Genomic DNA, 176,316 nt, shown 5'->3' on the forward strand with positions numbered 1-176,316 from the left:
GCAGGCCCTTGTTCTCGGCGAGCTTGGTCTCGCCGGAGACGTTGTAGCCACGCAGCACGACCTCGCGGCCGTTGCCGTCGACGAACCGTCCGTTCTGGACGGTGAGGGGGGTGCCGTCGAAGGAGAGGGAGTCGGTGAGGGCGTCGGCGGGGGCGGGCCGGGCGCCCGCGACCGTCAGGAATCCACAGAGGACAACCAGAACAACGAGCAGACGTGCGCGTTTATTCGGCATGTACCTTACAGTCCGACTCATCCGGCACACCGTCAACAGTTATGACTGATGAGTAAGTTTCAGCTTTTCCGGGTAGGGGCCGGTCGAAACGGGACATTGCCGTAGGTGATCCGTGCGTAGTGGTCGAAGACACTCTCCAACTCGCCCTCACCCCTGGTGAGGGCGGGCAGCCGTAGCTCCAGCGCGTGGAGTCGGGCCGCCGGCACCGTGCCCTCCACCGCGCCGGTCTCCCCCCGGGTCTCGGTGGTCTCCGGTACGGCCCGCAGCGCGCCCAGCGCCGGCAGCAGGGCCCCGAGGGTGTCGGCCGGGGCCTCGACACGGAACCGGTGCACGGGCTCGTACACTCCCGTGCCCGCCCGGCGCAGGGCCTCGACCAGGACCAGCGGGGTCACGCCACGGAAGTCGGCGCCCGTGCTGGACATGCTCTTGTTGAAGCGCTGATGGGCATGGCTCTGCCGGGGCGAGTAACCGCAGTGGGTCATGGTGATCGTGCAGTCGGTGACCTGCCAGCCGTACAGGCCCTGGCAGAGGGTCGCGTGCACGGTGTCCTCGACGGCCTTGAAGAAGGCGTAGGGCATGGCGCCCAGCTCCACCTCCCGCCGGAACCCGATGCCCGATCCGGTGGGTGCCGGGTCGACCCGCAGGCCGACGGTGGCGAGGAACGGGTTGCCGTCCTTCTTGTTGAACAGGACGGCCGCGCCCGTGCCGGCGGGCCGCTCGATGCACAGCGGCGAGCTCTCCCGGAAGGTCACGTCGAAGCCGAACTCCTCGGCGAGCGTGGCCTGGATGACCTCCTTCTGGACCTCGCCGTAGAGGGAGACGGAGGTCTCCTGGCGCTCCTCGTCGTGGCGCAGACCGATCAGCGGGTCCTGCTCGGCCAACTGGGTCAGGGCGACGTGGAGGGACCTGGCGTCCGTGTCCGGGCCCGGGACGACGACCGTTTCGAGGGAGGGCGGGGCGAAGAAATGGCCGTGGGCCTTGCGGGGTTCGCCGAGGGCGTCGCCGATGCGGATGTCGGCAAGGCCCCAGAGCTTGGCGATCCGTCCCGCCGGGACCGCTTCCCGGCGGCTCTCGGTGCCGCCGTCGAAAACGCTGATCGCGGTGATACGGCCCTCGGTGCGCGCCTCACCGAACGGCACCCGGTCACGGATGCCGAGCGTGCCGGAGAAGAGGCGCGCGTACGCGACCTTCTCCCCCGCCGGGCCCCGCTCGACCTTGAACACCGTGCCGGAGACGGGCCCTTCGGGGTCGCCGTCGGCGGCGGGCAGCAACTCCTTGATCCCGGTGATCAGTTCGGGCACTCCCGCGCCCGTGACCGCCGACCCGAAGAACACCGGGTGCACCAGGGCCTGCCGGGTCTGCGCGACCAGTGCCCTGCGCAGCGGATCCGCACCGACCCGCCCCTCGACACAGGCCGACAGCAGATCGTCGTCATGGTCCGTGAGGACGTCGTAGGCACCGATCCCCGGGAGGAAGCGGGCCTCGCGCGTGCCGGGTGCGTCCACCGTCCCCATCGGCACGATCGCCGGAGTGAGCCGGTCGGCGACGGCCCGCAGGACACGGTCGTACCCCGCTCCCCGCCGGTCGATCTTGTTGACGAAGACGAGGGTCGGGATGCGCAGCCGCTGGAGGGTCCGCATCAGGACCCGGGTCTGTGCCTGGACGCCCTCGACGGCCGAGACGACGAGCACGGCGCCGTCGAGCACACCGAGCACCCGCTCCACCTCGGCGATGAAGTCCGGGTGGCCGGGGGTGTCGATGAGGTTGACGGTGACGTCGTCGACCGCGAAGGAGACGACGGCGGACTTGATGGTGATGCCGCGCCGGCGCTCCAGCGCGAGGATGTCGGTCTGTGTGCTGCCGGCGTCGACGCTGCCGATCTCGTCGATGACTCCGACCGAGTGCAGCAGCCGCTCGGTCAGGCTGGTCTTACCGGCGTCGACGTGGGCGAGGATCCCGAGGTTGAGCAAGTGCACGAAGCGTCATGTCCTTTGGAGAGAGGGGGATTCCTTCCGGGTGGGACATGGACGCAGTGCGCATTACGGCTCCTGGAACGTGCGACGGCAAGGACACGAGAAGTGCAGCAGGTGCGCGGCCCCGACGGCAACGGATTAAGTCCGTCAGCGGCTCGGTTCGGGGGTACCCGGCTCGGTGAGCTGCTGCGGTAGGCCGGGAGCGTGGCGATCCGGAGCTCCTCGCGGCCCGAATGCGACGCTTGCACCGGCCGGCGCACCGGGTGATCCGGGCCGAGCCGTGCCGGAGCGTCTGGCGGCGGTGGCGAAAGGAGCCGACGATGCGTGACATCCTCCCGGTACTGAACGGCTGGTACACGGCAGGGGTGGCGTTCGGGCTGGCCACGGTCGTCTCGACGAGCCGCAGCGCACCCCGCGATCCGGGTGCGGCCATGGCCGTGGGCCCGGACGACGAGGTGGTCGGCAGTGTGTCCGGCGGCTGTGTCGAGGGCGCCGTCTTCGAACTGGCGCAGGAGGTCGTGGCGACCGGCGAGGCCCGTCTGGAGACCTTCGGGTACAGCGACGAGGACGCGTTCGCGGTGGGGCTCACCTGCGGCGGTGAGATCACCCTTCTCGTACGTCCGGTGACGGCCGCCCTCGATCCCGCGTTCGGCGACATCGCGGAGTCGGTCGCCGCGGGCCACCCGGTGACCGTGGCGACGGTGGCCGAGGGCCCCGCACCCCGCGGTGCCACGCTCGCCGTGTGGCCGGACCGCGTCGCGGGCACCCTGGGCACCACCGGCCTGGACGTGGCGGTCACCGCCGACGCCCGCGGTGAACTCGCCCTGGGCGCGACCGGGTTGCGGCATTACGGCCCGCACGGTGAGCGCCGCGAGGACGCGGTCGGCGTCTTCCTGCACTCCTTCGCCCCGCCGCCCCGCATGCTGGTCTTCGGCGCGATCGACTACGCGGCCGCGGTCGCCCGGATCGGCGCCTTCCTCGGCTACCGGGTCACGGTCTGCGACGCCCGCCCCGTCTTCGCCACGCCGAAGCGCTTCCCGGAGGGCGTGGAGGTCGTCGTGGACTGGCCGCACCGCTACCTCGGCGGCACCGACACCGACGAGCGCACCGTGATCTGCGTCCTGACCCACGACCCGAAGTTCGACGTGCCCCTGCTGGAGGAGGCGCTGCGCCGGCCCGCGGCGTACATCGGGGCGATGGGCAGCCGCCGTACACACGACGACCGGATGAAGCGGCTCACCGAATCGGGGCTGGCCGAGGCCGAGCTGGCCCGGCTGCGCTCGCCGGTCGGCCTCGACCTCGGGGCCCGTACGCCGGAGGAGGTCGCCGTGTCGGTGGCCGCCGAGATCGTCGCGCTGCGCTGGGGCGGCAGCGGTGCTCCGCTGACGGCGACGGCGGGGGCGATCCATCCGTCCTCGTGAAGCCTGCCTGGAGGTGAGCTGATCGCGAGCGGCCGGGAGATCCGCGGCCAGGGCACCGCGGGCCACGGTGCCCGGCACCCTCAGCGGGCAGGGCGGCGGTACGGCCGTGTCGGTCCCGAGGAGGCCCCCGAGACGTCCCCGGTCAGTGACCGCGTCGGCGGCGGTCGCGGTGGTCGCGGTCACCCGAATCGGACGAGGGCGGAATCGAGGGGTGTGACACGTGCCCAGAGGGGTAGGCGGCAGAGTACGGGAAAGGGCGTCCGAGCCCTCCCCCACCTCCGATCGGGAAGGAGGTCCGTGAGAACGCACACTCGCAGCGTCCGGGCCGCCTCCCCTGTACTCGGAGCGGCCCGGATCCATGAGTGCCGGTGCGCCGATGTCGGAGCGCCCGGCAGCAGAGTCAGCACCGGCGCAGCGGCAACCGCGTAGAAGCAGGCCGAGCCGAGCGCCACGGGGGGAAGCCCCGCAGAAAACGCGTCTGGTCCCGCGACAGTGCCCGCCACCACGAGGGAGGCGGGCAAGCATCCGGCGCACATCACGACGAGGACGGTGCGTGGCGCCCCGGAGTCCTGGGGGCGCACGGGGCGCACGGGGCGCACCGGACACTGACAGTCCCGGGTGCCCGAGGGTTCTAGGGCGAGACGGACCGCGGCGGCAGGCGGTGCAGCGTCACGTCCGTGAGGCTGCCGTCGGCCACGGTCGCCGTCATGTAGGTGCAGTGCGGCTGGCGTCGGCGGTCGGTCGGCGAGCCGGGGTTGAGCAGCCGCAGTCCACCGGGGGCGGTGGTGTCCCAGGGAATGTGGCTGTGGCCGAAGACCAGGACGTCGGCGTCGGGATACCGGGCGGCGCAGCGGGCCTCGCGTCCCTGGGCGGCGCCGGTCTCGTGGACGACGGCGAAACGCAGGCCGCCCAGTTCCGCGTACGCCACCTCGGGCAGCCTGGCGCGCAGTTCGGGTCCGTCGTTGTTGCCGTAGACCCCGACGAGCCGTGCGCTGCGGCTCTCCAGCAGGTCGAGGGTGGCGGTGTCCACCCAGTCGCCGGCGTGGAACACGACGTCGGCGTGCGGGAGTTCGGCGAGCAGCGGGGCAGGGAGCTGCTTGGCCCGCTTGGGCAGGTGGGTGTCGGACATCAGCAGCAGGCGCACGGGATCACCCTAGAGGGACGTGCGGCCGACCCCGCGGCAGCTGGGCAGCGCGCCGGGGCCGGACTCGTCCTCGGGGCACCACCCGGACAGCTGGACGACGCCCGGTCCGAGGAGTTCGGTGCCGTCGAAACAGCGGGTGACGCCGGAGTGGGACAGTGAGGCCCGTCGGGATCGGGAACGGACCGGTGGACCGCCACCCGCATGAATCGACGGGCTGCGCCACAGGTCGAGGGTCTCCGCCTGGCTGGGCGGCCGCGACAACTACTCCGCCGACCACGAGGGCCGCCGCGTCGGCGGCCGCGGCCCATCCGCAGATCGTCCCCGCCGTCTGGGCCGACCAGGCCTACCCGGGACGGGCCGTGCGCACAACGCGGCGGAGACGCGCGCGGGGTGGGCCACCGAGGAGTTGACCGGCGCTGCTCCGCCTGTCGGGTGCTCCCGCGTCGGCAACCACTCTTCTCGCCGCCGTCGGTCCGCCGCTCAGGCCAAGCAGGACCGTCCCCTCGGCGTCTCCCGCTCCCGTCAACTGCCTGTGGCCCCGGTCCGGGTGATTTTGCGGGTCGAGGTCGAGGCCGTCGGCTGCCGCCCGTCGCGCCGCCCGCCCGCGGAGGTACTGACGCGCTTCCGCGCCGCACGCAGACTCGTCCCGGCGCTGCCCTGCCGGAACTCCGGAAATCGGGGACGCCGGTGTCCCCGGCACCATGCGACGGGCGTCGCCGCCCGCATCGGCCCCGCCTCGCGGCCCGGGTCCTGGAGCCCATCACCGAGGCGGTCTTGGGACACGACGCCCCATCACGCGGCGTTAGCATCGGCTCACATTGCGTCAAGATGTGACGCAAGCCACAAGCCACCCAAGGAGACCGGACACCGATGACGGTCAAGGTCAGCGTCGTCATCCCCGTCTACAACCCGGGGAACTACATCGAGGACTGCATCGCCTCGCTGCGCAGGCAGTCCCTGCCCCCGGACGAGTTCGAGGCGATCTTCGTCGACGACGGTTCGACCGACGACACGCCGGCCCGACTGGACGCGCTGGCCGCCGAGGTCACGAACGTCACGGCCATCCACCAGGAGGCCTCGGGCTGGTCCGGCAAGCCGCGCAACGTCGGAATCGCCGCATCCCAGGGCGAGTTCGTCATGTTCGTCGACAACGACGACTACCTCGGCGACGAGGCCCTGGAGCGGATGTACGACTACGCGTTCGCCAACGACGCCGACGTGGTCGTGGGCAAGATGGCCGGCAAGGGGCGAGGCGTCCCGGTGGAGCTGTTCCGCCGCAACCACCTACGTGCCACCGTCGACAGCGCCCCGCTGATCGACAGCCTGACACCGCACAAGATGTTCCGGCGGGCCTTCCTCGACCAGATCGGCCTGCGCTTCCCCGAGGGCAGGCGCCGGCTGGAGGACCACGTCTTCGTCACCGAGGCGTATCTGCGCGCGGACAACGTCTCCGTGCTCAGCGACTACGTCTGCTACTACCACCTCAGGCGCGACGACGCCTCCAACGCGGGCTTCCAGCGCTTCGACCCGGTGGGCTACTTCCAGAACCTGCGCGAAGCGCTCGACGTCGTCGAGAAGTACACCGATCCGGGGCCGACCCGCGACCGGTTGTTCCGTCGCTGGCTGCGCAACGAGATGGTCGAGCGGATGCGCGGGAAACGGCTGCTGTCCCTGCCCGAGGACTACCGCAAGGAGCTCTTCACCGAGATCCGCGGGGTGGTCGTCGAGCGCTTCGGGCCCGGTGTCGCGGCCGGCCTCCAGCCCACCCAGCAGGTCGTCGCCGCGCTGATCGCCGACGGCCGGCTCGACGACCTGGTCGCGTTCGCCGAGTGGGAGGCCCCCGTCGCCCCCAAGGCCGAGCCGGACGGCGTCGAGTGGGAGAAGGGTGTGCTGCGGGTCGGCCTGACCGCCGAACTCGCGTCCCGCGGTACGCCGATGACGTTTCCCGCCGAGGGCAGCGCCGACCCGCTCACCAAGCCGCCGGCCTTCGTCGAGGAAGCGGTGGACTGGGTCGGCGCTCACGCCGTGGCCTCCTTCGAGCGGGCCACGGTCGATCTGCTGCTGCGTAAACGCGCCAGCTCCGCCCAGTACTTCCAGCCCGTGGAGTTCACCCGGGAGACCGTCCCGGGTGAGGACGGCCGGGTGCGGCTGGTGCTGCGGGGCACGGCAGCTCTGGATCCGGCCACTGCGGCCGACGGCGGCCCGCTCGACGCCGGGCTGTGGGACGTGTTCGTCCGCGTCAAGCTCGGCGGCTGGACCAAGGAGTCCCGGCTGGGCCCGGTCTCGGTCAAGGGGCGTTCGGCCGCTGACGCCGGTGTGTCGGGCGGCCGGGTCGTGCTGCCGTGCTGGACCGCGAAAAACACCCTCGCCCTCGACGTCGACACGGTGGGCGAACGCCTGGGACTCGGTCGGGTCACGCCCGGGAAGGTCACGGTCACCGGTGACCGCGTCGAAGTGCCGGTGCCGTTCCACGTGCCCGGTGACACGCCGGTACTGCTCAGGCTCACCCGTGATTCCGGTGCCGCGCCCACGAAGGTGCCCGGCACACTGCGCCCGCTGGGCTCCGCGGCCCTCCTGGAGGCGGTGCTGCCGGTCGGCGACCTGGCCGGAGCGGCCTGGCACGTCGCGCTGAGCCCGGCGCCCGACGCCGAGAAGCCCCGCTTCCACCCGCTGCCGTTCACGCTCCGGGTGAAGGGGGGCAGCGTCCAGGTCGTGGCCGTGCGCCCGCCCAGGCCCGCCGTCGGACGGCCGCTGGTCCGCAGGGCGAGGCGGCTGGCCGGGAGGCTGCTCGCCCGGTTCAGGGCGCGCGGCAAATAGGAAGCAGATCCCAGGCATACACAGAGCCGGGGAGGACGCCGACGCGTCCTCCCCGGCTCACTGCGCCTCGCTCAGTCGGCGTCGCTGAGCTGCTTCAGGCTGGTGCGCAGGTGCTCCCAGCTGCGGTCCCGCTTGCTGCCGCGGTTGCGCGCGTTCACCAGCGGCTTCCAGAAGGCGGCGTCGATCAGCGTCTCCGGCTTGATCGCCACGGTCCGCTCCAGGACCGTCTCGGGCACCTTCTGCGGGTCGGGGACCACGTACTCCGCGATGATCTCGTCGTACTTGTCCTTGAGCACCGTGTTGCTCGGGTCGGCGCCGAAGACCACGAGCTGCCCGGTGGGCTCGGTGTCGACCAGGACCGCCACCAGGTCGGGACGGTAGCGGTGCAGGACCTCGATCATCTTGTAGACGTCACCGGTCCAGGCGTTGGTGTGCCGGTCACGGGCGGCCTCGTCGACGTTGCGCGGCAGCATGTCGTCGAAGACGATGACGCTGGCCCAGTCCGAGTACTTCTCGACGTTGATGAAGTCGCGCAGCGCGTACTCGAACAGGTGCATGCCGTCGATGAACGCCAGGTCGAGCGTGACATCCTTCCAGTAGCCGAACGGGCTGCGGTTGCGGACGACGTTGCGCAGCGGGTGGCGGCCGCCCTTGAGGTGTTGCAGCGGGTTGTCGCGCGCGAAGAAGTCGTCGCTGGTGGCCTTCGCCAGATGGACGTCGCAGCGGATCTCCGAGACCACCTTGAACGCCGGGTCGATCGCGATGCTCGGTACCCGGGAGAACGTCAGGCTGCGGCCGTCGTTGACGCCGATCTCCAGGTAGTTGCGGTTCGCGCTGGCTTTGTGGAGCCCCCGCAGGAACTCGTGACGTTTCACTGGGAAATCTCCTTGCGGATGTGTGGCAGTGCTTCATGCAGGGCGGACCGCCGGACCCGGTACGAGGCCGGCGCGACCTCCGTCCACCGGTCGCGCCCGGGGGCGCTGTGGGCGGGGTGTGGGGCGGGCCCGTCGAAGGCCTCGCTGCGGGTGGGGTCGACCCGGTCCGGGTCGGCCGAGGTGCCGGAACTGTCCCGGCGCGGGTCGGTGCCGGAACCCGTTCCGTGGAACAGGGATCCGCACCTTGTGCGGTCTCCGCGGACGAGACGGTGGGCCCGGGGCACGCTCCGCGCGGGGGTCACCTCGACGTGGCCGCCGACGAGGGCGGGCGCCACGCGGGACACGCGCTGGCACCGGAGGGTGTGGGTGGTCACCAACTCGCCCCGCCAGAACGGCTCGACGGTACGTAGGACGTCCTGGATCGCCGGCGCGAACAGATACGCGCCCGCGAGGGGGAGGTCGCTCCAGGGCTGTTCCGGCTTCTCGTCCAGGCCGCAGTCCAGGCCGCCCTGGGATCCGTCACCGAGGGCTTCCCGGACTCCTGCGGCGGTGTCGCCGAGGATCATCCCGACCGGGGTGACGCCCGCGTCGGCGAGGGGTTGCGGGCCGCGGAACAGGACGGCCTTGTCGGCGACGGGCACCGGTCGTTCGGCCGACGTGTGCCTGCTCGGCCGCGACCGGGTACCGGCCCCGTCGAACAGCACGAGAGCCTTCATTTGCGTCACGATAGCCCGGATCCGGAGGAACCGGGCCATGACAGCGGGTGACTTGGTGGTGGCGCGGTGTGGTCGCTCAGTCCTCGCCGCGGAAGATGTTGCCCTCTCCCGTGTGCGCGGTGGTGGGTCCGATCCGGTCCTCGACCGCGGGCAGGCAGGTCCGCAGGTCTCCCTTGCCGTTCAGGCGGCGGGCCCTGGACCAGCCCGTCTCGGGCCTACGTGCGACGGGTTTCTCAACGGTCTGCGGGGTCACGGCGGTTCACCGTCCTTCCATGAGCCCTCCGGGTCCCCCGGTCGGCGCGGGACAAACGGACCGGCGGGAAGGCCCGTCAGCCCGTCGCCCCCGCACACACATTCGCCGAGGACCCGAGGCGCCGGAACTTGACGGCCGAACCGGCGTGTCCCGCTCAGGTGTTGGGCCGTGCCACGCTGATGTCGCCCAGGGCGGATCCGGGATCGCGTTCCATGGCCGTGTCACCGAGGGAGACCATGCCGACGGCGTGGCCGTGGTCGACGACCGGGATCCGGCGCACGGCGTGCTCACGCATGAGCTCGATCGCGTGGTCCAGGTCGTCCTCGGGCGTGACGGTCACCAGGTCGTCGCTGCACGCGCCGGCCACGGTGATCTGTTCCAGGTCGCCGCCCTCGGCGAGGGAGCGCACGACGAGGTCGCGGTCGGTGACCAGACCGCGCAGCTCGTCGCCGTCGGTGACCAGGACGGCGCCGAGGTCCTGGTCGCGCATGATCCTGGCGACGTCCGTCACGGAGGTCTGCGGTTCCACGGTGACCGGGGCGCTGGTCATGATGTCGCTGACGTGCTGAGTCATGACGTACCTCTCTGTTGCGGGGATGGTCCGCTCCGGGTACCCCTCCTCAGGCGTCCAGTGCGATCTCGCTCCACACCTGTTTGCCGCCGCTGACCGGGACGCTGCCCCAGGCCGCCGATACGGCTCCGACGAGGAGGATGCCGCGCCCTCCGGTGGCCTCCCAGCCGATGTTGGTGGGCTTGGCGGGGGTGCGGGGCGAGGAGTCGGCGACGGAGACCCGCAGCCGCCTGCCGACGAGGGTGAGGTCGAGGCGGACCTGGCCGCCGGTGTGCACGAGGGCGTTGGTGACCAGCTCGGAGACGACGAGCAGGGCGGTGTCCATGGCGTCCTCGGGCACGCCCCAGACGCGCAGGGTGCGCCGGGTGAAGCGGCGGGCGTGCCGGGCGGCCTCGGGGACCCGCCAGACGGTCCAGCTCTCCCGGAGCGGGTGGGTGGCCATGCCGTCGTAGCGCAGCAGGAGCAGGGCGACGTCGTCGCTGCGGCGGGCGCCGCCGAGCAGGACGTCCGCGACGAGGCCGAGGTGGGCCGGGTCGGAGACGGACAGGCCGTGGGCGAAGTGGTTCATGCCCTCGTCGATGTCGGCCTCGGTGGACTCGACGAGACCGTCGGTGGTCAGGGCGACCAGGGTGCCGGGCCGCAGCCGGAGCGGGGTCATCGGGAAGTCGGCCTGGGCCACCACACCGAGCGGGGGGCCGCCGTCGCTCTCGACGATCTCCGTGGTGCCGTCGGGGTGGCGCAGCACCGGCGGCAGATGTCCGGCGCGCACGCACCAGGCGGTGCCCTCCTCCATGTCGAGGTCCACATAGGTGCAGGTGACGAAGAGGTCGGTCTCCAGGTCCATGAGGAGCCGGTTGGCGTGGGCGACGACGACGTCCGGGGGGTGGCCCTCGACGGCGTAGGCGCGCAGGGCGGTGCGCATCTGGCCCATGAGGGTCGCGGCGGCGGCGCTGTGTCCCTGGACGTCGCCGATGACCAGGGCGACGTGGTTGTCGGGCAGCGGGATCACGTCGTACCAGTCGCCGCCGAGTTCCAGGCCCGCGGTGCTGGGCAGATAGCGGGCGACGGCGATCGCGCCGGGCAGTTTGGGCAGCCGGCGGGGCAGCAGCTGGCGCTGGAGCATGCCGACGAGTTCGTGCTCGGCGTCGAGGGCGTGGGCGCGCATCAGGGCCTGCCCGGCGAGGCCGGCGGAGGCGGTGAGCAGGGCGCGTTCGTCGGGGTCGAAGTGGTGCGGGGCGTCCCAGCCGATGAGGCAGGCGCCGGCCATGCGGCCCGCGGCGGGCAACGGCAGGACGGCGAGGCCGCCGGGGCCGACGTCGGCGAGAGCGGGTTCGAGGACGGTGCCGGCCGGCCAGATCTGGGCGCGGCCCTCACGCAGGGCGGTGGCCAGGGTGGGCATGGCCCGTACGGGTGCCTCGGGCCACTCGCCGCGCCACTCCAGGCGCCACAGCTCGGGCCAGGACTCCGGTTCGGGCGGGTCGAGGACGGTGACGACGAGCCGGTCGCTCTCCAGCTCGGCGAGGGCGATGCGGTCGGCCCTGAGCGGGGCACGGAGGGCCGAGACGACGGCCTGGCTGACGTCGCGGACGGTGCCCGCCATGGCGAGGGCGGCGGCCAGGCGCTGGACCCGGGCCACGTCGGTGACGTCGGAGCGCAGGGTGGAGGCGTCGGCGACGGTGCCCACGAGCCGGGCGGGGCTGCCCTCGCCACCGGCCAGCATGCGGCCTCGCAGCCTGAGCCACTTGGGCGGCCCCGAGGGCTGGAGGATGCGGAACTCCAGTTCACGGTCGCCGATGGACAGGTGACCGGCCTCGAACAGGGACATCAGCGAGGGCAGGTCCTCGGGGACGGTCAGGCCGAGCAGGGTCTCGATCTTTCCGTCGAAAGCGGCCCGGGTCATGCCGAACAGCTCCAGGAGCCCGTCGCCGACCTCGACCCGGCCGGTGTCCATGGCGAGGCTGAACGCGTGGGAGCCCAGTTCCGCGCCTTCCGGGGCGACCACGGGGACGGGGCAGACGATCGCGTCGGCGATCAGTTCGAGGCACTTGCGGTCCTCGTCGTCGAATCCGTGCGGGTCCTCGCTGACGGCGACGAGACAGGGCCGGTCGTCGTCGCCGTGCGCGGGCAGCGCGGCCAGGTGGAAGTCCCGCCGGGTCACCCTGCGGGACTCCGCGCAGGCGGCGAGCTCCTCCGGGCGGAGGAAGACCGGCCGGCCCGAGCGGTGCGCCTCGGCGGGCGGGGAGCCGCCGGAGACCGGATAGCTGTCGCGCAGCCCGTACACCGTCCGGGGGACACCGGCCGACTCGACGAGGCACAGCGCGTCCCCGCCCTCGCCGGACGTGTACACGGCAGCGAGGGTCGCCCCGGTGAAGACCAGCGCCTGTTCGAGGACGCGGCGCAGCCTTTCCGGCGATTCGGGACCGTCCGTGAGCGATGTCAAGGCATTTTCGGCACGCAGCGGTCTCGTTCTGCGTCCCGCAGCGCCCTCACTCACCACGTTCGCCATTACAGCGCTAATACGGCAGGTGCGCAGCCCCTGTGAGCGTTCGTGGAGCGGCGGCGGCGACTGTGCTCGAAACCTCTCGAACAATTCTTGACGCATGCGTTTCGCACGGTGATCTCGTGACAGCCGTGACTGTCCGTGGCCACCGCCCCGCTGGAAGGCTCTGCGGTGGGCCAAGGAGGGGGACGCATGGACAAGCGCTACGAGGTGTACGCGCTCGCCGACAGACACTTCTACGAGACGCCCGACCGGATCTCCGGCGGTGAGGCACCCGTCTACGAGACGGCGCGCCGCCCGGTGCCGGCCGGCTGGGACGCGGCACGCATCGGCGACTGGCTGACGCTCACGCCGCTCGGCTCGGACGGGAAGCCGGCGCCGGGCCCGTCGCAGGGCTGGAAGATCCACGCCTCGGCCACCCGGGCGAACGCGGAGCGGATCGCCGCGATCGTGTGGGACTACTGCGTGCCCCGGCGCATCTCGTTCAAGTTCGTGCCGGGCCCGCATCTGCTGCACCTGCGCAACACCAAGTACGCGGCCCGCGACACCAGTGGCAAGTTCGTCACGATCTACCCGGCCGACGAGGAGCAGCTGCACGAGGTGCTCCGGGAGCTGGGCAAGCTCCTGGAGGGCTTCGAGGGGCCGTACATCCTCACCGATCTGCGCTGGAACGAGGGTCCGCTCTACGTCCGCTACGGCGCTTTCGCGCGCACCTTCGTCGTCGACGACCGGGGCTCGCTGGTGCCGGCGGTGCGGGACGGCGAGGGCAAGCTGGTGCCGGACCGGCGGGCGCCGTCCTTCCAGGTGCCCGACTGGGTGACGCTCCCGGACTTCCTGGAGCCGCATCTTCAGGCGCGCAACACCACGACGGTCGGCGAGCTGCCGTACCGGATCGAGAAGGCGCTGCACTTCTCCAACGGCGGCGGGGTCTACACGGGCACCGACACCCGCGACGGGCGCAAGGTCGTCCTGAAGGAGGGCCGGCCGCACGCGGGGCTCGCCGCCGACGGGGCGGACGCCATCGCCCGCCTGGAGCGGGAGAAGGACGCCCTGGAGCAGGTCGCGGGGACGGGTGTGGTGCCCGAGGTGCGGGACTGGTTCACGCTCGGCGACCACCGGTTCCTCGTCATGGACTTCCTGGAGGGGCGGCCGCTGAACTCGTTCTTCGCCGAGCGGCATCCGCTGCTCACTCCGGACCCCGATCCGCAGGCGGTGGCCGACTACACCGCGTGGGCGGTGCGCATCCACGGGGCGGTGGAGCGGGCGGTGGAGGCGGTGCACGCGCGCGGGATCGTCTTCAACGACCTGCACGTCTTCAACATCATGGTCGGCCCCGACGAGGAGTCGGTCTCCCTGCTCGACTTCGAGGCGGCCGCGCCGGTCGAGGAGAACGGCCGCCAGGTGGTCGCCCACCCCGGCTTCTTCGCCCCGCCGGACCGCAAGGGCATCGACGTCGACCGCTACGCCCTGGCCTGTCTGCGGATCGCCCTGTTCCTGCCGGTGACCACGCTGTTCGTGGTGGACCGGGGGAAGGCGGCCCATCTGGCCGAGGTGATCCTTCGTCAGTTCCCGGACGTGCCGAAGGAGTTCCTCGACGAGGCGGTCGCGGAGATCACCCGGGACACCGCCACGGGCACCGGCCGCGGGCGTACGATCCTGAAGGCGGCGCCGTCCTTCGTCGAACCCGGCGACTGGCCCTACAGCCGCGACTCCATGGTCAAGGCACTCCTCGCCTCGGCCACCCCGGAGCGCGAGGACCGGCTCTTCCCCGGTGACATCACGCAGTTCAACGACGGCGGCGGCCTCGGGCTCGCGCACGGCGCGGCCGGAGTGCTGTACGCGCTGGACGCGGTCGGCGCCGAGCGGTACGAGGAGGGCGAGCGCTGGCTCCTGGCCCGCACCGCACCCCCGCCCACGGGCACCCCCCTCGGCCTCTACGACGGTCTCGCGGGCGTCGCCCACGTCCTGGACCGGCTCGGTCACCGGCAGCGCGCCCTCGACCTGGTCGAACGCGTCCTCGCGGAACGCTGGCAGAACCTCTCCGCCGACCTGCACGGCGGCCTGGCCGGACTCGGCCTGGTCCTCGGCGAACTGGCCCGCACGACAGGCGAGTCGGAGCTGCGCGAGCGTGCCGCCGAGGCCGCCGACGTCCTCGTACGACGGCTCGCGCAGCCCCTCGCGGACACCCCCAAGCGGCGCCGGGCCGGGCTGCTGAAAGGCTGGACCGGGCCCGCACTGTTCCTGCTGCGGCAGTACGAACACACCGGTGAGCCGCTGCTGTTGAGGGCGGCCGAGGTCGCGTTGCGCAGGGACCTGGAGTGCTGCGTGACGCACCCGGGCGGCTCGATGGAGGTCGACGAGGGCTGGCGGACGCTGCCCTACCTCGGGGAGGGAAGCGCCGGCATCGGGATGGTCCTGGACGACTACCTCGCCCAGGGCGCCGACACCGAGGGCGAGTTCGAGCGGGCGCGCGCCGGGGTGCTGACCGCCGCCACCAGCCGCTTCTACGTCCAGCCCGGCCTCTTCCAGGGCCGTGCCGGGATGATCCTGCACCTCGCGCGCACCGATACCCCCGGCGCGACCCGCGAGCGGCTCGCCGAACAGATCGACGGGCTCGGCTGGTTCTCGATGGACTACCAGGGCCAACTGGCCTTCCCCGGCCACCAGATGATGCGGCTGTCGATGGACCTGGGCACCGGAACGGCAGGGTGCCTGCTCGCGCTCGGCGCGGCCCACGAGGTCCAGGACGCTCATGCGGCCCCCGGTGAACCCACCACCGCACACCTGCCGTTCCTGCCGCCGCTCCGGCGGCCCCCCATACGCGGTTCCGCGATGTGACGGAGCCGTGACCCAACCCCGTCCCCACGGGTGGACGACACCGAGGAAAGGAAACCGAGATGGCACTTCTCGACCTGCAGACGATGGAGTCCGACGAGCACACCGGCGGCGGCGGCAACAGCACCCTGAGCCTGCTGTCCTGCGTCAGCGCCGCGAGCGTCACGCTCTGTCTCTGACAGGCACCGTGCGCCCATGACTCCGGGCGGTCACTCCCGCGAGGGAGGGGCCGCCCGGGGTTCTGCACACCTCGGGAAGGCCGCCGTATGACGACTCGCACCTCGCCGCCGGCCACGCACGGCCTCCTGGGTCCGGCCCCCGCCCGCTGTCTGGCCCTGTGCCTGGTGAGCACGGCGGCGACCGGCGCCGGACTGCTGCTGCCCGCGGCCCTCGGCCGCACCCTGGACCTGCTGCTGGCGCACGCGCCGGCGACCCGCTGGGTCCTGTACTGCGCCGCACTGGTCCTCCTCATCGCCCTGCTCGACGCCGCGGAGACCGTCCTCGGCGGCACCCTCGACGCCCGCACCACCGCCTGGCTGCGCCGCCACCTCACCCGGCACGTGCTGGCCGTCGGCCCGCGCGCCACCGCCCGCTTCGGGCCCGGGGACCTGGTCGCCCGACTCGTCGGCAACGCCGCACAGGCCGGCACGGCACCGGCCGCCCGCGCCGCCCTGCTCGCCGCGCTCGCCGGACCGGTCGGCGCCGTGGTGGCCCTCGGTCTCATCTCCCCCTGGCTCGCGGTCGTGTTCCTGGCCGGAGCGCCCGTGCTCGCCCTGCTGCTGCGCGCCTTCGCCCGGGACACCCGGGAGTGCGTGACGCGCTACCAGGAGGTGCAGGGCCGGATCGCGCAGGCCCTCTCGGAGGCCGTCGGCGGACACCGCACCATCCGGGCCGCCGGGACGGAGGACCGGGAGACGGCCCGCATCCTGCGCCCGCTGCCCGCACTGTCCGAGGCCGGTCACCGCATGTGGCGGGTGCAGGGCCGGGCATCGGGCCAGTCCGTCGCCGTGGCCCCGCTGCTCCAGCTCGGAGTCGTCGCCGTGGCCGGGGCCCTGCTCGCCCGGCACCGGGTCACGGTGGGCGAGGTCCTCGCCGCCTCCCGCTACGCGATGCTCGCGACCGGCATCGGCGTCCTGGTCGGCCAGCTCGGCGGCCTGGCCCGGGCCCGGGCGGCGGCCGGACGTCTGGACGAGGTCAGCGCGGAGCCCGCCGTCGGTCATGGTGATCGCCGGTTGCCGCCCGGGCCGGGACGGCTGGAACTGCGCGGCGTCACCGCACTGCGCGGCGCACGTGCCGTGCTCGACGGGGTCGACCTCGTCGTACCCGGCGGGACGACGCTCGCGGTGGTGGGCCGGTCGGGGGCGGGCAAGTCACTGCTCGCCGCGGTCGCCGGGCGGCTCACCGAACCGGACGCCGGGGAGGTCCTGCTCGACGGGGTGCCGCTGCACGAGCTCACCCACGACGAACTGCGCCGTTCGATCGGCTACGCCTTCGAACGGCCCGCTCTGCTCGGCGGCACCATCGAGGAGGAGATCGGCCTCGCCCTCCCGTCCCCCTCCCCCGCCCGCGTCCGGGAGGCCGCCCGCACGGCCCACGCCGACGATTTCGTGCGCCGGCTGCCCGACGGTTACGACACCCTCGTCGCCGACGCCCCACGCTCCGGTGGGGAGTCCCAACGGCTCGGCCTCGCCCGGGCGTTCGCCCACGGTGGCCGTCTGCTCATCCTCGACGACGCCCTCTCCAGCCTCGACACGGTCACGGAGGCCCGCATCGCCGAGGCCCTGGTGAGCGGCGGGACGGGCGGCACCCGCCTGCTCGTCGCCCACCGCACCGCCACGGCGGCCCGCGCGGACGCTGTGGCCTGGCTGGACGGAGGGCGGGTCAGGGCGGTGGGGCCGCACGAGGAACTGTGGCGGCTGGCGGAGTACCGGGCGGTGTTCGGAGGCGGGGCGGAGGACGCGGACGCCTCGGACGGGGGTCTGTCATGAGCGGCGGCTCGGCGTGGCGGCGCGGGATCCACGCGCGCGGTCTTCGGTTCCTGCGGGCCCGGTGGCGGGTTCTCGTCCGGCTCGGCGGGTGGTCCGTGCTGGAGACCGGGCAGACCTTCCTCACCGGGTACGCACCCGCCCGCGCCCTGGACGAGGGGTTTCTGGCCGGGCGGCCCGGCGTCGGACTCGGGTGGCTCGGGGTGGCCGGGATCGGGGTGCTCATCGGCGCGTGGGGGACGGTACGGGTGTACGCCGCCGTCGCCGCGCTGGTCGAGCCGCTGAGGGACGTCCTGGTCGCGCGGGTGGTGGAGCGCGGGGTGCGGGAGGCGGACGCGGGGGCGCTGTCCGGGCTGACCCAGCAGGTCGAGATCGCGCGGGACACGTTCGCCGGGCTCGTGATGGTGTCGCGTTCGTTCGTGTTCACGGCCGTCGGCGCCGCTGTCGGACTGGCTTCGCTCGACCCGCTGCTCCTGCTGGTCGTGGGGCCGCCGCTCGCCGCCGGACTGGGCCTGTTCGCGGCGACTCTGCGTCCGCTGGCCCGCCGTCAGGAGGAGTTCCTGGTCGCCGACGAGGCGCTGGCCGACGGCCTCGGCAGGGTCTGCCCGGGCCTGCGGGACATCACGGCGGCCGGTGCGGAGGAGCGGGTCGCCGCCGACACAGGCCGACTTGTCGACACCGAGCAGCGGGCCGCGTACTCCCTCGCCCGCTGGTCCGTCCTGCGCGTGGCCTCCCTCGCCCTCGGCGGCCAGCTCCCGATCGTTCTCCTCCTCGCCTGCGCCCCCTGGCTCCTGACCCGCGGCGTCACCACGGGCGCCCTGGTCGGCGCCCTCGCCTACGTCACCCAGTCCCTGCTCCCCGCCCTGCGCAACCTGGTCCACGGCCTGGGCACGAGCGGCTCCCGGCTGGTGGTGGTCCTACGGCGACTGGTCCGCGAGCCCGACACCGAGCCGGGCGCGGAGAAGCCGACCCCGCGGACGGAATCACACGGCGCCCATCCCCAGCCCGGCGGCACCGACGCCACCGGCCCGGACAGCGGGAGGCGCCCCGTGGCCCACGCCGGCGCCGTAGCCGCTCCCGCTCCCGCTCCCGCTCCCGCTCCCGCCGAGCCGAACGCCGCCACCGACCAGGCCGGTCCCGGACACCCCGACACCACCGGGCCGGACCGCGGCAGCCACCCCCTGGCCCACGACACCGCCGTGACCACACACGCTCCCGCCTCCTGCGCGCCGACCACACGGCGGCCGCCCGCAGCCTCACCCGCGACGCCTACCGCGTCAGCGGCACCGCCGCCGACCCCGGACACGCCGGAGGACGGCCGCACCGGCGCGAGGCCCGCTGATCGGTGTGCTCAGCCGGGCCACCGGCCCGACCCACGCACCACGGCACGGGCGGCGGACCACGATCCCGGCACCCGCCCCGCCGACGCCGACGTCCCAGGCGCCGCCGCAGACACGACAGACCGCGCCTCCACCCACCACCGCGTCGACGCCGACACCCCCGCCCTCGCCCTCGCCGCCGTCTCCTTCGCCTACGGCCGCGCCGCCACCCCCGTCGTCGATCAGCTCGACCTCGTCCTCCCGGCCGGCGCCCACCTGGCCGTCGTGGGCCCCAGCGGGATCGGGAAGTCCACGCTCACGGCTCTGATCGCGGGACTCCTCCATCCCACCGGTGGCAGGATCCGGCTCTGCGGGCACCCCGTCCCCTCCCCCGGCGCGGCCGCGCTGCGCGTGCTCATTCCGCAGGAGGCGTACGTCCACACCGGCACCCTCGCCGAGAACCTCGGGCACCTGAGGCCGGACCCGGTGCCCGAGCCGGAGCTGCTCGCGGCGGCCGAGGCCGTCGGGCTCGTCCCGCTCCTCGAAGCGCTCGGCGGGCCACGGGCGACCGTGGATCCGGCCGCCCTCTCCGCAGGTGAGCGGCAGCTCGTCGCGCTCACCCGGGCCTATCTGTCGTACGCCCCGCTGGTCCTGCTCGACGAGGCGACCTGCCATCTGGACCCCCGGGCCGAGGAGCGGGCCGAGCGGGCCTTCGCGAACCGGCCCGGCACCACGCTGGTGGTCGTCGCCCACCGGATCAGCTCGGCCCGCCGCGCGGACCAGGTGCTGCTGATGGACGGCCCGCGCACGGCGTACGGCACGCACGACGAGCTGGTGCGCGAGTCGCCCGCGTACCGCGAACTCGTGGGCGGCTGGACGGCCACGGCCCCCACGCGGTCAGAGCCAGCCCTGCCCCTGCGAGATCCGGATCGCGTCGATGCGGTTGCGGGCCCCGGTCTTGCGGGTGATCGCGGCCATGTAGTTGCGCACGGTCCCGTGGGACAGGCACAGGCTCCCCGCGATCTCCGCGATGGAGGCACCCTCGGCCGCGAGGGTTAACACGCTCAGCTCCCGTCGGGTCAGCGGCATCTCGGCCGCCTGGAGGAAACCGAAGCCCAGCGAGTCATCGACGAAACGTTTCCCCTCGGCGACCCGACGGATCCCGCGCACGAGCTGCTCCGGCGCCGCCCCCTCCTTGTCGACGTACCCGAGGGCCCCCGCCTCGACGGCCCGCTTCAGCAGTCCGGGCCGGTTGGGGCTGGCCATCACGAGAAGGCGCGGCGGACTCCGGTCCGGCTCGCGCAGGGATAACTCCCCCAGGGGCGGGATGCCGTACGCGTCCGAGCATTCGAGGTCGGCCGCGCAGACGTCGGGACGCACGGTCCGCAGACGGCCGGGCGCGGTGTGCCACGGGGTGTCGAACACTCCGAGGTCGGGTTCCCGGCGGAGGAACTCCGCCAGGGCCGATCTCACCAGACACGCGTCGTGCACCAGAAGCACCCGGATCACTGCTCGTCCCCCTCGATTCACCGTACTCGGTTCCGTGACATGAACGCGTGCCCCATTGTTCGGGTCCCGGACCGCCCTCGGGCGCGAAGAATTGGCCATCAGGGTGCGCGGGGGCGCACGAGCGGCGCTCGGATGCCGTGGCGCGCTTCTACTGTGGGGGCATAGTCCGGGGCCGAGGGGGTACCGGACCGTCCTCGCCGTCGCGTGGGTACCCGTGTGCCCGTACTCGGGTACGTTCGCCGTGCGGGAGACGGCGTGAGGGGGGAGATTTGAGCCCTGGGGGCCCGGCACGCGACAGCGGCCCGCGCTCCTTTCGGGACGCGCCCGTGCGAGGAGGTGGTCGGCGTGTCCGACGGGCATATGTCCGCCCCGGCGCCGGGCGCCCGGACCCGGGTGGGACGGCCGCTCCTCTCCCTCGCGCTCGCCTCGATGATGGACGAGGTGCACGCGCACTCCGGCGCGGTGTATCTCATGGCCGCCGACGAACCCGTGCTGCAGATGGCCGTGATGGCGGGCCTGCCGCGGGCGTTCGCGGCGCCCTGGGAGCGCGTGGGGCTGAGCGCGCCGATCCCGGTGGCGGAGGCGGTGCGGGAGCGACAGCTGGTGTGGGTGGGCGGCGAGCACGAGATGGCGCGCCGCTATCCGCGGATCGCCGTGGTGCTGCCGTATCCCTTCGCGCTCGCCGCGGTGCCGGTGGCGACGGCGTCCAAGGTGTACGGCGCGGTCTTCGTGACCTGGCCCGGTTCGCACCCGCCGGACCTGTCCGACCGGGAGAGGGACCATCTGAGCGCGGCCTGCGGACGGCTCGCGGTACGGCTGGAACGGGCGGTGGAGGACAGCCTCGCGCCGCACGCCGAACCGGATCTGCTGACCGCGTCCCAGGCCGGAAGCGCGGCCGGGACGCTGGGGACGGTGGAGGCGGCGCGGATGGTGGCGAGGCTGCCGTACGGACTGTGCTCGCTCGATCTGCACGGGCGGATCTCCTTCGCCAACGCCGCGGCGGCCGAACTGATCGGCGTCCCCGCCTCCCGCTTGCTGGGCTCGCAGCTGTGGGCGGCGGTGCCCTGGCTCAACGACCCCGTCTACGAGGACCGTTACCGGGCGGCGCTGCTCAGCCAGCAGAGCACGTCCTTCGTGGCGCTGCGGCCGCCCGGGGACTGGCTGTCGTTCCGGCTGTACCCGAGCACGACCGGGCTGAGCGTCCGGATCAACCGGGCACGGGCGGTGGCGGAGATGACCCGGGCCGGTCCGCAGCCGGGCGACTCGCCGTCCCGCCTGGTCACCATCTCGCAGGTGCTGAGTCTGGCCGGGGCCCTGACCGAGGCGGTCGGCGTGCAGGACGTGGTGCAGCTAGTGGCGGACGAGATCGCCCCGGCGGTGGGCAGCCAGGCCCTCGTCGTGCTCGCTTCGCGGACGGGACGGCTGCACGTGCTCGGGCACCGCGGGTATCCGGACGCGCAGGTCGTGGAGCGGTTCGACGGGCTTCCGCTGACCGAACCGACGCCGGGCACCCATGCCCTGACGACCGGAGTGCCCGCGTTCTTCGAGTCCCGCGAGCAGTTGGAGCGCCTCTACCCACGGCGCCACGCCACCCCCGACGGGTTCGCGGCCTGGGCCTATCTGCCGCTGATCGCCTCCGGGCGCCCGGTGGGCACCTGTGTCCTGGCCTACGCCGAGCGGCACCCCTTCCCCACCGATGAACGGGCGGTGCTGACAAGTCTGGGCGGGCTGATCGCGCAGGCCCTGGAACGGGCCGTCCTGTACGACGCCAAGCACCAGTTGGCGCACGGTCTGCAGGCGGCCCTGCTGCCGCACACGCTGCCCTCGCTGCCCGGCATCGACGCGGCGGCCCGCTATCTGCCGGCCACGCAGGGCATGGACATCGGCGGCGACTTCTACGACCTGGTACCGGTGGACGGGCTGGCGGCCGCCGTGATCGGGGATGTGCAGGGCCACAACGTGACGGCGGCCGGGCTGATGGGGCAGATCCGCACCGCGGTACGGGCGTACACGACCGTCGGCCAGCGGCCGGAGGAGGTCATGCGCTCGACCAACCGGCTGCTGATCGACCTCGGCGCCGACCTGTTCGCCAGCTGCCTGTATCTGCGGCTCGATCCGGAGCGGGGTCGGGCGGTCATGGCCCGGGCGGGGCATCCGCCGCCCCTGCTCCGGCGGCCGGACGGCCGGGTCCGGGTGCTGGACCTGGCCGGCGGACCGCTGCTGGGTATCGACGGCTCGGCCGTCTATCCGACGACGGAGGTGGATCTCGCGCCCGGTGCCGTCCTCGCCCTGTACACCGACGGCCTGATCGAGTCCCCCGGCGTCGACATCGAGGACGCGCTGGCCGAGCTGGGACGGCAGCTCGCCGAGGCCGGTGACCGTCCGCTCGACGAACTGGCCGACGAACTCGTCCGCCGCAGCGCGGCCGCGCGGGAGCGGATCGACGACGTGGCCCTGCTTCTGCTGCGAGCGGACGGCTGATCCGCCCGGCCGTCCCCACGCTGCCTGGCCGCTGGAGAACACGCCGGTCCGGCCCTCCCGCCGGAGGGCCGGACCGTTGCACCTCCCGGGCCGGAACCGCGGTGTGGCCGGGAGGTGGTCGAGCGGACCGGCGTCGGCAGCGGAGGGTGGATGTGGGGGGGCCGCTGCCGACGCGGCCGGTTCAAGGTGTGGTGCCGGACCGTCAGTTGTGCGACTGGTCCACGGCACCGCCCGTGGCATCGCCGACGCCGTTGCCGGTCTCCTGGCCGTTGCCGGTCTCCTGGCCGTTGCCGGCCTCCTCGCCACCGATCACGTCACCGCCGGCCTCCTCGCCGCCGACTTCCTGACCGGCGCCGGCCTCCTCACCGGGGCTCGCACTGGCGTCGCCGCCGGCACCGGCCTCCTCGCCGGCACCGGCCTCCTCGCCCGCACCGGCCCCGGCGTCGCCACCGGCGCCCGCCTCGTCACCAGCACCGGCACCGGCGTCGCCACCGGCCTGGTCGTCGCCCGCGCCCGCGCCGCCGCCGGCCGCGTCACCCGCGCCGAGGGTGGCACCGACCGCCTGAAGGGCGGTGGTCACCGGCTGGAAGAAGGTCTCACCGCCGACGGTGCAGTCGCCGCTGCCGCCGGAGGTCAGACCGATGGCCGAACCGTCCTGGGTGAACAGCGAGCCGCCGCTGTCGCCGGGCTCGGCGCAGACGTTGGTCTGGATCAGCCCGGTGACGGTGCCCTCGGGGTAGTTCACGGTGGCGTCGAGTCCGAGGACCTGGCCGTCGGCGAGGCCCGTGGTGGAGCCCATCCGGAAGACCTGGGCACCGACCTCGGCGTCCGCGGCCTGGTTGATCGCGACGGTCTGGCCGCCGCCGACGTTGACCTCGCTGGGCGCGACGGTCGCCGGGTCGTCGTACTTGACCAGGGCGAAGTCACCGTCACCGGGGAAGGTGGCCTGGTCGACGGTGGCGATCGGCTGGCCGTCCTCGGTGTCCGACCACTGTTCGGCCGCGACCCCGCAGTGACCCGCGGTCAGGAAGGCGGGGCTGCCGTCGCCCGCGGTGACGTTGAAGCCGAGCGAGCAGCGGGCGCCGCCGCCGAAGATCGCGTCGCCGCCGGAGACGAAGGTCTTGAAGGTGCCGGCCGACTTCTTGATCGTCGCCATGTCGGAGCCGAGGCTCTTCACGGTCGACTCGATGGTGTTCCACTTGGCGCCGGTGACCGTGCTGTCGGCGGTCACGAGGATCTTGTTGGTGCGCGGGTCGACGGCCCAGGCGGTGCCCGGGATGGTCGCCTCCTCCTTCAGCGTCTTGGCGCCGGCCGCCAGTTCGGGGAGGCTGTTCTCGACCTCGCGGACCTTCGCGCCGGCCTTCTTCGCCTGCACGACCACGTTGTTGTCACCGGATATGACGTTCACGACGAGCTGTTGGCTGTCGGAGTCGTAGTAGGACCCGGCGAAGGCGTCGCCCAGCAACTTCTCGAGCTGCGAGGCGAGGTCCGAGGCGTCCGTCGCCTTCAGAGTCTTCGGCGCGATGGCCGCCGCGTCGTTCGACGAGCCGTCCTGGGACGCGTTGGCGTTGGGCAGCAGAATCGCGGCCGCTCCGAGCGCCACCACGGTGCCTGCCGCGAACGCGGCCTTGCGCTTCGGAATTCGCTTGTGACTCAAACTTCTCGACCTCCTGGGGGACCGGAGTCTGTAACCGCCGTACGGCAGTCGGTTGTTCAAGGGCGCCTGGATGGCCATGGGTACGCACGGTGCGCACGGGGCGTTCAATGCCGTTTCTTTACGCCCCGATTGCCACGCCGATTCGGCCACGGGCCGTGCCGGGCGGGCCGCGGGCGGGAACAATCCCCCATATGACGATGACGCCCGCCGAAGCCGACAAGATCCTCGCCGACAACTTCGCCCCTTGGGTCCTCGACCTCGCGCTGCGCGTCGAGTCGCTCGGCGAAGACCACGCGGTCCTGCGTCTGCCCTGGTCACAGCGGATGGCCCGGGAGGGTGGCGCGCTGTCGGGCCAGGCCCTGATGGCCGCCGCCGACACCGCCACCGTGCTCGCCGTCTCGGCGGCCCGGGGTGCCTACGGACCGATGACGACGGTGCAGCAGTCCACCAGCTTTCAGCGGGCGGTGACCGGTTCGGATGTCCTGATCAAGGCGGTCGTCACCAAGCTGGGCCGCCGCATGGCGTTCGCCGACATCACGATGACGGACTCCGTGACGGGTGACCTCGCGGCCCGGGCGAGCACGGTCTACGCACTTCTGGGCTGACACGCTCAGCAAGCGGTCGGCGACAGCGGGTGGTGAATGGCGTCCCGAATCCCCTCTCCAGCGAATCTGCACATCGACTGCGCAACCAAGTCACCGGAAGCGGGAGTTCTGCACAACCGCGGGCCGGCGCCCATGCCATTGGCGAGGTGTGTCGCATTCGGCACGACGACGACAAGGGCCCCTTCACGCCGCCGTGACATCACATGTGAAGAAGTCGGCACCACCGCGTGCGCAAGCCTGCACGGATGGAGCCTTCTGTGCCTCAAGTTGCCTGGTGAGGCGGGTGGTTAATTGGAAGGGCGGAGCGGCGGCGTGCTTTGATCCATCGCACCGCAGGGCCGACGGGGTTTCCGGAAACGGGATCCCGCGCCATGCGATTGCGGCCATCATCTGTCCCCAGAGGGGGCCGCTCCCCCCTTGTGAAATACCCATACGAAGGGAAGTTCCATCATGAACTCCACCCCCCAGGTTGAGACCGTCGAGATCTCGGACGCCGACCTCGACAACGTCTCCGGCGGCCTGCAGCTGAACGCCCTCGGCACCGTCACCGGCCTGGTGGACGGCGTTGCCCCGGTTTCCGGCCTGGTCAACACGGTCGTCGGCACGGTCGAGGGTGTGACCGGCCTCAACACCGCCCCGGTCACCGGCCTGGTCGCCGGTCTCTGATCACCTTCTCCGTGATCTGATCACTGTCATGTGGTCGACCCGTCCCGGAGCCGCAAACCGGCGGTTCCGGGACTCTTGGGTGCCGTAAATCCGGCCGGCTCGGACGAGTCGGTCCTTTGTCATTGGCAGCACGCGTAGCAATGCGCACGCTTTCGCAGGTGAGGGAAGACCCGTGCAGTTCCGCCAACAGGCCCTCGCCAAGCTCCAGTCACCGGAGGAGCTCGACCTTCCGGTGCGTTTCGCCCGTCCCCAGGGCTGGCTCGTGATGTCCGTGACGGTGGTCGTGATGGCCGCCGCCTCCGTGTGGGCGGTGACCGGCTCGGTCGCCTCCACGGTGAGCGCGCCCGCCATCCTCACGCACGGGCAGGGCAGTTACATCCTGCAGAGCCCGGTCGCGGGCCAGGTCACCCAGGTGATCGCCAAGGAGGGCACCCGGCTGCCCGCGAACTCCCCCGTACTGAAGGTCCGTACGTCCGAGGGCGACACCGTCGTCCGCACGGTCGCCGCGGGCCGCCTCACCGCTCTGGCGGCCACCATCGGGCAGATCATCTCGACCGGCGCGAACGTCGCCGCCGTGGAGAAGGTCGCGCACGCCTCCGATCCGATGTACGCCACGGTGTACGTGCCCGCCGAGAACGCGGCCTCCATTCCCGAGAACGCCGCCGTGGACCTGACCGTCTCCTCGGTGCCCACCCAGGAGTACGGCGTGCTGCGCGGCCATGTGAAGTCGGTGGACCGCTCGGCCCAGTCGGCGCAGCAGATCGCCGCGTTCCTCGGGGACAGCCAGCTCGGCGAGCAGTTCACCAAGGACGGCCGGCCGGTCGCCGTACTCGTGAAGCTGGACAAGTCCAGGGCCACCAAAAGCGGTTACCAGTGGTCGTCCGCGGACGGCCCGCCGTTCGCCCTCACCTCCATGACCGTGGCCTCGGGTTCGATCCGGCTGGCCGATCAGCGTCCCGTCGATTGGCTGCTGCCGTGAGCACCGCACAGGACACCCGGAGCAGACGCCGCTCCGCCCCGCCCAAGCGCCCGGTCCCCAAGGGCAGGGCGAAGACGGTCCGTACGCCCACCGTCCTCCAGATGGAGGCCGTGGAGTGCGGTGCGGCCTCCCTCGCGATGGTGCTCGGCCACTACGGCAAGCACGTCCCGCTGGAGGAGCTGCGCATCGCCTGCGGAGTCTCCCGGGACGGCTCGCGCGCCAGCAACCTCCTCAAGGCGGCCCGCAGTTACGGTCTGACGGCCAAGGGCATGCAGATGGACACGGCCGCGCTCGCCGAGGTGAAGACGCCGGCGGTGCTGTTCTGGGAGTTCAACCACTACGTGGTCTACGACGGCATGGGCCGCCGCTTCGGCCGCCGCGGGGTCTACATCAACGACCCCGGCAAGGGCCGCCGTTTCGTCCCGATGGAGGACTTCGACGGCAGTTTCACCGGTGTCGTGCTGGTGATGGAGCCCGGCGAGGGATTCACCCGGGGCGGCCGCAAGCCGGGCGTCCTGGGCGCGATGCCGGCCAGGCTGCGCGGCACCGCGGGCACCATGCCGGCGGCGGTGCTGGCGAGCCTGCTGCTGGTGCTGGTCGGCGCTGCCACTCCCGCGCTCTCCCGCACCTACATCGACATGTTCCTGATCGGCGGGCAGACCTCGCTGCTCGGCGTGCTGTTCACGTCGATGGGCGCCTGCGTGGCCCTGACCCTCGCCCTGACCTGGCTCCAGCAGGCGAACCTGCTGCACGGCCGCATCATCTCCTCGACCCTCTCCAGCGCCCGCTTCCTGCGCCATCTGCTGCGCCTGCCGGTGACGTTCTTCTCCCAGCGCAGCCCGGCCGACCTGGTGCAGCGCCTCCAGTCGAACGACCAGGTGGCCGAGACCCTGGCCCGCGACCTGGCGGCGGCGGGCGTCGACGCGGTGGTCGTCATCCTGTACGCGATCCTGCTCTACACCTACGACCCCCAGCTCACGTATGTCGGCATCGGTGTGGCCCTGCTGAACGTGGTGGCCATGCGGGTCGTCATCCGGTTGCGGGCCACCCGTACGGCGAAGCTGCGCGCGGACAGCGCCCGGCTCACCAACACCGCCTACACCGGCCTTCAGTTGATCGAGACCATGAAGGCGACCGGCGGCGAGGACGGCTACTTCCGCAAATGGGCCGGGCAGCACGCCACCACCCTGGAGGAGCAGCAGCGGCTCGGCGTGCCCAGCGCCTGGCTGGGTGTGGTCGCGCCGATGCTGGCCACCTGCAACAGCGCCCTCATCCTGTGGATCGGCGGTATGCGGGCGATCGAGGGCGGCATCTCCGTTGGTCTGCTGGTCGCCTTCCAGGCCCTGGTCACCCGCTTCACCGCGCCGATCACCCGCCTGAACGGCGTGGCAGGGCGCATCCAGGACTTCGCGGCGGACGTGGCCCGCCTGAAGGACGTGGAGAACTTCAAGGCCGACCCGCTCTACGACCGTCCCGGCGCCGGCGACTCCACCCGGCGGCTGCACGGCCATGTCGAGCTGCAGAACATCACCTTCGGCTACAACCCGCTCGACAAGCCGCTGCTCAGCGGCTTCGACCTGACCGTGGGCCCCGGTCGGCAGGTGGCGCTGGTCGGCGGCTCCGGCAGCGGCAAGTCGACCGTGTCCCGGCTGATCTCGGGCCTGTACGCGCCCTGGGAGGGCGTGATCCGTATCGACGGACAGCGCCTGGACGACATCCCGCGCGGCGCGCTCGCCTCCTCGGTGTCCTTCGTCGACCAGGACGTCTTCCTCTTCGAGGGCTCGGTCCGCGACAACGTGGCGTTGTGGGACCCGTCGATCCCGGACGACGCCGTGGTGGACGCGCTGCGGGACGCGGCCCTGTACGACGTGGTGATGCGGCGGCCCGGCGGCATCCACAGCAGGGTCGAGCAGGACGGCCGCAACTTCTCCGGCGGCCAGCGTCAACGCCTGGAGATCGCGCGGGCGTTGGTCCGCAGGCCCAGCATCCTGGTCCTCGACGAGGTGACCAGCGCGCTGGACGCGGAGACCGAGCAGATCGTCATGGACAACCTCCGCAAGCGCGGCTGCGCCTGTGTGGTGATCGCGCACCGGCTCAGCACCGCGCGCGACAGCGACGAGATCGTCGTACTGCAACACGGCACGATCGTCGAACGCGGGCGGCACGAGGAACTGGTGGCGCGCGGCGGCGCGTACGCGGCGCTGGTCAAGGAACGGTGAGATGACTACCGCACACGAAGGGGATGTGGTCCTCACCTCCCTCGGTCAGATGGGTACGCGCATCGACTGCGCCGGATTCAGCCGCATCGACCTCGAAGGCCCGCAGGTGCTGTGGCTGGTCGTGTCGGGCGCGGTGGACCTGTTCGCGGTGGACGCCGAACAGCAGGGCCACTGGCACCACCTGGGCCGTCTGGAGCCCGGCGCGCTGCTGCTCGGCCCGGTGGCAGGGCCACAACACACCTTGGTGGCACGGCCCTTGCGGGACTGCGTCGTCCACCGCATCGGTCTGCGCGAGCTGTACGAGCCCGCGAACACCCAGACGTGGTCGTACGACGAGTACGGCAACCCCCAGTACGTGCCGCCGACGACGAGCCCCCTGGAGTACGCCCTCGCGCTCGGTGTGGGCCGGAGCCTGTCCATCCTCTTCCAGGCCCCGATGGCCGACGAGCGGGCCGCCGCCCCGACCGACGACGACGTGTTCTGGATGCAGGTGCCGCCGGGCAGTGTGCAGTACGGCTCGCTCTACGGCGCCGAGGCGGCCGCCGACCTGCTGATGGACCCGGGGGTCTGGCAGTCCATGGTCGACCAGCAGTACCGGCTGCTGACCACGCTGGACCGCTGGATCGAGCAGCTGGAGCGCACCCACGAGACCCGGACGGCGGCCGGTATCAAGGCCGGTGAGGCGGTGCGCGCCCAGGCCGACCGGACCCTGCTGGCGTCCATCGGCAGATCGAAGCAGCGCGCGACGACGGCCGACGCCGACGCGAGTTACGCGGCGTGCAAGCTGGTCGCCGACGCGGCGGGGATCCCGCTCGCCGAGAACGCGCACAGCGGCACCGAGAGCGACCGTCTCGATCCGGTCGAGCGGATCGCCCTCGCCTCCCGCGTCCGGATCAGGTCGGTGCGCCTGGACGGTCGTTGGTGGCGGGACAACGTGGGCCCGCTGGTGGGTCACCGGGCGCTGTCGGGCGCGCCGGTCGCGTTGCTGTGGCGGCGCGGCGGCTATGTGGCCGTGCATCCGGCGACGGGCCGCGAGACGCCGATCGAGAAGGACAACGCGGAGGAGTTCGAGCCGCGCGCGGTGATGTTCTACCGCCCGCTGCCCGACCGGAAGCTGAGCCCGCTGGGGCTGGTCCGGTTCAGCATGCGCGGCACCGGCGGCGATGTGACGAACCTGCTGCTCAGCGGTCTGGTGACGGTGGCGATCGGCGCGCTGGTGCCCATCGCGACCGGAAAGGTGCTGGGCGAGTTCGTGCCGAAGGCGCAGACCGCCCTGATCGTGCAGGTGTGTCTGGCCGTGATGGTCAGCGGTGTGGTGACGGCGGCCTTCATGCTGCTGCAGAACCTCACGATGCTCCGCCTGGAGGGCCGTATCGAGGCGACCCTCCAACCGGCTGTCTGGGACCGGTTGCTGAGGCTGCCGACGAAGTTCTTCACCGAGCGCTCGACCGGTGAACTGGCCAGCCAGGCCATGGGCATCAGCTCGATCCGCCGGATGATGGCGGGCATCGGCCCGACGGTCGCCCAGTCGGTGACCGTCGGCGCGATGAACCTGGGCCTGCTGTTCTGGTACAGCGTGCCGATGGCGATGGCGGCGATCGGCATGCTCGTCGTCATCGCGGCCGGCTTCCTCGGGCTCGGACTGTGGCAGGTGCGCTGGCAGCGGCGGCTGGTCGTCCTCGGCAACAAGCTGAACAACCAGGCCTTCCAGACCCTGCGCGGTCTGCCCAAGCTGAGGGTGGCGGCGGCCGAGAACTACGCGTACGCGGCCTGGGCCTCGGAGTTCGCCCGCAGCCGCGAGCTCCAGCAGAAGGTCGGCCGGATCAAGAACCTCACGTCGGTGCTGGGCTCGGTGTATCTCCCGCTGTGCACCCTGCTGATGTTCATGCTGCTCGCGGGCCCGGCGCGCGGTTCGATGTCGGCGGCGGAGTTCCTCACCTTCAACACCTCGGTGACGATGCTGCTGACCGCGGTCACCTCACTCACCGGCGCCTTCGTCTCGGCGGTGGCCGCGCTGCCGCTGTTCGAGGAGATCAAGCCGGTCCTGGAGGCGCAGCCGGAGGTCCGCACCGCGAGTACCCGCCCTGGACCGCTCACCGGGGCGATGGAGGCCCGCAGGCTGTCCTTCCGCTACTCCGACGACGGTCCGCTGATCCTCGACGACGTGTCCTTCGAGATCCGTCCCGGCGAGTTCGTGGCGATCGTCGGGCCGAGTGGCTGCGGCAAGTCGACCCTGCTCAGGCTGCTGATCGGCTTCGACCGCCCGGTGTCCGGGAGTGTGTTGTACGACGGCCAGGACCTGGCCGCCCTCGACCAGTCGGCGGTGCGCCGGCAGTGCGGTGTCGTGCTCCAGCACGCCCAGCCGTTCACCGGCTCCATCCTGGACGTCATCTGCGGCACCGAGCCCTACACGCCCGAGGAGGCGATGGCGGCGGCCGCGATGGCGGGGCTCGCGGAGGACATCCAGCGGATGCCGATGGGCCTGCACACCATCGTCTCGGGCAGCGGGGCGATCTCCGGCGGCCAGCGCCAACGGCTCATGATCGCCCAGGCGTTGATCCGGCGGCCGCGGATCCTCTTCTTCGACGAGGCGACCAGCGCCCTGGACAACGACACCCAGCGCACGGTCATCGAGTCCACCAAGGCCCTCAACGCCACCCGGATCGTCATCGCGCACCGGCTGTCCACGGTGCTGGACGCCGACCGCGTGATCGTGATGGAGAACGGCAAGGTCGCCCAGCAGGGGCCGCCCGCGCAGCTCCTCGCGGACACGGGCGGGCGGCTGCACGAGCTGGTGCGCCGGCAGATGGCCTGAGCGGGACTCTCCTCAGTCCATCCCCGGGACCGGCGCTCCGGAGGGGACGCCTGCGTCGGCGTACGCCTGGTAGAGCTCCTTCCACTGCGGCCGTTCCAGGCGCCCCCCGCGGGCGCGGGCGTCGAGAGCGGCGAGGCACACGTCCCAGCCGGCGCCGTTGCGGGCGGCGGTGTCGGCGGCGCTCAGCACGTTGGTGAGCGTGAAGCGGGTCCGCTTCTCGTCGAGCGGCTCCAGGTCGAAGCGCAGTTCGTCGCCGCCCCACTCGAAGGAGAGGTGCCGGGGCTCGTCGACGGCGACGACCCGGCCCGTGGAGTCCTCCATGTGGGGGTCGCCGCTGAACCTGACCGTGCCGCCGGGGCGCAGGTCGATCTCGGCGCGGGACGGGAACCAGTGGGCGAGCTCGTCGGCGTCGGTCACGAACTGCCAGACGCGTGCGACCGGATGGTCGTAGGTGCGGGTGAAACGGACGGCCGGTCGGCCGTCGTCCAGGGTCAGGTAGGTGCCGGTGAGGTCTGCGGCCATGGTGGATCAGTCCTTCGGGGCGGATTCCTCGGGGGTGGTGGGCGCCGTCTGGTCCAGGCGGTCGCCGAGCGCGTCCAGGCTCGTGTTCCAGAGCTTGCGGTAGGGGGCCAGCCAGGCGTCCAGTTCGGCGATCGGGCCCGGGTCCAGGGCGTAGACACGCCGCTGCGCGTCCTGCCGTACCCGGACCAGGCCCGCTTCCCTGAGCACCTTCAGATGCTTCGAGGTGCTCGGCTGGCTCAGTCCGCACGCCTCAACGATCTCCCCGACGGGCCGGGGCCGCTCCAGGAGCAGCGCGACGATGGCCCGACGGTGGGGGTCGGCGAGGGCGGCCCAGAGCGCGGTGTCGGACATGATCCCAATATGCCTCGCCGGTTATATGCCAGTCAAGGCATGCAGTCGGGAAGCCATGGACGGAGCCCCTCCAGCGAAACGTTGCCGTTTCGCTCGGAGTACTCTAATCTCGACGTGTACGAAACCGTTTCGTTTATGAAGCGGCGAGTCCAGCCGACTTTCCCTGGAGTTGTTCCATGTCCCAGAAGACTCTGACCGAGAGTGGTCCGGGGGGTGCCGTGAAGGCACCGGCCGACGCTTCGGCCAAGCGATGGTGGATCCTCGCCGTCGTCGCGCTCGCGCAGCTGATGGTGGTCCTCGACGCCACCATCGTGAACATCGCCCTCCCCTCGGCCCAGGCCGACCTCGGCTTCTCCGACGGCAACCGGCAGTGGATCGTCACGGCCTACGCGCTGGCGTTCGCCTCCCTGCTGCTGCTCGGCGGCCGGATCGCCGACCTCTTCGGGCGCAAGACCGCCTTCCTCGTCGGGGTCGTCGGCTTCGCCGCCGTCTCCGCCCTCGGCGGCGCCGCCACCAACTTCGAGATGCTGGTCACCGCCCGTGCCCTGCAGGGCGCCTTCGGCGCACTCCTCGCACCGGCCGCGCTCTCCCTACTCAACACGACGTTCACCGACGCCCGCGAGCGGGCCAGGGCGTTCAGCGTGTACGGCGCCATAGCCGGCGCCGGCGGCGCGGTGGGCCTGCTGCTCGGCGGCGTCCTGACCGACGCGCTCGACTGGCGCTGGACCCTGTACGTCAACGTCGTCATCGCCGTCGTCGCCTTCGCGGGCGGCTGGCTGCTGCTGCACAACCACCGTGACGCCGCGAACTCCAAGCTGGACGTGCCCGGCACGCTGCTGGTCGCGGCCGGTCTCTTCTCCCTGGTGTACGGCTTCTCCAACGCCGAGACGCACGACTGGGACTCCCCCGCGACCTGGGGCTTCCTGTTCGCGGGCGGCGTGCTGCTGGCCGCCTTCGCCTGGTGGCAGACCCGCGCCGCCCACCCGTTGCTGCCGCTGCGCATCCTGCTCGACCGCAACCGGGCGGCCTCCTTCCTGGCCGTGCTGATCTCCGGCGGCGGCATGTTCGGTGTCTTCCTCTTCCTGACCTACTACCTCCAGCTGAACCTGGGCTTCAGCCCGACCAAGACCGGTGCGGCCTTCCTTCCGATGGTCGCCGCGCTGATGGTCGCGGCCCAGGTCAGCACCACGATGCTGGTCCCCAGGATCGGGCCGAAGGTGGTCATCCCGGTGGGCTTCGCGGTCGCCACGGTCGGCATGGCCTGGCTGACCGGGATCGGCGTCGGCTCCAGCTACGTGTCCCACGTACTGCCGCAGCTGATCGTGATCGGCTTCGGCCTCGGCCTGGTCATGCCGCCGGCCATGCAACTGGCCACCGGCGGGGTCGCGGCGGAGGACGCGGGAGTCGCCTCCGCCACCGTCAACGCCATGCAGCAGGTGGGTGGTTCGATCGGTACGGCGCTGCTGAACACACTGGCCGCGAGCGCCGCCACCGACTACCTGGCCGGCAAGGACCCGACGAACAAGCTGGTCCAGGCCCAGGCGACGATCGAGAGCTACACCACCGCCTTCTGGTGGTCGGCGGGCCTCTTCGCCGCCGGCGCGCTGATCGCCTTCCTGGTCTTCCGACGCGGGGTGGCGGAGCAGGACCCGGACGCCGCACCCGTCGTACACATGTAGCCGCCGCAGCAGGAGCCGCCGGTTCCGGAGGGCCGCCGTCAGCAGGGAGACGGCGGCCCTCCTCGCTGCCCCGCGCCACCGCAGTCGACGGGCGGTGCCCGGACGGTGGCCGAGAGCGACGTCCTGCCGGGACGCCGGACGTTGAAAGGGGTGCTCCGTGGGTACCCACAGGGCCATGCGGATAAGCGTGGTGGATGTGGGGTCGAACACCGTCCGGCTGGTGGTGGCGGACGCCGAGGACGGGGTGCCACTACCGGTCCACACGGCGAAGTGGCGGCTGAGACTCGGCGATCATGTGCGGCCGGGCCAACCGATACCCGAGGAGGCCGTGGAACGGTTGGTGGAGGCGGTGGAAGGGGCGAGCCGGACCGCCGCCAGGTGGGGAGCGGCCGGACCGCTGGCCTTCGCCACCGCGGTCGTGCGCTCGGCGCCGAACCGTCAGGAGGTGCTGCGCACCGTCCGCACCCGCACCGGCGTCGGGCTGTACACCCTGCCCGGCGAGGTGGAGGCGGAGCTCACGTTCCTCGGGGCGCGGCGCTGGATGGGCTGGCGCGCGGGGCCGCTCGCGCTGTTCGACATCGGCGGCGGATCCCTTGAAGTCGCCTTCGGACGCGGCCGGTTGCCGGACTACGTGGCGTCGCTGCCGCTGGGCGCGGGCCGGCTGACCCACGAGTTCTTCGAGGGGCAGGATCCGCCGCCGCCGGAGGCGGTGCGGGCACTGCGCCGCAAGGTCCGCCACCAACTGCGGGACGTGGCCTCGCGGATCCGCTGGGAGGGACCGCGCACCGCGGTGGCCACCTCGCGCACCTTCGAGCAGTTGGGGCGGCTGTGCGGGACTCCGCCCGGGCGGCGCGGACCGTTCGTGGAGCGCCGGATGCACCGCGCCGACCTGCGGGAGGCCATCGAGTGTCTGGCCGCCCTCCCGGCCGCGCGGCGGGCCGAACTGCCCGGCATCTCCGCTCCGCGCGCCGCGCAGAGCCTGGCCGGTGCGGTGGTGGGGCACACGGCGATGAAACTCACCGGGATCAGAACCGTCACCATCTGCCCCTGGGCGATCCGCGAGGGAGTCCTGCTGCGGCACATCGAGGACGGCGCCTCCTGGTGGGCCGAGATCGCCCGCCGCAACGAGGAGGACACCGTTCCCGCTGAACCGGTACCTCTGCGTATCGCCGCCGTCACCACCTGAACGAACAAGAGAGGGAGACAGTCGTGCCGGAGAAGAAGCAGAAGCCCGACACCGCTCTGGACGAGGTCCTGCACGAGTTCGAGGACGCCGAGAAGCGCGTCGGGGACTCCGACGAGAAGCGGGCGCACCGGGGCGAGGCCGGGGACGCGACCACCCCCAATGAGCGTGCCCAGGAGGAATCCGCAGGACAGTGACCCCGGACCGGCCCGGGCGGCAGGGGTGACCCGTCGCCGCCCGGGTACCCGGGGGCCATGCCTCAGGACCCACAAGAACCACAGCTGCCGCCGGCCCGGGGCCCGGTCTCCGCCGCAGTCCAGGAGTATCTGCTCGGCGCCGGACCGCTGCCGGATCACGAGACCGTCGCGAGGGCGGACGTGTACGGCGCCGACCTCCAGCTGGCCCTTTACCTCTGTTACGAACTGCACTACCGCGGGTTCGCGGGCGTCTGTGCCGACCACGAGTGGAACCCGGACCTGCTGCACACCAGGGCGGCCCTGGAACACCGCTTCCTGTCCGCCCTGCGCACGGACACCCCGGTCCACGACAGCGTCGAGGACGCGCTCGCCGGGCTCCTCGTGGAGCCGGTCGACGGCACGGGAGTCAGCCATTTCCTGAGCAAGGAGGGCGAACTGTGGCAGGTGCGTGAGTACGCGGCCCAGCGCTCGCTCTACCACCTCAAGGAGGCCGACCCGCACGCGTGGGTGCTGCCGCGGCTGTGGGGCCGGGCCAAGGCGGGCATGGCGGCGGTGGAGTTCGACGAGTTCGGCGGCGGCCGCGCCGACCGCGTCCACGCCCTCCTCTTCGCGAACCTGATGACGGACCTGGGCCTGGACACGACGTACGGGCACTACCTGGACGCGGCTTGCGCGGAGATGCTCGCGACGGTGAACCTCATGTCCCTGCTGGGCCTGCACCGCAGCCTGCGCGGAGCTCTCGTGGGCCATTTCGCGGCGGTCGAGATCACCTCCTCACCCGGCTCCCGGCGACTCGCCGAGGCGATGCGCCGCACCGGCGCGGGACCGGCCGCCGAGCACTTCTACGACGAGCACGTCGAGGCGGACGCCGTTCACGAGCAGGTCGTACGCCACGAGGTGATCGGCGGTCTGCTGGCCGAGGAACCGCACCTCGCCGCCGACGTCGCCTTCGGTATCGACGTCACCGGACATGTCGAGGACCGGCTCGCCGAGCGCCTGCTGCGCGACTGGGCCGACGGACGCTCGACCCTGCGCACGTCCTCGCTTTCCGAAATTCACCATATTTCCTGAATGCCGGGGTACTGGGGCAAGGTGAGATCACTGAACCCCCCTCTGGTCCTCCCCGGTGTCTACAGCCCGCAGGAGGACACCGCGCTGCTGGCCGGAGCCCTGTCCGAGGAACCGCTGCCGCCCGGCGCGGACGTACTGGACGTGGGCACCGGGACCGGTGCCCTCGCGCTCCAGGCGGCGCGCCGGGGCAGCCGGGTGACCGCGGTCGACGTGTCGTGGCGGGCGGTGTGCACGGCCCGGGCGAACGCCTGGCTGACCGGCGCGTCGGTCCAGGTCCGGCGCGGAAACCTCTTCAACCCCGTGCGGGACCGGTCGTTCGACCTCATCCTGACCAATCCGCCCTACGTACCGGCGCCGACGGACGTCCGGCCGCCGCGCGGGAGGGCCCGGGCCTGGGACGCGGGCCACGACGGGCGGTTCGTGCTGGACCGCGTCTGCCGGGAGGCACCCGCCCTGCTGCGCCCGGGAGGAGTGCTGCTGATCGTGCACTCCGAACTGAGCGACTCCGGACAGACGGTCGGACATCTGCGCGCGGCAGGCCTCAAGGCCGCCGTGACCCGTCGTCACCGCATCCCGTTCGGACCGGTGCTGCGCACCCGGACGGACTGGCTGCGCCGACGGGGTCTGCTCTCCGCAGCCGACGAGAAGGAAGAGTTGGTGGTCGTCCGTGCCGAACTCCCCCTCTGACTCCGACCGGCCGTGCCGCATCCGAGTCCAGCACCGCGGCCCACTGCTCGTGGAAGGCCCCGTGGAAGTGGAGTTGGAAGACGGCACCACCGTCGCCTCCGACCGCTTCCGGGTGGCCCTGTGCACCTGTCGGCGCAGTCGTCGTTATCCGTGGTGCGACACCAGCCACCGGGAGCGGACCCGCTCGTAGACAGCGCGTCAGGTGGTCGGCGTGGCGCTGTTGCAGTGACCCGAGGGTCCGGCGGACGGCCCCACTCCGTCCGCCGGCCCTCGGTTCGGGATCACGGGATTCCGTGAGAGGGGCGGCACTCCCCAACTGCGGGCCCCTCGGGCAGGTCACGGGCACCACGCGACCCCGGTCTCTCAGAACGCGAAGACGCTCGACCCGTAGGAGCTCTTCACGCACTCGTTGGCGAAGGTGCGCTCGTAGGAGACGCGCTTGCCCCGCCAGACACCGTCCACCGTGACCACCACGGGGTGGTACTCCTTGGTGCACTGGACGTCGGTTCCGGCCCCCAGCGCGTCGAAGTCCCCCTCGACGGCGCGCAGTTCGGCGCAGGCCTGGGCCGCGGCCGGATGGGTGCCCGAGGACCCCGGGGCGCAGGTCAGGGTCACGGCACGTTCCGGGGTGACGGCGGCGGCGTTCTCGCCGTGGCCGAGGGTGAGCACGAGGGCCGACGGGGCGTACAGGCCCGAGGCGGCGGCCGGTTCGGCGAGGGCGGCCCCGGTGAGGGGTCCACAGACGGCGGCGGCGGTGAGGCCGAGGGTCGCTGCCCAGCGCGCGGTGTTCCGCATTGTGTGCATCCTTCCGCTGGTTCGAGGGTGTGCCCTCCGGCTCGGTCGGTGCCGGAGCGGCGAGCGCGAGTCTGCCGAGTCCTGGCCCGAACTTCACATCGACCCCACAGCTTTCAGTAACCTTGCGTGTTGAATCAGTGGCGCGAAGTCACATCATCGGAACGGCCGAGCCCCGCAACCGGGCGGTTCTTGATCGCCCGATCCGGCCGGATGGCGTGATTACCCCGCTTCGGCAATAGGCCTGAAACATTCCGCTTCAGCCGTGAGCGCACATCCTCACGACCCCTTGTGTTCATGAAGCGGTGGAGTAATCGTCATTACATGATTACCGACGAACAACGAGAGAAGCTGCGCGGCTGGTTCACCGGCCGGTTGCCCGACGACCTCTTCGAGGCCCTGGTCGAGGTGGTCGTCGACCGCGAGGAGATCACCGTGATCGGCCGCATTCCCGCTCCCCGGCTCACCGGGGACGTCTCGGCCGCGGAGCGGGAGGCGGCCGTGCAGGGCCGGATCCAGGAGTTCCGGGAGCGCACCCGGGAGGACCGCGTCGAAGTCGCCCGCGAGGCCGAGCACAAGTTCCGCCGCAAGGTGTCCTGGGGCGTGGAGTGCGACGGTGAGCGTGCCCTGTTCACGCATGTGGCCGCGCCCGTCATGACCCGGCTGCGCCAGCCCGAGCGTCAGGTCCTGGACACCCTGATCGCCGGCGGGGTCGCCCGCAGCCGCAGCGACGCGCTCGCCTGGTGCGTCCGGCTGGTCCAGCGGCACACCGACGACTGGCTCGGCGAGCTGCGGGAGTCCCTGGAGCATGTCCAGCGGGTGCGCGAGAGGGGGCCGGACACCGAGGAGGCGGGCGACTCCTCCGGCGCGGACCCGGAAGACGGATGAATCGTCCGCCGGCCGGGGTGCTTCGGCGGGCCGTACCGTCGGCACACCCCAGCAGGACGGCATCCGCGTACGCCGCGCACCCCGTGGCGTGACGCTGGCGCGCCTCTTCCCCGAACGGCGAGCCGAGCAGGGCCCCGAGGTACGCGGGCCGGCCCACCCCGTCGAGGTGCCGTTGGTACCGACCACCTGGCCCGGGGCCTTGTCGGTGCCGTCGGCTACGTTGCGGGCATGACTCATTTCGTACTGGTGGCGGGAGCACGGCTCGGGGCGTCGGCGTGGGACGAGGTCGCCGCCGAGCTGCGCGCGGCCGGGCACCGGCCCCATCCGCTGACGCTGTCGGGCCTCGCGGAGAAGCGGGGTGTCCCGGCCGGACAGCAGACCCATGTGCGGGACATCGTCGACGAGGTCGAACGCCTGGACCTGCACGAGGTGGTGCTGGTCGGGCACAGCTACGCGGGCGTCCCCGTGGGACAGGCGGCCGAGCGGATCGGTGACCGGCTCGCGAGGGTGGTGTTCGTGGACTCCAGCGTGCCCGTCGACGGCGAGTCGTTCCTGTCGGGCTGGCCTAGCGACCACGTCCGCGAGCAGATCGCGGAGCACGACGGCTTCTGGCCCCTGGTCAGCGCGGACTACTACGCCGACCAGGGGCTGACGGACGAGCAGATCGCCCGGATCATCGACCGCTCGTCCCCGCACCCCGGCGCGACGCTCACCGAACCCGCCGCCCTCACCCGCCCCCTGGGCGAGCTCCCGGCGACCTACGTCAAGTGCCTCCTCGACGACGAGGAACCGATGCCCGTCGTGGCCGAACTGCTGAAGAGCGAGCGCTGGGAGCTGGTCGAGATGGACACCGGCCACTGGCCGATGTTCTCCCGGCCACGCGAACTGGCCCGCGTCCTCGCCGAGGCGGGCACCCCCTCCTGACCGGCGTCCGCCCGCGGATATCGTCGGCGCACCCGACGACGAGAGGCGGCTGCGACGGATGGCCAAGCACTGGGCGGACTTCCAGTACGAGATCTACCTGAACGGCATGTCCGGCGCGGTGCCCCGGCTGCCCACCGACCTGACCCGGCTGGAGGCGCTCACCGAGCAGCGCCTGGGCCCGGGACCGGTGGGGTATGTGGCGGGCAGCGCGGGCGACGGCAGTACGGCGCGGGCGAACCGGGCGGCTCTGGAGCGGCGCCGGATCGTCCCGCGCATGCTGCGGGACGTCCACGAACGCGACCTGTCCGTGGAGGTGCTGGGGCGTCCGCTGCCCGCCCCGCTGGCCCTCGCACCGGTCGGCGTCCTGTCGATCATGCACCCCGACGCGGAACCGGCGGCGGCCCGGGCGGCGGCGGCACAGGGCGTCCCGTACATCCTGTCGTCCGCCTCCAGTACACCGATGGAGCAGGTCGCCGAGGCGATGGGCGACGCCGAGCGCTGGTTCCAGCTGTACTGGCCGAAGGACCCGCAGGTCGCGCTGAGCTTCCTGGACCGGGCCAGGGCGGCCGGGTTCTCGGCCCTGGTCGTCACCCTGGACACCCCGCTGCTGTCCTGGCGGCCCCGCGATCTCGACCAGGCGTACCTGCCGTTCCTCCGCGGCGTGGGCACCGCCAACTACTTCTCCGACCCGGCTTTCCAGGCGGGCCTGGCCAAGCCGGTGCACGAGGACCCGAACGCGGCCGTGCTGCACTTCGTCGGCATGTTCGCGGACCCCGGCAAGACCTGGCCCGACCTCGCTCTCCTGCGGGAGCACTGGGACGGGCCGATCGTCCTGAAGGGCGTCCTGCACCCGGACGACGCCCGCCTGGCCGCCGACGCCGGGATGGACGGGGTCGTGGTCTCCAACCACGGCGGTCGTCAGGTGGCCGGGGCCGTCGCGGCGGCCGACGCGCTGCCGCGGGTGGTGGAGGCGGTCGGCGACCGGCTGACCGTGCTCTTCGACAGCGGTGTCCGCACCGGCGACGACGTCTTCAAGGCCCTCGCGCTCGGCGCCCGCGCGGTGCTGCTCGGGCGGCCGTACGTCTACGGCCTCGGCCTCGACGGGCAGGCGGGCGTCGAGCACGTGATCCGCTGTCTGCTGGCGGAGTTGGACCTCACGCTCGCCCTCTCGGGCCACGCGAGCCCCACCACGGTCGGCCCCGACGACCTCGTGGAGGACCGTACGTGAGAGGAGGCCTCCCCGAAGGGAGGCCTCCCTGCCGTCGGCGGACCCGCGAGGGGACCGTTTCCTGGACTCCTACGCCCGGTCCGTGAGATCCGCGGGCCGGGCCTGCGGAGCCTCGCTCCCGGTGACCGACAGCGAGCCGGGACTGGCGTTGGAGGCCGCGTCGGTCAGCCACCGCTGCTGTTCCGAGCGGTCACGGACCTTGACGACGACATCGGCGCCCGGGTCCTCGCCGGTCGAGGCGAGGGCGAGCTGTTCGTCCCAGCGAGGCAGTAACTCCCCCTGCACGGTGAGGTCGTAGCGCACGTCCTCGGCCCGCTTCGCCTTCTCGTCGGCGCAGCTGCCGAGAATGACCACGCCCGCGTCCACGTGCGAGTCCAGACACAGCTCGGGATCCGCCTCGCTGCGCAACAGACCGTCCTCCTCGTACGACCACTGCTGGGTCCGCTCGGTCGAGCAGGCCGCGAGTTCGGTGCCCGCGCCCGCCTTCACCGTGCCCCGGATGTCGAGACAGAGGTCGGCGGCGGCGTTGCGCAGCCGGGTCACCGCCGGAGCGGTGGGCAGGTGGGCGGTGCCCGGGGTCCGGGTGCCGGCGCCCGGGACCGTGCCGCCGCCGGTGGCGCTGGTGGAGGCGGCCGGGTCGGCGCCGCCGTCGTGCGACCACAGGCCGGCGGCGAGCATGGCCGCGAGGAGGCCTGCGGAGGTGAGGCCCACTCCGGTGAGCAGCGTGCGTGAGGACCGCAGGCCCCCGCCCTCGCCGGGTGCGCGGCGGCCGGGAGCGGGGATGCGCGCGAGGATTTTGCGGCGTCCCGCGCCGTGCCGTCCGGCGCCCCGGCCGCGGGCCGCCGTCGGGGGCGTACGCCCGGCGCGCAGTTCGAGATAGCGGCGGGCACCCCAGCCCAGCACCGCCTCGGCGATCAGCAGACCCAAGCCGCCCTCGAAATGGCTCAGTTGTTCCGCGGCGGAACGGCAGTAGCGGCACTCCGCGAGATGCTGCTGGACATCCGGCAGCAGTGCTCCGCCGCGGCGAATCGGAACGTCGAGGAGACGGTTGTAGAAGCGGCAATCCTTCGTCGGCGCGAGTTCCCGATGGGCATGTACACATCCTTCGCGGAATTTTTCACGCGCCTGTTCGAGCGCGGCGGACGCCGTGTCGGTATCCATCCCGAGGAGCGCGGCGGGCACGGCTATCGACTCCGCCTCCACCTCGGTGTGCCACAGCAGGCAGCGGGCGAGTCCGGGAAGGGACTGGAATGACCGCTCGGCGAGCTTGCGATTTTCGGGGGTCATGGACTTCGCGGCCCGCATACCTCGGCCGCCGTTCGGTTTCACCAGGTCCGGCAGAACACCGGTCGTCCGGTCCTCGGCCGTCCACTCCTTGACCGTGTCCCGCACGGCCACGAGGGTTCTGGGACGCAGCGCGAGGGCGGGCTCGCCCAGCGCGAGCCGGTCCAGGACCTGGTGAAAGGCGGCCGCGGCCACCATGGAGGCGGTCTCGGACGAAGACGCGAGGCAGATGACCGCGTAATCGTGCGCCGGTTTCCAGTGGCGCGCCATGAGCAGCGCGACGGCCTGGGCGGCCTCACCGTCGGGTCGGCCCCTGAGGCGGGCCGCGAGATCCTCGTCGGATTCTCGGGAGGCACCGCCGGGCGGCGGGTAAGGAGGGAGCGGTGGGTGGGGGGTTGGCACTGAGCGGGTTTCCTTCCCACAGACATGGGACTCACAGAAGTACTCCCGCCGAAAAGGAGTGCCGAAGGGGCATCCCTTTTGGGCGCGGGCATGGGAAGCACGAATTCGCCGACGCCCCTCCGCCCCGGTTCCCCACGGGACGAATGCGACCCGGCCCTTGCCCCCCACACAGGTGGTTCACCCTTGCACAAGTCACTCACGGCCAACAAGGCACCTGGGCAACATCCGCGCCATTTGAAAGATGCTCGGAGTGCTTCGCAACTGCGTGCGCTCGCACCCGCTTTCGACATTCCATGCGCCCCGTGTGAAACCCGCGCATGCGCCGGAGCGCCGCGCACGCTCCCCCGCCCGGTTGCCCGGTAGTCCACTGGAGACGGCCCCTTCTCGGAGGCCCCGCGCGGGACGGCGGCTCTCCCGCGCGAAACCCCGGCCGCCGACCCCGTTCCTCCCGCCCTCGGTCGGCGGCCCCCGGGGGCGGGCGGTCGGCGTCCGGCCGGGGCACCTGATCCGGCTCCGGCCCGGCTTTCAGGGCGGCCGGGCGGCCTCAGATCTGCCAGGAGCGCAGTCGGTCCGCCGCGCCGTACACGTCGGTCTTGCCGGAGATCAGGTCGCGGGCGAGGTCGACGAGCGCGCCGTAGGGAGGGTCGATGCCGACGCCGCTGACGAACATGTAGGCCACGGCGGTGGCGCAGGCGAAGCGGGCGTTGGCCGACGGTAAGGGCTTGAGCAGGGCCAGGGTGTGCAGGAGGGCGGCGGCACGCCAGGCCGGGTCGGAGTCGACGCCGAGGCGGGGCGGGTCGACGCGGTGCCGGGCGACGGCGGCGACGAGGGCCGAGAAATCGTTGATCGTGGGCTGGTCGGGCAGGACCTCTTCGTGCCGCTGGAGCAGCCAGGGCACGTCGATGTGAACCACGGAAGCCATCGGTCAGCCGACCCGCCCCGCACCCTTGACGGCCGGTTCGTCCTCGGGGAAGGCGGCGGCGAACTCGTCGGCGTGGGCGGAGAAGAACCGCCGGAACGCTTCGGCGCCTTCCTGCAGGGCCCGGTGCCGGGCGATGTCGGCCGCGGCGGCCTCCCGCACGAGGGCCTTCATCGACGTACCGCGCTCTTTGGCGATCTGCCGCAGGTCCTCTAGCTCGCGTTCGCTGAACTCCACGTTGAGAGCTGGCATGCCTTCACGGTACCGCGCGGGTACTCAGCCGTAAATAAGCGCAGCTCAAGAAGGCTGTCAGGCGGTACCGGAGCGGCCCGAGCACGGTGTCCGTTTCCCGCCGGACGAGCGGTGCGCGGCGTCCCACACTCGAAAGGGAGGAGGAACCGACATGACCGTCACCCCCGACCTGGCCGCCGCCCGGGTCGCCGAGACCGACTGGGCCGCCCTGGGCGCCGAGTTGGACGTCCACGGCTGCGCGCCGACGGCACCGCTGCTGACGCCGGCCGAGTGCCGGGACCTGACGCGGCTGTGGGACAAGCCGGAGCTGTTCCGGACCACCGTGGACATGGCACGCCACCGCTTCGGAGCGGGCGAGTACCGCTACTTCACCCACGACCTGCCCGCCCCGGTCGCCGCCCTGCGCGCCGCGCTCTATCCCCGCCTGCTGCCCGTCGCCCGCGACTGGGCGGCCCGTCTCGGCCGCCCGGCTCCCTGGCCGGACTCCCTGGAGGAGTGGCTGGAGCGCTGTCACACGGCTGGGCAGGACCGCTCGGCGCAGATCCTGCTGCGCTACACCGAGGGCGACTGGAACGCGCTGCACCGGGACGTCTTCGGCGACCTCGTCTTCCCGCTCCAGGTGGTCGTAGGACTGGACGAGTACGGCACCGACTACACCGGCGGCGAGTTCCTGATGGTCGAGCAACGGCCCCGCGCCCAGTCACGGGGCACGGCGACCGTACTGCCCCGGGGCCGCGGGGTGGTCTTCACGACCCGTGAACGGCCGGTGCGCACGAAGCGCGGCTGGTCGGCGGGGGCGATGCGGCACGGGGTGAGCGTCGTGCGCTCGGGTCGGCGGCGCGCGCTGGGGATCGTGTTCCACGACGCGTCCTAGCCGCCCACCCAGGGCTTCGGTGAGGCGTGGGTCACATCCCGGCCGCCGGATGTCACATTCCGGGGCCGCAAGGCCTCGCAGTAGTGAGCGCGCTACTGGGAGGCCACACGAGATGTCCGAGTTCCCCGTTCCCGACGCCGAGGAGGCGACCGGTGTCTTCGTCGAGCACCGGGAGCTGTTGTTCGGCGTCGTCTACAACATGCTGGGCAGCGTCACCGACACCGAGGACGTGCTCCAGGACACCTGGCTGTCGTGGTCACGCCGGGGGGCCGGCGGGATCGACAACCCCCGTGCCTACCTTGTCCGGATCGCCGTCAACCACGCGCTCCAGCGGCGGGCCGTGGTCAACCGCCGCCGCGAGACGTATGTCGGCCCCTGGCTGCCCGAGCCCCTGGTGACCGACGAGGCGAGCGCCGACGACCCCGCGCTGCGCACCGAGTCCGTGTCGCTGGCGATGCTGGTGGTCCTGGAGTCGCTGTCCCCGCTGGAACGCGCGGTGTTCGTGCTGCACGAGGTGTTCGGGTACGCCCATACCGAGATCGCGGAGATCCTCGACCGCACCCCGGCGGCCGTACGGCAGCTGGCGCACCGCGCGCGGGCCCATGTGCACGCCCGCCGTCCGCTGTACGAGGCGCATCCCCGGGTCCGCCGGGAGGCGACGGAACGTTTCGTGCGGGCCGCTCTCGGCGGGGACATCGCGGAGCTGATGGAGATCCTCGCACCGGACGTGACGGTGTGGACGGACGGCGGCGGGATGCGCAAGCAGGCCCTGCGGCCGGTGCGCGGCCGGGAGAAGGCGGCACGGCTGCTGAACGGCTACGCGAAGCGCGGCGGAGCGCAGGCCCTGGACCTGGAGCTGCGCTACCGGCGGGTCAACGGCGACGACGCGGCCGTGCTGTTCGCCCACGACTCGCCCTACGCGGTGATCGTCCTGGATCTCACCCCGGAAGGCGACCGGGTCTCGAACCTCTTCGTCGTCACCAACCCCGACAAGCTGACCCACGTCCAGAAGGAGGAGGCGTGACCGCCACGGAACGCCCGGCGGAGCCGGGGAAGGGCGAGCGGCTGTCCGGCTGGCTCGACGGACGGCTCGGCACCCGCACGCTGGGCGCGAAGTACCTGCGCAAGGTCTTCCCGGACCACTGGTCCTTCCTGCTCGGCGAGATCTGTCTGTACAGCTTCGTCGTGCTGATCCTCACCGGGGTGTGGCTCACGCTGTTCTTCCACCCCTCGATGAACGAAGTGACGTACCACGGCAGTTACACGCCCCTGAACGGCGTGCGGATGTCGGAGGCGTACGCCTCGACGCTGGACATCAGCTTCGACGTGCGCGGCGGCCTGCTGATCCGGCAACTGCACCACTGGTCGGCCCTGATCTTCGTCGCCGCGATGCTCACGCACATGATGCGGCACTTCTTCACGGGCTCGTTCCGCAAGCCGCGCGAGGTGAACTGGCTGTTCGGCTGGGCGCTGCTGTTCCTGGGCCTGTTCGAGGGCCTCTTCGGCTACTCGCTGCCGGACGACCTGCTGTCGGGCACGGGCCTGAGGTTCGTCTACGGCGCCACCCTCTCGGTGCCGGTCGTGGGGACGTATCTCGCGCTCTTCCTGTTCGGCGGCGAGTTCCCGGGACACGACATCGTGGCCCGGTTCTACTCGCTGCACATCCTGGTGATCCCCGGCATCATGGCGGCGCTCGTGGTGGCCCATCTGATCCTGGTCGTCTACCACAAGCACACCCAGTTCGCGGGCCCCGGGAAGACCGAACGCAACGTGGTCGGGACACCGTTCTTCCCGGTGTACCTGGCGAAGGCGGGCGGCTTCTTCTTCCTGGTGTTCGGGGCGCTCACGCTGATCGCGGCGGTGGCGAGCATCAACCCGGTCTGGTCGTACGGCCCCTACCGCGCCGACCAGGTCTCCACGGGCGCCCAGCCGGACTGGTACCTGGGGTTCGCGGAGGGGCTGGTGCGGGTGATGCCGGGCTGGGAGGTCACCCTGTGGGGACACACGCTGATCCTGGGGGTCCTGATCCCGGTCGTGGTCTTCCCGCTCCTCCTGGTCTTCATCGGGGTGTATCCGTTCCTGGAGGCCAAGTTCACCAAGGACAGGAGCGAGCACCATCTCCTGGACCGCCCGCGCAACCGTCCGGTCCGTACGGCGATCGGCGCGTCCTGGATCAGCCTGTATCTGATCCTGCTGGCGGGCGGCGGCAACGACATCGTGGCGACCCGGCTCCACCTCTCGATCAACACGGTGACCTGGGCGGTGCGCATCGGGATGTTCGTGGTCCCGGTGATCGTCCTCGTCGTCACCCGGCGCGTCTGCCTGGGGCTCCAACTCCGGGACCGGGAGCTGGTGTTGCACGGACGGGAGACCGGCGTGATCAAGCGGCTGCCGCACGGTGAGTACGTCGAGGTGCACCAGCCGCTCGATCAGGCCCGGCTCCACACGCTCACCGCGCACGAGCGGCCCGGTGAGCTGGTGGAGCATGCGAGGGTCAGCCTTGATCCGCCACGAAGGACGCCATCCGGGTCAGAGCGGAGTTCCAGTTGATGGTGTGCTCGTTGGTCGACCAGGACTGGATGTCGTCGATGTAGCAGAACTGGCCGACGCAACCCTGGAGTTTGCTCTGTGCGTAGGGGTCCTGGATGGAGGAGTTGGGTCCTCCGGCCAGCGTCCCCTTCGGCGGGTTGGGCATGTTCGGGTCGAGCTGGTGGGCATACCAACGGGCGTGCTGGTTGTGGGAGTTGACCTCGCCGTAGCCGGTCACGTACGAGATGTTCAGCGCGTTGCGCCCGAAGATGTAGTCGATGCCCTGGAGCGCGCCGTCCCGGTACTTCGAGGCGCCCGTGATGTCGTAGGCGGTGGCGATGACGATCCCGTTGTGCAGGATCTGGTGGTTGGAGCCCCAGTCGTAGAGGTTGCCCTCCGGCGCGTACGGCATGCCGTACGGGTGGGCGTCCAGGGCCGCCAGGTAGCGGTCGGCGCCCTTGACGACCGACTGGCGGACCTTGTCCCGGCCGGGCAGCTTGCTCGGCACGGTCGCCAGGTCCAGACGGGCCGCCGCGGCGGTTCGGGCCCAGTCGTAGCCGACGGGGGTGAAGATGTCCGCGGTGTGGACGGGTGAGGCGAGCACGCGGTCCTGGAACGCCTTCTCCCCCGTGGTGAGGTACAGCTCGGCCGCCGCCCAGTAGAACTCGTCGGTGACGTTGTTGTCGGCGTAGGTGCCGCCGCCGACGCCGTCGCTCTCCGAGGCGTACAGGTCGGGGTGGGCGAGCGCCGCGGTCCACGCCTTGCGGGCGGCCGCCAGCGCCTTCGCCGCGAACGCCCTGTCGTACGGCTTGTACAGGCGGGCGGCCTGTGCGGCGGTCGCGGCCAGGTTCAGGGTCGCCGCGGTGGACGGCGGGTGCAGTTCCCGCTTCTGCGGGTCGTCGCTCGGCAGCAGCGGCAGGCCCGTCCACTGCTCGTCGTGAATCTTGTGGTGGGCCATCCCTGCCAGCGGCTGTCCGTCCGGCACCTGCATCTTCAGCAGGAACTCCAGTTCCCAGCGGGCCTCGTCGAGGAGGTCGGGCACCTTGTTGCCGCTCTCGGGGATGGCGAGGGTGCCGTCGCCGAGCTTGCCGGGCTGTCCGGTGCGGGCCAGCAGCTCGCGCTCGTAGGTGCTCAGCAGCTCCCAGGTGGAGATGCCGCCGTTGACGACGTACTTGCCGTGGTCGCCGGCGTCGTACCAGCCGCCGGTGACGTCGAGCGTGTAGTCGCACACGCCGGGCTGGCAGGGCACGTCCTTGTCGCCCTGGTTGGGGGCCACGTTCACGTGTCCGGCGGCGCGGCCGTAGCCGGGGCGCAGGTCGTCGCGGATCGGGATGCCGCTGCGCTGGGTGTAGTAGTACTTCGCCGCGTCGAGGCGGAGCTGTTCGTAGGCGCTCGTGCCGATGTCGAAGGGCCGGCTGGTCTCGCCGTCCGCGACCAGGGTGAATCCTCCGCCGCGCTTCTTGTAGGCGCCGAAGTCGATGGAGTGGACGTTCTGCCCGGAGGAGACGTCGGTGCCGCGCGGCACGGTCCACCCGTGGGCCACGACAGCACCCGAGGCGCTCTTCAGTTGCCAGGGCAGCTTTGTGACGGCGTCGGTGACCAGGGTGGCGTTCTTCGGCCCGGCGGGCAGATAGGCGACCTGGTTGACGCGCACGCGAGGTCCGGTGTCGGGCTCGTACACCTCGGGCGGGACCCCGCCCAGCAGGGAGGCGTCGTCCATGCAGAAGCGGAACGGGTCGGCGCTGCCGCCGAGTTGGAAGCCGACCTGGCCCTGGGCGGTGTCGACGGGCGAGGTGAACGTGTAGGAGTAGGAGTTGCCGGAGACGCTCAGCTGCGGGCTCACCTCGAAGTAGGTGTCGTAGGGCGCCACTTGCAGCCCCACGATCGCCCGCACGACATGTCCTTCGGGCGAACCCTTCGCGGTGAAGGAGAACTTGTACGACTCCCCCTTCACCAGGGTGACGTCGTTCTGGCCGACGGCGGCGTCCCAGCGGTTGGCGGTGCCGCCCGGCACGTCCGCGCAGAGCTGTCCGTCGGACAGGCCCGCGGTGACGTTGCTGGTCGTCCACCAGGGCTCGGTGGTGGTGTCGAAAGTGCCGTTCTTGAGCTGCTCGACCTCGTCGGCGACGGCCGGGGACACCGGCGAGGCCACAAGTGCCGCTCCCAGCAGGGCGGTCAGGGACAACAGGGCGGTTCTGCGTCTGTTCACGTCCGGGCTCCTCGGGGGAGGTACAGGCGGCGCCCCACCATGGGAGCGCTCCCAGCTGACGGTCGCAGGCCATGCTTGTTGCAGGCATGACACCCAGTCAACGGTCCGGACGGGACGGATTCCCGTCCGGACCGCCGTCGACCGGGGTCAGCTCCCCGGCACCTCCAGCTTCGTGATGCGCACCGCGCCCCGGGTCTCCCCCGGATACGCGCTGGTCAGCGTGAGCCGGAGCCGGGAGCCTCGGACGGCGTCGAAGGTGATCACCGTCGGCTCGTCGGAGGCGGTGGCCCGGACGACGGAGGCGCCCTCGACCGGCACGTACCGCTTCCCGTCCCACACCGCGGCCTCGACCGAGGCGGGCAGGCCGTGGGTGGCGCTCAGGGTGAACGAGACCTCCGCCCGGTCGAAGGTCCTGGTCCGCCCGAAGTCGACGGAGACCCAGTCCTCGGCCCGCGCGCCGCTGAAGGCGGGCAGCAGGGCGGTGGCGGCCTTGCTGAAGGCGTTGGACCAGCCGGTGGCGGGGTCGCCGTCGAGCATGGCGGCCGGGAGGGTGTCCGGGCGGCCGGAGTAACTGGCGTCCGCGTGGGGGTAGTCCACAGGGCCTGGATGGTCGGGCGTGAAAGCGGTCGGCTCGGTGACGACGACCGGCCGGGCCGGGGTGGAGCGCACCTTCGCGACGCCCGTCCGCAGGCCCGTCGCGCTCGCCGTCACCTTCAGGACTCCCGGCTCGGTACCGGCCCGCACGATCGCGAGGGCCTTGCCGTGGAAGGCGGTGCGGGTACTGGCCTGGTAGCGCTCGGCACTCTCCTCGCGGCCGTTGTCGAGCCCGGCGAGCGAGCCGCCGGTGACCTCGAAGGAGATCAGGTGCTCGGCGTCGGGCACGACCACCCCGCGGGCGTCGACGACGTCCGCGGTGACGAAGACCAGCGAACGGCCGTCCGCGGCGAGCGACTTGCGGTCGGCGGTGAGACGCACGGCGGCGGGCCGGCCGGCCGTGCGGAGTACGTCGGTGGCGACGGTCTTGCCCTTCCTCCTCGCCACCGCCTTCAACTCGCCCGGCGCGTACGGCACCTTCCACGTCACATGAAGCTTGCCCGCGCTGCCGTTCGGACTGGTGTAGCTGCCGGGGTAGGGGCCGTCGGTGAAGGTCTTGTCGTCGCCGGTGGCTTCCGTGGTCTCCAGGTACGCCCGGCCGTCGGTGGTCGTCTTGGTGTCGAAGGTCCGGGTGCCGAGGGACGTGCCGTTGAGGAACAGTTCGACCTCGGGGGCGTTGGCGTACGCCCACACCTCGACCGTGTCGCCCTCCTCGTGGTTCCAGGTCATGGGGACGAGATGGACCATCGGTTCGTCGACCCACTGGCTGCGGAAGAGGTGGTACATGTCCTTCGGGAAGCCGGCCGTGTCGACCGCGCCGAAGAAGGACGCCTTCACCGGGAAGACGTCGTACGGCGTGGGCTCCCCGATGTAGTCGATGCCGGACCAGAGGAACTGCCCGGCGAACCACTTGCGGTCCCGGTCCTTCTTGTGACCGTACTCGCCGCTCATCGTCCAGGAGGCGAGGTTGTTGTCGTACGACGAGGTCTCCCGCTTGCCGGGGGTGTGGTTCTCGCCGGTGTTGAGGTGCTCGGGCTCCTGGTAGGCGCCCCGCGTCGAGGTCTCGGAGGACGACTCGGACTCGAAGAGGAAGAGGTGCGGGTAGGCGGCGTGCAGTTGGTCCACCGACCTGGCCGTGTTGTAGTTCAGACCGAGGCCGTCCAGCTTGGCCAGCATCAGGTCGGCCGCCGACCCCTTGGCGGGCAGGCGACGGTATTTGTCGGAACCGATGATCAGCGGGCGGGTGTCGTCCACGGCCCTGATCGCGGCGATGATCCGGTCGGCCATGGCGAGCCCGGCGGTGGACGTGGAGTCGGGTATCTCGTTGCCGATCGACCACATCAGCACCGCGGGCGAGTTGCGGGCCGCGAGCACCATCTCGGTCGCGTCCTTCTCGCACCACTCGTCGAAGAACCGGCCGTAGTCGTAGCGGGTCTTGGGACTCTTCCAGCAGTCGAAGGCCTCCACCAGCATCACGATGCCCAGTTCCTCGCAGACCTGGATCATCTCCGGGGAGGGCGGATTGTGGGAGGTGCGGAAGGCGTTGACGCCCATCGACTTCATGATGGTCATCTGCCGGCGGATCGCGTCGAGACTGACGGCCGCGCCGAGAGCGCCCAGGTCGTGGTGGAGGTCGACACCCTTGATCTTGTGATACGTGCCGTTGAGGTGGAAGCCCTCGTCCGGGTCGAAGCGGAAGGTGCGGAAGCCGAACGGGGTGCTGTACGTGTCCGTCGTGGTGCGGCCGACCCGCAGTTCGGTCCGCACGGTGTAGCGATGGTGCGGTGTCCCGAAGTCCCACAACTCCGGCGCGCGGACCGTCAGTTCATGGGTCTCGGTGGCCCTGTCGGTGACGGCGACCGTGGAGGAGGTACGGGCCACGGTGCGGCCGCGGGGATCGACGATCCGGGTGACGACCTCGACGTCGGCGCCGGTACCGGACGCGTTCACCACGGACGTCGCCACCCGGACCAGGCCCCGCTCCCCGGTGATCTCCGGGGTGGTGACGCGGGTGCCCCAGCGCTCCACGTGCACCGGGTCGGTGACGACCAGACGGGCCTCGCGGTAGATGCCGCTGCCCGAGTACCAGCGGCTGCTGGGGAGCCGGTTCTGCACCTTGACCGCGATGACGTTCTCGGTGGTGCCGTCGGTGTGGAGCAGGTCGGTGAGGTCGAGGGCGAAGCCGGTGTAGCCGTAGGGGTGACGGCCGGCCTCGGTGCCGTTGCAGTAGACGTACGAGTCCATGTAGACGCCGTCGAACTCCACCGATATCCGCTTGCCGGCGAGAGCGGCCGGCAGGGTGAAGGCGAGGCGGTACCAGCCCAGGCCGCCGGGGAAGAACCCGGTGCCGCTGGTGGTGCCGTTCTGTGTGGTCGGGGCGAGTTCGATGCTCCAGTCGTGCGGGACGGCGATCTCACGCCACCCCGAGTCGTCGTAGCCGGGGGCGGCGGCGTCCGCGTACTCCCCCGTCGGGTCGGTGATCCCGCCCGGGTTGACCAGCGCGAAGCGCCAGCCGTCGCGCAGCGCGACGGTGCGGCGGCCCGACGCGCTCGTGGCGGACTCGGCCGCCTGGGCCGCGGGGGTGGCCAGGAGCACGCCCGCGGCCGGTGCGGCCGTGGAAGCGAGCAAAACCGATCTGCGTGTGACCGTCATGGCGGCTCTCCCTCATCCGGGCCCAGAAGTACTCACAACTGATCGTGAACAAACACAATCTGACGGTGAGCCACTTGCGGCCGTCAAGGGTGCGGTGAGCTGCTTGTGCCCCGGGCGTCACCTCGGCCGGATTTGCCTCTTGACGGCGGTCCGGTCACGGACCGGGCGTGCACTGGGGTTCGCCGTTCGCGTGCGAGCCCGACGCACTAGGCTTGGAACCCAAGTGACCTGTCAGTTCACTGAGAGTGTGCGCAATGGAGTGGCGACGATGACCCTCGTGTACCCGTTCGACGACGCGGCGACGGCTCGGGCTGTCGTCGGTGAGGACGGCACGCTGGTCGCGTGGAACGCCGGCGCGCAGCGGCTGCTGGGCTGGTCACCCGCCGAGGTCGTGGGCAGACCGGCGGTGAATCTCCTGGTCAGCGGAGGCGAGGAGGTGCCCGCCGGGCCCGTGGGCGCCCGCTGGGACGGCACGCTCACCCTGTGCCACCGCGACGGCACGGCCGTTTCGGCGTGGCTGCTCGCCCACCACCAGCACTCGGCGGACGGCGGCCCCGGACACTGGCTCGTGGTCACCCCGCTCGAGCCCGGCGGCCCCCAGTCCCCCGACGACCCGCTGGGCACGGCCGTACTGACCCAGTCGCCCTGTGCCGTCGCCGTCTACGACGAACAGCTCCGACTGCGCCGGATCAACGACGCCATGGCCGACGTGATCGGACTTCCCGAGAAGCGCATCCAGGGCCTGAGGCTGTCCGAGATCGGCGGCAAGCAGCAGAGCGAGGAGTTGGAGGACCACCTGCTGCACGTGCTCACCACCGGCCGGGCCAAGGACGTGCAGACCTACATGCGGGCCGGCGGCGAGGTCAGCGCGCACGCCTGGCTGGCCCGGATGGCGCCGGTCACCGACCCGACGGGCCGGGTGCGGGGCGTGTGCCTGGCCGCCCACGACTTCACCGACAACTTCCTCGCCCGGGAGCGGCTTCAGCTGGTCAACGAGGCGAGTGTGCGCATCGGCACCACCCTCGACGTCACCCGCACCGCCCAGGAGCTGGCGGACGCCTGCATTCCGGCGCTCGCCGACTTCGTCAGCGTCGACCTGCTGGACCCGCAGGAGAACGGCGATCCACCGGCGAGGATCTCCGCACCGGTCGAGCTGCGCCGCGCCGCCCACCAGTCGGTGGACCCCGGCAACCCGTTGGCGGTGATGAAGCCCGGGCACAGCGAGCTGTATCCGGCCACCTCTCCGCAGGCCGACTCGCTGACGGCGGGCCGCACCATCGTCGCCACGGTCGCCTCAGGACGCCTGGACCGGTGGCTCAACTGGAACAGGACACGCGGTGAGCGGGTCAAGGAGTACGGCATCCACGCCACGATGTCCGTGCCGATCCAGGCCCGCGGCCAGACCCTCGGGGTCGCGGTCCTCACCCGGTACCGCCGGCCCGACCCCTTCACCCAGGACGACGTGCTGCTGGCCGAGGAGATCACCGCGCGCGCCGGGATCTGCATCGACAACGCGCGCCGCTTCTCCCGCGAGCGCGAGACCGCCCTCACCCTCCAGCGCAGTCTGCTGCCCCGCTCCCTGCCGCGCACGGCCGCCGTGGAGGCGACCTCCCGCTATCTCCCGGCCGCGCGGGCCGGGGTGGGCGGCGACTGGTTCGACGTGATCCCGCTGTCGGGGATGCGGGTCGCGATGGTCGTCGGGGACGTGGTCGGGCACGGCATCCAGGCCTCGGCGACGATGGGCCGGCTGCGCACCGCCGTCCGCACCCTCGCCGACATCGACCTGGCCCCGGACGAGCTGCTCACCCACCTCGACGACCTCGTCGTACGGCTGTCCGCGGAGGCCGGCGGTGACGGCAGTCCCGGTGAGGTCGGGGCCACCTGTCTGTACGCGGTGTACGACCCGGTGTCGCGGCGCTGCACGCTGGCCCGGGCCGGGCATCCCGCGCCCGTGATGCTGACGCCGGGCGGGGCGGCACGCCAGGTGGACCTGCCCCCGGGGCCGCCGCTGGGCCTGGGCGGCCTGCCGTTCGAGTCCGCCGAGCTGGCCCTGCCCGAGGGGACCGTGCTGTCCCTGTTCACGGACGGGCTCATCGAGTCCTGGGAGCGGGACGTGGACGCCGGCCACGCGCTGCTGTGCGAGGCCCTGGCCGTGCCCTCCGACTCCCTGGAGGAGAGCTGCGACCGGGTGCTGCACGCACTGCTCCCGCCCGGCGGTTCCACGGACGACGTGGCCCTGCTGCTGGCCCGCACCTTGGGGCTGCCCGCCTCCCAGGTGGCGACCTGGGACATCCCCGCCGACCCGTCGCTGGTGGCGCCCGTCCGCAAACAGGTCGTGGAACAGCTGGCCCGCTGGGATCTGAGCGAGGCCTCGTTCACGGCCGAGCTGGTGACGAGCGAGCTGGTGACGAACGCGATCCGGTACGGCGCCCACCCCATCCGGCTGCGGCTCATCCATGACGCGACCACCCTGATCTGCGAGGTCTCCGACACCAACCACACCGCGCCGCATCTGCGGCGCGCCAAGACGTGGGACGAGGGCGGCCGGGGTCTGCTCCTGGTCGCGCAGCTCACCCAGCGCTGGGGCAGCCGGCACACGGCCGACGGCAAGACGATCTGGGCGGAGATCGGACTCCTCGACCTGGAGTAGTGAGCGGTCCCCCGCAGTCGGCGAACTTTGTACGCGCGCGTGCGTGGAATCTCCGGGAGTGTGGAGACATGACGAACAGGTCCCTGGTTGTGCGGCGGGCGTCCGTGCTCGCGGGTTCGGTCGCGCTGCTCGGCCTGCTGGCGGGCTGCGGCAACGGCACGGCGAGCGCCCCGCGCACGGAGTCCGGCGCCACGGCTCCCGCGACCGGCACGACACCGTCCGGCTCCGGCACCGGGAGCACGGAGGGCGACGACGGCACGAGCAGCGCGCCGAGCGGGGTGCCGACCGACGCGGTGAGCAACTCCCTCACCCCGTCCGCGCCGCGCTCCCCCGTCGGCGGCACCCGCTGCCACACCTCCGAGCTGAGCGCCTCCGTCGGCCGCAACAATCCGGGCGCCGGACAGGAGAACTTCCCGGTCGTGCTGACGAACAGGTCGAGCCGCACCTGCACCCTGTACGGCTATCCGGGCACCGCCTTCGTCGACGCGTCCGGCAAGCAGCTGGGCCCGGATCCCAAGCGCTCCTCCACGGGGCCGGAGACCGTGAGACTGGCGCCGGGCCAGAGCGCGTGGGCCGGACTGTCCTTCGCGAACCCCGAGGTCAGCGGGGCGGCCACGGCCACCCCTGCCGCCCTTCTGGTCACCCCGCCGGACGAGGAGGACCCGCTGAAGGTGGTGTGGAAGTCCGGGGTGGTCCCGGTGTCCGGCGACGAGTCGTCGGTGCGACTGATCCCCTTCAGCCCCGGCACCGGGGCCTGAGCGGTCGCGTTCGGGGTACTGGCAGGTTTCTTACCCTCGCCTGGTTTCATGACCGGGCACGATCTGCTCGCGTCCCGAAGGATTCGCCCTGAACACCCCGCTCGCCGAAGCCCTGTCCGTCGCCCTGCTCGTCGCCGTACTCGTGTGGGCGGTTCTACGCCCCTTCGGCTGGCCGGAGGCCGTGGTCGCGGTCCCGGCGGCGGGGCTCGTGGTCCTGACCGGGGCGATCTCCCCGGAGCACGCGTGGGCGGAGGCCGAACGGCTGGGGCCAGTGGTCGGATTCCTCGCCGCGGTGCTGGTGCTCGCCCACTTCTGTGACGTCGAGGGGCTGTTCCAGGCCTGTGGGGCCTGGCTGGCGCGCCGGGCGGCGGGCTCGCCCGGGCGGCTGCTGACCGGTGTGTTCGGGCTGGCGTCGGCGATCACGGCGGTGCTCAGCCTGGACGCCACCGTGGTGCTGCTGACACCCGTGGTGCTGGTCACCGCCTCCCGGATGGGAGCCCGGGCGAAGCCGCATGTCTACGCGTGCGCGCATCTGTCGAACACGGCCTCGCTGCTGCTGCCGGTGTCGAACCTCACCAACCTGCTGGCCTTCGAGGCGAGCGGGGTGAGCTTCACGCGGTTCGCGCTGCTGATGGCGCTGCCCTGGCTGGCGGCGATCGCCGTCGAGTACGCGGTGTTCCGGCGGTTCTTCGAAGCCGACCTGACCGTCGTCGACCACTCCCCCGAACCGTCCGAGGAGCCCGCGCTGCCCTTGTTCGCGCTGGTCACCGTCGGCTGCACACTGGCCGGGTTCGTGGTGGCGTCCGCGTTCGGCGTCGACCCCGCCTGGGTCGCGTGCGCGGGGGCGCTGGTGCTGGCGGGCCGCGCCCTCGTCCACAGGAAGGCCACCCCGGTCTCGGTGGTGCGGGCGGCGGCACCGGCCTTCCTGGCGTTCGTGCTCGCCCTCGGCATCGTGGTGCGCGCGGTCGTCGACAACGGGCTCGCCGACGCCCTGCGCCACGTGCTGCCCAGCGGGACGGGGCTCGTCGCGCTGCTGGGGATCGCCGCGCTGGCCGCCGTACTGGCGAACCTGATCAACAATCTGCCCGCGGTCCTGGTCCTGCTGCCGCTCACCGCCGCGGCCGGGCCCGGCGCGGTCCTCGCGGTGCTGCTCGGGGTGAACATCGGCCCGAACCTCACCTACGCCGGGTCGCTGGCCACGCTGTTGTGGCGGCGCATCCTGCACCGGCACGACCACGAGGTCGGGCTCGGGGAGTTCACCCGGCTCGGGCTGCTGACCGTGCCGACCGCGCTCGCCGCCGCGGTGGTGGCCCTGTGGGCCTCGCTTCAGCTCGTCGGAGCCTGAGCGGGGGTCAGCGCCCGCCCCCGTAGCCGCCGCCTCCGTACCCGCCGCCGTACCCGTAGCCACCGCCGTAGCCGTAACCGCCGCCGGCTCCGCCGCCGTTCTGGCCGCCCCAGTAGCAGTAGTACGGGTTGGTGGAGCAGTAGTCACTGGGGGACGGGATGCTCGGCGTCGGCGGCGCGGCCGTCGTCGGTGCGGCGGTCGTCTTCGGGGTGGGTGTGGGCGTTCTGGAGGGCGCCGGGGCGGACTTGGGGGTCGGCGTCGGGCTGGTGTCCGCGTCCCAGTTGACCGCCTCCATCTGGGGGTCGGTCTTCGAGGTGTCGAAGACCCAGCGCTGGGCGGGGCCCTCGTCGCGGTTCTTCAGGACCAGCGCGCCGGATCCGTCGGTGGCGGCGGGAGTCAGGGCCAGGTCCTGGTCCCAGCGCGGTACGAGGGTGCCCTGGAGGGTGAAGTCGTAGCGGATGTTCTTGGCGTCGGGCGCGCTGGCGCCCGTGCAGGTCGCGAGCCGCACCGAGAAGCCGAGGTGTGAGTCCAGGCACAGGTCCGGGTCGGCGGCGCTGCGCAGCAGTCCGTCGGTCTCGTACGTCCACTGCTGGCCCTCGGCCCCGGAGCACTTGGCGAGTTCGGTCTCGACCCCCTGGGCGATCTTCTTGCCGACGACGCCGACGCACAGCCCGGACTCGACGTTGTGCAGGCGGCCGCGCAGGTCGCCCTGGCGCGCCTCGCTCGCCCCGGCGTACGACGGGTCGCTGGTCGAGGAGGCCGTGTCGGAGCCGGGCGCCTCGGAGGGGGCGGCGTCGGCGGGGCCGTTGCCGTCCGAGTGGAACGAGGACCACATGACCAGGGGAAGGACGACGAGCCCGCTCACCGTCAGGACGGCCGCGGTGAGGTTGCGGCGGGAGGTGCGGCGGCCTGCCTTGTGGGCCGAGTGGCGGGATGCGGAGCGCGCGCGGACGCGGGGGCCGGGAACGGGCGGCGCCGGGTCGGCGGGAGCGGGACCGGAAGCGGCGACGCCCTGGCCCGGGGCGGTGAAGGGCATCGGAACCCCGAAGGCCTCCGCAACGAACGGCCTCGCCGGCGCGTGCCGTTGGGCCTCGCGCGCCGCTCCCGCGTCGTCGACGCTCAGCCGTGACTGCACGTAGGCGGCGGCGCCCCAGCCGAGCACCGCCTCGGCGAGCGCGATACCGAGCTGCCCGTTGAACTGGTGCAGCTGGTCGGCGGTGTGCATGCAGTGCCTGCACCGCTCCAGGTGCTCGCGCAGATCGGGGTCGAGGTCGACACCGCCGCGCCGGTAGGTCACGTCGAGCAGCCGCAGATAGTGCCGGCACTCCTGCTCGGGGGCGAGTTCGCGGTGGACCTGGAGGCACTCCTCGCGCAGCCGCTCACGGGCCCGGCGGAGTTCGACGCCGGCGTCCTCCTCGTCCAGGCCGAGCAGGGCCGCGGGGACGCCGAGCGGCTCCGCCTCGACCTCGGTGTGCCACAGCAGGCAGCGGGCGGACTGCTGCAAGCGCTGGAAGGCACCGGACAGCAGACGCCGCTCGGCGGGGGGCAGCAGGCGGGCCGCGGCTCTGTCACCGCCCGCCTCGGTTCTCAGCGCGGGGTGGAGCATCTCCCGGCGGCCGTCGGCGTCCCACTCCGCCGCGATCCGGCGGACGGTGACGAGCAGATGGGGCCGCCACGCGGCGGTCGGCCCGGTGTGGCGCAGGGATTCGCCGAAGAGGCGGGTGAACGCGGCCGTGGTGAGCATGCCCGCGGGGCGGGGGCCGTCGGTGCACAGCCGCGCGTAGGCGAAGGCTGCTTCCCAGTGCCGGTCGAGGAGTTCACCGACGGGCTGCAGGGCCGGCGTCGTGCCGCTCCACTTCTTGAGCTCGGCGCTCAGCTGCTCGTCCGTGACGTCGTACGGGCGAACCGGAGACGGGGAATTCGACAGGCCTGCGTCATTCACGGCGGCATTTCCTCCCGAGGGCATGCTGCATTGCATAAAGTCCATACCAATGGGTACGTCCGCCTGGGACAGCTCTTTTGAAGCGTGAAGGGCGTACGGAGGGGGTCAAGAGCACACAGGGGAAATATCCATTGTCTGTGTGCTGACAAGGCACACCTTTACACAGGTCAGGGACGCCCAACAAGTGATCTCGCGGTTTTGCGCATCCCGCCCGCCCGGCATTGATAGACAATTCGTCAACACCGACGCCTCAGGGATTGCCGTTCTCCTGATTTCGTAATTGGAAACAGGATCCAGTTAACTCCGCGAAGAGATCCAGGCAACCATTGAACCTCCACTCCACAGCACATCCGGGCGACCCCATGATGTCATGCCCCAACCATTGACCCGACCGCCCGGTAGGTCCCGGGTGGTGTGCCGTAGCGGTCGCGGAAGACGCGGTTGAAGTGGAAGGGACTGGCGAAGCCGGAGGCGGCGGCGACGCGTTCCACGGACAGGTCGGTGCTCTCCAGCAGCCGGGCGGCGTGCTGCAGCCGTGCCTCGCGCAGCGCCCGCATGGGTGAGCGGCCCAGCTGTTGGGCGAAGAGATGGGCGAACCGGGACGGTGACAGCGAGACCTCGCCGGCCAGCGACCGGACCGTGTGCGGGGCGCCGGGGTCGGCCGCGATCAGCTCCTGGGCGCGCCGCACCCGAGGGTCCACGTCGGTCCCGGTCCGGCCCCGGCGTACGGTGCCGGCGGTGAGCAGGACGACCTCTTCCAGTGCGCACAGGGCGAGTTCACGGGCGGTGGTGCCGTGGGCGACGGCGACGGCGACCCGGTCGTCCGGCGAAGTGGCCCCGGGCAGGGTGCCGGTGCGGGGCCGGCGGGCGTCGGCGAGCATCCGGTGAAAGGCCGCCTCGACGCGGGCGTGCGGGCTGTCCCCGGCGGGGTCCGCGGGGACGACGTACATGCCGTCTCCCCTGCCGTGCGGCCCCAGCCAGGCACTCCAGGACGGTCTGGCTCCGCAGTGCGCCCACCAGAACTCCCAGTGCGCGGCGCCCCGTTCCACGCCGTAGCGGTGCGGGGCGCCGGGGGCGAGCACCACCAGGTCCCCGGCGCCCGCCCCGGTCTCGGTCCGTCCCTGGCTCAGGCTGCCCCGGCCACCCACGGTCCAGGTGAACAGCCAGCTGTCGGCGCCGCGCGCGCGATGGACGGCGTAACCCGGGAGTTCGTCGTAGCGGCCTACGACCACGAGGCCCGGCGGCGGTCCGGGATCGTCGGCCGCAGCGCTCTCGGGCAATCCGACGACGGTCATGGGCATCCTCCTCGCACGGCCTGCGGCCTAGCGTGACGAGTGGAACACATCCGACCGGGGACGACCAGGGAGTGGTCACATGACAGTCACGGGCATGGAGACAGGGGTCCGGCAGTTCCAGGAGGACGGCTTCATGGTCGTCCGCGGGCTGTTCGCGCGCGACGAGATCGACCGGCTGTGCGGGGAGTTCACGGCGCTGCATTCGGGCGGGCCGGTGTCCGGACACTTCGAGCCCGGTGCGCCGAGTGAGTCGGCGGATCCGCTGCGGAGGTATCCGCGCGTGATGCAGCCGCACGAGATCAACGGCCTCGCGCTGCGTTTCCTGCTGGACGCCCGGCTGCGGGAGGTGCTGGAGACGCTGCTCGGGGAGGAGGTGCTGGCCGCGCAGAGCATGTTCTACTTCAAGCCGCCGGGGGCGCGGGGGCAGGCGCTGCACCAGGACAACTTCTATCTGCGGGTCGAGCCGGGCACGTGTGTCGCGGCCTGGGTGGCCTGCGATGTGATCGACCGGGACAACGGCGGCCTCGAGGTCGTCCCGGGCACGCACCGGATGGACCTGTTCTGCCCCGAACTCGCCGACTCGGAGGTGTCCTTCGCGCGGGAGTACGTGGCACCGCCGCCGGGGCTCACCGCGGTTCCCGTCGACATGGCGCCGGGGGACGTCCTGTTCTTCAACGGCAGCCTGGTGCACGGGTCGCAGCCGAACCGTACGGCCGACCGGTTCCGGCGGTCGTTCATCGGGCACTACGTGGGAGCTTCCACCGAGCGGATCGGGCACTACTACCGGACGTTGTCGATGAGCGGTGCGCGGGTGCCGTTGCCCGAGAGCGAGGGGGCGGGTCCGTGCGGTACGGAATTCGCACCGCACGGACCGCACTAGTCGGCCGTGACAGGCCTCAGCCGTGACGGAACTCAGCCGTGACCGACGATCGGGCGGGCCGTGTACGGCTCCTCCAGCTCCTCGATCTCCTTGTCGCTGAGCTCCAGTTCGACCGCTGCCACCGCGTCCTCGATGTGGTGCGGCTTGCCCGCGCCCACGATCGGGGCCGCCACCGTGTCCTGCGCCAGCAGCCAGGCCAGGGCCACCTGGGCACGGGACACGCCCCGCTCGACGGCGATGCGGGTGACGGTGTCGACGATGGTGCGGTCGCCCTCCTGGTAGAGGCGGCTGCCGAAGTCGTCGGTGGAGCTGCGGTCGGTGACCGTGCCCCAGTCCCGGGTCAGGCGGCCGCGGGCCAGCGGGCTCCACGGCAGGGCGCTGACGCCCTGGTCGGCGCAGAGCGGCAGCATCTCGCGCTCCTCCTCGCGGTAGAGGAGGTTGTAGTGGTTCTGCATGGACACGAACGTGGTCCAGCCGTGCCGCTCGGCCGTGTACTGCATCTTGGAGAACTGCCAGGCGTACATCGAACTGGCCCCGAGATAGCGCACCTTGCCCGCCTTCACCAGGTCGTGCAGCGCCTCCATCGTCTCCTCGACCGGGGTGTGCGGGTCGAAGCGGTGGATCTGGTACAGGTCGACGTAGTCGGTGCCCAGGCGCCTGAGGCTGTGGTCGATCTCCGTCATGATCGCCTTGCGGGACAGCCCGGCGGCGTTCTGCCCGGACCGCATCCGGCCGTGCACCTTGGTCGCGAGCACGATCTCGTCGCGGTTCGCGAAGTCCGCGAGGGCCTTGCCGACGATCTCCTCGCTGGTGCCGTCGGAGTAGACGTTCGCGGTGTCGAAGAAGTTGATCCCGGCGTCCAGCGCCTGCCGTATCAGGGGCCGCGACGCCTCCTCGTCGAGGGTCCACTCGTGCACGCCGCGGTCCGGCAGGCCGTAGGACATGCAGCCCAGACAGATCCGCGAGACGTCCAGGCCCGTCGAACCGAGCTTCACGTACTGCATCGTTGCTGCTCCTGCCTTCGAGAGGGGTCCGAAGGGGAGCCTACGACTTCGCGGTCGATCAAGGTCCCCTCCTCACCCCTACTCGACCAGGTCCAGCGCCCGCTCCCACCCGAACTCCTCGCCCTCGGCGCCCTGGTAGGGGTGCCCGAACCGCACTCCCATCCCCCGCAGCCGGATCAGGCTGTCCTGGTAGGCGGGGTGAGCGGCGAGGTCGTCGGAGACGCAGGTCAGGACGCCGACCGGGACGCCCCGGCCGACCACCTCGCACAGCGTGCCCACGGCGAGGGTGTCGGCGATACCGGCCGCCCACTTGTTGATCGTGTTGAAGGTGGCCGGGGCGACCACGACCGCGTCCGGGTCCGGGAAGGGCCGCGGATCCCCCGGGCGGCGCCACGCGGAACGGATCGGATGACCGGTCTGCGCCTCGACGGCGGCCGCGTCGAAGAAACCGTTCATGGCGGTGGGCGTGGCCATCACGCCCACGTGCCACTTCCGCTCCTGCGCCGCGGTGATCAGCTTGCCGACGTCCGCCGCGATGCCCGCGGCGCAGACGACGACGTACAAGAAGGGCGGTATCTCGTCCTGTTCGGTCACGCCGGAACCCTACTGAAGCGGGAAGGACCGTCCCCGCTCGCTTTCGGGCCGCGGTCCGCGGATCCGGCGCTCCCGCTCCTCGATGGGCACGTCGTTGATGCTCGCCTCGCGCCGGGTCATCAGCCCGTGCTCGTCGAACTCCCACAGCTCGTTGCCGTACGAGCGCCACCACTGCCCTTCGGCGTCCTGGCACTCGTACTGGAAACGGACCGCGATGCGGTTGCCGTCGAACGCCCACAGGTCCTTGCGCAGCGCGTACTCCCGCTCGCGCGCCCACTTCGCGGTGAGGAACTCGACGATCGCGGCGCGGCCGGTGACGAAGGTGCCGCGGTTGCGCCACACGGAGTCCTCCGAGTAGGCGAGCGCCACGCGCTGCGGATCTCGGGTGTTCCAGGCGTCCTCGGCGGCCTGCACCTTCTGTGCGGCGGTCTCGCGGGTGAAGGGTGGCAGGGGCGGGCGGGCGGTCATGGCGTCCTCCGGGGACAGCGACCGGAGAACGGGCGTTCTCCGCACGACTGCTAACGTAGGAGAACGCGCGTTCTCCCGTCAAGGAAGGGTCGTCCATGGACAGCGCAGTGGCCCGTGAGCGGGTGCTGGACGCCGCCGAGGAGCTGTTCTACGGGCGGGGCATCCAGTCCGTCGGCATGGACGAGATACGTGGCGCGTCCGGGGTCTCGCTCAAGCGGCTCTACCAGCTGTTCCCGGCGAAGGAACAGTTGGTGGAGGCGTATCTGGAGCGGCGGGACGGGCGATGGCGGGGTCGGCTGACCGAGTTCGTGGAACTCCGTGCGGCCCCCGAGGAACGGATCCTGGCGGTCTTCGACTGGCTGGAGGAATGGTTCGGCGAGGAGGGCTTCCGCGGGTGCGCGTGGATCAACTCCTACGGCGAACTGGGCGCGACCTCGGACCGGGTGGCGGACCAGGTCCGGGCACACAAGAGGGCGTTCGGGGACTACCTCGCCTCCCTCGTGGCCGCAGCGGGGCGGCCCGCGGCGCTGGCCGGGCCGCTCTTCCTGCTCGCCGAGGGAGCCATGGTGACCGCGGGAATCACGCACAGCACCCGCCCTGCCGCCGAGGCACGCGAAGCGGTCCGGCTGCTGCTGAACGCCCGCTGAGGTCCGACGGTGGCGCGTGTCGTCCTTCCAGCCACCGTGATCTGGACGGGCTGCTGGACGTACCGGGCACCGGAGGTGGCGCGCCGGGCCGACGCAGCCGCCGGGGGGCGGTGGAGCCGCGGGACGCCGGGCCGTGGCCGAGGAGCCGCGGTCCCGGTTAGCGGCCGTCGTCCTGGTCGACGGGGACGTCGGTCTCGCCGTCACCCACGGCGGGCAGCTGCTGTTCCGGGCTGCCGGACGTGCCGGGCACCGGAGGTGGCGCGCCGGGCCGACCCCTGCCGCGCTGCCGCCCGGAGTGCCTGTGGAACCGCGGGACGCCCGGGCCGTGGCCGAGGGGACCGCGGTCCCGGTTCGCGGCCGTCGCCCTGGTCGACGGGAACGTCGGTCTCGCCGTCACCCACGGCGGGCAGCTGCTGTTCCGGGCTGCCGGACGTGCCGGGCACCGGAGGTGGCGCGCCGGGCCGACGCCTGCCGCGCTGCCGCCCGGAGTGCCGGTGGAGCCGCGGGACGCCCGGGCCGTGGCCGAGGGGACCGCGGTTCCGGTTTGCGGCCGTCAGCCTGGTCGACGGGACGTCGGGCTCCTCGTCGCCCCCGCGGGCGGCTGCTGTTCGCGCTCGCCGTCACGGTCGAGGGCGGGCGGATCAGCTCTTGCGACCTGGTCGCCGGGCGGGGCGGCAGCGAGCGGATCGAGCTCGGGGTGCTCGACCCGCCTCGCCGGGTCAGCTCACCGTCTCCGACACGGTGATGGCGGCGACGGGACAGGCCCGGGCGGCCTCACGGACCATGGGGTCGCCGCCGCCGTCCTCCCAGCCGGGCAGGAGTGTGCTGAAGCCGTCGTCGTCCTGGGTGAAGACGCCCGGGGCGGCCAGGGCGCACTGGCCCGCCCCGATGCAGACGTCCTTGTCGATGTGGATGTCCATGTGCATCGTCGGAGCCTCTTACCAGGTCACGGGGAGTTCCAGCATCCCCTGGATCGTGTCGCCGGGTTTGAAGGGGATCTCCTCGGCGGGGGCGGCGAGGCGCAGGGTCGGCAGCCGGTCGAAGAGGGTGCGCAGGGCGATCTCCAGTTCGGCGCGGGCGAGGTTCTGCCCGAGGCACTGGTGGATGCCGAAGCCGAACGCGATGTGGTGCCGGGCGGGCCGGTGCCAGTCGAGGGTGTCCGGGGCGGCGTAGACGTCCTCGTCGCGGTTGACGACCGAGGTCGAGAAGACGACTCCCTCGCCCGCGCGGATCGTCGTCCCGGCCACCTCGATGTCCTCCAGGGCCATCCGCAGCAGTCCGTCGGCGATCGAGAGCATGCGCATGAGTTCCTCGACCGCGTTCGGGATCAGCGCCGGGTCGGTACGCAACTCGGCCAGCCGGTCGGGGTGTTGGAGGAGCGTGAAGGTGCCGAGCGAGATCATGTTGGCGGTCGTCTCGTGACCGGCGACCAGCAGAATGATCGCCAGGGCGATCAGTTCCGCACGGTTCAGCTCCCCGTCCCGCAGCTGCCGGTGGACGAGTTCGTCGAGCACACCGTCGCCGGGCTCCGGCTGTTTCTGTTTGCGGTCGATGAGTTCGTCGAAGTACTCCTCGAGTTGGTCGCGGGCGTCCATGACGTCGTCGGCCGTGGGACCGCGCAGCAGCCGCCGGGACTGCCCTTCGAAGAAGTCGTGGTCGGTGTAGGGCACGCCGAGCAGCGCGCAGATCACGGTCGAGGGGACGGGCAGCGCGAAGGCGCTCACCAGCTCGGCGGGCGGTCCCTGGGCGATCATGGCGTCGATGCGTTCGTCCACGATCTCCTGGATTCGGGGGCGCAGTTCGGTGGCCCGGCGGAGTGTGAAACCGGGGACCATCATGCGCCGCTGGGCACGGTGTTCGGGGTCGTCGACGCCCAGCAGCGCGGTCCTACGGTTCTTGATCGCCGCGAAGCGTGCCGTGGGCGCGGGGAAGCCGTCGCGGGTGCGGTCGGTGGACAGCCGGGGGTCGGCGAGCAGGGCGCGGGCGGTGCCGTGTCCGGTGACCAGCCAGGCCGGACGGCCGTCGAAGAGGGTGATCCGGGACAGCGGGCGGGCGGCGCGCAGGGGTTCGTAGCCGGTGGGCGGGTGGTAGGGGCAGGTCCGGTCCTGGGGGAAGGCGACGGGTTCCGTTTCCGTCATGGAAGACCTCGCAGACGAAGGGTGCGTCGTGCAGATCTTCATTAGATGCCCAGGGCATCTATAGGGCGACGAGAAGTTCGGCCAGATCGGTGGTGGGGGCAATCTGGCCGGAGATCGTCGTCGGGGGGAGGGGAAGCGGAGGGCGTCCTTTCACGGCGGGGCGGCCGTAGCCCGGAATCTGCGCTGCGGCGGTTCGGCGGCCCACCTCGGTATCCGGCGGTTGACCTTGAGGTCCACCGACTGGTGGACCCCCGCCCTGCTCACTGAGAGCCGAGGGTGTGTGGAGACCTTCGGCGCCGATCTGGTCGCGTTCGGCGCGGAGTCCGCGCAGTCGCGGGCCGTCGTGCCCGCGCTCGTCGTCATGGGCAGATCTCTGGGAACCCGGCCGGGATGATTCCCGTTCAAGACAGTGTTGAAGTGCCGTGCGGGAACCCCGTAGCAGACAGCGAGGAGACGGAAACCATGCCTCTTGAGGGCGAGTACGAGCCCAGCCCGACCCAGTGGGTGCGTGAGCAGGTGGAGTTGTACGAGAGCTCCGGCGGCACCAAGGGGAACACGCTCATGGACACGGGGATGCCGGTCATCGTGCTGACGACCCGCGGCGCGAAGAGCGGCAACATCCGCAAGACGCCGTTGATGCGGGTCGAGCACGACGGGCGTTACGCGGCGGTCGCCTCGCTGGGCGGCGCTCCCAAGCACCCGGTCTGGTACCACAACGTCAAGGCCGACCCGCATGTCGAACTTCAGGACGGCCCGGTCAAGCGGGACTTCACCGCCCGCGAGATCACCGGCGTGGAGAAGGACGAGTGGTGGGAGCGTGCCGTCGCGGCGTACCCGCCGTACGCGGACTACCAGAAGAAGACCGACCGGGTGATACCGGTCTTCATCCTGGAGCCCGTCGACGGGGACTGACAGCCCTCGGAAAAAACCTCCGGCCGAAGACGCATGAACCGACTTCGGCCGGGCACCTGAGCCTCAGGCCCCGCCGCGTTCCCCCGTCGCGGCGGGGCTTTCTCGTGCCTCCTCGGCCGGCCGGTCGGTCACGTCGAGGAAGATCTGGTCCGCCTCGGCCACGGTCCGGGAGACGGACCGCTTGATGCGTACGGCGACCTCCTCGACCCGCTCGCTGTCCAGGCCGGGTACCAGGTCCACCCGGGCGGCCACCAGGACCGAGTCCAGCCCCATCTTCATGGTGAACAGCGCCTCCACGCTGTCGATCTCGGGCTGCGCGTCCAGCAGTGCCCGGATCCGGGCACTGGACTCCGGGTCGGCTGCCTCACCGATCAGCTGCCCCTTGGCCTCGCGTCCCAGCCGGTAGGCCACGTAGACGAGCAGCACGCCGATGGCCAGGGAGGCGGACGCCTCCCACACGACCTGTCCGGTGACCATGTGCAGGGCCATGCCGATCATGGCCAGGGTCACACCGAGCACCGCTGTGCCGTCCTCGGCGACGACCGTGCGCAGCGCCGGGTCGCGCATGCCCTGGGCGACCCCGCCCTGCTTGCGCACCTGGTGCAGCGCCCGCAGCAGCGAGATCCCCTCGGCGACGAAGGACACGCCCAGCACGATCAGGCCGGCCACATAGCCGCTGAGCTTCTCCTCGGCGCCGTTGCGGAGCGCCTCGACGCCCTGGAAGACCGAGAAGCAGCCGCCCATCACGAAGATCCCGACGGCCGCGATCAGCGACCAGAAGAACCGCTCCTTGCCGTAGCCGAAGGGATGGCGCCGGTCGGCGGGTCGCCTGCTGCGGCGCAGCGCGGCCAGCAGGAAGACCTCGTTGAGGCTGTCCGCGACGGAGTGCGCCGCCTCCGACAGCAGCGCGGGCGAGCCCGCCAGGAGGCCGCCCACGGCCTTGGCGACCGCGATCACGAGGTTCGCCGCCAGTGCCACCAGTACGGTGACGCGTGTTTTCCGGTCCGCTTTGTCGTTCGTCGATGTCCCGCTCACTCACGCCGACTGCCCCCCTCCGGGGCACTCACACCGTGCCGATTCCCGAAAACGGGGAACGCGTCCACCAGGACAGGCGTCAGAACAGGAGGAAGCATGGGCAGCGCCGACGACGGCAACAGCGCGTACGGCCACAAGGCGTTCAAGCGGTCCAAGAGCCATTTCGCGGACCGTGTCACCGCCGACGGCCGGGACGGCTGGCCGGTGGAGGCCGGCCGTTACCGCCTGGTGGTCAGCCGCGCGTGTCCCTGGGCGAGCCGTGCGGTGATCTCGCGACGGCTGCTCGGGCTCGAGGACGCGCTCTCCATGGCGATCACGGACCCGATCCAGGACGACCGCAGCTGGCGTTTCACCCTGGATCCGGACGGCCGTGACCCGGTGCTAGGCATCCGCTACCTCAGCGAGGCCTACGACAAACGGGAGAGCGACTATCCGGGCGGGGTGAGCGTGCCCGCGCTCGTGGACGTTCCCAGCGGGAAGCTCGTCACCAACGACTACCAGCAGCTCACCCTGGACCTCGCCACCGAGTGGACGGCCCTGCACCGGGACGGGGCGCCCGATCTGTATCCGCGGGCGCTGCGCGACGAGATCGACACCGTGATGGCGGAGGTGTACGAGGACGTCAACAACGGTGTGTACCGGGCGGGGTTCGCCGCGAGCCAGGAGGAGTACGAGGAGGCGTGCGCGGGTGTGTTCCGCCGGCTCGACCTGCTGACTTCACGGCTGGCCCGGCAGCGGTATCTCGTCGGGGACACCCTCACCGAGGCGGACATCCGGCTGTTCACCACGCTGGTGCGTTTCGACGCCGTCTATCACGGTCACTTCAAGTGCAACCGGTGGAAGCTGGCGGAGAACGAGGTGCTGTGGGCGTACGCCCGCGACCTCTATCAGACGCCGGGCTTCGGTGACACCGTCGACTTCGACCACATCAAGCGGCACTACTACCAGGTGCACGCCGGTATCAACCCGACCGGCATCGTCCCGCTCGGGCCGGACCTGGCGGGCTGGCTGACGCCGCATCACCGGGAGGAACTGGGCGGCCGACCGTTCGGCGACGGGACACCGCCGGGCCCGGCGCCGACGGCCGAGGCGGTCCCGGCACACCACCAACCCACCCACTGACCAAGGAGACTCACATGGCAAAGAAGAAGAAGCTGCCCCTCGCCTACAAGCCCCTCGGCTTCGTGCTGGGCTGGACGAGCGGAACGCTGGCGGGACTGGCCTTCCAGAAGACCTGGAAGGCGATCCGGCACGAGGACGACGCGCCCGACGCCCTGGACCGGGACCGCGGCTGGGGGGAGATCCTTCTGGCGGCCGCGATCCAGGGCGCCATTTTCGCCGCGGTGCGCAGTGCCGTGGACCGCACCGGGGCGAAGGCCATCGAGCGGTCCACGGGTGTCTGGCCGGCCTCCGAGAAGGGCGGCCGCGACTGATTCAGCCCTGCTTGGGCGCGGTCGGGGTGACCATGCGCACGGTGAAGGAGTGTCCGGCGGGGTCGGCGTACCCGCGTTCCTCGAACGGCCCCGCCGCGTCCTTCGTGTCCAGCGGGCGCCCGCCGAGCTCCACCACCTTGCGCTCGACCTCGTCCAGGTCGTCCACCACGAAGTCGATGTGGGCCTGGAGGGAGTTCTCCGGGCGGGGCCAGCTCGGCGGTGTGGCGTTCACATCACGGCGGAACGCCAGCCGGAAGCCGTCCGCTCCCCTGATCTCCACGCGGTTCGCGGTCGCGTCCGTCTCCTCGGCCGTCAGCAGTTCCTTGTAGAACACGGCGAGTTTCTCGGGCTCGGCACAGTCGAGCACGACGACCCCCGCTTTAACCAGTGCCATGTCTCCTCCGAAGGGTTCGGCCACGGGGCGTCGGCGCCCTGCGGGCCTGTACCTTGCGGATATCCCGGCACGGCCGATTCAGTCGGCGACCAGCCACCGTCCGTCCCGCATCAGCTCACGCCCCGTGAGTTCGTTCTCCTCCCGCCAGGCCTGCACGCGCTGCGGGCGGACACGGAAGTACAGGTAAGGCGTGGTGAGCCGGCGGGGATCGAAGCCGGTCACCGAGGCGAACCGGTCCCCCTCCTCCTCGCTCAACTCGTCCTGGGTGACGGTCTCCACGGTCCCTTCGATCATCACGACGTCCCGGGTGGGCCCGAGGCCGAGCCGGACTCTGCCGGTCGACTTCAGGTTCCGGCCGGTGGGGCTGCCGGCCGGGGTGGCGAGGAGGATCGTGGAGCCGTCCCAGAGGAACGAGAGCGGGACGAGGTACGGCACCCCCGAGCCGTCGTCCGGGGCCGTGGCGACCCAGACGTCCTCGTCGTGCTCCAGGCGGTGCAGGGTGTCCTGCTTGCGCTGTTCTGCGGGGCGTGGCGGCTGCGGGGCCATCGGCGTGCGTCCTCCTGCTGGATCATCGACTGAGGGGATCAGTCTGGTCGTTCGGGCCGGTTGCCACCTCCGTCTTTCGGCCTAGGCCGTGCCGCAGCGTCACGGCGTGGGCCCCGAATCCCTGGCGCTCGTAGAAGCGGATCGCCTCCGGGTTGGCCGCGTAGGCGGCGACCTCCGCCTGCACGGCCCCCCGCTCCTCGGCCCACGCCAGGAACTCCTCCACCAGGCGGGCGCCGACCTGCGCGCGGCGATGGGCCGGGCGGACGTACAGGCCGTTCAGCGTGGCCGACTTCACGGGTCGCACGGCCGAGGGGTCGGTCAGGGATCCGGTCAGGTGGCCGACCACCTCGCCGTCGTGTGCCACCACCAGGACGAGCCGCGCCGGGTCCTCAAGGGCCGCCGTGAACGAGGCGGCCCCGTGCTCACGCGGCCAGCCGACGTCGACGCTCGGATCCCGGGTCCCGGCGTCCTCGGCGAACAGGCCAGCGCTGGAGGCGACCAGCCCCGGGATGTCCTCGGGGCGGGCACGGCGGACGGTCAGGTCTTCGTCGATGGTCATGGCGCGCACGCTAGCGGCCGACACTGACAGTGGATTTCCTGGACGGATGTCCAGCTATAGTGGACACACGTCCAAGAAGTGGGGAAGCTGATGGAGATCCTGGCGAATGTGCTGGTCGGCCTGGTGGCGGCGCTGCACGTGTACATCCTGGTGATGGAGATGTTCCTGTGGCAGAAGAAGCCGGGGATGTCCTTCCACGGGTTCGACCGGGAGATGGCCCGGGCCACCGCGGCGATGGCCGCCAACCAGGGGCTGTACAACGGCTTCCTCGCGGCGGGCCTGGTGTGGGGTCTCGTCGCCGGGGATCCGACCGGGTTCCGGGCGCAGGTGTTCTTCCTGGTGTGCGTGATCGTCGCCGGTGTGTACGGCGCCGTCACCGCCAACGTCCGGATCCTCGCCGCGCAGGCGTTGCCCGGCGCGCTCGCCCTGGCCGCCGTACTCGTGGCGCAGTGACCCGCCGCGCACCCGAGGACCCGCGGGCGGCGCGCACTCGGGCCAGGCTGCGGGAGGCACTGCTCGCGGAGTGCGCCGAGCGGCCGCTGGAGGAGGTCGGCGTGGCCGCGCTGGTGCGGCGGGCCGGGGTCGGCCGGGCCACCTTCTACGTGCACTACGACGGCCTGGAGGCGCTCGCCGTCGACGCCTGCGCGGACGTCGTACGGGACGCCGTGGAGGCGCTGCACGCCTGGCGCGGGCGGCCCGACCCGGTGCACGCGCCGCCCGCGCTCGCGGAGTTCTTCGCCTCGCTCACCCCGCACGCCGCCCTGTACCGGTCTTTGCTCGCGCCGGGCGGCGGCGGGCCGTTGGGCAGGGTGCTGCACCGGGATCTGCGGTCCTACAGCCTGCGGGAGCGGGAGCTCGCGGGTGCGGCCGACGCCCCCCTGGTCGCCTCCGCGGTCGCCGCCACCTTCACCGGTGTCCTGGCCGACTGGCTGCACGGCCTGCTCGACGCCACCGCCACCGAAATCGCCGACCAGGTCTGGCAGTTGCTGGTGGCGCTGCACGCCAGCCGGTGAACTGCCCTCACTTGCAGGCGACGTGTTCCTTGAGCAGGGGCCAGGCCTCCACACCGCGGGATGTGCGGACGTACGCCGTCCGCCGGTCGCCGGTCAGCCACAACTTGCGGTCCTGGTACCGGTATCCGGTGTCGCGGGCGCTCGCGGGCATGGTGACCGAGCCGTCGTAGGCCGCGGTGAGCATGGCGGGATCGAGCAGGCCCTCCGGGTCGCGGGCGTAGGTGCGGCCGCCGAGGTCGAGGAAGTGCACCGGGCGCCAGCCGCAGTGGTCGTCCCCCGCGCCGCTGCTCACCTCGGTGGTCGGCAAACGCTCGCCCGCGCGGTCGGTCCAGATCTCGTAGCCGTGGGAGGCGGTCCACTCGGCCGGGAGTTCGGACGGGTCGCAGGAGGCGCTGGTCTCCGGGCCCCAACCGGGCCTGTCCTGCTGGTCCTTGGCGACCACGACCGCCACCTTGGTCCGGCCGCCGACGTCGTAGGAGTACAGCACGCGGTCCGTCTCCCGGCGCTCCACGCGGTAGCCGGAGCGGGGGTCGCCCGGGTCGAACAGGTCGAAGTACAGCTCCAGCCCTTCCTCCGGGCTGTCCCCGCCGTCGTCCCTGCTCCAGCCGTCGGGGCCGTTGCCGTTGTGGATCTCCCCGGCGCACTCCAGGGCCCGGCCGGCCGCGCCGGACACGAGCCGCAGCGCCCGCGGGGTGTGCTCGTCCAGTTCCTTGGTGGGGACGTTCATCGGCCCGTCGTAGGCGGTGGCCGGTGCGGTGCCCTCGACCACCACGCCCTCCCCGGACTCGCACCCCACGACCGTCATGGCCACGGCCGCCAGCACCGCCCACAGTCCGCTGCGCATCCCCGCCCCCTGTACACCGTCCGCACTCATGATCCTTCGACGCCGGGGTGGCCGGGAACGTTCAGCGCGCCGCCGTCTGGAACGTGCGCCGGTACACCTGCGGTGACACCCCGATCGCCGCGTGCAGGTGCTGGCGCAGGGACGCGCCCGTGGCGAAGCCGACGCGGCCGGCGATCTGGTCGACCGACAGGTCGCTGGACTCCAGGAGGTGCCGGGCCCGGGCCACGCGCTGCTGGATCAGCCAGCGACCGGGACTCATGCCGACCTCGTCGTTGAAACGGCGGGCGAAGGTGCGCAGGCTCATCCGGGCGTGGCCGGCCAGATCACCCAGGGTCAGGGGCTCGTCGAGGCGTTCCAGCGCCCAGGCCCGGGTCCCGGCCGTACTCGCGGCGCCCTGTTCCGGGACGGGCTGCTCGATGTACTGGGCCTGGCCGCCGTCCCGGAAGGGCGGGACCACACAGCGGCGGGCGACGGTGTTGGCGAGTTCGCTGCCGTGGTCCTTGCGGACCAGGTGCAGGCAGATGTCCACGCCGGAGGCGGCTCCGGCCGAGGTGAGGATGCGGTCGTCGTCGACGAAGAGCACGTCGGGGTCGAGGTCGATGTGCGGGAACATGCGCCGGAAATGGTCGGCGAGCTGCCAGTGGGTGGTGGCCCGGCGGCCGTCCAGGAGACCGGCCATGGCGAGGATGAAGGCGCCGGTGCAGATGGAGACGATCCGGGCGGCGGGACGGATGTGCGCGAGGGCCCGGCGCACCTCGTCCGGGAGCTCGGCGGGCATCCGGTCCGCTGAGACGGGGGTGATCACCACCGTGTCGGCCGTGGCGAGGATCTCCGGGCCGTGCTCGACGCCGATGGTGAAGTCGGCGTTGCTGCGCACCGGTCGGCCGTCGGCCGAACAGGTCAGCACCTCGTACCTGCCGTCGGCAGCGCCGAGGATCCTGCTGGGGATGCCCAGCTCGAAGGGGTACACGCCGTCCAGGGCCAGCACCACGACCCGCTCGGTCCGCCCGGTCTCATCCGCATGTCGCATGGCACGATCCTATCGAAGGTTGGCAATCGTGCCATTTCCCTGGCGGGCGGGGCCGGGCAGGCTGGACCACCATGAGCACTGTGAACACCATGCGAGTCGTCAGTCAGGACACCCTCGGCGGTCCCGAGGTCCTCAAGGAGATCGAGGTCGAACGCCCCGCGCCGCGCGCGAACCAGGTACTGGTCCGGGTGCGGGCGGCCGGCCTGAACCCCACCGACTGGAAGCACCGCGCCACCGGCGGCTTCCTCGGCGAGCCGCCGTTCGTCCTCGGCTGGGACGTCTCCGGCGTGGTCGAGGCGGTCGGCATCGGGGTCGCCACCTTCAAGCCCGGCGACGAGGTGTTCGGCATGCTGCCGTACCCGTGGGGCCACGGTTCGCACGCCGAGTACGTCGTCGCGCCGGTGCGAGCCCTCACGCACAAGCCGGCGTCGATCGACCACACCCAGGCGAGTGCGCTGCCCCTCGTGTCGCTGACGGCGTGGCAGGCGCTGGTCGAGAACGCCGAACTGCGGCCGGGACAGCGGGTGTTGATCCACGCGGCGGCCGGCGGGGTGGGTCATGTGGCCGTGCAGATCGCCAAGGCGCGGGGCGCGTACGTGATCGGCACCGCGAGCGCGGGCAAGCACGACTTCCTGCGCGAACTGGGCGCCGACGAGGTGATCGACTACCGGGAGACCGACTTCACCGAGGCGGTGAAGGACGTCGACGTGGTGCTGGACACGCTCGGCGGCGAGACGTCCGTGGACTCGCTGCGGGTGCTGCGGCCGGGCGGGATCGTGGTGTCGATCATCCCGGTCGGCTCGGACGAGTTCGACCGGGAGGCCGAGCGGCTCGGGGTGCGGGCCCTGCGGATGCTCGTGGACGCCGACCGCGCCGGGATGAACGCGATCGTGGACCTGGTGGAGAAGGGTGAGCTGCGGCCCACGATCGCGGGGACGTTCCCGTTGGCCGACGCCGCCGAGGCTCACAGGCTCGGCGACACCGGCCGTACCACCGGGAAGCTGGTTCTGGTGGTCGACTGACCCGTCAGAACGTCAGCACGGGCTTGATCGCCTTGCCCGCGCCCATGTCCCGTACCGCCTGGTCGATGTCCGCGAACGGATAGGTGCTGATCAGGCGGTGCAGCGGGAGCCGCCCGTCCTTCACCAGACGGACCAGGGCGGGGATGAAGCTCTGCGTCTCGGCGTCGCCAAGGGTGAGGCCGACGACCCGCTTGCCACCGAGGAGGCCGTTGACGTCGAGGGAGACCTCGGTGCCGAACGGCGGGGCGCCGACGACGACCAGCGTGCCGCGCGCGCCGAGCGCGTCGACGCCCTGGCGCAGCACGCCGACGTTGCCCGTGGTCTCCACGATGCCGTCCGCGCCCTGCCCGCCGGTGATCGCGGCGAGCGCCTCACCGAGGTCCTCCTCGCCGGCGTTGACGGTGTGAGTGGCGCCCAACTCCTTGGCCAGCTCGAGGCGTTCACCCACGCGGTCGACGGCGACGATCGTCGTGGCCGGGGTGAGGGCGGCGGCCATGACCGCGGACAGGCCGACGGCTCCGGCACCGAGCACGACGATCGTGGACCCGGTGACCGGCTTCAGTACGTTCCACACGGCGCCCACGCCGGTCTGCACACCGCAGCCCAGCGGGGCGATGGACTCCAGCGGCACGTCCGCATCGACCTTGACGAGGCTGCGCTCGTCGACCAGGGCGCGCTCGGCGAAGGAGGACTGGCCGAAGAAGTGCCCGCCGAGCGGCTCACCGTCCCGGCTGATGGTGCTGGTGCCGTCGGCCCGGCGGCCGCCGATGAGGTTCAGCGGCAGCCAGGTGGCGCAGTACGCGGGGTGACCGCCGTCGCAGTTGCGGCAGTCACCACAGGACGTGAAGGACAGTACGACGTGGTCGCCGGGAGCCACGCCGGTGACGGCGGAGCCGACGGCCTCGACGACTCCGGCACCTTCGTGCCCGAGGACTCCGGGCAGCGGGAAGGGCAGTCCGCCGCTCGCCACGCCGAGGTCGGTGTGGCACAGGCCGGTCGCGACCATCCGGACGACCGCCTCTCGGGGTCCGGGCTCGTCGAGAGTGACGTCGGACAGGGTGAAGGGCGCGCCGCCGGACTCGACGACCGCGGCACGGGTGGTGAGGGACATCGCGGGAACTCCTAGGAAGGCGCTCAGTCGAGCGAGACGACGACGGACTTGACCTTGGTGTAGGCGTCGAGCGCCTCGGGGCCGTACTCGCGGCCGTAGCCGGAGTCCTTGACCCCGCCGAAGGGAACCGCGGGGTCGAGCATCGCCCAGTCGTTGACCCAGACGATGCCCGCCTGGAGACGGTCGGCGACCCGGTGCGCACGGGCGAGGTTGGTCGTCTGGACGCCCGAAGCCAGGCCGTACGGTGTGGAGTTGGCGAGGGCCACGGCCTCGTCCTCGGTGTCGAAGGGCTGCACGGTCAGGACCGGACCGAAGATCTCCTCCTGCACGACCCGGGAGTCGTTGGAGAGGTCGGCGATCACGGTCGGCTTGTAGTAGAAGCCGCCGTCGAGATCGAGGCGCTCACCGCCGCAGACGATCCGGCCGCCTTCCTTGCGGGCCAGGTCGACGTACTCCTCGACCTTCTTCAGGTGCTTCTCCCCCGCCATCGGACCGACGACGGTCCCGGGGTCGCGCGGGTCGCCGACCGGCACACCGGGCACGGCGTCGGCGAGGATGCCGAGCAGGGTGCTGTGGACCGAGCGGGCCACGAGCAGGCGCGGGCCGCCCATGCAGAACTGACCGGTGTTGAAGACGAATGCCTTGATGATCGCGCCGACCGCCTTCTCCAGGTCGGCGTCCTCGAAGACGATGTTGGCCGCGTTGCCGCCGAGCTCCATGGTGACGGGCTTGAGGGCCTCGCCCGCGGTGGCCGCCACATGCCGGCCGATCGCGGTGGAACCGGTGAAGGCGACCTTGTTCACCCCGCGGTGGCGCAGCAGGGCCTCGCCGGCCACCGGCCCGGTGCCGGTGACGACGTTGACGACGCCGTCCGGCACTCCTGCCCGCTGGAGCAGTCCGGCCATGTAGAGGGCGCTGAGCGGGGTCTCGTCGGCCGGCTTGTGCACGACCGTGTTGCCGGCGGCGAGCGCGGGGCCGATCTTGGAACCGGCGAGGATCAACGGGAAGTTGAAGGGGGTGATCGCGGCGACCACGCCGAGCGGCTCGCGCTTGGTGTACGCGAGGGCGTTCATGGGCGTGTTCCGGACGGAGCCGTCCAGGGAGTGGGCGAGGGCCGCGAAGTGCTCGTAGTCGTTCGCCGCGTTGGTCACGTCCACGGCGTGGCACAACGAGATCGGCTTGCCGACGTCCAGGCTCTCCAGCTGGGCCAGTTCGTCCGCGTTCTCGCGGATCAGCTCGGCGACGCGGTGCAGGATCCGGCCCCGCTCGCGACCGCTGAGACCGGACCAGGCGCCGTCGTCGAAGGCCTCCCGGGCGGCGCGGACGGCCGCGTCCACGTCCGTGGCGCCGGCCTCCGCGACAGTGGTGACGACCGCGCCCCTGGACGGGTCGAGGACCTCGGTGCGCGCGCCGTCCGCGGCCTCGCGCCACTGGCCGCCCACAAACAGCCGTCCGGGTTCGATCTCGATGGGGGACATCGCCGCTCCTCAGCTTCGTCGCCAAGATTTCAACCAACAGGATTCCTGTTGGTCCGCAGTCTCTTCACAGACAGGTTTCCTGTCAATGCTCTAGCCTGAACCCATGCTCGACACACAGGTGACCAAGGCGCCCCCGTCGCTCCTCTACATGGTGAAACAGGTGGAGCTCGTCGTCCGTTCCCATCTGGACGAGCTGGTCAGACCGTCCGGGATCACCGCTCTGCAGTACACGGCCCTCACGGTCCTCGAGCGGCACGACGGGCTGTCGGCGGCCCAACTGGCCCGGGACTCCTTCGTCACCGCCCAGTCGATCGCCGATCTCGTGCGCTCCCTGGAGAACCGTGGACTGGTGCGCCGGGAGCGCAATCCGAAGAACCGCCGCGAGCTGCTGATCCTGCTCACCGAGGAGGGGCGCGCGCTGCTCGCACAGCACGAGGGCCCGGTGCGGGAACTGGAGGAGCGGATGGTGCGGGACCTCACCGCCCACCAGACCGAGCAGTTCCGTCAAGCGCTGACCACGGCCTGGCACGCCCTGTCGTGAGCCGGGCGCGAGCCCCGCGTGAACCCGGCGCGAACCGCCGGTCGCAATTCGAAGACATATGTCAATCGAACATGCTCAAATTCCTTCCATCGAGGGTAACTTGCAGGGCGGGGGAGGAAGTGCGCGCACCCCATGCCCCCCACAGGAGCCGGTTGGAGGCGATGTTGTCGTGCAGCAGGAACCTGCGCCGCTGTCCCGGCATCTGCGCGTCCACGAGGACCGTGGTCACACCGTGCTGGAGTTCCGGGGGGAGATCGACATCGCCGCGACCGTCGAGCTCCTCCCCCATCTGGACCGGGTCACCGGGCAACCCGACGCGCGGCTGGTGATCGACCTCCGAGCCGTGGAGTTCTTCGACTGCTCCGGGCTGCGGCTGCTGTACCGGGCCCGCTCACGAGTGCTCGACAACAACGGCAGCCTGCTCCTGGTCTGCACGCACCCGCTCACCCTGCGGATCATCCGGGTCACCGGCCTGGCCCGGCTGCTGCCCCCGCAGCCGTCGCTGGACGCGGCCCTGGGCCACCCCGAGGCCACGTCCGGGACGTTATGACCCTTCGCCTCGGGGCGCGTCGAACAGGGCGCTGACGGACTCGCCGTTGTGAATGCGCCGTACGGCCTCGGCGAGCGCGGGAGCGATGGACAGGATCCGCAGCTTGTCGGTGCGCTCCTCGGCGGGGACCGGCACGGTGTTCGTGCACACGATCTCCAGTACGTCGGGCTGCTCCCCGATCCTCTTGAGAGCACCGTCGGCGAACAGTCCGTGCGTGCACGCGACCCGTATGGAGCGCGGGCCCAACTCCCTCAGCCGGTCGAGCAGTTCCAGGACCGTGCTGCCCTTGGCGATCTCGTCGTCCAGCACGATGACGTCCCGTCCGGCGACCTCACCGATCACGTCGCTGATGCTGACCCGGTCGTCGGCGAACCGCTGCTTGGCGCCGGCGGCCACCTGGGCGCCGATCAGCCGGGCGAAGGCGGCCGCCTCCTTGGCGTTGCCGAGGTCCGGGGAGACCACGGTGGTGCGGGTCAGGTCGTACTGCCGGAAGTGCGCGGCCAGCTCACGCAGGGCGTGCAGATGGTCGACGGGCACCGAGAAGAAGCCGTGCACCTGCGGGGAGTGCAGGGTCATGGCGAGGACACGGCTCGCTCCGGCCGACACCATCAGGTCCGCGACGAGGCGTCCGCCGAGCGAGATACGGGGCGCGTCCTTCTTGTCGGAGCGGGCGTAGGAGTAGTGCGGCATGACGACGGTGATCCGGCGCGCGGAGGCACCCCGGGCCGCGTCGCACATCAGCAGGAGCTCCACCAGATGCTCCTGGACCGGCCTGACCAGCGGCTGGACGAGGAAGACGTCCCGTTCCCGGCAATTGGCCTGGAGCTGGACCTCCAGACAGTCGTTGGCGAACCGGCTGACCCGGGTGGGGCTGAGCGGCACCCCCAGATGCGCGCAGACCTCCGCCGCCAGCTCGGGGTGGGCGCTACCGCTGAACACGGCGATGTCTCGCACGGACCTGCTCCTCGGATGATCATCTCGGTTGCCGGGCTCATGCTACTGGCCCGCCCGTCGGCCATCCGGCCGCCGAAAATTCGGTTGCGGTGCCCCGGTCGGCGGACGCCATCATGGCCACGACCGAGTTCCCTCACGTCAGGATCCCTCGCATGCGCCGACTCCTCGAATCGACCCAGTGCCCCCTTCGGCCCACGGTTCTCGAGGACGCGACCCCGTATGCACACCCTGAACATCGGAATTCTGGCCCACGTCGACGCCGGTAAGACCAGCCTCACCGAGCGGCTGCTGTTCGACCACGGCGCGATCGACCGGCTCGGCAGCGTCGACACCGGTGACACCCGCACCGACGACGGCGCGATCGAACGGCAGCGCGGCATCACCATCCGCTCCGCGGTCGCCTCGTTCACCGTCGGCGACACCCGGATCAACCTCATCGACACCCCCGGGCACTCGGACTTCATCGCCGAGGTCGAGCGCGCCCTGGAGGTCCTCGACGGGGCGGTACTGCTGCTGTCCGCCGTGGAGGGCGTACAGGCACAGACCCGTGTGCTGATGCGGACCCTGCGCAGGCTACGGCTGCCCACGCTGATCTTCGTCAACAAGATCGACCGGGCGGGGGCCCGCGACGAGAACCTGCTCGCCGACATCCGGCGCCGGCTCACGCCGTACGTCGCCCCGCTCACGAAGGTGAGGGGCATCGGCACGCCCGACGCCGGGGTGGCCGCCCCGACCATGGACGGCCGGCTGGCCGAGGCTCTCGCCGAGGTCGACCCCGACATGCTGGCGGCGGTCGTGGACGGTCCCGCGCCCACCCCGGACGACCTGCGCAGGACGCTGGCCGCCCGCACGGCCGACGGCTCCTTCCACCCGCTGTTCCACGGCTCGGCGCTCGGCGGTCAGGGCATCGCCGTCCTCGTCGAGGGCGTGACCCGGCTGATCCCGCCCGCATCCGCGACACGCGACGGCGAGCCACGCGGCACGGTGTTCGCCGTACGCCCCGGGCCAGGCGGCGAGCGCGTCGCACATCTGCGGCTGTACGACGGCGAGGTGACCGATCGTCAGCGCCTCACGTTCCTCAGGCGCGAGGCCGACGGCGTGACCAGCCGGATCTCCGGGCGGGTGACCCACCTCAGTGGTCCTCTCACCGCCGGGAACATCGCGTCGCTGACGTTCTCCCCCGGCCTCCGCGTGGGCGACCGCCTCGGCGAACTCACGGACCGCGCACCGCAGTTCGCTCCTCCGACCCTTGAGACCCTGGTCACCGCGCGCGACCCCCGTCAGGCGGCCCGGCTGCGCTCGGCCCTGCTGACCCTCGCCGACCAGGACCCCCTGATCCACGCGCGCCCGGCGGCCGCGGGCGCCACCTCGCTGCTCCTCTACGGCGAGGTCCAGATGGAGGTGCTCGGCGCGACCCTCGCCCAGGACTTCGGTGTCGAGGCGGACTTCGAGCCGGGCCGGGTGCGGTACCTGGAGCGTCCGCGCGGCACGGGGGAAGCGGGCGAGGAGAATCCCTGGCATCTCGGAACCCGCTACTGGGCGACGATCGGGCTGCGGGTCGAGCCGGGCGAGCGCGGCTCCGGTGGCGTCTTCGCGTACGAGACCGAACTCGGCGCGCTGCCCCGGGCGTTCCATCAGGCCATCGAGGAGACGGTCCACGCGAGCATGCGCACCGGTCTGACCGGCGCGACCGTGACCGACTACCGGGTCACCCTCGTCCGCTCCGGATTCGTCGCACCCCTCAGCACGGCCGCCGACTTCCGCGGGCTCACGCCGATCGTGCTGCGCCGGGCGCTGGAGCGGGCGGGAACGCGCCTGTTCGAGCCCTGTCACGCGTTCGAGGTGGAGGTACCGCTGGACGCGCTGGCTCCGGTGACGGCGCACCTTGGTTCGGCGGGAGCCGAGTTCACGGGCACGTCGGGTGGGAACGCGGCCTGGGTGATCACGGGCGAGCTTCCGGCGCGACGGGTGCGTGAGGTGGAACTGCGCCTGCCCGGACTCACGCACGGTGAGGGGGTGTGGTGGTCCAGGCCCTCGGGCGACCGTGAACTCAAGGCCCACTAGGAGTGCTCACCAGGACACCGGCAGCCGCCGCGGCCCCCGTGTCATCTGCCCCTCCCGCCACTCGATCGTCTCCGGCGTGAACTCGGCCCGCAGCCCCGGGAACCGGACCGCCAGCCGGTGCAGTGCCAACCCCAGCTCCAGGCGGGCCAGCCACGCGCCCAGGCAGTGGTGGGGTCCGGCGCCGAAGACCACGCTGGGGGTGGTGAGAGGGGCGAACAGGTCGGTCTCACCGGGCTGCGGAAAGACCTCGGGATCCCTGTTCGCCGCGTTGGTCTGGACGGCGACCACGGCCCCCGCCGGGATCGTCACCCCGCCGACCTCGACGTCCTCGACGGCCCGGCGGATCAGTCCGGGCAGCACCCTGCCCTCGCTCAACGGAATCGTGCGCAGCAGCTGTTCGACGGCGGTCTCGGCCGCCTCCTGGCTCTCGGCGAGACCGGGCCAGGCCTGCCGTCCGTCGGTGAGGAGGTGGACGACGATGTTGCCGAGGGCCGTCATCGTCGTCTCGTGTCCGGCGACGACCAGGCCCAGGACCAGGACGACCAGGCGCGGCTCCTCGATCCCGAGGCCGTCGCCGGCGACGACCAGGGCGCTCACCAGGTCGTCACCCGGCTCCTTGCGCCGCTCGGCGACCAGTTCCGCGCAGAAGCGGCCGAACTCCCGCATGGCCGCGCCGACTTCCTCGGCGGTGTGCGCCCCGCCGGACAGGGCGTGGTCGGCCCAGTCACGGATGCGCTCCCAGTCGGCGTGTTCCAGCCCCATCAGCCGGGAGATCACCGAGACCGGCAGGCGGCGGGTGAACCCCTCCACGATGTCGGCGGGCTGCGGCTGCCGGGCCAGGTCGTCGAGGAGGGTCTCCACCACGGAGGCGGTCCAGGGCCGCCAGCGGGCGATCGCGCGCGGGGTGAAGGCCCGCTGGACGGTTCCCCGCAGCAGTTGGTGGGGCGGCCCGTCCTGGTTGAGGAGGCCGTCCGGGGAGTCCAGCAGGTTCGGGACGACGAGCAGCGGCGGGGCGTCCGCTTCCTGGAGGGACTTTCTGTTGAAGCGGGGGTCCATGAGTACCTGGCGCACGTCGGCGTAGCGGGTGACGAGCCACACCGGGGTGCCGGTGGCCAGGGCGGTGAGCCGGGGCGGTCCGTTCTCGGGCAGGGGGATACGGTGCATGGGACGAAGGGTCCGGGACGTGCTGTCTGTGCTCATCCGGGTCTCCAGACACGCCGGTACGCGGAGTTCTCCACGCTAGTGCGCCCGCTGTGTCCCGTCAGTGTCCCAATCAGCCAACAAGACGGTCCCGCAGGGCTTTTGGGGGCCGTCCGTGGGCATCCGTGCAGTAGGAAGGAGGGCCGTCGCATGACGACTCCCATCAGGCGCGTGTCCAGGCGCATGCCCGGCTGGGCGAAGATACTGACCGCCGTCGTGGTGGTGCTCGTGGTGTTCTTCGCCGGGATCCGGTTCAGTGTGCTCCCTGGCCTCAAGGACCTGTTCGGCACGGAGACCCACGACCGTACGGGTCCCGCACTTCTGGAGTCCATCCAGGACATCAGCCGTTACGACGCCGCCTCCGGCAATTTCCAGGTCGTCGTGGACCTGGAGAAGGACACGAAATTCCTGCCCGACGCGATCCGCGGCTCCCGCACCCTTTATGTCGGGGCGGGCGCCGTCGACGCCTATGTCGACCTCGGCAAGGTCGCCAAGAACGACGTGACGGTCAACGAGGACCGCACGGCCGCCACCCTCCATCTGCCGCACGCCCAGCTCGGCAAGGCCACGCTGGACGCCGACCGCTCCTACGCGGTCTCCAAGCAGCGCGGTCTGCTCGACCGGCTCGGCGACTTCTTCTCCGACAACCCCAACAGCGAACAGGCCGTGCAGAAACTGGCGGTGAAGCACATCACCGAGGCGGCGAAGGAGAGCGAGCTGACCAAGCGGGCCGAGACCAACACCACCAACATGCTGAAGGGCCTGCTGAACTCCCTCGGCTTCAAGAAGGTCGAGGTCACCTACGGCACCTGATCAGCCGCCCAGCATGCCCGGCAGGGTGAGGGCGCCGAGCACGGTGGTGCCGACCAGCACCCACGTCACGTAGTCGCCCACGTGCCCGGCCCGGTGCGGCGAACGGCTTCGGGCGGGTGACGGCGAGGTGGGCGAGGACCCCGGCCGGCAGGGTCGAGACCAGGCCCAGCAGGACTCCGGCCGGGGTCCAGTGCACGGAGGCCTGAAGGGGCCGTACGGCAGCACGGTGTTGGCGAGGAAGGCCGTACCGCCGAGGTTCTGTGCCACCACCCGGCGCCTGAGCGGTCCGGTGGCGACGCCCGGGACGGTGGCGCTCACTCCCCCACCGAGGGTGAGGGCCGCCGCGAGGATCCAGCCGTCCGGTCACGGCGAGCGCGGCCCACCAGGCGAGGAGCGTCGTACGCCCGTTCATGCGCCACCTCCTCGCGACCGCGGCCGGAAATGTCCATCGCGCGCCATCCGAACACCGGCCCGAGGGCGTGAAGGGGCGACGCCCGCGGTACTCAGCCCAGAGGGCCCCGACCGTACGAAGGAAAACCGCGGGCGTGTTGGCGCGCAGCGGCATTCTCGGTTCGTTCGGGGGTAATCGCCTGACGACACAGGGAAGTTGAAGGAGGACCTAATGGCCTGGGCGCCCTCACGTTCGCGAGCGGGGTCAGACACCGGCACCGCCAGGACCGAGCGCGCGGCGAAACCCGCCCGCCCCCGGCGAGATCCACTCTCCCTCGTCGTCCGTTTCGTGGCGATGGTGTTCGCGTTCGCGTTCATGGTGGCGTTCGCGGTCGTGCTGGCCCGGCTGACCCTTGAACCGTCGCCCGCGTCGGTGGATCTGACACACACCAACCTGCACCCCGGCGACTCTCTCAAGGCGTATCTCGACCAGCCCGAGATGCGGGACGCCTTCAAGCAGATCGGCGGGAACATCGTGCTGGGCATCCCGTTCGGCGTCCTGGTTCCGATCATCGCCCCGAAGACGCGTGGGCTGCTGCGGATCCTGCTGCTGACGGCCGTGGTGATGCTGCTGGTCGAGTTCGCGCAGGGTGCGCTGGTGGAGGGGCGGGCCTTCGACATCGACGACGTCATCCTCAACACGACCGGTGCCCTGATCGGCTATCTGCTGCTGGGTCGGCGGCTGAGCCGGGCCGTGCACAAGCCGGCGAAGAAGGCGTAAGGGGTCCGGACCTCGCTCAACTTCTGGTCCGTACCAAAGTATTGACTGCCCCTTAACTCACTCCTTAAATCAAGAGGCGACACCTTCACCCCCCCACCTCGAAGGAAGAGCCGTGGCCGCCTCACGCCTGCTGCGCGAATGTCTCCTCGCCGCCCTGTCGTCCGTCCTCCTCGTCTCCGGCACCGCGCACGCGGATCCGCCCGCCGTCTCCGCCGCCGCGGTGACGTTCTCCGACACCTTCGACGGGCCCGCCGGAGCCGCGGTCGACTCCTCGAAGTGGCAGATCGAGACCGGCGACAACGTCAACAACCACGAGCGGCAGTACTACACCTCGGGCAACAAGAACGCCGCCCTCGACGGCCAGGGCCATCTGGTGATCACGGCCCGGAAGGAGAACCCGGCCAACTACCAGTGCTGGTACGGCACCTGCCAGTACACCTCGGCCCGGCTGAACACCTCCGGGAAGTTCACCGCGCAGTACGGCCACGTCGAGGCGCGGATGAAGATCCCGCGCGGGCAGGGCATGTGGCCCGCGTTCTGGATGCTGGGCACGCCCGTCAACTGGCCGGACTCCGGCGAGATCGACGTCATGGAGAACGTCGGCTTCGAGCCCTCGACCGTGCACGGCACCATCCACGGCCCCGGCTACTCCGGCTCGGGCGGCATCGGCGCCGGCTACTCCCTGCCGAACGGCCAGGCCTTCGCGGACGCCTTCCACACCTTCGCCGTCGACTGGGCGCCCGACTCGATCACCTGGTCCGTGGACGGGACCGTCTACCAGCGGCGCACCCCCGCCGACCTGGGCGGCCGCACCTGGGTGTTCAACAAGCCGTTCTTCCTGATCCTGAACCTCGCGGTCGGCGGCTACTGGCCCGGCGACCCGGACGGCTCCACGGCCTTCCCCCAGCAGCTCGTGGTGGACCACGTCTCGGTGACCACCGGCGACACGGCCGGCGGGACGGCGATCCGGGGCCTGGCGGGCAAGTGCGTGGACGTGGCGGGGGCGAACCCCGCGAACGGGACCGCCGTACAGCTCTACGACTGCAACGGCACCGCCGCCCAGCAGTGGACCGTCGGCTCGGACGGCACGATCCGCGCGCTCGGCAAGTGCCTGGACGCGACAGGCGGCGGCACCGCGGACGGGACGGCCGTCCAGCTCTACGACTGCAACGGCTCCGGGGCCCAGCGGTGGGCCGTCACGGGCGCACGCGACATCGTCAACCCGCAGGCCGGCAAGTGCCTCGACGTGACCGGCAACAACGCGGCCAACGGCACCCGGCTGCAACTGTGGACCTGCACCGGCGGCGCCAACCAGAAGTGGACGGTCGGCTGAGCCGGTGGGTCAGTGCCGGGTCCAGGTGAACTTGTCGCCGCCCACCCAGCGGACCACGTCCGGGTCGTCCAGGTCGTGGACCGTGATGCCGAAGGCGGCGGCCGCCTCCAGGACGTCGGTGACGGCCCTCGCCTCGCCGACCACCTCCCCGTCGATCTCCACGATCCGGAACGGCGGTGTGGTCGGCTGGACCCCGAGCACGATGATCCGCGGCTGGGCGATGTACGGGCTCGCGATTTCGGTCATGGAACGAGCGTAGAACGCATCCCACGGGAGGGAGAGGCGGGCGCCGTCATCCGCCGAGCAGGCTGAGGACCGCCGCACACCGCGGGCGTGTTGCCCAGGTGGTGCCGACCTCGCGCACGGTCCGGGCCGTCTGTCCGCCAGCGGGCGGTCCAGAGGGCCCGAGCCTCCTCAGCTGTGCCGGCCGGCGCGGCCAGGACTGTGGCGTGCCAGGGGCGGGAGTCCTTGAGGGTGACGCCGGTTCCGGACAGCCGGCGCAGCGCCTCGTCTCATGCGCGGCCCGCCATCGCCTCGTCCACCCTGGGTCCGTGCCTGACCGGTCGGCGCTCGTCCGGTCGCCCCTTGTTCAGGGCCGACGCCATGCGTCGTCGCCGAGGTGCGAGCCGGCCTGGGGGCCCATGCGGAGCATTCCGCCGTCGACACTCCAGGACGCGCCGGTGACGTACGTGGCCTCGGGGCCGGCCAGGAAGGCGATCACGGCGGCGACCTCGCGGGCGTCACCCGGGCGGCCGAGCGGGACACCGGGACGGTCCTGGGTGTGGACGTCGGTGTCCTCCTGGCCGGTCATCGGGGTGGCGATCTCGCCGGGGGCGACCGCGTTGACGGTGATGCCGTGCTCGGCGAGTTCCAGGGCCATGACCTGGGTGAGCAGTCCCAGGCCGCCCTTGGCCGCGCAGTACGGGGCCGCGCCGACCCGGGGCTGGTGCTCGTGGACGGAGGTCACGTTGACGATCCGGCCGCCGGAGCCCTGCCGGATCATGTGCCGGGCGGCCCGCTGTCCGCACAGGAAGGGACCGACCAGATCGACGTCGAGGACCTCGCGGACGGTGTCGAGCTCCAGGTCGAGGAAGGGCGTCATGGTGCCGGTGCCCGAGTTGTTGACCAGGACGTCGAGCCGGCCGAGCCGGTCGCACAGCTCGTCGACGGTGTCGGCGGCTGCGGGCAGCCGGGTGAGGTCCATCTGTGCCACCGCGGCGCGCCGTCCGTGGGCGCGGACCTCCTCCGCGGTCTCCTCGGCTCCCTTGCGGTCGCTGTGCCAGGTGATGCCGATGTCCATCCCCGCACGGGCCAGCCGGACGGCGGTGGCCCGGCCGATGCCGGAGTCGGCTCCGGTGATCACGGCCACCTTGCTGTGGGGTGCGGTGGGGGCGGACATCTCGGCCTCCTCGGGGGCGGGGGGGGGCGTCGGGGCGACGAGCCGGACGCCTGGCGTCCGGGGTACCTCCGACGAGGCATCGCAGTACCCGGCGGCGAACCCGACAAACCGCCCGCCCGTCGTGCGGCCCCCGGGCGCCTGGGGAACTCTGGAGGTGGAGGTGGCCATGGATCCCGTCGAGGCCCTGGAACGGATCGCCTTCCTGCTGGAGCGGTCCCTGGCACCGACGTACCGCGTCCGTGCCTTCCGTACGGCGGCCCGGGTGCTGACCGAGCTGCCCGCGGACGAGGTGCGCGAGCGCGCGGAGGCCGGGTCGCTGGAGTCGCTCAAGGGCATCGGCCCGAAGACGGCCCAGGTGGTGCGCGAGGCGCTGACCGGAGGTGTGCCCGGCTACCTGGAGAAGCTGGAGGCGGAGTCCACCGCGCCCCGGGACCGGGCCGGCGAGGAGCTGCGGGCACTCCTGCGCGGCGACTGCCATCTGCACTCCGACTGGTCGGACGGCGGCAGCCCGATCGAGGAGATGGGCCGCACCGCGGCGGAGCTCGGCCACGAGTGGGCGGTGCTGACCGACCACTCGCCGCGGCTGACCGTGGCCCGGGGGCTGTCCCCCGACCGGCTGCGGGAGCAGCTGGACGTGGTGGCGGCGCTGAACGAGACCTGGGCGCCGTTCCGGCTGCTCACCGGCATCGAGTGCGACATCCTCGACGACGGCTCCCTGGACCAGGAACCCGAGCTTCTGGACCGCCTCGACGTCGTGGTCGTGTCCGTGCACTCCAAGCTGCGCATGGACGCCCGCCCGATGACCCGGCGCATGGTGGCCGCCGTACGGAATCCGCACGCGAACGTCCTCGGCCACTGCACGGGGCGGCTGGTGACCGGACGTGGGCGGCCCGAGTCGCAGTTCGACGCGGACGAGGTGTTCGCCGCGTGCGCCGAGTCGGGCACGGCGGTGGAGATCAACAGCCGCCCCGAGCGCCTCGACCCGCCCCGTCGGCTGCTGCGCGAGGCCGTCGACGCGGGCGTGCTGTTCTCCGTCGACACCGACGCGCACGCGCCCGGCCAGCTCGACTGGCAGGTCCTCGGGTGCGCGCGGGCTCAGGAGTGCGGGGTGCCGGCCGAACGGATCGTGACCACCTGGGATCTCGGGGAGCTGCTGGCCTGGTCCCGGAAAGGGCGGGTGCCGGCCCGAGTGGCGGGCACCTGACGTGGTACTCGTGCGATCCGACAGAAAAGGAGCGGTTCATGGAACGGGCGGCAGTGTTCGACGTCGACGGCACCCTCGTCGACACCAACCACCTGCATGTGACGACCTGGTGGGAGGCTCTCCGGCAGGCGGGCCACCGGGTGCCGATGCACGCCGTCCACCGGGCGATCGGGCTCGGCTCCGACGACCTCGTCGCCCATCTGCTCGGCGACGACCGCGACAAGGACCAGGACGCCGAACTCAGCGCCGCCCACAAGGCGCTGTACGGGCAGTACTTCGACCGGCTGCCGGCGCTCCAGGACGCGGGCCGGCTGCTGCGGCATCTCGACCATGAGGGCTGGCGGGTCGTCCTCGCCACCTCGGCGGGCGGGGCGGAACTGTCCGCGCTGCGCCGGGCGATCGATGCGGACGACGCGATCCTGGCCACCGCGAGCGCCGACGACGTCGAGGAGGGCAAGCCCGCCCCCGAGCCCGTCGAGCACGCGCTGGAGCTGGCCGGGGTGCCCGCCGAGCGCGCGGTCTTCGTCGGCGACACCGTCTGGGACATGCAGGCCGGCAGCCGGGCGGGCGTGCGCTGCGTCGGTGTCCTGTGCGGCGGCATCCCGCGCGCCGACCTGGAGAAGGCGGGCGCGCAGGCCATCTACGACGACCCGGCCCACCTGCTGGCGTCCCTTGCGGACAGTCCCCTGGCATGACCTGCCCGACGGCACGGAACCCACAGCGGATGACTGGTGTGACACAAGCTCTCCTCCGACAGCCCCGTCCGACGCATGCCCTGCGGCAGGAGGCCGGTGCCGTGGGCCGGGCCGCCCGCGCCGCCTGCCGTGGGCCGGGGCGGGAGCGCGACCTGCTCGTGCAGTCGGTGAAGGCCTCGGTCGCCGCGATCCTCGCCTGGCTCGTGGCGGGCGTGTGGATGGGCGATCCGATGGCCCTGATGGCGCCCTGGGTGGCGGTGGTGCTGATGCAGGCCACGGTGTACAGCTCGCTGATGCAGGCCGTGCGGCAGCTGGCGGCGATCTGCTGCGGGGCCGTGCTGGCGTCGGTGGCGCTGGCCGTCACCGGCAGCACACTGGGCGCCGTGGCCCTGTCCGTGCCGCTGCTGGTGCTCCTCGCGAACTGGCCGCGCTTCGGCGACCAGGGGATCTACGGCGCGACGACCGCGCTGTTCACCCTCGCCACCAGCTCCGCCGAAGCGTCCGCCGTCGGCCACCGGGTGGGGCAGGCAGCGCTCGGCGCGGTCATCGGTCTCGCCGTCAACGCGTTCGTGTTTCCGCCGATCCATCTGCGGGACGTGCGGGAGAACCTCGCCGCGCTGGCCCGGGAGGCGGGCGACACCCTGCACACCGTGGCCGGTGACCTGCGGGACGGCGAGTGGGACACCCAGGGCTGGTCGCATGCCTCGGCCAGGCTGGAACGCCGGCTGGAGGCGCTGCGGTCCGCCCGCGGCTGGAGCCGGGAGAGCCTGCGCCTGACCGCCGCCCCGCTGCGTGCCGTACGCCGGCCACCGGCGTCGCTCCCGCCGGATCAGGACGACGAGCGCTGGAGCCGGGTCACCGGGCACATCCGCGCGCTGACCCGGACCCTGGCCGTGGCCGCCGACGACAACCGCGCTCCGGTCCCGCCTGCGGGACCGGTGCTGGACTCGTACGCCGATCTCCTGCAGCTGATCGGTGACGCCTGCCACGCGGAGAGCGACCGGCTGCTGGCGGCCGGCGGCGAGGGCCACCCGGACGACCACGCCGAGTCGGCGATGCGGGAGCTGCGCGGGCAGCTTCAGGACGGGCTGCGGGAGCACGCCGAACAGGGCGCCGAGGGCACGACCGTGCTGGGGACCTTGCTGCTGCAGGCCGAGAACCTGTGGAGCGAGACCGTTCCGACCGGTCGGAACGGGTGACACAGCTCACCTCGAAACGCCCCGAGCGACGGAACACCACAGGGTCGTTGCCCGTTGAACAGATCGTGGGTATGGATGGGACAGTGTCCCCGGGCCTCACCTTTTGCCCACAGGGACGATCGTTCGGCTGAAGCCCTGTGGAGCCTTTCGCCGAGAGGCGACCGCCATCCATACCCACCACTTGACCGCCCCGACCGTGATTCCCCCGTCCGGTCGGGGCTTCCTTTTGTCCGCGACCGAGCGACGCCGCGCCCCGGGACGCCCGGGTGGTGTCGGCTTGACTTCGAGCGCACTCCAATTCGTAGCGTTCCCGTCATGAGCACTGCACAGCACAAGATCGGTTCGGGGTTCGGCGCCCACAGCACGGCCGACGACGTCCTCGCGGACGTCGATCTGTCCGGCAAGCTCGCGATCGTCACCGGCGGCTACTCGGGGCTCGGTCTGGAGACCACCCGGGCGCTCACGAAGGCGGGCGCCCGGGTCGTCGTCCCGGCCCGGCGTCCCGACACCGCCTGGAAGGCCCTGGCCGGCCTGGAGGGCGTGGAGCTGGACGAACTCGACCTCGGTGACCTGGAGAGCGTGCGCGCCTTCGCCGAGCGCTTCCTCGACTCGGGCCGCACGGTCGACTTCGTCATCGACAGCGCCGGGATCATGGCCTGCCCGGAGACCCGCGTCGGGCCGGGCTGGGAGGCGCAGTTCGCCACCAACCACCTCGGTCACTTCGCGCTGGTCAACCGGCTGTGGCCGGCCATCGAGCCCGGCGGCGCCCGCGTGGTCTCGGTGTCCTCGCGCGCCCACCACTTCTCCGGCATGCGCTGGGACGACGTCCACTGGCGGACCGGCTACGACAAGTGGCAGGCCTACGGCCAGGCCAAGACGGCGAACGTCCTGTTCGCCGTCCACCTCGACAAGCTCGGCGCCGACCGCGGGGTGCGGGCCTTCTCGCTCCACCCGGGCGGCATTCTCACCCCGTTGCAGCGCCACCTCCCCAAGGCGGAGATGGTGGAGCGCGGCTGGATCGACGAGCAGGGCAACGTGCTCAACCCCTCGGGCTTCAAGAGCCCTGAGCAGGGGGCGGCCACCCAGGTGTGGGCGGCGACCTCGCCCCAGCTGGCCGGGATGGGCGGCGTCTACCTGGAGGACTGCGACATCGCCGAGCCCGCCGACGACGGCGACCAGAGCGGCGGTGTCCGGGCCTGGGCGACCGACCCGGTGCAGGCGGAGCGCCTGTGGACGCTGTCGGCGGAGCTCACGGGCGTGAACGCGTTCGCCTGACACCGCGGGCGTGCCGGCGACGGACGCCTGGGGCGGCCTCGCGGGTGAGTCGGCGCACAGGACCCGGGGCCCGGTACGGGCCGGCCGCCCCCGGGTCCCGGGGCACCTCCCGGCACGGCCCACGCCGACTCCCCCGCCCTACCGCCCGTCCAGTTCCTTCGCCCCGTACAGGGCGGCGGGCGCCCCCGTCTGCAGGGCCCAGTAGCGGTCCCCGTACGACCAGTGCCACCACTCGGTCGGGTAGTTGACCAGGTCCACCGCGCTCAGCGCCGCGCCCAGCACGGCCCGGTTGGCCGTGGCCTCCTCGGTGATGTTGCCGGCGCCCGTGTAGCAGGCGCCGTCGCTCTCCTCGGGGTTGGCGTTCATGGCGGTGCCCAGGTCGAGTTCGCGGCCGTCGGCGTCGGCGAGGGTGAGGTCGACGGCCGCCCCGGCGCTGTGCGGGGCTATCTCGGGCGGGGAGACATAGCGGCTGGCCGCGGTGTGGATCCGGTCCGCGGACCAGTGGGGGTGGGCGGCGCGCAGTGCGCCGGCGTACTTCTCGAAGTAGTGCCGCTGGAGCGCGGGCGGGCGGTATCCCTCCACGAAGAGCAGACGCAGACCGTCGGGCAGCAGGGCCTGAGCCCGGAGCAGCCGGTCGAGGACACCCTGGCGCAGATGGACCTCGGCGCCCAGGGAGTCCTCGTGCTTGCGGTCGTCGACGCGGAGGTGGGCGCGGACGTCCACCAGGGGTTCGCCGCTCTCCTCGACGGGGACGGCGGCGACGCGGGCGTCGGACATCAGGATGATCTCGCTCATGGGGAGATCATGTCGTGGCCGCGGACCGTGCCGAGCACCGCGTGCTTCCCCGGGGGCCGGGTACTCGGGCGGTTCCCCGCCCCAGCGGCCCGAAGGAGCCCAAGGTGAGCACTTCAACCGGCAGCAGGATCGTGGTCACGGGCGCCACCGGCAACGTGGGAACCAGCGTGGTGCGCCTTCTTTCGGAGGAGCCCGAGGTCGGCTCCGTACGGGGCCTGGCCCGGCGGATCCCGGACTGGTCGCCCGCGAGGACGGAGTGGTCCGCGGTCGACCTGTCATCGCAACGGACCGACCTGGCCGAGGAGTTCGCGGGCGCCGACGCGGTGGTCCATCTCGCGTGGGCGTTCCAGCCGACGCACGACCCGGCGGTGACCTGGCGCACCAACGTCCTCGGCTCGATCCGCGTGTTCGAGGCCGTCGCCGCGGCCAAGGTGCCCACCCTGGTGCACGCGTCGTCCGTGGGGGCCTACTCCCCGGGCCCGAAGGAGCACGCGGTGGACGAGTCGTGGCCGACACACGGCTGGCCGGACGCCGCGTACTGCCGGGAGAAGGCGTATCTGGAGCGCGCCCTGGACACCTTCGAGCGCGACCACCCGGCCGTGCGGGTCGTACGGATGCGTCCGGCGTTCCTCTTCAAGCGGGAGTCGGCGAGCGAGCAGCGCCGCATCTTCGGCGGCCGTTTCCTGCCCGGTCAGCTGGCCCGGCCCGACCTGCTGCCCTTCCTCCCCGACATTCCCGGTCTGCGGGTGCAGGCGCTGCACACCGACGACGCCGCCCGGGCCTACGCACTGGCGGTGCACTCGGACGCGCGGGGCGCCTTCAACCTGGCGGGCGAGCCGCCGGTCGACGCCGAGCTGCTGGGCGGGATGCTCGACGCCCGTCCCGTACGGCTGCCGCGCACCGCGGCCCGTTCGGCGATCGCGGCCGCCTGGGGTCTGCATCTGCTGCCCGCGTCCCCGCACCTGTTCGACGCGGTCCTGCGGCTGCCTCTGATGGACTGCACGCGTGCGCGTACGGCACTCGGCTGGCATCCGGAACACACCGCGACCGAGGTCCTGGCGGAGTTCCTGCACGGGATGCAGCAGGGTGCGGGGGCGCGGACGGAGCCGATGAAGGGCCGCAAGGTCGGCTGACCGGCCCGGGGGGCCAGGCGTCAGCCGGAGGACTCCTCGGCTCCCGGGTGCTCGGGGTGCACGGTGTCCGACCGCGGTGCCCCCTGCCGAGCGGTCCCCGCCTCGTCGGTGTCGGGGACGTCCTCCGGTTCGTCGGTGCCGGGCTCCCCGTCCGGGACGGTGGCGACCTCCCAGGGGTCATCGCCGTCGCCCGCCTGCTGGTCCGGCAGATCCCGCGGGACGGGATGACCGTTCTCGCCCGGTCCTTCGTTGCGGTGGTCCACGGCGCCCTCCGTTCGTGTTGATGGCGGGAGCGCGAGTACCTCCGCGCAGGTCGGCGAAACGTCAGTGCGGGGCGCGCTCCTCCAGGGCGGTCCGCCAGGCCGGTGCCGGTCCCTCGGGCACGGGCTCGGGGCGCCGGCCGCCGCGGGCGAAGAAGTCGGCGAGCGGGAGGATGGCCGCGCCGACGGTGACCGCGTCGGGCCCGAGACGGCCGAGGTCGACGGTCACCTTCTCGGCCGGGTACCTGAGCGCGTACGCCGACGCGTGCCGCCGTACGGCGGGCAGGAACCGTTCGCCGAGCTGGAGCCCGGCCCACCCGCCGACGACGATCCGCTCGGGCTGGAAGAGGTTGATCAGGTCGGACAGGCCGGCGCCCAGGTACTCGGCGGTCTCCTCCAGGACGGCGAGCGCCACGGGGTCGCCCGAGGTGCCGTCGGCCGGGTGGGCGGCGGCGAGCATGGCGGTCAGCGCGGTCTCCTCGTCGACCCCCTCGGGCGGCCGGCCGCCCTCCTCCCGCCAGCGTTCCAGCAGGGACTCGGCGCCCGCGTAGGCCTCCAGGCAGCCGAGGGCACCGCAGCGGCAGCGGCGGCCCCTGACCCGTACGGTCAGATGCCCCCATTCGACCGCCCGGCCGTGCTCCACCTCGGGCGTCACCAGACAGGCGCCGACGCCGGAGCCGAACAGGACCACGACGGCGCTGCGGGCACCGCGACCGCCGCCGAACCACATCTCGGCCTGGCCGAGGGTCTTGGCGCCGTTGTCGATGAAGTACCGGACGCTGCCGGGCAGCGGGGAGCCGGTGCGCAGCAGTGCCTCCAGCGGGACGGCGTCCCAGCCGATGGTCTGTCCGTGCACCACCGCCCCGCTCTCGGGAGTGTGCGCGACGATGCCGGGCACTCCGATGCCGACGCCGAGCAGCGCCTCGGGCTCGATCCCGGCACCGGCGAGCACCTCGGCGATGCCGTCACGGATGTGGCCGACGATGGCCTCGACGTCGTAGCTCCGCTGCGTCAACGGCCGTTCGGCGCGGGCGAGTTCGGTGAGGGTCAGGTCGAACAGCTCGACGCGCACCCGGGTCTCGCCGACGTCGACGCCGATCATGTGGCCGCTGCCGGGCGCCACCCGCAGCAGGGTGCGGGGGCGTCCGCCGTCGGACTCGACACTGCCGGCCTCTTCCAGCAGTCCGTCGGCCACCAGGTCGGCGACGACGTTGCTGACCGAGCCGGAGCTGAGCCCGGTGACCGGGCCGAGTTCGAAGCGGCTGAGGGGTCCGTCGAAGTAGAGGTGCCGCAGTACGGCCGTGCGGTTGGCGCGTCTGAGATCGCGTACGGTGCGTCCGCTCAAGGGTGTTCAGGCTCCTGTGACCCGGGCGAGGGCTTCGATCTCGTCCAGGGCGGCGACGAGTTCAGGTGCCACCGCCGACTGGACCCAGCGTTCTTTCTCGTCGTCGACCGCCCGTGGGACCGTCTCGGTGAGCATGATCAGGTAGAGGTAGGCGCGGTAGAGGGCCAGGCGCACCCGGGCCGACGCGTCGAACTCGGTCCGGCCGCCCGCCTCCCGGTAGCCCGCGAGGAACGCCTCGTCCTTCTTGATGTCCCCGAGCAGCGCGAGGGAGACGAAGTCGGCGAGGGGGTCGCCCCAGAACATCCGCTCCCCGTCGATGAGCCCGCCGACGCGGAGCTCGCCGTCTGCCGGGCGGTGCAGCAGGATGTTCCCGTCCCACAGGTCGAAGTGGACCAGCGCGGGGACCGTGACCTCGTCGAGGGCGGGGTAGCCGGCGCGCAGTGCGCTCGCCACCTGGTCGACGGAGCGGGGCAGCCGTGCTCCGTAGTCCCGGGCGTCGTCCAGGATGGCATCGATCATGGCCGTGAACGCGGTCCGCCAGTCGGGCGCGAGCGGGCCCAGGGCGCCGGAGGGGTAGCCGAAGCCCGGCCCGGTCACGGTGTGCAGCCGGGCCACCTGGCGGCCCAACTCCCTTCGCAGCGACGGCCGTTCGTCTTCGGTGACCGATCCGTCCCAGGGCTCGCCGGGACACGCGGTCATCAGCAGATGGGGTGCGGCGGTGTCCTCACCGAGGGCCACGACGTGCGGGGCGGCGACCTCGGCCACGGCGGCCGCGCGGTAGAACTCTGCCTCGGAGACCAGGAGTTCACGCTCGTAGCGCAGGCCGGGGACGGTGGGCGCGGGCGGGACCTTGAGGACGTACCGGGTGCCGTCGGTGAGGAGGAGTTCCTCGACGGAGTTGTACGTGCCGCCGCTCAGCGGCCGCAGCCCGGCGAGGAGGCCGGGGTCGAGACCCGCGCCCTCCAGCACCCGCCGGGCCCATTCCCAGGAGTCCACCAACGTCCCGCCCCCTTCTCCCTGCTCGGCACCCGTCCGGTCAGTGTCGAGCATGTGTTCCCGGAACAGAGTACGGAACGCGTCCCGCACACCGGGGGCCCTTCGTGATCAGTCTCCGCGCTACCCCGGCGCGTCCGGGCCGCCCCGAGGCGTATCGACACCCTCGTCCGGGACATCCGCGTGCTCTTCGAGCCCGGGGTGGCTCGCCAGCGTTCTGGAATACCAGGCACCGTAACGGCCGCCCAGCAGCGGAGCGGTGGCTCCGTGCAGGCAGACACTCAAGGCGACCGTCAACGCCACCGCGCCGCCGAGGACGTGTGTGCCCGGCAGGTGCTCTTCGACGGCCAGCAGGCCGAACACCAGAGAGGCAAGTCCACGGGGGCCGAACCAGCCGATGTAGGCGAGGGTCGCCGGCCGCAGTCCGGTTCCGAAGAGGGCCACGGCGACCGGGAGCATCCGGATCACGGTCAGGCTCAGTACGGCGTATACCAGCATCCGCCAGGTCACGTGCTCCAGCACCGGGCCCAGGATGACCGCGCCGAAGGCCAGGAAGCTCATCGAGGTGAGCAGCAGGCCGAGCCGTTCCGTGAAGGCGGTCGTATCGCCGGACACGCCCGCGCCGGCACCGCGCGCAGGGGAAGCGGACTTTTGCAGGACGTTCCCGAACGCCAGCCCGGCGACCCAGACAGCGATGAATCCGCTGCCCTCGACCTCGACGGCCACGGGGTAGGCGACGACCGGGACGGCCAGCGACGCGAGCTGGCGCCACTCGTGGGCAGCCCATCCACGAGCGGCCGACCAGCGCAGAAGCCGGGCAACGACCCAGCCCACGGCGAAACCGATCGCTGAGCTCAGCAGCAGGGCGCGCAGGAACGTCTCACCGACACCCTCATCGCCATGGCCGCCTCCTGCCGCGGCCAGCGCCAGAACGAAGAACGGCAGCGCCAGACCGTCGTTCAGCCCGGACTCGACGTCCAGGCCATGGCGCACCAACGCGGGCACCCTGCGGTCCGAGATCGCTTGCTGACCCAGCGCCGCGTCCGTGGGACCCAGAATGATCGCGACCAGAGCCAGTTCCCACATGCCAAGGCCCGGCAACAACGGCCATGCCACCAGCCACCCCAACGCCATCGTCAGCGGCAGCCCCACAGCCAGCAGCCGCAACGGCAGAAACCGCTCCCGGCGCAGCTCGCGCCCCCGGATCGCAGACGCGTCGGTGAACAGCACCACCGCCAGGGCGCCCTCCAGCAGAGCCCGGACCGGCTCCAGACTTTCGTCCTCCTGGACGAGCCCCAGGCCGAGGGGGCCGATGGCCAGCCCCGCGGCCACGAACACCAACGGTCCGGACACCACCGTGGTGGAAAGCCGTCGTGACAGCCCTCCGTAGAAGGCGACCGCCGTACCCGCCACCACCAGTGCCCACGGATTCACGGACCACCTCCTGAACGCCTGGGAGGACGAAGCAGATGACGGGTGCCGTCAAATACCAAGGGTCCTAAGGGCGCATAAGCATCAAACAAGCATGAACCGGTCACTCCCTATCCTCCGCCGACCGAGTCGGCAGGAGCGCGAAGGACCCGCGCGCGTCGCCCCGCATGAGTTGTTGCCTCCGGCGCCCCGAAGCGGGCCAGCGTGTGCCAGACCATCTTCAGGTGCTGGATCTCATGGCGGCCCGTCCTGGCCGCGTCGCCGATGACGCGCGGGTCGACCAGGCCGTCCTCGGCGATGCTCGCGCCCAGGTCGGCGTACTCCTGCCCGCGGTAGTCGGCGTGGCGGTGCAGCTCGGCCACGGTGATCCGGTAGCCGGGGTGCCACTCGACCGGGACGGAGAGCAGGTGTGCCGCCGCCTCGACGGGGGTGTTCCGGTAGCTCGCGTCCAGGACAAGGGCCTCCACATCGCGGGCCAGGTCCACGCCGCCGTGCACCTGGGCCTCGATGTAGTCGTCGAGGGCGTCCTGCTCGTCCGCCTCCGCGAGGGCGATCAGGGACATGCCCGCAGCGACCCCGAAGTGGACCGGCTCGGCGGCGCTGTCGGGGTAGCAGAAGGTGGCGCGGGCCAGCGGTTCGCCGGTCAGCCGGAAGTGCGAGGAGCCGAACCGCGGGGCGGCGCCGACCACTTGACGGCGGAAGTTCAGCGCGCCGTACCCGGGCCGCTCGTGCGCGTCCGCGTCGTCGTAGGCGCCGCCGAAGATCCGGCTCTCCCAGCGCCACCGGTCGCCGCCGGGACGGGCGGTCAGCCCGCCGTTGCTCGTGCCGGTGACGAACTGCGAGTGGTAGACGCCGTCCTGGGCCAGCGCCTCGAGGAGGGGCAGGCCGCGTGCCAGGCGGTCCGGATGGAAGTTAAGCGTGACGCGCACGTCCGGTGCGACGGCCGGCCCCTCGGACAGGGCCGCCACATGGTGCAGCGCCGCCCGCACTCGTGCCGACACGACTGGACCCACCGGCGCCTCCTCACCCGCGACTCACTGGATGATCACCTGCCGAGGAAGCCGCGCGCACCTCAATTGCCGATGTCCGGACCGACGGAGAGCACGATCTTGCCGCGGTTGTCACGCCGTTCCAGCCGCTCGTGGGCGGCCCGCGCCTCTTCGAGGGGTACGACGGTCTCGATCGGCACGCGGTAGCCGCCGGCGGCGACCCGCTCGGCCAGTTCGCGCAGGTCGGGGCGCGGGTCGTAGCCGTGGATCTGCAGGTTGGTGAGCTGGAAGCCGAGGATCGTGGCGTTCTTGGGATAGAAGTCGCGGGTGTCGACGGTGCTCGATTCCAGGGCGACGTTGGCCAGGGCGACGACCCGGCCGCCGTGGCCCACTTCCCGCAGGCTGCGCCCGAAGGCCCGGCCGCCGACGGTGTCGAGGACGACGTCGGCGCCACGGCCGTCGGTGAGCCGCAGCACCTCCTCGACCTCGGCGTCGTCGGGGTGGGCCGAGGTGTCGACGGTGACGTCGGCGCCGAACTCCCCCGCCCAGGCGGCCTTCTCGGCCGAACCGGCGAGGGCGATGACCCGGGCCCCGGCCTCGGCGGCGATCTGCACGGCCGCGGTGCCGACCCCGCTCGCCGCCGCCTTCACCACCACGGTGTCGTCCTTGGTCACACGGGCGAGGTGCCGCACGCAGTACCAGGCGCTGAGCCAGGCGATCGGCAGGGCGGCCGCCCGGGTCAGGTCCACGCCGTCGGGGAGCGCGACCAGATGGGTGGCGGGCACCGTGGCCAGCTCGGCATAGAAGCCGGACGACTTGCCGCCGTCCAGACCCATGACCCGCTGTCCCGGCGCGAAGCCGGTCACCCCCTCCCCCACCTCCACGACGACGCCCGCCGCCTCGGCGCCCGGGACGAGCGGAGGCCGTCCGGCGCGGTGGTAGAGGCCGGCGCGGAGCAGGGCGTCCGCGCGGTTCACCCCGGCCGCGACGATCCGCACCAGCACCTCTCCGGGACCCGGCACCGGGTCGGGGACGTCGACCGGGACCAGCACCTCAGGTCCACCGAACCTGTCGATCCGCACCGCACGCATACCGCACCTGCTCTCTGCCCGGCCACCCGAGCGTTTGACACCGGTTGAGGCGGTGTCACCTGTCGTCACCCTCCGACACCGCATCAACCGGTGTCAAGAGGGTTGGGCCCAGCGATCCGACACCCCATGAACCGGTGTACGCTCGACGTATGACCGGCAGCCCCGCCCCCGCCGACCCGGCCCTCGCGTTCCCGTTCATCGGCGGCCGCCCCTGTCTGGACTTCGCGGCCACCCTCGGCAAACGGCACGCCACCCCGCTGGAGCGGCTCCCCGACACCGCCGCGCTCGCGCGCTGGTTCACGGAGGCCGGGCTGACCACCGACGAGGGTCGGGTGCGGGTCACCGCGCGGGATCTGACGCAGGCCCGTCTCCTGCGCGAGGCCCTGTACTCCCTGGTCCGCGCCGCGATGACCGGCCGGGAACCGGACCCGGCCGATGTCGAGCGGGTCAACGCGGCCGCCGCCCAGCCCGACCTCGCACCCCAACTGGGCCCGGCCCGCTGGACGGCGCACAGTCCGGCCCGCGCGGCCCTGGCGACGGTGGCGCGGGACGCCGTACTCCTGGTGCGGGGTCCGCTCCTCACGCGGGTCAAGGAGTGCGAGAACCCGGACTGTTCGCTGCTGTTCCTGGACGACTCGCAGGCCCGCCGCCGCCGTTGGTGCTCGATGGACCGCTGCGGCAACCTCGCGAAGATCGCCGGTTACCGGTCCCGCAGCCGGGCGGCTTCCACCCGGTGAAGGTGGATCAGCACGTCGTGGGTGCGGGCCAGGGCGACGTCGTGGGGGCCGTCGGGGTAGGCGGTGCCGATCCGGTAGGTCGGGCGGCGCTCGCGGAGCCAGGCGCGGGCCGGTGAGCCGACGGTCCGCAGGTCGAGCGCGTAGTCGCGGTACCGCACCCGGTCGAGGACCCGCTCGTTGCTGCCCTCGGCGGCCGGGCCCACCGTCCAGCGCCGCACGGCGGTCTCGTCCTGGTCGGTGGCGTTGAACGAACCCCTGTCGAAGGTCAGGCCGATGTTCAGATACGCCGGGCCCAGGCTGTCCCGCAAGAACGCGCCCTGCATCTTCGGGTAGGCGGGGTCGTAGCTCTCGTAGCCGATATGGGCATCGTGCGCGGACAGCAGGACCTTGGTGCCGGTGTGCCGCTGCCACCAGACCACGTTGGCGGCCATCGCCTCGTCGCGGTAGCGCATGGCCGCGGCGATCTGTCCGGGCTCCTCGAAGTCGAAGGCGTACTGGCGGGCGGTCCGGTCGATCGCCGTCGCGTCCTGGACGGTCCGGTCGTCGGCCCCGGCCCGCCGCACCAGCTCCAGCGCCTCGCCGCTGCGTTCGGCCATCTCCCTGCGTTCGGCGTACGGCCTGCCGAGATAGCCCTCGATGTACGCCCCCGTCGACGCGGTGGGCCGCAGCCCGCGGTACAGCCCGGCCAGGCGCTCGCCGGAGGCGGGGTCGGCGGCGGCCACACGGGCCACGACCGCGTCGTACGTCTCGGGCCCGGTCCAGGCGGTGTCGTCGCCGAGGAAACGGACGGGGTCGCCCGGGTGGCGGACGTTGTACGCCCGCATCCACTCGACGAGCCGAAGGTAGTCGGTGTTGTTCCACCACAGGTAGTCCCGCTGGAACTCCTCGCGCATGATGCGCCGCGGGTCTCCCTTGCCGTGCACGACATAGTCGTCGAGCCGCAGTCCGGTGCTCCAGGGGGCCTCCAGGGCGAAGGTGCGAAAGCCCTTCTCCTCGACGAGGTGGCGGAAGAGGCGGTCCTTGAGGGCGAAGAAGTCGTGGGAGCCGTGGGTGGCCTCGCCGACGCCGACAACCTCGGCGTCGCCGATCAGCCGGTCGAGGGGCCGCAGATCGCGGGTGTCGCCGCCGGGTTCGACGGTCCGCAGGGGGTACGCGGTCCGGTCGAGGGCCTCGACGACGGAGGGGGCCGGTGCCCGGGTGGTCGCCGCGGCCGACGTGGCCGTGCCGAGCGTGATGAGCAGGGTCAGGATGGTCGAGGTCCGTTTCCAGGTCATCGCTCCACGCTTTCGTCCCTGACGGGCCGCGGGCCATCCGGCGGTCCTCCGTCGACGACGGGGGTTTTCCCCAGGGATCGCCCGAGGTGACGCCGGGTGTCGGGTGTCCGCCGTCACCGCCGTCGGTCCTTGCCGTGGACCGGCCGCGCCCCACAATGGGGGGCACGCTTGCGGACAGTCACGGTCCGCAAGGAGTGCACCGACGCTTACGTGGAAGAGGAACACACTGAGGATGCGACATGTACGTGAGTGGACGGCGTCCCTGGTGCGGTTTGTGAAACGGCGCCGGGACCCCGTGGTCGTGCAGACGCTGCGGTCGGCGGGCGCGGCGACGATCGCGTACGTCATCGCGCTGCGGCTCAGCCCCGAAGCGGCCCCACTCACCGCACCGCTGACCGCGCTGCTCGTCGTCCAGGTCACCCTCTACTCCACCCTCACCACCGGCATCCGCCGCGTGAACTCGGTGGTGACCGGCGTCCTCGTCGCCATCGCCTTCAGTCTGCTGGTGGGTCTGACCTGGTGGAGCCTCGCCCTGCTGATCGTGGCGTCGCTGGTGGTCGGACGGCTGGTGCGGGTCGAGGAGTTCGTGCCCGAGGTGGCGATCAGCGCGATGCTGGTGCTCGGGGTGACGACGGTCGGGGACACCGCCTGGGCGCGCGTGGTGGAGACGCTGATCGGCGCGGTCGTCGGCCTCGCCTGCAATCTGCTGCTCGCTCCCCCGGTGTGGGTGGACGAGGCGGGCGAGTCGATCGAGGGGCTGGCCCGCCGGGTGCGCAAGCTGATGCTGCGGATGGGCGAGGAGGCCGCGGGCCGTACGCCCGTGGAGCTGGCGACGGCCCGGCTGTACGAGGCGCGCGAGCTCGACCACGACATCGTCGAGGTGGACGCGGCCCTCAGGCAGGCCGAGGACAGTCTCAAGCTGAATCCCAGGGTGAAGGAGGGCCTGCTGCACCGGGTGGTGCTGCGGACCGGCCTGGACACCCTGGAGATCTGCACGGTCGTGCTGCGGGTCCTCGCGCGCACCCTCACCGACCTCGCGAAGGAACGTGACCCCTTCGCCGACGAGCCGTACCCGGTCGACGAGGGACAGGCTCCCGAGCCGCTGTTCGGGCCGGAGACCGGTCGGGCCGTGGAGCAGTTGCTGTCCGAGATCGGTGACGCCGTGGTCAGCTTCGCGGTGCTGGTCACCACCCACGTCAGTGTGAGCGCCGAGTCCGCGGAGTCCCGGCTCACCGCCGAACTGCGGCAGGCCACGGCGACCCGGGACAAGCTGGCCCAGCTGCTGCTGGAGGAGATCCAGCGGGACGCCCGCCAGTGGCAGCTGCACGGGGCCGTGCTCACCGAGGTCAACCGCATCCTCGACGAGCTGGACACCGAGCACCGCTCGCGCCGCCTGCTGGAGGAACTGGACCGTGCGTCCCGCGAGCAGCGTGAGCGGATGCCGCACCTGACCCGGCTGCAGGAACGGTGGCGCAGGAACCGCCCGGCACTCTCCCGTCGTTCCAGGTGACACAGACCCACCGAACCGGCACTGGGGGATCCATGACCGACACGAGCGTGCGGATCGACGGGAACACACTGCGGCTGCCGGGCGGCGCGGCGGTGCGGTTCGTCCGCACCCTGCGGCTGCCCGAGACGGGCACGCATCCGCTGCCGCCGGGACTGGGCGAGTTCCCGGTGCGCCGCGTCCGCGACTATCCGGACACCGTCCCGGAGCAGTGGCGGGCCCGCGGCGGTGTGATGCTGCCGGTGTATCTGCGGGAGGCGATGTGGTTGAGCTTCGGGGGCACCACCGAGCCCGCCGCCCTCCAGGTCGGGGTGGGCAAGGTGTGCGCGGTCTCCGGGAAGCCCTGGAGCGACCGGCTCGCCCGTGACCCGCAGAACTACGTGGTGCTGCCCCGCCAGCCGTGGCTGGACGGCATCAACTCCGGCACGGGCACGGTCCGCCAGTTCGTCGCGGTGCCGCTCGGGCTGGGCGCGACCGTCGAGGGGCAGGTCACGGGCGAGGAGGTCTGGGGCGGCGTACAGCTGCAGGCCTTTCCGCTGGCCGAGGAGCGGCTGGCCGAGTGGCGGGAGGCGCAGCGGCGGACGCGCGCGGCGAGCGGGCCTTCCATGGCCTTCGGGGCGGCCGCGCCCATGGCGATGGCCGCGCCGGCCGCTCCGGCGGGGGCGCCGCCCCGTAGCGCTCCGTCGATGGGACTCGGCGTCGGCGGTTCCCTGCGCCAGGAGGTCTACCGGGACGAGCGGCCGTTGTCGGACTGGGCGGCCACACCGGCCGGGCGGGTCTTCGTGCACCTGGTGACACCGCCCGAGTGGCGCCGCATCACCGGCGAGGCTCCCCCGCCGTCCCCCGTGGACCGCGCGGCCTACACCCGAGCGGGGCTGCCCTGGTTCGACTACTACGACCAGGATGCGGAGGATCTCGCCCCGACGGACACGCTGGACGGCGTGAAACCGGTCGGCGACTGGCTCGGGGACGATCACGAACCCTGGCAGCAACCCGCATCGCACCAGGTCAAGCCGCTGGGAGACGCGCCGGGCAAGCCGGTCGAGGACGGCGACTGGTAGCGGGCGGCGGTGCCCGGGTTGCAGGGGGCGCGTGATCCGGGTGAAGGTGGCTGTTCACGACGGCGACGATCGATCACCCGGGGTGCGCAGCGATGAGCAGTGCGAACGGCGACTGGAGCAGGCGCCGGTTCGTCGGCGTTCTCACCGGAGCGGCGGCGGGACTCACGGGCTGTTCGTCGGCTCCCGAGGCGTCGTCCGAGGCGTCTCCCGAGGCGTCGTCCGAGTCGGCCCCGCGGGAGGCACCTGACGGCTCCGCCGAGGCTCCCTCGGCCGGTCGTGCGGGCACACCGTCGACCCCGCCCCCGACCGGCCCCCGCCCCCTCTACCTCGGCACCTACACCTCCGTCGAGGACGGCGGCACCGGGATCGGCCTCGCCACCTATGACGCCGGGAGCGGCCGGATCACCGGCACCGGCACGATCACCGGCGTCACCAACCCGTCGTATCTCGCACTGCACCCCGACGGCCGCACGCTGTACGCGGTCGCCGAGCAGGACGCTGGTGCCGTGACCGCCGTACGTCTGTCCGACCGCAAGGTGTTGGGGAGCCGGAGCACCGGCGGGGCAGGGCCGTGTCATCTGTCGGTGCATCCGGGCGGGCGTTGGCTGCTCAGCGCGAACTACGGCTCCGGCAGTGTGGCCGTGCATCCGATCGGCTCCTCGGGAGCGCTCGGCGAGCTCAGAGACTCGGTCACCCACTCCAGTCCGGCGCCGGGGCCCGGCCAGGAGGGGCCGCACGCCCACCAGTTCGTCACCAGTCCCGACGGCGGCCATGTGCTCGCCGTCGACCTGGGCACCGACACCGTCTACAGCTACCGCCTGAACGAACGGAGCGGCGCCCTCACGGAGGTCTCGCGGGCCCACACCCGGGCGGGGGCCGGACCGCGCCATCTCACCTTCCATCCCGGCGGCCGGTACGCCTATCTGGCCAACGAGGTCGACAACACGGTGGCGGTCTGCGCCTACGACCGCAGGACCGGCCGTCTCTCCGTCGGGGCGCCGCAGTCCACGGGGACGGGCTCGGGCACGAACTACCCGGCGCAGTTCCTGGTCACCGCGAACGGCTCGTACGCCTATCTCGCCAACCGGGGCCACAACAGCCTCACGCGCTACGCCGTGGAGGCGGCCGGCGCCCGGCTGAGGCTGCTCGACACCGTGCCGGTGGACGGTGACTTCCCGCGGCAGATCGCCTTCTCGCCGGACGGCGGGCTGCTCTTCGCGGCGAATCAGCGGTCCGGCACCGTCAGCGTGTTCCACGTGAACACGAAGAACGGCGACCTGCGGCTCGCGGGCAAGCCGTTCGCCTCACCCGTCGCCGTCTGTGCGCTGCCGCTGTAGGGCACGCGGGCGGGACGCGGCGCTCGCCTGGGTCAGCAGCACGTGCATGCGCTCCGTCAGCCGCGCCACGTCGTCGGCGGGCGCGTGGAAGGGCAGGCGTACGTCGCCGTGAGCGCGGGCGCGCTCGATGCGCAGGGTCAGTCCGTGCCGGTCCACGGCGAGGGGCTGGACGCGGACCGCGCCATGCAGGCTGTCGGGGTCGACGAGCCGGGTGAGCCGCTCGACCGCGTCGGGGTGGCAGTCGGCGAGGTGGGTGAGCAGCCGCGCCTCGGCCGTGGCGAGCGGATCGGGCGCGGCGGCGGCGAATTCGTCGAGGTCGACGACCACCGAGCCGGACAGCCGCCGCAGCACCACGCGCGTGGCCTTGAACTCCAGCCGCCCCTCCCCCTCCCCGGGGACGAACCAGCCGGCGATCCACAGCCTGGCGCGGATACGGCTGCGCACGGGGACGGGTGCCACGTCGGCGAACTCCAGGACCGCGGACGGCTCGCCGCGGGGCGCGCAGATCGCGGCCGCGACCAGGGTGCTGTCCTCGGGCACGTCCAGCGTCACCCGCCCGTCCTCGGCGACGGTGTGCGCGCCGACGAGTTCCTCGCGGCCGCCCTCGGCGGTCACCGCGCAGGACCACGAGGCGGCGAGCACCGATCGGGCGTGTTCCGCCGCGGAAGGCGCGGCCGCCCACGTTTGGCTGTCACCCATCACTTCCTCCTAAGGTAAGGCTTGCCTAACCTAGCGAAGATCGGCGATGAAGCCAACCAGGGGCACGTGACGGACGTTCAAATTCCGGTCAGGGCTTGAGCACGCCGAGCAGTGCCCGTGCGCACAGGTCGCGCACCTGTTCCCGGGAAAGGTCAAAGCCCCTCAGCCACTCCAGGCAGACGGCCGTGGTGAAGGCCAGCCAGCCGCGGACGGCGAGCTGAAGGTCGGGGCGTTCCTCCGCCCGCGCACCGAACTCCGGATCCGCGGCCAGCGCCGCCAGGATCTGTCGCTCCTGTGCGGCGAGTGCCCGGTGGTAGACGCGGCGCACGGCCTGGTCCCCGGCGGCGTCGGCGCGATGGAAGGCGCGGAAGCCGTGGGCGTGGGCATGGACGTACTCCAGATACGTGTCCAGCCCCGCCGTCAGCTGCTCGCGCACCGGGATGCCGGGCACGGCCGCGGTCATGGCCAGCATCCGCTCGCTCTCGCGTTCGACGACCGCCGCGAAGAAGTCCCGCTTCGTCGGGAAGTAGTGGTAGAGCAGCCCGCGCGAGACGCCGGCGATCTCGGCGACCTGCTCGATCCACACGTCGTCGTACGGACTCTCCGAGAACAGCCTCGCCCCCACCGACAGGAGCTGCTCCCGGCGCTCCTCGGTGCTGAGCCTGCGGCGCGTGCGCTCGCCCTGCTTCCCGGCCATGCCCGCACTTTACTTGACGCCGGTTCAACAACGGGATCAGACTGAGGCGCGTTATTGAACCCACGTACAACGCGCTCAGCTGCCGCTGGACCAAGGGAGATCTCGTCATGGCGGAGACGACGACGGCCACCCGGCCGACGGGATTTCGCAGCGCCGAGCTGGGCTGGCCCGAGCTGCACCGCATTCCGCACCCGCCGCGTCGGCTCCCCCTGCTCGGTGACGTGCTGGGCGTCAACCGGGCCACCCCGCTCCAGGACTCGGTGCGCTTCGCCCGCCACCTGGGGCCGATCTACCGGCGCAAGGCCTTCAACCGGGAGTTCGTGTTCACCTGGGGCGCCGACCTGGTCGCGGACCTGGCGGACGAGTCGCGGTTCGCCAAGCACGTGGGCCTCGGGGTCGCCAATCTGCGGCCGGTCGCCGGCGACGGGCTGTTCACCGCGTACAACCACGAGCCGAACTGGCAGCTGGCGCACGACGTGCTGGCACCGGGCTTCAGCCGGGAGGCGATGGAGGCCTACCACCCGATGATGCTGGCCGTGGCCGGGCGGCTGACGGACCACTGGGACCGCGAGCAGGCGGCGGGCCGGGCGGTGGACGTGCCCGGAGACATGACCAAGCTGACGCTGGAGACCATCGCCCGGACCGGGTTCGGGCACGACTTCGGCTCCTTCGAGCGCGACCGGCCGCATCCCTTCGTGACGGCGATGGTGGGCACCCTGACCTACGCGCAACGCCTCAACTCCGTGCCCTTCCCGGCTCTTCTACGACGTGCCGCGCGGCGCAACGCGGACGACATCGCCCACCTCAACCGCATGGTCGACGACCTGGTCCGGGCCCGGCGCGCGGCGGGCGGGGACGGTGACCTTCTCGACCGGATGCTGGAGACGGCCCACCCGGAGACCGGTGAGCGGCTGTCGCCGGAGAACGTCCGCCGCCAGGTCATCACCTTCCTGGTGGCCGGCCACGAGACCACGTCGGGCGCGCTCTCCTTCGCCCTGCACTATCTCTCCCGCCACCCCGAGGTCGCCGCACGCGCGCGTGCCGAGGTGGACCGCGTCTGGGGCGCCACCGACGTGCCCGGGTACGACCAGGTGGCGAAGTTGCGGTACGTACGCCGGGTGCTGGACGAGTCGCTGCGGCTGTGGCCGACGGCGCCCGCGTTCGCCCGGGAGGCCGTCGAGGACACCGTGCTGGCCGGGCGGTATCCGATGCGCCGCGGGGCCTGGACGCTGGTGCTCACGCCGATGCTGCAGCGCGATCCCGAGGTGTGGGGTGCCGACGCGGAGCGGTTCGATCCGGACCGCTTCGACCCCAAGGCCGTACGGTCGCGTCCCCCGCATGTCTTCAAGCCGTTCGGCACGGGGGCGCGGGCCTGCATCGGGCGCCAGTTCGCGCTCCACGAGGCCACGCTGGTGCTCGGTCTGCTGCTGCGCCGCTACGAGCTGCGGGCCGATCCCGACTACCGGCTCAGCGTGACCGAGCGGCTGACGCTGATGCCGGAAGGGCTGCGGCTGCACCTGGAGCGACGGGCGGGCGCGGGCGCTACGACCGCCTCAGTGACGGATCTCGACGAGGCCGCGCCCTCGACGTCACGCTGTCCAGTGCCCGGGGCGGGTGACTGAGTCCGGCAGCCGGGTGCCGGCGCTGCCCCGGGCCGCGTTCAGCTGGGGCTGAGTGAGGAAGAACGCGCCGGTCAGGTCCGCGTCCGTCAGATCGGCGTCGCGCAGGTCGGCTCCGATCAGGTCGGCGCCGCGCAGGTCGGCGCCGGTGAGGTCGGCCGCTATGAGGTAGGCGCCGCGGAGACTGGCCCCGCGCAGGTCGGCGCCCTTGAGACGGGCGCCCATCAGGTCGGCACCCCGGCGGTTCTTCTTCTTGCCGCCGATCTTCGCCCGCACCAGGTCGCTGGTCCGCAGCAGGAGGACGTTGACCTCCTGCCGGTGCGCGGGGACGTCCAGTGCGGTCAGTTCCTCCGCGGTGCCCCGGGTCAGCGCCTCGGTCCGCTCCAGCATGCGGCGCAGGTCGGCGTGGACCGGTCGGGCAGCGGGCAGGGTGAGTGCCTCGGTGAGATACCAGAGCAGTTCGTGGAGCTGGCGCACGACCGGGAAGACGTCGAACATCCGGCGGGCGTCCTCACGGGGACCGGTGCGCCAGTCCCGGCCGCCGAAGGTGATCTGCGAGACCTTCTGCCCGGCCCCGAAGCAGTCGTAGACCGTGCATCCGGTGAAACCCTCGTCCCGCAGCTTCGCGTGGATGCCGCACCGGTGGTCGTCCCGCAGGTTGGGGCAGGGGGTGCCGGCCGGCTTGTCGCGCGCGAAGTCCGCGGAGGCGGTGAAGGGCAGGGCGACACAGCACAGGCCGAAGCACCGTGCGCAGTCGCCGCTGAGATCGATCAATTGTTCTTGCATCACGGCCAGCCTAACGGCCCCGGGAAGCGGCCGGCCTGGCAGGAACTCACCGATGGTTCTCCGGCGATGTGGGGGTCTCCTCATACAACGGAAAACAAGCTCGGCTACCACAGAGACAGCGGCCGATCGAGGCAGGAGCCGAACGCATCGAGGAGAGGTCATGTGCAGCCACCAGCCCCCGTGCCCCACCGCCGACAACCCGGACCACCGCAGCGCGGCGATCGTCTCGGCCCATCCCGAACAGGGCTGGAGCCTGCTGTGCAACGGCACCATCCTCTTCGACGACACCGGTGAACTCCTGCCGGACGGACGGGTGGTGAGCCCGCACCGCACGCCCGGCGCGCCGGCCGTGGCCGCCTGAGTCAGCGGGCGGTTCCCGGCAGTTCGAGCCGGGCGAGCCGCTCCGGGTCGGCCAGGATGTGCAGGGCGACGATCCTGCCCTCGCAGACGGCGACGCCCGCGACCGCGAGGGGACGGCCCTCGGGCAAGTTGACGATCCCGACCTCGCCGTTGACGAGCGCGAGGCGGGCGCAGTCGGCGAACTGCCGGAACCTCATGGCCTGTTCGGCCACGACCCGCGCACCGCGGACCCTTCTGGAGGCAGGCGCCCCGGAGTCCGCGCGCAGCATATGCACGGCGTGGGTCAATAACGTTGCGCCTTCGCCAGCTCGGGCGTCAGCACCGGCGCGGCGGGCTTGCGGCTGACGGCGACGGGCTGCGCCTTCTCCCCCGGCTTCAGGTCCTCGGCGCCGACGTACCGCGTCTCCACCACCTTGCCCGACGAGTCGAGGAAGTCGACCTGCACGGCGTACGAGGCCGCCTTGTCGGTCTTGTTGGTGATGGTGACGACGACGGCGAGCAGACCACCGGTCCCCGAGCGCGGCTTGCCGGTCATGGTGACCTCGGACCTGGCGTTGCCCTGTCCGTCGACCTTGGCGAGCTCGGTCCGCGCGGCCTGGTTGGCGCGTTCCGTCTCGGCGGAGACGGAGGCCTCGAAGGAGGAGGCGGCCGCCGAGGCGGACGCGGCCCGTTCGGAGGCCTCGGCCCGCACCGACGCCTCGAGGGACGCGAGGGCGGAGGCCGCGTTGCCGGAGAAGGACGCCGTGTCCGGGGCCGTGGGCGTCGCCGAGGAGGTCGACGAGCCCCCGGAGTCGTCGTCGCACGCGACCAGCGTGAGCGTGCTCGCGGCGGCCAGGGCCACGGCGAGGGCGGCGATCCGGGACCGTCCGTGGGGTGACGGTGTGCTCATCGGCTGACGTCCTCTCGACTCCGGCGTCGACACCTGACCGAAATAAACCCTATGCCGGATTGCAAGGTGCGGCATGTCGTCGGTCGTCGGCCTCCGGGTCGCCGTAGTCAGACCTCGTCGCGCGCCAGGGCGAGCAGCCGGTCCAGGACGCGGGGACCGCCCGCGCGGACGCCGTCGTGCTCGAACTCGTCCGTCACCCAGGTACGCAGACCGCGGATCGCGCGGGCGGTCTCCAGGGAGTGGGCCGTGTCGACGTACATGTCGTCGTGGTAGACGGCAGCGGCGACCGGGACCTCGTTGGCGGCCAGGCGGGCCGGGTCGTACAGGGGCTGCCAGTCGGTGCGGGCGGCGAGGAGCTCGGCGGTCTCGCGCAGCGGCCGCAGGGCCGGGTCGCAGTCGAACATCCAGGGGTGGACGGACTCCCCCGTGAACAGCAGCGGCTCGTCGCCGGTGAGGGACTTGGCCGCGTCGAACTGCGGGAACTCGGCGCGCACCCGTTCCGCCGACCAGGCGGTCGGCCGCTCGTCCTGGGCGTAGGCGGCCTCGTGGACGAGGGCGTACAGCGGGTGGGACGCGTACGAGAGGAGGCCCTGGGCCTCTTCCTGGAAGGCGTCGGACAGCTCGGAGCCGCGCGGGGTGCGGACGAAGGCGTGCTCCAGGAGGAAGTGCAGGCGGTGGCTGCCCTCGCTGCCGCCGAGGAGGATGCCGAGCGACTGGAAGGCCTCGACGGTGAGCCGGTAGCCGTTCGGCAGGGTCACCTCGTGGGTGAGGAGGTGGTCGGCGATACGGCGGGCCCGCTCGACGTCCTGCGGGTAGCGGGCGTAGTGCGCGGCGACCTTGCGCTCCACCCGCGGGTAGGCCGCCCGGTAGACGTCGTCGGCGTGGGCGTCGAGGGAGGGCAGGCCGCCGGTGAGGACGGCGGCGGCGAGACCCTCGGGGGCGCGGGACAGATAGGTCGTCGCGCAGAAGCCGCCGAAGCTCTGGCCGAGGACGGTCCAGGGGGCACCGCCGGTGACCTCGGGGCGGATCGCCTCGCAGTCCCGGACGATCGAGTCGGCGCGGAAGCGGGCCAGGTAGTCGGCCTGCTCGGCGGGCCCGCCGCGCAGCGGGAGCGTCTGGCGGTTCGCGGGGCTGGAGTGGCCGGTGCCGCGCTGGTCGAGCAGCAGGACGCGGTACTCCTTCAGGGCCCGGCCGAACCAGGCTCCCTTGCCGACGAACCGGTTCGCCCCGAAGCCGGGGCCGCCCTGGAGGTAGACCAGCCACGGCAGGTTCTGGCCCGCCTTGTCGCTCGCCACGGCCTCGCGTGCGTAGAGCTCGATCGTCTCCCCGGCCGGGTCGTCGTGGTCGAGGGGGACGGTGAAGCGGCGGTCGGTGAGGACGAGGCCGGGCTGGCGGTAGGTCGCGGTCAACAGGGCTCCCGGGACGGACGGATTCTTCAGGGCGCGTCCCAGTTCAGCACATGTTCGTCCGCCGTCCGACCCCTTCGATCATGAAATCTTACTGACTCGCCGGTCAGCGGGCCGCCAGGCTGGAGCGCCGCACGACCAGTTCGGGCTGGAGCACCACCCGGCGGTGCTCGTGCCGCTTGCCGGTGGTCTCCGCCTCCGTCTCCTCCAGGAGCAGTTCGGCGGCCAGCGCGCCCATCGTGACGGCGGGCTGGCGGACCGAGGTGAGCGGGACGGCCGCGGCGGCGGCGAACTCGATGTCGTCGTAGCCGACGATGGCGAGGTCATCGGGGACCGTTATCCCGGCCGCGTACATGGCCTGCAGGACGCCGAGGGCGAGCAGGTCGTTGGCGCAGAACACGGCGGTCGGGCGGTCCGCGAGGCCGAGCAGCCGGGCACCGGCGTCCCGGCCGGCGGCCACGTCGAGCCGTTCGGTGGGCAGCTCGCGCAGGTTGCCGGGGCCCAGACCCGCCTCGGCGAGGGCGCTGAGGGCGCCGGTGCGGCGGTCGCGGACCTGGTTCAGTCCGGGCGGTCCGCTGACGTAGGCGATGGAGCGGTGCCCGGCGTCCACGAGGTGGCGTACGGCGAGCGCGCCGCCTGCGACGTCGTCGACGGAGACCGAGCACTCCGTGGTGCCCTCGGCGACCCGGTCGACGAGGACGAAGGGGATGCCGTGGCGGCGGAAGGAGTCGATGCTGCGCCCCGAGGCGTCGGTCGGGGTGAGCAGGACGCCGCGCACCCGCTGCTCGGCGAAGAGGGACAGGTACTCCGCCTCCTCGCTCGCGCTCTGGGCGCTGTTGCAGACCATCACGCCGAGGCCGTCCTCGCGGGCGGCCCGCTCGGCGCCGCGGGCGACGTCGACGAAGAAGGGGTTGCCCATGTCGAGCACGAGCAGGCCCATGATCCGGCTGCGGCCCGCGCGCAGCTGGCGCGCGGACTCGCTGCGGACGTAGCCGAGCCGGTCTATCGCGGACAGGACGCGCGCCCGGGTCTCGGTGGCGACGGAGTCCGGACGATTGATGACGTTCGAGACCGTGCCGACGGAGACTCCGGCGGCACGGGCGACGTCCTTGATACCCACCGACTGGGCCATCGGGCAGGGACCTCCAGGGAGAGGGGGGCGGCAGGACGACCTTCACATTATCGTCGAACCGCCCCCGCACCGGTCACGATCAGGCGGGCAATGCGAAGTCGACGACATGGAGCGCCGAGGGAGTCGTACCGCTGGACTTCTCCTGGTACATGAACGACAGCACGTTGTCCTGTGCCACCCGCAGCTCGTCGATCACGACCTCGCCGAAGGCGTTGAGGCCGCTGCCGTCGAACAGGATCTTCCAGTCGGTGTACCCGGACGCCTTGGAGGCGGCGGCGATCCGGCCGAACGGGAAGATCGCGTAGGCGTTGTCGTACTTGTCCAGGATCAGCTTGGTGCGCTGGCTGGAGCCGAGCACGACCGGGATCTCGGTCTTCTGCCAGGTGCCCGAGGAGTTCTTGCGGACGTGGAAGGCGCGGCCGTTGGCGGTGCGGTCCGAGACGTAGTTCGTGGTGCACTGGCCGAAGCGGCCGGGGACGTAACTGATGATCGCGTGCGGCAGGCCGGCGGAGTCGGTGGACTGGCTCTCCTGGTTCATCAGGGAGTGGTCCGGGTTCAGCGCGTCGATCACCAGGCCGCTGTCGGTGACGGCGACCTTGTCGGAGCCGCCGGTGGTGCCGACGACGGCTCCGGCGTTGTTGCGCCAGGTGCGGCCGCGGTCGTCGGAGTAGACGTAGCCGGTGTCGTGGTTGGTGATGCCGCCGCTGTTGCACATCACGGCGCCGTTCTGCTCGCGCCAGGTGAAGAAGGAGTGCAGCCGGCCGTTCTTGTCGTAGTCGATGCCGTGCAGGTACATGTTGCGGGCCGTCGAGGAGCCGTGCTCGCTGGTGTAGGTGCCCGTGGAGCTGGACCACTCGCCGAGGTTGGTCCAGCTCGAACCGTCGTACTCCGCGAGGGCGTTGCGGCCGTTGCCCGATATCCCGGCCCGGTAGCTGAGCTGGAGCTTGCCGTCGGGGGTCGAGACGAACTGCGGGTAGGTGAACTGCGACGTGAGGGCGAGGCCGTCCAGGGTGGACTGGGGTGCGCCGAACCGGGCGGAGGTCCAGCTCAGCCCGGACGGGTTGTCCATGAGCCCCGCGACCGACTTGACGTAGGTGAAGCCGTCGCTGTGCGAGTCCATGTTGAGGTGGAGGCGGCCGTCCACCTTGGAGACGCCCATGGAGATGACGTTGTGGGAGTCGCTGGTCTTGAGGGTGTGGCCGACCTGAACCGTGGACCAGGTGCTGCCACCGAGGACGCGGCGGCCGACGACGGCGTTCTTGTCGGCGGTGTACCAGACGGCGTACTGGTAGCCCTTGTAGGTCAGCAGGCCGTTCTTCTGGAACGAGTTGTTGTTGACGAGGCCGTCGTAGGAGACGAAGAAGACGGCCTGGCTGTCGAGGGTGGTGGTGCCGGTCCGGGTGACGGAGGGACCGGGGTCGGCGGCGCGGGCGGTGCCGCCGGTGAGCGCGGAGGTGGACATGGCGGACACGATGGCACCTGCGAGCAGCGTGCGTCTTTTCATGGATGCGGCTCCTGCTGTCCTGATGGGGAGGGTCAGGCGAGGTGGAACACCTCGGTGAGCGGTTTCATCGCCTCGTCGGGGCGGGCTCCGTCGAGGGACTCGAAGAACTCGCCCATCTCGGCCTGCCAGCGGGCGTTGACCTCGGTGGCTTCCATACCGGCCTTGGCGGCCTCGAAGTCCGCGGTCTCCAGGTAGCCGACGAGCAGACCGTCGTCGCGCAGGAAGAGCGAGTAGTTGTGCCAGCCGGTGGCCGAGAGTGCTTGGAGCATCTCCGGCCACACGGCGGCGTGGCGTTCGCGGTACTCGGCGAGTCGGTCCTCACGGACCTTGAGGAGGAAACAGACGCGCTGCATGAAGTACCGCTCCTTCAACGAGAGATCAGAAGTTGAACTGGTCGATGTTCTTGGCGTCGAACACGGTCGGCTTGCCGAGGTTGATCACGCCGTCCTTGCCGATGGTGTACGTGGTGCCGCCGGCCTTGAAGGTCTCGCCCTCCTTGCCGGTGATCTGACCGGAGGACAGGGCGACGGCGGTCTGCGCGGCCAGGGCGCCGAGCTTCGCCGGGTCCCACAGCTCGAACGCCTCGACGGTGCCGTTCTTGACGTACTTGCGCATGTCGTTGGGGGTGCCGAGGCCGGTCAGCTTGACCTTGCCCTTGTACTTGGAGCCGGAGAGGTACTGGGCGGCGGCCTTGATGCCCACGGTGGTCGGGGAGATGATCCCCTTCAGGTTCGGGTACTGCTGGAGCAGGCCCTGGGTCTGCTGGAAGGACTGCTGGGCGTCGTCGTTGCCGTACGCGACCTTGACGAGCTTGATGTTCTTGTACTTCGGGTCGGTCAGCTCGTCCTTCATGAAGTCGATCCAGGTGTTCTGGTTCGTCGCCGTCTGGGCGGCGGACAGGATCGCGATCTCGCCCTTGTAGCCGATCTGCTCGGCGAGCAGCTGCACCTCGGTGCGGCCCAGGTCCTCGGCGGAGGCCTGCGAGACGAAGGCGTTGCGGCACTCCGGCTTGGTGTCGGAGTCGTAGGTGACGACCTTGATGTCGTTCGACATGGCCTGCTTGAGGGCGGTGCACAGGGCGCCCGGGTCCTGCGCGGACACGGCCATCGCGTTCACCTGCTGCTGGGTGAGCGTGTTGACGTAGGAGACCTGCCCGGCGGTGTCGGTGGCGCTGGACGGACCGACCTCCTTGTACTTCGAGCCCAGCTCGGTCAGGGCCGCCTCGCCGCCCTTGTCGGCGGAGGTGAAGTACGGGTTGTTGACCTGCTTGGGCAGGAAGCCGACGGTCAGGCCCTTCTTGGTGGCCGCGTTCGGGTCGGCCTTCGCGGTGGAGGCCGCCGAGGCGCCCTCGTCCTGCACGTCCTTCTTGGTGGTGCCGCCGCACGCGGTGAGCGCGAGGGCGAGGGAGGTGCCGGCGGCCAGGGCCGCGCAGGAACGGCGGAGGGATGACTTACGCATGACGGATTTTCCTTACGAGGGTGAGCGGATACGAGGTTTCCTGGAGCGCCCGGGCCTACGCGGCCGGGGTGGGCGCCTTGGACGCCGGTGTCGAGGCGGCTCGGCGGCCGGCCCTCGCAACCGAGATCTGCCGTGCGACCCGGGGGCCCAGCACGGAGAGGACGAGCAGAACGCCGGTGACGACGATCTGGGACTGGGCGGAGACGTCCTGGAGGCTCATCACGTTCTGCAGCGCCCCGAGGAGGAAGACTCCCGCGATCGCGCCGCCGAGCGTGCCCTTGCCGCCGTCGAAGTCGATGCCGCCCAGCAACACGGCCGCCACGACGGAGAGTTCGAGTCCCGTGGCGTTGTCGTAGCGGGCGCTGGCGTAGTGCAGTGCCCAGAAGATGCCGGTGAGCGAGGCCATCAGGCCCGTCACGGTGAACAGGATCAGCTTCTGCCGCTTGACCCGGATGCCGGCGAACCGCGCCGCCTCCTCGCTCGCGCCGGTCGCGAACACCGAGCGCCCGAACGGCGTGGCGTGCAGGACGACCACGGCGATCGCGAGCAGGACGAGGAAGGGCAGGAAGGCCTGCGGGATGAACGTGTCGCCGACCCGGCCCGCCGCGAAGTCCAGGTACTGCGTGGGGAAGTCGGTCACCGCGTCGGAGCCGAGCACGATCTGTGCGATGCCCCGGTAGGCGGCGAGGGTGCCGATGGTGACGGCGAGCGAGGGCAGGCCGAGCCGGGTGACCAGCAGGCCGTTGATCAGCCCGCAGACCACGCCGAGCAGCAGGCAGATCGGGATGATCACCTCGATCGTCAGGCCCTGGTTCCACAGGGCGCCCATCACCGCGCCGGACAGGCCTGCGGTGGAGGCGACGGAGAGGTCGATCTCGCCCGAGACGACCAGCAGGGTCATGGGCAGGGCGATCAGTGCGATCGGCAGGGTGTTGCCGATCAGGAACGACAGGTTCAGCGCGTTGCCGAAGCCGTCGACGGTGCCGAAGGACAGCAGCAGGACCACGATCAGGAGGGTGCCGACCACCGTGTCCCAGCGGATCGCGCGGCTGAGGGACTCAGGCATGGCGGGCGTTCCTCTTCTTCAGGGCGGAGGCCACGCGCAGCGCGACGACCCGGTCGACCGCGATGGCGAGGATGAGCAGGATGCCGTTGATGGCGAGCACCCAGACCGAGCTGACGCCGAGGGCGGGCAGCACGCTGTTGATGGAGGTCAGCAGCAGGGCGCCGAGCGCCGCGCCGTAGACGCTGCCGGAGCCGCCGGTGAAGACGACGCCGCCGACCACGACCGCGCTGACGACGGTCAGTTCGTAGCCGGTGCCGGTCCCGGAGTCGACGTTGCCGAACCGGGCCAGGTACAACGCCCCGGCGAGGCCGGCGAGACCGCCGCAGAAGGTGTACGCGGCCAGGATCCGCTTGCGCACCGGGATGCCGGCGAGCCGTGCGGCCTCGGGGTTGGAGCCGAGCGCGTACAGCTCGCGTCCGCTGCCGAAGTGCTTGAGGTAGTAGGCGGTGGCGATGAGCACCGCCAGCGCGATCAGCGCCAGCCAGGGCACCGCGGAGATGCCGCCCGAGCCGAAGTTCACGAAACTGTCCGGGAGGTCCGCCGCCGTGATCTGGCGGGAGCCGACCCAGATGGAGTCGATGCCCCGGATGATGTAGAGCGTGCCGAGGGTGACCACGAGCGCGGGCACCTGGCCGAGGCTGACCAGGAGGCCGTTGAGCAGGCCGAAGCCGATGCCGAGCAGCATCGCGAGGACGATCGCCACCACGGGGTTCCCGCCGCCGTGCAGATAGGTGCCGGCAGCGAAGGCGCTGATGCCGAGGATGGAGCCGACCGAGAGGTCGACGTTCCTCGTGATGACGACCAGCGACTGGCCGGTGGCGACCAGCACCAGGATCGTGGCGTTCAGCAGCAGGTCCTTGATGCCCTGCTCGGTGAGGAAGTCGCTGTTCCCGATCTGGGTGACGACGATCATCACCAGGAAGACGACCAGGATGGCCAGCTCGCGCATCTTGAAGACGCGGTCGACCAGACGGGTGCCGCTGGACTTGGGTACGTCGGTCACGGGGGCCTGGTTGGGAGTCGTCACCGTCATGCGGCGGCCCTCCCGGTGGCTGCGGCCATCACGGTTTCCTCGGTGGCGTCGGAGCGCGGGATCTCGGCGGTGAGGCGGCCCTCGTGCATCACGAGCACGCGGTCCGCCATGCCGAGGATCTCGGGCAGGTCGGAGGAGATCATCAGGATGGCCACCCCGTCGGCGGCCAGTTCGCTGAGCAGCCGGTGCACCTCGGCCTTGGTGCCGACGTCGATGCCACGGGTCGGCTCGTCGACGATGAGCACCTTGGGGCCGGTGGCCAGCCACTTGGCGAGGACGACCTTCTGCTGGTTGCCGCCCGACAGGGTGTTGACGGTGTCGGCGATGCGGGCGTACTTCACCTGGAGCTTGACGGCCCAGTCGAGTGAACGGCTGCGTTCGGCGCCGCGGTCCATCAGGCCCGCCTTGACGGTCGTGCGCAGACCCGTGAGGCCGATGTTGCGCTCGATGGACATGTCCATCACGAGGCCCTGGGCGCGCCGGTCCTCGGGGACCAGGGCGAGGCCCGCGGCCATCGCGGTGGACGGGGCGCCGTTGACCAGCGCCCTGCCGTCCACGGAGACCTCGCCGGCGTCCCAGCGGTCGATGCCGAACACGGCGCGGGCGACCTCGGTACGGCCCGCTCCGACGAGCCCCGCGAGCCCGACGATCTCGCCTCGCCTGACCTCGAACGAGACGTCGGTGAAGACGCCCTCCCGGGTCAGCCGGCTCACCGTGAGCGCGACCTCGCCGGGGCGTACGTCCTGCTTGGGGTAGAGCTCTTCGAGGTCGCGGCCGACCATGCGGCGGACCAGGTCGTCCTCGGTCATGCCCTCGATCGGCTCGCTGGAGATCCAGGCGCCGTCACGCAGGGTGGTGACCGTCTGGCAGATCTGGAAGATCTCCTCCAGGCGGTGCGAGATGAACAGCACCGCGGCACCCTGCTCACGGAGCGCCTTGACGACGCCGAAGAGGCGGGCCACCTCGCTGCCGGTCAGGGCCGCCGTCGGCTCGTCCATGATCAGGACGCGGGCCTCGAAGGACAGCGCCTTGGCGATCTCGACGATCTGCTGGTCGGCGATGGACAGGCCGCGCGCCGGGCGATCGGGGTCGAGTTCGACCCCGAGGCGCTGCATCAGGGCCAGGGTCGCGGCGTGCGTGGCCTTGTGGTCGATCCGGCCGAGGGCGCGCCGGGGCTGGCGGCCCATGAAGATGTTCTCGGCGATCGACAGGTCGGGGAAGAGCGTGGGCTCCTGGTAGATCACGGCGATACCCGCGTCGCGGGCGTCACCGGGACCGTGGAAGACGACCGGCTCGCCGTCGAGCACTACCTGGCCGGTGTCCGGCCGGTGCACTCCCGCGAGGGTCTTGATGAGGGTCGACTTGCCCGCGCCGTTCTCGCCGGCGAGGGCGTGTACCTCCCCGGGAAACAGCTCCAGGGAGACGTCCCGCAGGGCGCGAACCGCGCCGAAGGACTTCGAGATGTCCCTGAGCGCGAGAACCGGGGCCGGACCCGTGGTGGACGGGTGGGTCATTGGGGGCTCCTCGACGACGCCGGCGGGACGGCCCTCACGGCGTCGTGAAAGGTTTCAACTTGGTTGCCGGGACGTTAGGCATGGAGCGCATGTCACGTCAATGGGTTCGTGTCGAAAAAGTTTCGATGGACTCAGGTCACAGGGGGGTCACGGGCAACAGCCTTGGTCGCAGGGGTTGACACCCCTGCGCGGTCGCCATACTTTCCCGTCTTGAATCGTTTCACAGGGAAGCAGTTCGGACAGCCCTCAAGACCCGACGTCACAGGAGCCCTCAAGTGACCGAGCTCGCCGCGGTGAAGGCCGCTCTCAAGACCCAGGCCGTCGAGACGCCGTCGTGGGCGTACGGGAACTCGGGAACCCGCTTCAAGGTGTTCGCCCAGCAGGGCGTACCGCGTACCCCGCAGGAGAAGCTGGAGGACGCGGCGCAGGTGCACGCGTTCACCGGGGTGGCCCCGACCGTCGCCCTGCACATCCCGTGGGACAAGGTCGAGGACTACGCCGCGCTGGCGAAATTCGCCGAGGAGCGGGGCGTGCAGCTCGGCGCCATCAACTCCAACACCTTCCAGGACGACGACTACAAGCTGGGCAGCATCTGCCATCCGGACGCCACCGTGCGGCGGAAGGCGCTGGATCACCTGCTGGAGTGCGTCGACATCATGGACGCCACCGGGTCCACGGACCTCAAGCTGTGGTTCGCCGACGGGACGAACTACCCCGGCCAGGACGATCTGCGGGCCCGGCAGGACCGGCTCGCCGAAGGTCTCTCCGAGGTGTACGACCGTCTGGGTGATGGGCAGCGGATGCTGCTCGAGTACAAGTTCTTCGAGCCGGCGTTCTACTCGACGGACGTGCCGGACTGGGGGACGGCGTACGCGCACTGCCTGAAGCTCGGCGAGAAGGCGCAGGTCGTCGTCGACACCGGGCACCACGCCCCCGGCACCAACATCGAGTTCATCGTGACCACGCTGCTGCGGGAGGGGAAGCTCGGCGGGTTCGACTTCAACTCGCGCTTCTACGCCGACGACGACCTCATGGTGGGCGCGGCCGATCCGTTCCAGCTGTTCCGGATCATGTACGAGGTCATTCGTGGCGGTGGGTTCACGCCCGACGTGGCGTTCATGCTCGACCAGTGCCACAACATCGAGGCGAAGATCCCGGCGATCATCCGGTCGGTGATGAACGTGCAGGAAGCTACCGCGAAGGCCCTGCTGGTCGACCGGGACGCTCTTGGCGTGGCTCAGCGCGAGGGCGACGTTCTTGAGGCGAACGCTGTGCTCATGGACGCGTACAACACGGATGTGCGGCCGCTGCTGGCCGAGGTGCGGGAGGAGATGGGGCTCGACGCGAACCCCATCGCTGCGTACAAGCGGTCCGGGTGGGCCGAGAAGATCGTGGCCTCGCGGGTTGGTGGGGAGCAGGCCGGCTGGGGGGCGTGAGCGTCTGCCTGGTTCTGTCGTCTGCGGGGTGCGGGTCCGTTGTGGCTGGTCGCGCCCGCGCGGCGGAGCCGCAAATTGATACAGCCCCGCGCCCCCAGAGAAGTCATCTCACCCTCATTTCAGTAAGGACTGGAAGTTCATGGCACTCCACCCCGAAGCCGCCGCTCTCCTCGCCCGGTCCCGCCGGCTCGGCTCCGATCCCCGTAACACCAACTACGCCGGCGGCAACGCGTCCGCCAAGGGCACCGACACCGATCCCGTCACCGGGGGTGATGTGGAGCTGATGTGGGTCAAGGGGTCCGGGGGTGATCTCGGGACGCTGACCGAGGCCGGGCTCGCGGTGCTGCGGCTCGACCGGATGCGGGCGCTCGTCGACGTGTACCCGGGTGTCGAGCGCGAGGACGAGATGGTCGCCGCGTTCGACTACTGCCTGCACGGCAAGGGGGGCGCCGCTCCTTCCATCGACACCGCCATGCACGGGCTGGTCGAGGCCGCGCACGTCGACCACCTGCATCCCGACTCCGGGATCGCGCTCGCCTGTGCGGCCGACGGGGAGAAGCTGACCGCCGAGTGTTTCGGGGACACCGTCGCCTGGGTGCCGTGGCGGCGGCCCGGGTTCCAGCTGGGGCTGGACATCGCGGCCATCAAGGCGGCCAACCCGCAGGCGATCGGTGTCGTCCTCGGTGGGCACGGCATCACCGCCTGGGGTGACACGGCCGAGGAGTGCGAGAAGAACTCGCTGCACATCATCCGGACCGCCGAGAGGTTCCTGGAGGAGCGCGGCAAGGCTGAGCCCTTCGGGCCCGTCATCGAGGGCTACGGCGCCCTCGGCGAGGCCGACCGGAAGGAGCGGGCGGCGGCGCTCGCGCCGTACGTCCGCGCCATCGCCTCCCAGGACAAGCCGCAGGTCGGGCACTTCAACGACTCGGCGCCGGTGCTGGAGTTCCTGGCCCGCGCGGAACACCCGCGCCTCGCCGCGCTCGGCACCTCCTGCCCCGACCACTTCCTGCGCACCAAGGTGCGGCCGCTCGTCCTGGACCTGCCGCCGACGGCTCCGCTGGAGGAGGCCGTCGCACGGCTCGACGAACTGCACGCCGAATACCGCGAGGAGTACGCCGCCTACTACCAGCGGCACGCTCTGCCCGACTCCCCCGCCATGCGCGGGGCCGACCCGGCGATCGTGCTGATTCCGGGTGTCGGCATGTTCTCCTTCGGCAAGGACAAGCAGACCGCCCGGGTCGCGGGTGAGTTCTACGTCAACGCGATCAACGTGATGCGGGGCGCCGAGGCCGTCTCGTCCTACGCGCCGATCGAGGAGTCCGAGAAGTTCCGCATCGAGTACTGGGCCCTTGAGGAGGCCAAGCTCCAGCGGATGCCGAAGCCCAAGCCGCTCGCGACCCGGGTCGCCCTCGTGACGGGGGCCGGCAGCGGGATCGGGAAGGCCATCGCGCAGCGCCTCGTCGCCGAGGGCGCGTGTGTCGTCGTCGCCGATCTCAACGCCGAGAACGCGGCCGCGGTCGCCGAGGAGCTCGGCGGGCCCGACAAGGCCGTCGCCGTGACCGTGGACGTCACCTCCGAGGAGCAGATCGCCGAGTCGTTCCGGGCCGCGGTGCTGGCCTTCGGCGGCGTGGACCTCGTCGTCAACAACGCCGGTATCTCCATCTCGAAGCCGCTCCTGGAGACCTCCGCCAAGGACTGGGACCTCCAGCACGACATCATGGCGCGCGGTTCCTTCCTGGTGTCGCGGGAGGCGGCCCGGGTGATGATCGCCCAGAAGCTCGGCGGCGACATCGTCTACATCGCCTCCAAGAACGCCGTGTTCGCCGGTCCCAACAACATCGCCTACTCCGCCACCAAGGCCGACCAGGCCCACCAAGTCCGTTTGCTGGCCGCCGAGTTGGGCGAGCACGGCATCCGCGTCAACGGTGTCAACCCCGATGGTGTGGTGCGCGGGTCCGGCATCTTCGCGGGCGGCTGGGGTGCCAAGCGGGCGGCCGTGTACGGCGTGGAGGAGGAGAAGCTCGGCGAGTTCTACGCCCAGCGGACCATCCTCAAGCGCGAGGTGCTCCCCGAGCATGTCGCCAACGCGGTCTTCGCCCTGACCGGTGGGGAGTTGACCCACACCACCGGTCTGCACGTCCCCGTCGACGCCGGCGTCGCGGCCGCCTTCCTGCGATGAGCGCGTCCGTGAAGTCGTACGCCGCGGTCGACCTCGGCGCGTCCAGCGGACGTGTCATGGTCGGCCGCGTCGGCCCCGACAGCCTGGAGCTGACCGAGGCGCACCGGTTCGTGAACCGGCCGGTCCGGCTCCCGGAGGGCCTGCGCTGGGACATCCTCTCGCTGTACGGCGGTGTCCTGGACGGGCTGAGGGCAGCCGGGCAGGTCGACTCGGTCGGCATCGACAGCTGGGCCGTGGACTACGGACTGCTGGACGCCGACGGGGCCTTGCTCGGCAACCCCGTGCACTACCGGGACTCCCGCACCGAGGGGATCGCGCAGAAGGTGTGGGCGACCGTGCCCGCGCCCGATCTCTACGCGGCGACCGGCTTGCAGTACGCGCCCTTCAACACGCTGTACCAGCTCGTGGCCGACCAACTCGTCGGTGCCCGGCGTCTGTTGCTCATTCCCGATCTGCTGGCGTACTGGCTGACCGGCGAGCAGGGCACGGAGCTGACCAACGCCTCCACGACCCAGCTGATCGATCCCCGGACGCGCGGATGGTCGTACGACATCGCCGAGCGGGTGGGGATCGATCTGGAGCTGTTCGCGCCGCTGCGGCAGCCGGGTGACCGGGCGGGACTGCTGCGGCCCGAGGTGCTGGAGGAGACCGGACTGCACGGGCCCGTGCCCGTGACGGCCGTCGGGTCGCACGACACCGCCTCCGCGGTGGCCGCCGTCCCCGCGTCCGGCGAGCGGTTCGCCTACATCTGCACCGGCACCTGGTCCCTGGCGGGGCTCGAGCTGGACGCGCCGGTGCTGACGGAGGAGAGCCGGGCCGCCAACTTCACCAATGAGCTGGGGCTCGACGGCACGGTCCGGTATCTGCGGAACATCATGGGGCTGTGGCTGCTCCAGGAGTGCGTACGGGCCTGGGGCGACCCCGACCTGGGCGAGCTGCTGCTGGAGGCGGCCAAGGTGCCGGCGCTGCGGTCGGTGGTGGACGCGGGAGACGCCATGTTCCTCGCTCCGGGCCGGATGCCGGAGCGGATCGCCGAGGCGTGCCGAGCCTCGGGGCAGCCGGTGCCCGTCTCCCCCGCCGAGGTCACGCGCTGCATCCTCGACTCGCTGGCCCTGGCCCACCGCAAGGCGGTCGAGGAGGCGCAGCGGCTGGCCGACCACCCCGTGGACGTCGTGCACGTCGTCGGGGGCGGGACGCGCAACGCCCTGCTGTGCCAGCTCACCGCCGACGCCTGCGGGCTGCCGGTGGTGGCGGGACCGACCGAGGCGGCCGCGCTCGGCAACGTCCTGGTCCAGGCGCGGGCCCACGGGCTCGTGGGCGACCTCGCGGGCGGGCGCGAGCTGCTCACCCGGACCCAGCCGCTCACCCGGTACGAGCCGCAGGGCGACACCGCGCGCTGGCGCGAGGCGCAGGCCCGGCTCGCCCGGGACTGACTAGGGCTCCCCCGAGCCCCGCCCTCCGCATTACGCTTCACTCATCCGATGACCGACCACAAGGAGCCGCGATGCGTGTCGCCCTGTTCCTGACCTGTGTCAACGACACGCTCTATCCGGACACCGGGCGCGCTGTGGTGAAACTGCTGACCAGGCTGGGCGTCGACGTCGACTTCCCGATGTCCCAGACCTGCTGCGGGCAGGCGCACTACAACACGGGCTACCGGCATGAGGCGGAACCGCTGGCCCGGCATTTCTCCGATGTCTTCCGGGACTACGAGGCGATCGTGACGCCGTCCGGATCGTGCGGGGCGATGGTGCGGGAACTGTATCCGCGGATGGGAGAGCGGGCCCGGGCGGAGGGGCGCGGAGAGAGCCTCGCGGCCACGCTGGCGCCCGTGGTGCCCAAGACGTACGAACTCACGGAGTTCCTGGTGGACGTGCTCGGGGTGACGGATGTCGGGGCGTTCTACCCGCACACGGTGACGTACCACCCGACCTGTCACGGACTGCGCGGTCTGGGCCTCGGTGACCGGCCGCGGCGGCTGCTCCAGGCGGTCAAGGGGCTTGAGCTGAAGGAGCTTCCGGGCGCCGACGAGTGCTGCGGCTTCGGCGGCACCTTCGCGCTGAAGAACTCCGATGTCTCGGCGGCGATGGGTACGGACAAGGTGCGCAACGCCGAGTCCACGGGCGCCGAGGTGCTGTGCGCGGCCGACAACTCCTGTCTGATGCACATCGGCGGCACGATGGGCCGGCTGGAGTCGGACATGCGGCCGGTGCACATCGCGGAGATCCTGGCGAGCACGGAGGAGGAGCCGACCGTATGAGCGGGACGTTCGTAGGGATGCCGGCCTTCCCCCGGGCCGCGCACGAGGCCGTCAACAACAAGACGCTGCGCGGCAATCTGCGCCACGCCACCCACACCATCCGCGCCAAGCGGGAGAAGGCCGTCGCCGAGGTGTCCGACTGGGCGGAGCTGCGCGAGGCGGGCAAGCGGATCAAGGACCACACACTGCGCCATCTCGACCGCTACCTCGTGCAGTTGGAGGAGTCGGTGAGGGCGGCGGGCGGCACCGTCCACTGGGCGGCCGACGCCGACGAGGCCAACGAGATCGTGACCCGGCTCGTCAAGATGACCGGCGAGTCGGAGGTCGTCAAGGTCAAGTCGATGGCCACGCAGGAGATCGGGCTCAACGAGGCTCTGGAGGCCGCGGGCATCCGGGCCTACGAGACCGATCTCGCCGAGCTGATCGTGCAGTTGGGCAAGGACCGGCCCTCCCACATCCTCGTCCCGGCCATCCACCGCAACCGGGGCGAGATCCGGGACATCTTCGAGCGCGAGATGAGCGAATGGGGCCGCCCGGCACCCGAGGGCCTCACCGACACGCCCGCCGAACTGGCGGAGGCGGCACGGCTGCACCTGCGGGAGAAGTTCCTGCGCGCCAAGGTCGGCATCTCCGGGGCCAACTTCATGGTCGCCGACACCGGCACCCTGGTGGTCGTGGAGTCCGAGGGCAACGGACGGATGTGTCTGACCCTGCCCGAGACGCTGATCTCGGTCGTCGGCATCGAGAAGATCGTGCCGACCTGGCGGGACCTGGAGGTCTTCCTCCAGACGCTCCCCCGCTCCTCGACGGCCGAGCGCATGAACCCGTACACGTCCACCTGGACCGGCACCACCGACGAGGACGGCCCGCAGAACTTCCATCTGGTGCTGCTCGACAACGGCCGCTCCGACACCCTCGCCGACGAGGTCGGCCGCCAGGCCCTGCGCTGCATCCGCTGCTCGGCCTGCCTCAACGTCTGCCCGGTGTACGAGCGGGCCGGCGGACACGCCTACGGCTCGGTCTACCCGGGTCCGATCGGCGCCATCCTCAGCCCTCAACTGAGGGGTACGGCAAGCGAGATCGACGCCTCACTGCCGTACGCCTCCTCGCTCTGCGGGGCCTGTTACGAGGTCTGCCCGGTCGCCATCGACATCCCCGAGGTGCTGGTCCATCTGCGCGAGCGGGTGGTGCAGGGCGGGCCGGTGGTCCGCGAGGGCAACAAGGTGGTGCTCAAACCCGCCAAGGGGCACGCGGCCGAGCGGGCGGCGATGCGGGCGGCCCGCTGGGCGTTCGCCCACCCCGGTGTCCTGCGCACCGGCCAGCGGGCGGCCTCGCGGACCCGCCGTCTCCATCCACGCACCCTGCCAGGTCCCGGCAAGGCGTGGAGCGGCACCCGGGACCTGCCTGCCGTGCCCGCGGAACCCTTCCGCGATTGGTGGCAGCGCACAGGCGGCGGCAAGGAGGCGGGCAAGTGAGCAGCAGGGAGCGGATCCTGGGCCGGGTGCGGCGTGCGCTGGCCGATACGCGGGGCGAGACCGAGGACACCCCGATCGAGCGCGCGTATCTGCGGGAGCACGGCGACCGGAGCGTCGAGGAGACGGTGGAGCTGCTGGCCGAGAACCTCGCGGACTACCGGGCGATCGTGCACCGCTGCACGACCGCCGACCTGCCGGCGACACTCGCCGGGATGCTCGCGGCCCGGGGATCGAAGACCGTCCTCGTGCCGCCGGGCCTGGAGCCGGCGTGGCTGGCGGAGGCCGACGCCGAGCAGGTCCCGGACCGGGTCGAGAGCACCCCGCACGAACTGGACCGGATCGACAGCGTGGTCACGGCGTGCGCGGTGGCCGTCGCCGAGACCGGCACCATCGTGCTGGACGGCGGCCCGGACCAGGGCCGCCGCCGCATCACGCTGGTCCCGGACCACCACATCTGTGTCGTACGGGTGCCGGACCAGGTCGTCTCCTCCGTGCCGCAGGCCCTCGAACGCCTCGACCCGGTACGCCCGTTGACCTGGATCTCCGGTCCTTCGGCGACCAGTGACATCGAGCTGGACCGGGTCGAGGGGGTGCACGGTCCGCGCACCCTGGAGGTGGTCCTGGTGGACTCTCAGGCGAGCGAGGACGTCAACTCGTAGCGGCCGGAGGGGAGTTCGTACGAGGCCACACCGCCTTCGAAGCCCCCGTACGTCACTCCCCCGACCTGCGACAGGGGTGTGCTGCCCTCGCGCACGGAGTCCGGGTCGGTCGTGGGGACGCACAGGGTCGCGGTGCTGTTGGCGGGGACCGCGACCCGGTGCGTGAACTCGCCGTCCCGTACCGTCCATGCGCTGACGATCTCGCCGTACGGCGACCGGTACGAGCCGGTGACCTGGGTGATCCTGCCGGTCGGGTCGAGGTGGGGCCGCAGGAGGAAGTGCCTGAAGCCCGGGTGGGCCGGGTCCATGGCGATGCCGGCCATGCTCTCGTACATCCACTCCATGATCGCGCCGTAGGCGTAGTGGTTGAACGAGTTCATCTCGACCGGCCCGAAGCCGTCCTCCTTCGCGTACGAGTTCCAGCGCTCCCAGACCGTCGTCGCGCCGTTCCTCACCGAGTACAGCCAGGACGGCATCGCGTCCTGGTGCAACACCGCGTAGGCCAGCTCCACCTGGCCCTCCTCGGTGAGGACGGGGGCCAGGACGTTCACCCCGAGGAAGCCGACGGAGAGGGTGTTCTCGGCGTATCCGACACGGGTGCTGCCGGGGTGGGCGGCCTTGTACTCGGCGGAGTTGCCGATGTTCTGGACGAGGAGCTCGACGATTGCGCGCCGCTGGACCTCGGTGTCGTACAGGCCGAGTTTGAGGACCCACAGCAGAGCGGTCTGGCTGTCGTCCTCGGTCTGCGTGGGGCTGCCTCCCGGGGTCCATGGCGGCGGGGAACCGAGGCCGGAGCGCACGGTGAGCCGGCCGCCCTCGGTGCTCAGGTACTTGGTGACGAACGCCCGCTTGATGCGGGAGAACAGCTCCTCGTAGGCGTGGGCCTCGGCGGTGCGGCCGGTGGCGCGGGCCATGTCCGCCATGAGGCGGGCGCTGTAGGCGTAGTAGGCGTCGCTGACGAGCTGGGTGCTGGTGACCTGGAAGGCCAGCCAGTCGCCGAAGATCGCGCCCTGTCCGGCGTAGGTGTCTCCGGTGCGGGCGCGGATCCAGTCCATGTAGGCCGTCATCGCGTCCCAGCTCCGGTCGACGATGGTGGAGTCGCCGCTCATCTGCCACACGGTCCAGGGCACGACGACGCCGCAGTCCGCCCAACCGCCGGCCGGGACCGGCTCGTTGTAGCGGGCGCCGGGCGCGATCCAGGTGAACTGGGCGCCGTCCGCGCCGTAGGTGCGCTGGGAGTCGATGAGGATGTCCTGGAAGTGGCTCAGGAAGGCGACCGAATCGGCGTTGTAGAGGCCCGTGCGGGAGAAGAGCTGGGTGTCGCCGGTCCAGCCGCAGCGCTCGTCGCGTTGCGGGCAGTCGGTGGGGACCCAGAGGTAGTTGCCGCGTTGGCCCCAACGGACGTTGCTGATCAGCTGGTTGACGTCGGAGTCGTCGGTGGTGACGTGGCCGATGTCGTGGAGGGCGGAGGTGGCGACCCTGCCGGTGAGTTCGGTGAGCGTGACGGTGGCGGTCGTGGTGACGGAGACGTAGCGGAAGCCGTAGAAGGTCAGGGAGTCCTGGTGGGTCTCGCCCTTCGGGTCGCCCTTGAGGATGTACGTGCTGGTGGCCTTGGCGGTGCGGAGGTTGGCCCGGTAGACGGAGCCCTCGGGGCCGTCGGCGCCCGCGCTGGTGTCGTTGAGCATCTCCCCCGGCTGGAAGGTGACTTCGGCTCCGGCGGGACCACGGAGGGTGTAGCGGGGGACGCCGACGAGGTTTTGTCCAAGGTCGATCACGGCGGTGTCGCCCGGGTGCAGAGTGAGGGGGGCGGTGGCGGCCTGGGCGGGATCGGTGACCGTGCGGGCGGGGTCGGGAACGAAATCGCCGCCGCCGGTGTGGACGGTGATCGACCGCGGCCTGCGGTCCCACTGGGGCATCAACCGGGCCGACTCGCCCGGGTAGGCGACCAGTCGGGAGGCGGGGAACCGCGTCGTGAAGTCATGTTCCTCGGTTCCGGACCAGGCGGAGGTGTCGAAGCCGTTGTCGGTCCAGCCGGGCAGTTCCCGGCGGGCGTCGTAGGTCTGGCCGTCGTAGAGGTCGTCGGCGCGGTAGGGGCCGGTGTCCGTGGCCCTCCAGTCGTCGCCGGGCGTGGTCACGACGGTCTGGGTCGAGCCGTCCTCGTAGCGGATCAGGAGCTTGGCCTTGAGGGCGAGGCGGTTGCCGGCCTCGGAGTGGTAGACGCTGTTCTCGGAGACGCGGCCGTTGTACCAGCCGTTGCCCAGGACCGCCGCGAGGGTGACCTGCGGCTGCTCCGCCACCAGGCCCGTCACGTCGTAGGTGAAGTAGCTGACGGTGGTGTCGTAGTTGGTCCACCCCGGGGTGAGGAGTTCGTACGTGGTGCCGCCGTCCTGGGGCACGGTGACCCGGCTGCCGTTGACGTAGGCGTCATACACGCCGAGCGCGGAGACGTAGAGCCGCGCTGCGCGCACGCGGCCCTCTTTCAGGGCCGTCTGCCTTCTCAGAAGCGGCGCGCCCGCGCTGTTCGGGGCCTTGCCCGCCATGCTGATCCACTTCGCGCCGTCCCAGCCGGTCACGCCGTCGGTGCTGAGCAGGCCGGTCTCGAAGCGGGCGGGCGGGGCCTCGGGGAGCCTGCGACCGCTCTCGTCCCAGACCTGGACCGTCCAGTGGTAGCGGGTCGAGGCGCGCAGGCCGGGGCCCGCGTAGCGCACGGCCACCGAGTCCGCGGAGTCGGTCCGGCCACTGTCCCAGACGTCCGCGCGGCCCTCGGCCAGGCGGTCGGGGGTGGACGCGACCAGGATGCGGTACGCCGTCTGACGCCGTCCGCGGACCCGGGACGCGGTGCGCCAGCCGAATCGCGGGCGGGCCGCGTCCACGCCGAGCGGATCGGTGCGGTGCTCCACGGTGAGGCCCTCGACGGCGGTGCGGTCGGCGGCCGGCGCCGCCCCCGGGACCGTCCTGCGGCGCCCTGCCGTGCCGTTCGTGCTGTCGGCTCCGTCGGTCATGCCGGGGTCCCTTCGGCTGCTGGAGTTGTATCGATTCAGCGGGGGCGGCGGTTGAAGCCAGTAGTCAACCGAAGGAGTGACTACCTTCCGCGTAACCGATTGAAACCGTTCAAGACGGGACGCCGTCCTCACGTCACCGACGCCACGGAGCCGTCACGTCAGCTGTAGACGATCGGGCAGCCGCGTCGCAGGCAGTGCTGGGCGGCGCGCAGGTACAGGGCGACGTAGAACGCGGCGTCCAGGTCCTCGGCCCACGGTCCCGGTCGTGCGGCGGCGACGTCCTTCACCGGACCGTCCAGGAACCACATGGTCAGATCGAGGTTGTCGCAGGCCGCAGGTATCTCGTCGACCGGCAGGCCGACAGCCCCGGCGAGCCGATCGGCGAGGGCGAGGACTTGAGGGGCACCGGCGACCATCGTCGTGTCGGCGTAGGAGTTCTCGACCGGCAGCCAGATCTCGTCGTCCAGCGCGAACGGCACCAGCAGCGACCAGCCGCAGAGCGTCTCGTACTCCTCCTGGGACAGATGCGCCCGGCACAGCGCCTCGAACCCGTCCATGGGAGGCACCAGCTTCTCCTCGAACGCGAGCCCCGCCCCGCGCACCACCCGTTCCGGCGCCTCCGGCACGGACTCGTACGGCGGCAGGCCCCGCCGGCGCAACTCCTCGTCGAGCGCCGCGGCGAGGGCGCCCCTGCCACCCTCGTCCTCGTCCGTGTCGAACCACTCCCGCGCGCCCACGCTGACCAGATAGATCCCCATGCGCCGAAAAGTACAGCGCCCCACTGACAACGCCCCCGCCCTGTGGCCTTACGGTCAGGGGCCGGTCAGCAGCAGCGTTGGCAGGGTGTCCTCCAGGATCCGCTCGCGGGGCAGGGTGAGGCCGAAGTGCCGCTGGAGTACCTCCAGGCAGGCCCGGTGCACGGCGGGGTGGTCCAGGTCGTCGTCGGGCAGGCCGGCAGCCGTGAGCCGCTCCTGGACGGCGGCGACCACCTCGGGGTCGCCCTCGGGGCTGCCGTACCCCCAACTTCCGTCCAGGTGCAGGTTGAACGCGCACATCAGGTTCTCGTCGTGGCGGTAGGCGAAGTTCGGGGGCACCGGTTTGCCGTTCTCCTCCTCGTACTCCAGGTGGTAGACGTGCAGGCCGCCGCGGTCGACCGGTCGGCTTCCGGTGCCGAACTCGCCCTGCCAGCCGCCGTACTTGATGACGTACGACCACTCGTCGAGCTCGCCGTGGCGCAGGGCGATGCCCTGGAAGACATCCCCGTACAGGCCTTCCAGCAGGTCCTGTACCTGGCGGCCGGTGAGTTCTCCGATGGAGCGGGGCCGGTAGGGCCGGTGAGCGGTCTCGGCGATCCGTCGCGCCAGCGATTCCGATTCGAGGTCGGGCGCGATCACCACGCTGTAGCCGCCCCAGGCGATGGACTGCGGTTCGGCGAGCCAGGCTATTCCGTCGGTCATGGCGATCAACCCTGCCGTATCCACCGGCGGGTGTCACTGAGTACACCCCCGAAGACGGGTTCTACGCCCAATGTCCCCGGGTCCGCGTCTCCGTAGCTTCTTCAACGAGGCACACGGCGTGCCGGACGAAGGGGGACGACGATGTTTCGCACAGGTTCACGACGCACGCACGACGCGGGGCCCGCCGCCGAGGCGCTGCGGCTGGTGAAGGTCAGCAGGACCTACGGCACGCACGACAGTGCCGTGACCGCCCTGGACGGGGTCACGCTGAGCCTCGGCCGGGGCACCTTCACCGCGGTGATGGGACCGTCGGGGTCCGGCAAGTCCACGCTGCTGCAGTGCGCGGCCGGTCTCGACCGGCCGGACAGCGGGATCGTGCGGGTCGACGGCACGGAGCTGACGGGCGGTGGCGAGGCGGAGCTGACGCGGTTCCGGCGCGGGCGGGTCGGGTTCGTGTTCCAGCAGTACAACCTGCTGGAGACCCTGACGGTCGCCCAGAACACCGTCCTGCCGCTCAAGCTCGCCGGCCGGAAGGTCGACCGGAGGCGCGTCACGGAGGTCCTGACGGCCGTCGGTCTCGGCGACCGGCTCGGGCACCGGCCCGACCAGCTCTCCGGCGGTCAGCGACAGCGTGTCGCGATCGCCCGCGCCCTGGTCACCGATCCTCGCGTGATCTTCGCGGACGAGCCGACGGGCGCCCTCGACACCAGGAGCGCTAGGGACGTGCTGCGGCTGCTCCAGGAGGCGGTGCGGGTGCACGGCAGGACCGTGGTGATGGTGACCCACGACCCGGTCGCCGCCTCCTACGCCGACTCCGTGCTGTTCCTCGCGGACGGCCGCCTCGCGGGCCGCATGGACGCGCCGACACCGGACGCGGTGGCCGAGCGCCTCGCGCACCTGGGCGACGACGTGACGGCGGGGGTGTGAGCGATGTTCATGCTGGCGATGCGGTCGATACGGCAACGGCCCGGACGGTTCCTCGCGACCCTGCTGGCCGCCTTCCTGGGCGCGGGGATCATCATGACGTTCAACTCCCTGTACGACACGGCGGGCCGGCCGGGTGTCGACCCGGTGAGCTCGGACATCCTGACCACCTCGGCGAGTGTGGTCGGCGGCTACGGCACCCTCCTGGTGTTCTTCGCGGTGGCCTCGACACTGACGGTCAACGTCCGCCAGCGCACTGCTGAGTTGGAGCTGCTGCGCTGCTCGGGGGCGACGCCGGGGCAGATCGGCCGGATGGTCGTGGGTGAGGCGCTGGCGGTCGCCCTGGTCGGTGCCGTCCTGGCCATCGGTCCGGCGATGTTCGGCGGGCAGGCACTGCTGGACGTCTTCCAGGACAGCGGGCAGGTCGCGGCGAACGTCGACCACTCCTTCGGTCCCGTCGCGCTGCTGTCGGGCGTCGACATCACCCTGGTCGCGGCGGCGGGCGCCGCCTTCCTCGCCGTACGACGGGCCACCCGCGCGCGTCGGCAGCGGGGCCGGGCGCGGACCTTCCTCGCGTACGCGGCGCTCGGCTTCGGGGCCGTGTCGGCGCTCTCCACCTTCGCCTTCTCGGCGACGGACGAGGCGCTGATGGCGGCGCCGGCGTACGGGGCGATCCTGCTGTCCGTGGGGTTCGCGCTGCTCGCGCCGCGGCTGCTGAAGGGTGTCCTGGAGCGGTTGCCGCTGACGGGTGCGAGCGGCTGGCTGGCCGTGCGGAACCTGCGGCGGCGGGCGGACCACCTCTCCGGGATCCTGATGTCGCTGATCCTGTTCACGGCGGTGTCCGTCGCCACGCTGTACATGCAGGCTGTGGAGAGCGACGCCATGAAGGCCTCGGGTGCGGTCAAGAGCGTCGACGCGAAGAACCTTCAGACGCTGAATCTGACGGTGGTCGGCATCATCGTCGTGTTCGTGTGCGTGATGCTGGTCAACTCGCTGTACGCGGCGACCACGTACCGAAGCCGGGAGTTCGGCCAGCAGCGGCTGGCCGGGGCGAGTCCGAAGCAGGTGCTGGGCACGGTGGGCGCGGAGGGGCTGATCCTCACGGCGGTCGGGCTGTTCTTCGGCACGGTGGCGGCGCTGGCCGGGATCATTCCGTTCACGGTCGTCCGCACCGACTCGGTGCTGCCCCACCAGGGGATCGGCATCTGGCCGGCGGTGGCGGCGATCGCGTCGGCCGCGACCATCGGGACGAGCCTGGCCACGGCCCGCAGGGTGCTGCGTAGGCCGGCGGTGGAGGCGGTGGCGTTGGCAGCGTGAGAACCACCGGCCGGCGGGGGCGTCACTTCGGTGACGCCCCCGCCGGCCGTTCTCGCACCACGTGACAGAACCGGTGAACAAGCGCTTAGATAGTTGGCGGAACGAGTTCGCGCCGCCCTGGAGGCCCCGTTGCTGTTCACATCCGTCGACGACGTCTCCGCACGCCTCGCCGAGACCGGCTACCTCGCCTCACCCGCGGTCGCCACGACCGTCTTCCTCGCCGACCGGCTCGGCAAGCCGCTCCTGGTCGAGGGCCCGGCGGGGGTCGGCAAGACGGAGCTGGCCAAGGCGGTGGCCGAGGTCGCCGGGGCGCGGCTGGTCCGGCTCCAGTGCTACGAGGGCGTGGACGAGTCCCGGGCGCTGTACGAGTGGAACCACGCCAAGCAGCTGCTGCGGATCAGCGCCGGCCGGGACGAGACCTGGGACGAGGCGCGCACGGACATCTTCAGCGAGGAGTTCCTGCTCTCCCGGCCCCTGCTGACGGCGATCCGCGGCGACGAGCCCAAGGTGCTGCTGATCGACGAGACCGACAAGGCGGACGTCGAGGTCGAGGGCCTGCTCCTGGAGGTGCTCAGCGACTTCCAGGTCACGGTCCCCGAGCTGGGCACGATCACCGCGTCCCGCCGCCCCTTCGTCGTCCTGACCTCCAACGCCAGCCGCGAGCTGTCGGAGGCCCTGCGCCGGCGTTGCCTGTTCCTGCACATCGGGTTCCCGGAGGAGGAACTGGAGCGGCGGATCGTACGGCTGAAGGTGCCGGGGCTCGACGAGACGCTGGCCCGGTCCGTGGTCCGGGTCGTGGGCGCGCTCAGGGCCATGGACCTGCGCAAGGTGCCCTCGGTCGCGGAGACCATCGACTGGGCGCGCACGCTCCTCGCGCTCGGCGCGGACCACCTCGACGAGACGGTCGTACGGGACAGTCTGGGCGTGCTCCTCAAGCACCAGGACGACATCCTCAAGGCCGGGGCCAAGCTCGACCTGGACGCCGTGTGAGCACCGCCGAGCGGCTCACCTCCCTGGTCGGCGCCCTGCGCGCGCACGGCGTGCGCATCGGGACGGGTGAGACGGTGGACGCGGCGCAGGCCGTCGACGCACTCGGATTCGCCGACCGCGAGCGACTGCGGGAGGGCCTGGCGGCGACCCTGCTGCACAGCACGGCGCAACGACCGGTGTTCGACCCCGTCTTCGACCTGTACTTCCCGCGGGGCGTCGGCGCGCCCGACACCGGCCCCGCGGACCGGGAGGACCTGCGCGAGCGTCTCGCCGAGGCCCTCGCCGCGAACGACGAGACGCTGATGGCCCGCCTCGCGGCAGAGGCGGTCGACGGGTTCGGCGGATACGGCAACTCCCCCTCTTCGGACGGCTGGTCGTCGTACCAGACGCTCGACCGGCTGCGCCCGCAGACCCTGCTCGCGCGCGTCCGTGACGACGTGCGGGGGCGGCAGGGCATGTCCGGGTTCACGGACCGGCTGCTGGAGGACGAGATCCGCCGGCGTATCGAGGCGTTCCGGACGCTGGTGGCGGCGGAGGCCCGGCGGCGGGTGGCCGAGCGGCGGGACAGGGACGAGATCGCGCGGCGGGCGGTGGCGCCGACGACCGACCGGGTCGACTTCCTGTTCGCCGGGAAGGACCGGCTGGCCGAACTGCGGCGCACGGTCCAGCCGTTGGCCCGCAAGCTCGCCACCCGGCTGGCGGCCCGCCGCCGTCGTGCGGCGCGGGGCAGTATCGATCTACGGCGGACTCTGCGCGGTTCGTTGTCGACGGGCGGGGTGCCGATGAAGCCGGTGCTGCGCAGGCGCCGGCCGGCCCGTCCCGAACTGGTGCTGCTGTGCGATGTGTCGGGCTCGGTGTCGGGGTTCTCGGACTTCACGATGCTGCTGGTGCAGGCGCTGCACGACCAGTTCAGCAAGGTGCGGGTGTTCGCCTTCGTCAACCGCATCGACGAGGTCACCCGGCTCCTCGAACACGGGGCGGCCGACGTGGAGGGGCTCGGCGCCCGCATCCGGGCCGAGGCCACGCTCACCGGGTGGCACGGCAGCAGCGACTACGGTGTCGCGCTGGGCGAGTTCGCGTCGCTGTACGGGGATGCGCTGACCCCGCGCGCGACGGTGTTCGTCCTCGGCGACGCCCGCACCAACATGAGCGACCCGAACCTGGCCGCCGTGCGGGAGATCGCCGAACGGGCGCGCCGCGTCTACTGGTTGAACCCGGAGGCACGTGCGCAGTGGGGCACGGGTGACTCCGCCGCGTACGAGTACGCCGAGCTGGTGGAGATGCACGAGTGCCGCAATGTCCGGCAGCTCAGCGCGCTGGTGGGACGGCTGCTGCCGATCTGACGAGCGGCTTCCGGGCCGCCCGCCGCCAGGGCCGTCGCTGCCTGCCGCCAGGGCCATCGCCACCTGCCACGAGCTGTCCGGGCGGGACGCGGACGCGCTGGACGCCGTCCGTGCCGGGTTGCCGGTCGGCAATGAGGCCGTGCGCGAGGGCGGGCGGTTGCAGACTCCCCGGCCGTCTCGTCGACACCGCGTTCATGGACGAGTCGATCACCGTGGCGACGACGCCGAGGCTCATGTTGCCGCGTTCCACGCCCCGGCCGGCGATCCCGGTCAGCGGGTGGGGCGGGGCCGCCGAACTCTGCGACGGGTTCGGCGGCCCGGCACCCCCGTGCCGTCCCGCCTCGGAGGCCGGCCGGGCTGGGACCGCGGGCCGGTACGCGCCCGGTGGGCGCATCCGTCGACCGGCCGACCCGTCGCTCGCCTCGCCCGCAGCCCGCAGCCCGCAGCCCTGGCATCCTCGCCGCTCGCCGAGTCTTTTGCCCGGGCGAGGCGCGCTCATCCCGGTCGGCTGGATCGGTGGCGGATTCCTGCTCTGCTACCCGGCCAGGCGACCACCACGGCGCCGACACCGCCGACACCACCGACACCGAGACCACGCGTGTCCAGGAGGCTCAGGCCGTCAGCTGCGGGTACAGCGCGCCGAGATCCGCGGCGAGTCCGGCCTTCACCTGTCGGGTCAGGTCGTCGGCGAGCACCTCGAAGGCGCCGGACTCGATGCCGTCGAGGGCTTGCGCGGCCACGCTCTCGGGAGTGACCTTCGGGGCGTCGATCTTCGCGGTCATGTCCGTGTCGACGTACCCGACATGCAGCCCGGTGACCTCGATGCCGCGCGGCTTCAGGTCCAGGCGCAGGGAGTTGGTCTGCGACCACAGGGCCGCCTTGGAGGCACTGTAGGAGCCGGCGACACCGAGCCACGACAGCACCGAGTGGACGTTCAGGATGTGACCGCCGCCGTTGCGTTCGATGACCGGCACGAAGGCGCGGGTCACGAGGAGAGGGCCGTAGAAGTTGGTCTCGAACTCGCGGCGGACGTCCTCGACGGGGGCGTCCAGGAAGCTCGCGTTCACGGACGCGCCGGCGTTGTTGATCAGCAGGGTGACGTCCTGGGCCTGTTCGGCCGCGGCCGCGACGGAAGCGGGGTCGCTCACCTCCAGGGCCAGCGGCACCGCGTCCGGATGCGTGACGGTACGCGGGTCGCGGGCGGTGGCGTACACCTTCTTGGCGCCACGCTCGTACAGGGCGGTCACCAGCGCCCGGCCGATGCCGCGGCTGCCGCCGGTGACCAGGGCGACGGAACCTTCGATGGTGGTCATGGGTATCCTTGTGTCGAGAAACCGATCGGTTTAAGTACGACCATCACAGTAAACCGATCGGTTTCCGATGGCAAGGCGAGCCCCCTTCCCTACGCTCCGAAGCGACGGAGGGGGTCCCATGCAGGCAGTCGTCCAGGACCGGTACGGCTCGGCGGACACACTGGAGCTGAGGGAGGTCGAGCAGCCGGTGCCGACCGCGGACGAGGTGCTCGTGCGGGTGCACGCTGCCTCGGTCAACGCGTACGACTGGCACTACCTGCACGGCGACCCGAAGATCGCCCGGCTGTCGTTCGGGCTGCGCGCGCCGAAGGTGCGGATCCGGGGCCGGGACTTCGCCGGGCGCGTCGAGGCGGTCGGCGCCGAGGTCAAGGGGCTGCACCCCGGCGACGAGGTGTACGGCGAGGCGGACGGGACCTTCGCCGAGTTCGTGTGCGCCAAGGACAGCGAGACGGACCTCAAGCCCGCCGGCCTCTCCTTCGAGCAGGCGGCCGCGATGCCGCTGGCCGCGAACACCGCACTCATCGGCCTGCGGGACGTGGCCGGAGTACGGGCCGGGCAGTCCGTCCTGGTGAACGGTGCGTCGGGCGGCGTGGGGACCTTCGCCGTGCAGATCGCGAAGGCGTACGGCGCCGAGGTGACCGGTGTGTGCGCCGCGCGCAACGTCGAGCTCGTCGGGTCGCTGGGGGCGGACCAGGTCGTCGACTACAACCGGGAGGACTTCACCCGCGCCGGGCGCCGCTACGACGTCGTACTGGACCTGGTCGGCAATCGCTCACTGGGTGATCTGCGGCGCGCGACGGCCCCCGCCGGATCGGTCGTCCTGTCCGGCGGGGGTGTGTACGAGGGCGGCAGCGTCCTCGGCCCGGTACGGCTCACGCTGCGGGGACTGCTCCTCTCCCCCTTCATCCGGCAACGGCTGCTCCAACTCCCGGCGAAGGCGCGCAAGGACAACCTCCGGGCCCTGCGGGAACTCGCCGAGGCAGGGAAGATCGCCCCGGCCGTCGAGCGGGTGTATCCGCTGGGCGAGGCGGCCGAGGCCGTCCGTCATCTGGAGGTGGAGCACGCGCGCGCGAAGATCGTCGTCACGGTGTGAGCGGCCACGGTGTGAGCCGTGACGTCACGGTGCGGGCGACGACGGTCGGGTACCGGCGTGCCTCAGCCGCCCTTCGCGTAGTCCTTCGCCATGCCGCCCGCGAAGTCGTAGACCACGCACTGCTCGTCGCCGACGACCCAGGCGTCGTGCCCGGGTGCCAGCACGAAGATGTCGCCGGGGCCCACTTCACCCTCGCCGCCCTCGTCCATGACGACGTGCATTCGGCCCTGGACCACATAGCCGTTGTGGTGGACCTCGCAGCTCTTGGTGCCCGCGATGGGTGCCACGGACTCGGACCAGCGCCAGCCCGGTTCGAACGTCCCCACGGCGAAGTCCAGTCCGCTCATGTGGACCGCTTCGAGGTGGCCACGCGGGAAATCACGGCGCTCGTCCGGCTTGTCGAGCGTCTTCACCTCAAACATGACGGCTCTCCCTTCCGGCCGTGTTGCGGTACGGCCGGGGCCGGTCTCCGTCTCCCACCCTTCCTGGGCGGCACCGGCGGGGTCCGAGCCCCATCACTCCATCGTCCGCCTGTCCAGTCGGGCCTGCCATTCGGGTGAGGGCGCCCGGTCAGGCCTCGTCCCCGCCCTCGTCCCCGCTCTCGCTCGCGCAGAGCCGCGCGAAGCGCTCCGCGTCGACATTGCCACCGGAGACGATCACTCCGACCCGGTCCGGAAGGCTCCTCACCCGGCCGCTCAGCAGGGCGGCCAGCGGGGTCGCGCCGCTCGGCTCGACGACGATCTTCAGGCGTTCGAAGGCGAACCGCATGGCCGCGCGGATCTCGTCGTCGGAGATCAGCGCGATCTCGTCGACCAGCCGCCGGTTCACCGAGAAGGTCAGCTCGCCGGGGGTGTGCAGGGCCTGTCCGTCGGCGATGGTCTTCGGCACCGGGATGCTGATGCGCCGCCCCGCCTCCAGGGACCGCCTGGTGTCGTCGCCGGCCTCCGGCTCCACGCCGATCATGCGGATACCCGGGTGCAGGCCCTTGGCGGCGGTCGCGCACCCCGCCATCAGTCCGCCGCCTCCGACCGGCGCGAGGAGCGCACCCAACTCCCCCGTCTCCTCCAGAAGTTCCAGGGCGGCCGTGCCCTGTCCCGCCATCACATGCGGGTGTTCGTACGGCGGGATGAGCGCCAGGCCCCGCTCGGCGGCCAGCGCCTCGGCGATGACCTCGCGGTCGCCGGTGTAGCGGTCGTACGTGACGATCTCGGCGCCGTAGCCCTCAGTGGCCGCCCGCTTGGAGCCCGGGGCGTCCTCGGGCATGACGATCACCGCGGTGGTGCCGAGCTCGCGGGCGGCCAGGGCGACCGCCTGGGCGTGGTTCCCGGAGGAGTAGGCGGCGATGCCCCGGGCGAGCTGCTCCGGCGTCAGCCGCGAGGCGGCGTTGTAGGCGCCGCGGAACTTGAAGGCACCGACCCGCTGGAAGTTCTCGCACTTGAGGAAGACCTCGGCGCCGACCAGCGCGTCGAGGGTCCGCGAGCGCAGCACCGGTGTGCGGTGGGCGACGCCCCTGAGCCGGGCGGCCGCGTCCCGGACGTCGTCCAGGGTGACCGGCGGGGTGGTGGCCGTCACGAGTACCCTCCCGTGTTGTTCGCCTGTTTTCGGGACTGGGACAGATAGCTGTAGGCGGAGGCGCGGGAGATGCCGAGGCGCCCGGCCACCTGCTCGATCGCCCGCCGGACCGCGAACACGCCCCGTTCGTCCAGGCTCCGGAACAGCTCCAGGCGCCCGGCCCGGTCGAGCAGTGCCCATGACTGATGCCGGTGCGCGTCGAGCATGACGTCCACGACGGAGTCGATGTCGTCACCGAAGGTGGTGACGGGCGGTTCCTCGGGGACCGCGCCGATCCCGGCGAGGGCTCCCAGCAGGGCGTGGACCTCGCTGGCCGCGGTGACGTCGACGTTGACGCACAACGCGCCGAAGACCGCGCCCGAGGGGTCGCGCAGGAGCATCGTCGACGACTTGACCAGCTTGCCGGTGTCGGTCCGGGTGACGTAGTTCAGCTCGTCGGCCGCCTCGTCGCCACGGGCGACCATCCGCATCCCGATCTGGCTCATCGCGCCGCCCACGGTGCGCCCGGTCACCGAGCCGGCGATGGCCACCACCGACTTCTCCGGCTTGCGGTAGTCGTGCAGCACGACCTCGCACACCGGCTCGAAGGTCGCCGCGATTCCGCCGACCACCGATGTGAGCGCGGCAATGATCGCGTCCCGCTCGGCCTCCATCGACTCCTCCCTCCACCAGTCCCTCTAGACTACCAATCCAGAAGCTGGACCACCAGTCCAATCCCGCACATTCCAGCCCCGTTCGGTCGCGGATCTTGACGGCCCGCATGTTACCGGTAACATGAACGTCCATGTCCTCGACACTGGCGCCCGCGCGCACTCCGGTCTTCAGCCCGGCCGCAGTGGTCGCTTCCTGCGTCGGCTTCGTGCTCATCGGCGCGCTCCAGGCGCTGTACGGTCCGACGATCCCCGCGTTCCGCGAGGAGTTCGGCCTGTCGCCCTCCGGAGCAGGACTCGGACTGAGCGCCCACTTCGTGGGTGGGGTGGCCGGGGTCCTGCTGTTCGACCGGCTCTTCGGGCGGATCGGCAACCGGCGGATCCTGGGCGCCTCGTACCTGCTGATGGCGGTCGGCGCGGCGGGTTTCGCGCTCGCGCCGAACTGGCCGACCGCCCTGACCGCCGCACTCCTCGCGGGACTCGGCTTCGGCGGCATCGACTACGGCCTGAACCAGCTGTTCGCGGTCGGCTTCGGCCACCGTTCCACCGCGATGCTGAACATTCTCAACGCGCACTTCGGCGTGGGCGCGATCCTCGGTCCGGCGCTGATCGGCGTGGTGGGCGCCGGGCACTATCCGGCGGTCTTCCTCGGTTTCGCGCTCGCCAACCTGCCATTGTTGCTGTGCCTGAAGGGCGTACGGGACCGGGCACCGCAGCCGTCCGGAACCGCTCCCGACTCCCCCGGCGCTCTCGGCCGCAGCCTGGCCTCGGTGCTCTCCGTGTTCGTCGCGCTCTACGTCCTGCACGTGGGGATCGAGGCGGGCGTCGGAGGCTGGGAGCCCACCCATCTGGAGACCGTCGGATACGGCGCCGGAGTGGCCGCGACCGCCACCTCCGTCTACTGGCTGATGATGACGGTGGGCCGTTTCCTGGTCGCTCCGATCGCGCTGCGGTTCTCGGCACAGGCCATCATCACCGTGTCCTGCGCGGGCATGACGGTCTGTCTGCTCCTGGCGTCCGTCGGGGAGCTGGCGCCCTACGCCTACGCCGGTGTCGGTCTGTTCATCGCGCCGATCTTCCCGACCGGTCTGCCCTGGCTGCACCGGGCCGCCCCCGGCGCGCGACGGGCCGGCGCGCTGGTCATCGCCGCGTCGATGATCGGCGGTGTGGCGGCGGGGCCGGCGCTGGGCAAGGCCATCGAGTGGTCCGGGATCCGGGCCGTTCCGCTTCTGCTGAGTGGTGTCTCGGCGCTGTGTCTCGCCGCCACGCTCTGGCTCATCCGCAGTACCCGAACTCACTGATACCCGCTGACTGGAAGGCTTGCCCCGCATGCCCGCTCTGACGACGTCCTCCGACGGTTTCCTCCTGCACGGCGAGCCGTTCCGGATCATCTCCGGGGCCATGCACTACTTCCGGATCCATCCCGACCAGTGGAGCGACCGGCTGCGCAAGGCCCGCCTGATGGGCCTCAACACCATCGAGACGTATCTGCCCTGGAACCTCCACGAGCCCGAACCCGGCACCCTGGTCCTGGACGGCTTCCTCGATCTGCCCCGCTGGCTGCGCCTCGCCCAGGAGGAGGGACTCCATGTCCTGTTGCGCCCGGGGCCGTTCATCTGCGCCGAGTGGGACGACGGCGGTCTGCCCGCCTGGCTGCTCGCGGAACCCGACATCCGGCTGCGCAGCAGCGACCCCCGTTTCACGGCGGCCTTCGACCGTTACCTCGACCAACTCCTGCCCGCACTGCGGCCGTTCATGGCCGCGCACGGCGGTCCGGTGATCGCCGTGCAGGTGGAGAACGAGTACGGGGCGTACGGCGACGACACCGCGTATCTCAAGCACGTCCACCAGGCGCTGCGCGACCGTGGTGTCGAGGAGCTGCTGTACACCTGCGACCAGGCCAACGCCGAGCACCTGGCGGCCGGCACCCTGCCCGGCACGCTCGCCACGGTCACCTTCGGCAGCCGGGTCGAGGAGAACCTGGCCGCGCTCCGCGCCCATCAGCCCCAAGGGCCGCTGATGTGCTCGGAGTTCTGGGTCGGCTGGTTCGACCACTGGGGCGGTCCGCACCACGTCCGGTCCGCCACCGACGCCGCCGCCGACCTGGACCGCCTGCTGTCGGCCGGTGCCTCGGTCAACATCTACATGTTCCACGGCGGCACCAACTTCGGCTTCACCAACGGCGCCAACCACAAGCACGCCTACGAGCCCACCGTCACGTCCTACGACTACGACGCCCCGCTCTCCGAGAGCGGTGACCCCGGCCCCAAGTACCACGCGTTCCGCGAGGTCATCGCCCGGCACACGGCCACGCCCGACGAGCCGGCCCCGGCGATCGCGCCCAGACTCCCGCTCACCGACGTCGACCTGGACCACCGGGCGCCGCTGCTGCCGTATGTGCGCGGGCTGTCGTCGACGCACACGGAGACGCCGGTGACGATGAACGCCCTGGGCGTGCACACCGGTTACGTGCTCTACCGCACCACGCTTCCCGGCTCCGGCGACGGTCTGCTGCACTTCCCGGGTGGGGTCGGGGACCGCGCGCAGGTCTTCGTGGACGGCGCCTGCGTCGGGGTCCTGGAGCGGGAACGGCACGACGAGACACTGTCCGTGCGGGTGCCGCACGCCGGTGCTGTCCTCGAAGTCCTCGTGGAGAACATGGGCGGGGTCAACTACGGGCCGCGCATCGGGGCGCCCAAGGGGCTGCTCGGCCCGGTGTCCTTCCAGGGCGACGAGCTGCGCGGCTGGGAGTGCCGGGCCGTGCCGCTGGACGACCTGGCCGCCGTGCCGTTCGGCCCGTCCGAGGCGACCACGGACGCGGTGCCCGCCTTCCACCGGGGCACCTTCGAGGTGGGCAGCCCGGCGGACACCTTCCTCTCCCTGCCCGGCTGGACCAAGGGCCAGGCCTGGGTCAACGGGTTCCATCTCGGCCGTTACTGGAACCGGGGCCCGCAGCACACGCTGTACGTCCCCGCGCCCGTCCTGCGCCCCGGCGCCAACGAGCTGGTGCTCCTTGAGCTGCACGCCACCACCGGCACCCGCGCCCAGCTCACCGACACGCCCGACCTCGGACCGGAGACCGACTGATGTCCCCGGCGCACCGCCTGCGTGTCCCGTCCCCCGCCGGGCCTCCGCTGACCGGGCACCTGCCCTTCGCGGACGCCCCCGGGGTGCCCGACCCGATCGAGGTGACCAGCCGCTGGCTCACCCGCGGCGGCCGCCCCTGGTTCCCGGTCTCCGGCGAGTTCCACTACTCCCGCTACCCCGCCGGGGAGTGGGAGGAGGAGCTGCTGAAGATGAAGGCGGGCGGCGTCACCGCCGTCGCCAGTTACGTCATCTGGATCCACCACGAGGAGATCGAGGGCCGCGTCCGCTTCGACGGCGACCGTGATCTGCGCCGCTTCGCCGAGCTGTGCGCCCGGCACGGCCTGGACTTCATCCCCCGCGTCGGCCCCTGGTCGCACGCGGAGGTCCGGGGCGGCGGTCTGCCCGACTGGGTGCTGGCACGCGACTGCACACCCCGCACCGACGACCCGGTGTACCTGGACGCAGTACGCCCCTGGTTCGCGGCGATCGCCGATCAGTTGAGGGGCCTCGACCGCGCCCACGGCGGCCCGATCGTGGCCATCCAGATCGAGAACGAGCTCTACGACCAGCCCGGCCATCTGCTGACCCTCAAGCGGATGGCCCAGGAGGCCGGCCTCAGCGCACCCCTGTGGACGTCGACCGCCTGGGGTGGTGTCCACCTCCCGCCCGACGAGCTCCTTCCGCTGTACGGCGGCTACACCGAGGCCTTCTGGACCGAGGCCGACGGCGGCTGGCCCGACACCTGCCGCAAGCACTTCTTCTTCACCCACCAGCGCGACGACGAGGGCATCGGATCCGATCTGCGCCCGGTGCGCGTGCGCGGCAGCGAGCCCGACGCCTTCGCGGACCGGTTCCCCTGGGCCACCTGCGAGTTGGGCGGCGGCATGGCGGTGTCGTACCACCGCCGGCCGTACGTCGACCCCGACGACATCGGGGCGCTCGGCCTGACCAAGATCGGCTGCGGCTCGGTCTGGCAGGGCTACTACATGTTCCACGGCGGCACCAACCCGGCCGGTGAGCTCAGCACCCTCCAGGAGTCGCACGCCACCGGCTACCCGAACGACCTGCCGGTCCTGACGTACGACTTCCAGGCGCCGCTCGGCGAGTACGGCCAGTACCGCAGGACCTACCACGAACTCCGGCTCCAGCACCTTCTGTTGGCGGACTTCGGGCACCTGGTCGCCCCCATGGGGTCCGTGCTGCCCGAGCGGCGACCGGACGGGCAGTTCGACCGGGAGACCCTGCGCTGGGCGGTGCGCGGTGACGGCGCCTCGGGCTTCCTGTTCGTCAACAACCACCAGCCGCACGAGCAGCTCCCGGAGCACCCGGAGACGTCGTTCACGGTCGAATTCCCTTCCGTCGAAGTCGAGTTGAACCTGCCCAGCGCTCCCGTCACGGTTCCGAGCGGCGCGTACTTCTGCTGGCCGCTGCGTCTCGACGTGGCCGGTCTGCGGCTGGAGTGGGCCACCGCCCAGCCGGTGTGCACGGTCGACGTCGACGGCCGTACGGTCCTGGTGCTGGCCGCGACGGAGGGCATCGCGCCCGAACTCGCCCTGGACGCGGCCACGGTGTCGGCTGTGCACACGCCCACCGGCGCCGTCACCCCGGTCGGTGACCGGCTGCTGGTGACCGGGCTGCGTCCCGGCACCGACGCCCTGGTCGAGGTGGACACGGCCGACGGCCGGCGGGCCGGCCTGCTGGTACTGGACGCTGCGGCGGCCCGTACCGCCTACCGCGGCACGGCATGGGGCGCCGTGCGGCTGGTGCTGAGCCGGGACGGGGTGGTCTTCGACCGGGACGAGGTACGGCTGCACGGTTCGGGGACCGCCACGTCGTTCGCCGTACTGCCCGCGCCCGAGGGGTCGCTCGTGGTGGACGGGGTGGCGGCGGAGGCGGTCACGGACGGGGTGTTCAGCCGTTTCGCGGTTTCGGCGGCGTCGACCCGCGAGGGCTTTGCGGCCGAGGTCAGTCTCGTGCGGGCCGCCGGCCCCGCCCCCGAGACCGTCACCGGTGTCCAGGGCCGGGCGAGCGCGCCGGCCGACAAGTACTTCGACACCGTGGCCGCCGAGTACCACGTCGAGGTGCCGGACGGGCTGCCGCCGGGGACGCTGCTGCGGCTGCACTGGAGCGGGGACGTGGGGCGGGCGTACATCGGAGACACGCTGGTCGCCGACCAGTTCTGCTCGGGGCGGGTCTGGGACATCGGCCTGGACCGGATGCCCGCCGACGCGCTGAGGGCGGAGGGTCTGCGGCTGCGGGTGCTGCCCTTGCACGCGCAGGCGCCGGTCTACCTGCCGGAGCAGGCGGGTGACCGGGGGCCGGCCGCCGTCACCCACGCCGAGTGGATCACCAGGCACACCTGGTCGGTCCGGGCGGGCTGACCTGCTCCGGGGCCCGTCGCCACCGCCGGGCCCTCGGACCGGCCCGCCTATGCTGTGCTCCCGGGGCGGGCCGGGACCGTCGTACCACCGCCACCACCACGTCGAGGAACCGCCACCATGACCCCAAGCGCCGCCGAGGGAGCCGTTCCGAAGGGGCGCAGCCGACGCAACTTCGCCGGCTCGCGCCCGGTGATGGACGACGTGGCCCGGCTGGCCGGTGTCTCCAAGCAGACCGTCTCCCGGGTGCTGAACGAGCATCCGTCCGTCCGCCCCGAGACCCGCGAGGCGGTCCTGACGGCCATGCGGACCCTCGGCTACCGGCCCAGCCGCAGCGCCCGGTCGCTGGCCAGCGGGCGGACCCGGATGCTCGGGGTCATCACCTTCGACGCGGCGCGCTACGGACCGGCCGCGATCCTGACCGCCGTCAACACCGCTGCCCAGGAGGCCGGTTATCTGCTGAGCTCCATCTCCCTGGACACGGCCGAGCACGACACGGTCGTCGAGGCGGTCGACCGGCTCTCGGCCGAGGGCGCGGACGGGGTGATCGCCATCGCCCCGCAGCTGTGGGTGGGCCGCGCGCTGGCGGACACCCGGCTCGACACCCCGCTGGTGGTGCTGGAGAACGGCTTCGACGCGGAGACCGAGCGGGTCACCGGTGACTCGCGGGAGGGCGCCCGCAAGGCCACCGAGCATCTGCTGGCGCTGGGCCACCCGACCGTCTGGCACATCGCGGGACCGAGCGGCTGGACCTCCGCCGACCAGCGTCTGGCGAGCTGGCACTCCACGCTGGAGGCGGCCGGTGCGCCGGTCCCCGAGCCGCTGTTCGGCGACTGGAGCGCCGACGCCGGCTACCACCTGGGGCGCCGGCTGGCCCGGCGCAGGGACGTCACCGCGGTGTTCGTGTCCAATGACCAGATGGCTCTCGGAGCCCTGCACGCCTTTCACGAGGCGGGCCGCTCGGTGCCGGGCGAGATCAGCGTGGTGGGCTACGACGACATCCCCGAGGCGGCGCATCTGCTGCCGCCGCTGACCACCGTGCGGACGGACTTCGCGGAGATCGGCACCCGCGCACTGCGACTCCTGCTGAGCCGCATCGACGACTCGGCCGAACCGCCGCACCCGGCTTCGCTCGTGCCCGTCGACCTCGTGATCCGCGCGAGCAGCGGCCCGCCGGGGCGCTGAGAGCAATGCCGCCCCCGGTCCTGACGCGTCACGAACGCGTGGACGCCCGGACGATCATCTCGATGGCCAGGGTGCGGGCGGTACCGGGCGGAGTTTCGCCGGTGAGTATCTCGCGGAGCAACCGGACGCATTCCGCACCCATGTGACGGGGCCTCAGGTCGATCGCCGTGATCGGCGGCTCCGCCGTCCGCATCGCCAGGCTGTCGACGCAGGAGACCAGCAGCAGGTCCTCGCCCACCACCCGGCCCGCAGACCGGATCTCCGGCAGGACGGCCGCCGCGGCTCCGTCGGCCGCGCACACGATCGCGTCGGTATGCGGATTCTCGACGAGCAACTCCCGCACGACACCCCGGAGCGCCTCCGGTGGGGAGCCGAACGGCGCTTTGCGCAGCAGCAGTTGGATGTCGTGCCGGGCGCACCAGCGCGCGTAGGTGCGCTGGAGGGTGAGAGCCCAGTCGGCGGTGGTGTCGGAGGCGATGAACACGGGCCGACGGGCGCCCCTCGCGCGCAGGTGGTCGAGGAGTTCCGTCAGGGCTGTCTCGTGGTCGGACCAGATCACACCGGTGGGCTGTGCGTCGCCGCCGAAGCGCTCGGCGGTGACGACCGGGATCCCCGCGCTCATCAGCCGGCCCACGACCGGGTTCTCCGGCATCGGGTCGCACAGGATCAGCCCGTCGACCTGCGGGAGACGGCCGGAGGACACCAGTGTCACGTTCAGCCCGGCGCGCGCGGCCTGTTCGGCGACGCCGAACACGAACGACATGTAGTACTCGGCGCCGGTGAGGAACTCGGGGATGTGGAGCGCGATGGTGTCCGTCACGGAGGTGCGCAGGCTGCGGGCGCTGCGGTTGGGCGCGTATCCCAGGCGCCGGGCGGTGTCCAGGACACTCCGGCGGGTCGCGTCGGACACCCGGCCGTGGCCCCGCAGCGCGTCCGACGCGGTGGTCTTGGAGACCCCCGCTTCACGGGCGACGTCGGCGATGGTGGCGGGCGCGTCCGGTCCGGTCGGCAGACGGCGGCTTCCGGTCGGCACCCTGCCTCACCAGCCGTGGGTCAGCACGTCGTCCAGTGCGGCGGCGAACACGTCGGCGCTCTGCCGGGTCAGGCACAGCGGCGGCTTGATCTTGAGTACGCACTGCCGGTCCGAGGTCGGCTGGACGATCACGCCCAGCTCCCGCAACCGGTCGCAGATCGCGGCGGTCTCCTCGGTCGCCGGCTCCAGGGTCTCGCGGTCCCGGACGAACTCGACGCCCAGATACAGCCCCGAGCCGTGCACCGCGCCGATCAGCGGGTGCCGGGCGGCGAGTTCCTCCAGCCGCCCCTTCAAGTACCCGCCCGTCTCCAGGGCGTTGTCCTGGAGCCGTTCGTCCCGCAGTACGTCGAGCACGGTCAGCCCGACCACACTGCTGACCGGGCTGCCCCCGGCCGAGGAGAAGAAGTAGCCCTGCGTACGGTAGGCGTCGGCGATCTCGCGCCGGGTGATCACGGCGCCCAGCGGATGCCCGTTGCCCATCCCCTTCGCGACGGTGACGATGTCCGGTACGACGCCCTGCTGCTCGAACCCCCAGAAGTGGGTGCCGAGTCGGCCGTAGCCGACCTGCACCTCGTCCGCGACGCAGAGACCGCCGACGGCGCGGGTGGCGTCGTAGACCTGCCCGAGATAGCCGTCCGGGAGGGGGAGGCCGCCCGCGTTGCCGTAGAAGGGCTCGCAGATGAACGCGGCGGGCGGGTGGCCCTGTTCGGCGAGTTCGGTGATCCGCGCGGCGGCTTCAGGACCGTACCGCCGTGCCTCGGCGCCCCTGTGGCGGCCGCGGTAGGAGTTGGGTGCGGCGACGGTGTGGATCCAACTCGGGCGCGAGGTCAGGGCGTTCGGGTTGTCCGCGATCGAGGTGGAGACAGCGTCGCTCGCGTAGGTCCAGCCGTGGTACGCCTCCTCGACCGCGACCGTGTCCTGCCGTCCGGTCGCCGCCCAGGCCAGGCGCAGGGCGAGGTCCACGGCCTCGGAGCCGCTGTTGACGAGGAACACGGTGTCCAGGCCGGCGGGCAGGAGCGCGGCGAGCCGCTCGGAGAGTTCGACCACCGCGCCGTAGTGGAAGCGGGAGTTGGTGTTCAGGCGCTGCCACTGCCGGTGCACGGCGTCGCTCAGTGCGGGATGGCCGTGGCCGAGGATGGTCACGTTGTTGAGCATGTCGAGGTAGCCGCGGCCCTGGATGTCGACGAGGTGGTGGCGCCAGCCGCGCTCGATGCGGGGCGGCTCGTCGTAGTAGTGCTCCTGCACGGTGGCGAAGGCGCGGTCGCGGCGGTCGAGGAGATCCTGGTCGGCTGACGGCTCCCCCGGGCCCTGCCCGGTGATCAGTGCCGTCGGATCCGGGCTCACCGCCAGCCAGCCGGCGGCCAGGTCCGGGGTGGCGAAACGGGGTGGGTGCCGGTCGGCCAGGGTCGACAGCTGGAGGCCGAGGGTGTGCCTGCCCTCCCGTTCGGCGACTGTGCCGAGGGGCTCTCCGGCGGCGATCGGGCCGGATGCGGCCGGACCGTCCACGCCGTACAGCCGCAGGACCGGTCCCTCGCCACGCAGGTCGAGCGTGCCGTCGGCGTGCCGGGTGAGCGTGCCCGCCCAGGGCGCGCGCACCTCCAGCGGGTCCGCGAGATGCAGGTCGACTCCGAGGGCGCAGGTCGCGGGGGCGTCCATGGTGTCGATCGTGGTCCGGGTCAGGCGGAACTCGCCGTGCCGGGTGCGGACGGCGGGCAGGACGGAGGCCAGGGCGACCTCGGCGTCCGCCTCCAGCCATCGGCCCGTGTGCAGGTCGTCGCTCTGCGCCGAGAGGTCGAGCGCCGGTATGTCGTGGGGCAGGTCCGGCAGCATGCGGTGGGCGGGCACGACGGCGACCCGCGGCAGGGGGCGGCCGAGTGCCTCCCGCAGCTGGGCCGTCATCACCTCCGCCGGGACGGAGACGGCCGACTCGAACATGGTCCACTCCCGGTCCAGGGCGTCGGACGCGTAACCGTTGCCCGGGTCCTGGAGAACGTCGTACTGCCCGCTGACCACCATGACGGCAGCCCGCAGCACGATGAGCGGCCACAGCACGGCCAACTCCCCGTCGGAGAGCGGGCGTTCCGCGTCGAAGGCGCGGACGGCGGGCAGGACGGAGGCGGGGCCGGTGCCGTGGTGGTGCAGGACGGAGGTGCAGGTGACCGCGAGTTCCGCCACGGCCCAGCCGGTGCCGAGGTCCCCGAAATCGATCACGCCGACGGGCATCCGCCGGCCGTCCTCGGCCGTCTCGCAGACGACGTTGTTGTCGGTGATGTCACCGTGGACGAACTGGACCGGCAGGTCCTTCGCGTGGGGTTCGACTAGGGCGTACGCGGTGCGGGCGGCGCTCAGCACCTGGTCGGCGCGGGCCCGGTCGGGCCAGTGCGGGGCGAGGGCCTCGATCACGTGGAGGGCGTTGCGCAGGTCCCACGGCCGGAAGCGGTCGGGATCGGGGGCGGTGAAGTCGGCGAGGGCTGCGGTGGTCTGCCCGGCGAGTTCACCGAGGCGGGCGGCGACGGCGGGGGCGAGGTAGCGGCTGTCCATGATCGGCTCACCCGGCACGAAGTCCAGGAGCCGACAGGCGAGTTCGACTCCGTCCGCGCTGAAGGGCTGCACCACGTCACCGTCGACGCCGGGGATTGCCCGGGGCAGCCGGAGACCGGGCAGCGCACGGGTCAGGTGCTCCACCGCGTCGCACTGGGCCCTCAGCTCGGCCGTCTGCGCGGCCGGGTTGGCGACCTTGAGGACGTACTCCGCCGCCTCGCCGCGCACCCGGTAGTTGCGGTCCTGCTGACTCCCCAGGTCCCGCACGGTGCCCCGCACCCCGAACCGGGTCGCCAGCACGGCCGACACGGTGGCGTCGTCGATCGGTGCGACGGGTCGCACCAGCCAGTCCGTGGACGGCAGGCCCATGGGTCGCTCCGCTTCCGCGGCCAGGCGCCGCTCCTCTGCCGGAACGTTCCGGCACATCGTGCGACGACGGTAGGTCGAACCGTGTTCCCCGGTCAACGTCCCCCGGTCGCTCGGCCGGCGGTGCGACGGAGCCGCCCCTCGACCATGTCGAGGGGCGGCCGATGAGTCCGTGAAGGCGCGAGGCCGAACACCCTCGGCCTCACGAGTCACGGCTCACCAGGATTACCCCGTGGGATACGGGTTACCCGCACGATGGGCCTCTGGGGAGCCGCGGCGGCGGCCCACGGTGGCTTGTCCCGTGTGTGCCCGCGGTGTGGGGCTGCCGGCACACAGCGACGTCGGCCCGCTCAGCAGGTTCGAGCGGGCCGACGCGCACCCTCACCCCGCCCTGTCGCCGTGGGCGCCAGAGGTCGCCCACGGCGCCGCCGTCCTCCTGCGGGCCCGATCCCCTCTCCCGTCCGGACGGCGCGACGCCGCGACGTCGCGTCTCGTCTCGGCGGCTACAGCCAGCGGCGCAGGAACAGAGCCGGAGCACGACGCGCCAGCCAGGCACCAGCCAGCCCGACGGCGGCACCGGCGGCGACATCGCTGGGATAGTGGGCGCCCGACTGCACCCGTTCGACGGCCACCATGGCGGCCGGCAGCGCGCACAGCGCGCCCGCGGTCGGCCACGTGGGAGCGACGGCGGCGGTGAAGGCGACCGCGGCCGCCGTGTGTCCGGAGGGGAACGAGGACGAGTCGGGGCGGTCGGCGACCTCGTCGTGCGGGATCCACTCAGCGGGCGGCCTGGGGCGGTCGGCCAGTTGCTTGCACATGCCGTTGGACACCAGTTGGGCCAGCACCAGTGCCCCCATTCCGGCGGCCGCCGCCCTGCGTCCCCGCCACCCGCCCTTCCATGCCATCAGTGCGGCGGCGCCACACCACAGCTTGGAGCTTTCCGCGGACTCCTCCACCACCGACAACACCTTGCCCACAGCCGGCGGAATCCGGGAGGCCGCCCGCCGGGTCAGAGCCCCATCCACCTCAAACAAGTTCGTCAGCAACCTCGTCATGGCCTGCGGATATCCCAAGCTCCCCGAGATAAGCAGCCCGCATCCGGATCAGTCCGTCACTCGTTGTGCGCCGGCCCTGAGTCGTCCAGCCGACGGAGGTCCCGCTCGTCCCACGTCCTGGTGTCGCGCGGCTGCGTGTAGGGCTCCTTGTCGGGCGGCAGTCCTCCCGCGATCGCCCGCTGCCGGACGGTCTCGGCGTCGAACTCCAGGCCCAGGAGAATCGCCAGATTGCTGATCCACAGCCAGACCAGGAAGACGATGACGCCGGCCATGGTGCCGTAGGTCTTGTTGTACGAGGCGAAGTTGGCGACGTAGAACGCGAATCCGGCGGACGCGACCAGCCAGATGACGAGCGCGAGGAAGCTGCCGGGCGTGATCCACCGGAACCCCTTCACCCGGGCGTTCGGGGTGGCCCAGTACAGGAGCGCGATCATGATCGTGACCAGGACGACCAGGACGGGCCACTTGGCGATCGACCACACCGTCAGGGCGGAGTCACCGATCCCGAGCGCCGTACCCGCCTTGCGGGCCAGCGTGCCGGTGAAGACGACGATCAGGGCACTGACGACGGCGAGCACCATCAGGACGACCGTCAGGCCGACCCGCACCGGAAGGATCTTCCAGATCGGGCGGCCCTCCGGCATGTCGTAGACCCGGTTGGCCGAGCGGATGAACGCGGCCACGTAACCGGACGCCGACCACACCGCGAGGACGATGCCCACGATCGCCATGATCGAGCCGACGCCGGCGTTGTTCTGCAACTGTTCGACGGCCCCGGTGATGATGTCGCGGGCGGAACCGGGAGTGAACTGCTTGAGATTCTTCAGCACCGTGTCCGTGGCGGACTTGCCGGTCAGGCCGAGCATCGACACCAAAACCAGCAGGGCCGGGAAGAGCGACAACAGGCCGTAGTAGGTCAGCGCCGCGGCCCGGTCGGTCAGTTCGTCGTCCTTGAATTCCCGCATGCTGCCCCGCAGCACCGCTCCCCACGCCGTCTTCGGCAGTTGCGACGGCGTGTCCGGCGCGCGTTCCTCCACGGTGGGCCCGGGGCCCACCTCCTCGGACGGCGGGATCTCGCGCTCCGGCGCCTCGTCGCTGTCGTGATGTTCTTTTCGTCCAGGAAGATGCAGTTTCATGCCCGTCGGGTACCCCCTGGCACCCGCCCAATCAGGACGTCTATGGGGAGTCGTGCGAGCTCCCCGGTGGTTTCGTCCGGAGCCGCCCGACGACCCCGTCCCGGTCGGCGGCCAGGCACGCGCCCTCCTGGCGACTCACCGGCGGACGGAAGATCCCGAAGGTCCCGCGAGGGGCCGGGGAAGTCGACGGGCCGACCTCTCATCCCCGACCGTCACGCGGCAGGGTCACGCCGCATCGAGGCGGCGCGAGGACCGTTCGGCAGGACGACGCTCGACACCGGAGCGGGCGGCGCGCTCACCACGGGACGAGGCAGCGCCGCGGACCAGCCGCAGGTGCCGGCCTCTGGCGTGCCGGGGCGCCGACGACCTGGCCGACAGCCGGTCCTCGATGCGGTCCATGGCATACAGCAGCACCCCCAAGGCGGGCAGCAAGGACACAGCGACGGCGATCACAGCACAGGTTCCCTCCCGGCCGGCAACAGCCGACCGGGTTTCCCCTCAGCGGCCGCCCAAGCCATACGAACCGGGAACTCCCCGCACCTCTCACCTCAACCGGCTTCCCTCAAACCTTACTTCATCTCTTGACGTAAGTGGTCCATACCTTTAGGTTCACGGGTCAGCCAGACACCTCGCGACCCCCCACCCCCCATGAAGGGCTCTGCGCATGCACACCCTCACGCGCCTCCGCAGATCCGGTACCGCCACGCTCGTCACCGTGGCCGCCGCATCAGTCCTGACCTCCCTGCCCACCCCCGCCGAAGCCGCCACCGCGCTTCCCGCCGGCTTCTCGACTGTCATGAACGCGGCAAGCGGACGGTGTCTGGACGCCAGGGCGGCCGGCACCGCCAACGGCACCGCCGTCCAGCAGTACGCGTGCAACAGCACCTCCGCCCAGCAGTGGAGCTTCACCGCCACCAGCGACGGCTACGTCCGGATCGACAACCGCAACAACACCAACCAGGTCGTCGACGTGGCCGACGTCTCCACCGCCGACAACGCGCCCGTCCATCTCTGGGCCTACGGCGGCGGCGCCAACCAGCAGTGGCTGCCGGTCCACGAGGCCGGCGGCGCCTACCACTTCGTCAACCGCAACAGCGGCAAGTGCCTGGACGACCCGGGCGCCTCGACCGCCGACAGCGTGCAGTTCGCGCAGTACACCTGCAACGGCAGCGCCGCCCAGCGTTTCCAGGTGGTCCCCGTGACCCAGTCCGCCGGCAATCCCGACCTCGGCCCCAACGTGGTCGTCTTCGACCCGTCGATGTCCTCCTCGACGATCCAGTCGAGGCTGAACTCGATCTTCCAGCAGCAGGAGACCAACCAGTTCGGCTCCCAGCGCTACGCCGTCCTGTTCAAGCCCGGCTCCTACACCGCGGACGCCAACGTCGGTTTCTACACCCAGGTCGCAGGGCTGGGCCTGACGCCGGACGCCGTCACGATCAACGGCGCGGTGCACGCGGAGGCCGACTGGTTCCAGGGCAACGCGACGCAGAACTTCTGGCGCGGGGCCGAGAACCTGTCCGTCAACCCCACTGGCGGCAACGACCGTTGGGCGGTCTCCCAGGCGGCGGCGTACCGCCGGATGCATCTGCGCGGCAACCTCGCCCTGGACGACAACGGCTGGTCCAGCGGCGGTCTGCTCGCCGACACGAAGGTCGACGGGCAGGTCGACTCCGGCAGCCAGCAACAGTGGCTGACCCGTAACTCCCAGCTCGGCAGCTGGACCGGCTCGAACTGGAACATGGTCTTCGTCGGCAGCCAGGGCGTCCCCGGCACCACCTTCCCCAACCCGCCCCACACCACGGTCGCGCAGTCCCCGGTCAGCCGGGAGAAGCCGTTCCTGTACGTCGACGCCGACGGCGCCTACAAGGTGTTCGTACCGTCGGTGCGGTCCAACTCCACGGGCACCAGCTGGGCGAACGGCTCCCCCTCGGGCAGCTCCCTCTCCCTGGACACCTTCTACGTCGTGAAGCCGGGCGCGAGTGCCGCGGACATCGACGCGGCGCTGGCGGCGGGCAAGAACCTCCTGGTCACCCCGGGTGTGTACCACCTCAACCAGACGCTCAAGGTGAACCGTCCCGACACCGTCGTCCTCGGCCTGGGCCTCGCCACCTTCGTCCCGGACAACGGCGTCACCGCGATGAAGGTGGCCGACGTCGACGGCGTGAAGGTCGCGGGGGTCCTCTTCGACGCGGGCACCACCAACTCGCCCACCCTGATGGAGGTCGGACCCTCGAACTCCTCCGCCTCCCACACCGCGAACCCGACCTCCCTGCACGACGTGTACTTCCGCGTCGGCGGCGCGGGCGTCGGCAAGGCGACCACCAGCCTCGTGATCAACAGCGACAACGTCATCGGCGACCACATGTGGATCTGGCGCGCGGACCACGGCAACGGCGTCGGCTGGACCACCAACACCGCGGACACCGGGCTGATCGTCAACGGCGACAACGTCACCGCGTACGGGCTGTTCGTCGAGCACTACCAGAAGTACCAGACCGTCTGGAACGGCAACGGCGGCCGCACGTACTTCTACCAGAACGAGATGCCCTACGACCCGCCCAACCAGGCGGCCTGGACGAACGGTTCGACGCAGGGCTACGCCGCCTACAAGGTCGCCGACTCCGTCACCAGCCACCAGGCCTACGGTCTCGGCAGCTACTGCTACTTCAACGTGAACCCGAGCGTGGCCGCGGAACGGGCCATCGAGGCGCCGAACACCGCGGGAGTGCGCTTCCAGAGCATGGTGACCGTCTCCCTCGGCGGCACCGGCACCATCCGGCACGTCGTCAACGGCACCGGCGGCCCGTCCAACTCCTCGACCAACGTGGCGAATCTGACCAGTTACCCGTAGAGCTCCGCACTTCGGCCGCCCCTCCTCGCCGGGGGGGGCGGCCTCCCCCACCCCCCTCAAGGAGCGCACTCACCCATGCCCATCTCCCTGCACAGAGGCCGCCTCGCGGTCTTCGCCGTCCTGGCCGCCATCCTCACCGCGTTGCTCACGGTGACCCCCGCGCACGCCGCCTCCGGCACGATCACCGGCCTCGCCGGCAAGTGCGTCGACGTGGCGGGCGCATCCACCGCCAATGGCACGGCCGTTCAGCTCTACGACTGCAACGGCACCGGCGCCCAGATCTGGTCCAACTCCGGTGACGGAACCCTGCGGGCGCTCGGCAAGTGTCTGGACATCGCCGACCGCGGCACCGCCGACGGAGCGGCCGTACAACTCTGGAACTGCTCGGGCGGCGCCAACCAGCAGTGGGTGGTCTCCGGCGCCCGCGACATCGTCAACCCGGCCGCGAACAAGTGCCTGGACGTCCGGGACAACAACAGCGCCAACGGCACCCGGCTGCAGATCTGGACCTGCTCCGGTACGGCCACCCAGAAGTGGAACGCGCCCGCGAGCGGAGGCGGGAGCACTCCGTCCGGATTCGTGGTCACCGAGGCGCAGTTCAACCAGATGTTCCCGAACCGGAACTCCTTCTACACCTACAGCGGCCTGGTCGCGGCGCTGAGCGCCTACCCCGGCTTCGCCACCACGGGCAGCGAGACGGTGAAGAAGCAGGAGGCGGCGGCCTTCCTCGCCAACGTGAACCACGAGACCGGCGGCCTCGTCCACATCGTCGAGCAGAACACCGCCAACTACCCCACCTACTGCGACTGGAACCAGCCGTACGGCTGTCCGGCCGGTCAGGCGGCGTACTACGGTCGCGGCCCGATCCAGCTGTCGTGGAACTTCAACTACAAGGCGGCGGGCGACGCGTTGGGGATCGATCTGCTCAACAACCCCTGGCTGGTGCAGAACGACTCCGCCGTGGCCTGGAAGACCGGCCTCTGGTACTGGAACACCCAGTCCGGCCCCGGCACCATGACCCCGCACAACGCCATGGTCAACCAGGCCGGCTTCGGCCAGACCATCCGCTCCATCAACGGCTCACTGGAGTGCGACGGGCGCAACCCGGCCCAGGTGCAGAGCCGCGTCGACGCCTACAACCGCTTCACGTCGATCCTCGGGGTCGGCCCCGGCGGCAATCTCTACTGCTGAACAGGGGTACGGAATGCGCACGTTGAGATCCCTGATCACCGCTCTGGGCGCACTGGCGCTCGTCGTGGCGATCCCCGCGAGCGCCCACGCGAACGTCCTGACCCCGCTCCCCCAGAACGCCGACGGTCTGGAGCAGACCTTCTCCCCCGCCTACGACTACGACCGCGACGGCTGCTACGCCACCGCGGCGATCGGCGCCGACGGCACGATCAACCCCGGGCTGAAACTCGGGGGCGACGTCAACGGCCACTGCCACGACTACGCCCAACTCGCCAACGCCAACACCTACTCACGGGCGAAGTGCGACAACGGCTGGTGTGCCGTGATGTACGCCGGCTACTTCGAGAAGGACCAGGCGACGCTGGGTCCGGCGGCCATCGGGCACACCCACGACTGGGAGCACGTCGTGGTGTGGGTCCAGGGCGACCAGGTCCAGTACGTGTCGGTGTCCCAGCACTCCGGCTACCAGGTGGCCGCCCGCTCGGCGGTGCGTTTCGACGGCACCCACCCGAAGATCGTCTACCACAAGGACGGCGTCTCGACGCACTGCTTCCGGTTCGCGAGCGGCAACGACGAGCCACCGGAGAACGCCACGGGCGGCTGGTTCTTCCCACGGCTCGTCGGCTGGAACGGCTATCCCGCCGGCTACCGCGACAAGCTGATCTCCGCGGACTTCGGCTCGGCCACCCTCAAGATCGACGACGGCGACTTCGAGTACGCCCTCGCCCACTCCAAGCCGTCCGGCATCCCCTTCGACCCCTACGCCTGAACACACGTCGTACCGCCCCGGGTTCAGCGCGAACCCGGGGACGGGGGGTGGCCCGCGTCAAGGAGATGACCGGCGGCTCCCGAATGCCGGCCCCCACCATGGCAGGCGGCACCGGTCCCCCAACCGGCGCACCGCGTCATTCCGGAGGAATGCGAAACTCGAATTCGGGACGGTCCCACGGTACGGCGGGCGGGTTGGCGAGCGCGGTCCCGGTCCGCACCGCACCGACACGGTGGTAGAAGTCCTCGGCGAGTACGTGCGACACGACCTTGAGACGATCGATCCCGGCGGTGCGTGCCTCGGACTGCATGTGTGCGACGAGCAGCCGTCCGATACCCCGCCCTTGCACGTCGTCGGCGACGAACAGCAGGTCGAGTTCCGGTGGAGCGAGGACCAGCGAGTAAAACCCGAGGATTCGGCCTCCGTCCTCCTCGGCGCCGACGGCCACGAAGGCGCGGTGGGCCTCGATGTAATCAGCACCGACCCGGAAGCCCGCGACCGCGGACGCGTACTTACCCTCGTAGGCGGATGAGCCACGCACGAGCCGCGTGAGCCGTTTGGTATCCCGCGCGACTGCCCTCCGTATCGTGATCGGCCGGCTGACCGGGGAAGTGCGTGAACTCATCGGGAGAGTATCTCGCACCGCGGAACACCTTCGTGCGGCGGGTCTGCTGTGGGTGCGGGATGCTCCGGCGTATCGCCCGGCCTCACACAGTGTCCCCATCTCGGCGGACCGTCCCGGACGTGAAAGCCACGACCCGCGGCCCTCGCTCAGGCATCCCTACAGGTCAGCGCACTCTCCCCCCCCACGCTTCAACGGCAGGGGCGGCAGTTCCGGAGCGGGCAGCGGAATCGCCGTCGTACCCCTTCACCTCGCCGAAGCGGGACCCTGTCATCCAGTCCTGTCGGCGTAGTGGCGGGCGCGCTCTTACGGGTTTCACAGCCACGCGGGCAGTTTCGGTACGGATCCGCGGCCGGTGGCGTGGAGAGGTCCTGGCACGGGCCGCCCGGTCGCGTAGGCGGTCAGGCTCGGGAGGTCACCGGTCACCAGGGGTGTCTTCGCTGCGCCGGGCACGCCCAGGAGCCAGGTACGACCAGCGTCCTCGGCTCGTAGCCCGACAGGAGGGATGTCCGTGCGGGCCCGGAAGCCGGCTGCGACATCGTCCAAGAGTGCCGCGCACACCTCGCGGGGGACGGCGTCGAAGCTCGTGCCGGTGTCCAGGTCGACGGCGTGGACCCACACCTCGCGCACCCGCATCCAGGGAACCTCCCAGACCGGCACCTCGCGTCCCCTTGCGGTCCGGACGGTCGCCTCCCAGCATGCATCGGGCAGTGCGGCGAGTTCTCCGGCGAGCCGGGCGTTGGCCCGGAACAGATCCTCGCGCAGTTCGCCGGCCGTGCGACGGGCCCCTTCTTCGATCTCCCGGACACGCTGGTCGGGACCCTCGTACACGGGAGTCTCGACACCCGTGCGGGCCCAGTTCAGCAGATTGAGCAGCGCGTCGGCGTTGCGGGCCACGTGGGCGAGGAGATGCGCCGAGCCCGATCGGTCCGCGCCGGCTTTCGCCACAGTGAACCGGGCCGCGGATGAGGGGTCCACGACCAAAAATCGATGCCCCGTACAGGCCGGGCCTATCAGTACCGGCGCAGGCGCCCAGCTCTGTGGAAGCAGCCTCGGGCCGATGTGCGGATCAGAACCGTCCCTGCCAGGAGCAGGCCGCCGTTCCCCCGATCGTCACCGGGAAGCCGAGCACTGCGCCGGAGGTCGCGGTCGGGTCGGTCACCCCGTGCCGGGCGGTGGTGACGAAGAGGCGGTTGGTGTCGGGCGGCAGACACACCGACGTGGGATGCGGGGCGGGGACGGTCAGGGTATGCAACAGACGGCCGTCCGGATGGTAGCGGCGGACCGCGCCGGCGCCCCACAGCGCGACCCACAGACAGCCCTCCGCGTCGACGGTCATTCCGTCGGGGCTGCCCTCGTCGTCCCGCAGGCGGACGAAGATCTCCGGGCCGCCCAGGAGGTCACCCGAGACGGGGTCGACCCGGCAGCGCAGAACGGTGCCGACTGCCGTGTCGGCGAGGTACATGGTCGTGCCGTCGGCGGTGAACGCCGGGCCGTTGGCGATGGTCAGGCCGTCGAGGACGCGGACCACCGTGCCGTCGAGGTCCGTGCGGTAGAGGGAGCCCGCGCCGGGGGTGCCGTCGTAGGCCATGCTGCCGGCCCAGAAGCGGCCTGCGGGGTCGGCGACGCCGTCGTTCATCCGGCTGGGGGCCGGTGTGCGGTCCTCGGGGCGGTCCAGCCATTCCAGGGTGCCGTCGGGGGTGAGCAGCGCGATGCCGGTGCCCGCGGCGGCGATCCAGCTGCCAGGCCGATCGGACACCGGCGCGACGGCGCCCAACGGTACGTCCAGACGGGCGAGTTGGGTCGGCCCGGCGTCGTCGCGGTCGTCGCGGTCGTCGCGCAGTTCGAAGAGCCGACCGCTGAGGATGTCGACGTACACGTAGCGGCCGTCGAACCAGCGGCCGCCCTCGGCGAGTTCGTACGCTCCGTCCACGACGACCGTCGCCGACGCTGCCGTTGAGGTCATGTTCCGTCTCCTGGATCAGCGGATGGTCGTGCCGTCGGGCTGGTCGAACAGGCCGAGTTCGTCCCGCGTGGGAAGGCCCTCCCAGTCGCCGCGGGTGGCGACGGCGAAGGCCGCGGTGGTGACGGCTCGGTGCAGTCGGGCCGGGATGTCCGCGCCGTCGAGGAGTCCGGACAGGTATCCGGCCACGAAGGCGTCGCCCGCGCCGACCAGATCGACGGCGTCGACCTGGCGTGCCGCACGGTCGGTCGCCCCGTCCGCGGTGAAGGCGGTCGCACCGCTCGCGCCCCGTTTGACGACCACCTCACCGACCCCTTCGGCCAGAACGCTGCGCACCGCCTCAGCTTCGTCCGCGCCGGGTCGCTCCAGCACCAGCGGCAGCTCGTCCTCGGAGGCGATGAGCAGGTCGGTGTGGGCCAGCAGCGGCCGGAGCGCGGTGCGGGCACGGTCGGCGGTCCACAGCCGGGAGCGGTGGTTGATGTCGAGGCATACGGTGATCCCGGCGTCGCGTGCCGTGGTGGCGGCGGCCAGCACGGCCTCGGCCGCCGACGGGCTCAGCGCCGGAGTGATACCGGTCAGGTGCAGGATGCGGGGTGTCGGGGTCAGGGCGGGCAGGACGTCGGCCGGGGAGACGGCCGAACCGGCGGAACCGGCACGGTAGTAGCTGACGCGGGTGAGCGTGCCCAGGCGGGGTTCGGTGAGCAGCAGTCCCGTGGGGCGGCCGGTGTCGTCGGTGACGGCGTGGTCGATGTCGACGCCCTCGGCACGCAGGGTGCGCAGGACCAGCGCGCCCAGTTCGTCGGCGCCGACGCGGCCGGCCCAGCGCACCGTGTGTCCCAGCCGGGCGAGGCCGATGGCGACGTTGGACTCGGCGCCCGCGACGGCCAGGCCGAGGCTGCCGCCGAGCCGCAGTGCACCGTTGGCGCGGAGCGCCGCCATGGTCTCGCCGAAGGTCACCACCTCGGTTGGAGCCGCTGTCGTCACGACGTCTCCCCTGCGGCCACCTTGCGGAACTCGGCCGCGCGGGCACGGAGTTGTTCGAGGTCGCCGCCGTCGGCCGCGTCCCCGACGAGGGGTGAGCCGACGCCGACGGCGAGGGCACCCCGGTCCACATAGTCACGGGCCGCCTGCGCGTCCACTCCGCCGACGGGCACGAAGGGCACCTCGGGGAAGGGGTCGCGCAGTGCCTTCAGATAGCCGGGGCCGCCGAGCGTGCCGGGGAAGAGTTTGATCGCGTCGGCACCTCGTGCGAGGGCGGTTTCGATCTCGGTCGGTGTCAGGGCACCCATGAGTATGGGTACGCCGTAGGGCTCCAGCCCGTCGACCAGTGCGGGGGTGACGAGGTACGACGCGCCGGCCTCCACGGCGCGGGCCGCGTCCGCGGCCGAGCGCACGGTGCCGGCGCCGAGGAGGGCGTCGGGGCCGAGTTCGGTGCGCGCCTGCCTGATGACGCTCAGGGCGTCGGCGGTGGTCAGGGAGACCTCGATGGCCGCGATGCCCTCCTCGGTGAGGGTGCGTACGGTGCGCAGGGCCGCGGCGGGGTCCTTGCCCCGGACGATCGCCAGCAGGCGATGGGCTCGGAGGGATTCCACCAGGTTCATGGGAGCGGGCTCTCCTTGGGGTCGGGCTGCATGGGCTTGACGGGTCTCACCACTGCGTGGCTGACGGTGTTCACCACTCGGTGAACGCCCCGTCCGCTCCCCGCCATACGGGGTTGCGCCAGCGGTGTCCGGTCTCGGCGGCCCGGCGTACCGCCTTCTCGTCGATGTCGACGCCGAGGCCGGGGCGGGTGCTCGCGACCGCGTATCCGTCCTGGAAGCGGAAGGGTTCGGGGTCCATCACGTAGTCCAGCAGGTCGCACTGCTGGTTGTAGTGGATGCCCATGCTCTGTTCCTGGATGAGGAAGTTCGGCACGGAGAAGGCGATCTGGAGGCTTGCGGCCAGGGCGATCGGGCCCAGGGGGCAGTGCGGGGCGACGGTGACGTCGTACGTCTCGGCCATGGCGGCGATGCGGCGGACCTCGGAGATGCCGCCGGCGTGCGACAGGTCGGGCTGGGCGACGGCGATGCCGCTGGTCATCACCTCGCGGAAGTCCCAGCGGGAGTAGAGGCGTTCGCCGGTGGCGAGGGGAATGCTCGTGGACTCCACCAGGCTGCGCAGCTGGCCCGAGTGTTCCGGAGAGACGGGTTCCTCGACGAACAGCGGGTGCAGTGGCTCCAGTTGGGGTAGCAGGCGGCGGGACATGGCGGTGGAGGCCCGGCCGTGGAAGTCGACGGCGATGTCCCGCTCGTCGCCCAGCACCTCGCGGACGGCGGCGACGCGGGCGACGACCTCGGCTGTGCGGGCCGGGGTGTCGATCGGGGCGAGTTCGGCCGAGCCGTTCATCTTCACGGCGGTGAAGCCGGCCTTCATCTGTTCCTCGGCCAGCTCCGCGACCTCGCTGGGGCGGTCCCCGCCGATCCAGGCGTACATGCGTACGCGGTCGCGCACGGGGCCGCCGAGGAGGCGGTGGACCGGGACGCCGTAGGTCTTTCCTGCGATGTCCCACAGGGCCTGGTCGATGCCGGCGACGGCGCTGGAGAGGATGGGGCCGCCGCGGTAGAAGCCGCCCTTGGTGAGCACCTGCCAGTGGTCCTCGATGCGCAGCGGGTCCCGGCCGACGAGGTAGTCGGCCAGCTCATGGACCGCGGCGCGTACGGTCTCGGCGCGGCCCTCGATCACGGGCTCGCCCCAGCCGGTGACGCCTTCGTCGGTGGCGATGCGCAGGAACAGCCAGCGCGGAGCGACCAGGAAGGTCTCAAGTCCGGTTATCTTCAAGGAGTTTCCTCGGGAAGCGGATCGGTCGCGGCGTCGTCGTCTTTCCGGGCCTGTACGGCGGCCAGGTCGTGGGACGCCTGCGCGAGCAGGGATTCGACGGCGGCCACCGCCGCGTGGGGGTCGCCCGCCTCGACCGCGTCGAGCAGTTCCTGGTGTACGGGGATGGAGTCGGAGAAGTGCCGGGCGCCGTGCACGATCCGGTCGCGTACGCGCAGGCCGGCCTCGATGACGACCTCCATGCGGCTGAGCAGTTCGTTGTGGGCGGCGTCCAGCAGGGCGCGGTGGAAGGCCAGGTCCGCCTCGACCATCGCCTCCGCGTCCGCCCCCGCCGCGGCCATCGCGTCGAGCGCCTGCCGCAGGGCGTCCAGGTCGGACGGGGTGCGGCGGGCCGCGGCGAGCCGGGCTCCGGCGGGTTCGACGATCGCGCGGACCTCGGCGAGGTCCTCCAGGAAGCCGTCGGTGGGAGCGCTGCTGCCCTGCCAGCGCAGCAGGTCGCTGTCGAGCAGGTTCCAGTCGGCGCGGGGCCGGATGGTCGTCCCGCGTTTCTGCTTCGACTCCAGCAGACCCTTGGCGGCCAGCACGCGCAGTGCCTCGCGCACGACGGTCTTGCTGACGCCCAGCTCGGTCTCGAACTTGACCGGGTCCACGACGGAGCCCGGGGGGTAGTCGCCGCGGATGATGCGCCGGCCCAGCTCCTCCACTGCCTGGCCGTGCAGCCCCCTACCGGGATGGGTCACCACGTTCTCCGTTTCCGTATCGGTCCTGTCGGTCGGCGCCCCGCACGGTGCGCGGCGCTCACGAGGACTCCTTCATGACGCTCCATCCTCCATCGACCACGAGGCTCGCACCGGTCACATAGGAGGCGTCCGCCGATGCCAGGAAGGCGACGGCGGCTGCCACCTCCTCCGGCTGCCCGAACCGCTTGGCCGCCGTGGCCGCCACACTGCGCTCCCGATCGGGCTCCGGGATCCCGTCCCAGGCGGCGGTCAGGATGGGGCCGGGCAGCACGGTGTTGACCCGGATGTCAGGACCGTACTCGACGGCCAACTGCCGCCCCAGCGAGCACAGCGCCCCCTTGGCGGCAGCGTAGGCGGCATGGCCCGGCAGACCGATGACCGCGTGCACCGATGAGGTCAGGACGACGGAGCCCTTCGCCTCGCGCAGCATGGCCGCGAAGGTCTTCATCCCGCGCCAGGCCGGCTTGAGCAGTACGGCCATCTGACAGTCCCACTCGGCCTCGCTCAACTCGTGCGCAGACTTGTTGACCTGGGCGAAGGCGTTGCTGTGCAGCATGTCCAGCCGACCGTGGTGCTCGTCGACGTGACGGGCCAGGTTCTCCCAGTCGGCAGCCGAGGTCACGTCGCAGCGTACGTACTCCGCGCGTCCGCCGCTGTCCGCGATGTCCGCCGCGACGGCCTTGCCTGCCGCGTCGTCCACGTCCGTGACCACGACCGTCGCCCCTTCGGCCGCGAGTCTGTGAGCCGTGGCCGCGCCTATCCCGTGCGCGGCGCCGGTGATCACCGCCACGCGCCCCGTCATCCTGCGGCATTCCGTCATCGTGTGCGTCTCCCGTCCGATCCCTGCTGACGACACCCACCATAGCTGTTTCAATTAATTATGAATATATCTTGACGGCGTGGCGATGACCCTCCGAGACTGACCGGCACGCACAAGCAGCTTCGGTACGAAGCCAGGAAGGACCTCCTCCCATGAGCCGCACCACACCCCGCCGCAGAAGTCGGGGCGCCCTCGCCGTGACCCTTGCCGCCGCCTCCCTGTTCCTCTCCGCCTGCGGGGGTTCGAGCGGTTCGCAGGACAAGGCACAGGCCCCCGCGAAGCCCGGCCAGAAGGTCGACCTGCGCTTCTGGTCGTGGGTTCCCGGTGTCGACAAGGCCGTCGACAAGTGGAACGCCACCCACCCGGACATCCACGTCAAGCTGGAGAAGATCCCGGCGGGCAGCGCGGGCGGCTACGCGAAGATGCGCGCCGCCCTCAAGAGCGGCAACGCCCCCGATCTGGCGCAGGTGGAGTATCAGGAGATCCCCTCGTTCCTGCTGGAGAACGGCCTGGTGAACCTGTCCGAGTACGGCGCGGACAAGGACAAGTCGAAGTTCGTGGACTGGCAGTGGCAGCAGGGAGTCTTCGGCTCGGCCGTCTACGCGATCCCTCAGGCGTCCGGTCCGATGGGCCTGTTCTACCGCTCCGACCTCTTCAAGAAGTGGGGCATCGAGCCGCCCACCACCTGGGACGAGTTCGCCCAGGCCGCGCAGAAGGTCCGCGACGCCGACCCGAAGGCCTACATCAGCACCTTCCCGCCGGGGAACTCCGCCTGGTTCACGGCACTCGCATGGCAGGCCGGCGCCAAATGGTTCGGCGTCGACGGCGACACCTGGTCGGTGAACATCGACTCCCCGCAGACCCTCAAGGCCGCCGCCTTCTGGGACGAGATGCGCACCAAGAAACTGATCAAGACCGAGCCCGACTTCGCCAACGGCTGGTACAAGGACCTGCAGACCGGTGTCATCACCTCGTGGGTCAGTGCCCAGTGGGGCGACGCCATCATCAGCGGAAACGCTCCCAAGACCACCGGCAAATGGTCGGTGGCGCCCATGCCGCAGTGGACGAAGGGCGCGAACGCCTCCGCGAACTGGGGTGGCTCCTCGACGGCCGTCCTCAAGGGCGCCGAGCACATCCCCGAGGCCCTGAAGTTCGCCGAATGGCTGAACACCGACCCCGCGAGCGTCGATCTGCTGCTGCAGGGCGGATACGGCTGGCCCGCGGGGGCCGACGCGTACAAGGGCTCCTCGCTCGACAAGCCGTCGGCGTTCTTCGGAGGCCAGAAGTACAACGAGGTCTTCGCGCAGGCGGACAAGAACATCGACACCTCGTGGAAGTGGATACCGACGATCGACGCCACCTACCAGCACCTCAACGACGGCTTCCAGGCCGCCGTGGCGGGCAAGGGCACGTTCGTCTCCGCGGTCCAGCAGGCACAGAAGCAGACCGTGGAGGACCTGAAGAGGAAGGGCCTGAAGGTTTCCACCGGCCAGTGACCACCTCCGGAGGGCGCGACACGGCCGCCGCCGCTCTCCCCTCCGGACTCCAGAAAGCACCCTGATGCCCACGCGCACCCGAGCGTCCCGCCGCCGCAGAAATCTGGCGCCCGTCGCCTTCGTCGCACCCTTCCTCCTGCTGTTCCTGCTGACCTTCGCCGTGCCCATCGGCTACGCCGTCTACCAGAGCGTCATGGATGTCGAGCACACCGGACCGCTGGGGCTCGGCGGCAGCCGTACCGTCTTCGTAGCGCTGAGCAACTACTCCGACGCGTTGTCCGATCACAACTTCGTGCGCAGCATCGGCCGCGTGCTGCTGTTCGCGGCCGTCCAGGTGCCGGTCATGGTCGCGTTGGCCGCCGGGCTCGCCCTGCTGCTGGACAGCGCCTCGGCCAGAGGCGTGCGGTTCTTCCGCGCCGCCTTCTTCCTGCCCTACGGCGTTCCCGGGGTCGTCGCGTCCATCCTGTGGGGCTTCTTGTACGTTCCGGGCGTCAGCCCTCTCGTGGACGGCATGCGCCACCTGGGGGTGTCGGTGGACCTGCTGGGCGGAAACACGGTTCTGTGGTCCATCGCGAACATCGTCACGTGGGAGTTCGCCGGCTACAACATCCTGGTTCTCGTCGCCCAGTTGCGCACCATCCCCGCGGAGTTGTACGAGGCCGCCCGCATCGACGGCGCCAGTGCGTGGATGACGGTCCTGCACGTCAAGCTGCCGCTGCTGCGCCCGGCGCTCATCCTCACCACGGTCTTCACCATCATCGGCACGCTGCAACTGTTCGCGGAACCTCTGGTGCTCAAGCCGGTCTCGTCGAGTATCGACAGCGCCTACACGCCCAACCTCAGCGCCTACAACGAGGCGTTCACCAACGACAACTACCACCTCGCCGCTGCCGAGGCCGTGCTGCTCGCGCTCGCCGCGTTCGTGCTCTCCTTCGGTTTCCTGCGGCTGATCAACAAGGGAGGTGGGGACGCGTGAGTCTCCAGACACCGGCCCGCACGGTCCCGCCGAGGGGGCAGGCGCCGGCCTCCGACGACGGCACGACGCCGCGCGGCGGCATCACCGGGGTCACCGCGCGCAGTCGCATCCTGGTCACCGGCCTGCTCGTGGCAGCCGCCGGGTACTTCCTGCTCCCGGTGTACTGGCTGGTCGTGGCGTCCACCAAGTCCACCGGCGACCTGTTCGGCAGCTTCGGACTGTGGTTCTCCCATCCCCGGTTGCTGAGCAACCTGCACCAGGTGTTCACCTACGACCACGCGATCTACCTGCGCTGGGCCGCCAACAGCCTGCTGTACGCGGGGGTCGGCGCAGCTGTGGCGACGCTGCTGGCCGCGATGTCCGGCTACGCGCTGGCCAAGTTCTCCTTCACCGGCCGGGACACGATCTTCAACATCGTGCTGGGTGGCGTCCTGATCCCCGCCACGGCGCTGGCGCTGCCCATGTACCTGCTGTTCAGCAAGGCAGGCCTGGCCAACACCTACTGGGCCGTACTGCTGCCGAGCTTCGTCAGCCCCTTCGGCGTGTACCTGTGCCGTATCTACGCCGCGGCATCCATACCGGACGAGCTGTTGGAAGCGGCCCGCATCGACGGCGCGGGCGAGGTCCGCATCTTCACGGTCGTCGCGCTGCGCATCATGACCCCCGCCCTGGTGACGATCTTCCTTTTCCAGTTCGTCGGCATCTGGAACAACTACTTCCTGCCGCTGGTCATGCTGTCCGACTCCAAGCTGTACCCCATCACCCTCGGTCTGACGTCCTGGCAGTCGTTCGCCGACCGCCAACCGCAGCTCTATCAGATGACCGTGGGAGGCGCCTTCGTCTCCGTCGTGCCGCTGATGATCGCCATGGTCGTCCTGCAGCGCTTCTGGCGCAGCGGACTGACCGAGGGCAGCGTAAAGGGCTGACCCGCGGGACCGGATGGTTTTGCGGGCCGCACCCCGCGCGGAAGGGGGAGGGACGGTCCGTCCCTCCCCCTTCCGCCGTACCACGTCAGGTCACCTGCTCCTGGGATTCACGGCCTTGCGGAACGCGTCGTAGACGAGCTTGGGCCGCTCCTCGGCGAAGGTGAGCAGGCCCATGACGGAAATGCCGTTGTAGGCCTGGTTGTACCCGGCGCGCTGCTTGTAGTCCTTGAGGACCCAGTAGGTGAAGCCGGCGACGAACTCGCTGCGCGCGGCCACCTGCGCCCAGTGCGCGGTGAAACTCGCCGCCTGCCATTCCTCCGTGCCCTGCGTGGTGCTGGGGCCGTGGGTGCCGGCAATGGACCAGGTGCCGTTCTCGGTGATCAGGATGGGCTTGTCGGGATACTTCGCGTGCACCGCGTCCAGCGTGGGTCCGAGATCGGCGTCCTTGCCGTAGAAGTAGCCGAAGTACTCGTTGAAGCCGATCACGTCGGCGAGGTCGAACGCGGGGTCGTTGCTGGTGTTGGAGGCCCAGGTCACCGGGCGGGCGGTGAGGTCGACCGCCTTCACGGCCGCCTTCAGGTCGGCGAGCCAGGCCCGGTAGACGGGAGCACCGGCCGCGTCGATCTCCGACTCGTTCTGCAGCCCCCAGAGGATCACCGAGGGATGGTTGTGCTGGTTCCACGCCATGGTCAGGGCCAGGGCGCGGGCGAGGCCGTAGCGCTCGGTCTGGAGCTTCTCCTGGGCGGTGTTGAGCCACATGGTGTCGATGTCGTCCATCACCATCACGCCGTGCTCGTCCGCCCAGTCGTAGACGTACGGGTGGCGGTTGTAGACGCAGTTGCGGATGAAGTTGGCGCCGAGTTTGGTGAGGTGGCCCAGTTCCCGGTCGTGCTCGGCCGGGGTCATCGCCCTGCCGTGCGCGGCCGTTTCCTCGTGCCAGTTGAGGCCCTTGAGGAACAGCGGCTTGCCGTTCAGCCGCAACTGGGCGTCGGTGACGGCCAGTTCGCGCACGCCGTACCGGGTGGACAGGGTGTCCACCCGCGGGCCCGAGGATCTCCCGGCGGTCAGGGTGGCGCGGGCGGTGAGCGTGTGCGGTGTGTCCGGGCTCCAGCGTGGCGCGCGGGGTATGGGGACGGTGGCCCGTACGACGCCCGCCGACCGGGCTGCGATCCGGGCCGTGACCACAGTGGGCCGGCCGCCGCTTCCGCGTCCGGGGTCCAGGGTGAGCCGGCCGTGGAAGGCGGTGGCGCCATGGTTCTCGACGACCGCGTGTGCTTCGAGGTGCCCGTCCGCGGCGGCCACGAGCAGTTTGGCGATGGTGACCTGCGGCACCGCCTCGATCCAGGCCGACCGGGTCAGACCGGCGTAGGGCCAGTAGTCGACGGGCTTGTACGGCAGTTCGTGGTCGTCGGTGACGGGCTGCGCTGTCGAGGCCGTGTAGTCGGTGTAGCTCGCCCGGCGGAAGACGCGTACGGCGATCGTCTGGCGGGTGCCGGGCCGGAGCGCCGCCGTAGCCGGAAGCGCGAAGGGCGAGTTGGCGCCTTCGTGCTTGCCGAGGTGGGTGCCGTCGAGCCAGACCTCGGCGCTGTAGCCGGCAGCGAGGAAGGCGATGCGCACGTGCCGGGCCCGCCAGGACGCGGGCACGTCGACGGTGGTGCGGTACCAGGCGTAGCCGTCGGAGAACGCCGTGCCCTTGCCGAAGGGTGTGCTCTCCGAACCGAATCCGGGCGTGTTCAGCAGATCCCAGGCCGCGGGGACGTCGATGAGGTCCCAGTCCCGGTCGCTGTGGTGCGGGGACTGCCAGGCCTCGCCGAGCCCCTGGTCGTCGGGGTCGAAGCGGAACCGCCACCGCTTGTCCAGGGACAGGTAGTCGCGGGTGGGTTCATGGGTGCGCCAGCCGTCGAAGGCGGGGAGCACCGCGCCGTACTGGAAGACGACATTGGTGCCACCCACGTCACGCACATGGGTGCCGGAGGGCTCCGTGGCGGGGTGGGTGTCGAGCACCGGGCCGGTCGCGCCGGCCGCGGCCGGGCCGTCCGCCGCCTGCGCCGTCTGCGGCCAGGCAGGTAGGGCGACGACGGCGGCCGCGCCGAGTGCCGTGACGACTGTGCGCCGGGACGGGTGGATGGATTCGGTCATGACGGGCGGCTCCTTGATGCACGTACGTATTCGTCCGCCCCACAGCCTGGACAACCGGGTCACCCTCGTCAAGTATTATTCATAAATAATGAATTGAGCTAGCGTGGTGCCGTCGAGCCGCCGACGGCGTCCTACCGCACACGAACGACGGGTGACCTCATGACCACCGCACAGCAGCAAGCCACCACGAGCGAGCCCACGGGCCGACTCGCCATCACCCTGTGGGACTTCAGCTGGTACACGCAGGCAGGCCCCGGTGAGCCGTTCGCCGACCTCGACCGCGCCTTCGCCGAGGCGGTGGACCGTGGCTTCAACACCGTGCGCGTCTGCGCCATGCCCTTCCTCCTGTTCTCCGGACGCGTCCCCGACCCGGAGTCGATCCAGGTCCGCGGTCTGGGCAAGGAGTTCGGACAGCGCACCCGCTGGTACGACGTGCGCGGCGGCTATCCCCTGGACGGCCGTCAACGCCTCGTCGACCTCTTCGAGGCAGCCGCCCGCCACGACTGCAAGGTGATCGTGTCCTCCTGGGAGTACCAGCAGTCCCCCAGCTTCGCCGACACCGACGCCTGGCACCGCGCCCTCGCCGAGGTCCCGGGCCCGGACCGTGCCGAGGCGGTGGCCGAAGCGCTCGCCGGACTCCTCGACTTCCTCACCGAGCGCGGACTGGCCGACCAGGTCGCCTACGTCGAAGTGCACAACGAGGTCGACAACTGCTCCCTGGTACCGCGCGACGGCGCTACCCACTACGCCTACCTGCGCGGCCCTCTCGACCGTGCCGTGAAACTGCTGCGGGCCCGGCACCCCGGCATCCCCGTCACCTACTCGCTGGGCGAGCCCTGGCCCAGCGAGATCGATGACCTGCCGGAGGGGGCGCAGATCGCCCACTTCCACTTCTACGTCTACGGCGTCCTCGGCGCGCTGTACGAGGCGGTCGGACTCGGGCACGGCACCGAATCGGCACCCGAGACGGCCGGCTGGCCCACCCCCGAACTGGCCGCCATGCTGCGCCCCGACGCACCCGCCTTCGCCGACTACCAGCCCGACGAGCCCTGGCGACTGGCCGCCACCGGCATCCCGCGCGAACTGTTCTACGCCCACGACTGGGTCGATCCCGACCGCTGGGACCTGTGGCTCTACGAGAACTATCCGGCGCACCGGCAGGCCATGCGCGACACGCTGGCCCAGTGGGTCGACTCCGTCGCCGAGTTCGCCCGCCACCGCGACATCCCCGCCGTCCTCGGAGAAGGCGTCGTCGGATACACCCCCCTGCTGACGCGCTTCGAGGAGGACGCCGTCGGCAAGGACATCGCGGAGTTCGTCGTCGACCGCTGCCTCGCGGCCGGCTTCCAGGGCGTCGTCCTGACCTCCAACGCGGCCCCGCACCACCCCATGTGGCACACCGACCGGGACTGGATGCGGCGGGTCAACGCCCGTATCACTGCGGCCTGACCACGCCCCCACAGCGGCCCGGAACGTGGACGCCGAGCCGTGCCGACACAATGACCGGGCACATGAGCAGCGGTGCGAAGCGGGCCGGCCGCCCGCTTCGCGCCGCCTCGTCGGTCACACGATCCGCTCCTGCGCGCCGCCCTCGAAATTCCGTGGGCGATGCAGCGAAGGGCTTCGTGGGGGTCCGGACCATGGCCGTCATCGGGGCCGCCCGCCCTGCTGAGCACGACGGTGGGCAAAGCACCCAGTGATGCGACTGCGAAGGTGGCGTGTGGCCTTCAGCGGCACCCGGTCCACGGAGCCACGTACAACTTCCGCGTCCTCGGCTAAAACCCGGGATGCCGGTTCCAGCAGTCGGAGATGCGAACAAAGCAGCGCCCCAACCAGGCGACCGGTCTCGCACGCCCCGTCGACCCCAGCGATCCCGACCTGGTCGAGTGGAAGATGCACCCCACCCTCGTCACCAGCCAGACCGCCGACCTCGACGTCGGCGCCGGACGAAAGGTCCGCTTCGGGGACTTCCGCGACCCGTTCGTCCGGAAGGAGGGCGACACCTGGTTCCAGCTGATGGGCTCCGGCGTCCAGACCAGCGAGGGCAGGGACGTCGGAGGCACCGCACTCCTCTACACCTCCAAGAACCTCACCGACTGGACGTACTCCGGACCGCTGATGGTCGGTGAGGTGGCGGCCCACCCCAAGACCGGCCAGGTCTGGGAGCTGCCCACGTTCCTGCCGATCGGCAAGGACGCTCAGGGCCGCGAGCGCCGGGCCCTGCTCGTCAACCCCGCTTTCCCGCCGGCCCCGGCGAGTACAGCACCAAGTACGTCTACTACCGGGTCGGTACCTGGGACGCCCAGGCTCGCCGCTGGACACCCGACACCACAGAACCGAAGCTGATGGACTACGGCGAACACTTCACGGCCCCCAGCGGAACCGTGGACGACAAGGGACGCTCGCTGGTCTTCAGCATCGCGCAGGACCGGCGGACCGAGCGCGCCCGCTACGACGCCGGATGGGCACACAACGCCGGCCTCCCCATCGAACTGTCCATGCTGCCCGACGGCGACCTCGGCTTCAGCCCCGTCGAGGAGGTCTCACGCCTCCACGCCGGCGAACCCCTCGTGAACATCAGCGCCCCGACGACCGTCACCGACGCGAACGAGCGCCTGACGAACGTCAAGGGGGACATGCTCCGCATCAAGCTGACACTCGAGCGCGGCAGCGCCGACACCTTCGGTCTCGACGTGCTGCGCAGCCCGGGTGACGAGGAGCGAACACGCCTGTTCTACGACGCGCCCGCCGGACAGCTGGGAGTGGACCGCATGAGGTCCGGGAACAACTCCAGCGCCGAGCCGAACCTCGGTGTCCAGAAGGGAGGACCGCTGGCACTCTCGAACGGCACTCTGACACTGGGCGTGTTCGTCGACCGCTCGGTGATCAAGGCATACGCGAACTCACACAAGTCGATCACCACCCGCGCCTACCCGTTCCGACAGGACTCCCTCGGCCTGCGACTCTTCGGCGACGGCAGCGTCGTCAAGTCCATGACCGTCTGGAAGATGGGCAGCATGACCGACTGACATCGCGCGTGCCCTGCCATCCGCCGACTCGCTCAAAGGACGCCTCACAGGCCGAGAGCTGAGCGGGGCCGGCCGCACCGGCTACGACAGCAGGCCCCCCGGTACGGCAGCAGGGCCCGGACCACGCGTCGCGGTCCGGGCCCTGCCCCGTGCGGTGCCGCCCTGCGGCGGCGATGCGTCAGCTCTGTGCGGTGTCGTCGCCCGTCTGCCCGGCGCCCTCGGCTGCGCCTGCCTTCTCGCGCATCTTGCGCACCAGCTCCGCCTTCTGGTCGGCGGCACCCTGGCGGTCGAGGTTGCGGTGCGGACCGTTGTTCTGCCGTTCGGCGCGGGACAGCTTCTTGCGCTGGCCGCCGCCCATGCCCACGGGGTTGTTGATGTTCTTGCTCACGGGTTCTCCCGGAATGATGTGAAGTGATCTACGGATTCATCGGTGGGGGACGGGCGCGGCGACGTCGAAGGACATCAGCAGGGGCCCATCACGCTCTCACTCGTAAATCTGTGTCTGGAAGAACATGACCACGACGTTACCCGGTCCCGTCGGCCCCGCACACCAAGTTCTTCGCCGTCCCGGCGCCGACCGGGCCCTCAGCGATCACGGAGCCCCCGGGTGGATCCGCACCGGCCCAGACCGCAACGCGGTCGATCGCCCTCCGGCGAGCGGTCGACCGGAGGAGGCATGGCCCCGCCGTGCGCCACTCGACAGGGCCGCCTATATCACGGGCATTCCTGCAGGTCAGCGCACCCTCCCCCGCGGCTTCAACCGCAGGGGCGGCAGTTCCGGAGCGGGCAGCGGATCGCCGTCGTACCCCTTCACCTCGCCGAAGCGGGATCCTGTCATCCAGTCCTGGCGCGCCTGCTCGATCTCCTCCTGGGACCGCCCGATCCAGTTCCAGAACATAGCTGGCCCTCTGCGCATATTCGCAGGTCAGCAACGATCTGAGGCTCTGGCGGTCAGCAAACTGTCAGCATCGGGCGTATGGGGTCAGCAGGTCATGCCTTCGGTTGTGTTGAAGCGTGGGATGGGTTCGTTTTTTAAGGAGTGTGGGCATCCGCGGTCGCGGTGGTCGAAGTGTCCTCACTTCTACAAGATCCGTTACCGGGCGGCGGG

At 71.4% G+C, this 176,316-nt stretch carries 156 protein-coding genes and 5 pseudogenes (1 of these 161 only partly in view); 78 read left to right on the forward strand and 83 right to left on the reverse strand.

Annotated elements, in window-relative coordinates:
* Window positions 1–232, reverse strand: the 5' portion of a protein-coding gene (locus ABZT02_RS19540; RefSeq protein ID WP_356019201.1) for an endoglycosylceramidase. The gene continues 1,622 nt to the left of window position 1, outside the view; only the first 232 of its 1,854 coding nucleotides appear in the window; the start codon lies at window positions 230–232; its stop codon lies beyond the left edge, outside the window.
* Between the two features lie 59 nt (window positions 233–291).
* Window positions 292–2,208, reverse strand: coding sequence for a translation factor GTPase family protein (locus tag ABZT02_RS19545; protein WP_356019203.1), 1,917 nt, complete (start codon window positions 2,206–2,208; stop codon window positions 292–294).
* Between the two features lie 317 nt (window positions 2,209–2,525).
* On the opposite strand from ABZT02_RS19545, the gene ABZT02_RS19550 reads away from it, so the two are divergent.
* Complete coding sequence (locus ABZT02_RS19550) at window positions 2,526–3,626, forward strand: XdhC/CoxI family protein (RefSeq protein ID WP_356019204.1); 1,101 nt, start codon at window positions 2,526–2,528, stop codon at window positions 3,624–3,626.
* 631 nt (window positions 3,627–4,257) lie between these two features.
* On the opposite strand, the gene ABZT02_RS19555 is transcribed toward ABZT02_RS19550, so the two are convergent.
* The gene (locus ABZT02_RS19555; RefSeq protein WP_356019206.1) at window positions 4,258–4,770 is read right to left on the reverse strand and encodes a metallophosphoesterase; all 513 of its coding nucleotides are present in this window, start codon (window positions 4,768–4,770) and stop codon (window positions 4,258–4,260) included.
* A gap of 870 nt (window positions 4,771–5,640) precedes the next feature.
* Between ABZT02_RS19555 and ABZT02_RS19560 the strand changes: the two genes are divergently transcribed.
* The gene (locus ABZT02_RS19560) at window positions 5,641–7,587 is read left to right on the forward strand and encodes a glycosyltransferase family A protein (RefSeq protein WP_356019207.1); all 1,947 of its coding nucleotides are present in this window, start codon (window positions 5,641–5,643) and stop codon (window positions 7,585–7,587) included.
* Window positions 7,588–7,658: 71 nt separating this feature from the next.
* Here ABZT02_RS19560 and ABZT02_RS19565 read toward each other — a convergent pair whose 3' ends face one another.
* The 5 genes from ABZT02_RS19565 to ABZT02_RS19585 all read right to left on the reverse strand — a co-directional run bounded on the left by ABZT02_RS19565 (window position 7,659) and on the right by ABZT02_RS19585 (window position 12,499).
* A complete protein-coding gene (locus ABZT02_RS19565) occupies window positions 7,659–8,462 on the reverse strand; it encodes a class I SAM-dependent methyltransferase (RefSeq protein WP_356019208.1) in 804 nt (267 codons plus the stop codon).
* Window positions 8,459–9,178 (reverse strand): hypothetical protein, encoded by a 720-nt coding sequence (locus ABZT02_RS19570; protein WP_356019209.1) that lies wholly within the window; start codon window positions 9,176–9,178, stop codon window positions 8,459–8,461. The genes ABZT02_RS19565 and ABZT02_RS19570 overlap by 4 nt, the downstream gene beginning before the upstream one ends.
* A gap of 76 nt (window positions 9,179–9,254) precedes the next feature.
* Complete coding sequence (locus ABZT02_RS19575) at window positions 9,255–9,431, reverse strand: hypothetical protein (protein WP_356019210.1); 177 nt, start codon at window positions 9,429–9,431, stop codon at window positions 9,255–9,257.
* 154 nt (window positions 9,432–9,585) lie between these two features.
* The gene (locus ABZT02_RS19580) at window positions 9,586–10,005 is read right to left on the reverse strand and encodes a CBS domain-containing protein (RefSeq protein ID WP_356019211.1); all 420 of its coding nucleotides are present in this window, start codon (window positions 10,003–10,005) and stop codon (window positions 9,586–9,588) included.
* Between the two features lie 46 nt (window positions 10,006–10,051).
* Window positions 10,052–12,499, reverse strand: coding sequence for a SpoIIE family protein phosphatase (locus ABZT02_RS19585; protein ID WP_356019355.1), 2,448 nt, complete (start codon window positions 12,497–12,499; stop codon window positions 10,052–10,054).
* Between the two features lie 195 nt (window positions 12,500–12,694).
* Between ABZT02_RS19585 and lanKC the strand changes: the two genes are divergently transcribed.
* The 4 genes from lanKC (at window position 12,695) to ABZT02_RS19605 (ending at window position 19,700) form a co-directional block, all read left to right on the forward strand.
* On the forward strand, window positions 12,695–15,340 hold the full coding sequence (lanKC, locus tag ABZT02_RS19590; RefSeq protein ID WP_356019212.1) for a class III lanthionine synthetase LanKC: 2,646 nt from the start codon (window positions 12,695–12,697) through the stop codon (window positions 15,338–15,340).
* A gap of 59 nt (window positions 15,341–15,399) precedes the next feature.
* Window positions 15,400–15,516, forward strand: coding sequence for a SapB/AmfS family lanthipeptide (locus ABZT02_RS19595; RefSeq protein WP_020117173.1), 117 nt, complete (start codon window positions 15,400–15,402; stop codon window positions 15,514–15,516).
* 87 nt (window positions 15,517–15,603) lie between these two features.
* The gene (locus ABZT02_RS19600; protein ID WP_356019213.1) at window positions 15,604–17,325 is read left to right on the forward strand and encodes an ABC transporter ATP-binding protein; all 1,722 of its coding nucleotides are present in this window, start codon (window positions 15,604–15,606) and stop codon (window positions 17,323–17,325) included.
* Window positions 17,322–19,700 carry an ABC transporter ATP-binding protein gene (locus tag ABZT02_RS19605; protein WP_356019214.1) on the forward strand — a complete coding sequence of 793 codons (2,379 nt, stop codon included), beginning with the start codon at window positions 17,322–17,324 and terminating at the stop codon, window positions 19,698–19,700. Before ABZT02_RS19600 ends, ABZT02_RS19605 begins: the two co-directional genes overlap by 4 nt.
* On the opposite strand, the pseudogene ABZT02_RS19610 reads toward ABZT02_RS19605, so the two are convergent.
* A pseudogene (locus tag ABZT02_RS19610) lies at window positions 19,623–20,510 on the reverse strand (response regulator transcription factor); the annotation flags it as partial. The gene ABZT02_RS19605 and the pseudogene ABZT02_RS19610 sit on opposite strands and share 78 nt — an antisense overlap.
* Here ABZT02_RS19610 and ABZT02_RS19615 point away from each other — a divergent pair.
* Window positions 20,511–22,631 carry a SpoIIE family protein phosphatase gene (locus ABZT02_RS19615; RefSeq protein WP_356019356.1) on the forward strand — a complete coding sequence of 707 codons (2,121 nt, stop codon included), beginning with the start codon at window positions 20,511–20,513 and terminating at the stop codon, window positions 22,629–22,631. It abuts the pseudogene before it with no gap.
* Window positions 22,632–22,833: 202 nt separating this feature from the next.
* Here the strand turns inward: ABZT02_RS19615 and ABZT02_RS19620 are convergent, their stop codons facing one another.
* Complete coding sequence (locus ABZT02_RS19620) at window positions 22,834–24,288, reverse strand: S1 family peptidase (RefSeq protein WP_356019215.1); 1,455 nt, start codon at window positions 24,286–24,288, stop codon at window positions 22,834–22,836.
* A 191-nt stretch (window positions 24,289–24,479) separates the two neighbouring features.
* On the opposite strand from ABZT02_RS19620, the gene ABZT02_RS19625 reads away from it, so the two are divergent.
* The 5 genes from ABZT02_RS19625 to ABZT02_RS19645 all read left to right on the forward strand — a co-directional run bounded on the left by ABZT02_RS19625 (window position 24,480) and on the right by ABZT02_RS19645 (window position 31,572).
* The gene (locus ABZT02_RS19625; RefSeq protein WP_356019216.1) at window positions 24,480–24,893 is read left to right on the forward strand and encodes a PaaI family thioesterase; all 414 of its coding nucleotides are present in this window, start codon (window positions 24,480–24,482) and stop codon (window positions 24,891–24,893) included.
* A gap of 450 nt (window positions 24,894–25,343) precedes the next feature.
* A complete protein-coding gene (locus tag ABZT02_RS19630; protein WP_020117167.1) occupies window positions 25,344–25,559 on the forward strand; it encodes a hypothetical protein in 216 nt (71 codons plus the stop codon).
* Window positions 25,560–25,731: 172 nt separating this feature from the next.
* Complete coding sequence (locus ABZT02_RS19635; RefSeq protein ID WP_356019217.1) at window positions 25,732–26,538, forward strand: HlyD family efflux transporter periplasmic adaptor subunit; 807 nt, start codon at window positions 25,732–25,734, stop codon at window positions 26,536–26,538.
* Window positions 26,535–28,757 (forward strand): NHLP family bacteriocin export ABC transporter peptidase/permease/ATPase subunit, encoded by a 2,223-nt coding sequence (locus ABZT02_RS19640; protein ID WP_356019218.1) that lies wholly within the window; start codon window positions 26,535–26,537, stop codon window positions 28,755–28,757. Before ABZT02_RS19635 ends, ABZT02_RS19640 begins: the two co-directional genes overlap by 4 nt.
* Before the next feature lies 1 nt (window position 28,758).
* Window positions 28,759–31,572 carry an NHLP bacteriocin export ABC transporter permease/ATPase subunit gene (locus ABZT02_RS19645; RefSeq protein WP_356019219.1) on the forward strand — a complete coding sequence of 938 codons (2,814 nt, stop codon included), beginning with the start codon at window positions 28,759–28,761 and terminating at the stop codon, window positions 31,570–31,572.
* Between the two features lie 12 nt (window positions 31,573–31,584).
* Here the strand turns inward: ABZT02_RS19645 and ABZT02_RS19650 are convergent, their stop codons facing one another.
* Complete coding sequence (locus tag ABZT02_RS19650) at window positions 31,585–32,094, reverse strand: SRPBCC family protein (protein ID WP_356019220.1); 510 nt, start codon at window positions 32,092–32,094, stop codon at window positions 31,585–31,587.
* 6 nt (window positions 32,095–32,100) lie between these two features.
* Window positions 32,101–32,445 carry a metalloregulator ArsR/SmtB family transcription factor gene (locus ABZT02_RS19655; protein ID WP_356019221.1) on the reverse strand — a complete coding sequence of 115 codons (345 nt, stop codon included), beginning with the start codon at window positions 32,443–32,445 and terminating at the stop codon, window positions 32,101–32,103.
* Between the two features lie 176 nt (window positions 32,446–32,621).
* Between ABZT02_RS19655 and ABZT02_RS19660 the strand changes: the two genes are divergently transcribed.
* The 6 genes from ABZT02_RS19660 to ABZT02_RS19685 all read left to right on the forward strand — a co-directional run bounded on the left by ABZT02_RS19660 (window position 32,622) and on the right by ABZT02_RS19685 (window position 37,452).
* Entirely contained in the window at window positions 32,622–34,124 is a 1,503-nt protein-coding gene (locus ABZT02_RS19660; RefSeq protein ID WP_356019222.1) for an MFS transporter, read from the forward strand.
* A 175-nt stretch (window positions 34,125–34,299) separates the two neighbouring features.
* On the forward strand, window positions 34,300–35,310 hold the full coding sequence (locus ABZT02_RS19665) for a Ppx/GppA family phosphatase (protein ID WP_356019357.1): 1,011 nt from the start codon (window positions 34,300–34,302) through the stop codon (window positions 35,308–35,310).
* Between the two features lie 23 nt (window positions 35,311–35,333).
* Window positions 35,334–35,504, forward strand: a complete 171-nt coding sequence (locus ABZT02_RS19670; protein ID WP_356019223.1) for a hypothetical protein — start codon at window positions 35,334–35,336, stop codon at window positions 35,502–35,504.
* A gap of 57 nt (window positions 35,505–35,561) precedes the next feature.
* The gene (locus ABZT02_RS19675) at window positions 35,562–36,575 is read left to right on the forward strand and encodes an iron-containing redox enzyme family protein (protein WP_356019224.1); all 1,014 of its coding nucleotides are present in this window, start codon (window positions 35,562–35,564) and stop codon (window positions 36,573–36,575) included.
* Entirely contained in the window at window positions 36,576–37,262 is a 687-nt protein-coding gene (locus tag ABZT02_RS19680; protein WP_356019225.1) for a HemK2/MTQ2 family protein methyltransferase, read from the forward strand.
* Entirely contained in the window at window positions 37,243–37,452 is a 210-nt protein-coding gene (locus ABZT02_RS19685) for a CDGSH iron-sulfur domain-containing protein (RefSeq protein WP_356019226.1), read from the forward strand. The genes ABZT02_RS19680 and ABZT02_RS19685 overlap by 20 nt, the downstream gene beginning before the upstream one ends.
* Window positions 37,453–37,625: 173 nt before the next feature.
* Here the strand turns inward: ABZT02_RS19685 and ABZT02_RS19690 are convergent, their stop codons facing one another.
* Window positions 37,626–38,057 (reverse strand): protease inhibitor, encoded by a 432-nt coding sequence (locus ABZT02_RS19690; protein ID WP_356019227.1) that lies wholly within the window; start codon window positions 38,055–38,057, stop codon window positions 37,626–37,628.
* A 321-nt stretch (window positions 38,058–38,378) separates the two neighbouring features.
* Between ABZT02_RS19690 and ABZT02_RS19695 the strand changes: the two genes are divergently transcribed.
* The 3 genes from ABZT02_RS19695 (at window position 38,379) to ABZT02_RS19705 (ending at window position 41,094) form a co-directional block, all read left to right on the forward strand.
* Entirely contained in the window at window positions 38,379–38,942 is a 564-nt protein-coding gene (locus tag ABZT02_RS19695) for a hypothetical protein (protein WP_356019228.1), read from the forward strand.
* 228 nt (window positions 38,943–39,170) lie between these two features.
* Window positions 39,171–39,866 (forward strand): alpha/beta hydrolase, encoded by a 696-nt coding sequence (locus ABZT02_RS19700; RefSeq protein WP_356019229.1) that lies wholly within the window; start codon window positions 39,171–39,173, stop codon window positions 39,864–39,866.
* Between the two features lie 58 nt (window positions 39,867–39,924).
* Window positions 39,925–41,094 carry a lactate 2-monooxygenase gene (locus tag ABZT02_RS19705; protein WP_356019230.1) on the forward strand — a complete coding sequence of 390 codons (1,170 nt, stop codon included), beginning with the start codon at window positions 39,925–39,927 and terminating at the stop codon, window positions 41,092–41,094.
* A 69-nt stretch (window positions 41,095–41,163) separates the two neighbouring features.
* Here the strand turns inward: ABZT02_RS19705 and ABZT02_RS19710 are convergent, their stop codons facing one another.
* The 3 genes from ABZT02_RS19710 to ABZT02_RS19720 all read right to left on the reverse strand — a co-directional run bounded on the left by ABZT02_RS19710 (window position 41,164) and on the right by ABZT02_RS19720 (window position 43,951).
* Window positions 41,164–42,780, reverse strand: coding sequence for an RICIN domain-containing protein (locus tag ABZT02_RS19710; protein ID WP_356019231.1), 1,617 nt, complete (start codon window positions 42,778–42,780; stop codon window positions 41,164–41,166).
* 544 nt (window positions 42,781–43,324) lie between these two features.
* Window positions 43,325–43,702: a hypothetical protein gene (locus ABZT02_RS19715; RefSeq protein WP_007386606.1), complete on the reverse strand. Its 378-nt coding sequence runs from the start codon at window positions 43,700–43,702 to the stop codon at window positions 43,325–43,327.
* A gap of 3 nt (window positions 43,703–43,705) precedes the next feature.
* Complete coding sequence (locus tag ABZT02_RS19720) at window positions 43,706–43,951, reverse strand: hypothetical protein (RefSeq protein WP_356019232.1); 246 nt, start codon at window positions 43,949–43,951, stop codon at window positions 43,706–43,708.
* Window positions 43,952–44,102: 151 nt separating this feature from the next.
* Between ABZT02_RS19720 and ABZT02_RS19725 the strand changes: the two genes are divergently transcribed.
* From ABZT02_RS19725 to ABZT02_RS19735, 3 genes are all read left to right on the forward strand, one after another.
* On the forward strand, window positions 44,103–44,825 hold the full coding sequence (locus ABZT02_RS19725; RefSeq protein WP_356019233.1) for a 2OG-Fe(II) oxygenase: 723 nt from the start codon (window positions 44,103–44,105) through the stop codon (window positions 44,823–44,825).
* 112 nt (window positions 44,826–44,937) lie between these two features.
* The gene (sigJ, locus tag ABZT02_RS19730) at window positions 44,938–45,849 is read left to right on the forward strand and encodes an RNA polymerase sigma factor SigJ (protein WP_356019234.1); all 912 of its coding nucleotides are present in this window, start codon (window positions 44,938–44,940) and stop codon (window positions 45,847–45,849) included.
* Window positions 45,846–47,375: a cytochrome bc complex cytochrome b subunit gene (locus tag ABZT02_RS19735; RefSeq protein WP_356019235.1), complete on the forward strand. Its 1,530-nt coding sequence runs from the start codon at window positions 45,846–45,848 to the stop codon at window positions 47,373–47,375. The genes sigJ and ABZT02_RS19735 overlap by 4 nt, the downstream gene beginning before the upstream one ends.
* On the opposite strand, the gene ABZT02_RS19740 is transcribed toward ABZT02_RS19735, so the two are convergent.
* On the reverse strand, window positions 47,320–49,563 hold the full coding sequence (locus tag ABZT02_RS19740; protein WP_356019236.1) for a glycoside hydrolase family 9 protein: 2,244 nt from the start codon (window positions 49,561–49,563) through the stop codon (window positions 47,320–47,322). The genes ABZT02_RS19735 and ABZT02_RS19740 overlap by 56 nt on opposite strands.
* 147 nt (window positions 49,564–49,710) lie before the next feature.
* Window positions 49,711–52,809 (reverse strand): glycoside hydrolase family 2 TIM barrel-domain containing protein, encoded by a 3,099-nt coding sequence (locus ABZT02_RS19745; protein WP_356019237.1) that lies wholly within the window; start codon window positions 52,807–52,809, stop codon window positions 49,711–49,713.
* A gap of 268 nt (window positions 52,810–53,077) precedes the next feature.
* Between ABZT02_RS19745 and ABZT02_RS19750 the strand changes: the two genes are divergently transcribed.
* The 3 genes from ABZT02_RS19750 (at window position 53,078) to ABZT02_RS19760 (ending at window position 57,562) form a co-directional block, all read left to right on the forward strand.
* Entirely contained in the window at window positions 53,078–55,459 is a 2,382-nt protein-coding gene (locus ABZT02_RS19750) for a SpoIIE family protein phosphatase (protein ID WP_356019238.1), read from the forward strand.
* A 68-nt stretch (window positions 55,460–55,527) separates the two neighbouring features.
* On the forward strand, window positions 55,528–56,217 hold the full coding sequence (locus tag ABZT02_RS19755) for a DUF4232 domain-containing protein (protein WP_356019239.1): 690 nt from the start codon (window positions 55,528–55,530) through the stop codon (window positions 56,215–56,217).
* An 88-nt stretch (window positions 56,218–56,305) separates the two neighbouring features.
* Window positions 56,306–57,562 carry an SLC13 family permease gene (locus ABZT02_RS19760; RefSeq protein WP_356019358.1) on the forward strand — a complete coding sequence of 419 codons (1,257 nt, stop codon included), beginning with the start codon at window positions 56,306–56,308 and terminating at the stop codon, window positions 57,560–57,562.
* 7 nt (window positions 57,563–57,569) lie between these two features.
* On the opposite strand, the gene ABZT02_RS19765 is transcribed toward ABZT02_RS19760, so the two are convergent.
* Entirely contained in the window at window positions 57,570–59,504 is a 1,935-nt protein-coding gene (locus ABZT02_RS19765; protein ID WP_356019240.1) for an RICIN domain-containing protein, read from the reverse strand.
* 368 nt (window positions 59,505–59,872) lie between these two features.
* Complete coding sequence (locus ABZT02_RS19770) at window positions 59,873–60,799, reverse strand: helix-turn-helix domain-containing protein (RefSeq protein WP_356019241.1); 927 nt, start codon at window positions 60,797–60,799, stop codon at window positions 59,873–59,875.
* Window positions 60,800–60,878: 79 nt separating this feature from the next.
* On the opposite strand from ABZT02_RS19770, the gene ABZT02_RS19775 reads away from it, so the two are divergent.
* Complete coding sequence (locus tag ABZT02_RS19775; RefSeq protein ID WP_356019242.1) at window positions 60,879–61,679, forward strand: phytanoyl-CoA dioxygenase family protein; 801 nt, start codon at window positions 60,879–60,881, stop codon at window positions 61,677–61,679.
* A gap of 32 nt (window positions 61,680–61,711) precedes the next feature.
* On the opposite strand, the gene ABZT02_RS19780 is transcribed toward ABZT02_RS19775, so the two are convergent.
* From ABZT02_RS19780 to ABZT02_RS19790, 3 genes are all read right to left on the reverse strand, one after another.
* Window positions 61,712–62,683 (reverse strand): aldo/keto reductase, encoded by a 972-nt coding sequence (locus ABZT02_RS19780; RefSeq protein ID WP_356019243.1) that lies wholly within the window; start codon window positions 62,681–62,683, stop codon window positions 61,712–61,714.
* A 78-nt stretch (window positions 62,684–62,761) separates the two neighbouring features.
* On the reverse strand, window positions 62,762–63,277 hold the full coding sequence (locus tag ABZT02_RS19785; protein ID WP_356019244.1) for a flavoprotein: 516 nt from the start codon (window positions 63,275–63,277) through the stop codon (window positions 62,762–62,764).
* A 9-nt stretch (window positions 63,278–63,286) separates the two neighbouring features.
* On the reverse strand, window positions 63,287–63,745 hold the full coding sequence (locus ABZT02_RS19790; protein ID WP_356019359.1) for a nuclear transport factor 2 family protein: 459 nt from the start codon (window positions 63,743–63,745) through the stop codon (window positions 63,287–63,289).
* A gap of 95 nt (window positions 63,746–63,840) precedes the next feature.
* Between ABZT02_RS19790 and ABZT02_RS19795 the strand changes: the two genes are divergently transcribed.
* A complete protein-coding gene (locus ABZT02_RS19795; protein WP_356019245.1) occupies window positions 63,841–64,392 on the forward strand; it encodes a TetR/AcrR family transcriptional regulator in 552 nt (183 codons plus the stop codon).
* 719 nt (window positions 64,393–65,111) lie between these two features.
* Here the strand turns inward: ABZT02_RS19795 and ABZT02_RS19800 are convergent.
* A complete protein-coding gene (locus ABZT02_RS19800; RefSeq protein WP_356019246.1) occupies window positions 65,112–65,318 on the reverse strand; it encodes a ferredoxin in 207 nt (68 codons plus the stop codon).
* 12 nt (window positions 65,319–65,330) lie between these two features.
* Window positions 65,331–66,530 (reverse strand): cytochrome P450, encoded by a 1,200-nt coding sequence (locus tag ABZT02_RS19805; protein WP_356019247.1) that lies wholly within the window; start codon window positions 66,528–66,530, stop codon window positions 65,331–65,333.
* Window positions 66,531–66,756: 226 nt separating this feature from the next.
* Between ABZT02_RS19805 and ABZT02_RS19810 the strand changes: the two genes are divergently transcribed.
* Window positions 66,757–66,924, forward strand: a complete 168-nt coding sequence (locus ABZT02_RS19810; RefSeq protein WP_356019248.1) for a hypothetical protein — start codon at window positions 66,757–66,759, stop codon at window positions 66,922–66,924.
* Between the two features lie 68 nt (window positions 66,925–66,992).
* A complete protein-coding gene (locus ABZT02_RS19815) occupies window positions 66,993–67,442 on the forward strand; it encodes a nitroreductase family deazaflavin-dependent oxidoreductase (protein ID WP_356019249.1) in 450 nt (149 codons plus the stop codon).
* A gap of 63 nt (window positions 67,443–67,505) precedes the next feature.
* On the opposite strand, the gene ABZT02_RS19820 is transcribed toward ABZT02_RS19815, so the two are convergent.
* Window positions 67,506–68,477, reverse strand: a complete 972-nt coding sequence (locus tag ABZT02_RS19820) for a cation diffusion facilitator family transporter (protein ID WP_356019250.1) — start codon at window positions 68,475–68,477, stop codon at window positions 67,506–67,508.
* A 96-nt stretch (window positions 68,478–68,573) separates the two neighbouring features.
* On the opposite strand from ABZT02_RS19820, the gene ABZT02_RS19825 reads away from it, so the two are divergent.
* Together ABZT02_RS19825 and ABZT02_RS19830 are read left to right on the forward strand one after the other, a co-directional pair.
* A complete protein-coding gene (locus tag ABZT02_RS19825) occupies window positions 68,574–69,599 on the forward strand; it encodes a glutathione S-transferase C-terminal domain-containing protein (RefSeq protein WP_356019251.1) in 1,026 nt (341 codons plus the stop codon).
* A 14-nt stretch (window positions 69,600–69,613) separates the two neighbouring features.
* Window positions 69,614–69,910, forward strand: coding sequence for a DUF4235 domain-containing protein (locus ABZT02_RS19830; RefSeq protein ID WP_356019252.1), 297 nt, complete (start codon window positions 69,614–69,616; stop codon window positions 69,908–69,910).
* A 1-nt stretch (window position 69,911) separates the two neighbouring features.
* On the opposite strand, the gene ABZT02_RS19835 is transcribed toward ABZT02_RS19830, so the two are convergent.
* From ABZT02_RS19835 to ABZT02_RS19845, 3 genes are all read right to left on the reverse strand, one after another.
* Complete coding sequence (locus ABZT02_RS19835; RefSeq protein ID WP_356019253.1) at window positions 69,912–70,304, reverse strand: VOC family protein; 393 nt, start codon at window positions 70,302–70,304, stop codon at window positions 69,912–69,914.
* A gap of 78 nt (window positions 70,305–70,382) precedes the next feature.
* Window positions 70,383–70,850 carry a pyridoxamine 5'-phosphate oxidase family protein gene (locus ABZT02_RS19840; RefSeq protein WP_356019254.1) on the reverse strand — a complete coding sequence of 156 codons (468 nt, stop codon included), beginning with the start codon at window positions 70,848–70,850 and terminating at the stop codon, window positions 70,383–70,385.
* A 22-nt stretch (window positions 70,851–70,872) separates the two neighbouring features.
* Window positions 70,873–71,409, reverse strand: coding sequence for a GNAT family N-acetyltransferase (locus ABZT02_RS19845; RefSeq protein ID WP_356019255.1), 537 nt, complete (start codon window positions 71,407–71,409; stop codon window positions 70,873–70,875).
* Window positions 71,410–71,499: 90 nt separating this feature from the next.
* Here ABZT02_RS19845 and ABZT02_RS19850 point away from each other — a divergent pair, with 90 nt between their 5' ends.
* Both ABZT02_RS19850 and ABZT02_RS19855 read left to right on the forward strand, forming a co-directional pair.
* On the forward strand, window positions 71,500–71,862 hold the full coding sequence (locus ABZT02_RS19850) for a DUF1304 domain-containing protein (protein WP_355740358.1): 363 nt from the start codon (window positions 71,500–71,502) through the stop codon (window positions 71,860–71,862).
* Window positions 71,859–72,422 (forward strand): TetR/AcrR family transcriptional regulator, encoded by a 564-nt coding sequence (locus ABZT02_RS19855; protein ID WP_356019256.1) that lies wholly within the window; start codon window positions 71,859–71,861, stop codon window positions 72,420–72,422. Before ABZT02_RS19850 ends, ABZT02_RS19855 begins: the two co-directional genes overlap by 4 nt.
* A 7-nt stretch (window positions 72,423–72,429) precedes the next feature.
* Here ABZT02_RS19855 and ABZT02_RS19860 read toward each other — a convergent pair whose 3' ends face one another.
* Window positions 72,430–73,266: a hypothetical protein gene (locus ABZT02_RS19860; protein ID WP_356019360.1), complete on the reverse strand. Its 837-nt coding sequence runs from the start codon at window positions 73,264–73,266 to the stop codon at window positions 72,430–72,432.
* A 61-nt stretch (window positions 73,267–73,327) separates the two neighbouring features.
* Window positions 73,328–74,296, reverse strand: a complete 969-nt coding sequence (locus tag ABZT02_RS19865; RefSeq protein ID WP_356019257.1) for a helix-turn-helix domain-containing protein — start codon at window positions 74,294–74,296, stop codon at window positions 73,328–73,330.
* A gap of 71 nt (window positions 74,297–74,367) precedes the next feature.
* Between ABZT02_RS19865 and ABZT02_RS19870 the strand changes: the two genes are divergently transcribed.
* Window positions 74,368–75,318, forward strand: coding sequence for an NADP-dependent oxidoreductase (locus ABZT02_RS19870; RefSeq protein ID WP_356019258.1), 951 nt, complete (start codon window positions 74,368–74,370; stop codon window positions 75,316–75,318).
* A gap of 4 nt (window positions 75,319–75,322) precedes the next feature.
* On the opposite strand, the gene ABZT02_RS19875 is transcribed toward ABZT02_RS19870, so the two are convergent.
* Both ABZT02_RS19875 and ABZT02_RS19880 read right to left on the reverse strand, forming a co-directional pair.
* A complete protein-coding gene (locus tag ABZT02_RS19875; protein ID WP_356019259.1) occupies window positions 75,323–76,429 on the reverse strand; it encodes an NAD(P)-dependent alcohol dehydrogenase in 1,107 nt (368 codons plus the stop codon).
* 23 nt (window positions 76,430–76,452) lie between these two features.
* Window positions 76,453–77,907 carry an aldehyde dehydrogenase family protein gene (locus tag ABZT02_RS19880; RefSeq protein WP_356019260.1) on the reverse strand — a complete coding sequence of 485 codons (1,455 nt, stop codon included), beginning with the start codon at window positions 77,905–77,907 and terminating at the stop codon, window positions 76,453–76,455.
* 103 nt (window positions 77,908–78,010) lie between these two features.
* Here ABZT02_RS19880 and ABZT02_RS19885 point away from each other — a divergent pair, with 103 nt between their 5' ends.
* Both ABZT02_RS19885 and ABZT02_RS19890 read left to right on the forward strand, forming a co-directional pair.
* On the forward strand, window positions 78,011–78,448 hold the full coding sequence (locus ABZT02_RS19885; protein WP_356019261.1) for a MarR family transcriptional regulator: 438 nt from the start codon (window positions 78,011–78,013) through the stop codon (window positions 78,446–78,448).
* Between the two features lie 169 nt (window positions 78,449–78,617).
* Window positions 78,618–78,998 carry an anti-sigma factor antagonist gene (locus ABZT02_RS19890; protein WP_356019262.1) on the forward strand — a complete coding sequence of 127 codons (381 nt, stop codon included), beginning with the start codon at window positions 78,618–78,620 and terminating at the stop codon, window positions 78,996–78,998.
* Here the strand turns inward: ABZT02_RS19890 and ABZT02_RS19895 are convergent.
* Window positions 78,993–79,952 (reverse strand): ribose-phosphate pyrophosphokinase, encoded by a 960-nt coding sequence (locus ABZT02_RS19895; protein ID WP_356019263.1) that lies wholly within the window; start codon window positions 79,950–79,952, stop codon window positions 78,993–78,995. The two genes, ABZT02_RS19890 and ABZT02_RS19895, sit on opposite strands and share 6 nt — an antisense overlap.
* A 219-nt stretch (window positions 79,953–80,171) precedes the next feature.
* Between ABZT02_RS19895 and otr(A) the strand changes: the two genes are divergently transcribed.
* Window positions 80,172–82,016, forward strand: coding sequence for a tetracycline resistance ribosomal protection protein Otr(A) (gene otr(A), locus ABZT02_RS19900; protein WP_356019264.1), 1,845 nt, complete (start codon window positions 80,172–80,174; stop codon window positions 82,014–82,016).
* A gap of 6 nt (window positions 82,017–82,022) precedes the next feature.
* Here the strand turns inward: otr(A) and ABZT02_RS19905 are convergent, their stop codons facing one another.
* Window positions 82,023–83,216 carry a cytochrome P450 gene (locus ABZT02_RS19905; RefSeq protein WP_356019265.1) on the reverse strand — a complete coding sequence of 398 codons (1,194 nt, stop codon included), beginning with the start codon at window positions 83,214–83,216 and terminating at the stop codon, window positions 82,023–82,025.
* 150 nt (window positions 83,217–83,366) lie between these two features.
* Here ABZT02_RS19905 and ABZT02_RS19910 point away from each other — a divergent pair, with 150 nt between their 5' ends.
* Window positions 83,367–84,029: a DUF4230 domain-containing protein gene (locus ABZT02_RS19910; protein WP_007386567.1), complete on the forward strand. Its 663-nt coding sequence runs from the start codon at window positions 83,367–83,369 to the stop codon at window positions 84,027–84,029.
* On the opposite strand, the pseudogene ABZT02_RS19915 reads toward ABZT02_RS19910, so the two are convergent.
* Window positions 84,030–84,228, reverse strand: a pseudogene (locus tag ABZT02_RS19915) (NADH-quinone oxidoreductase subunit D); the annotation flags it as partial. It abuts the gene before it with no gap.
* Between the two features lie 423 nt (window positions 84,229–84,651).
* Between ABZT02_RS19915 and ABZT02_RS19920 the strand changes: the two are divergent.
* Both ABZT02_RS19920 and ABZT02_RS19925 read left to right on the forward strand, forming a co-directional pair.
* A complete protein-coding gene (locus tag ABZT02_RS19920) occupies window positions 84,652–85,200 on the forward strand; it encodes a VanZ family protein (RefSeq protein ID WP_356019266.1) in 549 nt (182 codons plus the stop codon).
* A gap of 112 nt (window positions 85,201–85,312) precedes the next feature.
* Complete coding sequence (locus ABZT02_RS19925) at window positions 85,313–86,533, forward strand: family 16 glycosylhydrolase (RefSeq protein ID WP_356019267.1); 1,221 nt, start codon at window positions 85,313–85,315, stop codon at window positions 86,531–86,533.
* Window positions 86,534–86,542: 9 nt separating this feature from the next.
* Here the strand turns inward: ABZT02_RS19925 and ABZT02_RS19930 are convergent, their stop codons facing one another.
* Window positions 86,543–86,779, reverse strand: a complete 237-nt coding sequence (locus ABZT02_RS19930; protein WP_356019268.1) for a hypothetical protein — start codon at window positions 86,777–86,779, stop codon at window positions 86,543–86,545.
* A gap of 343 nt (window positions 86,780–87,122) precedes the next feature.
* The gene (locus ABZT02_RS19935) at window positions 87,123–87,932 is read right to left on the reverse strand and encodes an SDR family oxidoreductase (protein ID WP_356019269.1); all 810 of its coding nucleotides are present in this window, start codon (window positions 87,930–87,932) and stop codon (window positions 87,123–87,125) included.
* Between the two features lie 166 nt (window positions 87,933–88,098).
* On the opposite strand from ABZT02_RS19935, the gene ABZT02_RS19940 reads away from it, so the two are divergent.
* The 4 genes from ABZT02_RS19940 (at window position 88,099) to ABZT02_RS19955 (ending at window position 92,305) form a co-directional block, all read left to right on the forward strand.
* Window positions 88,099–89,136 carry a PHP domain-containing protein gene (locus tag ABZT02_RS19940; protein WP_356019270.1) on the forward strand — a complete coding sequence of 346 codons (1,038 nt, stop codon included), beginning with the start codon at window positions 88,099–88,101 and terminating at the stop codon, window positions 89,134–89,136.
* Between the two features lie 38 nt (window positions 89,137–89,174).
* A complete protein-coding gene (locus ABZT02_RS19945) occupies window positions 89,175–89,831 on the forward strand; it encodes an HAD family hydrolase (protein WP_356019271.1) in 657 nt (218 codons plus the stop codon).
* Between the two features lie 29 nt (window positions 89,832–89,860).
* Window positions 89,861–91,030, forward strand: coding sequence for an aromatic acid exporter family protein (locus ABZT02_RS19950; protein WP_356019272.1), 1,170 nt, complete (start codon window positions 89,861–89,863; stop codon window positions 91,028–91,030).
* A 315-nt stretch (window positions 91,031–91,345) separates the two neighbouring features.
* Window positions 91,346–92,305, forward strand: a complete 960-nt coding sequence (locus tag ABZT02_RS19955; RefSeq protein ID WP_356019273.1) for an SDR family NAD(P)-dependent oxidoreductase — start codon at window positions 91,346–91,348, stop codon at window positions 92,303–92,305.
* A 138-nt stretch (window positions 92,306–92,443) separates the two neighbouring features.
* Here ABZT02_RS19955 and ABZT02_RS19960 read toward each other — a convergent pair whose 3' ends face one another.
* On the reverse strand, window positions 92,444–93,100 hold the full coding sequence (locus tag ABZT02_RS19960) for a M15 family metallopeptidase (RefSeq protein ID WP_356019274.1): 657 nt from the start codon (window positions 93,098–93,100) through the stop codon (window positions 92,444–92,446).
* A gap of 104 nt (window positions 93,101–93,204) precedes the next feature.
* Here ABZT02_RS19960 and ABZT02_RS19965 point away from each other — a divergent pair, with 104 nt between their 5' ends.
* Window positions 93,205–94,233, forward strand: a complete 1,029-nt coding sequence (locus ABZT02_RS19965) for an SDR family oxidoreductase (protein ID WP_356019275.1) — start codon at window positions 93,205–93,207, stop codon at window positions 94,231–94,233.
* Between the two features lie 20 nt (window positions 94,234–94,253).
* On the opposite strand, the gene ABZT02_RS19970 is transcribed toward ABZT02_RS19965, so the two are convergent.
* The 6 genes from ABZT02_RS19970 to ABZT02_RS19995 form a co-directional block, all read right to left on the reverse strand.
* Complete coding sequence (locus ABZT02_RS19970; RefSeq protein WP_356019276.1) at window positions 94,254–94,496, reverse strand: hypothetical protein; 243 nt, start codon at window positions 94,494–94,496, stop codon at window positions 94,254–94,256.
* 61 nt (window positions 94,497–94,557) lie between these two features.
* Entirely contained in the window at window positions 94,558–95,838 is a 1,281-nt protein-coding gene (locus ABZT02_RS19975) for an ROK family transcriptional regulator (protein WP_356019277.1), read from the reverse strand.
* 6 nt (window positions 95,839–95,844) lie between these two features.
* The gene (locus ABZT02_RS19980) at window positions 95,845–96,888 is read right to left on the reverse strand and encodes an aminoglycoside phosphotransferase family protein (RefSeq protein ID WP_356019278.1); all 1,044 of its coding nucleotides are present in this window, start codon (window positions 96,886–96,888) and stop codon (window positions 95,845–95,847) included.
* Window positions 96,889–96,954: 66 nt separating this feature from the next.
* Entirely contained in the window at window positions 96,955–98,265 is a 1,311-nt protein-coding gene (locus tag ABZT02_RS19985) for a cation:proton antiporter (protein ID WP_356019279.1), read from the reverse strand.
* A 107-nt stretch (window positions 98,266–98,372) separates the two neighbouring features.
* Window positions 98,373–99,230: a DUF3626 domain-containing protein gene (locus tag ABZT02_RS19990; RefSeq protein ID WP_356019361.1), complete on the reverse strand. Its 858-nt coding sequence runs from the start codon at window positions 99,228–99,230 to the stop codon at window positions 98,373–98,375.
* 104 nt (window positions 99,231–99,334) lie between these two features.
* Window positions 99,335–100,342: a zinc-binding dehydrogenase gene (locus ABZT02_RS19995; protein ID WP_356019280.1), complete on the reverse strand. Its 1,008-nt coding sequence runs from the start codon at window positions 100,340–100,342 to the stop codon at window positions 99,335–99,337.
* Window positions 100,343–100,491: 149 nt separating this feature from the next.
* Here ABZT02_RS19995 and ABZT02_RS20000 point away from each other — a divergent pair, with 149 nt between their 5' ends.
* On the forward strand, window positions 100,492–101,079 hold the full coding sequence (locus tag ABZT02_RS20000; RefSeq protein WP_356019281.1) for an ABATE domain-containing protein: 588 nt from the start codon (window positions 100,492–100,494) through the stop codon (window positions 101,077–101,079).
* Here ABZT02_RS20000 and ABZT02_RS20005 read toward each other — a convergent pair.
* Window positions 101,043–102,353, reverse strand: coding sequence for an erythromycin esterase family protein (locus ABZT02_RS20005; RefSeq protein ID WP_356019282.1), 1,311 nt, complete (start codon window positions 102,351–102,353; stop codon window positions 101,043–101,045). The two genes, ABZT02_RS20000 and ABZT02_RS20005, sit on opposite strands and share 37 nt — an antisense overlap.
* Window positions 102,354–102,585: 232 nt before the next feature.
* On the opposite strand from ABZT02_RS20005, the gene ABZT02_RS20010 reads away from it, so the two are divergent.
* The 3 genes from ABZT02_RS20010 to ABZT02_RS20020 all read left to right on the forward strand — a co-directional run bounded on the left by ABZT02_RS20010 (window position 102,586) and on the right by ABZT02_RS20020 (window position 106,258).
* Window positions 102,586–103,863, forward strand: coding sequence for an aromatic acid exporter family protein (locus ABZT02_RS20010; RefSeq protein ID WP_356019283.1), 1,278 nt, complete (start codon window positions 102,586–102,588; stop codon window positions 103,861–103,863).
* 32 nt (window positions 103,864–103,895) lie between these two features.
* Window positions 103,896–104,921, forward strand: coding sequence for a hypothetical protein (locus ABZT02_RS20015; RefSeq protein WP_356019284.1), 1,026 nt, complete (start codon window positions 103,896–103,898; stop codon window positions 104,919–104,921).
* A 92-nt stretch (window positions 104,922–105,013) separates the two neighbouring features.
* Window positions 105,014–106,258 carry a lactonase family protein gene (locus ABZT02_RS20020; RefSeq protein WP_356019285.1) on the forward strand — a complete coding sequence of 415 codons (1,245 nt, stop codon included), beginning with the start codon at window positions 105,014–105,016 and terminating at the stop codon, window positions 106,256–106,258.
* On the opposite strand, the gene ABZT02_RS20025 is transcribed toward ABZT02_RS20020, so the two are convergent.
* Both ABZT02_RS20025 and ABZT02_RS20030 read right to left on the reverse strand, forming a co-directional pair.
* Entirely contained in the window at window positions 106,226–106,957 is a 732-nt protein-coding gene (locus ABZT02_RS20025) for a DUF2470 domain-containing protein (protein ID WP_356019286.1), read from the reverse strand. The genes ABZT02_RS20020 and ABZT02_RS20025 overlap by 33 nt on opposite strands.
* 88 nt (window positions 106,958–107,045) lie before the next feature.
* Window positions 107,046–107,654: a TetR/AcrR family transcriptional regulator gene (locus ABZT02_RS20030; protein ID WP_356019287.1), complete on the reverse strand. Its 609-nt coding sequence runs from the start codon at window positions 107,652–107,654 to the stop codon at window positions 107,046–107,048.
* Window positions 107,655–107,761: 107 nt separating this feature from the next.
* Between ABZT02_RS20030 and ABZT02_RS20035 the strand changes: the two genes are divergently transcribed.
* Window positions 107,762–109,276 carry a cytochrome P450 gene (locus ABZT02_RS20035; protein WP_356019288.1) on the forward strand — a complete coding sequence of 505 codons (1,515 nt, stop codon included), beginning with the start codon at window positions 107,762–107,764 and terminating at the stop codon, window positions 109,274–109,276.
* Here ABZT02_RS20035 and ABZT02_RS20040 read toward each other — a convergent pair.
* Window positions 109,244–110,059, reverse strand: a complete 816-nt coding sequence (locus tag ABZT02_RS20040; RefSeq protein ID WP_356019289.1) for a pentapeptide repeat-containing protein — start codon at window positions 110,057–110,059, stop codon at window positions 109,244–109,246. The two genes, ABZT02_RS20035 and ABZT02_RS20040, sit on opposite strands and share 33 nt — an antisense overlap.
* 160 nt (window positions 110,060–110,219) lie before the next feature.
* Between ABZT02_RS20040 and ABZT02_RS20045 the strand changes: the two genes are divergently transcribed.
* Window positions 110,220–110,420 carry a DUF5999 family protein gene (locus ABZT02_RS20045; protein ID WP_356019290.1) on the forward strand — a complete coding sequence of 67 codons (201 nt, stop codon included), beginning with the start codon at window positions 110,220–110,222 and terminating at the stop codon, window positions 110,418–110,420.
* 1 nt (window position 110,421) lies between these two features.
* Here ABZT02_RS20045 and ABZT02_RS20050 read toward each other — a convergent pair whose 3' ends face one another.
* The 10 genes from ABZT02_RS20050 to ABZT02_RS20095 all read right to left on the reverse strand — a co-directional run bounded on the left by ABZT02_RS20050 (window position 110,422) and on the right by ABZT02_RS20095 (window position 120,421).
* Window positions 110,422–110,631 carry a hypothetical protein gene (locus tag ABZT02_RS20050; RefSeq protein ID WP_356019291.1) on the reverse strand — a complete coding sequence of 70 codons (210 nt, stop codon included), beginning with the start codon at window positions 110,629–110,631 and terminating at the stop codon, window positions 110,422–110,424.
* A gap of 71 nt (window positions 110,632–110,702) precedes the next feature.
* Entirely contained in the window at window positions 110,703–111,308 is a 606-nt protein-coding gene (locus ABZT02_RS20055) for an FxLYD domain-containing protein (protein WP_356019292.1), read from the reverse strand.
* A 107-nt stretch (window positions 111,309–111,415) separates the two neighbouring features.
* A complete protein-coding gene (locus tag ABZT02_RS20060; protein WP_356019293.1) occupies window positions 111,416–112,717 on the reverse strand; it encodes an alpha/beta fold hydrolase in 1,302 nt (433 codons plus the stop codon).
* 103 nt (window positions 112,718–112,820) lie between these two features.
* On the reverse strand, window positions 112,821–113,846 hold the full coding sequence (locus ABZT02_RS20065) for a LacI family DNA-binding transcriptional regulator (protein ID WP_356019294.1): 1,026 nt from the start codon (window positions 113,844–113,846) through the stop codon (window positions 112,821–112,823).
* A 79-nt stretch (window positions 113,847–113,925) separates the two neighbouring features.
* Window positions 113,926–115,350, reverse strand: coding sequence for a BNR repeat-containing protein (locus ABZT02_RS20070; RefSeq protein WP_356019295.1), 1,425 nt, complete (start codon window positions 115,348–115,350; stop codon window positions 113,926–113,928).
* Between the two features lie 32 nt (window positions 115,351–115,382).
* The gene (locus ABZT02_RS20075) at window positions 115,383–115,703 is read right to left on the reverse strand and encodes an L-rhamnose mutarotase (RefSeq protein WP_356019296.1); all 321 of its coding nucleotides are present in this window, start codon (window positions 115,701–115,703) and stop codon (window positions 115,383–115,385) included.
* Between the two features lie 25 nt (window positions 115,704–115,728).
* On the reverse strand, window positions 115,729–116,808 hold the full coding sequence (gene rhaS, locus ABZT02_RS20080; protein WP_356019297.1) for a rhamnose ABC transporter substrate-binding protein: 1,080 nt from the start codon (window positions 116,806–116,808) through the stop codon (window positions 115,729–115,731).
* 55 nt (window positions 116,809–116,863) lie between these two features.
* Window positions 116,864–117,874 carry an ABC transporter permease gene (locus ABZT02_RS20085; protein WP_356019298.1) on the reverse strand — a complete coding sequence of 337 codons (1,011 nt, stop codon included), beginning with the start codon at window positions 117,872–117,874 and terminating at the stop codon, window positions 116,864–116,866.
* The gene (locus tag ABZT02_RS20090; protein WP_356019299.1) at window positions 117,867–118,907 is read right to left on the reverse strand and encodes an ABC transporter permease; all 1,041 of its coding nucleotides are present in this window, start codon (window positions 118,905–118,907) and stop codon (window positions 117,867–117,869) included. The genes ABZT02_RS20085 and ABZT02_RS20090 overlap by 8 nt, the downstream gene beginning before the upstream one ends.
* On the reverse strand, window positions 118,904–120,421 hold the full coding sequence (locus tag ABZT02_RS20095) for a sugar ABC transporter ATP-binding protein (protein WP_356019300.1): 1,518 nt from the start codon (window positions 120,419–120,421) through the stop codon (window positions 118,904–118,906). The genes ABZT02_RS20090 and ABZT02_RS20095 overlap by 4 nt, the downstream gene beginning before the upstream one ends.
* A 275-nt stretch (window positions 120,422–120,696) precedes the next feature.
* Here ABZT02_RS20095 and rhaI point away from each other — a divergent pair, with 275 nt between their 5' ends.
* From rhaI to ABZT02_RS20125, 6 genes are all read left to right on the forward strand, one after another.
* The gene (rhaI, locus tag ABZT02_RS20100; RefSeq protein WP_356019301.1) at window positions 120,697–121,857 is read left to right on the forward strand and encodes an L-rhamnose isomerase; all 1,161 of its coding nucleotides are present in this window, start codon (window positions 120,697–120,699) and stop codon (window positions 121,855–121,857) included.
* Window positions 121,858–121,996: 139 nt separating this feature from the next.
* Complete coding sequence (locus tag ABZT02_RS20105) at window positions 121,997–124,036, forward strand: bifunctional aldolase/short-chain dehydrogenase (protein ID WP_356019302.1); 2,040 nt, start codon at window positions 121,997–121,999, stop codon at window positions 124,034–124,036.
* Window positions 124,033–125,469, forward strand: a complete 1,437-nt coding sequence (locus tag ABZT02_RS20110) for an FGGY-family carbohydrate kinase (RefSeq protein ID WP_356019303.1) — start codon at window positions 124,033–124,035, stop codon at window positions 125,467–125,469. Before ABZT02_RS20105 ends, ABZT02_RS20110 begins: the two co-directional genes overlap by 4 nt.
* Before the next feature lie 71 nt (window positions 125,470–125,540).
* Window positions 125,541–126,296, forward strand: coding sequence for a (Fe-S)-binding protein (locus ABZT02_RS20115; protein ID WP_356019304.1), 756 nt, complete (start codon window positions 125,541–125,543; stop codon window positions 126,294–126,296).
* Complete coding sequence (locus ABZT02_RS20120) at window positions 126,293–127,771, forward strand: LutB/LldF family L-lactate oxidation iron-sulfur protein (RefSeq protein ID WP_356019305.1); 1,479 nt, start codon at window positions 126,293–126,295, stop codon at window positions 127,769–127,771. Before ABZT02_RS20115 ends, ABZT02_RS20120 begins: the two co-directional genes overlap by 4 nt.
* Window positions 127,768–128,430, forward strand: a complete 663-nt coding sequence (locus ABZT02_RS20125) for an LUD domain-containing protein (protein ID WP_356019306.1) — start codon at window positions 127,768–127,770, stop codon at window positions 128,428–128,430. The genes ABZT02_RS20120 and ABZT02_RS20125 overlap by 4 nt, the downstream gene beginning before the upstream one ends.
* On the opposite strand, the gene ABZT02_RS20130 is transcribed toward ABZT02_RS20125, so the two are convergent.
* From ABZT02_RS20130 to ABZT02_RS20140, 3 genes are all read right to left on the reverse strand, one after another.
* Entirely contained in the window at window positions 128,403–131,432 is a 3,030-nt protein-coding gene (locus tag ABZT02_RS20130) for a family 78 glycoside hydrolase catalytic domain (RefSeq protein ID WP_356019307.1), read from the reverse strand. The two genes, ABZT02_RS20125 and ABZT02_RS20130, sit on opposite strands and share 28 nt — an antisense overlap.
* A 158-nt stretch (window positions 131,433–131,590) precedes the next feature.
* Window positions 131,591–132,190, reverse strand: coding sequence for a hypothetical protein (locus ABZT02_RS20135; protein WP_356019308.1), 600 nt, complete (start codon window positions 132,188–132,190; stop codon window positions 131,591–131,593).
* Window positions 132,191–132,244: 54 nt separating this feature from the next.
* Window positions 132,245–132,889, reverse strand: coding sequence for a hypothetical protein (locus tag ABZT02_RS20140; protein ID WP_356019309.1), 645 nt, complete (start codon window positions 132,887–132,889; stop codon window positions 132,245–132,247).
* Window positions 132,890–133,030: 141 nt separating this feature from the next.
* Between ABZT02_RS20140 and ABZT02_RS20145 the strand changes: the two genes are divergently transcribed.
* The 4 genes from ABZT02_RS20145 to ABZT02_RS20160 all read left to right on the forward strand — a co-directional run bounded on the left by ABZT02_RS20145 (window position 133,031) and on the right by ABZT02_RS20160 (window position 137,463).
* On the forward strand, window positions 133,031–133,816 hold the full coding sequence (locus tag ABZT02_RS20145; protein WP_356019310.1) for an ABC transporter ATP-binding protein: 786 nt from the start codon (window positions 133,031–133,033) through the stop codon (window positions 133,814–133,816).
* 3 nt (window positions 133,817–133,819) lie between these two features.
* Entirely contained in the window at window positions 133,820–135,130 is a 1,311-nt protein-coding gene (locus ABZT02_RS20150; RefSeq protein ID WP_356019311.1) for an ABC transporter permease, read from the forward strand.
* A 132-nt stretch (window positions 135,131–135,262) separates the two neighbouring features.
* On the forward strand, window positions 135,263–136,120 hold the full coding sequence (locus ABZT02_RS20155) for a MoxR family ATPase (RefSeq protein ID WP_356019362.1): 858 nt from the start codon (window positions 135,263–135,265) through the stop codon (window positions 136,118–136,120).
* A complete protein-coding gene (locus tag ABZT02_RS20160) occupies window positions 136,117–137,463 on the forward strand; it encodes a VWA domain-containing protein (RefSeq protein WP_356019312.1) in 1,347 nt (448 codons plus the stop codon). The genes ABZT02_RS20155 and ABZT02_RS20160 overlap by 4 nt, the downstream gene beginning before the upstream one ends.
* A gap of 611 nt (window positions 137,464–138,074) precedes the next feature.
* On the opposite strand, the gene ABZT02_RS20165 is transcribed toward ABZT02_RS20160, so the two are convergent.
* Window positions 138,075–138,776: an SDR family oxidoreductase gene (locus tag ABZT02_RS20165; RefSeq protein WP_356019313.1), complete on the reverse strand. Its 702-nt coding sequence runs from the start codon at window positions 138,774–138,776 to the stop codon at window positions 138,075–138,077.
* Between the two features lie 118 nt (window positions 138,777–138,894).
* Here ABZT02_RS20165 and ABZT02_RS20170 point away from each other — a divergent pair, with 118 nt between their 5' ends.
* On the forward strand, window positions 138,895–139,869 hold the full coding sequence (locus tag ABZT02_RS20170; protein ID WP_356019314.1) for an NAD(P)-dependent alcohol dehydrogenase: 975 nt from the start codon (window positions 138,895–138,897) through the stop codon (window positions 139,867–139,869).
* A gap of 62 nt (window positions 139,870–139,931) precedes the next feature.
* Here ABZT02_RS20170 and ABZT02_RS20175 read toward each other — a convergent pair whose 3' ends face one another.
* The 3 genes from ABZT02_RS20175 to ABZT02_RS20185 all read right to left on the reverse strand — a co-directional run bounded on the left by ABZT02_RS20175 (window position 139,932) and on the right by ABZT02_RS20185 (window position 142,094).
* Window positions 139,932–140,291, reverse strand: coding sequence for a cupin domain-containing protein (locus ABZT02_RS20175; RefSeq protein WP_356019315.1), 360 nt, complete (start codon window positions 140,289–140,291; stop codon window positions 139,932–139,934).
* 148 nt (window positions 140,292–140,439) lie between these two features.
* A complete protein-coding gene (locus tag ABZT02_RS20180; RefSeq protein WP_356019316.1) occupies window positions 140,440–141,441 on the reverse strand; it encodes a threo-3-hydroxy-L-aspartate ammonia-lyase in 1,002 nt (333 codons plus the stop codon).
* Window positions 141,438–142,094, reverse strand: a complete 657-nt coding sequence (locus ABZT02_RS20185; RefSeq protein ID WP_356019317.1) for a PAS domain-containing protein — start codon at window positions 142,092–142,094, stop codon at window positions 141,438–141,440. The genes ABZT02_RS20180 and ABZT02_RS20185 overlap by 4 nt, the downstream gene beginning before the upstream one ends.
* 131 nt (window positions 142,095–142,225) lie before the next feature.
* Between ABZT02_RS20185 and ABZT02_RS20190 the strand changes: the two genes are divergently transcribed.
* The 4 genes from ABZT02_RS20190 (at window position 142,226) to ABZT02_RS20205 (ending at window position 148,741) form a co-directional block, all read left to right on the forward strand.
* A complete protein-coding gene (locus ABZT02_RS20190) occupies window positions 142,226–143,392 on the forward strand; it encodes an MFS transporter (RefSeq protein ID WP_356019318.1) in 1,167 nt (388 codons plus the stop codon).
* A gap of 28 nt (window positions 143,393–143,420) precedes the next feature.
* Window positions 143,421–145,178, forward strand: coding sequence for a beta-galactosidase (locus ABZT02_RS20195; protein WP_356019319.1), 1,758 nt, complete (start codon window positions 143,421–143,423; stop codon window positions 145,176–145,178).
* On the forward strand, window positions 145,178–147,559 hold the full coding sequence (locus ABZT02_RS20200) for a beta-galactosidase (protein WP_356019320.1): 2,382 nt from the start codon (window positions 145,178–145,180) through the stop codon (window positions 147,557–147,559). The genes ABZT02_RS20195 and ABZT02_RS20200 overlap by 1 nt, the downstream gene beginning before the upstream one ends.
* Window positions 147,560–147,676: 117 nt before the next feature.
* Window positions 147,677–148,741, forward strand: a complete 1,065-nt coding sequence (locus tag ABZT02_RS20205; RefSeq protein ID WP_356019321.1) for a LacI family DNA-binding transcriptional regulator — start codon at window positions 147,677–147,679, stop codon at window positions 148,739–148,741.
* Between the two features lie 28 nt (window positions 148,742–148,769).
* Here the strand turns inward: ABZT02_RS20205 and ABZT02_RS20210 are convergent, their stop codons facing one another.
* The 5 genes from ABZT02_RS20210 to ABZT02_RS20230 all read right to left on the reverse strand — a co-directional run bounded on the left by ABZT02_RS20210 (window position 148,770) and on the right by ABZT02_RS20230 (window position 155,325).
* Window positions 148,770–149,774, reverse strand: a complete 1,005-nt coding sequence (locus tag ABZT02_RS20210; RefSeq protein ID WP_356019322.1) for a LacI family DNA-binding transcriptional regulator — start codon at window positions 149,772–149,774, stop codon at window positions 148,770–148,772.
* Between the two features lie 6 nt (window positions 149,775–149,780).
* Window positions 149,781–152,684: an aminotransferase gene (locus tag ABZT02_RS20215; RefSeq protein WP_356019323.1), complete on the reverse strand. Its 2,904-nt coding sequence runs from the start codon at window positions 152,682–152,684 to the stop codon at window positions 149,781–149,783.
* Between the two features lie 500 nt (window positions 152,685–153,184).
* Window positions 153,185–153,736, reverse strand: a complete 552-nt coding sequence (locus tag ABZT02_RS20220; protein ID WP_356019324.1) for a phosphatase PAP2 family protein — start codon at window positions 153,734–153,736, stop codon at window positions 153,185–153,187.
* Between the two features lie 56 nt (window positions 153,737–153,792).
* On the reverse strand, window positions 153,793–154,872 hold the full coding sequence (locus tag ABZT02_RS20225; protein ID WP_356019325.1) for a YihY/virulence factor BrkB family protein: 1,080 nt from the start codon (window positions 154,870–154,872) through the stop codon (window positions 153,793–153,795).
* 225 nt (window positions 154,873–155,097) lie between these two features.
* Window positions 155,098–155,325 carry a hypothetical protein gene (locus tag ABZT02_RS20230; protein WP_356019326.1) on the reverse strand — a complete coding sequence of 76 codons (228 nt, stop codon included), beginning with the start codon at window positions 155,323–155,325 and terminating at the stop codon, window positions 155,098–155,100.
* Window positions 155,326–155,536: 211 nt separating this feature from the next.
* Between ABZT02_RS20230 and ABZT02_RS20235 the strand changes: the two genes are divergently transcribed.
* The 3 genes from ABZT02_RS20235 (at window position 155,537) to ABZT02_RS20245 (ending at window position 159,683) form a co-directional block, all read left to right on the forward strand.
* The gene (locus tag ABZT02_RS20235; protein ID WP_356019327.1) at window positions 155,537–157,723 is read left to right on the forward strand and encodes an RICIN domain-containing protein; all 2,187 of its coding nucleotides are present in this window, start codon (window positions 155,537–155,539) and stop codon (window positions 157,721–157,723) included.
* Window positions 157,724–157,798: 75 nt separating this feature from the next.
* Window positions 157,799–158,914 (forward strand): glycoside hydrolase family 19 protein, encoded by a 1,116-nt coding sequence (locus ABZT02_RS20240; protein WP_356019328.1) that lies wholly within the window; start codon window positions 157,799–157,801, stop codon window positions 158,912–158,914.
* Between the two features lie 13 nt (window positions 158,915–158,927).
* Window positions 158,928–159,683, forward strand: coding sequence for an NPP1 family protein (locus ABZT02_RS20245; protein ID WP_356019329.1), 756 nt, complete (start codon window positions 158,928–158,930; stop codon window positions 159,681–159,683).
* Window positions 159,684–159,819: 136 nt separating this feature from the next.
* Here the strand turns inward: ABZT02_RS20245 and ABZT02_RS20250 are convergent, their stop codons facing one another.
* From ABZT02_RS20250 to ABZT02_RS20290, 9 genes and pseudogenes are all read right to left on the reverse strand, one after another.
* Window positions 159,820–160,308, reverse strand: coding sequence for a GNAT family N-acetyltransferase (locus ABZT02_RS20250; protein ID WP_356019330.1), 489 nt, complete (start codon window positions 160,306–160,308; stop codon window positions 159,820–159,822).
* Window positions 160,309–160,464: 156 nt separating this feature from the next.
* Window positions 160,465–160,591 (reverse strand): annotated as a pseudogene (locus tag ABZT02_RS20255) (pirin family protein); the annotation flags it as partial.
* 29 nt (window positions 160,592–160,620) lie between these two features.
* Window positions 160,621–161,283 carry a maleylpyruvate isomerase family mycothiol-dependent enzyme gene (locus ABZT02_RS20260; RefSeq protein ID WP_356019331.1) on the reverse strand — a complete coding sequence of 221 codons (663 nt, stop codon included), beginning with the start codon at window positions 161,281–161,283 and terminating at the stop codon, window positions 160,621–160,623.
* 91 nt (window positions 161,284–161,374) lie between these two features.
* The gene (locus ABZT02_RS20265; protein WP_356019332.1) at window positions 161,375–162,271 is read right to left on the reverse strand and encodes an SMP-30/gluconolactonase/LRE family protein; all 897 of its coding nucleotides are present in this window, start codon (window positions 162,269–162,271) and stop codon (window positions 161,375–161,377) included.
* A gap of 15 nt (window positions 162,272–162,286) precedes the next feature.
* On the reverse strand, window positions 162,287–163,207 hold the full coding sequence (locus tag ABZT02_RS20270) for a sugar kinase (RefSeq protein ID WP_356019363.1): 921 nt from the start codon (window positions 163,205–163,207) through the stop codon (window positions 162,287–162,289).
* A gap of 41 nt (window positions 163,208–163,248) precedes the next feature.
* Window positions 163,249–163,869, reverse strand: coding sequence for a bifunctional 4-hydroxy-2-oxoglutarate aldolase/2-dehydro-3-deoxy-phosphogluconate aldolase (locus ABZT02_RS20275; RefSeq protein ID WP_356019333.1), 621 nt, complete (start codon window positions 163,867–163,869; stop codon window positions 163,249–163,251).
* Window positions 163,870–163,939: 70 nt separating this feature from the next.
* Window positions 163,940–165,085, reverse strand: coding sequence for a galactonate dehydratase (gene dgoD, locus ABZT02_RS20280; RefSeq protein WP_356019334.1), 1,146 nt, complete (start codon window positions 165,083–165,085; stop codon window positions 163,940–163,942).
* Window positions 165,082–165,825 carry a FadR/GntR family transcriptional regulator gene (locus ABZT02_RS20285; RefSeq protein ID WP_356019335.1) on the reverse strand — a complete coding sequence of 248 codons (744 nt, stop codon included), beginning with the start codon at window positions 165,823–165,825 and terminating at the stop codon, window positions 165,082–165,084. Before ABZT02_RS20285 ends, dgoD begins: the two co-directional genes overlap by 4 nt.
* A gap of 55 nt (window positions 165,826–165,880) precedes the next feature.
* Complete coding sequence (locus ABZT02_RS20290) at window positions 165,881–166,624, reverse strand: SDR family oxidoreductase (protein ID WP_356019336.1); 744 nt, start codon at window positions 166,622–166,624, stop codon at window positions 165,881–165,883.
* Between the two features lie 170 nt (window positions 166,625–166,794).
* Between ABZT02_RS20290 and ABZT02_RS20295 the strand changes: the two genes are divergently transcribed.
* From ABZT02_RS20295 to ABZT02_RS20305, 3 genes are all read left to right on the forward strand, one after another.
* A complete protein-coding gene (locus ABZT02_RS20295) occupies window positions 166,795–168,138 on the forward strand; it encodes an extracellular solute-binding protein (RefSeq protein WP_356019337.1) in 1,344 nt (447 codons plus the stop codon).
* A gap of 64 nt (window positions 168,139–168,202) precedes the next feature.
* Window positions 168,203–169,114 (forward strand): sugar ABC transporter permease, encoded by a 912-nt coding sequence (locus ABZT02_RS20300; RefSeq protein ID WP_356019338.1) that lies wholly within the window; start codon window positions 168,203–168,205, stop codon window positions 169,112–169,114.
* On the forward strand, window positions 169,111–170,040 hold the full coding sequence (locus ABZT02_RS20305) for a carbohydrate ABC transporter permease (RefSeq protein ID WP_356019339.1): 930 nt from the start codon (window positions 169,111–169,113) through the stop codon (window positions 170,038–170,040). Before ABZT02_RS20300 ends, ABZT02_RS20305 begins: the two co-directional genes overlap by 4 nt.
* A 90-nt stretch (window positions 170,041–170,130) precedes the next feature.
* Here the strand turns inward: ABZT02_RS20305 and ABZT02_RS20310 are convergent, their stop codons facing one another.
* Window positions 170,131–172,179 (reverse strand): glycoside hydrolase family 2 TIM barrel-domain containing protein, encoded by a 2,049-nt coding sequence (locus ABZT02_RS20310; protein ID WP_356019340.1) that lies wholly within the window; start codon window positions 172,177–172,179, stop codon window positions 170,131–170,133.
* 159 nt (window positions 172,180–172,338) lie between these two features.
* Here ABZT02_RS20310 and ABZT02_RS20315 point away from each other — a divergent pair, with 159 nt between their 5' ends.
* The 4 genes and pseudogenes from ABZT02_RS20315 (at window position 172,339) to ABZT02_RS20330 (ending at window position 175,208) form a co-directional block, all read left to right on the forward strand.
* Window positions 172,339–173,628, forward strand: coding sequence for a cellulase-like family protein (locus tag ABZT02_RS20315; protein ID WP_356019341.1), 1,290 nt, complete (start codon window positions 172,339–172,341; stop codon window positions 173,626–173,628).
* A 444-nt stretch (window positions 173,629–174,072) separates the two neighbouring features.
* Window positions 174,073–174,525, forward strand: coding sequence for a hypothetical protein (locus ABZT02_RS20320; protein WP_356019364.1), 453 nt, complete (start codon window positions 174,073–174,075; stop codon window positions 174,523–174,525).
* A pseudogene (locus tag ABZT02_RS20325) lies at window positions 174,501–174,620 on the forward strand (hypothetical protein); the annotation flags it as partial. The gene ABZT02_RS20320 and the pseudogene ABZT02_RS20325, both read left to right, overlap by 25 nt.
* A 57-nt stretch (window positions 174,621–174,677) precedes the next feature.
* Window positions 174,678–175,208, forward strand: coding sequence for a GH32 C-terminal domain-containing protein (locus ABZT02_RS20330; RefSeq protein ID WP_356019365.1), 531 nt, complete (start codon window positions 174,678–174,680; stop codon window positions 175,206–175,208).
* Between the two features lie 178 nt (window positions 175,209–175,386).
* Here ABZT02_RS20330 and ABZT02_RS20335 read toward each other — a convergent pair whose 3' ends face one another.
* Both ABZT02_RS20335 and ABZT02_RS20340 read right to left on the reverse strand, forming a co-directional pair.
* Window positions 175,387–175,596: a DUF6243 family protein gene (locus tag ABZT02_RS20335; RefSeq protein ID WP_221174717.1), complete on the reverse strand. Its 210-nt coding sequence runs from the start codon at window positions 175,594–175,596 to the stop codon at window positions 175,387–175,389.
* Between the two features lie 345 nt (window positions 175,597–175,941).
* Window positions 175,942–176,106 (reverse strand): annotated as a pseudogene (locus tag ABZT02_RS20340) (pirin family protein); the annotation flags it as partial.
* Window positions 176,107–176,316: the final 210 nt, after the last annotated feature.

The sequence above is a fragment of the Streptomyces sp. NPDC005402 genome (assembly GCF_040606575.1).
In the GTDB taxonomy this organism is placed as follows: Bacteria; Actinomycetota; Actinomycetes; order Streptomycetales; family Streptomycetaceae; genus Streptomyces.

Excerpts from the sequence above, each read along its gene's own strand:
- ABZT02_RS19550 (WP_356019204.1), top strand. The coding sequence starts at position 2,526 with ATGCGTGACATCCTCCCGGTACTGAACGGCTGGTACACGGCAGGGGTG.
- ABZT02_RS19560 (WP_356019207.1), top strand. The coding sequence starts at position 5,641 with ATGACGGTCAAGGTCAGCGTCGTCATCCCCGTCTACAACCCGGGGAAC.
- ABZT02_RS19570 (WP_356019209.1), bottom strand. The coding sequence starts at position 9,178 with ATGAAGGCTCTCGTGCTGTTCGACGGGGCCGGTACCCGGTCGCGGCCG.
- ABZT02_RS19580 (WP_356019211.1), bottom strand. The coding sequence starts at position 10,005 with ATGACTCAGCACGTCAGCGACATCATGACCAGCGCCCCGGTCACCGTG.
- lanKC (WP_356019212.1), top strand. The coding sequence starts at position 12,695 with ATGGACAAGCGCTACGAGGTGTACGCGCTCGCCGACAGACACTTCTAC.
- ABZT02_RS19595 (WP_020117173.1), top strand. The coding sequence starts at position 15,400 with ATGGCACTTCTCGACCTGCAGACGATGGAGTCCGACGAGCACACCGGC.
- ABZT02_RS19600 (WP_356019213.1), top strand. The coding sequence starts at position 15,604 with ATGACGACTCGCACCTCGCCGCCGGCCACGCACGGCCTCCTGGGTCCG.
- ABZT02_RS19605 (WP_356019214.1), top strand. The coding sequence starts at position 17,322 with ATGAGCGGCGGCTCGGCGTGGCGGCGCGGGATCCACGCGCGCGGTCTT.
- ABZT02_RS19615 (WP_356019356.1), top strand. The coding sequence starts at position 20,511 with ATGTCCGCCCCGGCGCCGGGCGCCCGGACCCGGGTGGGACGGCCGCTC.
- ABZT02_RS19625 (WP_356019216.1), top strand. The coding sequence starts at position 24,480 with ATGACGATGACGCCCGCCGAAGCCGACAAGATCCTCGCCGACAACTTC.
- ABZT02_RS19630 (WP_020117167.1), top strand. The coding sequence starts at position 25,344 with ATGAACTCCACCCCCCAGGTTGAGACCGTCGAGATCTCGGACGCCGAC.
- ABZT02_RS19645 (WP_356019219.1), top strand. The coding sequence starts at position 28,759 with ATGACTACCGCACACGAAGGGGATGTGGTCCTCACCTCCCTCGGTCAG.
- ABZT02_RS19650 (WP_356019220.1), bottom strand. The coding sequence starts at position 32,094 with ATGGCCGCAGACCTCACCGGCACCTACCTGACCCTGGACGACGGCCGA.
- ABZT02_RS19655 (WP_356019221.1), bottom strand. The coding sequence starts at position 32,445 with ATGTCCGACACCGCGCTCTGGGCCGCCCTCGCCGACCCCCACCGTCGG.
- ABZT02_RS19660 (WP_356019222.1), top strand. The coding sequence starts at position 32,622 with ATGTCCCAGAAGACTCTGACCGAGAGTGGTCCGGGGGGTGCCGTGAAG.
- ABZT02_RS19665 (WP_356019357.1), top strand. The coding sequence starts at position 34,300 with ATGCGGATAAGCGTGGTGGATGTGGGGTCGAACACCGTCCGGCTGGTG.
- ABZT02_RS19675 (WP_356019224.1), top strand. The coding sequence starts at position 35,562 with ATGCCTCAGGACCCACAAGAACCACAGCTGCCGCCGGCCCGGGGCCCG.
- ABZT02_RS19680 (WP_356019225.1), top strand. The coding sequence starts at position 36,576 with ATGCCGGGGTACTGGGGCAAGGTGAGATCACTGAACCCCCCTCTGGTC.
- ABZT02_RS19690 (WP_356019227.1), bottom strand. The coding sequence starts at position 38,057 with ATGCGGAACACCGCGCGCTGGGCAGCGACCCTCGGCCTCACCGCCGCC.
- ABZT02_RS19695 (WP_356019228.1), top strand. The coding sequence starts at position 38,379 with ATGATTACCGACGAACAACGAGAGAAGCTGCGCGGCTGGTTCACCGGC.
- ABZT02_RS19700 (WP_356019229.1), top strand. The coding sequence starts at position 39,171 with ATGACTCATTTCGTACTGGTGGCGGGAGCACGGCTCGGGGCGTCGGCG.
- ABZT02_RS19705 (WP_356019230.1), top strand. The coding sequence starts at position 39,925 with ATGGCCAAGCACTGGGCGGACTTCCAGTACGAGATCTACCTGAACGGC.
- ABZT02_RS19715 (WP_007386606.1), bottom strand. The coding sequence starts at position 43,702 with ATGGCTTCCGTGGTTCACATCGACGTGCCCTGGCTGCTCCAGCGGCAC.
- ABZT02_RS19720 (WP_356019232.1), bottom strand. The coding sequence starts at position 43,951 with ATGCCAGCTCTCAACGTGGAGTTCAGCGAACGCGAGCTAGAGGACCTG.
- ABZT02_RS19725 (WP_356019233.1), top strand. The coding sequence starts at position 44,103 with ATGACCGTCACCCCCGACCTGGCCGCCGCCCGGGTCGCCGAGACCGAC.
- sigJ (WP_356019234.1), top strand. The coding sequence starts at position 44,938 with ATGTCCGAGTTCCCCGTTCCCGACGCCGAGGAGGCGACCGGTGTCTTC.
- ABZT02_RS19745 (WP_356019237.1), bottom strand. The coding sequence starts at position 52,809 with ATGACGGTCACACGCAGATCGGTTTTGCTCGCTTCCACGGCCGCACCG.
- ABZT02_RS19750 (WP_356019238.1), top strand. The coding sequence starts at position 53,078 with ATGACCCTCGTGTACCCGTTCGACGACGCGGCGACGGCTCGGGCTGTC.
- ABZT02_RS19755 (WP_356019239.1), top strand. The coding sequence starts at position 55,528 with ATGACGAACAGGTCCCTGGTTGTGCGGCGGGCGTCCGTGCTCGCGGGT.
- ABZT02_RS19770 (WP_356019241.1), bottom strand. The coding sequence starts at position 60,799 with ATGACCGTCGTCGGATTGCCCGAGAGCGCTGCGGCCGACGATCCCGGA.
- ABZT02_RS19775 (WP_356019242.1), top strand. The coding sequence starts at position 60,879 with ATGACAGTCACGGGCATGGAGACAGGGGTCCGGCAGTTCCAGGAGGAC.
- ABZT02_RS19780 (WP_356019243.1), bottom strand. The coding sequence starts at position 62,683 with ATGCAGTACGTGAAGCTCGGTTCGACGGGCCTGGACGTCTCGCGGATC.
- ABZT02_RS19790 (WP_356019359.1), bottom strand. The coding sequence starts at position 63,745 with ATGACCGCCCGCCCGCCCCTGCCACCCTTCACCCGCGAGACCGCCGCA.
- ABZT02_RS19795 (WP_356019245.1), top strand. The coding sequence starts at position 63,841 with ATGGACAGCGCAGTGGCCCGTGAGCGGGTGCTGGACGCCGCCGAGGAG.
- ABZT02_RS19800 (WP_356019246.1), bottom strand. The coding sequence starts at position 65,318 with ATGCACATGGACATCCACATCGACAAGGACGTCTGCATCGGGGCGGGC.
- ABZT02_RS19805 (WP_356019247.1), bottom strand. The coding sequence starts at position 66,530 with ATGACGGAAACGGAACCCGTCGCCTTCCCCCAGGACCGGACCTGCCCC.
- ABZT02_RS19815 (WP_356019249.1), top strand. The coding sequence starts at position 66,993 with ATGCCTCTTGAGGGCGAGTACGAGCCCAGCCCGACCCAGTGGGTGCGT.
- ABZT02_RS19825 (WP_356019251.1), top strand. The coding sequence starts at position 68,574 with ATGGGCAGCGCCGACGACGGCAACAGCGCGTACGGCCACAAGGCGTTC.
- ABZT02_RS19830 (WP_356019252.1), top strand. The coding sequence starts at position 69,614 with ATGGCAAAGAAGAAGAAGCTGCCCCTCGCCTACAAGCCCCTCGGCTTC.
- ABZT02_RS19835 (WP_356019253.1), bottom strand. The coding sequence starts at position 70,304 with ATGGCACTGGTTAAAGCGGGGGTCGTCGTGCTCGACTGTGCCGAGCCC.
- ABZT02_RS19840 (WP_356019254.1), bottom strand. The coding sequence starts at position 70,850 with ATGGCCCCGCAGCCGCCACGCCCCGCAGAACAGCGCAAGCAGGACACC.
- ABZT02_RS19845 (WP_356019255.1), bottom strand. The coding sequence starts at position 71,409 with ATGACCATCGACGAAGACCTGACCGTCCGCCGTGCCCGCCCCGAGGAC.
- ABZT02_RS19850 (WP_355740358.1), top strand. The coding sequence starts at position 71,500 with ATGGAGATCCTGGCGAATGTGCTGGTCGGCCTGGTGGCGGCGCTGCAC.
- ABZT02_RS19860 (WP_356019360.1), bottom strand. The coding sequence starts at position 73,266 with ATGCGCAGCGGACTGTGGGCGGTGCTGGCGGCCGTGGCCATGACGGTC.
- ABZT02_RS19865 (WP_356019257.1), bottom strand. The coding sequence starts at position 74,296 with ATGCGACATGCGGATGAGACCGGGCGGACCGAGCGGGTCGTGGTGCTG.
- ABZT02_RS19870 (WP_356019258.1), top strand. The coding sequence starts at position 74,368 with ATGAGCACTGTGAACACCATGCGAGTCGTCAGTCAGGACACCCTCGGC.
- ABZT02_RS19875 (WP_356019259.1), bottom strand. The coding sequence starts at position 76,429 with ATGTCCCTCACCACCCGTGCCGCGGTCGTCGAGTCCGGCGGCGCGCCC.
- ABZT02_RS19880 (WP_356019260.1), bottom strand. The coding sequence starts at position 77,907 with ATGTCCCCCATCGAGATCGAACCCGGACGGCTGTTTGTGGGCGGCCAG.
- ABZT02_RS19885 (WP_356019261.1), top strand. The coding sequence starts at position 78,011 with ATGCTCGACACACAGGTGACCAAGGCGCCCCCGTCGCTCCTCTACATG.
- ABZT02_RS19905 (WP_356019265.1), bottom strand. The coding sequence starts at position 83,216 with ATGAGCACAGACAGCACGTCCCGGACCCTTCGTCCCATGCACCGTATC.
- ABZT02_RS19910 (WP_007386567.1), top strand. The coding sequence starts at position 83,367 with ATGACGACTCCCATCAGGCGCGTGTCCAGGCGCATGCCCGGCTGGGCG.
- ABZT02_RS19920 (WP_356019266.1), top strand. The coding sequence starts at position 84,652 with ATGGCCTGGGCGCCCTCACGTTCGCGAGCGGGGTCAGACACCGGCACC.
- ABZT02_RS19930 (WP_356019268.1), bottom strand. The coding sequence starts at position 86,779 with ATGACCGAAATCGCGAGCCCGTACATCGCCCAGCCGCGGATCATCGTG.
- ABZT02_RS19935 (WP_356019269.1), bottom strand. The coding sequence starts at position 87,932 with ATGTCCGCCCCCACCGCACCCCACAGCAAGGTGGCCGTGATCACCGGA.
- ABZT02_RS19940 (WP_356019270.1), top strand. The coding sequence starts at position 88,099 with ATGGATCCCGTCGAGGCCCTGGAACGGATCGCCTTCCTGCTGGAGCGG.
- ABZT02_RS19945 (WP_356019271.1), top strand. The coding sequence starts at position 89,175 with ATGGAACGGGCGGCAGTGTTCGACGTCGACGGCACCCTCGTCGACACC.
- ABZT02_RS19950 (WP_356019272.1), top strand. The coding sequence starts at position 89,861 with ATGACTGGTGTGACACAAGCTCTCCTCCGACAGCCCCGTCCGACGCAT.
- ABZT02_RS19955 (WP_356019273.1), top strand. The coding sequence starts at position 91,346 with ATGAGCACTGCACAGCACAAGATCGGTTCGGGGTTCGGCGCCCACAGC.
- ABZT02_RS19960 (WP_356019274.1), bottom strand. The coding sequence starts at position 93,100 with ATGAGCGAGATCATCCTGATGTCCGACGCCCGCGTCGCCGCCGTCCCC.
- ABZT02_RS19980 (WP_356019278.1), bottom strand. The coding sequence starts at position 96,888 with ATGCTCGACACTGACCGGACGGGTGCCGAGCAGGGAGAAGGGGGCGGG.
- ABZT02_RS19995 (WP_356019280.1), bottom strand. The coding sequence starts at position 100,342 with ATGCGTGCGGTGCGGATCGACAGGTTCGGTGGACCTGAGGTGCTGGTC.
- ABZT02_RS20000 (WP_356019281.1), top strand. The coding sequence starts at position 100,492 with ATGACCGGCAGCCCCGCCCCCGCCGACCCGGCCCTCGCGTTCCCGTTC.
- ABZT02_RS20005 (WP_356019282.1), bottom strand. The coding sequence starts at position 102,353 with ATGACCTGGAAACGGACCTCGACCATCCTGACCCTGCTCATCACGCTC.
- ABZT02_RS20010 (WP_356019283.1), top strand. The coding sequence starts at position 102,586 with ATGCGACATGTACGTGAGTGGACGGCGTCCCTGGTGCGGTTTGTGAAA.
- ABZT02_RS20015 (WP_356019284.1), top strand. The coding sequence starts at position 103,896 with ATGACCGACACGAGCGTGCGGATCGACGGGAACACACTGCGGCTGCCG.
- ABZT02_RS20020 (WP_356019285.1), top strand. The coding sequence starts at position 105,014 with ATGAGCAGTGCGAACGGCGACTGGAGCAGGCGCCGGTTCGTCGGCGTT.
- ABZT02_RS20025 (WP_356019286.1), bottom strand. The coding sequence starts at position 106,957 with ATGGGTGACAGCCAAACGTGGGCGGCCGCGCCTTCCGCGGCGGAACAC.
- ABZT02_RS20030 (WP_356019287.1), bottom strand. The coding sequence starts at position 107,654 with ATGGCCGGGAAGCAGGGCGAGCGCACGCGCCGCAGGCTCAGCACCGAG.
- ABZT02_RS20035 (WP_356019288.1), top strand. The coding sequence starts at position 107,762 with ATGGCGGAGACGACGACGGCCACCCGGCCGACGGGATTTCGCAGCGCC.
- ABZT02_RS20040 (WP_356019289.1), bottom strand. The coding sequence starts at position 110,059 with ATGCAAGAACAATTGATCGATCTCAGCGGCGACTGCGCACGGTGCTTC.
- ABZT02_RS20045 (WP_356019290.1), top strand. The coding sequence starts at position 110,220 with ATGTGCAGCCACCAGCCCCCGTGCCCCACCGCCGACAACCCGGACCAC.
- ABZT02_RS20055 (WP_356019292.1), bottom strand. The coding sequence starts at position 111,308 with ATGAGCACACCGTCACCCCACGGACGGTCCCGGATCGCCGCCCTCGCC.
- ABZT02_RS20065 (WP_356019294.1), bottom strand. The coding sequence starts at position 113,846 with ATGGCCCAGTCGGTGGGTATCAAGGACGTCGCCCGTGCCGCCGGAGTC.
- ABZT02_RS20070 (WP_356019295.1), bottom strand. The coding sequence starts at position 115,350 with ATGAAAAGACGCACGCTGCTCGCAGGTGCCATCGTGTCCGCCATGTCC.
- ABZT02_RS20075 (WP_356019296.1), bottom strand. The coding sequence starts at position 115,703 with ATGCAGCGCGTCTGTTTCCTCCTCAAGGTCCGTGAGGACCGACTCGCC.
- rhaS (WP_356019297.1), bottom strand. The coding sequence starts at position 116,808 with ATGCGTAAGTCATCCCTCCGCCGTTCCTGCGCGGCCCTGGCCGCCGGC.
- ABZT02_RS20085 (WP_356019298.1), bottom strand. The coding sequence starts at position 117,874 with ATGCCTGAGTCCCTCAGCCGCGCGATCCGCTGGGACACGGTGGTCGGC.
- ABZT02_RS20090 (WP_356019299.1), bottom strand. The coding sequence starts at position 118,907 with ATGACGGTGACGACTCCCAACCAGGCCCCCGTGACCGACGTACCCAAG.
- ABZT02_RS20095 (WP_356019300.1), bottom strand. The coding sequence starts at position 120,421 with ATGACCCACCCGTCCACCACGGGTCCGGCCCCGGTTCTCGCGCTCAGG.
- ABZT02_RS20105 (WP_356019302.1), top strand. The coding sequence starts at position 121,997 with ATGGCACTCCACCCCGAAGCCGCCGCTCTCCTCGCCCGGTCCCGCCGG.
- ABZT02_RS20110 (WP_356019303.1), top strand. The coding sequence starts at position 124,033 with ATGAGCGCGTCCGTGAAGTCGTACGCCGCGGTCGACCTCGGCGCGTCC.
- ABZT02_RS20115 (WP_356019304.1), top strand. The coding sequence starts at position 125,541 with ATGCGTGTCGCCCTGTTCCTGACCTGTGTCAACGACACGCTCTATCCG.
- ABZT02_RS20120 (WP_356019305.1), top strand. The coding sequence starts at position 126,293 with ATGAGCGGGACGTTCGTAGGGATGCCGGCCTTCCCCCGGGCCGCGCAC.
- ABZT02_RS20130 (WP_356019307.1), bottom strand. The coding sequence starts at position 131,432 with ATGACCGACGGAGCCGACAGCACGAACGGCACGGCAGGGCGCCGCAGG.
- ABZT02_RS20135 (WP_356019308.1), bottom strand. The coding sequence starts at position 132,190 with ATGGGGATCTATCTGGTCAGCGTGGGCGCGCGGGAGTGGTTCGACACG.
- ABZT02_RS20140 (WP_356019309.1), bottom strand. The coding sequence starts at position 132,889 with ATGACCGACGGAATAGCCTGGCTCGCCGAACCGCAGTCCATCGCCTGG.
- ABZT02_RS20145 (WP_356019310.1), top strand. The coding sequence starts at position 133,031 with ATGTTTCGCACAGGTTCACGACGCACGCACGACGCGGGGCCCGCCGCC.
- ABZT02_RS20150 (WP_356019311.1), top strand. The coding sequence starts at position 133,820 with ATGTTCATGCTGGCGATGCGGTCGATACGGCAACGGCCCGGACGGTTC.
- ABZT02_RS20165 (WP_356019313.1), bottom strand. The coding sequence starts at position 138,776 with ATGACCACCATCGAAGGTTCCGTCGCCCTGGTCACCGGCGGCAGCCGC.
- ABZT02_RS20170 (WP_356019314.1), top strand. The coding sequence starts at position 138,895 with ATGCAGGCAGTCGTCCAGGACCGGTACGGCTCGGCGGACACACTGGAG.
- ABZT02_RS20175 (WP_356019315.1), bottom strand. The coding sequence starts at position 140,291 with ATGTTTGAGGTGAAGACGCTCGACAAGCCGGACGAGCGCCGTGATTTC.
- ABZT02_RS20185 (WP_356019317.1), bottom strand. The coding sequence starts at position 142,094 with ATGGAGGCCGAGCGGGACGCGATCATTGCCGCGCTCACATCGGTGGTC.
- ABZT02_RS20190 (WP_356019318.1), top strand. The coding sequence starts at position 142,226 with ATGTCCTCGACACTGGCGCCCGCGCGCACTCCGGTCTTCAGCCCGGCC.
- ABZT02_RS20195 (WP_356019319.1), top strand. The coding sequence starts at position 143,421 with ATGCCCGCTCTGACGACGTCCTCCGACGGTTTCCTCCTGCACGGCGAG.
- ABZT02_RS20200 (WP_356019320.1), top strand. The coding sequence starts at position 145,178 with ATGTCCCCGGCGCACCGCCTGCGTGTCCCGTCCCCCGCCGGGCCTCCG.
- ABZT02_RS20205 (WP_356019321.1), top strand. The coding sequence starts at position 147,677 with ATGACCCCAAGCGCCGCCGAGGGAGCCGTTCCGAAGGGGCGCAGCCGA.
- ABZT02_RS20215 (WP_356019323.1), bottom strand. The coding sequence starts at position 152,684 with ATGGGCCTGCCGTCCACGGACTGGCTGGTGCGACCCGTCGCACCGATC.
- ABZT02_RS20220 (WP_356019324.1), bottom strand. The coding sequence starts at position 153,736 with ATGACGAGGTTGCTGACGAACTTGTTTGAGGTGGATGGGGCTCTGACC.
- ABZT02_RS20225 (WP_356019325.1), bottom strand. The coding sequence starts at position 154,872 with ATGAAACTGCATCTTCCTGGACGAAAAGAACATCACGACAGCGACGAG.
- ABZT02_RS20235 (WP_356019327.1), top strand. The coding sequence starts at position 155,537 with ATGCACACCCTCACGCGCCTCCGCAGATCCGGTACCGCCACGCTCGTC.
- ABZT02_RS20240 (WP_356019328.1), top strand. The coding sequence starts at position 157,799 with ATGCCCATCTCCCTGCACAGAGGCCGCCTCGCGGTCTTCGCCGTCCTG.
- ABZT02_RS20245 (WP_356019329.1), top strand. The coding sequence starts at position 158,928 with ATGCGCACGTTGAGATCCCTGATCACCGCTCTGGGCGCACTGGCGCTC.
- ABZT02_RS20250 (WP_356019330.1), bottom strand. The coding sequence starts at position 160,308 with ATGAGTTCACGCACTTCCCCGGTCAGCCGGCCGATCACGATACGGAGG.
- ABZT02_RS20265 (WP_356019332.1), bottom strand. The coding sequence starts at position 162,271 with ATGACCTCAACGGCAGCGTCGGCGACGGTCGTCGTGGACGGAGCGTAC.
- ABZT02_RS20270 (WP_356019363.1), bottom strand. The coding sequence starts at position 163,207 with ATGGCGGCGCTCCGCGCCAACGGTGCACTGCGGCTCGGCGGCAGCCTC.
- ABZT02_RS20275 (WP_356019333.1), bottom strand. The coding sequence starts at position 163,869 with ATGAACCTGGTGGAATCCCTCCGAGCCCATCGCCTGCTGGCGATCGTC.
- ABZT02_RS20290 (WP_356019336.1), bottom strand. The coding sequence starts at position 166,624 with ATGACGGGGCGCGTGGCGGTGATCACCGGCGCCGCGCACGGGATAGGC.
- ABZT02_RS20295 (WP_356019337.1), top strand. The coding sequence starts at position 166,795 with ATGAGCCGCACCACACCCCGCCGCAGAAGTCGGGGCGCCCTCGCCGTG.
- ABZT02_RS20300 (WP_356019338.1), top strand. The coding sequence starts at position 168,203 with ATGCCCACGCGCACCCGAGCGTCCCGCCGCCGCAGAAATCTGGCGCCC.
- ABZT02_RS20310 (WP_356019340.1), bottom strand. The coding sequence starts at position 172,179 with ATGACCGAATCCATCCACCCGTCCCGGCGCACAGTCGTCACGGCACTC.
- ABZT02_RS20315 (WP_356019341.1), top strand. The coding sequence starts at position 172,339 with ATGACCACCGCACAGCAGCAAGCCACCACGAGCGAGCCCACGGGCCGA.
- ABZT02_RS20320 (WP_356019364.1), top strand. The coding sequence starts at position 174,073 with ATGCACCCCACCCTCGTCACCAGCCAGACCGCCGACCTCGACGTCGGC.
- ABZT02_RS20330 (WP_356019365.1), top strand. The coding sequence starts at position 174,678 with ATGCTGCCCGACGGCGACCTCGGCTTCAGCCCCGTCGAGGAGGTCTCA.